This window comes from Halorubrum vacuolatum (genome assembly GCF_900188065.1).
Taxonomy (GTDB): domain Archaea; phylum Halobacteriota; class Halobacteria; order Halobacteriales; family Haloferacaceae; genus Halorubrum; species Halorubrum vacuolatum.
On the sequence record NZ_FZNQ01000005.1, the window covers coordinates 1 to 162176 of the forward strand.

At 66.1% G+C, this 162176-nt stretch carries 158 protein-coding genes and 1 tRNA gene; 103 read left to right on the plus strand and 56 right to left on the minus strand.

From position 1 onward, the window contains the following. The first annotated feature begins 199 nt into the window (after positions 1-199). The 4 genes from CHB65_RS06655 to CHB65_RS06670 all read left to right on the plus strand — a co-directional run bounded on the left by CHB65_RS06655 (position 200) and on the right by CHB65_RS06670 (position 5841). Positions 200-1228 carry an ABC transporter ATP-binding protein gene (locus CHB65_RS06655; protein ID WP_089384286.1) on the plus strand — a complete coding sequence of 343 codons (1029 nt, stop codon included), beginning with the start codon at positions 200-202 and terminating at the stop codon, positions 1226-1228. Further along, entirely contained in the window at positions 1225-2022 is a 798-nt protein-coding gene (locus tag CHB65_RS06660; RefSeq protein ID WP_089384287.1) for an ABC transporter permease, read from the plus strand. Before CHB65_RS06655 ends, CHB65_RS06660 begins: the two co-directional genes overlap by 4 nt. A 106-nt stretch (positions 2023-2128) precedes the next feature. Further along, on the plus strand, positions 2129-3319 hold the full coding sequence (locus CHB65_RS06665) for a DNA primase (protein WP_089384288.1): 1191 nt from the start codon (positions 2129-2131) through the stop codon (positions 3317-3319). 317 nt (positions 3320-3636) lie between these two features. Next, a complete protein-coding gene (locus CHB65_RS06670; RefSeq protein WP_218818920.1) occupies positions 3637-5841 on the plus strand; it encodes a PAS domain S-box protein in 2205 nt (734 codons plus the stop codon). A 49-nt stretch (positions 5842-5890) separates the two neighbouring features. Here the strand turns inward: CHB65_RS06670 and CHB65_RS06675 are convergent, their stop codons facing one another. Then, on the minus strand, positions 5891-6121 hold the full coding sequence (locus CHB65_RS06675; protein ID WP_089384290.1) for a DUF7472 family protein: 231 nt from the start codon (positions 6119-6121) through the stop codon (positions 5891-5893). Positions 6122-6395: 274 nt separating this feature from the next. On the opposite strand from CHB65_RS06675, the gene CHB65_RS06680 reads away from it, so the two are divergent. Continuing rightward, positions 6396-6920, plus strand: a complete 525-nt coding sequence (locus tag CHB65_RS06680; RefSeq protein ID WP_245809916.1) for an SWIM zinc finger family protein — start codon at positions 6396-6398, stop codon at positions 6918-6920. A 250-nt stretch (positions 6921-7170) separates the two neighbouring features. Here the strand turns inward: CHB65_RS06680 and CHB65_RS06685 are convergent, their stop codons facing one another. Beyond that, on the minus strand, positions 7171-8478 hold the full coding sequence (locus CHB65_RS06685) for a glycoside hydrolase family 68 protein (RefSeq protein ID WP_089384292.1): 1308 nt from the start codon (positions 8476-8478) through the stop codon (positions 7171-7173). 131 nt (positions 8479-8609) lie between these two features. Here CHB65_RS06685 and CHB65_RS06690 point away from each other — a divergent pair, with 131 nt between their 5' ends. Beyond that, positions 8610-9107, plus strand: a complete 498-nt coding sequence (locus tag CHB65_RS06690) for a LabA-like NYN domain-containing protein (protein ID WP_089384293.1) — start codon at positions 8610-8612, stop codon at positions 9105-9107. A gap of 61 nt (positions 9108-9168) precedes the next feature. Then, the gene (gene prf1 / locus CHB65_RS06695; RefSeq protein ID WP_089384294.1) at positions 9169-10419 is read left to right on the plus strand and encodes a peptide chain release factor aRF-1; all 1251 of its coding nucleotides are present in this window, start codon (positions 9169-9171) and stop codon (positions 10417-10419) included. A gap of 239 nt (positions 10420-10658) precedes the next feature. On the opposite strand, the gene CHB65_RS06700 is transcribed toward prf1, so the two are convergent. From CHB65_RS06700 to CHB65_RS06715, 5 genes are read right to left on the minus strand one after another with little or no spacing between them, the layout of a single operon-like run. Then, positions 10659-11846, minus strand: coding sequence for a zinc ribbon domain-containing protein (locus tag CHB65_RS06700; RefSeq protein WP_143420358.1), 1188 nt, complete (start codon positions 11844-11846; stop codon positions 10659-10661). A 53-nt stretch (positions 11847-11899) separates the two neighbouring features. After that, on the minus strand, positions 11900-12466 hold the full coding sequence (locus CHB65_RS06705) for a DUF7519 family protein (protein ID WP_245809917.1): 567 nt from the start codon (positions 12464-12466) through the stop codon (positions 11900-11902). Continuing rightward, positions 12463-13803 (minus strand): DUF58 domain-containing protein, encoded by a 1341-nt coding sequence (locus CHB65_RS06710; protein ID WP_179213598.1) that lies wholly within the window; start codon positions 13801-13803, stop codon positions 12463-12465. The genes CHB65_RS06705 and CHB65_RS06710 overlap by 4 nt, the downstream gene beginning before the upstream one ends. A 4-nt stretch (positions 13804-13807) precedes the next feature. Beyond that, entirely contained in the window at positions 13808-14434 is a 627-nt protein-coding gene (locus CHB65_RS17350; RefSeq protein WP_179213599.1) for a DUF7269 family protein, read from the minus strand. Then, positions 14434-15450, minus strand: a complete 1017-nt coding sequence (locus CHB65_RS06715) for a DUF4129 domain-containing protein (protein ID WP_089384296.1) — start codon at positions 15448-15450, stop codon at positions 14434-14436. The genes CHB65_RS17350 and CHB65_RS06715 overlap by 1 nt, the downstream gene beginning before the upstream one ends. A 106-nt stretch (positions 15451-15556) precedes the next feature. Between CHB65_RS06715 and CHB65_RS06720 the strand changes: the two genes are divergently transcribed. Continuing rightward, positions 15557-18484, plus strand: coding sequence for a DEAD/DEAH box helicase (locus CHB65_RS06720; protein ID WP_179213600.1), 2928 nt, complete (start codon positions 15557-15559; stop codon positions 18482-18484). Between the two features lie 39 nt (positions 18485-18523). Here CHB65_RS06720 and CHB65_RS06725 read toward each other — a convergent pair whose 3' ends face one another. Then, positions 18524-19954 carry a M20/M25/M40 family metallo-hydrolase gene (locus CHB65_RS06725; RefSeq protein ID WP_089384297.1) on the minus strand — a complete coding sequence of 477 codons (1431 nt, stop codon included), beginning with the start codon at positions 19952-19954 and terminating at the stop codon, positions 18524-18526. Positions 19955-20141: 187 nt separating this feature from the next. On the opposite strand from CHB65_RS06725, the gene CHB65_RS06730 reads away from it, so the two are divergent. The 3 genes from CHB65_RS06730 (at position 20142) to ptsP (ending at position 22600) form a co-directional block, all read left to right on the plus strand. After that, the gene (locus CHB65_RS06730) at positions 20142-20483 is read left to right on the plus strand and encodes a hypothetical protein (protein ID WP_089384298.1); all 342 of its coding nucleotides are present in this window, start codon (positions 20142-20144) and stop codon (positions 20481-20483) included. 72 nt (positions 20484-20555) lie between these two features. Next, positions 20556-20876 carry an HPr family phosphocarrier protein gene (locus CHB65_RS06735; protein WP_089384299.1) on the plus strand — a complete coding sequence of 107 codons (321 nt, stop codon included), beginning with the start codon at positions 20556-20558 and terminating at the stop codon, positions 20874-20876. Further along, positions 20873-22600 (plus strand): phosphoenolpyruvate--protein phosphotransferase, encoded by a 1728-nt coding sequence (ptsP, locus tag CHB65_RS06740; protein WP_089384300.1) that lies wholly within the window; start codon positions 20873-20875, stop codon positions 22598-22600. The genes CHB65_RS06735 and ptsP overlap by 4 nt, the downstream gene beginning before the upstream one ends. A gap of 53 nt (positions 22601-22653) precedes the next feature. Here the strand turns inward: ptsP and dhaM are convergent, their stop codons facing one another. The 3 genes from dhaM to CHB65_RS06755 all read right to left on the minus strand — a co-directional run bounded on the left by dhaM (position 22654) and on the right by CHB65_RS06755 (position 24320). Then, positions 22654-23037: a dihydroxyacetone kinase phosphoryl donor subunit DhaM gene (gene dhaM, locus CHB65_RS06745; protein WP_089384301.1), complete on the minus strand. Its 384-nt coding sequence runs from the start codon at positions 23035-23037 to the stop codon at positions 22654-22656. After that, on the minus strand, positions 23037-23786 hold the full coding sequence (dhaL, locus tag CHB65_RS06750; RefSeq protein ID WP_089384302.1) for a dihydroxyacetone kinase subunit DhaL: 750 nt from the start codon (positions 23784-23786) through the stop codon (positions 23037-23039). Before dhaL ends, dhaM begins: the two co-directional genes overlap by 1 nt. A gap of 87 nt (positions 23787-23873) precedes the next feature. After that, the gene (locus tag CHB65_RS06755) at positions 23874-24320 is read right to left on the minus strand and encodes a DUF371 domain-containing protein (RefSeq protein ID WP_089384303.1); all 447 of its coding nucleotides are present in this window, start codon (positions 24318-24320) and stop codon (positions 23874-23876) included. 100 nt (positions 24321-24420) lie between these two features. Here CHB65_RS06755 and CHB65_RS06760 point away from each other — a divergent pair, with 100 nt between their 5' ends. Both CHB65_RS06760 and CHB65_RS06765 read left to right on the plus strand, forming a co-directional pair. After that, complete coding sequence (locus CHB65_RS06760) at positions 24421-25203, plus strand: YkgJ family cysteine cluster protein (RefSeq protein ID WP_089384304.1); 783 nt, start codon at positions 24421-24423, stop codon at positions 25201-25203. A 169-nt stretch (positions 25204-25372) separates the two neighbouring features. Next, positions 25373-25780 carry a TRAM domain-containing protein gene (locus CHB65_RS06765; protein ID WP_089384305.1) on the plus strand — a complete coding sequence of 136 codons (408 nt, stop codon included), beginning with the start codon at positions 25373-25375 and terminating at the stop codon, positions 25778-25780. Between the two features lie 25 nt (positions 25781-25805). Here CHB65_RS06765 and CHB65_RS06770 read toward each other — a convergent pair whose 3' ends face one another. Continuing rightward, positions 25806-26540, minus strand: a complete 735-nt coding sequence (locus tag CHB65_RS06770; protein WP_089384424.1) for a class I SAM-dependent methyltransferase — start codon at positions 26538-26540, stop codon at positions 25806-25808. A gap of 262 nt (positions 26541-26802) precedes the next feature. On the opposite strand from CHB65_RS06770, the gene CHB65_RS06775 reads away from it, so the two are divergent. Then, the gene (locus tag CHB65_RS06775) at positions 26803-27075 is read left to right on the plus strand and encodes a MarR family transcriptional regulator (RefSeq protein ID WP_089384306.1); all 273 of its coding nucleotides are present in this window, start codon (positions 26803-26805) and stop codon (positions 27073-27075) included. A gap of 109 nt (positions 27076-27184) precedes the next feature. After that, positions 27185-28210 (plus strand): glycosyltransferase family 2 protein, encoded by a 1026-nt coding sequence (locus CHB65_RS06780; RefSeq protein ID WP_089384307.1) that lies wholly within the window; start codon positions 27185-27187, stop codon positions 28208-28210. A gap of 31 nt (positions 28211-28241) precedes the next feature. On the opposite strand, the gene yjjX is transcribed toward CHB65_RS06780, so the two are convergent. Both yjjX and CHB65_RS06790 read right to left on the minus strand, forming a co-directional pair. Then, positions 28242-28826, minus strand: a complete 585-nt coding sequence (gene yjjX, locus CHB65_RS06785; RefSeq protein ID WP_089384308.1) for an inosine/xanthosine triphosphatase — start codon at positions 28824-28826, stop codon at positions 28242-28244. A gap of 22 nt (positions 28827-28848) precedes the next feature. Then, on the minus strand, positions 28849-29622 hold the full coding sequence (locus CHB65_RS06790) for a helical backbone metal receptor (protein WP_089384309.1): 774 nt from the start codon (positions 29620-29622) through the stop codon (positions 28849-28851). Between the two features lie 251 nt (positions 29623-29873). On the opposite strand from CHB65_RS06790, the gene CHB65_RS06795 reads away from it, so the two are divergent. The 4 genes from CHB65_RS06795 (at position 29874) to CHB65_RS06810 (ending at position 32580) form a co-directional block, all read left to right on the plus strand. Continuing rightward, the gene (locus tag CHB65_RS06795; RefSeq protein WP_089384310.1) at positions 29874-30845 is read left to right on the plus strand and encodes a transcription initiation factor IIB; all 972 of its coding nucleotides are present in this window, start codon (positions 29874-29876) and stop codon (positions 30843-30845) included. A 79-nt stretch (positions 30846-30924) separates the two neighbouring features. Further along, positions 30925-31314: a hypothetical protein gene (locus tag CHB65_RS06800; protein ID WP_089384311.1), complete on the plus strand. Its 390-nt coding sequence runs from the start codon at positions 30925-30927 to the stop codon at positions 31312-31314. A 43-nt stretch (positions 31315-31357) separates the two neighbouring features. Next, positions 31358-32062 (plus strand): type I 3-dehydroquinate dehydratase, encoded by a 705-nt coding sequence (locus CHB65_RS06805; RefSeq protein ID WP_089384312.1) that lies wholly within the window; start codon positions 31358-31360, stop codon positions 32060-32062. Positions 32063-32196: 134 nt separating this feature from the next. Further along, the gene (locus CHB65_RS06810) at positions 32197-32580 is read left to right on the plus strand and encodes a hypothetical protein (protein WP_089384313.1); all 384 of its coding nucleotides are present in this window, start codon (positions 32197-32199) and stop codon (positions 32578-32580) included. A gap of 35 nt (positions 32581-32615) precedes the next feature. On the opposite strand, the gene CHB65_RS06815 is transcribed toward CHB65_RS06810, so the two are convergent. Next, entirely contained in the window at positions 32616-33491 is an 876-nt protein-coding gene (locus CHB65_RS06815; protein ID WP_089384314.1) for a hypothetical protein, read from the minus strand. A 115-nt stretch (positions 33492-33606) separates the two neighbouring features. Here CHB65_RS06815 and CHB65_RS06820 point away from each other — a divergent pair, with 115 nt between their 5' ends. From CHB65_RS06820 to CHB65_RS06845, 6 genes are all read left to right on the plus strand, one after another. Then, entirely contained in the window at positions 33607-34560 is a 954-nt protein-coding gene (locus CHB65_RS06820) for a rhomboid family intramembrane serine protease (protein WP_089384315.1), read from the plus strand. A gap of 98 nt (positions 34561-34658) precedes the next feature. After that, positions 34659-35459 (plus strand): endonuclease V, encoded by an 801-nt coding sequence (locus CHB65_RS06825; RefSeq protein WP_089384425.1) that lies wholly within the window; start codon positions 34659-34661, stop codon positions 35457-35459. A 52-nt stretch (positions 35460-35511) separates the two neighbouring features. Beyond that, positions 35512-35784: a DUF7385 family protein gene (locus tag CHB65_RS06830; protein ID WP_089384316.1), complete on the plus strand. Its 273-nt coding sequence runs from the start codon at positions 35512-35514 to the stop codon at positions 35782-35784. A 130-nt stretch (positions 35785-35914) separates the two neighbouring features. After that, positions 35915-36643 (plus strand): cob(I)yrinic acid a,c-diamide adenosyltransferase, encoded by a 729-nt coding sequence (locus CHB65_RS06835; protein ID WP_089384317.1) that lies wholly within the window; start codon positions 35915-35917, stop codon positions 36641-36643. Then, entirely contained in the window at positions 36643-36936 is a 294-nt protein-coding gene (locus CHB65_RS06840) for a hypothetical protein (RefSeq protein ID WP_089384318.1), read from the plus strand. The genes CHB65_RS06835 and CHB65_RS06840 overlap by 1 nt, the downstream gene beginning before the upstream one ends. Positions 36937-37097: 161 nt before the next feature. After that, the gene (locus tag CHB65_RS06845; RefSeq protein WP_089384426.1) at positions 37098-38750 is read left to right on the plus strand and encodes a cobyric acid synthase; all 1653 of its coding nucleotides are present in this window, start codon (positions 37098-37100) and stop codon (positions 38748-38750) included. A 4-nt stretch (positions 38751-38754) separates the two neighbouring features. Here the strand turns inward: CHB65_RS06845 and CHB65_RS06850 are convergent, their stop codons facing one another. Further along, positions 38755-39255: a hypothetical protein gene (locus CHB65_RS06850; RefSeq protein ID WP_089384319.1), complete on the minus strand. Its 501-nt coding sequence runs from the start codon at positions 39253-39255 to the stop codon at positions 38755-38757. Between the two features lie 226 nt (positions 39256-39481). Here CHB65_RS06850 and CHB65_RS06855 point away from each other — a divergent pair, with 226 nt between their 5' ends. Continuing rightward, the gene (locus CHB65_RS06855) at positions 39482-41413 is read left to right on the plus strand and encodes a beta-CASP ribonuclease aCPSF1 (RefSeq protein WP_089384320.1); all 1932 of its coding nucleotides are present in this window, start codon (positions 39482-39484) and stop codon (positions 41411-41413) included. 216 nt (positions 41414-41629) lie between these two features. On the opposite strand, the gene CHB65_RS17725 is transcribed toward CHB65_RS06855, so the two are convergent. Together CHB65_RS17725 and CHB65_RS17730 are read right to left on the minus strand one after the other, a co-directional pair. Then, positions 41630-41920, minus strand: coding sequence for a hypothetical protein (locus CHB65_RS17725; RefSeq protein ID WP_245809918.1), 291 nt, complete (start codon positions 41918-41920; stop codon positions 41630-41632). Between the two features lie 144 nt (positions 41921-42064). Beyond that, positions 42065-42391: an archaellin/type IV pilin N-terminal domain-containing protein gene (locus tag CHB65_RS17730; RefSeq protein ID WP_245809919.1), complete on the minus strand. Its 327-nt coding sequence runs from the start codon at positions 42389-42391 to the stop codon at positions 42065-42067. A 150-nt stretch (positions 42392-42541) separates the two neighbouring features. On the opposite strand from CHB65_RS17730, the gene CHB65_RS06865 reads away from it, so the two are divergent. From CHB65_RS06865 to CHB65_RS06875, 3 genes are all read left to right on the plus strand, one after another. Continuing rightward, a complete protein-coding gene (locus CHB65_RS06865; protein ID WP_089384321.1) occupies positions 42542-42931 on the plus strand; it encodes a methylglyoxal synthase in 390 nt (129 codons plus the stop codon). Positions 42932-43021: 90 nt separating this feature from the next. Continuing rightward, on the plus strand, positions 43022-43543 hold the full coding sequence (locus CHB65_RS06870; protein ID WP_089384322.1) for a DUF7332 family protein: 522 nt from the start codon (positions 43022-43024) through the stop codon (positions 43541-43543). Positions 43544-43617: 74 nt separating this feature from the next. Continuing rightward, positions 43618-45318: an acyl-CoA mutase large subunit family protein gene (locus CHB65_RS06875; RefSeq protein WP_089384323.1), complete on the plus strand. Its 1701-nt coding sequence runs from the start codon at positions 43618-43620 to the stop codon at positions 45316-45318. A 73-nt stretch (positions 45319-45391) separates the two neighbouring features. Here CHB65_RS06875 and CHB65_RS06880 read toward each other — a convergent pair whose 3' ends face one another. Beyond that, positions 45392-45625 (minus strand): hypothetical protein, encoded by a 234-nt coding sequence (locus CHB65_RS06880; protein WP_089384324.1) that lies wholly within the window; start codon positions 45623-45625, stop codon positions 45392-45394. 98 nt (positions 45626-45723) lie between these two features. Here CHB65_RS06880 and CHB65_RS06885 point away from each other — a divergent pair, with 98 nt between their 5' ends. Continuing rightward, positions 45724-46482, plus strand: a complete 759-nt coding sequence (locus CHB65_RS06885) for a 4-phosphopantoate--beta-alanine ligase (protein WP_089384325.1) — start codon at positions 45724-45726, stop codon at positions 46480-46482. Between the two features lie 57 nt (positions 46483-46539). Here the strand turns inward: CHB65_RS06885 and CHB65_RS06890 are convergent, their stop codons facing one another. Further along, a complete protein-coding gene (locus tag CHB65_RS06890; protein WP_089384326.1) occupies positions 46540-47700 on the minus strand; it encodes a site-2 protease family protein in 1161 nt (386 codons plus the stop codon). Positions 47701-47791: 91 nt separating this feature from the next. Here CHB65_RS06890 and CHB65_RS06895 point away from each other — a divergent pair, with 91 nt between their 5' ends. The 3 genes from CHB65_RS06895 to CHB65_RS06905 all read left to right on the plus strand — a co-directional run bounded on the left by CHB65_RS06895 (position 47792) and on the right by CHB65_RS06905 (position 50376). After that, complete coding sequence (locus CHB65_RS06895; RefSeq protein WP_089384327.1) at positions 47792-48241, plus strand: Lrp/AsnC family transcriptional regulator; 450 nt, start codon at positions 47792-47794, stop codon at positions 48239-48241. Between the two features lie 141 nt (positions 48242-48382). Next, positions 48383-49537: a DUF63 family protein gene (locus CHB65_RS06900; RefSeq protein ID WP_089384328.1), complete on the plus strand. Its 1155-nt coding sequence runs from the start codon at positions 48383-48385 to the stop codon at positions 49535-49537. Positions 49538-49644: 107 nt separating this feature from the next. Continuing rightward, a complete protein-coding gene (locus CHB65_RS06905) occupies positions 49645-50376 on the plus strand; it encodes an SDR family NAD(P)-dependent oxidoreductase (RefSeq protein WP_089384329.1) in 732 nt (243 codons plus the stop codon). 50 nt (positions 50377-50426) lie between these two features. Here CHB65_RS06905 and CHB65_RS06910 read toward each other — a convergent pair whose 3' ends face one another. Together CHB65_RS06910 and lonB are read right to left on the minus strand one after the other, a co-directional pair. Further along, positions 50427-51239 carry a CPBP family intramembrane glutamic endopeptidase gene (locus CHB65_RS06910; protein WP_179213601.1) on the minus strand — a complete coding sequence of 271 codons (813 nt, stop codon included), beginning with the start codon at positions 51237-51239 and terminating at the stop codon, positions 50427-50429. Positions 51240-51285: 46 nt separating this feature from the next. Beyond that, positions 51286-53667 carry an ATP-dependent protease LonB gene (gene lonB, locus CHB65_RS06915; RefSeq protein ID WP_089384331.1) on the minus strand — a complete coding sequence of 794 codons (2382 nt, stop codon included), beginning with the start codon at positions 53665-53667 and terminating at the stop codon, positions 51286-51288. A gap of 169 nt (positions 53668-53836) precedes the next feature. Here lonB and CHB65_RS06920 point away from each other — a divergent pair, with 169 nt between their 5' ends. Beyond that, complete coding sequence (locus CHB65_RS06920) at positions 53837-54370, plus strand: nicotinamide-nucleotide adenylyltransferase (RefSeq protein ID WP_089384332.1); 534 nt, start codon at positions 53837-53839, stop codon at positions 54368-54370. Positions 54371-54439: 69 nt separating this feature from the next. Further along, positions 54440-55255 carry an SAM hydrolase/SAM-dependent halogenase family protein gene (locus CHB65_RS06925; protein ID WP_089384333.1) on the plus strand — a complete coding sequence of 272 codons (816 nt, stop codon included), beginning with the start codon at positions 54440-54442 and terminating at the stop codon, positions 55253-55255. Between the two features lie 38 nt (positions 55256-55293). On the opposite strand, the gene CHB65_RS06930 is transcribed toward CHB65_RS06925, so the two are convergent. The 8 genes from CHB65_RS06930 to trpC all read right to left on the minus strand — a co-directional run bounded on the left by CHB65_RS06930 (position 55294) and on the right by trpC (position 61858). After that, on the minus strand, positions 55294-55650 hold the full coding sequence (locus CHB65_RS06930) for a fluoride efflux transporter FluC (protein ID WP_089384334.1): 357 nt from the start codon (positions 55648-55650) through the stop codon (positions 55294-55296). Then, positions 55647-55994 (minus strand): fluoride efflux transporter FluC, encoded by a 348-nt coding sequence (locus tag CHB65_RS06935; RefSeq protein WP_089384335.1) that lies wholly within the window; start codon positions 55992-55994, stop codon positions 55647-55649. Before CHB65_RS06935 ends, CHB65_RS06930 begins: the two co-directional genes overlap by 4 nt. Positions 55995-56039: 45 nt before the next feature. Further along, a complete protein-coding gene (locus tag CHB65_RS06940) occupies positions 56040-57125 on the minus strand; it encodes an ATP-binding protein (protein WP_245809920.1) in 1086 nt (361 codons plus the stop codon). Between the two features lie 89 nt (positions 57126-57214). Continuing rightward, positions 57215-57754: a hypothetical protein gene (locus CHB65_RS06945; RefSeq protein ID WP_089384337.1), complete on the minus strand. Its 540-nt coding sequence runs from the start codon at positions 57752-57754 to the stop codon at positions 57215-57217. 52 nt (positions 57755-57806) lie between these two features. Next, positions 57807-58598 carry a 2-amino-3,7-dideoxy-D-threo-hept-6-ulosonate synthase gene (locus tag CHB65_RS06950; RefSeq protein ID WP_089384338.1) on the minus strand — a complete coding sequence of 264 codons (792 nt, stop codon included), beginning with the start codon at positions 58596-58598 and terminating at the stop codon, positions 57807-57809. A gap of 111 nt (positions 58599-58709) precedes the next feature. Beyond that, a complete protein-coding gene (gene trpA, locus CHB65_RS06955; RefSeq protein WP_089384339.1) occupies positions 58710-59729 on the minus strand; it encodes a tryptophan synthase subunit alpha in 1020 nt (339 codons plus the stop codon). Then, complete coding sequence (gene trpB, locus CHB65_RS06960) at positions 59730-61031, minus strand: tryptophan synthase subunit beta (RefSeq protein ID WP_089384340.1); 1302 nt, start codon at positions 61029-61031, stop codon at positions 59730-59732. Positions 61032-61057: 26 nt separating this feature from the next. Continuing rightward, positions 61058-61858 (minus strand): indole-3-glycerol phosphate synthase, encoded by an 801-nt coding sequence (gene trpC / locus CHB65_RS06965; protein WP_089384341.1) that lies wholly within the window; start codon positions 61856-61858, stop codon positions 61058-61060. Positions 61859-61996: 138 nt separating this feature from the next. On the opposite strand from trpC, the gene CHB65_RS06970 reads away from it, so the two are divergent. Continuing rightward, on the plus strand, positions 61997-62464 hold the full coding sequence (locus CHB65_RS06970) for an MGMT family protein (protein ID WP_089384342.1): 468 nt from the start codon (positions 61997-61999) through the stop codon (positions 62462-62464). 22 nt (positions 62465-62486) lie between these two features. Here the strand turns inward: CHB65_RS06970 and CHB65_RS06975 are convergent, their stop codons facing one another. The 3 genes from CHB65_RS06975 to CHB65_RS06985 form a co-directional block, all read right to left on the minus strand. After that, positions 62487-62720, minus strand: coding sequence for a hypothetical protein (locus CHB65_RS06975; protein ID WP_245809921.1), 234 nt, complete (start codon positions 62718-62720; stop codon positions 62487-62489). A gap of 79 nt (positions 62721-62799) precedes the next feature. Beyond that, on the minus strand, positions 62800-63618 hold the full coding sequence (hisF, locus tag CHB65_RS06980) for an imidazole glycerol phosphate synthase subunit HisF (RefSeq protein WP_089384343.1): 819 nt from the start codon (positions 63616-63618) through the stop codon (positions 62800-62802). 92 nt (positions 63619-63710) lie between these two features. Continuing rightward, positions 63711-64019 carry a cyclin gene (locus CHB65_RS06985; RefSeq protein WP_089384344.1) on the minus strand — a complete coding sequence of 103 codons (309 nt, stop codon included), beginning with the start codon at positions 64017-64019 and terminating at the stop codon, positions 63711-63713. Positions 64020-64123: 104 nt separating this feature from the next. Between CHB65_RS06985 and CHB65_RS06990 the strand changes: the two genes are divergently transcribed. The 9 genes from CHB65_RS06990 (at position 64124) to CHB65_RS07030 (ending at position 74323) form a co-directional block, all read left to right on the plus strand. Next, positions 64124-64207: transfer RNA gene (locus tag CHB65_RS06990), tRNA-Leu, on the plus strand. A 238-nt stretch (positions 64208-64445) separates the two neighbouring features. Then, on the plus strand, positions 64446-65999 hold the full coding sequence (locus CHB65_RS06995) for a methyl-accepting chemotaxis protein (RefSeq protein WP_089384345.1): 1554 nt from the start codon (positions 64446-64448) through the stop codon (positions 65997-65999). After that, entirely contained in the window at positions 65996-66718 is a 723-nt protein-coding gene (locus CHB65_RS07000) for a bacteriorhodopsin (protein ID WP_089384346.1), read from the plus strand. The genes CHB65_RS06995 and CHB65_RS07000 overlap by 4 nt, the downstream gene beginning before the upstream one ends. A gap of 187 nt (positions 66719-66905) precedes the next feature. Continuing rightward, positions 66906-68006, plus strand: coding sequence for a putative sulfate/molybdate transporter (locus tag CHB65_RS07005; RefSeq protein WP_089384347.1), 1101 nt, complete (start codon positions 66906-66908; stop codon positions 68004-68006). A gap of 143 nt (positions 68007-68149) precedes the next feature. After that, entirely contained in the window at positions 68150-69178 is a 1029-nt protein-coding gene (locus CHB65_RS07010; RefSeq protein WP_089384428.1) for a glycosyltransferase family 4 protein, read from the plus strand. Positions 69179-69258: 80 nt separating this feature from the next. After that, on the plus strand, positions 69259-70386 hold the full coding sequence (locus tag CHB65_RS07015) for an FtsZ/tubulin family protein (protein WP_089384348.1): 1128 nt from the start codon (positions 69259-69261) through the stop codon (positions 70384-70386). Between the two features lie 60 nt (positions 70387-70446). Further along, positions 70447-72435, plus strand: a complete 1989-nt coding sequence (locus CHB65_RS07020; RefSeq protein ID WP_089384349.1) for a bacterio-opsin activator domain-containing protein — start codon at positions 70447-70449, stop codon at positions 72433-72435. 65 nt (positions 72436-72500) lie between these two features. Continuing rightward, complete coding sequence (locus tag CHB65_RS07025) at positions 72501-73637, plus strand: SPFH domain-containing protein (protein ID WP_089384350.1); 1137 nt, start codon at positions 72501-72503, stop codon at positions 73635-73637. Between the two features lie 59 nt (positions 73638-73696). Beyond that, positions 73697-74323, plus strand: a complete 627-nt coding sequence (locus CHB65_RS07030) for a winged helix-turn-helix transcriptional regulator (RefSeq protein ID WP_089384351.1) — start codon at positions 73697-73699, stop codon at positions 74321-74323. Between the two features lie 10 nt (positions 74324-74333). Here the strand turns inward: CHB65_RS07030 and CHB65_RS07035 are convergent, their stop codons facing one another. Next, a complete protein-coding gene (locus tag CHB65_RS07035) occupies positions 74334-74588 on the minus strand; it encodes a DUF7123 family protein (protein WP_089384352.1) in 255 nt (84 codons plus the stop codon). Between the two features lie 246 nt (positions 74589-74834). Between CHB65_RS07035 and CHB65_RS07040 the strand changes: the two genes are divergently transcribed. Together CHB65_RS07040 and CHB65_RS07045 are read left to right on the plus strand one after the other, a co-directional pair. Continuing rightward, positions 74835-75659 carry a sensor domain-containing protein gene (locus CHB65_RS07040; RefSeq protein ID WP_089384353.1) on the plus strand — a complete coding sequence of 275 codons (825 nt, stop codon included), beginning with the start codon at positions 74835-74837 and terminating at the stop codon, positions 75657-75659. 108 nt (positions 75660-75767) lie between these two features. Next, positions 75768-76553 (plus strand): sulfite exporter TauE/SafE family protein, encoded by a 786-nt coding sequence (locus tag CHB65_RS07045; RefSeq protein WP_089384354.1) that lies wholly within the window; start codon positions 75768-75770, stop codon positions 76551-76553. A gap of 36 nt (positions 76554-76589) precedes the next feature. Here the strand turns inward: CHB65_RS07045 and argS are convergent, their stop codons facing one another. Beyond that, positions 76590-78410 (minus strand): arginine--tRNA ligase, encoded by a 1821-nt coding sequence (argS, locus tag CHB65_RS07050; protein WP_089384355.1) that lies wholly within the window; start codon positions 78408-78410, stop codon positions 76590-76592. Between the two features lie 294 nt (positions 78411-78704). Here argS and CHB65_RS07055 point away from each other — a divergent pair, with 294 nt between their 5' ends. The 18 genes from CHB65_RS07055 to CHB65_RS07140 all read left to right on the plus strand — a co-directional run bounded on the left by CHB65_RS07055 (position 78705) and on the right by CHB65_RS07140 (position 95102). Further along, a complete protein-coding gene (locus CHB65_RS07055; RefSeq protein WP_089384356.1) occupies positions 78705-79463 on the plus strand; it encodes a DUF120 domain-containing protein in 759 nt (252 codons plus the stop codon). After that, a complete protein-coding gene (gene ribB, locus CHB65_RS07060) occupies positions 79463-80200 on the plus strand; it encodes a 3,4-dihydroxy-2-butanone-4-phosphate synthase (RefSeq protein ID WP_089384357.1) in 738 nt (245 codons plus the stop codon). Before CHB65_RS07055 ends, ribB begins: the two co-directional genes overlap by 1 nt. Before the next feature lie 66 nt (positions 80201-80266). Next, on the plus strand, positions 80267-80884 hold the full coding sequence (purE, locus tag CHB65_RS07065; protein ID WP_089384358.1) for a 5-(carboxyamino)imidazole ribonucleotide mutase: 618 nt from the start codon (positions 80267-80269) through the stop codon (positions 80882-80884). Between the two features lie 143 nt (positions 80885-81027). Next, the gene (locus CHB65_RS07070; protein WP_089384359.1) at positions 81028-81447 is read left to right on the plus strand and encodes an NADH-quinone oxidoreductase subunit A; all 420 of its coding nucleotides are present in this window, start codon (positions 81028-81030) and stop codon (positions 81445-81447) included. Continuing rightward, a complete protein-coding gene (locus tag CHB65_RS07075; protein WP_089384360.1) occupies positions 81444-82145 on the plus strand; it encodes an NADH-quinone oxidoreductase subunit B in 702 nt (233 codons plus the stop codon). The genes CHB65_RS07070 and CHB65_RS07075 overlap by 4 nt, the downstream gene beginning before the upstream one ends. Continuing rightward, a complete protein-coding gene (locus CHB65_RS07080) occupies positions 82142-83809 on the plus strand; it encodes an NADH-quinone oxidoreductase subunit D (protein ID WP_089384361.1) in 1668 nt (555 codons plus the stop codon). Before CHB65_RS07075 ends, CHB65_RS07080 begins: the two co-directional genes overlap by 4 nt. Then, positions 83809-84882: a complex I subunit 1/NuoH family protein gene (locus tag CHB65_RS07085; RefSeq protein WP_089384362.1), complete on the plus strand. Its 1074-nt coding sequence runs from the start codon at positions 83809-83811 to the stop codon at positions 84880-84882. Before CHB65_RS07080 ends, CHB65_RS07085 begins: the two co-directional genes overlap by 1 nt. After that, positions 84882-85343, plus strand: coding sequence for a NuoI/complex I 23 kDa subunit family protein (locus CHB65_RS07090; RefSeq protein WP_089384363.1), 462 nt, complete (start codon positions 84882-84884; stop codon positions 85341-85343). The genes CHB65_RS07085 and CHB65_RS07090 overlap by 1 nt, the downstream gene beginning before the upstream one ends. A gap of 49 nt (positions 85344-85392) precedes the next feature. After that, on the plus strand, positions 85393-85659 hold the full coding sequence (locus CHB65_RS07095) for an NADH-quinone oxidoreductase subunit J (RefSeq protein WP_089384364.1): 267 nt from the start codon (positions 85393-85395) through the stop codon (positions 85657-85659). Then, on the plus strand, positions 85656-86006 hold the full coding sequence (locus tag CHB65_RS07100) for a hypothetical protein (RefSeq protein ID WP_089384365.1): 351 nt from the start codon (positions 85656-85658) through the stop codon (positions 86004-86006). Before CHB65_RS07095 ends, CHB65_RS07100 begins: the two co-directional genes overlap by 4 nt. Next, entirely contained in the window at positions 86006-86308 is a 303-nt protein-coding gene (gene nuoK, locus CHB65_RS07105) for an NADH-quinone oxidoreductase subunit NuoK (protein ID WP_089384366.1), read from the plus strand. Before CHB65_RS07100 ends, nuoK begins: the two co-directional genes overlap by 1 nt. Before the next feature lie 2 nt (positions 86309-86310). Then, the gene (gene nuoL, locus CHB65_RS07110; protein WP_089384367.1) at positions 86311-88344 is read left to right on the plus strand and encodes an NADH-quinone oxidoreductase subunit L; all 2034 of its coding nucleotides are present in this window, start codon (positions 86311-86313) and stop codon (positions 88342-88344) included. Continuing rightward, complete coding sequence (locus CHB65_RS07115; RefSeq protein WP_089384368.1) at positions 88345-89880, plus strand: complex I subunit 4 family protein; 1536 nt, start codon at positions 88345-88347, stop codon at positions 89878-89880. Continuing rightward, complete coding sequence (locus CHB65_RS07120; RefSeq protein WP_089384369.1) at positions 89873-91384, plus strand: NADH-quinone oxidoreductase subunit N; 1512 nt, start codon at positions 89873-89875, stop codon at positions 91382-91384. Before CHB65_RS07115 ends, CHB65_RS07120 begins: the two co-directional genes overlap by 8 nt. A 54-nt stretch (positions 91385-91438) precedes the next feature. Next, the gene (locus CHB65_RS07125; protein WP_089384370.1) at positions 91439-92620 is read left to right on the plus strand and encodes an MFS transporter; all 1182 of its coding nucleotides are present in this window, start codon (positions 91439-91441) and stop codon (positions 92618-92620) included. A 105-nt stretch (positions 92621-92725) separates the two neighbouring features. Continuing rightward, a complete protein-coding gene (locus CHB65_RS07130; RefSeq protein ID WP_089384371.1) occupies positions 92726-93874 on the plus strand; it encodes a glycosyltransferase family protein in 1149 nt (382 codons plus the stop codon). Then, complete coding sequence (locus tag CHB65_RS07135; RefSeq protein ID WP_089384372.1) at positions 93871-94428, plus strand: DUF7109 family protein; 558 nt, start codon at positions 93871-93873, stop codon at positions 94426-94428. The genes CHB65_RS07130 and CHB65_RS07135 overlap by 4 nt, the downstream gene beginning before the upstream one ends. Before the next feature lie 74 nt (positions 94429-94502). Further along, on the plus strand, positions 94503-95102 hold the full coding sequence (locus CHB65_RS07140) for a CoA pyrophosphatase (RefSeq protein WP_089384373.1): 600 nt from the start codon (positions 94503-94505) through the stop codon (positions 95100-95102). Positions 95103-95197: 95 nt separating this feature from the next. On the opposite strand, the gene CHB65_RS07145 is transcribed toward CHB65_RS07140, so the two are convergent. From CHB65_RS07145 to CHB65_RS07155, 3 genes are all read right to left on the minus strand, one after another. Then, entirely contained in the window at positions 95198-95404 is a 207-nt protein-coding gene (locus CHB65_RS07145) for a hypothetical protein (RefSeq protein WP_089384374.1), read from the minus strand. Positions 95405-95515: 111 nt separating this feature from the next. After that, on the minus strand, positions 95516-96355 hold the full coding sequence (locus tag CHB65_RS07150) for an endonuclease III domain-containing protein (protein WP_089384375.1): 840 nt from the start codon (positions 96353-96355) through the stop codon (positions 95516-95518). 96 nt (positions 96356-96451) lie between these two features. Further along, a complete protein-coding gene (locus CHB65_RS07155; protein ID WP_089384376.1) occupies positions 96452-98632 on the minus strand; it encodes a heterodisulfide reductase-related iron-sulfur binding cluster in 2181 nt (726 codons plus the stop codon). Between the two features lie 432 nt (positions 98633-99064). Between CHB65_RS07155 and CHB65_RS17890 the strand changes: the two genes are divergently transcribed. The 7 genes from CHB65_RS17890 (at position 99065) to CHB65_RS07185 (ending at position 105792) form a co-directional block, all read left to right on the plus strand. Beyond that, positions 99065-99196, plus strand: a complete 132-nt coding sequence (locus CHB65_RS17890; protein WP_281251557.1) for a hypothetical protein — start codon at positions 99065-99067, stop codon at positions 99194-99196. Beyond that, the gene (locus tag CHB65_RS07160; protein WP_089384377.1) at positions 99193-101727 is read left to right on the plus strand and encodes a GcvT family protein; all 2535 of its coding nucleotides are present in this window, start codon (positions 99193-99195) and stop codon (positions 101725-101727) included. The genes CHB65_RS17890 and CHB65_RS07160 overlap by 4 nt, the downstream gene beginning before the upstream one ends. A 57-nt stretch (positions 101728-101784) precedes the next feature. Then, the gene (locus CHB65_RS07165; RefSeq protein WP_089384378.1) at positions 101785-102558 is read left to right on the plus strand and encodes an electron transfer flavoprotein subunit beta/FixA family protein; all 774 of its coding nucleotides are present in this window, start codon (positions 101785-101787) and stop codon (positions 102556-102558) included. Then, the gene (locus CHB65_RS07170) at positions 102555-103529 is read left to right on the plus strand and encodes an electron transfer flavoprotein subunit alpha/FixB family protein (protein ID WP_089384379.1); all 975 of its coding nucleotides are present in this window, start codon (positions 102555-102557) and stop codon (positions 103527-103529) included. Before CHB65_RS07165 ends, CHB65_RS07170 begins: the two co-directional genes overlap by 4 nt. A gap of 100 nt (positions 103530-103629) precedes the next feature. Continuing rightward, a complete protein-coding gene (locus CHB65_RS07175) occupies positions 103630-103827 on the plus strand; it encodes a hypothetical protein (RefSeq protein WP_089384380.1) in 198 nt (65 codons plus the stop codon). A gap of 113 nt (positions 103828-103940) precedes the next feature. Beyond that, positions 103941-104444 carry a PUA domain-containing protein gene (locus CHB65_RS07180; RefSeq protein ID WP_089384381.1) on the plus strand — a complete coding sequence of 168 codons (504 nt, stop codon included), beginning with the start codon at positions 103941-103943 and terminating at the stop codon, positions 104442-104444. A 175-nt stretch (positions 104445-104619) separates the two neighbouring features. Next, the gene (locus CHB65_RS07185) at positions 104620-105792 is read left to right on the plus strand and encodes an MFS transporter (protein ID WP_089384382.1); all 1173 of its coding nucleotides are present in this window, start codon (positions 104620-104622) and stop codon (positions 105790-105792) included. 469 nt (positions 105793-106261) lie between these two features. On the opposite strand, the gene CHB65_RS07190 is transcribed toward CHB65_RS07185, so the two are convergent. Then, complete coding sequence (locus CHB65_RS07190) at positions 106262-107314, minus strand: presenilin family intramembrane aspartyl protease PSH (RefSeq protein ID WP_089384383.1); 1053 nt, start codon at positions 107312-107314, stop codon at positions 106262-106264. A gap of 131 nt (positions 107315-107445) precedes the next feature. Here CHB65_RS07190 and CHB65_RS07195 point away from each other — a divergent pair, with 131 nt between their 5' ends. Together CHB65_RS07195 and citZ are read left to right on the plus strand one after the other, a co-directional pair. Then, positions 107446-109356 carry a PINc/VapC family ATPase gene (locus CHB65_RS07195; RefSeq protein ID WP_089384384.1) on the plus strand — a complete coding sequence of 637 codons (1911 nt, stop codon included), beginning with the start codon at positions 107446-107448 and terminating at the stop codon, positions 109354-109356. A 112-nt stretch (positions 109357-109468) separates the two neighbouring features. Beyond that, a complete protein-coding gene (gene citZ / locus CHB65_RS07200) occupies positions 109469-110623 on the plus strand; it encodes a citrate synthase (RefSeq protein WP_089384385.1) in 1155 nt (384 codons plus the stop codon). Between the two features lie 198 nt (positions 110624-110821). Here the strand turns inward: citZ and CHB65_RS18055 are convergent, their stop codons facing one another. Continuing rightward, positions 110822-110950 (minus strand): DUF7571 family protein, encoded by a 129-nt coding sequence (locus tag CHB65_RS18055; RefSeq protein ID WP_449404564.1) that lies wholly within the window; start codon positions 110948-110950, stop codon positions 110822-110824. Between the two features lie 47 nt (positions 110951-110997). After that, positions 110998-111897 (minus strand): acyltransferase, encoded by a 900-nt coding sequence (locus CHB65_RS07205; protein ID WP_089384386.1) that lies wholly within the window; start codon positions 111895-111897, stop codon positions 110998-111000. 409 nt (positions 111898-112306) lie between these two features. Here CHB65_RS07205 and CHB65_RS07210 point away from each other — a divergent pair, with 409 nt between their 5' ends. Beyond that, positions 112307-113563, plus strand: a complete 1257-nt coding sequence (locus CHB65_RS07210; protein WP_089384387.1) for an RNA-guided endonuclease InsQ/TnpB family protein — start codon at positions 112307-112309, stop codon at positions 113561-113563. Positions 113564-113720: 157 nt separating this feature from the next. On the opposite strand, the gene CHB65_RS07215 is transcribed toward CHB65_RS07210, so the two are convergent. Beyond that, positions 113721-116219 carry an efflux RND transporter permease subunit gene (locus tag CHB65_RS07215; RefSeq protein WP_089384388.1) on the minus strand — a complete coding sequence of 833 codons (2499 nt, stop codon included), beginning with the start codon at positions 116217-116219 and terminating at the stop codon, positions 113721-113723. Between CHB65_RS07215 and CHB65_RS17355 the strand changes: the two genes are divergently transcribed. Further along, complete coding sequence (locus tag CHB65_RS17355; RefSeq protein ID WP_179213602.1) at positions 116197-116367, plus strand: hypothetical protein; 171 nt, start codon at positions 116197-116199, stop codon at positions 116365-116367. The two genes, CHB65_RS07215 and CHB65_RS17355, sit on opposite strands and share 23 nt — an antisense overlap. Here CHB65_RS17355 and CHB65_RS07220 read toward each other — a convergent pair. Continuing rightward, positions 116349-118079, minus strand: a complete 1731-nt coding sequence (locus CHB65_RS07220; RefSeq protein WP_089384389.1) for a COG1361 S-layer family protein — start codon at positions 118077-118079, stop codon at positions 116349-116351. The genes CHB65_RS17355 and CHB65_RS07220 overlap by 19 nt on opposite strands. A gap of 300 nt (positions 118080-118379) precedes the next feature. Here CHB65_RS07220 and CHB65_RS07225 point away from each other — a divergent pair, with 300 nt between their 5' ends. After that, a complete protein-coding gene (locus CHB65_RS07225; RefSeq protein ID WP_089384390.1) occupies positions 118380-119102 on the plus strand; it encodes a TetR/AcrR family transcriptional regulator in 723 nt (240 codons plus the stop codon). A gap of 168 nt (positions 119103-119270) precedes the next feature. Here CHB65_RS07225 and CHB65_RS07230 read toward each other — a convergent pair whose 3' ends face one another. From CHB65_RS07230 to CHB65_RS17360, 3 genes are all read right to left on the minus strand, one after another. Continuing rightward, positions 119271-119603 carry a DUF7123 family protein gene (locus tag CHB65_RS07230; protein WP_089384391.1) on the minus strand — a complete coding sequence of 111 codons (333 nt, stop codon included), beginning with the start codon at positions 119601-119603 and terminating at the stop codon, positions 119271-119273. 2 nt (positions 119604-119605) lie between these two features. Further along, positions 119606-119857, minus strand: a complete 252-nt coding sequence (locus CHB65_RS07235; RefSeq protein WP_089384429.1) for a hypothetical protein — start codon at positions 119855-119857, stop codon at positions 119606-119608. Positions 119858-121127: 1270 nt separating this feature from the next. Further along, on the minus strand, positions 121128-121763 hold the full coding sequence (locus tag CHB65_RS17360; RefSeq protein WP_179213603.1) for a hypothetical protein: 636 nt from the start codon (positions 121761-121763) through the stop codon (positions 121128-121130). Between the two features lie 357 nt (positions 121764-122120). Here CHB65_RS17360 and CHB65_RS17605 point away from each other — a divergent pair, with 357 nt between their 5' ends. Continuing rightward, positions 122121-125543, plus strand: coding sequence for a PGF-CTERM sorting domain-containing protein (locus tag CHB65_RS17605; protein ID WP_218818921.1), 3423 nt, complete (start codon positions 122121-122123; stop codon positions 125541-125543). 111 nt (positions 125544-125654) lie between these two features. Here CHB65_RS17605 and CHB65_RS07245 read toward each other — a convergent pair whose 3' ends face one another. Next, positions 125655-125897: a hypothetical protein gene (locus tag CHB65_RS07245; protein WP_089384393.1), complete on the minus strand. Its 243-nt coding sequence runs from the start codon at positions 125895-125897 to the stop codon at positions 125655-125657. 100 nt (positions 125898-125997) lie between these two features. Between CHB65_RS07245 and CHB65_RS07250 the strand changes: the two genes are divergently transcribed. The 6 genes from CHB65_RS07250 to CHB65_RS16810 all read left to right on the plus strand — a co-directional run bounded on the left by CHB65_RS07250 (position 125998) and on the right by CHB65_RS16810 (position 142063). Then, positions 125998-126879: a homing endonuclease associated repeat-containing protein gene (locus tag CHB65_RS07250; RefSeq protein ID WP_089384394.1), complete on the plus strand. Its 882-nt coding sequence runs from the start codon at positions 125998-126000 to the stop codon at positions 126877-126879. A gap of 316 nt (positions 126880-127195) precedes the next feature. Continuing rightward, the gene (locus CHB65_RS17610; protein WP_281251558.1) at positions 127196-131002 is read left to right on the plus strand and encodes a BGTF surface domain-containing protein; all 3807 of its coding nucleotides are present in this window, start codon (positions 127196-127198) and stop codon (positions 131000-131002) included. A gap of 530 nt (positions 131003-131532) precedes the next feature. After that, on the plus strand, positions 131533-134256 hold the full coding sequence (locus tag CHB65_RS07260; RefSeq protein ID WP_143420359.1) for a BGTF surface domain-containing protein: 2724 nt from the start codon (positions 131533-131535) through the stop codon (positions 134254-134256). Between the two features lie 237 nt (positions 134257-134493). Continuing rightward, a complete protein-coding gene (locus tag CHB65_RS07265) occupies positions 134494-135993 on the plus strand; it encodes a DUF7282 domain-containing protein (RefSeq protein ID WP_089384397.1) in 1500 nt (499 codons plus the stop codon). A gap of 231 nt (positions 135994-136224) precedes the next feature. Further along, positions 136225-137661: a PGF-CTERM sorting domain-containing protein gene (locus tag CHB65_RS07270; RefSeq protein ID WP_089384398.1), complete on the plus strand. Its 1437-nt coding sequence runs from the start codon at positions 136225-136227 to the stop codon at positions 137659-137661. 2572 nt (positions 137662-140233) lie between these two features. Next, positions 140234-142063 carry a hypothetical protein gene (locus CHB65_RS16810; protein WP_143420360.1) on the plus strand — a complete coding sequence of 610 codons (1830 nt, stop codon included), beginning with the start codon at positions 140234-140236 and terminating at the stop codon, positions 142061-142063. Between the two features lie 337 nt (positions 142064-142400). Here CHB65_RS16810 and CHB65_RS07285 read toward each other — a convergent pair whose 3' ends face one another. Beyond that, on the minus strand, positions 142401-142685 hold the full coding sequence (locus tag CHB65_RS07285; protein WP_089384400.1) for a DUF357 domain-containing protein: 285 nt from the start codon (positions 142683-142685) through the stop codon (positions 142401-142403). A gap of 104 nt (positions 142686-142789) precedes the next feature. On the opposite strand from CHB65_RS07285, the gene CHB65_RS07290 reads away from it, so the two are divergent. The 6 genes from CHB65_RS07290 (at position 142790) to CHB65_RS07315 (ending at position 147116) form a co-directional block, all read left to right on the plus strand. Next, positions 142790-143536: an RNase P subunit p30 family protein gene (locus tag CHB65_RS07290; RefSeq protein ID WP_089384401.1), complete on the plus strand. Its 747-nt coding sequence runs from the start codon at positions 142790-142792 to the stop codon at positions 143534-143536. After that, the gene (locus CHB65_RS07295) at positions 143520-144158 is read left to right on the plus strand and encodes a class I SAM-dependent methyltransferase (RefSeq protein ID WP_089384402.1); all 639 of its coding nucleotides are present in this window, start codon (positions 143520-143522) and stop codon (positions 144156-144158) included. Before CHB65_RS07290 ends, CHB65_RS07295 begins: the two co-directional genes overlap by 17 nt. A gap of 47 nt (positions 144159-144205) precedes the next feature. Then, positions 144206-144685, plus strand: a complete 480-nt coding sequence (locus CHB65_RS07300) for an Rpp14/Pop5 family protein (RefSeq protein ID WP_089384403.1) — start codon at positions 144206-144208, stop codon at positions 144683-144685. 4 nt (positions 144686-144689) lie between these two features. After that, positions 144690-145493 carry an archaeal proteasome endopeptidase complex subunit alpha gene (psmA, locus tag CHB65_RS07305; protein ID WP_089384404.1) on the plus strand — a complete coding sequence of 268 codons (804 nt, stop codon included), beginning with the start codon at positions 144690-144692 and terminating at the stop codon, positions 145491-145493. Between the two features lie 47 nt (positions 145494-145540). Beyond that, positions 145541-146089: a GNAT family N-acetyltransferase gene (locus CHB65_RS07310; protein ID WP_089384405.1), complete on the plus strand. Its 549-nt coding sequence runs from the start codon at positions 145541-145543 to the stop codon at positions 146087-146089. A gap of 253 nt (positions 146090-146342) precedes the next feature. Beyond that, positions 146343-147116: a thioredoxin reductase gene (locus CHB65_RS07315; RefSeq protein WP_089384430.1), complete on the plus strand. Its 774-nt coding sequence runs from the start codon at positions 146343-146345 to the stop codon at positions 147114-147116. 18 nt (positions 147117-147134) lie between these two features. Here the strand turns inward: CHB65_RS07315 and CHB65_RS07320 are convergent, their stop codons facing one another. Both CHB65_RS07320 and CHB65_RS07325 read right to left on the minus strand, forming a co-directional pair. Continuing rightward, positions 147135-147635 carry a metal-dependent hydrolase gene (locus CHB65_RS07320; RefSeq protein ID WP_089384406.1) on the minus strand — a complete coding sequence of 167 codons (501 nt, stop codon included), beginning with the start codon at positions 147633-147635 and terminating at the stop codon, positions 147135-147137. Positions 147636-147763: 128 nt separating this feature from the next. Then, entirely contained in the window at positions 147764-148699 is a 936-nt protein-coding gene (locus CHB65_RS07325) for a thiazole biosynthesis protein (protein WP_089384431.1), read from the minus strand. A gap of 112 nt (positions 148700-148811) precedes the next feature. Between CHB65_RS07325 and CHB65_RS07330 the strand changes: the two genes are divergently transcribed. The 6 genes from CHB65_RS07330 (at position 148812) to CHB65_RS07355 (ending at position 150857) form a co-directional block, all read left to right on the plus strand. Then, complete coding sequence (locus CHB65_RS07330; RefSeq protein WP_089384407.1) at positions 148812-149078, plus strand: eL43 family ribosomal protein; 267 nt, start codon at positions 148812-148814, stop codon at positions 149076-149078. Between the two features lie 4 nt (positions 149079-149082). Further along, the gene (locus tag CHB65_RS07335) at positions 149083-149217 is read left to right on the plus strand and encodes a DNA-directed RNA polymerase subunit P (protein ID WP_006114270.1); all 135 of its coding nucleotides are present in this window, start codon (positions 149083-149085) and stop codon (positions 149215-149217) included. A gap of 63 nt (positions 149218-149280) precedes the next feature. Beyond that, positions 149281-149586 (plus strand): KEOPS complex subunit Pcc1, encoded by a 306-nt coding sequence (locus tag CHB65_RS07340; protein WP_089384408.1) that lies wholly within the window; start codon positions 149281-149283, stop codon positions 149584-149586. A gap of 94 nt (positions 149587-149680) precedes the next feature. Continuing rightward, positions 149681-150076, plus strand: coding sequence for a prefoldin subunit beta (locus CHB65_RS07345; RefSeq protein WP_089384409.1), 396 nt, complete (start codon positions 149681-149683; stop codon positions 150074-150076). Next, positions 150077-150370, plus strand: a complete 294-nt coding sequence (locus CHB65_RS07350; RefSeq protein WP_089384410.1) for a DUF3194 domain-containing protein — start codon at positions 150077-150079, stop codon at positions 150368-150370. A gap of 49 nt (positions 150371-150419) precedes the next feature. Then, a complete protein-coding gene (locus tag CHB65_RS07355) occupies positions 150420-150857 on the plus strand; it encodes a universal stress protein (protein ID WP_089384411.1) in 438 nt (145 codons plus the stop codon). A gap of 276 nt (positions 150858-151133) precedes the next feature. Here the strand turns inward: CHB65_RS07355 and CHB65_RS07360 are convergent, their stop codons facing one another. Then, positions 151134-151406 (minus strand): hypothetical protein, encoded by a 273-nt coding sequence (locus tag CHB65_RS07360; RefSeq protein WP_143420361.1) that lies wholly within the window; start codon positions 151404-151406, stop codon positions 151134-151136. Next, the gene (locus CHB65_RS16815; RefSeq protein ID WP_143420362.1) at positions 151403-151612 is read right to left on the minus strand and encodes a hypothetical protein; all 210 of its coding nucleotides are present in this window, start codon (positions 151610-151612) and stop codon (positions 151403-151405) included. The genes CHB65_RS07360 and CHB65_RS16815 overlap by 4 nt, the downstream gene beginning before the upstream one ends. Positions 151613-151754: 142 nt before the next feature. On the opposite strand from CHB65_RS16815, the gene CHB65_RS07365 reads away from it, so the two are divergent. Next, the gene (locus tag CHB65_RS07365; protein ID WP_089384413.1) at positions 151755-152486 is read left to right on the plus strand and encodes a twin-arginine translocation signal domain-containing protein; all 732 of its coding nucleotides are present in this window, start codon (positions 151755-151757) and stop codon (positions 152484-152486) included. Positions 152487-152683: 197 nt separating this feature from the next. Here CHB65_RS07365 and CHB65_RS07370 read toward each other — a convergent pair whose 3' ends face one another. Beyond that, positions 152684-153829: an acyl-CoA dehydrogenase family protein gene (locus tag CHB65_RS07370; protein ID WP_089384414.1), complete on the minus strand. Its 1146-nt coding sequence runs from the start codon at positions 153827-153829 to the stop codon at positions 152684-152686. Between the two features lie 187 nt (positions 153830-154016). Between CHB65_RS07370 and CHB65_RS07375 the strand changes: the two genes are divergently transcribed. The 3 genes from CHB65_RS07375 (at position 154017) to CHB65_RS07385 (ending at position 157708) form a co-directional block, all read left to right on the plus strand. Beyond that, positions 154017-155087 carry a phytoene/squalene synthase family protein gene (locus tag CHB65_RS07375; RefSeq protein ID WP_089384415.1) on the plus strand — a complete coding sequence of 357 codons (1071 nt, stop codon included), beginning with the start codon at positions 154017-154019 and terminating at the stop codon, positions 155085-155087. Positions 155088-155204: 117 nt separating this feature from the next. Continuing rightward, positions 155205-155669: a PH domain-containing protein gene (locus CHB65_RS07380; protein ID WP_089384416.1), complete on the plus strand. Its 465-nt coding sequence runs from the start codon at positions 155205-155207 to the stop codon at positions 155667-155669. After that, positions 155666-157708: a PH domain-containing protein gene (locus tag CHB65_RS07385; RefSeq protein ID WP_089384417.1), complete on the plus strand. Its 2043-nt coding sequence runs from the start codon at positions 155666-155668 to the stop codon at positions 157706-157708. Before CHB65_RS07380 ends, CHB65_RS07385 begins: the two co-directional genes overlap by 4 nt. A gap of 88 nt (positions 157709-157796) precedes the next feature. Here CHB65_RS07385 and CHB65_RS07390 read toward each other — a convergent pair whose 3' ends face one another. Beyond that, the gene (locus CHB65_RS07390) at positions 157797-158150 is read right to left on the minus strand and encodes a helix-turn-helix transcriptional regulator (RefSeq protein WP_089384418.1); all 354 of its coding nucleotides are present in this window, start codon (positions 158148-158150) and stop codon (positions 157797-157799) included. 25 nt (positions 158151-158175) lie between these two features. Beyond that, positions 158176-158985 (minus strand): NRDE family protein, encoded by an 810-nt coding sequence (locus CHB65_RS07395; RefSeq protein WP_089384419.1) that lies wholly within the window; start codon positions 158983-158985, stop codon positions 158176-158178. Between the two features lie 141 nt (positions 158986-159126). On the opposite strand from CHB65_RS07395, the gene CHB65_RS07400 reads away from it, so the two are divergent. The 3 genes from CHB65_RS07400 (at position 159127) to CHB65_RS07410 (ending at position 161243) form a co-directional block, all read left to right on the plus strand. After that, positions 159127-160197, plus strand: coding sequence for a glucose 1-dehydrogenase (locus CHB65_RS07400; RefSeq protein WP_089384420.1), 1071 nt, complete (start codon positions 159127-159129; stop codon positions 160195-160197). Then, positions 160184-160828 (plus strand): transcriptional regulator GfcR, encoded by a 645-nt coding sequence (gene gfcR / locus CHB65_RS07405; RefSeq protein WP_089384421.1) that lies wholly within the window; start codon positions 160184-160186, stop codon positions 160826-160828. Before CHB65_RS07400 ends, gfcR begins: the two co-directional genes overlap by 14 nt. Positions 160829-160898: 70 nt before the next feature. Continuing rightward, positions 160899-161243, plus strand: coding sequence for a glutaredoxin family protein (locus tag CHB65_RS07410; protein WP_089384422.1), 345 nt, complete (start codon positions 160899-160901; stop codon positions 161241-161243). A 45-nt stretch (positions 161244-161288) separates the two neighbouring features. Here CHB65_RS07410 and CHB65_RS07415 read toward each other — a convergent pair whose 3' ends face one another. Next, positions 161289-162032 (minus strand): YqjF family protein, encoded by a 744-nt coding sequence (locus CHB65_RS07415; protein ID WP_089384432.1) that lies wholly within the window; start codon positions 162030-162032, stop codon positions 161289-161291. Positions 162033-162176: the final 144 nt, after the last annotated feature.

Genomic DNA, 162176 nt, shown 5'->3' on the forward strand with positions numbered 1-162176 from the left:
CTCCGGGTTGTTCCACCCGAGAGAACAGGTGGGTTGCGAATCTTAATATCCCAACGCTCGGGAATCCTCGCCCTTTAGGGCGGGGAGGATGTCAATTACGAGTCGGTACCGGAACCGACGCGCCTCGTGATCTCCCGGCCGACACACCGCCGACACACCGTTCGCGTCGTTTAAAAACGGAGCCGGCATCATTCCGTACATGACGAACGCACTGGAGGTGGAGAACCTTCAGAAGAGCTACGGCGATCTCACCGCCCTCGATGGCGTCTCGCTCACCGTCCCTGAAGGCGCATTTTTTGGACTGTTGGGTCCGAACGGGGCGGGCAAGACGACCTTTATCAACACGCTGGTCGGGCTGGTCAGGGCGACCGGCGGCGACGCGCGGGTCTTCGGCCACCACGTCGTCGACGACTATCGCGAGGCACGCGACCGGATCGGGCTCGCCCCGCAGGAGTTCAACGTCGACCGCTTTTTCCCGATCCGTGAGGTGTTAGAACACAAGGCGGGCTATCACGGCGTGCCCGCGGACGTCGCCGCCGAACGCGCGGATCGGGCGCTCAAACGGGTCGGTATCTATCACAAACGCAATACGCGGTTCGACTGGCTCTCCGGCGGCATGAAACGCCGCTTCATGTTGGCCCGCGCGCTCGTCACCGATCCCGATCTGCTCATCCTCGATGAGCCCTCCGCCGGAGTCGATGTGCAGCTCCGCCGTGACCTGTGGGACCTCGTCACCGAGCTCAACGAGGCGGGAACGACGGTTCTGCTCACCACCCACTACATCGAGGAGGCCGAACGGCTCTGTGATGAGGTGGCGATCCTCGATTCGGGACGGATCCTCACCGTCGCCTCCCCCGAGGAGCTGATGGACCGCGGGGCCGACCGCGTCGTCGTGACGCTGCGCGAGGCGCCGGCTCGCGTCCACGACCTCCCGGAGATCGACGGCGACGAGCGGATCGATTCGGTGGCGCTCGACGGGGGCCGATTGGTCGTCACCGCGCGACAGGGCGGGCTGATCGCCCCCGACCTCGTCCGCACGCTCGACCGTGCCGGCTACGGCATCCTCGACCTCGAGATCAAGCGTACGTCCTTGGAGGAGGTGTTCGTCGAGATGACGCGTCACGAGGACGGAGCCGGATCCGACGACGACTCACACGAGCCACGAGCGTCGACGGACGAAACAGGTGGAGTTGCCGCCGGGACCGACGGGCACGGAGGAACGCGATGAGCGGGTCGACCGGGCGGCTCGATCTGACCGGCTTTCTCACGTTAACGCGTCGGGAGATCCTGCGATTCCTCCGGCGGCCAACGAACACCTTCGCGCCGCCGCTCATCACGAACGTGCTCTACTTCTCCGTCTTCGGCGTCATCCTCGGCGAGCGGGTTGGAACGATCACCGGGGTGCCCTACATCCTCTTCATCCTTCCCGGCCTCGTCGTGTTAGGTGCCGTCTCGAACAGCTTCGAGAACGCCTCCTTCTCCATCTTTCACGGCCGGTGGAACGAGTACATCCACGAGGTCCTCACCTCGCCGCTCTCGTACGGGGGAATGGTATGGGCGTACGTCCTCTCGGCGGCGACCCGTGGGCTACTCGTGGGCGCGCTCATCGCGCTCCTCGGCTGGGCGATCATCTCCGGGCTCTATCAGCCGGTGCCGGTCGAGGAGCCGCTGTCCCTCCTCGCGTTTCTCGTCGTGATCACCCTGCTTTTCGCCGGGCTCGGTGTCATGGGCGGCCTGTTCGCGAACGATTTCGACGATCTCACCGTGATGAACCAGTTCATCCTCAGACCGCTCGTCTTCTTCGGGGCGGTCTTCTACTCGCTGGATGACCTCACGCCGCTTCTGCGCGACATCTCGCTTCTCAACCCGATGGTCTACATGGTCAACGGGGTTCGCTACGGCTTCCTCGGCGTCGCCGAGGTCGACCCGCAACGCTCGCTCGTCGTGTTGTCGGCGATGGCGGCGGTCGTCCTGCTCGTCGACGTCTTCCTCTTCCGGCGCGGCTACGGGCTCACGGATTGAGGGTTCCGATCGGACCGCGCCGGCCGGTCGCTCTGGCTTGAACCGAGTCGGCCGGTCGCCCCCGACCGGACCGCTTATTCGACGTCCCCGTCTATTCGTTCCCGACATGGACGCGATCCACGCCCGGTATCCGTTCTTCGAGGCCGCCCGCGAGGCCGTCGCGGCGGCCTCGGTCTCGCTGCCGGAGCTGATCGCGACCGACGCGCCGGCGGTCGAACGGGCTCGCGAGCGCGTCGAACGGGCGCTTTTGGAGGGAACCGTGAAGTCCGAATCGGGACCCTTCGAGGGTGGTGGGGCCGGGTCGGCGTACGACGTTCGCGCCGAGCTGCTCTCGTATCCGATCGCGCGGATCCTCGTCTCCCTGCTGGACTCGACGCCCGCCATCGAGAAGTACGCGGCCGCCGAGGCGGCGACCGCCGTCGAGCGATTTCGGTCGGATCTCGCGGCAGACGACGACCTCCGCTCTGTCTCGCGGCCGACGGTCGACCTCGATGACGTCCTCGCCGAGTTCGACCTGACCGGCGCGGTTCGACCGGCGAACGGGAGCCCAACGACCTCAACCGTCCGGTCGACCGGCTCGACCGGTTCGACCGGCGGATCGGCCGCTTTCACCCCCGGACGGGACCGCTACCGAATGGCTGTCGGGGCGTATCTCCGGCTCACCTCGCCGTCGTGGGGGCCGTCGTGGCGGCTCGTCAACCGCGAGCTGTCGGACGGCGAGGTGCCACTCGATCACGACGAGCTGCTCGAGGCGCTCACGGTCGCCGTCGAGGAGCGCGTTCGCGAGGGGCTTCCGTTCGAGCTGGAGGCGGGCGAGGGGATCGCCGCCGACCTCGAATCACGGGTGGATGACCTCAAGCGGCTGCTCTCCGAGCGGAGCTACGTCGATCCGATCGACGTCGTCGCCCCCGATCTGTTCCCCCCGTGTATGACAAACCTGATCGAGAAGACCGAACGCGACGTCGACCTCACGGACCCGGAGAGCTTCGCGTTGATGGCGTTTCTCGTCGGGATCGGCATGACGCCCGACGAGGTCGTCGCCTTCTGTGCGGACACGAGCCTCGATGTCGAAGGGATCCGGTATCAGACGGCGTACCTCCGGGACGACCGCGGCACACAGTATCCGCCGCCGACCTGCGAGACGCTCTCGAACTACGGGATCTGTCACAACGAGGAGAACCACATGCAGGTCGCCGCCGACCCGCTCACCTACTATGAGAAGCAGGTGGCGGAGGCGGACGACGTCACCGACTGGCGCGAGGAACACGACGTTCGAGTCGACTCGGAGACGGGATGACCGGGAAGTTGCGGTCGTAGCGGTCCGACAAACGGGACGACCGCAATGGAACTGCTGCCCTCTCGTCAGCAACAGCTGGCTGTTTGAGTGGCTCTCGCGGGTTCGACGCTAAACGCCTGATATCGGATCTGACATTTTCCGGGAAGGTATTATATTGTTGAACCGATCGAGTATTCGACGGTGAAAAGCCAGATGAGCGATCAATCAGCGCGGCGGCACACGGGACATCGTCACTCCCTATGACGCCCACTGGCGGATTCGATTCGAGACGTCAATCCGGCCCGCATGATCGGCTGGTGGCGGATGAGTCGCTGTCAATGACGGCCGCCACCGATCGAATCACGGTCCTCCATGTCGAGGACGACCCTGCGTTTGCAAGCCTGACTTCCGAATTCCTTGAACGGCATGCAGAGGCCCTTTCGGTGCACTCCGCACACTGTGCTGAGGAGGGGCTCGACTATCTCGAACACACCGAGGTCGACTGCATCGTCTCCGATTACGAGATGCCGGGCCGGAACGGGATCGATTTCCTCGAAGCCGTCCGTGAGACGCATCCGGAGATCCCGTTCATCCTGTTTACCGGCCGAGGGTCCGAGGAAGTCGCGAGCGAGGCGATCTCGAAGGGTGTGACCGACTATCTCCAGAAGGGAACGGGAACGGAGCAGTACGAACTCCTCGCGAACCGGATCACGAACGTCGTCGAAAAGAACCGCGTGGAACACGACCTGCGGGCCAGCCAGCGACAGCTCTCGTTGTTCATCGAACAGTCCCCGTTGGGAATTCTCACCTACGATCGCGAGTTCACCATTACCGGCGTAAATCAGGTCGGTCAGGAGATCCTCGGGTACGACGAGGCGGAACTCCGCGGCGAGTCATGGACGGTGCTCGTTCCCGAGGACGAGTACGAACACGTCGAGGAGATCACACGGGAGTTGACCGAGGCGGGGGGCGGCTATCACAGCATCAATGAAAACCTTCGCAAGGACGGTGAGCGCATCATCTGTGAGTGGCATAACCGGGTCGTCACCGACGAGGACGGCGCGGTCGTCGGTATTTTCTCGCTGTTCGAGGATGTAACCGACCGAGAAAAACGGAAACGACAACATCGACGCTTCCAGCGGGCCGTCGAATCGTCGGGGCATGCGATCTACTGTACGGACCCGGAGGGCACCATCGAATACGTCAATCCCGCGTTCGAGGAACTGACTGGTTATACGGCCGCGGAAGCGATCGGGAAGACGCCACGGATCCTCCGATCGGGGGAACACGAGGAGTCGTTCTATGAGGACCTTTGGCGGACCGTTCTCGACGGTGAGGTCTGGCGTGGGGAGGTGATCAACGAGGACAAAGACGGCGAACGCTACATCGTCGATCAGACGATCGCCCCAGTGACCGATGCATCGGGATCCATCACCGAATTCGTCGCCGTCAACGCCGATATCACCGAACAACGATCGACCGAGCGGCAACTGGAGATCCTTCGGACCGCGATCGACAAGGCCCATGCCCCCCTCACGCTGTCTGATCCGACCGAGGAGGACAATCCATTAGTCTATGTCAACGAGGCATTTACGGAGGCCACGGGCTACACGGAATCGGAAGCACTCGGCCGGAACTGCCGCTTCATGCAGGGCGAGGACACCGATCCCGAAACCGTCGCGCAGTTGCGCGAGGCGATCGACGACGAGGAGCCGATCACCGTCGAGATTCGCAATTATCGAAAGGACGGGACCCCGTTCTGGAACGAGTTGACCGTCGTGCCGGTTTACGACGGTGCAGGCGATCTGATCCGATATCTCGGCACGCAGCGGGACGTGACCGAGCGGAGGAAGCATATCCACGAACTGCGGCGCCAGAACGACCGCCTCAACGAATTCGCCGGCGTTGTGTCCCATGACCTCCGTAACCCGCTCAATGTCGCTGCAGGACGACTCCAGCTCGCGAAGGACGCGTGCGACAACGAACACTTGTCTCACGTCGAAGCCGCCCTCGATCGAATGAAGACGCTTATCGACGATCTCTTGACGCTCGCTCGACAGGGGGAGATCGTCACCGATACCGAACCGATCGAGCTTTCCTCGCTCGTTGAACGAAGCTGGACGGCCGTCGAGACGGCAAACGCCTCACTCGCGGTCGAACTCGAGAGGGGGACCACGATCCGGGCGGATGAACCGCGGCTAACACAAGTGGTAGAGAACTTGCTGCGAAACGCGATCGAACACGGTGGTTCGGACGTTACCGTGCGGGTCGGTGAACTCCCCGATGGGTTCTATATCGAAGACGAGGGGCCTGGGATCCCCGAGCATAAGCGCGACAACGTGTTTGACGCCGGCTATTCCACGGCGCGGTCGGGCACCGGGTTCGGTCTGAGCATCGTCAGCCAGATCGTCAGCGCTCACGGATGGGACGTCTCCGTCACCGAAGGCGAGGCTGGCGGTGCCCGTTTCGAGATCACCGGTCTCGACGAGAAGGGGGCAGCCGGATATGAATCGGCTGGAGGGGACAACGGGGCGGTGAGCTAGCGTGATCGGCGGATCTCGCTTTTGCCTGCATGGGCACGCGCGACGACGGTTATTCCTCGTCGGCCTCATCGGCGGCGTTCGTTCTGATCAGGTACGCCCCGACGAGCGCCATCAACAGAACGAAGCCGGTGAGCAGGCCGAGCAACGCGAGCGCACCCTCCTCCGGGAGGCCGTCCGGTTCGCCGTAGGTCACCCCGAGCGCGATGAGTCCGGCGATGAAGACGGCCGCCGCCAGCATGGAGACGGTGATCTGCCGACGGAGCTCCGCGTCGATTTCCATGGAAGCGCCTTCCCGTCGCCGCTTAAAAAGGGCTTCGAAGGGGGGCCGCCGACACCTCCCGGAAACCCCTGCGCTGGCCCGATCAATGCCCGAAACCGGCCGTTTCACCCGGATCCTTATGCGTATCGAGCGCCTCCGTTTAGGTGAAGCGGGATCCGCCCCGCAGCCATCCATGACGCACACACGAAACTCACCCGCGTCATCCGCTCAACCCACCCCGTTCGCGGCGGACGGACATCGCGACGGCCGGAGCCGTCGTGCACACACCGAGCCGATGACGGTCCGACCGCTCCGTGACCGACGGTACGTCGTCGAGACGGCCGGCGGCGTCTACGTCGTCGCCCTCGATACTGGTACCTGTACCTGCCCCGACCACGCGATCCGCGGATCGCGGTGTAAACACCTGCGCCGGGTCGCCATCGAGGTGACCGCCGGCTCCGTCCCCGCGCCGGACGAACGCGTCGGCATCTGTGCGACCTGTGGCGACGAGACGTTCGTCGCCTTCGAGGCGACCGGCCCGCAGCTCTGTGCCCGCCACGGTTTCGAGCCGGGCGAGACGGTCACCGATCGCGAGACCGGCAAACAACTGATCGTCGTGTCGGTCACCGCCCACCGGGCGGACTCGTATCGGACCGAGGAGGGTCGAACGATCGCCGACTATCCAACGAACGCCGACTACGGCGCACACGAGCCCGTCATCGAGGTCGTCTATCTCGACTCGCTTCGACCGGAACGGGAGCCGACCGACGCGAAACGGTACGGCTTCCCGGCCTCGCGGCTGGTCCGTGATCGGTCCTGATCACGATCAGCAGTTTCGAGGCGGAGCCCCCGGCCTCAAGGAGCGAGGTCTTCCGACTGGTCGGAAGCACGAAGCGGGCAGGCCGGGGAGGACAGCGAGGCACGGAGCGCCTCGGGCCGTTCGCATGGTCCGTGGGACCGAGGTCCCACGCTACCCTCAACGAGCGAGGTCGCAAGACCGAGCGAAGTAGGGAGGGGTCGGTTACATCTCCGCCTGATCTCGATCGATGACCGTGCCGAGGTGGCGTGTCTCAGCGGCGATACGATCCCCGTCCGCCCGCGAGCCGTGGCCGACCGCCCCGGTCGACCGCCTTAAGCGCCTCCCGCGGAAGCGGGACGTCGCCGTGTCGAAGCGTGCCGAGAACCGTCGTCCGGTCGCCGTCGAGGGCGACCCGGAGGGTCGGCGCGAGGGTGCCGCCGAACCGTCTGAACTGCTCGGATTCGGGGAGTTCGGCGATGCCGTCGAGGGTCGCGCCGACGTAGTCGTAGTAATTAAAGAAGCTCACGACGAGCAGCTCGTCGCCGTGGTCGTAAGCGGTCCACGAGTAGGACTGAAACGGCGCGTTCGCCGGATTCGTCGCGACCATCCCGTGGCCGTTGAGCGGCCGATACTTGCCACGGAGATCGTCGGCGACGAAGCCGTAGAGGGCGTCATAGCCCTCGATCCCGGGTGCGAAGGTGTGCTGGTGACTGGAGATGAAAAGGTAGTACTGCCCGTCGCGGACGACGAGGTGGGGCCGTTCGAGCTCCTGATTGACACAGACGGCGTCCAAGAGGGGCGGTTCGAGCTCCCAGGCCATCGGGTCGTCGGTCGGCGATCGGGCGATCCCAATGCTCCCGTTGAACTCGGCGGCGACGGGGTCGCTGTCGCAGGGATTTGTCCCCTCCGGAACCGGGGTGTTGGCCTCGAAGACGAGGTACGTCTCGCCGTCGGCGGGGTCCTCGAAGAACCACGGATCCCGGAAGGTGTAGGTCATCCCACGCGACTGGTCCTCCCGCTCGTACAGGTCGCCGTCGGGTTCGAGGAGGATCCGGTGGTCCCACTCGCCTTCGATCCGGAGGTCGGCGTCGTTAACGGCGACCACCTCGCCGCCGGTCGCGCCCGCGATCCGCTGGGTGTACGTGAGCTCCTCCTCGCCGCGAAAGCCGGATGCGGTATAAAAGGCGTAGACGGCGCCGTCCTCATACATCGCGGAGCCGGCCCACTGGCGCGAGCCGAGGGCGTCGCCATCGAAGAGCGGTCCGCCGTGGATCCACGACCGACCGTCGGTCGAGTGGAAGTAGTGTATGGCGGCGACGTCGTGACGCTTGCCCGGAAGCAGGTCGTCCGTCGCCGTCAACGCGAGGATCACGCGATGTCCATCGATCTCCGCGAGCGAGCCATCGCGATTTCGCAGCGGCCAGGTGTCCCAGACGTGGAGCCCGTCGAAGGCATCCGTCTCCGGCGGATAGATCACCGGCGAGACGGTCCGATCGGTTCGTTCGAGCCGTTCGGCCGCCTCACGAGCCCACGTGGAGCGCCCGTCCGACCGAACGGGTGTCTCCGATGAGTCGGTCATATCGGCCGTTCGCGGGTCCCCGGCAAAACGATTACTACACCCGATGAAAACTGGTCACTGTCACATCAACACGCTTCAGCAAGGGTCGGGCGATCCGCAAGTGCCTAAGCCCGTCCGACGCAGGGACGGGTATGACCGAGATCCATCCGGACCAGCGCGTCGCGGTGTTGACCGACTCACAGAACCTCTATCACTCCTCACAGAGCACGTACTCGCGGAAGATCAACTACACGGCGCTGTTGGAGGAGGCGGTTCGCGACCGGGCGCTCGTCCGCGCGCTCGCGTACGTCATCCGTGCGGATTCACCGGACGAGGGGAGCTTCTTCGAGGCGCTCCGTGACATCGGCTTCGAGACACGCATCAAGGACATCAAGACCTTCGCGGACGGCTCGAAGAAGGCCGACTGGGACGTGGGAATGAGCCTCGATGCGATCACGCTCGCCAGCCACGTCGACGCCGTCGTGCTCTGTACCGGCGACGGCGACTTCGCCCGGCTCTGTTCACACCTCAGACACGAGGGCGTTCGTGTCGAGGTGATGGCGTTCGGCAACGCCGCGGCCGAGGAACTGATCGAGGCCGCCGACGAGTTCATCGACCTCGCCGAGGACGAGGAGACCTATCTCCTCTGAGATCCGCCCGTCGGGTCCGAGGTCAAAGGTTACTTACGAACCGGGCGGCGAGTAGGGGGTAATGAGCAGCGACGCACAGGGGGCGAGCGACGACCGGCGGAAGTACGAGTTCCGCAAGGTTATCGAGGAGCTTCGCGATTTCGAGGGCTCCGGCACGCAGCTCGTCACCATCTACATTCCCGAGGACAAACAGATTTCGGACGTGGTGGCCCACGTCACCCAGGAGCACAGCGAGGCCGCCAACATCAAATCGAAACAGACCCGGACGAACGTCCAGGACGCGCTCACCTCGATCAAGGACCGCCTCCGCTACTACGACACCTTCCCGCCGGACAACGGCATGGTGATCTTCTCCGGCGCGGTGGACTCCGGCGGCGGGCAGACCGAGATGGTCACCCGGACGCTCGAATCACCACCTGAACCGATCGTCTCGTTCCGGTATCACTGCGATTCGAACTTCCTCACGGGGCCGCTCGAACACATGCTGGAGGACTCGGGGCTCTTCGGGCTCATCGTCCTCGACCGACGGGAGGCGAACGTCGGCTGGCTGAAGGGGAAACGCGTCGAGCCCGTCAAATCCGCCTCCTCGCTCGTCCCCGGCAAACAGCGGAAAGGTGGCCAGTCCGCCCAGCGGTTCGCCCGCCTCCGGCTCGAAGCGATCGACAACTTCTATCAGGAGGTCGCGGGGATGGCGAACGACCTCTTCGTCCCGAAGCGACACGAACTGGACGGGATCCTTGTCGGCGGGCCCTCGCCGACGAAAGACGAGTTCCTCGACGGGGACTATCTCCACCACGAGCTGCAGGACAAGGTCCTCGGCAAGTTCGACGTGGCCTACACCGACGAGTCGGGACTGAAAGACCTCGTCGACTCCGGCAGCGAGGCGCTCGCCGATCAGGAGATCGTCGACGACAAGCGGCAGATGGACGAGTTCTTCGAGAACCTTCACACCGGCGAGAAGGCGACCTACGGGTTCGATGAGACACGTCGCAACCTGATCATGGGCTCGGTCGACCGGTTGCTCATCTCCGAGGACCTCCGCTCGGACGTCGTCGTCTACGAATGTCCCGACGGCACCGAGGAGTACGAGGTGGTCGACGCGCGACACTCGACGCCCGAACACGAATGCAGCGAGTGCGGGCAGCCGGCCGAAATGAAAGACCGCGAGGACGCCATCGAGCACCTGATGTCGATCGCCGAACAGCGCGGGACCGAGACGAAGTTCATCTCCACGGACTTCGAGAAGGGCGAACAGCTGCTCGACGCCTTCGGCGGCATCGCCGGTATTCTGCGGTACTCGACGGGCGTCTGAATCGTGTATGAGAACTGTGCGGCGTTGACGAGACGCTTTGCGTCTCGTTTGCACACCAGAAATCTCCGATTTCTGGGGACGGCCTCAGAAACGCTCGCGTTTCCGATGGGCTGCACGAGAGCTTGCTCTCGTGAACGCTGTATCCCCTCCCTGCTCGCGCCTCCCATTCGGTCAGCGCTCGCTGAGGAAGGGGGCTTAGCGCCTCAATTCAGCTAAGCGGCGCACCCGCCTGCACCGGTTCACTCACGTCCGCTGTGTTCCGACTTCGATTTCGACGTCGACCACTCGAACGCTCCATTCCCTTCTTTTTCCATCTTCCCCTCGTCTTCCGTCGCTACGTTGCCATCGTCGTCTTCCGTCGCTACGTTGCCATCGTCGTCTTCCGTATCGGTATTCCGGCCTAGCTCGTCGACCTCGACCCCCTCGAACTCGACGGTGTCGTCGTCATCGAACAGTTCCGTTTGCGCACACTCGGCACAGTAGTGGTTGTGCCGCATCGAGTGGGTTCTGATCGGTACCCCCGCGATGACGGTCTCGTCCCGTCGCCGGCGGAGAAGCCCGCCGCGAAACGACTCGCCACAGACGACACACGGCTCCTCGACCTGCTCGACGGGACGGATCACACGATGATCGACGGTTCGGTGGCGGCCGAACGCTCGCGGGCCATGCCGCCGTTTGAGCCGCGCTTCGACCGGCGGCGCGATGCCTAACCCGACGAGGAAGAATCCAAGCCCGAGGCCGACCGCGAGCGCCGTTCCCACGTTGATGGCGGTTGCACCACCGAGGGAGAACCCGAGGAGCAACGCGCCGACGAGCAGCAACAGGCCGCTTAATAAGTACGTGGAGACGGTTTCGACGGCGGTCGATTCCGTAGTACTCGCGGTAGCCGGCTCGATCCGCTCCGGGGAACTCGGATCCGGATCGTGCATCGAGAGGTAGCGGGTTTCCGCCAGTATCGAGTAGTGATACCAGCCGTACAGCAGGTTGCCCACCCCGCCGGTAAAAAGCAGCAACAGGACGTGGATCGGGATCGATCCGACGTCGCGGTCGACCAGTTCGACACGGTCGCCGTGATCGCGGCGGACCTCCCAGCCCGCCTCGACGTACCGGGCGACGCGTCGTCGAAAGGCGTCGTACTCCCGGTCGGTGTCGTGGTCGGCGGCCACGTCCGATGATCCGGACCGTCCTCGTGTCTTCTCGGCCGTTGCCGGCTCCCCATCGGTGGCCGACCGCGGCTCGCCACACCGCGAACAGTACGCGTCGTCCGGCCCGAAACCAGTCCCGCAGTTCGCACAGTACGCCGGCGGGCGCTTCCCGCCCCGTACGACGCCGCAGCTGGGACAGAACCGGGCATCGGATGGGATCGTCCCGCCACAGTCGTGACAGCGTTCTGCCCCCGCTCCGGGGGCGTTCGTCTCGGAGGGCACGAACGATCGTTTGTCTCAGCGACACATAAGTGTTCGACCGCGTGTCCATCCGTCTACCTGAAAAACGAAATGAGCACGACGGCCCCGAAGAGCAACAGCGTGAGCGCGGCGACCGGTTGGCCGCCGGCCGCGACCGCGTAGGTGCCGTAGACGACCGCCACAGAACCGATCCCGACGAGCAGGTTCGTCCCGGCGTGAACGAGCACGGATCGGCTGGCCCCCCCATCCCGCCCGACGTGCTCCCCGAGCGAGAGGCCGTGATCCGTGCTGTCCCATGCGAGCGCGAGCGCGACGGCGGCGACGAGGAGCGGCTCCGGGGCCGCCCCCAGATAGCCCGCGAGTGCGAGCCCGGCGACTCCCAGCGCGGCCGCCCACGTGAGCAGTCTCGGTGCGGCGAACATGGCACCGATCCAGAGCACAAGCACGCCCAGACCGACGAGTGCACCCCCGATCGGTGCCGCAAGGAACGTCGCGAGAAACGCGACGAGGCCCGCAAGCAGCCCCACGACGACCGCGAGAAGCGGCGGTCGGTCGTCGCGCGCTTCTCCGGTCCCCTGTGTCTCGTCCGTGCGGTCGTTCACGACGCCGTCTTCACTCTCCGATCCCCCCGCGGCGCTCATCGTGACCACCGCCGGGTCGCCCCCGCGACGGCGACCGGAAACGACCGGTCTCCCCACTCGATGGTCCGTATCCCCGCGCCACGAAGCCCGCGGACACGTTCGCGTCGCTCGTGGGCAACGAGTCGTCCGCCGAGCGTCCCCCGTGTCGTCACGTTTGGGGAGAGGACGGTCACGAGGTGGCCGTACGCGTCGATCCGCTTTGCGACGGTGGCCGGATAGCGATCGACGAGCGGGCTGAAAAAGAGGACCTGTGCGTCCGTGGGAAGCCGTCGTCGAAAGCGACGGAACCAGAGCGAGGGATGAAAGACCTCCTCGCCCGGCGTCGGCGCGAGCGCGGGGTCCGTCGCGAGTACGTTTCGACCCCGGACAGCGTGGGAGGTACCGGTTCCGGGTGGGAGCCAACAGTCCGGCGCGCCGAGGGTCGCGACACCCACCCGGTCGCCGGCATCGAGGAGCGCACCGAACGCCTGACCGGCGGCCTCGATCGACGCCTCGACCGCCGTCTCAGCCGTCGGTTCGGACGCGACGTACGCCTCCTCCCGGGCGTCGATGAGCAACACGACCGTCGCGGCGCGCTCCTCGCGCAGCTCCAGCGTGGCGAGTTCGCCGGTTCGGGCCCGTCGGTTCCAATCGATCCGTTTGAGGGGATCGCCGCGACGGTACTCGCGGGTGGCGAAAAACTCGACGCCCGAGCCGCCGACGTTCGTCGACACCCGCCCGTGATACTGCGTCGTCAGCCCCCGCAACGGGAGGTCGCTCCCCGCGGTGAGTTCGGGGGTACAGACGATCCGCGTCCCGTGATCGAGACGGGTCTCGCGCTCCCGCGACCCGGCGGGATTGCGGGTGATCGCCCGCATCGTCCCCCACGTGTGCTCGCCGCGACTCGCGCGAACGGCGTAGCTGAACGTCGCGCTCCCCCCCGGTTCGAGCGCGGTCGCGAAGCGAGCCGGGCCCTCGATCACCTCCAATCCCGGGGGCACGCCGTCGATGAGCCGAAGATCGGCGATGCGTGTGTCGCCGACGTGAGTGACACGCACGGTAACACGTACCTCGTCGCCGGGTTCCGGGGTCTCGTCGCTCACGGTTCGGGCGACCTCGAGCGTCGCCTCGGGAGCCTCCCCGAACCGCGTATAAAGCCCGTATCCGACGCCGACCGCACCGACGAGTATCGGCCCCGGTTGCGTGGTGAGCACCCCGACGGCGATCAGCACGAGCGCCGCGCCGGCGATTCCCACCCATCGCTCCGTGTCGAAGGGGTACATCGACTCGCGCTCGGTCCGTCCCGAACCCCCTCCGGCTTCGTCCGTCCCATCCTCGACGACGGTTCGCTCGCTCATCCCGTCATCCCGCCTCCGTGGTGTGTTTTCCGGCGTCGGCCTCGGCGCCGTCCGTCGTGGCCTCGGGATCGGCGAGCGACCCTGTGTCCAGCGGATCCGCACGCTGGATCGCCGCCATCGACGCCTCAACCCCCGCCCGAAACGTCGATCGGCCGAGCAGCCGTGTCCGTATTCGATGGCCGATCGGCGCGGTGCGCTCCGGGGAGAGAAACGCCGCCGCGACCGGATCGTCGGTCCACTCGCCCGTGGCGACGAGGTCCGCGGCGCGTGCGGTTGAGCAGTTACGCTCGCGAGCCGTCGCGGTGATGGCGACCGCCCGAACACGCTCGCGCAGTCGCTTTCGAAGCCCGTATCGGCGGGGGCTGGTCCCGATCGCACGCGTGAGATCCGAATCGAACTCGGTTCCGGGCACGACCGCCTGCACCCGTCGCTCGGGCTCGCCGGGATCGAGCGAGCGTCGCTCCGCCCGTCGACGCGCGTTCGCGTATCGCAGCCCCTGGACGACGGCGAACGCCCCGACGAGGGTGACCGCGACCGTCGAGAAGGCGATCGTCCCGGCGAGTCCGTGATCGAACAGGAGGATGAAGCCGGCGAGAACGGTCGCCACGCCGACGGCGACGCGCAACCGCATCAGGGATCGCCTCCCTGTCCGTCGTCACGTCGCTTCTCGCCTCTTTCAGGGGTGTGAGCCTTCTCACCGTCTTCCCCATGGGTCGCCTCGATCCGTCTGAGCGCTTCGACGGCCCGATGCTCCCGATCGCCGGTCGGATCCGCGCCGCCGTAACGTACCCGTTCGAAGACGGCCGTCAGCTCCTCGACCGGCTCGGGTTGGACGCCGGCGTCGATCGCTGCCGTGGCGAACTCCCCGGGCGTCGAGGACGCCGGCCGGTCGATGTCGAGCACCTCGGTCATCTCCCGCCACGCGCGATACACCTCGTTTTCGGCAGCCCCGGATTCGATCCGGTCGGCCGCTTCCCCCGCCGCCCGGCCGACGGCGGCGAGGTCCGGCGTCGTCGTGTCCCCCTCCTCGTGGTCCGGCTGGCCGTGGACGCCGTCGTCCTCGTCGTCGCCGCGGGTCGCGAGCAGGGCGAGCAGGCTCACGATCAGGGCGGCGACGACCACGAGGAGAAACAGCGCCTCCGGCGTCGAGACCGCCTCCCCGTCCCCACCGATCCCGGGCACGCCGCCGCCGGGATCGAAGATCGCGTCGTCATCGTCGTCGCCGTCGGCGAAGCTGATCTGCGGGTCGATCTCCAGTTCCGGGCAGAACGCCAGGAAGGCCCACACAAGGCCGACGGGGAGCGCGACGGTCACGGCGACGACGGTGCCGGCGAACAGCGAGCCGGTATCACGGCGGGCGAGCCAGCCGAGCGCGGTGAACAGGGCGAGGAGTACGAGGATGGCCGGCGGCTCCGCGAGCCACGGATAACAGATCCCGCCGAACGAGAAGTCCGTCGAGCCGCCGGGCTCGGCGCCCAGCCCGGTCTCATCGGCGGCGTCCTCCCCGACGGCTCCCTCGGGCGTTTCGCCGCCGCCGAAGCCGCCGCCGTTCGTCGTCACCGCGGTGTCGAGCGTCGCGGCCGCGACGCCGAGCGCGACGACCACGAGGAGGGCGAGGAGGAGGGTGACGATCGACTCGCGGTTCACGCCCGACGGTATCGGCTCCCCGGGCGAATACCTTTCGGCGGCGAAAGGGATCGCCACACGGCCTCCCTCCGACGCCCTTAATCGCCCGAGCGCCCAAGGGTCGTCGATGTCGGACACCACGGGGATGGACGCGTTCACGCACCTCGGGCCGACCGTCCGGGCGGCGCTCTCCGAGCGTGGCTTCTCCACGCCGACGGCGCCACAGCGGCAGGCGATCCCGCCGCTTGCGGCCGGCCGCAACGCGCTCATCATCGCCCCGACGGGCTCCGGCAAGACGGAGACCGCGCTGTTGCCCGTGCTCGATTCGATCGTCGCCGCCCGTGACGCCACCGGACACCCGCCGCGGCCGGGCATCTCCGCGCTGTACATCACCCCGTTGCGGGCGCTCAACCGCGACATGATGGATCGGCTCGACTGGTGGGGCGACCGGCTCGACCTCGACATCGCCGTCCGTCACGGCGACACGAGCCAATATGAACGCGGCAAGCAGGCGGACGACCCGCCCGACGTGTTGATCACCACGCCCGAGACGCTGCAGGCGATCCTGACGGGATCGAAGCTCCGGGTCGCGCTTGCGGACGTCGAACACGTCGTGGTCGACGAGGTCCACGAACTCGCCTCCGCGAAGCGGGGCGCACAGCTGACCGTCGGGCTCGAACGCCTCCGACGGGTCGCCGGCCCGTTTCAACGGATCGGGCTTTCCGCGACCGTCGGTTCACCGGAGGAGGTGGGACGGTTCCTCGTCGGTGGCGGTCGACGCGACCCGGATCGGGAGGGCGACCGGCGATTCGAGACGGTCGAGGTCGACGCCGGGTCGCAGGCGGACGTTCGCGTGCTCGACCCCGAAATCGTCGACCGCGACTCGGCGCTCGCGGGGAAACTCGCGACGGACGAGACGACCGCGAGCCACGTTCGGACGATCCGCGAGATCGTCCGCGAGCACGAATCGACGTTAATTTTCGTCAACACCCGGCAGACCGCGGAGGCGCTCGGCGCGCACTGCAAGCGGCTCGCGGAGGCCGAAGAAGAGAATAACACCGACGGCACAGGCGACGCCCCCGTCGAGATCGAACTCCACCACGGCTCGCTCTCGAAGGACGTCCGGGTCGACGTCGAGGACCGTTTTAAAAACGGCGACCTCGACGGGCTCATCTGCACCTCCTCGATGGAGCTCGGCATCGACGTCGGCAGCGTCGACCACGTCGTCCAGTACGGCAGCCCGCGTGAGGTCGCCCGGCTCCTCCAGCGAGTCGGCCGCGCGGGTCACCGCCGCGATCAGGTCTCGCGCGGGACGGTGATCACGCAGGGCGGCGACGACACGCTTGAGGCGATGGCGATCGCTCGCCGGGCGCGTGCGGGACTCGTCGAACCCGCGAACATCCACCACGCCAGCCTCGATACCGTCGCCAACCAGATCGTCGGGGTCGTCATGGACGAGGACGAGGTTCATGCCCGCGAGGTATACGAGACGATCACGAACGCCTACCCGTTCCGCGACCTCACGGAGCCGACGTTTCAGGAGGTCGTCCGCGAGCTCTCGGGCAACCATCTGCTCTGGCTCGATGAGGAATCGGACACGCTCTCGAAGTCGGGCGGGACGTGGCAGTACTTCTATGCGAACCTCTCGATGATCCCCGACGAGTCGACCTACGAGGTGTACGACGTCTCCTCGCGGCGGGGGATCGGGACGCTCGATGAGCGGTTCGTCCGCACCTTCGCCGGCCCGGGCGAGACGTTCATCCAGCGCGGCGAGATGTGGCGCATCGCGGAGGTCGACGACGACGAGGAGCGGGTAACGGTCACGCCGATCGCGGATCCGGCCGGCGAGATCCCCTCGTGGGTCGGCCAGGAGATCCCCGTCCCGAAGCCCGTCGCCTGCGAGGTCGGCAGCCTTCGCGGGGAGGTCGCAAGCGCGCTCGACGCGGGAAGCACGCCCGAGGCGGTCGCCGGCGACCTCGCGGACCGCTATCCCGTGGACGACCGATCGGTCGCGGCCGCCCTGTCGGCGACCGTGGACCACGTCGCGGCGGGCCACCCCGTCCCGACCGACGGGCGGCTGGTGATCGAGGGCTCCGCGCGGACCGTCGCGCTCAACGCGCCGTTCGGCCACGAGGTCAACGAGACGCTCGCGCGGCTGCTCGCCGCGCTCGTCGGCCAGCGCACGGGCTCGTCGGTCGGGATGGATGTCGATCCCTACCGGATCACCTTCGAGGTGCCCGCGGGCGTCGGTCCCGAGACGTTCCGCGAGGTGTTGGAGACGACCGACCCCGACCACCTGGAGGCGTATCTCGAACTGGCGCTGCGGGACGCCGACACCCTGAAGTTCACGCTGGCACAGGTCGCCGCGAAGTTCGGGACGGTCAAGCGCTATCGGGAGGGTCGCGGTCGGTTCGGCGGCGACCGCCTGCTCGCGGCGCTCGAGGGGACGCCGATCCACGAGGAGGCGCTTCGGGAGGTGTTTCACACCGACCTCGACGTGCCGGAGACGGCGGCGCTCCTCGAAGCGATTCGTGATGGGACGGTCGCCATCGAGACGGCCCGCGAACGGACGCCGATCGGGACGGCGGGACGCTCGGCGGGCGTGGAGTTCCTCGTCCCCGAGAACGCCGACGCCGACGTGATCGAGACGGTGCGCGAGCGGATCCGAAACGATCACGTCCTGCTCGCGTGCCTGCACTGTCTGGACTGGACGCAGAAGACGAAGGTCCGGCGTGTCCGCGAGCAACCCGAGTGTCCCGACTGCGGCTCCACGAGGGTCGCCGCGTTGAACCCGTGGGACGAGGAGAGCGTCGATGCCGTGCGTGCCGGCGACCGCGACGAGGAGGAGGAGCGACTGGCGAAGCGGGCGCATCGGTCCGCGAGCCTGGTGCAGGGGCACGGCAAGCGGGCCGTCATCGCGATGGCCGCGCGCGGGGTCGGCCCGCACAACGCCGCCCGGATAATCAACAACCTACGTGAAGATGAAGACGAGTTCTACCGGGACGTGTTGCGTCAGGAACGCGAATACGCGCGGACGCAGTCGTTCTGGGACTGATCCCAGTTGCTCCCCTCCGGCTCCGTGAACGGGACGGTGTTAGCGGGACTCACCCGCATCCGCCCCGTCCTTCCGATCCTCATCGGCCGCCGTCGCGACCGCCCGTAGCACGCGCGTACTCGTCCGGATACCCTTTTTGAAGTGATCGAGCGCGTAGTGTTCGTCCGCGGAGTGCTGGTTGTTGTCCCGCTGTCCGTGTGGAATGCTGACGTGCGGAAGCCCGAGAACGTCCGTGAACAGGGCATACGGCGCGGAGCCGCCGCTGAGCGGCTTGACGACGGGCTCCGCGCCCCATCCCTCGGCCACCGCATCGACGAGCGGTTTCCGATACGGCGAGTCGACGGGCGTCCGCGTCGGATCCATCTCCCCGTGGCGTGTCAGGGTCGTCTCGAACCGATCGTCGGCGTGGCGTTCGACGTGCGCCGCGATCCGATCGAAGACGCCGTCGGGCGTCTGATCGACCACCAGCCGAGCGTCGATGGTCGCGCTCGCCGTCGAGGGAACGATCGTCTTGTACCCCTCCTCGACGTGGCCACCCGCGAGGCCGTTGATGTTGAGCGTCGGGTAGTACAACGTCTTTTCAAGGACGGTTTCTCCCGGACCGTCCTCGAGGTCGCCGACCCCCAGCTTCGCGGTGAGTTCGTCGATATCGGGTTCGATGGCCGCGATGAGATCGCGGTCCGTCTCCGTGATCGGTTCGATGTCATCGTAGAAGCCGTCGATGGCGATCCGGCCGTCATCGGCATACATCGTGCCCAACAGTCGCGTGAGTTCCCGCGCGGGGTTCGGGATCGCCCCGCCGTAGTGGCCGGAATGAAGGTCGCCGTTCGGGCCCCGGACGCTCACCTCGACGATCAGGATTCCGCGGTTCCCGAAGACGACGGTCGGTCGACCGGACTCATCGACCGGGCCGTCCGAGTTGATCGAGACGTCCGCACGAAGCGCCGACTCGCGCGCCTCGACCACCTCCATGAGATTGGGACTCCCGCTCTCCTCCTCGCCGTCGAGCAGCAACGTCACGTTGACCGGCAGCCCGACCGTCTCCCGCAACGTCTCGACGGCCGCGAGATACGCGACGTGCTGTCCCTTGTTGTCGACGGTCCCGCGTCCGTAGAGGTACTCCCGCCCGTCGATCTCCCGACGGGTCGGCTCGAAGGGCGGATCGGTCCACTCGGCCGGCACCACCGGCTGGACGTCGTAGTGGCCGTAGACGAGGACGGTCGGCGCGTCGTTATCGGGGTCGTTGTCAACGAAGGCGTGGGCGATCACCGCTGGATGGCCGCTCGTCTCGACGATCTCGGCCGTATCGAAGCCGTATTCCGCCGTCAATGACCGCAGCAGCTCTGCACACTCGCGGATGCCCTCGCCGGTCGCGCTGATCGAGGGCTGGGAGACGAGCCGCGTGAGATCGGCAACGTACTCCTCAAAGCGGTCGTCGACGGCGGCGTCGACCGTGTTGATTGGTGTCATGGGTTGTCGTGGTGTCTGGGGGCAAAAAAGCGTGCCTGTCCGATGCGTTTTGCCTCGGTCGGCCTGTGTTCCAACGCAGCAGCCGTTGTGCTCTCCGGTCAGTGGTTGGATCTGTTCCGAAAACGGACGCACACTCGGTGCTCCGCCCCGACCGAGGATTTAGGCGACTCCTCCCCATAGCGAGGGTATGGACCTCCTGATCCTCGGAATCCTGATCGGGCTCCCGCTCCTCTGGCTCGTCGGCTTCGCGGCCTACGTCTACGTCGACGCGCCCAAAAACGGGATGAACCCGCGCAAGTGGGCCGCTATCGCCTTCTTCATCCCGTTTTTCGGCTTCTTTGCGTACCTCTTCGAGCGCGGCGAGCAGGACTATGACCCGTCCGAGGACCCCTATGCGGGCGGGGAGGCTCCGTTCGCCATCCACGAATCCCGACGGGGCGAGAAGCCGCTCGGGCCCGCCGGGACGGAGCGCGAGGAGAACGAGAACGAGTGGAACGACCCGAAGGGCGTGGATCTCCCCGAGGAGTGAGTGGATTCGTGGGACGTCCACAACCAGCTCGCCGTGGGCAACGTTTTCCACCCGTCGGGTCGTTGCCGGCGCATGGAACGCATCGTGCGGGTCGTCCCGGAGGCCGGGTTGCACGCGAGGCCCGCCTCACAGGTCGTACGGACAGCAAACGGCTTCGACGCGGCGGTGACGCTTGAGGCGATCGACGGCGACGCCCCGCCCGCGAGCGCGACGAGCATGCTCGGCGTGACGGGGCTCAACGTGAAACAGGGTGAACGCGTCCGGGTCGTGGCGGAGGGCTCCGACGCCGAGGCGGCCCTTGACGCCATCGAGTCGATCCTGACGGAGTCCGTCGAAGATGGAGATGGTGACTCCGAGTCGGAAACGGACGGTGACGGTGCCGACGACACATGAGCCGCCAGCTCGACGGTACCGGGGTCACCGCCGCCACCGGCGTCGGGACCGCGTGGTGGCTCGACGACAGCGACCCGGCCGATCTCTCCAGCCCGCCGGACCCGGGGACGGTCGATCCGTCGAACGAACGCGATCGATTCGAGACGGCACGCGAGGCGGTTCGCGCAGCCCTGACTCGCGAGCGTGACCGGACCGCGAGGGAGGTCGGCGAGGAGGAGGCGGCGGTCTTCGACGCGCACGTCGAGTTCCTCACCGACCCCGCCATCGAATCGGCCGTGGCCGAGGCGATCGAAACGGGGCGTCCGGCCCCCCACGCCGTCCGCGACGCCTTCGCCGGTCACATCGAGACGTTCGAGGCGATGGAGGGGCGCATGGCCGAGCGCGCCGACGATCTCCGGGATGTCCGTGACCGTCTGCTCCGCGAGCTTTCGGACACGGACGTGACCGACGGCCCGCCCGACGGCGCGGTCGTTCTCGCGACGCGGCTCACCCCGAGCGAGGTCACGCGACTCGACCCGGACCGTGTCGCGGGGGTCGCGACGGTCCTCGGTGGCGGCACCGCCCACGCCGCGATCCTCCTCCGCTCGATGGGGATCCCGGCGGTCGTCGGGGTCGGCGAGGACCTTCGATCCGTCGACGACGGGGCGACCGTCGGTGTCGACGCCGCCACGGGGACCGTTCACATCGACCCGGATCTCGACGTTCGAGAACGGCTCGAATCGACCGACGGGCCGCCGGTCATCCACGATCGGGTGACCACCAGCGATGGAACCGCGGTGGAGGTCGCGGCGAATATCGGATCGGCCGCGGAGGCACGCGCGGCTGCGGAGCGGGGGGCGGACGGCGTCGGCCTCTTTCGAACCGAGTTCCTCTTTCTCGATCGCGACGCCCCGCCCGACGAGGACGAACAGTACGGGGCGTATCGGGACGCGCTGGCGGCGTTCACCGAACCTGTCGGGGGCGACCATGAGGACGCCGACCCGCACGAACCGCCCGACCGCGTGATCGTCCGGACGCTCGACGTCGGCGGCGACAAGGACGTCCCCTATCTCGACCTCGACCCGATCGAGAACGGCTTCCTCGGCGTCCGCGGGATCCGCTTCTCGCTCGGGCCGGGGCGTGCCCTCTTCGAGACACAGCTTCGCGCTTGTTGCCGGGCGGCCGCGGGCGGTCCGCTCGCGGTGATGTTTCCATTGGTGTCGACGCCGGGCGAGCTCGAGGAGGCGATCGCGGTCCTCGACGACGTGCTCGATGGACTCCGTACCGAGGGCGTCGAGTGCGCCCGTCCCGAACTCGGCGTGATGGTGGAGACGCCGGCGGCGGCCCTCTCGGCCGCGGCGCTCGCCCGTCGGGTCTCGTTCCTCTCCATCGGCACGAACGACCTCTCCGGCTACGTGATGGCCGCCCAACGCGACGTGGACGCCGTCTCGTCGCTCGCGGACCCGCTCCAGCCGGCCGTCCTCCGCGCCATCGACCGGACGGTCCGCGGCGCGCGCGAGGAGGACGCGTGGGTCGGCGTCTGCGGGGAGATGGCCGCCGATCCGGATCTGACGCGGCTGCTCGTCGGACTCGGGGTCGAGGAACTGAGTATGGCCGCACCCGCCGTCCCTGCCGTGAAGGCGGCCGTGACTGCGATCGACGACGATGAGGCGCGTTCGACCGCGGAGGCGGCGCTCGATGCGGAGACACCGGCACAGATCCGATCCATGCTCTCTCCGGACTGAGCCGGACGTCGCCCACGCGGTGTCAGTCGACCATTCGTCCTCTTATCTCCACCTCAGAGCTTCCGACTGTCGTAGGCTCCCTCCGCGATCGCGACGACGTCATCGAGGGACGCGTCGGGTGCCGTGGCGGCGACTGCGGCCTCGACGGCCCCCTCAAGCACGGGCGCGTCGGCGATCCGCGCGGTCACATCGCCCGTTTCGATGGCGAGTTCGGCGTTCATGACGGCGCTGCCGAGGTCGACGAGGACGGCGACGCCGTCGCCGTCGTCCGCCTCCTCGATCGCCGACTCGATCCTCGGTGCGGAGGTGCCGATTCCCCCGTCCGGTCCGCCGCCGGCCGCGACGATCGGGGCGTCCTCGCCGGCCATCTGTGCGGCTACCTCGACGATACCCGCCGCGGCGTCGCGGCTGTGGGAGACGACGACTAACCCCACCATCACTCCGCCCCCTCGGGTTCGTCTTCAACGGCCTCCGCGAGGTCCAGTCCCTCCTCCTCGGCCCTGATGACGGCGGGGTCGCGGGCGTCGCGCTCGACGTCGCCATCGAGATGCTCGACCGCGACGTCGAGGATCGCCTCCGCGAGGATCAGCGTGCTCGTCGCGCCCGGATCCTGATGGCCGACGGACCGCCAGTCGAGATACGACGCGCGTCCCTTCCGCGCCCGGAGCGGCACCGTGTAGGCGACGCCGCGCTCGGCGGCATCGACGGCCTTCGCAAGTGCCTCCACCGGCGGGAGCCCGTCGATCTCGATCGACTTTTTATACGTATGGACCGCCGGCGTGAGCGCGTCGACCATCGTCTTGTCGCCGACGCGCGCGCCGCCGCGGTCGGTGAGCTTTTCGAGGTACGCCTCCGCGAACGCGACGGTCGTCTCCGCGGTGACGCCGTCGGCGAGTGCCGTGCTCGCGCTCATGATCGACCCGCCGTATAACGGCCCCGCCGCCCCGCCGACCTCCGAGATGATCGTCGTCCCGACGGTTTTGACGATCTCGGCGGGGTCGGCGTCGTCCATCCCTTCGACCCGCTCGGCGACGGCCCCGAAGCCACGCGCCATGTTGGCCCCGTGGTCGGCGTCGCCGATCGCGGAGTCGAGGTCCGTGAGGTATGTCCTCTTCTCCTCGATCCGATCGGCGGCCTCGAGGATCGCCTCGCGCACCGCTTCGCTCTCGTCGGCGTGCTCCGTCATGGGCGTCCGATCGGCACACACCCACAAGAGCGTAGCGGCGGGGTCGCCGTTTCCGCGTCGGTTATAGGTGCAGCTGATGGACCCATCTCACCGCTCGACGGTAAGACGAAGCGTCGCGTCTCCACCCTCCGCGAGCGCGGCGACGAGGTCGCGGTCGAGGTCGGCCGCCGCCTTGTCGGCCTCCACGAGGATCGTCCGCTCGTCGTCGGTGTAATCGCTCGTGCGCCCGACCATGGAGCGGTCATCGAGCAGCGTCAAGTCCGGGTCGCCACGGCCGACGATCGCCTCCTCGTGGGTCCCTTCGGACGTCTCGACGACGATCGTGGCCGTGATCGTCGCCGCAGGGTCGCGGCATGCGTTTTTAAATTCGGGGGCGAAGTCCCGCGGCGTCCGATCGGCGTCGACCGCGAGAATACAGTCGCCGGCGGGCGTGAGCCAGCCGTCGGTCGTGAACTCGAACGTGCTCGCGTGCTCGGCGGTGACGTTCTCGTGTCCCCTCGCCCGTATCTCCTCCGTGAGACGGTCGCCGGTCATACCTGTGGGACGGTCGGCGGTTATACGACGGTTTCGACCGCCCGCAACGGGTCGGCGGTCGTCGCGGATCGCTTTAGGTCGTTCGGCTCCGATGGACGGTATGGAGTCGCTCGAAGCCGAGTTGGCCCGCGCACGCGACCTCGACGTCGACGCCCTCGCGGACGCCATCGAGTCGATCGGTTTCGAGTGTACCCGTTGCGGGGCGTGTTGTAAGGGATATGACCCTGGGGCCGACCCCGAAAGCGTGCAGGAAGGCGACGGAGCGACCGAGACGGGCGAGCGCGACGAACACGGCGACGGCTGTCACGATCCAACCGAACGTGAACCGCATACCGCGACGGTCTTTCCGGACGAAGTCCGTGACCTGATGGGGACGGCAGCCGTCGACGGCGACCCGTACGACTGGCGGGACGTGGCGCGGCCGATGCCCTACGGGTTACACGGGACCGCCGCCGGCGACGTCGCCGGTGAGACCTTCGAGTGGGCGCTCGCCGTCGACGACTGCGGCGACTGCACCTTTTATACCGAGACGGACGGGCAGGGGGCCTGTACCGTCCATGAGGATCGCCCACTCGTCTGCCGGACCTACCCGTTCAGCGTCGCGCTCGGCGGCACGAGCCAGCCGATGGGCGAGCCGGTCGATTCGGTCGGCATGGTCAGGGCTCACGAGTGTGAGGGGCTCGGACGGGCGATCGACCGGGCGGAAGCCGAGGAGTTCGCCGCCCAACTCAAACGACGGGCGATCCGTGAGCTGGAGGAGGCGATCGGCGTTCGGGATCGATACGACCCGCGGGTGGGAGCCGAAAGCGACGCGGACGTCGTCGTCTTCGACTCCGAGGGACCGAAGCGGGCGGACGGTACCCCGATCGATCCCGTGAAGTGATGCTCCGGTGTTCCGCCGAGCGTCGTTCCAGTTGTCACGTGGCGTCCGCCGAGCGTCGTTCCAGTTGTCACGTGGCGTGGCGGACTGTGGCCGGCTCGATCGCCCGCTGCGGGTGTACGTCTGCGGTAGAGCTATATCGAACCGCCTCCCACATCAGGTGGAGTCTACGATGGAAATCTCCGAGAAGCTCCTTTGTCTGTTCAGTGCCGAAGTTCGCGAGGACGACGACGGATACGTCGTCGAGATACCCCGCCGGGAGATCGAAACCGGCGCGGTCGAGCCCGGCGAGACGTATCGCGTCGCGCTCATCGCCCGTTCGGACGAGGCGGGCGACTCCGTCGACGGCGACCGGTCCACGACGACTACTGCCGACGGTCCGCAACCACCCGTCGAACCGGGGGAGATGCGATACGTCGAGATCGAGGACCTCGGCAAGCAGGGCGACGGCATCGCCCGCGTCGAGCGCGGCTACGTGATCATCGTCCCCGGCGGGGAGGTCGGCGAGCAGGTAAAGATCGAGGTGACCGAGGTCAAATCGAACTTCGCGGTCGGCGAGATCGTCGAGGAGACGATCTGAGTCGGTCGCCGTCTTTTTCCGCCGGTCACTCCTCGGCCGATCCGTCGTCTATCGAGATCCGCGCGTCCCAGTAGGAGACGGACGCGACGTAGTCGCCCGGGATCGTGTTTCCGATCAGCTCGTCGACGAGACGGAACGGCTTCGCGACGGGGCCGGGAAGCTCACGATAAAAGCCGTAGGGCAACACGAAGTCGTGCTCCTCGTTCGCGAGCGTGAGGTCGGCGGCCCGCAACATCTCGACGACCTGGCGTTCGGAGTAGAGCCGCGAGCCCATCGGGAGGAGCCAGGTATAAAAGAGCCGGAGGCTCCGTCGGTTGAACGTATCGAAGAACACCTGATCCTTGCTGACCCGTCGCAGCTCCGTGATGAACGGATCGGGGTCGTCCATGAGGTGGAAAAACCGCATCGCGACGACCGAATCGAAGTGGTCGTCCGGGAACGGGAGCCGCGAGGCGTCCCCACGCATGAACTCCACGGTGCCCGAAAGCCCCGCTGCCGCCGCCTTTTCACGTCCCTGCTCAAGCATCTCCCGGGAGATGTCGAGCCCGATGATGTCGGCGCCCTGATCGGCGAGCATCGTCGTGAACCGGCCGGTCCCGCAGGCGACCTCCAACACGCGTTGCCCCTCCTCGATCGGGCCGAGCGCGGAGAGGACGGCTTCCTTCTCGCGCCGGTCGATGAGCACCCCGCCGCCGGAGAACCGAACGTCGTCGTACTCCTCCGCGACCGCGTCGGCCTGATACCAGTCCTGTCCCTTCACGTTACTCCGGATCATCGCCCGACTCACAAAACCGTACTGGATGCGACCGACGCCGACCGACGCCGGCGGAGAGCGACCGGTGGGCCCGAGAACGGCGGCCACCGACGACCGTCAGTGGCGATACGTGGCATCGGATCGAGAATTTGTTGATCGATCGGTATCAAATCCGACCGACAGGTGATATTATTTCCTTATATAATCACTATTGGATTGGCCCATATGTAGCCAACCTTTACCATCCGCCGCTTGGATTCCCTCAACGATGAGTACCAGTCCAGTAGGGAGCCCGGAGGAAGGGCAGTTGTCGGAGAATGAGTTCCGCGACCGGCTCCGTGAACTTCCGCCGAGCGCGAAACTCGTTGCGAAAGTGTTGGAGGGTGAGGCGCCGCTCTCGCAGGGCGGGCTCGCCGAGGAATCGTTGCTGCCGGACCGAACCGTCAGATACGCGCTCAACCGGCTGGAGGAGGAAGGACTCGTCGAGTCACGATATAGCTTCAAAGACGCCCGCAAGCAGGTCTACTTCCTGACCGTCTGATCCCCCTCCCGGTCAGGGGCGCGAAGCGGCTCAGCCGCCGGCTCCCCTCCCGCAGCGATCCACAGACATACGGGGCCCTTTTTAGGTCTCCGGACCATTGCGGGCACGTATGGACCTCTCGGTCGTCGTCCCGACGCTGAACGGGCGGGACCAACTGGCCGCCTGCCTCGACGCGCTGGCGGCGAACGCACCGGGTGCGGAGGTGATCGTGGTAAACGGTCCCTCCGCGGACGGCACTACCGGGATGGTACGCGATCGCACCGACGTCGACGTGTTGGTTGAGGTCTCCGACCGGACCGTCAACGTCGCGCGCAACGCCGGCATCGAGGTCGCCACCGGCGACGTCATCGCGCTCGTCGATTACGACACGCGGATCGACCCGTCGTGGTACGCGGCGGTTACGGCCGGCCTCGACACCGGTGACGTCGTCACCGGGCCGGTCAGGGGACCTGCCTCCAACGACGCGGCCGCGCCCGACACGGCCGGTCTAGACGGCACGGCCGGTGTCCCCGACTCGAATCATGCGGACGCATCCGACACGGCAACAGTCGACGATCCGGCGGCGGACGGACCCGAACGCAGGCGGATCGCGCGACGTGAGGTGACCTACTTCGCCGGCGGGAACGTCGCGTTTCGGCGCGAGGCGCTCTCCGACCTCGACGGGTTCGACGAGTATCTCCACACCGGCGGCGCGCGCGACGCCGCCCATCGACTCGCGGGCATCGACCGCGAGGTCGTCTGGGAGCCGGAGATGTCCGCGACCGTCGAGCCGTCGACCCAAACCGCCGCCGACGGCGGCCGCGAAGCCCGCGACTGGGGATGGAAGTACCGCGCGCTCTCGTATCGTCTGCTCAAGAACTACGGGATCCGTCCCGGCGTCCTCTTACGGACCGCCTCACACGCCGTGAGCGACGCGATCGGCGTCGCCCGCGAGGTCGTCCGCGGCGACGCGACCCCCTCAAGTTGGGCCGGGAACGGCCGGGACGTCGTCCTCGGTATCGTGACCGGGATCTCCGATGGCATGATCGCCCGCGCGAACGACCGGTCGCCCGCACGAAACCCGAACGGGATCTCGAAACGCGCCGACCGTGCCGTCGCGCGGTACGACGAGCGTAAGGAGTCGGAAACAGCCTGATCGGTACGCCGCGGTCCCCGTTGATGAACGGTTACGGTGGCGATGGTGTATATTCTGTGGAGACGAACGGTCCCAACGCGCCGGCGACGGCGCTCGACAGCGCACCCGCTCTGGTCAGTCGACCGTCGGTGAGCGCGGCGGCCGCCCCGCCCCGCTCCGCGATGCCATCGGTCCCCAGCCGTTCGTCCATCACCGGGCCGAGTTCCTCGCCCGCGTTGATCCGTGCGGCGACATCGTCGGGGAGCCGCAGAGCCGGGCCGGAACCGACCTCAACCCGTTCTCCGTCGTCGACGGCGGCCCACATGACCAGAAAGCGTCCCTCGACGCCGGGGAACCGTGCCACCCCACCCTCGATACCCACGGCGAAATCGAACCGATCCGCGTCCGTATCGCCGGCGTCATGGACCGCCGCGGCCCGGTTCCGCGCACCCGTGATGGTTTCCTCGTGACCGGTCGGCTGTTCGCTCACGCCCGAGTCGACGGCGACCGACTCGACGGTGATGCCCGTGTCGCCCCCCGCCCCGAGTTCTTCCCCGATTGCGAGTTCGACCGCGCGCCGTTTGACCGGGTTCCCGCTGCCGACGCCGATCCGAACCGTCCCCGATCGCCGCTTCATTGGCTCGATGAACGGATCCGGCTCACGAAAAGGCCTCGGGATGGAAGAGCGCGGCGAGCCGTTCGATCCCGTCGATCAGCGCGGGACTCGGCTGGTTCAAAAGCGAGTCGTCGAGGACGTGAACGGGGGCGTCGATCGCCCATCCGCGCTCGTTGACGGTCGCCGGGTCGACCCGGTCGCCATGCCCACAGACGTGGAGGACGACGTGATCGGGGTCGGCGGCCTCGACCGTGCTCGGGTCGACCTCGCGTGAGCGCTCGCCGGCCTCGACGAAGGGGTAACGGCCGCCGGCGGCCCGGACCGCGTCCGGAACCCAGTTGCCGGCGGCCATCGGGGGGTCCGACCACTCCTCACAGTAGACGACCGGGCGGGGAGCCGTCGATCCGTCGACGGCTGCAGCCACCGTCTCCAGCCGGCGCGTCGCGTCCGCAACCAGTGTGGCACCCGCGGCATCCCGGCCGATCGTCCCTGCGAGGTCAGCAAATCGGTCCAGCACGTCCGCGAGGGTCGTTGGCTCCGCGTGGCTCACGCGCCAACCACGCTCCCGGCAGTCGGCGGCGATATCGGCCTGCAGCCCGTCGCTCGTGCAGACGAGATCCGGGTCGAGTTCGGCGACACGGTCGAGATCCGGGGTGATCCAGCCGCCGACCGCCGTCGGCTCCGTGTCGTGTGCCGCGCCCGCGCCCGAACCCGTCGTGCAGTGATGGGTGATCCCGACGAGGAGGTCCGCGGCGTCCAGCGCGTTGAGGGTGGCGGTCGCGCTCGGCGCGAGCGAGACGACCCGAGGCGGATCCATACGTTCGGTCAGTGCCGATCCGACCCAAACCTTTCGCTCGACCGTGTCGCGGGGGCCATCGCCGGCGACACCGGGGGAGCCGATCGGGAGCCCTGCCGACGACCGACGTCGAGAACCGTGTACGACCGTGCAGTACCATGAGGATTCCGTCGACCACTCGCCGACGTATTTCGAGCCTTTTATGTATTTTTCCCGTGACCGGAATGTAAGACCATCCTCGGGCGCGTTCAGTTACCGGGGGTCTCACCGCTATGAGCGAACGAATGCATCTACGGGGGAGTCGCTCCCGTCAGGAACCGGCGAAGGAATCGGAACGAACGAACGCGGGGCTCTCCTGTCCCGAGTGTGACGGCCAGGTCATCAACGACGAGGAACACGGCGAGAGCGTCTGTGCCGACTGCGGACTGGTCGTCGAGGCGGACTCCGTCGACCGCGGGCCGGAGTGGCGCGCGTTCGACTCCCGCGAGAAGGACAAAAAGTCCCGCGTCGGCGCGCCGACGACGAACACGATGCACGACAAGGGGCTCTCGACGAACATCGACTGGCGCGACAAGGACGCCTACGGCCGATCGCTCGGCGCACGACAGCGCCAGAAGATGCAGCGGCTCCGCAAGTGGAACGAGCGGTTCCGCACGCGCGACTCCAAGGAGCGCAACCTCAAGCAGGCGCTCGGCGAGATCGACCGCATGGCGAGCGCGCTCGGCCTTCCGGACAACGTCCGTGAGACCGCCTCCGTGATCTACCGGCGCGCGCTCGATGAGGACCTTCTCCCCGGGCGCTCCATCGAAGGCGTCTCGACCTCGTGTGTCTACGCCGCCGCGCGGATGGCCGGCGTTCCACGCTCGCTCGATGAGATCGCCGACGTCTCGCGCGTCGAGAAGGCGGAGATCGCCCGGACGTACCGCTACGTCGTCCGCGAGCTCAAACTCGAAGTGAAACCCGCCGACCCCGAACAGTACGTCCCCCGGTTCGCGAGCGACCTCGACCTCTCCGAGGAGTCCGAGATGCGCGCGAAATCGCTCCTCCGAAACGCCAAGGAGAAGGGCGTTCACTCCGGCAAGTCGCCGGTCGGCCTCGCCGCGGCCGCCGTCTACGCCGCCGCCCTGCTCACCAACGAGAAGACGACGCAGGCGGCCGTCTCGGAGGTCGCCGACATCTCCGAGGTCACCATCCGAAACCGATATCACGAGCTGCTTGAGGCCGAGGAAGGCCTTATCGCGTAAGCCGATCCGAGGCGATCCGCGCCGGCGGGCCGATCGAACGACGCTGTTTTGATGGCCCGGTCCGTTTTCCACGCCAGCCATGCAATCGCGTGACCTCTTTCTCGGGCTGTTTTTGATCTTCGGTGCCGGCTGGATCGCGAGTTCGACCGGGGTCGCCGGCGCGAGCATCGCGTATCTCCTCGCGATCGCCGGCTGTGCGCTCGCGGGCGTCGTCTACCTGTTCAGCGACGTTCTCGTCGGACGGGAGGTTGGCGGACGGACCCTGACGCGGCTTCGCACCCGAGCGATCGCGCAGGTGTTTATCGGGACTGCTATCGCGGCGCTTGGGATCGAGGGCTTCCTCGATGCCGGGGACCTCTTTTCGGCCGCGGTCGCCGTCGTCGGCGCGATCGTGCTCGTGATATCGATCGCGTTCTGGCGAGGTGGGTCGTTGGACGGCGAAGGGGACATCGACGGCAGCGCCGAGTGACCGTCCGCGGCCTTTTATATCGCCACCGCGAGAAGTGCCGGACATGTTCGACGACTTCGTGCTCGCGGCTGCCACCGCCGACCTCACGGACGAGCCGGCCGCCCGGGACGATGCGGACGTGCTTGAGTACCGGATGGACCTCGCGGACGACCCGCTCGCCGGGCTTGAGGCGTACGACGGGACGTTGCCGCTCATCGTCACCAACCGTGCGGAGTGGGAGGGCGGCGAAGCGGGCGACCTCGGGCGGTTTGGGGATCTCTCGGACGCGCTTGTCCACGACGCGGTCGTCGCCGTCGATATCGAGCTGGCGGCGTTGCGCGGAAACGCCCCGGATGGGGAGCAGTCGCATGCGACCGCGCTGCGCGAGGAGGCCCGCGATGAGGGCGTCGCGATCATCGCCTCCGTCCACGACTTTAGTTCGACCCCGGAGGTCGGGACGCTCGTCGACCTGCTCGCGGATGCCGCGAGCGAGGGCGACGTGGGCAAGTTGGCGACGACCGCGGAGGTCCCAGAGGACGCGCTGGCGATGTTGGAGGCGACTCATAAGGCGACCGCCGCCGGCCACACGGTCGCGACGATGTGTATGGGCGAGCAGGGACGACACACCCGTGCGGTGACGCCCGTCTACGGCTCGCGGATCGGCTACGCCCCGGTGGACCCGGCGGACGCGACCGCGCCCGGACAGTACTCACTCGCGACGCTCCGAACGCTCGTCGACGAGCTTCGCGGCGGGCACGGGCCGGCGTGAGTGGATAACCGACGTCGGCCGATCGCGGCAACACATTCTCAGTGGGGATGGCTGTGTTCGATGAGACCACCCGTCAGACATGTCTACGGCAAACTACAGGATGCGGGCGAACGAACCGCCGATCGGTGAGCCCGATGACGACACAGCCATCGAACCCGTCAACGGATCGCTCCCGCACCGCTACGGTCGCCTTGGCGGCCTTGGGAGTCGCATACGTCCTCGCCGGCGTCGGCCTCTTTTATGCGCTTGCGATCGACTCGATGGAGCTGTTCAACGCCGCACTCATCGCGATCCTCGTGTTGCTGGCCGTCTCGATGAGCGTACTGATCCGAACCGAACCGGTTCGATCCCGCGAGAACGCCACCATCGCGGTCTGTGTGTTCCTCGCGATGGGGCTGTATCTCGTGTTGTGGACGTTCACGGCGCTTCCGTTCGTCGTGCTCGTCGGCGTGCTCTTCGTCGTCGGCGTCCTGCTGCCGACAGTGGTCCTCCAGTATGTGCTTGAAAAGGAGGCCTAACCGCGGTGCGCCCTCGCCGCGTTATCCTGTGTCGATCAGTCCGGCACCCACTCTGGCTGATCCACCGATGACCGCTCTGACCTCGCCTCGAACGAGATTTCCTGTGTCATCGGCGCTGATGTCGTCATCCGGACGCCGAGATACTGGGCGTACGAGCCCGCGGGGTTCGTCACCTCCCACGTCACCGAGGCCGTCTGCACTTCGTTCGTTTCGGGGTCGACGGTCACCGACCCGGCCGCGTCCGTGACGCGATACGTCTCGGCACCCTCATACCACCCCGACCGCGGTTCGAGGGTGTCGCCTGCGGATCCGTCGCCGCTCTGTCGCTCGTCGCCGCTCTGTCGCTCGTCGTCGTTGGCTTCGTCGTCCATGGGCTCGTACGCGACGAGATGGAGGCTCCGTACGACCACCGCCGCCGGGTTGGCGAAGGCGGTCGAAGGGTCGGACGCCTCCTTCGCGACGATGAGGACGGCCCGGTCGCCGTCGGCCTCCTCCGTGAGGAGGTCGCGTTCGTCGTCGTCGACGATCCGATCCCGCCTCTCGTCGATGTTCTCCGTCGAATCGATCGTGTGTCGTTTATAAACCGTCGCGTTTGATCCGGGCCGATATCGCTCGATGGTGGCCCCGTCGTCTTCGATCCGTTGGTACCGCGCTCCGTCCGCATCGGTTCGATCCTCGAACGCCAACGCGGACTCCCCGTCGACGACGATCTCCCCCGTCACGTGGTGTGAATCCACGTCCCCGTCGGTTTCCCCGCCCACGTCCTCGACCCAAAAGCGCTCCTCTGAGGGGAGGTCGGCGTGCGGCGTGGCCGTCCCAAGCGGATAGATAACCGCGAGCGTCGAAAGGAGCAGGAGGAACCCGCCGAGGGCAACGAGCGCGAGGACGATCCGTTCACGTTGCCGGGCCATTCGACGTGCGGTCGTTCGAGCGCTGGAAGTTAAATCATGGACGCCCCCGAGTGAGGCCTTCGATCGACGTCCCGAGAGCCAAACCGCTTTAGGAACGCCCCCGTAAGGGTCGGTAATGGCGACGTGCGACGAGTGTGGGGAGTACGAGAACCTCCCGTATCAGTGTCGACGCTGCGGGAAAACCTTCTGTGGGGAGCACCGACTCCCGGAGAACCACGACTGTCCGGGGCTGAGCGAGTGGAACGACCCCGGCGGCGTCTTCGATAGCGGGTTCGACGACTCGGTGAATGACCCCCGAGACGCCGGCGGTACCGCCGACGGCGTCACGGGCCGCGTCAAACGTCGGGTCGCGCGGGAGACGGGAACCGGCGGGCTGGTGAGCTACTTCCGGGGGAACGCCACGTACCTCATCCTCGCGGCGATGTGGCTCACCTTCGTCGCGCAGTGGATCGCCCTGGGCGTCGGCGGCCCCCAGCTTCACAACGATCTGTTCGTCCTCCGCTCGGACGCGTTGGGCAACGTCTGGACGCTCGTCACCTCCGTCTTCTCACACGATCCCGGGATCTTGTTTCACATCATCGCCAACAGCATCGTGATCTTCTTTTTCGGCCCGCTCGTCGAGCGGGCGGTCGGCTCGAAGCGGTTCGTCGGCTTCTTCATCGTCGCGGGCGCGGCCGCGGGCTTGGGTCACGTCCTGTTCGCCATCGTCACCGGCGGACCGACGACCGGCGTGCTCGGGGCCTCCGGTGCCGGCTTCGCCATCCTCGGCGTGCTCACCGTCTGGCGGCCGAACCTGGAGATCCTCTTGTTCTTCATCATCCCGATGAAGCTGAAGTTCCTCACGTGGGGGATCGCGCTGATCTCCGTCGCGCTCGTCGTCGCCTCCGGCACCGGCGGCGTCGGCGGGATCGCCCACCTCGCACACCTGATCGGATTTGCGATCGGACTCATCTACGGGAATATGAACCAGGACCTCGCGAACCGTGCGGGTGGAGCCGGCGGTATTCCGACCGTAACTCGCGGTCCTGGCGGACCACGCGGCCCGGGCGGTCCCGGTGGGCGGTTCTGATCGTGGCCGACGCCGACCCGAACGCGGGTGCGCCGTTCGACCCGAGCGACCTCGCACATCCCGAGTTCACCCCCGATCCGTCGGCTTCGCGGGAAGAGATGGAGGCGCTCCAGCGGGAGATCGCCGCCGTCGCGCGGTTCGAGGACGACCACGGGTTGTTGCCTGAGCGGATCGCGCTTGACTCGCCGTTCGAGATCGGATCCGGACTTCCGTCGGCCACGCAGCGGACGCTCGTTCCGGAGGGATCGGGGGACGCGGGGCCGATCGTCGTCGGGATCGACCAGGCGTTCAGAGGCGGGGGTGGTGCGTCGGGGACCGACGACGGGTCGGGCGAGTCCATCTCCGCGGCGGTGGCGATCCGTGATGGTCGGGTTATCGAGTATGCCCACGCCGTCACGCCGCTTTCGATCCCCTACATTCCCGGGCTCCTCGCGTTCCGTGAGGGTGGCCCGATCCTCGCGGCGCTCGATGCACTCTCCGTTGAGCCGGACCTCCTCGTCCTCGATGGGTCCGGCCGGATCCACTATCGGGAGGCCGGGATCGCGACGCACATCGGGGTCATCCACGACGTGCCGAGCATCGGCGTCGCGAAGTCGCTGCTCTGTGGCGACCCCGATGAACCGATCGACGGGCGACCGGCAGGATGGCGCACGCCGATCCGGGCGGACCGATCGATGTCGACGGTGGCCGAGGACGAGCCGGTCGTCGGGTACGCGTATCAGTCACGGCAGTATCCGAATGCCCGAACGATCAACCCCCTCTACGTGAGTCCCGGCCATCGCGTCTCGCCGTCGACCGCCGTTGACCTCATCGAGGCGCTCTGTGCGGGATATAAACTGCCCGAGCCGACCCGCCTCGCCGACGCCTCCGCCGACGCCGTGACACACGGGTCGCGGTAGCGTGGGTGACGCCGCCGACGGTTTTTATATGCCGCGACGGCAACGCACGTGTATGGCAGACGATGACATGGAGGCACCGATGTCGCGCGACGAGTTCCGCTCGCTGACCGACGGGCTGGTTCGACAGAGCTCCGGGGGCGGGACGACCGTTTATAAAAACGCCGCAGGCGTCGGCTGTCCGAATCCCGACTGCGATGAGGGAACGTTCCAGACGCTGTTCGTCAGCGACCACGGCTGGCAGCGGATCGGCGCGACGCGTGACGGGATCCACCTCTGTCTCTGTAACACCGACTCGAAGCGGCTCGTCTTCATCCACGACGAGTGAGCCCCGGGCCGATCGCCCCGGAGCATCACACCTCCCCTTGCTGCCGACGCACCGCTCGACAGCGTGACGCGCTTTTTTCCCTCCCTCGACCGACCCGCCGATTCAAGACGCTCGCCGCGTACCATAGGGTATGAGCGACTCGCGAACGGACGCCGACGAACTGAGCGGGGACGCCGGGAAGCGGCGCCACCGGGCCGCCGAGCGCAACACCCCGGGGAGGGGGATCACGCCCGCGGAGCGACCGATCGAACCGGCCGCACCCGAGGAGTTTGGCCTCGTGCAGGTCTGGTGGGGCGACGGGAAGGGGAAGACGACGGCCGCGCTCGGGATGGGTGCACGCGCGGTCGGGCACGGTTACCGCGTTCACATGCTGCAGTTTATGAAGGGTGGCGCCGACTCCGTTGAGGCGGTTCGCGGCGAGTACAACGCGATCGCCGCGCTTCCCGGGTTCTCCTACGAGAACACGGGACACTACGGCTGGCACGGCATGGCCGACGGCTCCGCCGAGGCGGATCACGAGCGGAACGCGCAGGCGGGTCTCGAACGCGCCCGGGAACTCGTCGACGCGGCCGGGGAGCGGACCCTCGATGAGCCCATCGACCCGGAGTCACCGCCGGAGGACGGGGTCCATCTCCTCATTTTGGATGAGATCATCTACGCGGCGAACCGCGACCTCATCGACCCCGAGGACGTCCGCGATCTGGTCGGTCGCAAACCCGCCGGCCTCGAGCTCGTGTTGACCGGCGGCCACGAGGAGCCGAGTTACCTGCACGACCTCGCCGACCTCATCACCGAGGTCGCGAAGGTGAAACACCCGATCGACGCGGGACAGCGCGCCCGGAAGGGGACGGAGTACTGATGGGTGCCTTCGACGCCGATCCCGAGGACGACGACTTCGATGCCGCCGCGGCGCTTCACCGGCATCTCGAAGCGACGGAGGAGCGGCCGGTCGCCCGTGAGGCGGGTTGGCATCTCGGGGAGGCGCAGGCGCTCGCCGGGCAGATCGCTGCGGGCGGGCTGGAGCCGGGCGTCGTCCGCGATCGCGCCGAGACGATCCTCGACCTGCTCGGCGAGTTCGAGACGACCGGCGACCCCGAAGCCGACGATCACGTCGAAGCCGCCCGCGAGCTGGCTTCGCGGCTCGCGCGGTGACCCGGGGCGACTTCGGCGGTAGCGACGAGGGCGACTTCGGCGGTAGCGACGAGGGCGACTTCGGCGGTAGCGACGTCGGCGGCGACGAGGGCGACTTCGGCGAGAGCGACGACGGGGGCGCACCGGATGGACGGGCCACTGCACCGTCCGGCACGCGAACGATCCTCGTCGCCGGAACGGCCTCACACGTCGGCAAATCCACCGTGGCCGCCGGGCTCTGTCGACTCCTCGCGGACGCGGGCGTCGAGGTCGCCCCATACAAGGCACAGAACATGTCGAACAACGCGCGGGCCGTGTCGAAGTCCGCCGGATCCATGAGCCGTGAGGAGCGCCCTCCGACGGGAACTGAACCGGGATTCGGCGAGATCGGGGTCTCACAGTACGTCCAGGCCCGCGCGGCCCGCGTGCCGGCGGAGACCGATCACAATCCGGTGCTGCTCAAACCGCGCGGCGAGGGCGAGAGTCAACTCGTCGTCAACGGCGAGGCGGTCGCCCACTACGCCGCCGGGGAGTACTACGAGGACCACTGGCACGCCGCCCGCGAGGCGGCCGTGGCGGCACATCGACGCCTTGCTGGGTCCGTCGACGTGGTGGTCGCCGAGGGGGCGGGTTCGATCGCCGAGATCAACCTCCACGATCGGGACCTCGCGAACGTCGAGACGGCGCGGTTCGCCGACGCGGAGATACTGCTCGTCGCCGACATCGAGCGCGGCGGCGTCTTCGCCTCGCTCGTCGGCACCCTCGAACTGCTCCCCGCTGACCTCCGTGATCGGGTCGTGGGGGCCGTGATCACGAAGTTTCGCGGCGACGTCTCGCTGCTCGATCCGGGCATCGACGCCTTCGAGGAGCGAACCGGGGTCCCGATCCTCGGGGTGGTCCCTTACGAGGACCCGGGCCTTCCCGAGGAGGACAGCGTCGCGCTCCCCGCGGTCGAGGAGCGGGCGGTCCACGGCGCGGACGACGGGGTCCCCGAGTCGCTCTCGGTGACGGTCGCGGTTCCCCGACTGCCGCGGATCTCGAACGCGACGGACCTCGAACCGCTCGCGGCGGAGCCGGGCGTCAGGGTGGCGTACGTGCCGCTCGATGATCCGCTCGGTACCGCGGATGCGGTGGTCCTGCCGGGGACGAAGAACACGGTCGATGATCTGCTTGCCTGTCGGGAAGCCGGATTCGATGAGGCGCTTCGGCGCTTTTCGGGGCCGATCGTCGGGCTCTGTGGCGGCTATCAACTCCTCGGCGAGCGGATCCGGAACGCCGACATCGAGAGCGCCCGGCTTGACGAGTCGGAGGCGGGGTCGGATGGTGCGATCGTCGACGCCGTCGGTCTCCTTCCGGTCGAGACGACATTCGACGCCGACAAACGGGTCGTCGCGACCGAACTGCGGTTCGATGCCGCCCTCGGTGGACCGCTCAGCGACGCCGAGGCGTCGGACACTGACGACGACTCACTTTCGCTCGCGGGCTACGAGATCCACATGGGCGCAACGCGCGGGCTCGTCGACGGACTTTCGACCCCGTTTCGCGACCCGCAGGACGGGCGCTCGGGGGCCGCGCTCGGTGCCGCACGCGGCGACGTACTGGGGACGTATCTTCACGGCCTCTTCGAGAACGGGACGGCCCGAACCCGGTTTATCGCCGCCGTCCGCGACCACGCGGGGATCGATCCGACCGACCTCGCGATGGAGTTGAACGGAACCGACCGGACCTCGCCGTATGACCGCGCGGCCGATCTGCTCTCGGCACACGTCGATCTCGCGCCGCTCGGGCTGCCGCGTTCGGGTATCTCGACGGGCGGACGGTCGGGCCGTCGTTGAGCGGTTACTCGGGGTCGACGGCGAACGGGCTCTCACCGACGCGCCAATCCCAGCCGGGCAGCCGCGTCTGAAACCCCGCCGCGAGGGCCGCATCGAGGTCGTCCGCGCCCGCGACGCCGCGGCCCGTCGCCGTCGCGTCCTCATCGACGTGCACGTCGGCGAAATGGAACGTCGCCTGTGCGAGCAGCGAAAGCGGCTGCCCGCCCGCGATGGTCGCGGCCAGCTCGCGACCGAGCACCTCGTCGACGATGAAGCCGGGGTAGTCGCCCTCGACGTCGAGGTCGCGGAGGAGGCCGACGTAGCCGGCGACGTTGACGGCGACCTCGCCGTCCGCGAAGACGGCGTCGACCTCACGGCGATACGTCCGCGGGTCGATCCGGTCGACGTCCGTCTCGAACAGCTCGCCGAGCCGGTCCCGGGTCTCGTTGAGGATCGGGACGACGACGGGCGCTCGATCGCGGACCCATGCGTGCTCCTCGGCGACGACGGCGGGCGTGACGCGCATGGGTGTCCGCTTCGTGGCGGGTCGGCTTGCACTTTGCGAAGGCTTTTATAACAACCGGCGGTTAGCTCAAGCCAAGCGGGTTTTCGTCGGTTGTTCCCGCATCATCGGAGTACGGACAGAATCTTCCACTATGTTACCCCCGCGACGGTCGGTCGATGCGGAGTCCCGGATCGGTTTCGGATCCGGCGACGTCGAATCGAAGGCGACCCACGCTTCGCAGTGAGATATGAGTCAAGTCGATACGCAACTCGAGAACCTGAAACGGACGATCGAATCGGAGATCCCGAGCGGGATCACCGTCACCGATGTGAAATACGAGGGCCCCGAGCTCGTCGTGTACACCCGCAACCCAAAACGCTTCGCGGGCGACGGCGACCTGATCCGCCGGCTCGCCTCGAAGCTCCGCAAGCGGATCACGATCCGGCCGGATCCCGCCTCGCTTTCGCCCCCGCGTGAAGCCGAGGAGAAGGTCCGATCGGTGATCCCCGAGGAGGCGGGCGTCACCTCCCTCGATTTTCACGAGGACACCGGCGAGGTCGTCATCGAGGCAGGGAAACCCGGAATGGTGATCGGCCGACGTGGCGCGACCCTCCGGGAGATCACCCAGGAGGTCGGCTGGACGCCCGAGGTGGTCCGAACGCCGCCGATAGAGTCCTCGACCGTCTCGAACGTCCGGAACTTCCTCAAGAACGAACGTGAGGAGCGTCGCGACATCCTCGAACGCGTCGGCAGACAGATCCACCGCGAGGAGATGTCCGACGACGAGTGGGTGCGGATCACGACGCTCGGCTGCTGTCGGGAGGTCGGCCGTGCGGCGTTCATCCTTTCGACGCCGGAGACGCGGATCCTCATCGACTGTGGGGACAAACCGGGTGCGGAGGGCGAGGTGCCCTACCTGCAGGTGCCGGAGGCGCTCGGGGCGGGCGCGGCGACCATCGACGCCGTCGTGTTGACCCACGCCCACCTCGATCACTCCGCGCTGCTCCCGCTCATCTTTAAATACGGGTACGACGGCCCGATCTACGCGACGGAGCCGACCCGCGACCTGATGGGGTTGCTCACGCTCGATTACCTCGACGTCGCCGCCAAAGAGGGCCGAACGCCGCCCTACGAGTCCGCACAGGTTCGAGAGGCGATCAAACACACCATTCCCCTCGAGTACGGCGACGTGACCGACATCGCGCCGGACGTGAAACTCACGTTCCACAACGCGGGCCACATCCTCGGCAGCGCCGTGAGCCACTTCCACATCGGCGACGGCCTCTATAACGTCTGTTTCTCCGGGGACATCCACTACGAGGACACACGGCTTTTCAACGGCGCGGTCAACGACTTCCCCCGCGTCGAGACGCTCGTGTTGGAATCCACCTACGGCGGGCGCAACGACTACCAGACGGACCAGGAGGACTCCGAACAGAAGCTGATAGACGTCGTCAACGAGACCTATGAGGAGGGCGGAAAGGTGGTCATCCCGGCGTTCGCGGTCGGTCGCTCACAGGAGATCATGCTCGTGTTGGAGGAGGCGATGCGCGAGGGCGACATCCCCTCGATGCCCATCCACCTCGACGGGATGATCTGGGAGGCGACGGCGATCCACACGACCTACCCCGAGTACCTCCGCGATGGGCTCCGCGACCGGATCTTCCATGAGGACGCGAACCCGTTCCTCGCCGAGGAGTTCAACCACATCGACGGCGGCGAGGAGGAGCGACAGACGGTCGCCGACGGCGATCAGTGCATCATCCTCTCGACCTCCGGGATGGTCACCGGGGGACCGATCATGTCCTGGCTTCGCCACATCGGTCCCGATCCGGACTCGAAGCTCGTCTTCGTCGGCTATCAGGCGCAGGGGACGCTCGGTCGGCGGATCCAGAACGGCTGGGATGAGATCCCGATCTCCTCCGGTTGGGGCAGCGGGAGCGGCCGCGGCAACACCCTTACGCTTGAAATGGGCGTTGAGACGGTCGATGGCTTCTCCGGGCACGCCGACCGGCAGGGGCTCGAAAACTTCGTGAAGACGATGAACCCCCGTCCGGAGAAGGTGCTCTGTGTGCACGGCGACGAACGCTCCGTGCAGGACCTCTCCTCGGCGCTGTATCACGAGTACAACATGCGGACGTTCGCGCCGAAGAACCTGGAGACGTTCCGATTTAAGTAGCCACCTCCGGCACCGGCGCGGTCCGATTCGAGCCCTTATACGGGCTCGAATCGAGCGCGAGGGAGCAGTCGACGGACCGCCGAGCGGTGCCGGCGGTCCGTCGGCTGTGAGGCTGGGGAGGGCTGAGGTCGAGAGCGATCGTGAGAGCGCGTCCGATTCCTCCTGCACTGGTCGGCGGGAGGCGTGGGGGAACTCAACGTCGGCTTTCGGTACCGATCACGGCGACGGCTTTTCCCACTCCACCGGGCCGTCCGACGCCGCCCGCGCGGTCGCGCTCGCGGTGGCGATCGGCTGTTCGTCCTCCGGTCCGAGGAACCGCACCTCGACGGAATCGCCCGGATCCATCGGCCGGTCGCCATCGAAGAGGACGGGATAGCGGTTCTCCACCCGGAAGAACGGATCGTCGTCCCCGCGGGCGACGTCGTTGTCGTTCGACTCGACGTAGCTGAATGGCTCACCCTCCTCGGCGTCGGTCTCTCCCCCCTCTTGGTATCGGTTGTGTGCCATCCGGACGGTCAACTCGTCGCCCGCCCGGAGGGTTCCGGTCGCGAACGCGCCGACGTCCGCATCATGCTCCCGCTGTTCGGTATCCGCACCGAACCGGTTGGGGTTTACAAACCGGACCTGCCCGCCCTCGCCGTCGGATCCCTCCTATCGCACGAGGATCGACCCGATCTCGTCGCCCTCGAATGTCGGTCCCTGTTCGTAGGTGAGACGAACGGCGTCGACGTCGCCGCGGTCGGGTTCGCCTTCCGCGGCATCCCAGCCGTTCCAGCTTCGATGTTCAGCCCCCAACACGACCTCCGCGTCGCCGAAGACGCGGGGCTCCTGTGGCTCGGTTAGCTCATCGGTGACGTCGAAAAAGACGACGGATACGGTCGCGGCGAGGACTACTACGATGGCCACGATGAGGACGATGCCGACCACCGGGGTGACGCCGCGGTCACGGTTCGTGAGGGTACGGGGACCACCACCCATCACGAGTCTCCCATCCTCCTGATCGACCTCTCCGCCGACGCGTCCTTGTCCGGCATATGATCGGCAACAGGGCCCGCCCGATCATATATATTCCGCAGGAACACCCGCCGTCGTCGGTAGGATTTTTATCCGCCGCCGGGAGGAACGTGCATGCGCATCGCGCTCATTGCCCACGACCAGTTGAAAGACGAGATGGTCGAATTCGTGCAGACGTACGTGGACGTCCTCTCGGACTGTGAGATCGTCACCACGGGCACGACCGGCAAACGGATCCACGAGGAGACCGGGCTAACGGTCGATCGGCAGGCTTCGGGGCCGCTCGGCGGTGACCTCCAGATCGGCGCGATGGTCGCGAACGACGAGCTTCACGGGCTCATCTTCCTCCGCGACCCGCTCACCGCCCAGCCGCATGAACCCGACATCTCGGCGCTGTTGCGCGTCTGTGACGTGCGGGACGTCCCGGTGGCGACGAACCTCGCGTCCGCGGAGCTGTTGGTCGAGGGGATGCTCGTCGAGGGGTTGTTGGACATCACGGAGTGACCGCTCGTCGCGTCGACGGATCCGCCGGAAGTATCGCTCCTGATTCTGCGGCCCGGAAGGTTATGTGCGTCACTCGTTTACTTCCGATCGATGGACAGCCGTTCGGGGCCTCGCTTGAAAACGCTCGCCCTTGCGCTCGCCGTGCTCTCATGTCTCGCGCTCATCGGCGCGCCGGTCGCCGCGAGCGTCGCCTCCACCGCCTCCACCGGGAACGCGACCCCAGCAGGTGATCCGGACGAGGAGTTCGGCGATCCGGTCGATCCGCTGACGGAGTGTTTCGTCGGCCAGGGCTACCCGCTCAGCATCGGCGACCCGCCGACGACTATCGACGCGGTCGTCCACCTCTCGGTGCTCACGGACCCCCAGAACGCCGGCGAGTTCGGCATCGAGCTCTCGGGCACGACCGGCGAGGACCGGATCGTCACGCTTGCGGCGGGGGTCCGGCTCGACAGCGCCGGGCTGATCGCCACCGGCGTGAATCCGTTTGCGGCCTTCGACGTTGTCTACACCTACGAGCTCCGCTTGCCGATGTTCGACGGAGTCATCGAGGAGACGGCCTACCGCGACGACGGGTCACCGGTCGGCTCCGCCGCGGGAACGGTCCCCTGTTGAGCCGGGAGGCTTTTTCAGACGCGACCTGATCATCACAAACAATACTTAACGTTCGGGCGAGCGAAGACGACGCCATGTACGACGAGGAGGACCTCGCCGCGATCCGCGCGGATCGCGAGCGCTGGGCGGCCGACACGCTCGAACCGACACGCGAGCGATACGGGGAGCGCCGCGACCGGTTCGCCACCGTCTCGAATCTTGAGGTGGATCGGCTCTACACCCCCGCGGACGTCGCCGACCTCGACTACCGTGAGGACCTCGGCTTTCCGGGCGAGGAGCCGTACACCCGCGGCGTCTATCCGACGATGTACCGAGGCCGCCCGTGGACGATGCGGCAGTTCGCGGGCTTCGGCACCGCAACGGAGACGAACGACCGGTTTCACTATCTCATCGAGAACGGCCAGACCGGCCTCTCGACCGCCTTCGATATGCCCTCGCTCATGGGACTCGACTCCGACGACGAGATGGCGCTCGGGGAGGTCGGCAAGGAGGGCGTCGCCGTCGACACGCTCCGGGACATGGAGGTGCTCTTCGAGGGCATCGACCTCGCGGAGGTCTCCACGTCCTTTACGATCAACCCCTCCGCGCCGGTGATCTACGCGATGTACGTCGCGCTCGCCGACGAGCGGGGCGTGCCGCGCTCGGCGCTTCGGGGCACCCTCCAGAACGACATGTTGAAGGAGTTCATCGCCCAGAAGGAGTGGATCGTTCCCCCGGAGCCCTCACTCGATCTCGTCGTCGACACGATCGAGTTCGCGGTCGAGGAGACCCCGCGATTCAAGCCCATCTCCGTCTCGGGCTATCACATCCGTGAGGCCGGATCGACCGCGATACAGGAGCTCGCGTTCACGCTCGCGGACGGGTTCGCCTACGTCGAGGCGTGTCTCGACCGCGGAATGGACGTCGACGCGTTCGCCCCGCAGTTCTCCTTCTTTTTCAACGCGCACAACTCCCTGCTTGAGGAGGTCGCGAAGTTCCGAGCGGCCCGTCGGCTCTATGCCCGTCGGATGAGAGAGGCGTACGGTGCGGAGACGGACGCGGCGACGCAGTTGAAGTTCCACACCCAGACGGCCGGGCAGTCGCTCACGGCCCAACAGCCGCTGAACAACGTCGTTCGCGTCACGATCCAAGCGCTCGCGGGCGTGCTCGGCGGGACGCAGAGCCTGCACACCAACTCCTTCGACGAGGCGCTCGCGCTCCCGTCCGAGCGGGCCGTTCGGGTCGCGTTACGGACCCAGCAGATCATCGCCGAGGAGTCCGGCGTCGCCGACACGATCGATCCGCTCGGCGGCTCGTTCGCGGTGGAGGCGCTGACGAACGAGATCGAGGAGGCCGCGATCGACTATTTGGATGAGATCGCCTCGCTGGGCGACGGCTCGATCCGCGACGGCGTCCTCACCGGCATCGAGGGGGGCTACTTCCATCGGGAGATTCAGGAGGCCTCGTATGAGTACCAAGCGCGTGTCGACGCCGGCGAGGAGACCGTCGTCGGGGTGAATACATACACCGTCGAGGAGGACACCCGTCCCGACGTGCTTCGGGTCGACGAGGGGACCCGCGACCGGCAGCTCTCACGGCTGGAGTCGGTGAAAACCGAGCGCGACGAGGACGCCGTTGACCGGGCGCTCGCGAACGTCCGTTCGGCCATCCGAAGCGACGAGAACGTCATGCCCGCCATCGTCGAGGCGGTGAAGGCGTACGCGACGATGGGTGAGATCATGGCCGTCTTCGAGGACGAACACGGCAGCTATCGGGAACGGATCGGCGTCGCGTGACGTTCGGACACGAGCGTGACGTTCGATCCCGAGCGCAAAGAACGCGGGCCCACGGGGTGTACGATGTGGTGTCCTATCCGTCGACCGCCCGTGCGTCCGCGGCACACCACGCGTTCCCCCGCCGTCCCGCGCGTCGGAGTTCGAGATGGACGACGGAACCCGCATCCAGCTCCGACAGCTCCTCGTGGACCGCATCGTCGTCGTACTCGACGACGTGGAGCGTCCCGTTGCGTGGATGTTCACGGAGCGTCATCGCTCCATGGTCGTTACACGATTTGACGACGGTGTATTTGCCAGCGCGGTGCATCACATCCGAATGTCTGTTTTACCAGTTGATAATTTTTGGGGCAATTTTCGCGATATGCCAACGCGTCGCTTATCACCCACCCATCGCCAAACGGGGATATGATCGACTCGGAGATCCCCCGGGATCACCCTCGATACGCCTCGCTCGTGACTCGACACCGGATCGAGGCGGGCGTCGAGCGGGGGATCACCTCGAAACAGGGGCTCATCGCGCAGGGACGCGGAGAGGCGTTCGATTACCTCCTCGGCGAGCGCACGCTTCCGAGCGCGGACGCGGCCGCCCGGGCGGCGGCGGCACACCTCCTCTCGGCGAACCGGCCGGTCATCTCCGTCAACGGCAACGTCGCGGCGCTCGTGCCCGAGGAGACGATCGCGCTCGCGGGGGTCGTCGGGGCCGACCTCGAGGTGAACCTGTTTAACCGCACCGAGGAGCGCATGGAGGCGATCGCGGACCACCTGCATGCACACGGCGCGACCGAAATAAAGGGGCTGACCGGTGACGGGGAGATCCCCGGGCTCGCACACGCCCGTGGGACGGTCGATGCCGACGGCATCGAGTCGGCGGATGTCGTCGTCGTCCCGCTGGAGGACGGGGACCGTGCGGAGGCGCTCGCGGCGATGGGAAAAACGGAGATCGTGATCGATTTAAATCCCGGAAGCCGGTCGCCGCGGACGGCCGACGTGCCGATCATCGACAACGTCCTTCGGGCGGTTCCGAACATGACCGCACACGCACGGGAGCTGGCTGACGCTTCCCCGGCCGAGCTGCAGGCGATCCGCGAGACGTTCGATCCCGAGGCGACGCTCGCGGCCGCCGAGCGGGCTATCCGTGAAGGCGAGTTCGCCGACGAGGAGTGAGTGACCGGTCCTCGAACCGCTCGCTCTCTGCGCTCCAACCAGCCCGTTATCTCCCGATCAGACGATCCCTTCGTCCAACGGCGACTCGCGGGCGGGCTTGCCCGCCGTGGCGGCGAACTGCATCGTCTCGGCGAACTCCGCGAAGGTGACGACGCCAACGACCTCGCCCGCGTCGTCCTCGACGAGCGCGTGGTTCGTCCGTTCGGTGTTGATCGCGACGAGCGCCTCGAAGGCGTCCTCCTCGCGGCGGATCCGCACCGGCGACTCCGAGAGGATCGCCGCCACCGTGGCGGTGTCGCGGTCGAGCTTTCGGGCACGTTTTAACTCATCGAGCGAGACGACCCCGACGAGTTCGCCGTCGCGCTCGACCGGAAAGACCGTCCGACGGCTCGTGAACATCCGATCCGAGAACGCCTGTAGGGTCGTCTCCGCGGGGATGGTTTCGGGATCGAGCCGCATCAGATCGGCGACGGTGAGCCCCTCCAGGAGGTCGGCGACCGTGGTGATCCGCGATTCGCTTTTCGCCGCGCCGTAGACGAACAGGCCGACGAGGATCAGTATCAGGTCGAACGCGAGAACCCCGAGGACGACGAAGACGAGTCCGAACGTGATCCCGACGCGAGCGGCGATACGGGTCGCGGAGGCGTACGGGCGATTGCGCGCGAGCAACGCGCGAAGGATCCGCCCGCCGTCCATCGGAAACGCGGGGATACAGTTGAACACCGCGAGGACGATGTTGATCACGCCGAGCCAACCGACGACGAAGAGCAGCACGGGCTGGGAGGCGGGCACGACCTGCAATCCGAGCAGGAAGACGACGCCGACCGCCACGCTCGTGATCGGCCCGATGATCGCGATCCAGAACTCCCGGTTCCACTCCTTGGGGATCGATTCGAGCGCGGCGACCCCGCCGAAGATCCAGAGGGTGATCGATTCGATCCCGATCCCGTACCGGCGCGCCATCCACGCATGTCCGAGTTCGTGTGCGAGCACCCCGAGGAACAGCCCGAGCGCCGCGAGCGTCCCGATCAGCCAGCGGAACTCCGCGAGCGCCGCCGGATCCAGTTCGGTTCCGGCGAGCGATCCGATGATCCCCGCATACAGCGTGATCCCCTGTCCGCTGCCGATGAGATACGCCAACAGCGGCAAAAAGAGGATCAGCGAGATGTTGATGCGGATGGGGATCTCCCAGATCCGCGCGACGGTGTAGCTTCGCATGCCCGCATTGGGGAGGGACGCGTACTTAACTACTGCTGGCGGATCGGCCGGTGGTCGCAAGGACAAAGACCGTGCCGCCCGAGGGCCGTGTATGGAATTGGACGAGACGGATCGGAAGATATTGCGGATCCTCCAGTCCGATGCGCGAACCCCGTTCTCGGAGATCGCTCGCCGGATCGACATGTCGAGCGCGACGGTTCATGACCGTGTCGGACGCATGGAGGACGCGGGCGTCATCGAGGGCTATCACGCGAAGGTGAACGCGAAGGCCGTCGGATACGGCGTCAGCGCCCTCGTCGGACTTCGCGTCGAGCAGGGTCGCGAGGAGGACGCGCTGGAGCAGCTTCGGGAGATCGAGGGCGTCACCGAGATCCATCTGACGACGGGCGAGTGGGACGTGATGTTGAAAGTCGCCGCGGCCGACACCGACAGCCTCCGGGACCTGATGTTCGACCGGGTCGCCAACATGGAGGGGTTCTCGCGCTCACAGACGATGATCATCCTCGGCACCGACTACGAGACCGACGGCCTCCCGATCTGAACGGCGCGACGGCCCGACGCGTCGATCACGGTCGGACGGGTCGATCACGGTCGGACGGGTCGATCACGGTCGGCTAAACGGGCTACGGACCGGCCGTCCGCGACCGGAACGCTCAACACCCACACCCCCCGAACGTGGGACATGAGTGGTTTCCTTGAGGAACGCCTCGGGCTCGGCCCCGAGCGCGCGTGGCTTGCGGCGGTCTCGGCGGTCACGGCTCTCCTCGTGATCGGCTCGTTGGTGTTCCCACGGCAGGTCTACGACGCCTTCCTCTGGCGCTACTTCTGGGGTCCCGTCGTCGCCGATGGGCAGGGTGCACAGTGTGCGGTCCGTGAGGGTGGCACGACGGAGCTGTTGACCAGCGGGGCGGCCTGTTCCGACGCGATCGCGGCCGGTCAGATCGTCGCCGAGCCGGGCTATACGACCGTCTCGACGCTGAGCTACGTGGTGATCCTCTTGGCGATGCTGACCGGAGTCGTCCTGCTCCTCCGCCGGCTCGACATCGGGAACGAGTTCCGATTTTTCTACGCGCTCTTCCCGTTCATGCTCTTCGGGGGTGCACTCCGGACCGTCGAGGACGCCGGCATCGCCGCCATCCGCGCCGGCGTCGATCCGCTCGTTCCGTTCCCGTGGAGCGCGCTCCTGATCAGCCCGTTCATCTACTTCACCGTCTTCGCGCTCACCCTCGTCTCCGTGCTCCTCGCGTACGCCCTCGCGGACCGCGGGCTCGTCGACGACTACGCACACGCGCTCTTCGGGTTCGGGACCGGCCTGTTGGTCCTCTCGCTCGGCTACCTCGCATACCTCGCCGCGACGACGGAGTACGTGACCGTCTACCCGCAGATCCTCGTCCTCACGCTCGTCATCGCCACGCTGTCGACGTGGCTCACGTGGAAGCTCATCGAGGGGTGGCGACCGTCGATCAACCAGGGGACCGGCTTCGCCGGCTTCCTGATCATCTGGGGGCACGCCGTCGACGGCGTCGCCAACGTGATCGGGCTCAACTGGATGCCCGAGCTCACCGGCACTTCGAACCTCGTCCCGAAACACGTCGTCAACGAGCTGATCGTGAACTGGACGGGCCGGCTTCTCCCCGACTCCGTCGTCGCGATCACGGGTGACGCGTGGCCGTTCCTCTTCGTGAAGATCGGCGCGGCGACGTTCGTCGTCTGGGTGTTCAACGGCGAGATGTACGACGAGTCGCCGCGGTTTACGATGCTGCTTCTCATCACGGTCCTCGCGGTCGGGCTCGGTCCCGGTACCCGCGACATGCTCCGGGCGACCTTCGGGATCTGAGCACGGCCCCGAACCGCTTGCGGACGTTCCCCCTCGCTCACCGTTCGTGCGGTGTTCACCTTCCGCGATCAGCATGTTATAAGTCGGTTGTACTACGCCCACATACCATGCGTATTCTCGTTACCGGTGCGAGCCGAGGGATAGGGCGAGCCGTTGCACGGACACTCGGAGCCGATCACGATGTCGCAGTCGGTTATCGAACCTCCAAGACGGCGGCTGCACAGGTCGTCGAACAGGTCGTTGAACGGGGCAATAAGGCGGTCGCAGTCGGCGGCGACGTTCGTGATTCCGAGGCGGTGGACGCGCTGATCGCGGAAACCGTCGAGGGCCTAGGTGGGCTTGATGCCGTGGTAAACAACGCCGGTATCGTCGACCCGTCCCTTGCGACCGAAATCGACGATGAGCAATGGGCCCGCGTCATTGAGACGAACCTCACGGGAGCGTTTAACGTGACTCGTGCGGCGCTGCCACATATCGAACCGGACGGTGATATCGTGTTTATCTCCAGCATCGGTGGCACCGGAGGAACGGTGGACGCGAGTTACGCCGCGAGCAAAGCAGGACTCCATGGGCTGACCCGGTCGCTTGCGCGCGAATACGGGGCCGGTGGTCTCCAGGTCAACGCCGTCGCCCCGGGGCCCGTTGAGACAGATCTGAACGATGCTATCCTCGAGTATCTAGAGGCGGTCGAGTTCCGTGGCCACGAGAACGTTGACACGCATCTCCCTCAGTACGCCTGTTCCCCCGAAGATGTCGCTCACACGGTGACATACCTCTTGGAAAACGAGTACGTGCAGGGTGAGATCATCAACCTCAACGGCGGTATGCAGTTCCGATAGCAGCTGATGTTTTTTAGGTGGTGCGTGAAGAGCCGTGCTGACCGTGCGATCTATGCCACGCCCCCAAACGGCTTCCACCCCAACCCTTCCCGGACGCCGAACTCCAGCGCGTTGATCACGTAGTGGACGACGATGACGAGGAGGAGGCTCTCGGTGAGGACGAAAACCGCGGCGAGCGCGAACCCGAGGACGCCGGTGACGAGGACGCCGAGACGGCCCTGCGCGCCGTGGCCGAGCCCGAAGAGGATCGAGGAGGCGACCGCGAGGAGCCACGGATCGACCCCGAAGCCGAGCGCGAACGCGCCGATCAACGCCCCGCGGAACAGCGCCTCCTCGAAGAGGGCGATGACCGGCAACACGACCACGAGGAGGAACGTCCACCCACGGGCGTCATCCGGGGCCATCGCTTCGCGAAGCCGCTCGGAGACGGGCATTCCGACCCGTCGCCCGATCCCCGCGGCGATCTCGTTTCCAGTATAAAACAGGACGCCGAGCGCGACACCGGCGAGCAACACGCCGGCCGCGAGGTCGTCCATGGAGAGCCCGAAGGCGGCCGCGGGGACGTCGGCCCACCACGCGAGCGCGACGAGCGCCGCCAGTGCGATCCCCTGGGTCACCGCGACGTTGATAAGGAGGAGATCGGCGGTGAGCGTCGGGGTCGGGGACGGCTCGACAGGGACCGGGTCCGCGACGTCGCCTTCGGCGGAGTCGTCTCCGTCGCCGTCGCGATCAGTTCCCGCCCGCGGATCGTCGACGCCGACGATGTGTGCGCCTTCGAGCGCCTCGCTCGACCGTCTCGTCAGTATCAACAGCACGAGTGTAAGAACGACGACGCCGACGGCGAAAAGCGTCCAGTCGGTCATGTACTCGGGCATTCGAACCGGGAGCGATGAAAAACGCGCGGGTCGATTACTGTGGGCTCGGGCTGGAGGGCTTCGAGACGCCCTGGTCTTTGAGCGCGGAGCCGGTGATCGATTTGAGCCGGGAGACGAGCGAGTCCTTCTCGGGTTCACCCTCCAGCGCGATGTCGAGCACCTCGCTGATGTGGCTGACCGGGATGACCTCCACCATCTCCTCGTACTCCTCCTCTATCATCACGTCCTGTTCGTTCGCCTGCGGGATGATCACTCGCGTACAGCCGGCCTTCGCGGCCGCCTCGATCTTGTGGGTGACCCCACCGACGGGCAACACGTCGCCGCGAACCGACAGCGAGCCGGTCATCGCGAGGCTCTGGTCGACGCCGACGTCCTCCAACGCGGAGATGACCGCGGTCGCGACCGTGATCGACGCGGAGTCGCCGTCGACGCCCTGTTGGCCGGCCTGCACGAACTGGATGTGGATGTCCATCTCGGAGATGTTCTCATCGGAGAACTTCTTGATGATCGCCGAGACGTTCGAGACGGATTCCTTGGCCATCTCCTTGAGTTGGCCGGTGGCGATCACCTCGCCGGGACCCTGTGAGGGGGCGACCTCGGCCATGACCGGGAGCATGATCCCCGAATCCTCGCCCATGACGGCGAGGCCGTTGACCCGTCCGACGACGTACCCTTCCGAGACCTGCAGCTCGTAGTCCTTCCGGCGCTCGATGAAGTCGTCGGCGAGCTGCTGTTCGATGGAGCGCGAGCGGCCCTTCGCCTGCAGGACGTGATCACGGGTGGTGAAGTCCGCGTCCTCTCCGCGGGCGATGTCGCCGGCGACCCGCACGAGCCCGCCGAGGTTCCGGAAGTGCAGCGTCAGGTGGCCCTTCCGGCCGGAGCGCCGTTTCGCTTCGAGGATGACCTCCTCGATGGCCTCGCCCGTGAACTCCGGCAGGCGGCCGTCGTTGGCGACCTCCTGGGCGATGAACCGGACGTACTGCCGGCGCATCTCCGGGGTGTCCTCGATGGTATCCTCCATGTAGACCTCGTAGCCGTAGCCCTTGACGCGCGAGCGGAGCGCGGGGTGCATGTTCTCCATCGCGTCGAGGTTCCCCGCCGCGATCATGACGAAGTCGGTCGGGACGGGCTCGGTCTGGACCATCGCGCCAGAGGAGCGCTCGGACTGGCCCGTGATCGCGAACTCGCCCTCCTGGATCGCCGTCATGAGGTGCTGCTGGCTCCGGATGTCGAGGGTGTTGATCTCGTCGATGAACAACACGCCCTTGTTGGCTTTGTGGATCGCGCCGGCCTCGACGCGGTCGTGGCTCGGCGTCTCCATCCCGCCGGACTGGAACGGGTCGTGCCGAACGTCGCCCAACAGCGCCCCGGCGTGTGCGCCCGTCGCGTCGCGGAACGGCGCGGATTTGGTGTCGCCGTTGTTCACGAGCAGGTTCGGAACCATCGCGTCGGAGCCGCGGTTCAGATAGCGGAAGACCAGATAGACGATACCCGCGGCGATGATGCCGAGGAGGATCTGGCCGACGATGATGAGCGCGTAGCCCAACACGACGGCGATGATGATCCACATGAGCAGCGACCGCATCTGGTTGCGCTTGCGGGCCTCCTCCTTGTGTGCGTCGACGATCTGTTCGCCCTTCCCGGCCGGGACCGTTCGGACCTTCGGCTTGTTGCCGTCGTCGGGGTTGTGATAGACGAGGACGTCCTGTAGCTCCTCTTTCGGGAGGAGTTCGGACATCGCCTTCGCGAGCATCGACTTGCCCGTCCCCGGCGAGCCGATCATCATCACGTGTCGGCGCTGCTTTGCGGCCTTGATGATCACGTCGCGGGCGTGCTCCTGTCCGATCACTTGGTCGACGAGCCGATCGGGGATCTCGATCTCGGAGGTGGTGTCGATCTTGAGCCCGCCGAGCAAGTCATCCGGGTCCGGATCGTCGGCGATCTCGGCCCCTTCGACCTCGACGGTGCTCCCGAGGTCCTCGATATCGAGGTCCTCCTCGTTCTCGGCCGGTTCCTCGTTCTCGGCTCCCTCCTCGACCGGCCCCTCGGCTGCAGCGCCGTTGGACTCGGCGACCGCACCCTCCTCGGGGTCTTTGATCACGACGTCGTCGTCCCAGATCGAGTCGTTCGTGGAGACCTCGGACCCATCCTCAACCGTGGCTTCGTCATCGGACGTGGTTCCGTCATCGGAGCTGACTCCTTCGTCGGCGTCCGTGGTGTGTCCCTCGGTACCGTCCGTCGGGCGTCCCCCGTCGCCCTCGCCGGGGTCGGAACGGTCCTCGACGGAGGATGGACGGTCCTCGACGGGGTCGTCGCCCTCCCGAGCGGGGACGCCGTCGTCGCGTTCGGACGCGTCATCGCTCGGATCGGGGGCGTCGGCATCCGCCGGGTCGTTCGTGTCCTTTTCGTTGCTCATAGAATCGATTTCGCTACCAAATGTGAGGGGTGCGCTACTGATATACTTTCTCCCCGACCGACGCGCATCGCTCGTCGCGTAATCGCCTACGAGAGGCGTGTAGCTGCCTAAAACCGGGGTCGAACCGCTGTCGCCGTATTTATAACTGGAGCGCGTGCTAGGTGGATCCATGCGGGGGTTTTATATCGGCCGATTCCAGCCGTTTCACAACGGCCACCGCCGGATGGTGGAGGAGATCGCGGCGGACGTCGACGAGCTGGTCCTCGGGGTCGGATCGGCTGGCGATTCCCATACAACGCGAAACCCGTTTACCGCCGGCGAGCGGGTGATGATGGTGACGAAGGCGGTCTCTGACCTCCCGGTGACGGCGTACGTCGTCCCGATCGAGGACCTCGATCGGAACTCGGTCTGGGTGAGCCACGTCCGGAGCATGAGCCCGCGATTCGACGTGGCGTACTCGAACAATCCGCTCGTGATCCGGCTCTTCGAGGAGGCGGGCGTCGAGGTCCGAAGTTCCCCGATGTTCCGACGTGACGTGCTCGCGGGGACCGAACTCCGCGAGCGAATGATCCACGGCCAGGAGTGGGAATCGCTCGTCCCGGACGCCGTCGTGGACGTGATAACCGAGATCGACGGCGTCGAACGGCTCCGGCGCGTCGCCGAGACCGACACCGACGGCCGGCATCCTCCCTCCGATGGCTAGACGGGTTGACGGACCCCGTTCGGACGGTCACTTCCCGGAGATCGGACCGGCCGCGAGGTGCTCCCCTCAATGATCACCCTCGCTACCGACTTCGGCTCCCCGTACCCGGCCGCGATGAAGGGCGTCATCCGCCGCGAAAGCGCCGCCGAACTGATCGATGTCGCACACAACCTCCCCCGCGGCGACCCCCGGGCGGCCGCCTTTTGGCTCCGGTTCGTCCTGCCGGAGTTCCCGCCCGCGGTTCACTGTGCGGTCGTCGACCCCGGCGTCGGCACGGACCGGGCGGCGATCGTCGTCCGAGCCGGCCGACACGCGATCGTCGCGCCCGACAACGGGCTCGCCGTGCCGCCGGCGCGGGCGCTTGCGGCGGCGACCGGATCCGGCCCGGACGACCTCGTAGTCTTCGAGATCGACGTCGATGACCCGGAGAGCGCGACCTTCCACGGACGCGACGTCTTCGCGCCCGCCGCGGCGGCGGTCCGGGAGAACGCATGGGGTGATGATGGCATCGACGACGACGCACTCGCGTCCCTTCGGCTCCTGTCGCCGGCAGCGCGGTATGTCGACCGCACGTTGCCGGAGCCGACCGTCGAGCGCGACGCGGCGGGCGTCCCCACGAGTATCGAGGGGGAGGTGCTCGCGGTCGACGACTTCGGCAACGTCATCACGAACGTTCCGGGTAAGACGATCGACGGGATCGACCGTCTCCGCGTGAACGGGCACGCGTCGGTTCCGGTGGCGCGAACCTTCGACGAGGTCCCGCCCGGCGATCCACTCGTCACGGTCGGCAGCCACGGCTTCGTCGAGTGCGATGTCAACGACGGACGGGGCGCGGAGGCGTTCGGGCTGGCACCGGAGGAACGGGTCCGGCTCGTTCCGGCGTGATCCGCGGATCAGTTACTGCGGTCGGTCGAGGGAGGGCATCACGCGATAACTCCACCCACCACGAGCCCGACGCCGATCGCGAGAAGCGCCGCGACGAGGTTCCCCACCGCGAACGCCGTCGCGACGCCGATCTCACCGTCCTCGGCCGTCGAGACCGTCTCGACGGCGAACGACGAGAAGGTCGTAAACGCGCCACAGAACCCGACGCCGACGAGCCAGACCGCGGTGGTACCGACCGGACCGGCGAGCACGACGCCGAGCGTAAAGCTCCCGAGCGCGTTGACGACGATGACGGACTCACGGCCGTCGATCGAGAGTCCGACCGCGTGTCGGCTCACCGCGCCGATCGCTCCGCCGAGCCCGACGAGTACGGCGGCGACGAGCGGATCGGTCACAGCCGCCTCCCCACGATCAACCCGACGGCCGCGGCGGTCAGCCCGACGGCGTAGCTGGCGAGCACGTAGATCCCCCCGTCGACCGTCCCGAGCGTCACGGCGTCATTCGCGAACGTGCTGTAGGTGGTGAACGAGGCGAGCGCACCGGTCCCGACGAACAGCTGGGTTCGTCGCGTCGTCGCTCGCGTCAAGAGGAACCCCAGCGCGAACGACCCGAGCACGTTCACGGTGAAGGTGCCGACGCCCGTGGCGTCCCCGCTGGCGAGGTCGATCCCGTAACGGGACACGGCGCCGAGGAAGCCGCCGCCGGCGACGAGGAGGAATCCGGCTACGCTCCGTTCCATACGATTCGCTCGTCGGCGACCATGTTGTGGGTTTTGATCCGCACGTCACCGCGTCGCCGTCGACGAGCGCCGATCCGACACCGTGGACGCCTCGACCTCGCTTGCCCGCGGGCTCGACCCGCCGTGCGGCGTTCGCCGCTCACGAACTCGGACGGTGTGTGCCTCCTCCGTGGCGTCGTCGACGACGAGCGCCTCGCCAACCCCCTCCGGCAACCGTGCGGCGAGGCTCCCGTCGAGATAGGTCGCCTCCGCCTCGCGGAGCCGGTCGACGTCGCGCTCGGCGGTGAGACGGTGGGCGACGATCAGGTCCGACTGGGAGATGGCGACCGGCGGGAGCGCCTCCGGCCGCTGTGTCGCACACACGAGCGACACCCCAGGGGCCCGTCCACGCGTGAGTACCGTCCGCAGGGCGGGGTCCGCGATCCCGCCGAAGTAGGCGTGTGCCTCGTCGATCAACAGCCAGGGCAATCGTGGCGCGTCGCCCTCGACACAGGCGTCATAGAGGCCGCGAGCGAGCGAGGACACGACCGCCCCCGCGGCGACCTCGGGCGTCCCCGCGAGATCGATGACGGTCGGATCCCCACCGAGAAGCTCCGTGACCGGTGGGGCGGCGGGGTCGAACACGCCCCATGAGGCGGCGAGGTCCAGATGGTTGCGGACCACGCGACGGGTTTCCTCCGGCGCATCCATTTCGGACAGACGGTCACGGAAGGCCGCGATCGAGGCGGGTCCCGCACGTCGGTCGACGGTCTCGGCGACGACCCGCCAGAGCAGCCCGCCGGGCGCGCCTGCCGGATCCAACCCGAGGAGGTCCGGCCACACAGCCGGCGGCAGCGTCGCCGGCCGCACCTGCGGGGCGATCACGTCGCCGCCGAGCGCCTCGAGCCCACCGAAGACGCCCATCGGGTCCACGATGACGGGCGCGACGCCCGGTGCGTCGGCCAACCCTTCGGCTATCACCCCGAGCGTATACGATTTTCCGGCGCCACGTTTTCCGACGACGACGGCCGCGTGTGGTCGGTCGGCGTCGACCCCGACGGCCGCCCCCGTGCTCCCGTCGCGTGCGAGAAACTCGCCGAGGTGAACCGTCGGCCCCGCCGTGGGGTCCCCGTCGCGTCCGAGCACGTACATGGGGTCGCTTGGTGGCGTCATGGGTGATAAACCGTCGCTCTCTTGGGGCGGTTCGTCTCGCCGACGCGGTAACCGAGCGCTCGTGGGATCTATCCGTCGCCTTCCACGCGATGATCCTCAAGGTCGACGATCCCACGTCCAACGATTTCGCCGTCGCCGAGCACGCGGATCCGGACCGTCGTCTGTTCCGGGTGGATCCAGCTCCGTTGGATATCGACCGTCGTCGTTTCGTCGGGTTCGACGACTGCAAGGTCCGTGGGTTCGATCCGATCCTCGCCGTCATCGAATCGCATCGCCACCCGCTTGACCGGGATCGGCTCGTCGCTCCCGTTATCCAGCCGGCAGCGAAACCGCTCGACGGCGTGTTTCGACCCGGCTGGACGGAGGTCGAGGTCGACGTCCGTGAGGACGCCGCGGAACGTACCCGGCCCGATCTCGTCGGTTTCCCTCTCCTCCGGGTCGACCGGTTCGCCGGTCGCCGGATCGACCCGAAACGTCGAGAAACAGCGGTAGCATTTGTGTGGATGCGGGCCGCCGGGATTCCCGGTGAAGAACCCGCCTCCGCCACGGACGCGAAAGACGAGAAAGCGGCTGCCGCAGTCCGGACAGGAGGGCTTGTCGAGGGGCACGATCGGCTATCGAACGACCGACGACAAATGTCTTGTGCGGCCGATGGCGCCGTTAGACGTCGATGAAGCCGCCCGCCTGCAGCGCCGTGTCGACGTCGGCGTCGTCGTGAATGATCGCGGAGACGGTGCGGGCGATCCCTTCGGGGTCGTCGTGCTGGAAGATCGACCGGCCCATCGAGACGCCGGCCGCGCCGCCGTCCATCGCGCCGCGGACCATCTCGGCCGTCTCCCGATCGGTGCCCTTCGAGCCACCCGCGATGACGACCGGCAGGCGGGTCGATTCGGTGACGCGCTCAAACGTGTCGCCGTCGCCGGAGTAGCCGGTCTTCACCACGTCCGCGCCGACCTCCTCGGCGAGCCGCACCGCGTGGCCGAGCGCCTCCGGGTCGGTCGAGTCGACGCCGGGGCCACGGGCGTACGCCATCGCGAGCACCGGAAGCCCGAGCCGTGCGGCGTCATCGGTGAGTTCCGCGAGCTCCTCGATCTGTTCGGGCTCGTGATCGGAGCCGACGTTGATATGGAAGGAGACGGCGTCCGCGCCGGCCCGAACCGCCTCCTCGGCGGTCGCGGTGACGCGTTTGTCGTTCTCGTCCGGCCCGATGGTCGTCGAGGCGTTCACGTGAACGATGTAGCCGGCGCCGTTCTTGTTGGGGTGTACCCGCGGGGCGATCCCCTTCTGGGTGAGCACCGCGTCGGCGCCGCCACGCGTGACGCCGTCGATGGTCGATTCGATGTCGACGAGGCCCTTTACGGCGCCCATCGTGATCCCGTGATCCATCGGCACGATGAGGTAGCGGTCGTCTGTGGAGATGCGGTCGAGTCGTGCGGCGAGTCCTGCTGTCATGTGGAATGGCTCGTTATGTGACTGTGTGGCAATCGAAGATAAGTCGGTTTCGTTCGGGGACGGATTCGCTCGAACCGTGGAATCGGCTTCGATACCGCCCCTACGGACCCCTCAGCGGGCGTCTCCGGGGCTCGCGGGGTCCGGATCCGCCTCCGCCCCCTCGCCGTCATCATCGTCGCCGGCGTCTCGAGCCGACAGGCCGCGTTCCGCGCCAGCTTTCAACTCCCGCGAGAGCGCCTCCAGCTCGTCGGCGACCTCCTCGACCGATCGGCCCTCCTCATGGCCCGCCGCGACGATGTCGACGAGCGCGGAGCCGACGATGACCCCGTCCGCGCCGGCGGCGACGATACGTTCGGCGTGCTCGCCAGCGGAGATGCCGAATCCGACCGCCTTCGGGACGTCGTACTCGCGGATCCGCGCGAGGCTCTCGGTCGTCTGATCCGAGACATCGCTTTTCGCGCCGGTCGTCCCGAGCCGCGCCTGCACGTACACGTATCCCGAGACGTGCTCCATGATCCGTTCGAGCCGTTCGCCCGCGGTCGTCGGCGCGACGATGAAGACCAGATCGAGCCCGAACTCGTCACACGCCTCCCGCAGCGGGTCGGCCTCCTCGGCCGGCAGGTCGGGCACGACGAACCCCTCGATGCCGACCGCGGCGGCACGCTCGACGAACGGACGGGGACCGTCGTGGCTCGCGGCGTCGCCGCTCGCGTCCGAGGCGCTACGCGCCTCGCTGGCCCCGTACTGGTAGATCAGGTTGTAGTAGGTCATACAGACGAGCGGCGCGTCGACGTCGAGCTCCTCGACGAACGCGAAGAATCGGTCCGGGGTCATCCCGCCCTCCAGTGCCCGGACGACCGCGCCCTGGATCGTCGGTCCCTCGGCGATGGGCTCGGAGAACGGCAATCCGAGCTCGATGATGTCGGCGCCGCCGCGATCGAGCGCCTCCACGTACGCGAGCGATGAGTCGTAATCCGGGTCACCGACCGCGAGGTACGGAATGTACGCCGGGCCGTCCGCGAACGCCGCGGCGATCGCGTCCGAGTTGCCGGTCGAGACGGCCGTATCGGCTGGGTTGCCGGCCGCGCCGTCGTCGGTCGCGTTCCCGTCGATCGCCCCATCGTCAGCCATTCAGAGTCCCCCCGTGAACATCGACATGTCGGGTGCGCCCGCGACGTCGCGTTTGTCCGTCTCCTCGATGGCCGCATCGAGGTCCTTGTCGCCACGACCGGAGACGGTGACGATGACCCGGTCGCGGAGTTCGTCGCCGTGTTCCTCGAGGTAGCCGAAGGCGTGGGCGGTCTCCAAGGCGGGAATGATCCCCTCCGTGCGTGAGAGCCGGTGGAACCCTTCGAGGGCCGCGTCGTCGTCGACCGCGACCGGGTTCACCCGGCCCTCGTCGACGAGGCAGGCCAGTTCGGGGCCGACGCCCGCGTAGTCGAGCCCGGAGGAGATGGAGTGGCTCTCCATGATCTGGCCGTGTGAGTCCTGTAAGAGTTTCGTGCGCGCCCCGTGCAGGACGCCTTCGTCGCCGGCGAAGAGCGACGCGGAGTTTGGCGCGACCCCCGCCTCCTCGTCGACCTCCAACGTGGATCCGCCCGCCTCGATCGCGTGCAGCGCGACGGACTCGTCGTCGACGAACGCCGCGAACGACCCCATCGTGTTCGACCCGCCGCCCGCACAGGCGATGACGTCCGTTGGCAACCGGCCGGTGACTTCGATCGACTGTTCTCGCGCCTCCTCGGAGATCACCGCCTGAAAGTCCCGCACCATCACCGGGAACGGATGGGGGCCGACGACGCTGCCGATCACGTAGTGGGTGTCCCCGACGGTCGCCGCCCAGTCGCGCATCGTCTCGCTTATCGCCTCCTTGAGCGTGCCGCGGCCCGCGGTGACCGGTTTCACCTCCGAGCCGTTCAGCTTCATCCGGAAGACGTTCGGCCGCTGCCGGTTGATGTCGCGTTCGCCCATGTAGACCGTACAGGGCATATCGAGGTGGGCGGCGGCCATCGCGGTCGCGGTGCCGTGTTGGCCCGCCCCCGTCTCGGCGATGATCCGCTCTTTGCCCATGTACTTCGCGAGCAGGACCTGTCCGAGCGCGTTGTTCAGCTTGTGTGCGCCGCCGTGCAGCAGGTCCTCGCGTTTGAGATAGACCTCGCGGTCATAGCGCTCGGAGAGCCGATCCGCCCGCTGCAGCGGCGTGGGCCGGCCGCCGAAGTCCGCCAACCGCTCGCGGAACTCGTCCATGAAGCCGTCCTCGTTCTCGAGGACGTAGCGCTCGTAGGCGTCGGTCAGCTCCTCGATCGCCGGCATCAGGGCCTCGGGCACGTACTGGCCGCCATAGCGGCCGAACTTCCCGTCGGTTCGGCCCCGTTCGCGGCCGGGTCGCCCCCGTCGATTCCCCGTCTCGGTCGTGGTCTCGGTTTCGCTCATGTGCGTATCTGGTGTGGTGTGTGTATTTAACCCGTGGTCTCCGTCCGTGTCGTGTTTACGCTCCTTTCGGCGGTGGTTAGTTCCCGTGTGTTCGCCTCGACGTCGCCGGCCATGATCGCGCTCCCGACGAGGAGCGCGTCGGCACCCGCGGCTCGCATCCGCCGGACGTCCGCGGGCGTCGAGATGCCGCTTTCGGCGACGAGCGTGACGTCCTCGGGTGCCGCGGGCGCGACCTCCTCGAACGTGTCGAGGTCGACGACGAGTTCGGCGAGATCGCGGTTGTTCACGCCGACGAGGTCGGCTCCCGCGTCGAGTGCCGCTGCGAGTTCCTCGCGGGTATGGACCTCGACGAGGACCTGAAAGCCCCGGTCGCGTGCGGCCGTGAGGAGGGAGGGGAGGTCGTCGCCGACGAACCGCGCGATGAGCAGGACCACGTCGCTTTCGACGGCGTCGAGCCCAGCCTCGTCGAGGACGAAGTCCTTTCGTAACACGGGCACGTCGACCGCCTCGCGAACCCGTTCGAGCGTCTCGACGCTGCCGCCGAAGTGTTCCGGCTCGGTGAGCACGCTCAGCGCGGCCGCCCCGCCGGCGACCATCGACCGGGCGAGCTCGACGGGGTCGTCCCCGCGGGTTCCCTCCGTCGTCGGGCTCGTGGGCTTCACCTCGGCGATCACCGGAACCAACCCGTCCGCCTCCGCCGTTTCGAACGCCGCGTGAACGTCGCGCGGCTCGACTGCGACACGTCCGTTCGCTCGCGCCCCACCGCGCTCGCGGGCCGACGCGAGTATCGAACGAACCGCCGGGGCCAGCTCGTCTGCATCCTCCATTAGTGTACACTAATGTACGCATCTGTTCATAAGGCTTCCGGGACAGGGTCGCCGGTTGTGATCGGCGAGGGGACAGCAGGTCAGCCGACGACCACGCCTGCCTACCCATTTATGGATCGGGCCCGCGGACCGTGTACCATGGCCAGTTGGGGAACCTCGGGGGTGTTCGCTCGGACCTACGCCGACCTCGACCGATCGATCGAGGTCGGTCTGGCCGGCGGGCGGGTGATCGCCGTCTCGTTCCCGGATGCGGTTCCCGAGGACGCGGCGGGTCGACACTCGCTGCTCGACCGGTTCGAGACGTATCTCGCGGGCGAGCCGACGACGTTCGCGGACGTCGCCGTGGGCTTGACCGTGCCGACCGACCGGCGGGACGTGCTCTCGGCCCTGCGGGATATCCGGCACGGCGAGGAGGTCTCCGTGAGCCGGCTCACGCGGCTCGCCGGCCTCGACCCCGATGACCCGGACGACCTCGAGACGGTGACCCGCGCGCTGCGTGACAATCCGATCCCGATCCTCGTCCCGGATCATCGCGTGCAGGGCGGGCCGTACGCGACGCCCGCCGACGTGCGGAAGCGACTTCGGGCGATAGAGGGGCTTCCCTGACTGCGGCCGAGTCCGTGACCGTTCAGCGCCACTCAGCTTCCGGGATACAGTCCGCCTTCCTCGCGGTTATCCAGCGGGCCGTCCGTTCGTCGGGGGCGAGGTCGGCCTCGTAAAAGGTGACCTCGATCCGTGCAGCGTTCCCGTTCGTCTCCACGTCTCCCTTTGCGTCCCCCTCGACGTCGACCGTGGTGGTCGTCTGGCGGGCGATGAGCGCCGGTGGTTCCACGGGGAAGGCGGGCAACGGGGACGTGGGCATAGTCGACCCTTGTCCCGTCATCGCTTAAGAAGGAACGGTTTCGATCCGCCCGTCCCGTGAGCGGCCCGACCCGTCGGGATCAGCGTCGAACGGGAACGCCCCGGTCCGCGAGGTACCGTTTCGTCTCCGCGATCGAGTAGTCGCCGAAGTGGAAGATCGACGCCGCGAGGCCGGCGTCGGCGTTCGCCTCGGTGAAGACCTCGTACATGTGCTCGGGGCTCCCACAGCCGGATGAGGCGATGACGGGCGTCGAGACCGCCTCACAGATCGCCGTCATGAGCGGGATGTCGTAGCCGTCCTTCGTGCCGTCCATGTCGATGGAGTTGACGAACAGCTCGCCCGCCCCGCGCGACTCGGCCTCCTTCGCCCAGGCGATCGCGTCGATCCCGGTTCCCTCGCGACCGCCCTTTTTGGTACACTCGAACCAGACCTCCTCGCCGTCGGCGTCGGCCACGAAGTGTTCGCCCTCGTCGTCGTAGCGTCGGCGCGCGTCGACGGAGATGACGATACACTGGCTGCCGAAGGCGGCCGCGCCCTCCGTGATCAGTTCGGGTCGTTCGAGCGCGCCCGTCGTGATGGAGACCTTGTCGGCGCCCGCCCTGAGCGTCTCCTTGATGTCGGCTTTGGTGCGGATCCCGCCGCCGACGGTGAGCGGGATGAAACACTCGTCGGCGACCGCGTTCACGACGTCGAGCATCGTCTCGCGGCCCTCGGCGCTGGCGGTGATGTCGAGGAAGACGAACTCGTCGGCGCCCGCCTCGTTGTACTTCTTCGCCAGCTCGACCGGGTCGCCCGTGTACTCCAAGTTCTCGAAGTTGACGCCCGTGTAGACGGCGGCGTCGCCGTCGTCGTCGAGGTCGACGTCGATACACGGGATGATGCGCTTCGTGAGTCCCATTCGATACCGGGCGTTGACCACGAGTGGGGTTAAAAGGCGCGGGACGGGGCCTCGTCGTTGTCGGGACGGAAACAATAAAAGCGCAGACCCGGTCACCACGTCGGCGGCGAGAACCCCGCGGCCTCCATGATCGGCTTCCAGCCGCTCTGGACGGCGAGTCGCGAGACGTCCATCGCCTCCGCGACGGCCGCCTGTGAGCGCTCTTGGCCGCGGATAAGCGCGGCGGCATAGAGGCTTGCGGCGGCGGTCGCGGGCTTCGATCGCTCGAGTTCGGGCGCCTCCGAGAGGAACAGGTCGATGGCGGTCGCACACGCCTCGTCGTCGAGATCGAGCGTCCTGCAGGCGGCCTCGATCCGATCGATCCACGCCGCGTTCTCGACCCGGTCGCTCGCCCGATACATGCCTGTTCGTTGCCCGTCGCGGTATATAAAGGGTCCGTGGGTACGGATCGCCGTTCGCGGTCGTTCGGTAGGTTCTTGAGTGACTTCGTGTAACGGGATGTTGCGCGCGGGTAGCCAAGCCAGGAAACGGCGCAGCGCTTAGGACGCTGTCTCGTAGGAGTCCGCCGGTTCAAATCCGGTCCCGCGCACTGTGTGGCTCGAACGAACGTGAGAGCCATCAGTGCGCGATGAGGATTTGAAGCAGCGAACGGAGCGAAGCGGAGTGAGTGAGGTTCAAATCCGGTCCCGCGCACTGTTTTTTCTGAGGGCTGTGAGCGGACTCGATAGGACGGCTGTTTATAAACCAGTACGTCGTTCAACACCCGATATTATCAAAACAGATACTTCGGTACTGGCAATTAATAGGGATGATCCCACAGGGATCGTATGGCACGCAGATCGGTGCTGGACAGCTATGGATTGAAACTCGGGGTCGGTTACATCGCGACCGGCGGATTCATCGTCGCTGTCGGGTTGGTGACGGGGGACGTGAACGCGACCATCGTCGCGGCCGTGGCCGGGTTGTTGACGCTCGGCTCGATAAACGCCGCCGAGACGATCGCCAGCGTCGTCGAGATCAACGGGCAGACGGAGCGCATCACACGCGGTGAGATCGACCGCGAGGTGACCTCGACCCGGACCGACGAGTTCGGACAACTCGCACGAACGATCGACGAGATGCGGGCGTCGCTACAGCGCCAACTCGAAGAGATGGAGGAGACGCAGGCGGAGCTCGAAACCGCCCGGAGCGAGGCGACGGAGATGGCCGACCGATACCGGGACACCGCCGAGCGCTACGGCGAGGTGATGGAGCGTGCGGCGACGGGAGACCTCACCCAGCGCGTCGTGGTCGACGACGACGATGCCGCGCTCGCGGCGGTCGGAAACTCGTTCAACCGGATGATGGACGACCTCGAGGCGACGGTCAAGACAGTGACCGAGGCCGCACAGACGATCGAGCGCGACGCCGGTGAGATGGCCGAAATGAGCAACGAAGTTCAAAAACGGGTCGCCGGCGCGGCCGGAAGCGCCTCGACGATCCGCACACGCGCGGAGGAACAACACGAGGAACTGCAGTCGATCGCCGCGGACGTCGAGACCGTCAGCGCCTCCGCCGAGGAGATCGCGGCGACGGTAGACGACCTCTCCGCCCAGAGCGACGAGGTCGCTACGGCCAGCAGCGACGCCCGCGAATCCAGCCAGTCCGCGCTTCAGGAGATGGCGCGGGTAGAGGCCGAAGCCGAGGAGGCGGTCGAACGGGTCGAACGCCTTCAGGATGGGACGGAGGAGATCACCGAGATCGTCGACATCATCGGCGAGATCGCCGAACAGACCAACATGCTGGCGCTGAACGCCTCGATCGAGGCCGCCCGGGCGGGGGGCGACATTAACGGCAACGGCTTCAGCGTCGTCGCCGACGAGGTGAAAAGCCTCGCCGAGGAGACCCAGGCGCGGGCCAACGAGATCGGCACGATGATCGACGAGATCGCCGACCAGACGGAGGGCGTGACGGTCTCCATCCGTTCCACACAGGAGCGGATCCAGACCGGCACCGACACGGTCGAATCCACGCTGACGGACATCGAGACGATCGCGGACTCCGTCGACGAGATCACCCGATCGCTCACGGAGATCCGACGAACCACCGCCGATCAGGCGGAGACGACACAGGACACCGCCGGCTCCGTCGATTCGATCACCGAGTTGAGTACCGAGACGGCGGACGCCGCGACCGACGCGGCGACCGAGATCCAGGAGGGTCAACAGGCCGCCGAATGGATCTCCGATTCGCTTCGGGAGTTCCGTCAGGAGACCGCCGAGGCGCTTCAAGATCACGTCGCCACGTTTAGCGTCTCCGATGGGGCGGCGGGTACGGGAGCACCGGGCTCCGCGCTCGGGGCGACACCGGGGCCGGCCACGACGGACGGAGGTGACCCATGACTGGCGCCATAACCGTCGCTTACGGGCTAGCCGCAGTCGCTTTCGTCTTCGGGGTCGGTATCACGGTCGCGCTCTATCGAAGCTTGGAGGGGTCCGAACATCGCGGCCCGCTCGCCGCGCTCGCGATCATCCCCGCGTTCGCCGGGATCTCCTACGTCGCGATGGCACTTGAGATCGGGACCGTCACGATCAACGGGACCGAGTTCGTCGGGTTCCGCTACCTCGACTGGCTCGTCACGACGCCGCTTCTGGTCGGGTTCGTCGGGTACGTCGCGGGCGCGTCCCGTCGGGCTATCGCCGGCGTGATGATCGTCGACGCGCTGATGATCGCCTTCGGTGCCGCGGCGGTCATCGCCGACGGGACGTTGAAGTGGGCGTTCTTCGCCGTCTCCGGGGCCTTCCACCTCGGCCTGTTCGCCTACCTCTATCTGGTGTTCCCGCGGTCGGTGCCGGACGACCCGATGCGCCGTGGGCTCTTCTCGCTGCTTAAAAACCACATCGGGCTGTTGTGGCTGGCGTACCCCTTCGTCTGGCTGATGGGTCCGGAGGGACTCGCCTTCGCCAGCGTCGTCGGAATCGCGATGACGTACGCGTTCCTCGACGTGTTGGCGAAACTCCCGTACGTCTACTTCTTTTACGCCCGTCGGGAGACGTTCGCCGACATCAACGTCGCCGAGACGACCCGTCGGGAGGTCGAGGTCCCCACCCCGGCCGACTGACGGGACCAAAAACCGGATCTCGGCTAACTGACCGGTCTTATCCCGCGCCGGGGTTTCATTTATTCGTGGACCGTGTCCCAAGAAGATATTTTATAAAGGGTAGCCAGAATTAATTACGTTATCCGATCGTGTTCTCAGATGTCGTTTCACGATAGTCTCAAGCGTATCGATACGATATCGGCTGTAGATGGGGATTTTTGGCGATCTTCGTGATGACGGTCGCCTTCGATTCGGCGCGGGGGAGATCACGGGTGCGATAGGTGATTCGATTACGGTCCTCCCGCTTATCATCGCGTTGGCGCTGCTCACCGACATCTCGCTGCCGCACGTGCTTTTCGCCTTCGGGGTCTTTCAGATCGTCTGGGGGATTAAATACGGGTTGCCTATCTCGGTGGAGCCGATGAAGGCGCTGGCGGCGCTCGCCATCGCCGGCGTCCTGACGTACGCCGAACTGGCGCTTGCGGGGCTGATACTCGCCGGCGTCCTCCTCACGATCGGCCTCACCGGGACGCTCGCGACCGTCGAACGGTGGATCGGGGAGCCGGTCATCCGCGGCGTCCAACTCGCGGTCGGGTTGTTGCTCTTCGAGACGGGGCTCCAACTCGCGCAAGCGGACGTGTTTCTCGCCGGCCTCGGCGTCGGGGTCGCCCTCGGCGTCATCCTCCTCGGATATAAAGCTGCGAGCGCGATCGTCGTCCTCGCCGTCGGCGGCGTGATCGCCGTGGCGACCGCGGGCCTCCCGACGCCACAGTGGCCCGGGCTGCCGCCAACCCCGCCGATAGGCGATGCGTTCACGCGGGGGATGGCCGGTGGCGTGGCCGCCCAGTTGGCGATGACGATCGGCAACGCCGCGCTGGCGACCTCGCTGCTGTTCGCCGATCTGTTCAAACGGAACGTCTCCCCCGATGAGCTGTCGACGAGCATGGGCGTGACCAACCTGTTCGCCATCCCGGCGGGCGGGATCCCGATGTGTCACGGCTGTGATGGCGTCGCGGGGAAGTACGAGTTCGGGGCACGAACCGGCGGCGCGAACGTCGTGATCGGCGGCGCCTATCTCGCCGCGGCGTTCTTCGCGACGACGGCGTTGCTGGGGGCGTTTCCGCTGGCGATGCTTGGGGTGTTGCTCGCGATCGTTTCGGTCTCGCTCGCCTCACACGTCCGCAACTCGTCGAACCTGTGGCTCTCGGTGGGCGTCGGGCTCCTGTCGCTGATCACGAACCTCGGGCTGGCATTCGTCCTCGGCGTTCTCGTCCATCTCGCGCTGGAACGGGGCGCACGCGGCGTGTAACGATCAGGGCGCACGCGGCGTGTAACGATCGGGGCGCACGGCGTGTACCGATCGGGATCCGTCGCGCACCGTCAGGGGTTGACCCGAAGGGCACACCTAAGTGATGGGTCATACAACGAAGGGCCATGCCGCCGAGCGTACTCATGTTGGGATGGGGGTATCCGCCGAACGTCACCGGCGGGCTGGACGTTCACGTCGGGGAGCTGTTCTCCGGGCTCCGGGACGACCTCGACGTCGACGCGAAACTGATCCTGCCGGCCGAGCTCGCCCCACCGGACGAGCCGGGCGTCGAGGGCGTCGAGACCGGCGAGGGCGACATCGCCACACGAGTCAATCGACTGAGCGATCGCTTCGCCGAACTCGCTCCCGACTACGACATCGTCCACACCCACGACTGGTTCGGGTATACGCCCGGACGAAACGCCGCCCGCGCGAGCGACGCCACCTGGGTCTCGTCGTTCCACTCGCTCGCGAGCGACCGCAACATCGACCCGCCACAGCGCGAGGTCGAGACGGAGCGCCGGCTCGCGAACGCCGCCGACTGCAACATCGCGGTCAGCCAGATCACCCGTGGGGATATCCAAGAACTGTACGGAGCCGACTCCCGCGTCGTTTATAACGGGTTCTCCACGCCACAGTTCACGGGCAAGGACGTCCGCGCGGAGCACGGGATCGACGGCGAGATGCTCTTTTTCGTCGGCAGACACACGGACCAGAAGGGGATCTCGCACCTGCTGTATGCGATGCGGAAGCTCCGACGCGAGGACGTGACGCTCGTCGTCGGCGGCTCGGGCCACCAGACCGAGCAGCTGAAGCGGTTCGTCGAGCTCACCGACGTGGAAGACGATGTCGAGTTCGTCGGCTACATTCCCGAGGAGGGGCTCGGCGATTACTACGGCGCCTCCGACGCGTTCGTCTCGCCGTCGCTCGCGGAGCCGTTCGGGATCACGATCACCGAGGCGCTGGAGGCGGGCACGCAGGTCGTCTCGACGCCTTGCGGGGCCGCGGAGATCCTTCCGGAGGGCTGTCTCGTCGAGGTGATCCCCGACTCGGAATCGATCGTGAACGGGCTCGACGAGGCGCTCGACCGCGAGAAGCCACCGACCTACGAGCGGCGCAACTGGTCGGCGGTCGCCGAGGACACCCTCGCGGTCTACGAGGACGTCGCCTGAGGCGGGTCGGTTTTTCCGGCGGGTCCGCGGACACGCCCAGTCACCGAAGAGCTAAATCACGTCCGCCGAGAGCGACCCGTATGCGCGTTCACGTCATCGGACTCGGCGGGGCCGGCTGTCGGATCGCAGATCGGTTCGCGGCCGAGCACGACGACGATCCATTCTTGAGTGGGATCAACGCCTTCGACACCCATCAGGCGACCTTGGACGCCCTCGATCACCTCGATACGGAACGGCGGTATCGCTTCGGCGACGCGGCCGGCGGCGATGGCCTCGACGGCGACCTCCACGCCGGTCGGCGGCTCGGCGAGGCACACGCGGGCGAGTTGAGCCGGGCCATCGACGCCCAGCGACCCTCCCGGGTGGAGGCGTTCGTCCTCGTCGTCGGCCTCGGCGGCGCGGCCGGCGGGGGCGTCGCCCCAGCACTCGTCGATGAACTCGCGAGACTGCACGACGCCGCGGTCTATGCGGTCGCCGTGCTGCCGGCGACCCGCGAGACGGAACCGCGATCGGTCGGTCCGGGGCGACGGGAGGAACGCCCGCCGCGACGACCGCTTGCGATGCGCAACGCGGCACGAACGCTCTCGGCGCTCGAATCGCGCGTCGATGCGGTCTTTCCGTTCGACAACGAGGCGTGGCTCCGACGCCAGGAGACGATCCCCGAGGCGGCGTCGCGGCTGAACGACGTCGTCGTGACGCGGTTCGCCGCGCTGTTCGGCGCCGGCGAGACGCCCGACGGGGTATCGACGCCGCAACAGGTACTTGATGCGAGCGACGTGGCACGCATCGTCGGGAGCGAGGGACAGATCGCCGCGATCGGCTACGCCGACCAGCCCGTAGAGACCGGTGGCGGCTCGCGGTTCGGGCTGGGATTCCTCGGTGGATCACGATCGGAGTCGGTCGATGCGAGCACGGCCGTCTCGGCGATCGAGACGGTCATCCGCAAGGCTGCCCGGGGCAAGGGAACGACAGAGGTACCGGAGGGTCGTGCGGATCGAACGCTCCTCGTCGTCGGTGGACCGCCGGCGTGGCTCAACCGGGAGGCGATAGCCGACGGCCGACGGTGGCTTGCCTCGGAGGCCGGTTCGGATGCGCTGTTGAGCGGCGACGCGCCCGTCCCGGACGGGGACCGGGTGTTCGCGGTGGTGGTCCGGTCCAGCATCGACGAATCGGACCGGATCGCGACGCTCAGGGCGTCGATCGAGTGAGTTCGTTCCGCCCGCTCGTGGCGGCCAAGGCTTAATCTCTCCGGGTACAAATATCGCCGTATGTCCCGGCTTCGGACGCTCCTCGTCCATCCCGAAGAGGGCGCTGATCGGCTCGTCGACGCCCTCGAAGCGGCCGACTGCGACGTCACCGTCGTTCATCACGCGACGGTCGCCATGGCACGGCTCGCCGCCGGCTCCTTCGACTGCCTCATCAGCGAGTACGACCTCCCGGGGGACGACGGGGTGCAACTGGCGGAGGCGGTTCGGGAATCGAGCGTCGACCTCCCGGTGGTGATGTTCACCAGGACCGATGACGACGCCGTCTCCGAGGCGGCCTTCGAGAGCGGCGTCGACCGGTTCCTCCAACGAAACGGGAACGCGTCTATCGATCGGCTCGTCACCGATGTCACGACGATCGGGGCCGACACGACGACGGAGGTCCAACAGGACGTCTCGGGATACGAGCCGGGGATTGAAGCGATCGCGCGGGCGATCGATGAGGCTCCGATCGGCATGAGTCTGAGCGACCCCGAACTCCCCGATTACCCGCTCGTCTACGTCAACGACGCCTGGGAGGACCGGACCGGCTACCCCGCCGAGGAGGCGCTCGGTCGAAATCCACGGTTCCTTCAGGGCCCGGAGACGGATCCGGAGACGACCGCCGAGATCGCTCAGGCGATCGCGAACGAGGAGCTGATCACCGTCGAGATACGGAACTACAAGCGGGACGGAACCCCGTTCTGGAACGAGCTTACGATCGCACCGATCTACGACGAGGCGGGCGAGATCGCTCACTACGTCGGCTTCCAGAACGACGTCACCGACCGGAAGACCGCGGAACGGCTGGCAGCGGAACGGGCTGAGAAACTCGCGACGGAACGTCAGGCGCTCGATCGGGTCCTCGGGCGAGTCAACGGGTTGTTGAGCGCGGTCAGTCGGATCCTCGTCGAGGAGACGGACCCCGGATCGATATCCGAAGGCGTCTGTGCGGAGATCGCCGACGAACCGGGCTATATGGGTGGGTGGATCGGATCGGTCTCCCCCACCACGGGCGAGCTGGAGCTGACGGCCGCAAGCGGTATTCCGATCGATCCTCCGGCGACGTATCCGCTGTCGGAGACGCCGGAGGCCGTCCAGCAGGCCGTCGAGCGTGATCAGCTTCAGGGCTGTTCGGCCGGCAGCTGTCCGGAGGGGCCGCTCTCGCCCGGCGATGTCGGCGCACCGCGGCTGGTCGTCGTCCCGCTCACCTACGGCGAACGACGCTACGGGGTGCTCGGGGTGTACAGCGGCGAGGGGAACGCGCTGGACCGTCGCGAGCGGAAGGTCTGTGAGTCCGTCGGCAAGATGATCGCCAACGGGCTCCACTCCGTGGAGACGACGCGGATCCTCACCACCGACCGCGTGGTCGAACTCCGCGTCCGGATCACCGACCGGAGCTGCAGCCTCTGTCAGATCGCCGACCGGGTCGGCGGCCGGATCGAGCACCTCGGTACGACCCGGCTCGACCGCGACGGCTGTGAGCTGTATCTCAGAACGCCGGGGGAGATCGGGGACCGATCGGCGCTCGAATCGCTGCCGTTCGTGTGTTCGCTTCGTTTCGTCTCCGAGGGCGAAGAGGGGCAGACGTTCGCGATCACGACGACCAAATCGCCCCCCTTCACCGCGCTCTCGAAGCACGGGGGCGTCATCGTCGAAGCGAGCGCGACGGCGAACGGGACGGACCTGACGATCGAGGCTCCTCCCGAGCGGGAGGTCAGATCCCTCCTCGACGTCCTCCGTGCGGCGTACGACGGCGTCGAGCTCCGGTCACGAAGCGACCGGGAGAGCCGTGATCGCAGCCTCACCGAGTTCGCGTCCGCGGTCGACGAGCGTCTCACCGAGCGACAGCGTGTCGCGTTGAAGACCGCGGAGCTGAACGGCTACTTCGAGTGGCCCCGGCCGGTCGACGGTTCGGAGATCGCGGAGACGATGGGCATCACGAGACAGACGTTCCACCAGCACCTCCGGGCGGCCGAACGGAAGCTGGTCGAAGCGTACGTCGATCCCTGATCGAGCCCTCCGACTGTCGCTGCCGACGCCCAAGTGTTAAGGCTCCGTTGACCCTACCGCACTGTATGGATCCTGTACCCCTCCAGTTCGGCTTCGGGCTGTTGAGCGTCGGCCTGTTGTTCCTCATGCTGGTGGTCATCACGCTTTGGCAGTCCTTCGAGATCGTGGACGCCTACGAGAAGAAGGCGCTCACGGTCTTCGGCGAGTATCGGAAACTGCTCGAACCGGGGATCAGCGTCATCCCGCCGTTCGTCTCACGTACCTACGCGTTCGATATGCGCACCCAGACGCTTGACGTGCCCAGACAGGAGGCGATCACCCGGGACAACTCGCCGGTGACGGCCGATGCGGTCGTTTATATCAAGGTGATGGACGCCAAGAAGGCGTTTCTGGAGGTCGACGACTACAAGAAAGCGGTCTCGAACCTCGCACAGACGACGCTCCGGGCGGTCCTTGGCGACATGGAGCTCGACGACACGCTGAACAAGCGGCAGGAGATCAACGCGAAGATCCGCGAGGAGCTCGACGAGCCGACCGACGAGTGGGGGATCCGCGTCGAGAGCGTCGAGGTCCGCGAGGTGAACCCCTCGAAGGACGTCCAGCAGGCGATGGAACAGCAGACCTCCGCCGAGCGGCGTCGCCGGGCGATGATCCTCGAAGCGCAGGGTGAACGCCGCTCCGCCGTCGAGCAGGCGGAGGGTGACAAGCAGTCGAACATCATCCGCGCGCAGGGTGAAAAACAGAGCCAGATCCTGGAGGCGCAGGGTGATGCGATCTCCACCGTCCTCCGGGCTCGTTCCGCGGAATCGATGGGTGAACGGGCGATCATCGAGCGCGGGATGGAGACGCTCGAATCGATCGGGCAGGGCGAGTCGACGACGTTCGTCCTCCCGCAGGAGCTTACGAGCCTCGTCGGCCGCTACGGCAAGTCCCTCTCCGGATCCGACGTGCAGGGCATGGAAGGGCTTGAGGGACAGGAGTTCGACGATGACACCCGCAAGATGCTCGGGCTCGACAACATCGACGAGATCATCGGGCAGATCGACGAGGCGGCCGAGATGGACGTCGAGGAGCTCGAAAAGGAGGCGGAGGCGGTCAAAACGGGTGACGCCGGCGCGAACATCAAATCCGCCGACGAAGTCATCCAGGAGATGGACGAAGAAGAAGCGGAAGCGGTTCAGGAAGTCGAGCGCGAGACGTAGGACACACCGGCGGCCGATCCGCCGAAGCGTTTTTGTCGATACACCGGTTCTCTTTCCTCGTGACTGGGGGCGTCGACGAACGGAAGCGCGAGACGTTGCGGCGGTTCGCCGCCGTCGGAGCCGCCGCGCCGTTCGTCGGAACCGCCGCCGGCGACGAGGACCGATCGGGCCGCGACGACAACGAGACGCGGGAGGCGATCCGCGGATACGTCGCGATGACGCCCGGCGCCCACTTCTCGAAGCTTCGTGATGACCTCTCGCTTGGCACCGGCGAGACACAACACCACCTTCGACGGCTCGTCGACGACGGCGAGGTGGAGTCGGTAAAGGACGCCGACTATCGTCGATACTTCGCGGCCGACCGGTTCGACCGGCCCGATAAACGCGCGCTCGGCTACCTCCGACGCCGAACCCCGCGGGGGATCATCATTACGCTGCTCCGCGATCCGGACGCGACCGGCGCGACGCTGGCGGACACGGTGGGCGTCTCACGTCCGGCGATAAGCGCCGCTGCCGGCGAGTTGGCCGACTCGGGGCTTCTCGACCGGTCGGACGGCTACACGCTTACGGAACCGGAGCGGCTGTTGACGCTGCTCGTGCGGTATGCGGAGTCGTTCGACGGCGACGCGGTCGCGCTGGCCGACGAGGCCGCATCGCTCGTTCGGTACGACCCTGACCGCTTTTGAGCGGGACGTGTCAGCCCGTGACCATCCACGTCGTGCCCGAGGAGTAGCCCCACTTTTCGACCTCGAGTTCCGTCGCGGCGTCGGCGACGGCACCCATGTTCGCGCCGACCTCCTTCGCCGAGAGCCCGAGGTCGTCGGCGATCAGCCGCGATTTAAAGTAGGTCCGGTCGTCCGCGTGTTCGCGAAGGTACGCGAGGATGCGTCGCTGTTTCTCCGAGAGCCGTCCCGGTTCCATCGTCGCGGTGCCCGGCTGCGTCGTACTCATGTCAATCAAAACGAAGGGGGTACGCATAAGCCGGTTGGTAAGTCAGGTTAACACCCTTCAGTATGGCGTTTTCACCGATATGTGAGCCATGAGCGCCCCGTGACTCGACACGAGACGGTCGGATCGGTACACCGGATAAACCGTCACGGACGGGCGGTGGATCGGCGTTCACGGGGCGCGTCGGGTCTATCTCGAAGACCCCGCGCCGGGTCGATAATTTAAGTGTCTCCCCTGCGCGCTGACACCATGGTCGAAACCGGATCCCCCTCCACCGGTGTCGCGTCGCTGCCTCGTCGGATCGTCGGTGTCGTCGCACGGAAGCGGACCTACGCGAACCTGCTGTATCTCCTGTTGGCGTTTCCGCTCGGGTTTCTATACGGGTGGTTGCTCTCGTTCGGGTTTCTCGTCGGCCTCTTCACCACGATCATCGGGATCGGGTTCGTCATCCTGGCACTGACCGTCGGCGGCACGCGGGTGATCGCCCGGTTCGAACGCTGGCTGGCGAACACGTTGTTGGGGACGAATATCTCGCCACCGGCGGATCGCCCGGCCGCCGATGGGATCTGGGCTACCGTCCGCAGTTACGTCGACGCGCCGTCGACGTGGCGGGGGTTCGGGTTCGTCTTTCTGAAGTTCATGGTCGGGGTCGTGGGGTTCCTGCTCGCGCTCGCGCTCGTCAACGCGGTCCAGTTCATCCTCGCGCCGCTGCGCTATCCGACGACCGTCGAGTTCGGCGAGGTCAACGGCGAGCCCGTCGTCTGGGAGGTCGCCACCCAGACGGAGGCGCTCGCGCTCTTGCCCGTGGGACTGGTGCTTCTCCTCTTCGTCTTCCACCTCGTAAACGGCGTCGCCTATGCGACCGCGCGGATGGCGGACGGGCTGCTCGGGGACGTGTCTTCGGCGTCCGACGACGCAGATCCGTCGCCGGTAGCCGTGCAGCCGGACGACCGCAATACCGAAGCGGAGGGAGCTGCGGATCGATTCGAGGGCGACGAGGACCGTTCGCCACCTGTCGACACCGATACTGAAGACCCCGACGCGGCGGACGACTTCGTGTGGGGGCCACGGTGATCGGTCGGTTAGTGTTCTGTCGGCGGATGTCGGTCGATCGACGTCGATCGGGTAGCCACGGTACACGAGCGGGCCGTTTTTAAGTAATCGCCGAGCGTCGACGGTGACGTGTCGTTTCCGATCACGCCCTCGTTTCTGCTCGCGGTCGCGCTCGTCGTCACCCTCGCCGGGGCGGTCAACGGGGTCGCGGGCTTCGGTTTCGCGGTCGTCGGCACGATGGCGCTGGCGACGGTCGTCGATCCCGCGGTCGCCGTCGCGTTCATGATCGTTCCGATCCTCGCGGTCAACGTCTCGCTCGTCCGTGAACTCGACGGCGACCAGGTCCGGTCGTGTGGCCGACGCTTCGGGCCGTTGCTCGTCGCTGCGACCGTCGGCACCGTCCTCGGGATGATACTCCTCGATTTCCTCCCCGAGTCACCGCTTCGGGTGGGGCTCGGCGCCGTGACGCTGGCGTTCGTCGCCGTCAGTCAGCGGATCGTGCCCGTCCCAACCCTCACGTCCGACTCCGCGAACGGACGGATCGAGCGTCCGACGTGGATGGCCGCGATCGGTGGCGTCTCGGGGGTCCTCTTCGGGGCGACCAACGTCGGCGTCCAACTGGTCGCGTACCTTCGCAGCCGGAACCTTTCTCACGAACTGTTCGTCGGCGTGGTGGCGCTCGTCTTCCTCGGGATCAACGGGGTCCGCGTCGCCGTCGCCGGCACGATCGGGCTCTATCCGGACGCGACGACGGTCGCGCTGTCGGTCGCCGCCGCCGTCCCTGCAGCCGCCGGCGTCGCACTCGGTGCCCGGCTCCGACCCCGATTGAGCGACCGGCTCCGTCGCGGGCTGGTGCTCGGACTGCTGACGGTGATCGGCATCCGGCTCACCCTCGGTGGACTCGGCCTCGCGTGAATCGCCGGCGGCGCACCCGGCATCGATCGCCTCGGACTACATCGACTCCGGGGCCTCGACGCCGAGCACGTCGAGGGCGTTCGCCATCGTGTTGCGGGCGGCGACGACGAGCGCGAGCCGGGCGTCGCGAAGGTCGTCGCGCTCGGCGGTGAGCACCGGACACTCGCGATAAAAGCGGTTGTACGCCTCCGCGAACTCGCGCGTGAACGTGGCGACCGTGTGGGGTTCCAGATCCGCGGCGGCCGCCTCGATCACGGCCGGGAACCGGGCGACCTCACGGAGGAGGTCACGCGCGGCGTCGGTTTCGAGGACGGTCGCATCGACGGCGTCGTCCTCGCGGCCCTCACCGCCCTCACCGCCCTCGCCGCCCTCCGGGACCGTCACGCCCGCGGCCTCGGCCTCGTCGATGATTCCACAACAGCGCGCGTGTACGTACTGGACGTACGGGGCGGACTGGCCCTCGAAATCGAGCGCGTCCTCCCACTCGAAGGTGATCGCCTTCGTCGGCTGCTTCGAGACGATGTCGTAGCGGACCGCGCCGATGCCGACCTGATGGGCGATCCGCTCGACGTCCTCGTCGGTCAGGTCGTCGTCACGGATCCGGTCGTCGAGCCGGGTCTCGACGGCCTCCCGCGCACGGTCGATCGCCTCATCGAGGAGGTCATCGAGCATCACGCCCGTCCCGCGCCGGGTGGACATCTTCCCCTCTGGGAGGTTCACGTACGAGTAGATGACGTGGCCGAGCCGGCCGGTGTCGTTGCCGAGGATCTCCAAGGCGGCGTCGAGCTGTTCGGCCTGCAGCTTGTGATCCTCGCCGAGCACCGTCACCGCGCGGTCGTAGTTCGCGAACTTCCACTCGTGGTGGGCCAGATCCCGCGTCGTATAGAGGCTCGTCTCGTCCGAGCGTAAGAAGACGAGGTTCTTTTCGATCCCCCAATCGTCGAGTTCGAGCTGCCAGGCGTCCTCCTCATAGACGGCCTGTTCGGAGGCCCGGAGGCGATCCGCGACCTCGGTCGTCGACCCGTCACGCATGAACCGCGTCTCCTTCACGAACTCGTCGAACGCCGCGGGCAGCCGGGCGAGACAGCCCTTCATCCCGCCGAGCACTCCATCGACCACCTCCCCGACCCGCTCGAACGTCTCCTCATCGCCCGCCTCGAGGCCCTGCAGGATGGCCGAGATCTCGGCCTCCGCGGCCTCGACCGCCTCGGGATCGGCGTCCTCCAGGTAGGCGTTCCCCTTCCGGTAGTAGCGGACGAGGTCGTACTCGATCCGGTCGCGGGCTGGCTCCTCGTCCAGATCCGACTCGTCGAACGTCTCGTAGGCCCACGTGAAGACGGCCATCTGCCGGCCGGCGTCGTTCACGTAGTAGTGACGGTCGACGTCGTAGCCCGCATACGAGAGGAGGGTCGCGACCGCGTCCCCGACGATCGGGTTGCGGGCGCGGCCGACGTGGACCGGGCCCGTCGGGTTCGCGCTGGTGTGTTCGACGACGACGCTCGTGTCGCGGTCGGGTAAGGTCCCGTACGCCACGTCGCCCGCGGCGGCCGCGAGGGTATCGGCGAGGTAGCGGTCGCCGGCGTGGAAGTTGACGTACGGGCCGGCGACGTCGACGGCGTCGAGGTAGTCGTATGTTCCGTCGTTCATCGCCGATTCGACCGCCTCGGCGACGTCCGCCGCGACGACGGGCGGGGCGGCCCCGGCCTCGCCGGCGAGCCGGAAGGCGACGCTCGAAGCGAGCGTCGCGTCCATGTCGTCGGGTGGTTCTTCGATACCGAGGTCGTCGGTCGGGAATTCGAGGCTCGACAGCGCCGCCGTCAGCGCCGACTCCACCTCCGACCGGAACCGTCTAAACATGGTTCCCGTTCGTCGGTCGGGATAAAAGGCCCTTCCGAAGCGCCCGTACCGAGCGACCGCCGGGGAGCGCGGGAGGTGTGTGCTCGATCGACAGGGAGCGCGGGAGGCGTGTGATCGACCGGCGGGGAGGTGCCGTGCGGACGTATGGACGACCGACGCGTTTAGGTCCCCCGGCCCTTGATTTCCACATGAGACTGATCGTCGCCTCGTGTTGGCACACTGTCAGGCCGTTCCAATTTTGAGATGTATCCCATATCCGTTATCCTTTTGAACGCCGCCGGCGAACGATCAGATATGTCAGAACCGACGACGAGGGACCTCGATCCGGCGGTGCTCGCGGCGCTCAAACACGTCGCGCTTGCCGGACGATTGACGGAGACGAAGGTGTCGTGTGCGGCGCTCGCCGACCGGCTCGGGGCGTCCACACAGACCGCGTCCCGTCGGCTCCAGACGCTCGAATCCGTGGGGATGATCGAACGCGACGTCGTCGGCGACGGCCAGTGGATCACGATCACCGACGCCGGAGAGCGCGCCCTCCGCGCGGAGTACAGCGACTACCGTCGGCTCTTCGAGACCGAGGTCGAACTCGTCCTGTCCGGAGCCGTCACCGAGGGCATGGGCGAGGGAAAACACTACATCACGCTCGACGGCTACGCCGAGCAGTTCCGGGAGCGTCTCGGCTACGAGCCGTTCCCCGGCACGCTCAACGTCGAACTCGACGCCGAGAGCGTTCGTCGGCGCGGGGAGCTGGACGCCGTCGATGCCGTTCCGATCGACGCTTGGGAGGACGGTGACCGCACGTACGGCGCGGCGACCTGTCACGCGGTCACGCTCCACGCGGCCGATCGACGATACGATCGGGCCCACGCGATCGTCCCCGACCGAACCCATCACGACGAGGACAAACTCGAACTGATCGCCCCCGACCGCCTTCGTGACGCGCTGGCGCTCGTCGACGGCGGCGAGATCGAGATCCGGATCGCCCAGTCGGGACGTGCCGATCGCCCCGAGGGGACGGACACGGAGGAGTCGCTTCCGACGGAGGTGGCGTGATGCGTGCCGACGTGAACGACGGCGAATCGGATCCCGACCCGATCGCCAGCGACGTGGGCTCCGCCAGCGACCCGCGGGGCGATCTCGAGCGGGCGCTTTCGGCCTTCGCGGCCGGCAACCCCGTCTGTGTCCATGACTTCGCCGATCGCGAGGGCGAGACGGACGTGATCTATCCGGCCGCCGCGGTCGACCCGGCGGCGGTCGCACACATGCGAAACGACGCGGGGGGTCTCGTCTGCGTCGCCGTCGGGGCCCACGTCGCCGACGCGTTCGGCCTGCCGTTCCTCGCCGACACGATCGACCATCCCGCGGCGGAGGACACGCCCGAATACGACGACCGATCGTCGTTCTCGCTGCCGGTCAACCACCGCGACACGTTCACCGGGATCACCGACGCCGACCGTGCACGCACGATCGTCGCGCTGGCCGACGCGGCCGCGGCCGTCGAGCGCGACCCGGCCGCGTACACGCCGACGACCTTCGCCGCGGAGTTCCGCGCGCCCGGACACGTTCACCTGCTTCGCGGCGCGAACGGCGGCGTTCGCGAGCGCGTCGGTCACACCGAACTGGGGCTCGCGCTCGCCGACGCCGCCGGGCTCGCGCCCGCGGTCGTCGTCTGTGAGATGCTCGACGACGCGACCGGCGAGGCGCTTTCGCCGGCGGATGCCGCCGCCTACGCCGCCCGACACGACATTCCCTACGTCGAGGGGGCCGACCTCGTTGAGGCGCTTCGGTAGGTCACGACCGCGGATCGGCCACCCCGGACCGCTGGTTCCTTATCGGTCACCATCGAACGACCCGTCATGACCACGGTTACCGATCTCATCGACCGGCTGGAAGCGGAGGCGGCGGCGGACGTGGATCCGGAAGCGACCCCCGACGTCGGGATCATCATGGGCTCCGATTCGGACCTTCCCGTCATGGACGGCGCACACGAGGCGCTGGCGGAGATCGGCTTCGCCGAGCAGACCGACTTCGACTCGCCGCCGTCGGCCCGCTTCACCTACGAGAGCTACGTCGTCTCCGCCCACCGAACGCCGGAACTGATGTACGCGTACGCGGGAACGGCGGCCGATCGCGGGATCGAGGTCGTCATCGCGGGCGCGGGCGGGAAATCCGCCGACCTGCCGAACATGACCGCCTCCATCGCGTACCCGATCCCGGTCATCGGGGTCCCGGTCCAGGAGAAGTCGGTCGATTCGGTGATCGGGATGCCGACGGGCGCACCCATCGTCGCGGTCGACGCCGGCAAGTCGTTCAACGCGGGGCTCTCCGCGGCGCAGATCCTCGCCCGTGAACACGAACCGATCAGGAAGCGACTGATCGAGTATCACGAGAATTTACAAGGCGATGTTGCAGCGGTCTCGGCGGACCTGCACGACCTCGGTGTCGACGGGTTCCGCGAGAAACACGATCGGTGAGCCACATAGCTGACGCGCCATGGCGGGGAGCAGAAGCATGTCACTGCTGGAGCGGAGCGACGTGAGTATTGCTGCGCCTGCGCGAACGAGAATCAACGCTTATGAGGGGGCGGTCCAAACCCCAGCACGTTACGGAGACCTACATGAGCGATTGGATAGCGATCGGCGCACTGGCGGCCGTCGGCCTCCTCATCCCGGTAGCGATGATGGTAGTGTCGGCGCTGCTCCGTCCAAGCGTGCCGGAAACAGGAAAAAGTACCACCTACGAGTCCGGCGAGACGCCGACGGGCACGACGCGGATCCGGTTCAACATTCAGTACTACATGGTCGCGTTGTTGTTCGTCGTCTTCGACATCGAGACCGTGCTGTTGTTCCCGTGGGTTACGATCTACCGGCCGGCCCTCGAAGCGGGCGTTCCGATGATCGACCTGCTGTGGCCGATGCTCGCGTTCGTCGGCATCCTCGCCATCGGACTCGTCTGGGCGTGGCGGACGGGCGCGGTCAAATGGACCAGAAGCCCCCGCGCGACCCGCAGAAAAACGGAGCGTGAAGTCAACCAATGAGCAGCGAACAGCAACCGTTTATTACCGACGAATCGCGCGTGGTCACCGAGACCCGAGACAGCCGCATGACGGGACAGGGCGACCGGTTTAACTCCCGGCTGCGGGAGGCGTTCGGGTCCTCGCCGTTTATCCTCACCAAGTTCGATAAGTTCCTGAACTGGTGTCGTGGCTCCTCGATGTTCATGCTGCAGTTCGGGATCGCCTGCTGCAGCATCGAGATGATGCACACCTACGCGGTGAAACACGACCTCGACCGCTTCGGCAGCGGGGTTCCCCGCGCGTCACCGCGGCAGGCCGACGTGATGATCGTCCCCGGCACGATCGTCTCGAAGTTCGCCCCGCGGATGAAACGCGTCTACGACCAGATGCCCGAGCCGAAGTTCGTCGTCGGGATGGGCTCGTGTACCATCTCCGGCGGCCCCTTCCAGGAGGGATACAACGTCATCAAGGGCGCGGAGGAGGTCATCCCGATGGACATTCACGTCCCCGGCTGTCCCCCGCGTCCCGAGGCGCTCGTCTACGGCGTCGTCAAACTCCAGGAGCGCGTCGCCAACGGCGAGGCCGCCCCGGTGACCGTCAAGCCCTACGAGCTCGAACAGTTCGGCGACCTCGAACGCGACGAGCTGGTCGAGGCGCTCGTCGACCAGATCGACGAAGACGAACTCGTTATGCGATACAACTTCGCTGATTCGCCATGAGCCTGGAACCGCTCGACTCCCCCGACGCCGACGTCATTCCGGATCACACCCCGGAGGAGCTTGAGGCGCTGCTCGGTGACCTCGTGCTCGCTCGCGACGACCACCTGAACGCACCCGGGTTCGTCATCCGACCGGACACCGTTCAGGAGACGCTCTCGATCCTCAAAGAGCAGGCCGGCTACGATCACCTCTCGCTCGTCTCCGCCCAGGAGTACGAGAACCGCTATGAGTCGATCTATCACCTGAAGAAGTTCGACGACCCGACCCAGGAGGTGAGCGTCGTCGTCCCCGCCGATAAGGACAACCCGGTCTCACAGTCCGGTGAAGCCGTCTTCCGGACGGCCGACTGGCACGAGCGCGAGGCGTACGACCTCGTCGGGATCGAGTACGACGACCATCCCGACCTCCGTCGGATCCTCCTCCCGGAGACGTGGCAGGGCCATCCGCTCTCGCTCGATTACGACATGAACCAGCCGCAGATCGCGGCGCTGCCGGCACACGTCAACCCGATCCAGGACCACCATCGGGACGACGAGTCGGACACGATGTTCCTCAACATCGGTCCCCACCACCCGGCGACCCACGGCGTGCTCCATTTAAAAACGGTGCTCGACGGCGAACAGGTCGTCGACGTCGAGTCCGACATCGGCTACCTCCACCGGTGTGAGGAGCAGATGGCCCAGAGCGGAACCTACCGCCACCAGATCATGCCGTACCCCGATCGGTGGGACTACATCTCGGCGGGGCTGTTAAACGAATGGGCGTACGCACGCGCGGCCGAGGACCTCGCGGACATCGAGGTCCCCGAGTACGCACAGGTCATCCGCACCATGGGCGCGGAGATGTGCCGTATCGCCGCGCACATGTTGGCGTTGGCGACGTTCGCGCTCGACGTGAACGGCGACTTCACCGCGACGTTCATGTACGCGATCAACGACCGCGAGCGCGTGCAGAACCTCCTGGAGGATCTCACGGGCCAGCGGCTCATGTTCAACTACTTCCGGCTCGGCGGGGTCGTCTGGGACCTCCCCGAACCGCGCGAGGAGTTCTTCTCGAAGACGCGCGACTTCCTCGACCAGCTGCCCGGAAACATCGAGGAGTACCACAACCTCGTCACCTCGAACGAGATCTTCCAGATGCGGACGATCGACACCGGCATCCTGCCGCCGGAGGTCGCAAAGAACTACGGCGCGACCGGTCCGGTCCTGCGCGGTTCGGGCGTCGATTACGACCTCCGCCGTGACGACCCCTACGGCTACTACGACGAACTCGACTGGGACGTCATCACCGAGGACGGCTGTGACAACTACAGCCGCCTGCTCGTCCGGATGCAGGAGGTCGAGGAGTCCGCGAAGATCATCGGACAGTGTGTCGACCTGCTGGAGGACTGGCCGGAGGACGAGCGAACGATCCAGGCGAACGTCCCGCGCACCCTGCGCCCGGACGACGACACCGAGGTCTACCGCGCCGTCGAGGCCGCAAAGGGCGAACTCGGGATCTACATCCGATCGGACGGGACGGACAAGCCGGCGCGATTCAAGATCCGCTCGCCGTGTTTCTCGAACCTGCAGACGCTGCCGGAGATGGCGAACGGGGAGTACATCCCTGACGTGATCGCCGCGCTCGGCAGCCTGGACATCGTGCTCGGGGAGGTGGACCGCTAATGGCGGACGCCCCGGCACAGCTGTTCCCCGAGTTCCTCGTCGACACCTTCGGGCTGCCGGGCGTGCTCGGCGAGGTCGTCGCGGCGCTGATCGCGGCGTTCGTCGTCGGCAACATCGTCCTCGCGTTTACCGGCGTCGCCGGTCCGTGGGCGAAACGGAAGATCACGGCGGCGTTCACGGACCGGATCGCCGTCAGCCGGGTCGGCCCGTTCGGGCTGCTCATCATCCCGGCGTCGGCGGTCCAGCTCCTCGCGAAGGAGCTCATCGTTCCCGAGGGCGTCGACCGCCCGACGTGGGACCTCGCGCCGATCATCCTGCCGGCCTCGGCGCTGCTCGGGTTCGCGGTCATTCCGATGGGACAGATCGGGCCGGTGAACCTCCATCTCGCGGATCCGGAGGTCGGATTCGCGCTCGTGTTCGCGTTCGCCTCCATCGCCTCCGTCTCGTTGGTGATGGCGGGCTACGGCTCGAACAACAAGTACTCCATGCTCGGCGGGCTTCGTGCGGTCGCACAGAACCTCGCCTATGAGATCCCGCTCATCGTCACCGCGATGTCGGTCGTGATCTTCGCGGGGACGTTGGAGATGAGCGGCATCGTCGCCGCCCAGAGCGAGACGCTCGTTTCGATCGGTGGCTTCGACATTCCGGCGTGGTACGCGCTCGTAAATCCGTTCGCGTTCGTGTTGTTCCTCGCGGCGAACATGGCGGAGATCGGCCGCAACCCGTTCGACATCCCGGAGGCACCGACGGAGATCGTCGCGGGGTATCAGACGGAGTACTCCTCGTCGTATTTCGTGTTGTTCTACCTCGGCGAGTTCGTCCACATCTTCCTCGGCGGGGCGATCCTCGCGGTGACGTTCCTCGGCGGTCCCGCCGGCCCCGGCCCGGAGAGCATTAGCTTCCTCTGGTTCGTGGTGAAAGTCTGGGGCTTCTTCCTGTTCACGCAGTGGTGCCGCTCGGCGCTGCCGCGTGTCCGCATCGACCAGCTGATCGAGATCGGCTGGAAGGGGATGCTCGTGTTATCGTTCGCGAACCTGGTGCTCACGGCCGTAATCGTGGGGGTGATCGCATAATGATCGGATTAATGAAATCGATGGCAACGACGATGAAACACGCCCTGGACGGCAAGACGTACACGGTGAAATACCCCGAGGACGCCCCGGACGTCAGTCCCCGGTTCCGCGGCGTCCACAAGTTCAGCCAGGAGCGGTGTATCTGGTGTCGACAGTGTGAGAACGTCTGTCCGAACGATACGATCCAGATCGTTCAGGACGACCAGCGCAACGGCGAGCAGTACAACCTCCACATCGGCCAGTGTATCTACTGCCGGCTGTGTGAGGAGGTCTGTCCGGTGGATGCGATCCTGTTGACGCAGAACTTCGAGTTCACCGCGGACGCGAAAGACGAGTTCGTCTACAACAAAGAACAGCTCAAGAACGTCCCGTGGTACAAGGGTATCGACCCGCTCGAATCCCGTAACCCCGATCGCAGCGCGTGGATCGGCGAGGGTGACGGCGAAGTCGACTACCAGTAGCGGGACCGTCTCGAAATCTTCAAAGGGCTTCTCATAGGACACAGATACAATGGTTACTGAAACCATCGCGTTCGCGCTGTTCGCCGCGGTGACGTTGGCGTTCAGCTTGGGCGTCGTCTTGGCGCGCGACACGTTCCATGCCGCGCTGCTTTTAGGCGGTGCCCTGACGAGCGTCGCGGTGCATTACGTGATGTTGCAGGCGGAGTTCATCGCCGCCATGCAGATCCTCGTCTACGTGGGCGGGGTTCTCATCCTCGTCACGTTCGCCGTGATGCTCACGCGATCGGAACGGGAAACGGAGGTGAGTAGCACATGAGCGAGACGCGCGGATCGAACCGGATCGTCGCGGCGGTCGCGGCCGGCTCCCTGTTCGCCCTGCTGGCGATCACGGCGATCACCGCGGAGTTCGAGGAGGCGGCCGGCTTCCCCGAGGGGGAGTCGGTGATCCACAACATCGGCTACGCCCTGTTCAACCTCGGCGGTCACGACGTCGCGACGATCCCCTCCGAGGGGTTCCTCGCGGCGTTTTTGATCGTCGCCTTGGCGCTCGACGTCGCCGTTGACGGGGCGATCTATCTCGCGAAACGTGAGGAGGACGGGACGATCATCTCGGCGGTCGGGACGGCGTTCACCGACGGCGGTAAGGATGGGGGTGAGCGCTGATGGTGCCCGTTGAGTGGTATCTCATTCTCGCCTCGGCGGTGTTCTGTATCGGGCTGTTCGGCGTGCTCACCCGGCGTGATGCGCTGTATTTCCTGATGAGCGTCGAGCTCATGATGAACGCCGCGAACATCAACCTCGTCGCGTTCGCGCTCTACTACGGCGACCTGACGGGACAGGTGTTCGCGCTGTTCGTCATCGCGCTCGCCGCCGCGGAGGTCGCCATCGGCATCGGCATCATCCTCGTGTTATATCGAAACTTCGGTGAGACTGACGTGACCGTTCCGACGGAGATGAGGTGGTAACGATGGTGGACGCATTCGCATACGTTCCGGCGATCGTCTTACTGCCGTTCTTCTCGTTCCTCGTGGCGCTCGGGGGCGGCAAGTACCTCCCGAAGGGCGGCGCGTTCGGCGGCATTGCGGCGACCGCGGGATCGTTCGTGTTGTCGATCTGGGTCGCAGTGACCGTTCTCGGCGGTCGGACGTACAACGAGACGCTCTACACGTGGGCCGGCGGCGAGCAGTTCGAGTTGACCTTCGGGCTGCTCATCGACCCGCTCTCGGCGCTCATGCTCGTCATCGTGACGCTCATCGCGCTGTTGGTCCACGTGTTCTCGCTGGGCTACATGAACGACGAGGGCGAGACCGGCTTGCCGCGGTATTACGCCGGCCTCGGCCTCTTTACGGCGTCCATGCTCGGGTTCGTCGTCGCCGACAACCTGCTCATGGCGTTCATGTTCTTCGAGCTGGTCGGGCTCTGCTCGTACCTGCTCATCGGCTTCCACTTCCGGCAGGAAGGGCCGCCATCGGCGGCGAAGAAGGCGTTCTTAGTCACCCGGTTCGGGGACTACTTCTTCCTGATCGGCGTCGTCGCCGTCTTCGCGACGTTCGGCACCGCGCAGTTCGCCGGCGACGGGTCGTTCCCCGTGCTGGCCGAACAGGCGCTGAACGGCGAGTTCGACGCGTGGACGCCGCTCGGGCTCGACGTCGGCACGTGGTTCACGCTCGTGGGCCTGCTCGTGCTCGGCGGGGTCGTCGGCAAGTCCGCACAGTTCCCGCTACACACCTGGCTGCCGGACGCGATGGAGGGTCCAACGCCCGTCTCCGCGCTGATTCACGCCGCGACGATGGTCGCCGCGGGCGTCTACCTCGTCGCCCGGATGTTCGGCTTCTACGCGCTCACCCCGACGACGCTCGCGATCATCGCGTTCATCGGCGGGTTCACGGCGCTGTTCGCCGCCACGATGGGCGTCGTCAAGGAGGAGCTGAAACAGGTGCTCGCGTACTCCACCATCTCACAGTACGGCTACATGATGCTCGCGCTCGGTGCGGGTTCCTACGTCGCCGCGACCTTCCACCTGATGACCCACGCCTTCTTCAAGGCGCTGTTGTTCCTCGGGGCGGGGTCGGTGATCATCGCGATGCACCACAACGAGAACATGTGGGACATGGGCGGATTGAAGGACAAGATGCCCGTGACCTACGCCACGTTCCTCGCGGGCTCGCTCGCGCTCGCGGGGATCTTCCCGTTCTCCGGATTCTGGTCGAAAGACGAGATCCTCTATGAGGCGTTCATCCATGGCCTCAACGAGCCGCTGTTGCTTGGCGGCTGGATCATGGGACTGCTCGCGGTGCCCGTCACCGCCTTCTACACGTTCCGGATGGTCTTTTTGACCTTCCACGGGGAGCCACGCTCGGCGCTCGCGCGTGATCCCGAGCCGGTTCGCTGGAACGTGAAGGGGCCGCTGTCGGTGCTCGGCGTGCTCGCGGTCGTCGCCGGCTTCGTGAACATGGTGCCGGTCCAGAAGCTGCTCGGCGTCGAGGGGATCGACCTCCTCAGCCAGTGGCTCGACAACGAGTTCGGCGGCATCGAGGGCGTCGGGTACTCCGCGTACAACGACCTGCTCGCGACCTACGCCGGCTACGAGGCCGGCACCATCGCCGGCAGTGAGGAGATAACCCTGATCGTGGCGGCCGGGCTCGGGCTCGGGCTCGCCGTTCTCGGGCTCCTCGTCGCTTGGCTGCTCTACAGGGCCCCGGAACCGACCGAACACACCGAGAAGCTCGGCGGCGCGAAGGACGTCCTGTACAACAACTACTATCAGGACGAGTTCCAGGTGTGGCTCGCCTACCGGACCGAGGACGTCGCCGGCGGCGCGAACGTCTTCGACCAGGGCGTTATCGACGGCGTCGTCAACGGGATCTCCTCGGTCAGCCTTGCGGGCGGCGAGCGGGTTCGCCGCATCCAGACCGGGCTCGTCACCCACTACGCCGCCATGCTGACGCTCGGGCTGGTCGCGCTGATCGTCGTCCTCGGCGTTACAGGGGGGTGGTTTTAAATGATTATCGAAGCACTCATCGGATTCACGTTCGTGGCCGCGCTACTGGTCCTGCTCGCGCCGAACGAGTGGGCCGGCCGACTCGCGTTCGCACTCAGTCTGGTTCCCTTCGTCGGGAGCCTCTACCTGTGGTGGGGGTTCGAAGCCGGCGGCAACGCCCTCACGGGCGGCGCCATCGCCTTCGAGTCACGGATCGAATGGCTGGAGATCGGCGGTCGCTCGGTGTCGTGGTTCGTCGGGCTGGACGGCATTAGCCTCCCGCTCGTCGTGCTCACGACGTTCCTCGTGCCGCTGGCGATCGTCAGCGCATGGACGCCGATCGACACCCGTCAGAGCCAGTTCTACGGGTTGATGTTGTTCATGGAGGCGAACCTCTTGGGCGTCTTCATGGCGCTCGATTTCTTCCTCTGGTTCATCTTCTGGGAGGCCGTCCTCGTGCCGATGTACTTCCTCATCGGCGTCTGGGGCGGCCCGCGCCGGAAGTACGCCGCGATCAAGTTCTTCGTCTACACGAACGCGGCCTCGCTCGTCATGTTCATCGGGTTTATGGCGCTCGTCTTCGGACTCGGCGACTCGGTGAGCTCGTTCGGCCTGCCGGAGATCACCCAGGCGCTCGCGGCTGGCGAGCTCGGCATGTGGTTCGGGATTCCGCCCGAGACGCTCGCGATGGCGGCGTTCCTCGCGATGTTCTTCGGCTTCGCGGTGAAGGTGCCGATCGTCCCGGTCCACACGTGGCTGCCCGACGCCCACGTCGAGGCGCCGACGCCGGTGTCGGTGATGCTGGCCGGCGTCCTCCTGAAGATGGGGACGTACGCGCTGTTGCGGTACAACTTCACCATGCTCCCCGATCAGGCCTCGCTGCTCGCCATCCCGATCGCCGTGATCGCCGTGATCAGCGTGATCTACGGCGCGATGTTGGCGCTGGCCCAGAAGGACCTCAAGCGGATCGTCGCGTACTCGTCGGTCTCCTCGATGGGGTACGTCATCCTCGGGCTCGTCGTGTTCACGGAGTACGGGGTCGGCGGCGCGACCTTCCAGATGGTCGCACACGGCCTCATCTCGGGGCTGATGTTCATGGCCGTCGGCGTCGTCTACAACGCGACGCATACCCGGATGGTCGACGACATGGCCGGCATGGCGGATCGGATGCCCATCGCGGTCGGCATCCTCGTCGCCGGCGCGTTCGCGTACATGGGGCTGCCGCTGATGGCGGGCTTCGCCGGGGAGTTCTTCATCTTCGTCGGCGCCTTCGGCGCTGACGCGGCGCTCCCGTACGCGCCCGTCTTCACCGCGTTAGCGATGTTCGGTATCGTCATCGTCGCCGGCTACCTGCTGTCGGCGATGCAGAAGACGCTGTTCGGGCCGTTCCGGCTCGAAACCGACTACGAGGTCGGTCCCGCACCGTTCCACGACGTCGCGCCGCTCGGCGTGCTGCTCGCGGCGATCATCGTGCTCGGCGTTGCACCCGACCTGTTCTTCGAGATGATCCGTGATGCTGCGCTGCCGGTCGTCGAGGGGGTGAGCGTCGATGGTTGATCAACTCCCGCAGTGGGCGGCACTCGCGCCGGTTCTGGCGCTTGCCGCAACCGGCCTGCTGTTGCTGTTGATCGACGCGATCAAGCCGAGCGCCCGTTCGAACACGTCGATGGCGGTGACGAGCGCGCTCGGTGCGCTCGTCTCGCTCGCGTTGACCGTCTGGTTCGTCGTGGCCGGCACCGGCCACGAGGATACCGGCGGGGCGATCTACCTGTTCGCGGATGCGATCAAGGTGGACACGATGGCGTTGTTCTTCACCGCCATCTTCGCGTCGGTGACCGCGCTCGTCGTCGTCGCGGCACACGACTACTTCCACGACCACGAGAGCCCGGCGGAGTTCTACTCGCTCGTGCTCTTTTCGGCGACGGGGATGGCGTTGCTCGCGGTCGCGAACTCGCTCGCGGTCGTCTTCGTCGCCCTGGAGATGGTCTCGCTGCCCTCGTACGCGCTCGTCGGGTTCTTGAAGAAGAACCGCGGCAGCGTCGAGGCCAGCCTGAAGTACTTCCTCGTCGGGGCGGTCTCCTCGGCGATCTTCGTCTTCGGGATCTCGCTCGTCTACGCGGCGACCGGCTCGCTCATCTTAAGCGACGTCGCCGAGGGCATCGAGACGGTCGATGGGCTCGCGGGCGTCGCCGGGGCCGGGATCGTGATGATGATCGGTGGGGTGGCGTTTAAGACCGCCTCCGTACCGTTCCACTTCTGGGCGCCGGAGGCCTACGAGGGCGCGCCCGCACCCGTGAGCGCGTACCTCTCGTCGGCCTCGAAGGCGGCCGGCTTCGTCGTCGCCTTCCGCGTGTTTACGGAGGCGTTCCCGATCGGCGCGTCGATCTCGGCGGGCATCGACTGGGTGCTCGCGTTCGGTATCCTCGCGGTCGTCACGATGACGCTCGGCAACTTCGCGGCCGCCGTCCAGGAGAACGTCAAGCGGATGCTGGCGTACTCCTCGGTGGGTCACGCCGGCTACGCGCTCATCGGGCTCGCGGCGATAAGCGCCGGCGGTTCGAGCAACGACGCCGTCATGGGGGCGGCGATGGCGCACCTGCTGGTCTACGGCTTCATGAACACCGGCGCGTTCCTCTTCGTCGCGATGGCGGAGCGGTGGGGCGTCGGCCGGACCTTCGCGGACTACGCGGGGCTGGCGAAGCGCGCGCCGATCGCCTGCGTGGCGATGGCCGTGTTCATGTTCTCGCTGGCGGGGCTGCCGCCGTTTGCCGGCTTCTTCTCGAAGTACTTCCTGTTCATGGGCGCCATCGACAACGGCTTCGTCTGGCTGGCGGCCGTCGGGGCGATCAACAGCGTGATCTCGCTGTATTACTACAGCCGGATCGTCAAGGCGATGTTCCTCGATGATCCGTCCTCGGAGAGCGCGCTCGATGCGGTCGACGTGCGCCCGACGGGGCTGTACGGCGCGGTCATCTTCGCGGCGGTCGCGACGGTGCTGCTTTTGCCCGGCTTCGGGCCCGTCATCGAGACGGCCGAGGCGGCCGCTGCGGCCCTCTTCTAGGGCGCGAACCACCGCTTTCACAAGGTTTGTCATCGGGCCCGCGAAACCGCGGGTGTGTCACGGACCAGGCTGTTCGGCTCGCTGTGTGCGATGGTCTTTCTCATCAACTTCGCACGCGTCGTGTTCGCGCCGCTCGTCGGCGAGTTCATCGACGAGTTCTCCATCCGTGAGGGGACCGCGGGGCTCGTGGTTACGCTCGCGTGGCTCGGGTCGGCCTCGCCCCGGCTGCCGACCGGCTGGCTGCTCACCCGCACGAGCCGGACGAAGGTCGTCCTGCTTTCGGGGGTGGTGTTGACGCTCGGGTCGATCGGCGTCGCGGTTGCGCCCGACGTGCGGACGCTCATGGTCGCCGCCTTCTGTGTCGGGAGCGCCTCCGGCGTCTACTTTATCGCCGCGAACCCGTTCGTCTCCGAGCTGTTCCCGAGTCACGTCGGCCGCGTGCTCGGGATCCACGGGATGGCGAGCCAGCTCTCGGCGGTCGTGGCCGCACCCGTCGTCACGGTCGCGCTCTGGTACGACTGGCGGGTCGCCTTCTACGGGCTGGCGCTCGCGGCGGCGGCCACGACGGTCGTTGTCCTCGTTTTCGCCCGTGAGACTGACCTTCCACACGCCGGCGACGCGGACACCGACTTCCTCGCCGGGGCGCGCTCGGCGTGGAAGCTGATCCTCTCGGGGGTTCTCCTCATGGGGCTTACGAGCTTCGTCTGGCAGGGGCTGTTCAACTTCTATGAGCTGTACATGATCGACAAGGGGCTCCCGGCGACGACCGCACGAAACCTGCTGACGGTCGTCTTCGCGGCCGGCGTCCCCGCGTTTCTCGTCTCCGGCGACCTCGCGGATCGGCTCCCGCGGGTTCGGTATATCCTCGCGGTGATCACGGCGTTCATCCTGAGCGTGCTGGCGGTCGTGTTCGCCTCCGGGATCGTCGCCGTCGTGCTCGCGAGCGTGCTCGTCGGCTTCAGCATTCATATGCTGTTTCCGGCGACGGACGCGTACCTCCTCGGCTCGTTGCCGGACGACGTCCGCGGGTCGGCGTACGCCGTCTTCTCGGCGGGTGCGATGACGACGCAGGCGACGGGGTCGTGGGTCGTCGGCGAGGCGATCGAGTTCGGATTCGCGTACGATACGGTCTTTCTGACGCTGACGGCGGGGCTCGTCCTGCTCGTCGTCGCGTTCGCGATCCTCGATCGGGCGGGTCGGGTGCCGGGCGGTTCCGGCGGTGAGATGGCGGTCTGAGGCCACCACGAAGCCGGCATCGGGCGCGGTCAGCTGCGGCCACCGAAGCCGGCACCGGGGGAGGGTACCGTGCGGCTTTAGCCTCTCTGTCCCTAGGGATCGGTAATGGAATACGTCCAGGAGCGCGTTACGACCCTCCACGCGCTGAGGGACCATCGACCGGACGCGCCGACCGACAGGGCGGCCGTCGTGGTGCCGATGACCGAACGCGAGTACGGAACCCTCGCGGCCGAGCGCGTGCTCACCGCGTTGGAGACCGTCGATCCCGCTCGGGTGATCGTCCCCTTGCGTGCGCCGGCCGACCGGGCGCCGGCCTTTGCGGCGTGGCTCGACGGGTTCGACCTCGCGGTCGAGACGCTCTGGTGTGACGGGCCACGGCTCACGGCCCTCCTTGCCGACCGCGGCGTCAACGGCTCGCGGGGGAAGGGGCGCGACGTCTGGTTGGGGCTCGGTCGGGCGCTGGATGCGGAGTACGTCGTCGTCCACGACGCCGACACACGGACCTACTCGCCGTCGTTCGTCCACCGACTCCTGTTCCCGCTTGCACACGGCCACACGTTCTCGAAGGGCTACTACGCCCGTGTCGAGGACGGCGCGCTGTACGGGCGGCTCTTCCGGCTCTTCTTCAGGCCGCTTTTGCGGGCACTCGCACGCAACCGCGACCGCGACGTGCTCGCCTACCTGGAGTCGTTCCGCTACGCGCTCGCCGGCGAGTTCGCCGCGACGACGGACCTGATCGAGCGGCTCCGCCTGCAGCGGGGATGGGGGTTGGAGGTCGGCACGCTCGGGGAGGCGTTCGCCCACGCCGGCTTCGAGGGGAGCGCGCAGGTCGACCTCGGCCGGTACGAACACGACCACCGTTCCGTCGACGGGCCGACCGGCCTCGCGGATATGAGCGAGGCTGTCGGGGCCGCGACGCTTCGGGTGGCCGAAGAACACGGCGTCGAGATCGACTATTCGAGCCTGCCGGAACGCTATCGGGCGGAGGCGAGGCGGCTCGTCCGCGGCTATGAGGCCGACGCGGCGTTCAACGGGCTCGAGTACGACCGCGACGGGGAGCGGACACAGGTCGAGCGGTACGCCGAGGCCATCGCGAAGCCGGGGCCGGACACACGCTTGCCGGCGTGGCGGGAGGCCCCGCTGTCGCCGGCGGCGGTGGCCGATGCGGCCCGTGCGGACCTCGCCGATGCGCGTGAGGGGAGATCGGTGGACCGCCGTCATCACGGCGACCCGGGGGAGACGGTCGACCCGTGAGCGACGACGGCCCGAGCGTCCTCGCCCGTGACGAGCTCGCGGGCGTCGTCGAGCGGTTCGGCGCGCTCACCCGATCGGAGCTTTCCGACGCGCTCTCCGAACTCGCGTTTAAACGCCGAACGGAGGTCGACCCCGAGGCGGTTGACGCCGCGATCTCGCTCGCGCTGGCGGAGTACGTGCTCGTCCCCGCGCCGGCGGACGCGGTTCGGGAGGTGACCGGGGAGTCGGCGGACGGTTCGGGCGAAGATCAGGCGGGATCCCGACACGAGGACCTCCTCGCGATCGGGCCGGCCGCGTTCCCGACGCCGCCGCCGGACGTGGAGGACCTCCCGCACATCCTCTCGATCCCCGATCGACGCGTCGACCGTGACGCGCTCGCAGAGGCGACGCTCGACCGGTTTCGGGACGAGGTCGACGCCGCGGTCGGCACGGACGATGCGGACGCCGCGGACCGATTGACCGTCCTTCTGGAGGTGAGCTACGACATCGAGGCGTGGGCGGCCGTCGACGTCTCGGCGGTTCGCGAGCGGATCCTCGCGGCGATCGACGGCTGAGGGGTGCTTCGGTGGCGTTCCCACTGACTCGGGATCGGAGAAACGTTAAGACCCCCAGCGCACCTTTCTCCCGTATGGACCTGTCGGGGCTTCGTCGGCACGAGCCGGTTTCGATCGCGGGCGCACAGCGGGAGGCCGCGGTGTTAGCGCCCGTGATCGACCGCGCCGGGGAGCCCCAGCTGCTGTTTACGAAGCGGGCTGAACACCTCGGACGGCATCCCGGACAGATGAGCTTTCCCGGCGGCGGTCGCGAGGCGGTCGATGGGACGCTGGTCGAGACCGCGCTTCGGGAGGCGAACGAGGAGGTCGCGCTCGACCCCGCAAGCGTCGAGATCGTCGGCCGGCTCGACGACATCCGGACGAGCACCGATTACGCGGTTCGGCCGTTCGTCGGCGTCGCCCCCGACGCCGAGTTCGTTCCCGACGAGTCCGAGGTCGCGGAGATCGTCGTCCTGCCGGTCGCCGAACTCACCGACCCGGCGAACTACGAGTCCGAACAGCGTGACCACCCGGAGTACGGCACCCATCGTATCCACTTTTTCCACGTCGACGGCTACACCGTCTGGGGGGCGACCGGCCGGATGGTCGTCCAACTCCTGGAGCTTGCGACCGACTGGCGGATGCCCCCCGAGCCGGATCGGGTCGTCGACCCCGACGCCGACCTGCCGGTGTAACGATCTCTGGCAACCACCGAATCCGCTGACCCTTTTTATATTCCATCCATCCGCACACGAGTGAGTATATAAACCGCCGGTCGACACACTCGTGACTACACATACGGATCGGCCGCCTCGGCCAACACATACGGATCGGCCGCCTCGGCCAACATCCTCGGCGCGGTCCGGTGAGCGCCCGCATACGGGCGCGAACCGAGCGCGAGGGAGGCACGGCGGGCGGCGAGCGGAGACCGCTCGCTCGCCGCCCGCCTGCCGAGGCTGGGGAGGGCTGAGGCTCCCGTTTCCATCCCCGCCTTCACTACCGGATGGCCGATGAGTCGTTTATAAGCGATCGAGTCACCCTTCTTACTCGCCCGATGGCTCCGCCGTTCGGTCGATCCCCACTGATCACTTATAAACACCTCCGCTCCTCACCCGTCCACCGTCTCCGCCGGGTCCACGACCGTCCCCGCCTCCGGATCGACGCCGACGCGGTCACAGAGGCTATATAAGGGACAGGCCTCCGGGCCGTCCAGACAGGCCTCCGGGCCGTCCAGACAGGCCGGCTTCCGCGCCGTGCAGTACTCGCGGCCGAACTGGATCATGGCGGTGTGGCCGAATCCACACGCGGCGGGCGGGACGGCGGCCTCGATCGCCTCCCGAACCCCCTCGTGGTCCGCCTCCGGCGGGGCCAGCCCCATCCGCCGCGCGATCCGGTGGACGTGCGTATCGACTGGAAAGACCCCGTCGCGCCCGCCGGCGAACAGCAACACGCAGTCGGCGGTCTTCGGCCCGACACCCGAGATCGACAACAGCGTCTCGCGAACCTCGCTCGGGTCGCCGTCGGCGACGTAGTCGTCGAAGGCGGTCGTCGAACCGAACTCCCCGCAGGCCCATTCGGCCGCCTCGATGATGACCCGCGACTTCTGGTTATATAAGCCGGCGGCGGCGATGACCTCGGCCAACTCCTCCCGATCGGCGCCTGCAAGCCGCTCGGCGAGCCCCTCAGCCGGCCCGTAGCGCTCCATGAGCGCGTCGTGGGCGGGCTGGCTCGCGACGTCGGAGGTGTTCTGTGAGAGGATCGTCCGGACCAGACACTCGAAGCCGTCCTGTCCGCCGTACGCCTTCCGCCAATAGCGGTCGCCGAGCGCGTCAACGACCCTCGCCGCGCGGGTGGGGCCGTCGCCGTCGTCGCCGGCGGTGGCGATATCGAGTTCCCGTCCGCCACCACCCGGGCCGCCGCTGATGTTCACGTCGGGCTCGTCGGGCATGGACGATCGTTCGGCCGCATCGGCTAAAAATCGCCGGGTGATATCCCATCCCCGTCGAACTCGGGATACTCGTGTGAACGCCCGTAGTGGGTGCTATTACGCGTCCAACGCCTCGATCAACAGCTCCGCGACGTCGACGATCTCGAGGTCGTCCTCGAAGCCGCCGGTCTTGCGGCCGTCCTCGAACATGGTCGTACACATCGGGCAGGCGACGACGAACTTCTCGATCGCGTCGCCCGCGGCGGTGTCCTCGACGGCCTCGCGCAGCCGCTCCTCGCTCGGTTTGATCTCCTCGTCGTAGTCGATCCACAGCCCGCCGCCGCCGCCGCCACAGCAGAACGAGGACTCGTGCGAGCGCGGCATCTCGTGCAGCGTCGCGCCGGTCGCACGGATCAGCTCACGGGGGGCCTCGTACTCGTCGTTGTACCGACCGAGGTGGCAGGGGTCGTGATAGGTGACGGTGTACTCGAGTTCGTCGCCCGAGAGCCCGAGCCGACCCGCCTGCACCAGCTCCTCGACGACCTGCGTCCAGTGTTTCACAGCCGTCTCGCCGTCGGGGTTCCACGGCTCCTCGCGGTCAAACGGCATCACCGGGTCGTCGGCGAACGCCGCGAAGTCGACCTCGGGGTACTCGTTTTTGATCGTGTTGTACGAGTGCGGGTCCGTACAGACGATCGTCTCGAAGGAGCACTCCTCGAATGTCTCGACGTGGTGGCCCGCGAGTTCGAGGTAGAGGAACTCCTCGCCGATCCGCCGGATGTCGTTGCCGTCGTTTCGCTCGTCATCGAAGAGGATCCCGAACTCGACGTCGGCGGCGTCGAAGATGCGGGCGAGCGCCCGGGCGACCGCGTGGTTTCGGTCGTCGTAGCTCGGGTAGTCGCCGACGTACCAGAGGTATTCGACCTCCTGCTCGCGGGCGTCCGGTACCTCGACGTCCTCCAGCTCGTCGGTCCAGTCGGCCCGGCTGGCCGCCGACTCGCCGAAGGTGTTGCCGGTCCGCATGACGTCCTGAAAGACGTCCTGCACGTTGGTGTCGACCGCGCCCTCATCGACGAGCTGCCGGTTCATCCGGGTGAAGGAGGTGAGGTGTTCGATGTCGACCGGACAGGCGTCCATGCAGGCCATACAGGACATGCATGACTCCATCGACTCGGCGGCGATCACGCCGCCCGACTCCGCGACGATGGGGACGGTTCCGCCGTCGGAGGCGGTGGCGGAGGCAGCCACGCCGCCGTCGGTGACCGCCCCCTTCGAGCGGCCGACGACCGGGTCGTCCGTCACCGACTCCCGGTATGCCTTGAGATCGAGGATCACGTCTCTGGGGTCGAGGGGTCGCCCGACGGTGTCGGCCGGACAGGCGTCGGTACAGCGGCCACACTTCGTACATGCGTCGCCGTCCATGAGCTCCTTCCAGGTGAAGTCCTCGATGGATTCGGCGTTCGTCTGGTCGAGATCGGCGGGGACGTTCGGGAGCCGCGCGCCCGCCTTCTCGTCGCTGGCGACGACGTTCGCGAACGAGGAGATCATGTGGAACGGCTTCGCGTAGGGGATCCACGCGATGAACGCGAACGCGAGCAGCGAGTGGTGCCACCAGACCACGCCGTAGATCGCTTCCGCACCCGCCTGGGTCAGGCCGGCCCACTGGAGGCCGGCCGCCATCGCCATGCCGACGAACGAAACCGTCTCGCCGGCGCGCTCCGGTTGGCCGACGATCCCGACCGCCTGCACGAGGAAGCCGCCGACGCCGAGCAGAAAGAGCGTCCAGATGAACGCGTCGTCCTCCAAGGAGGTGTGTTTGCCCCAGAGCCGTCCCTCGCGGTTCCGGTATCGCTTGTACATCGCCATCCCGACGCCGACGACGAACAGCAGCCCGAAGGCGTCGACGACGAACTGGTAGGCGAGATAGAAGTCGCCGACCCAGAAGGACTCGCCGGTCAGCGGCCGGTAGACGTCGATGTCGAACCCGAGGATCGCGGTGGCGACGACGAGGACGAGAAACCCCCAGAGGACGAAGGTGTGCATGATCCCCGCATAGAGGTCGCGGTCGTACTGCTTCTCGTTCGAGAGCACGGTCTTCGTCGCGGCGAGGGTTCGCCGTGGGAGCTCGGAGAGCCGGTCCTGAGGGTCGGCGCGCCCGCGGGAGTAGGCGGCGAAGCGCGCGTAGACGCCGTAGAGGAAGACGAGGATCGCTACCGCGGCGAGCCAGTAGAACGCGGCTTTCCCGACGGGGCCGATCGTCCAGAACGTCTCCCGTGTGGCGGCCTGTAAGGGAGTCATGATCGATCACCCGAGTACGGATCGGTTAAAACTTACCACGAGAGAGGATCTCCGGAGAACCGATCAGCGCACTCGATCGGCGGTATTCAGCGCGCAGACGGCGGCTTACGCGTGTTTCGAACGGGATCGGAACGCTAACCGCTCACGTCCCGTGCCGTTCTGCGGCGAACGCCGATCGATTCGTCAAACCGCGATATTGGGGTCGCGGGACGTGTATATCAAACTCCGACGGGGGCGACGAACCTCGATATTTCACTCACATGGGAATTTGTGGACTGGCGGCCGGGTCGGGTGGGCGCCGTCCCGACCATCCCGAACACCATCGGGTCGAACGGGGATGATGATCGCTCATGCCGGCCGACACCCGCACGACGCATAACATTGTTGTCAGATAGGCATCCTTTTAATACCCCTAGCGAGTGTCAGTGTCGAATGATCATGAACCAATACGATAGCGTGCTGTCACGGACGGCCGGTTCCGACGCCGGGAAATCCGTGGAAGGCGGTCTCGACACGGTAGCGGACGCCGAACAGTCACATCCCGTGGACGGTGAGCGACGATGAGCGACGACGAGTTCCCGTCGCACGCGGGCACGGTCATCATCGGCGCCGGGATCGTCGGGAACAGCCTCGCGTACCATCTCGCCGATCAGGGTCGCGACGACATCCTGTTGCTGGATAAGGGGCCGTTACCGGATCCGGGTGGATCGACGGGACATGCATCGAACTTCCTCATGCCCGTCGACCACTCGAAGGAGCTGACCCACCTCACTCAACGAAGCATCGAGCAGTACGAGGAGATGGACACGTTCACCAACAGCGGCGGGATCGAGGTGGCCCGCACCGAAGAGCGGATGGAGGAGCTCAAACGACGGGTCCAATCGGCCAAAGCGTGGGGTGAACCGGGGAGGCTGCTCAGCGTCGAGGAGGTCGAGGAGATGGTTCCGTACCTCAACACGGACATCCTCGAGGGTGGCTTCTACAGCCCGGGTGCCGGCACCTGCGATCCGCTGCGCGCCGGCGAGGTGATGCGAGCGCGGGCCGACGACGCGACCGGCGGCGGGCTGACCGTCTCCCCGAACACCGAAGTGCTCGACATGCACGTCGAAAACGGCGCCATCCAGGCCGTCGAAACCGATCGGGGCACCGTCGAGGCCGACGAGGTCGTCATCGCGGCGGGTCTGTGGAGCCCCAAGATCGCCGAGATGGCGGGTGTCGATATGCCGCTGACGCCCGCGGTCCATCAGATGGTCAGCGTGGGCCCGATCTCGTTCTTCGAGGACTACGAGGGGGAGATCTCCTTCCCCGTCGTCCGGGACATGGACACCCAGATGTACGAACGACAGCACGGCAACGACCTGGAGGTCGGCTCCTATCAGCACCGACCGATCCTCTGGGACGTCGAGGACGTGCCCTCGATCGAGGAGTCGCCGCTGTCGCCGACCCAGCCGCCGCTGACCGAGGACGCGTTCGCACAGTCGATGGCCGACGCTTTGGAGATCGTTCCGGAACTCCTCGACGACCCGCAGGCGGGCGTTCGCCACGAGATCGACGGCTTGCTGTCGGTGACGCCCGACGGCATGCCGCTTTTAGGACCGATCCAGGACGTCGACGGGCTCTGGTCCTGTGCGGCGGTCTGGATCAAGGAGGCACCGGCGATCGGCGAGGCCGTCGCCCAGTGGATGACGCAGGGCTGGTCGGAGATCGACGTCCACGCGTCGGATATCAATCGATTCTACCAGTACGGAACCTCCGAGGAGTTCGTCAAAAACCGCGCACACGAGGGGTTCCAGAAGATCTACGGGATCGTCCATCCGGCCGAGCAATGGCAGAGCTCCCGGCCGCTGCGGACGAGCCCCTTCTACAGCCGTCAAGAGGAGCTGGGGGCTCGCTTCTTCGAAGCCGCCGGCTGGGAGCGCCCACAGTGGTTCGAGTCGAACGAGGACCTCCTCGACACGTACGACGCCGAACTCGACGGCCTGCTGCGCGAGAACGAGTGGGACGCGCGGTGGTGGTCGCCGATCATCCTCGGCGAGCACCTCCACATGCGAGATCACGTCGCGATGATCGGCGATATGGGCTTCGGGAAGTTCGACTTCGTCGGCTCGGACGTCGTCGAGTACCTGGAGCGGATGGCGGTCGGACGGGTCGACGTCGACGTCGGCAAGGCCGTCTACACGCCGATACTCGCCGAGAACGGGGGCTTCGTCTCCGACCTGACGATGGTCCGTCTGGGTCCGGACCACTATCGCGTGATCACCGGCGGGGCCGACGCGGGTGGCGACCGCGCATGGTTCGGGAGTCACATCCCCGACGACGCCGACGTGACGATGATCGACCGGACCGAGTCGCTGTGTACGCTCGGCGTCTGGGGACCGGACGCCCGGAACGTCGTCCAGTCGGTCACCGAGGAGGACGTCTCCCACGAGGCGTTCCCGCCCTACACGGCCCAGGAGATCACCGTCGGCGAGGTCGACGCCTGGGCGATCCGGCTCTCGTACGTCGGCGAACTCGGCTGGGAGATCTACGCCCCGATGGGTCAGGGCCAGCGCCTCTGGGACACCATCGCCGAGGCAGGCGAGGAGTACGACATCCGCCCGGTCGGGATGGGCGTCTACGGCACGACCGGCCGCATCGAGAAGGGCTACCGCCTGCACGGTCACGAGCTCGAACTCGAGTACACCCCGGCCGAAGCCGGGCTGACGTTCCACGGCGTCAAGGACGCCGAGTTCATCGGCAAGGAGGCGTACGCCGACGCCCTCGAGGGGGAGAACGCCGCGACGCTGTGTACGCTTTCGGTCGACGACCACACGGCCGAATCCGGCGAGCGACGGTTCATGCTCGGCAGCGAGCCGATCCTCGATGGGGACGGCGAGGTCATCGTCGACGACCACGGGCGGGAGTCGTACGTGACGAGCGCGGGGACCGGCCCCAGCGTCGGTAAGCACCTGCTGATGGCGTATCTCCCGCCGGAGCACGCCACGGAAGGTGCGAGCCTTCAGGTCGAGTACATGGGCGACCAGTATCCGGTGACCGTCGAGGTCGTCGGCAGCCGGCCGCTGTTCGACCCCGAAAACGAGCGGATCCGCAGCTAGTCGGGGAGACCGATCCGTACCGGCCCACAACCATTCCGATCCAACCCAATCCAACGCATGAACGTCTTAGCCTGTATCAAACGGGTGCCGAACACCGGCGCGAAGATCGTACTGACCGACGACAACCAGCGAATCGACGCGAGCAACCTCGGGTTCACCATGAGCCCCCACGAGGAGTGCGTCATCGAGGAGGCCATCCAGCAGGCCGACGCCCACGGCGGCTCGGCTCACGTCCTCACGCTCGGTCCCGAGGAGGCGACCGAACAGCTCCGAACCGGACTGGCCATGCAGGCCGACGAGGCGAGCCTCCTCGAGACCGACGGCTCCGAGTGGGGACCGCGTGCGACCGCCGACGCGATCGCGAACGTGGTCCGCGAGATGGCCGAAGACGGCACCGAGTTCGACCTGCTGTTGCTCGGCAACGAGTCCGCGGACGCGGCGAACTATCAGGTCGGCGTCCGTGTCGCCCGGGAGCTCGGTCTGCCCTGCGTGACGGGGATCAAGTCCCTCGAGGTCGAGGGCGACACCGCGATCGCGGGCCGTGAGATCGCCGGCGGCGAGGAGATCTACGAGATCGACCTTCCCGCCGTCATCACCGTCAAAGAGGGGATCAACGAACCGCGCTACGCCTCGATGCGCGCGAAGATGCGGGCCCGAAACATGGAGATCGACCGCCGCGAACCGGTCGGTACCGCCGGTGCGGGTTCACTGGAGAAGGTCCGCCTTGAGACGCCCGAGACGGACGACTCGGCCGCCGAGATCCTCGGCGAGGGCCCCGAAGCCGTCCCCGAGATCGTCGAGATCCTCGAATCGGAGGTGAGCGTAGTATGATACTCGCGCTCGTCGAACACGAACGCGGCCTGCCGGCGGAAGCCTCGCTCGAGGCGCTCACGCTCGCCCGCGAGCTGGCGAGCGTCGAGGGGACCGACCTCGATGCGGCGGCCTTCGGCGGGGACGGATCCGCGCTGGCGGACGAGCTCGGCACCTATGGCGTCGATACGCTCCATCACGTCGACCACGACGATCTCGATGGGTATGCGCCGGAAGCCTGGGGCGAGAGCCTGGGACAACTGGTCGAGGAGATCGACGCCGGAACGGTCGTCGTTCCGAGCACCGACCGCGGCCACGAGGTCGCCGCACACGCCGGGGTCACGCTCGACGCGCCGATGGCGACCAACTGTGTCGCCGTCGAGGTCGACGACGCCGGGGCGTACGAACTCGAACGTCACCGATGGGGCGGCAGCCTGCTCGAACACGCCCGTCTCACCGGCGACCGAAAGGTCATCAGCGCAGCCGAACACGAATTCCCGGTGACGCCGGCCGACGAGGCGACGGCTCCGACGGTCACCGAGTTCACGCCGTCGCTTGAGGCCGACCACTTGCGGGTCCGTGTCGACCGCGTCGAGGCCAGCGACGAGGAGGGGATCCCGCTCGGGGAGGCCCGCGTGGTCGTCGGCGGCGGTCGCGGCGTGGGCGGAGCCGAAGAGTACGATCAGCTTGAGGAGCTCGCCGACCTGCTTGGCGGGACGGTCGGGGCGTCGCGTGCGGCCATCAACGACGGCTGGCGACCCCACGACGACCAGATCGGTCAGACGGGTGCGAAGATCAGCCCGGATATCTACATCGCCTGCGGGATAAGCGGCGCCGTCCAACACATGGTCGGCTGCAAGGGCGCCGAAACGATCCTCGCGATCAACACCGATCCCGAGGCAGCGATCATCCAGAAAGCCGACTGGGCGGTCGTCGGCGACCTCCACGAGGTCGTTCCCGAGTTGAACGACGCGCTCCGCGACTCGGCCTGACCGACACGCATCGCGACTCGGCCTGGCCGACGCTTCCGCGGAGGACGAGACGCGTGTCGAGACGTTCCGTATTTAAGTGCGTTCCCGTCCTGTTCGGTACATGGATGCGGATCGTCCCGCCGCCGACCCCGAGCGCTTCGACGCCATCGTGGGGGCGCTCGCGCTCCCGTTCGTCTTCATCATGGCGATCGCGCTCGCGCTCGGACGGTTCTTCGGGAGCATCGCGGTCGGCGCGCTCGTCGGGCTCCTCTGTTTTGCGGTCATCGCAATCGTTCGGGTGCGGCTGTTCCCGATCTAACCCCCTGTGGCGTGGCTCGGCCGACGGTGCCGCACCGGATCGAGACGCCCGTGTCGCTCCGATCGAGACGCCCGTGTCGCAACCGCTTTGCGGCCCCCCGAAAAACGACGGGTATGAGCGATATGGAAACGCTCGCTGACCTCCGCGTGGGCGCCGACTATCAGTTCGGGTCGGGCGCGGGGGACGCCCTCTTTCCACCCGAGACGGCCATCACCATCCGGCGCTCCAGCGGCGGACGCCCGCGACAGATCATCGACGGCGACGTGGACGACACCCCCGGCAGCGCCGAGGGCGACCGGATCGTCTCCTACGGCACCGACGGCCGGTTCACCCTGGGCGAGCTGGGCGGGCGACGGCTCCGGGACGCCTTCGATCCGCCGGCACACCGGGTCGTCCTCGGCGCGGAGAGCGAGCCGTTCGTCCGGGAGGGGCGCAACGCGTTCGCGAAGTTCGTCGTCGTCGCCGACGAGGGGATCCGTCCGGGCGACGAGGTGCTCGTCGTCGATGACGACGACGCCCTCCTCGGCGTGGGCCGCGCCGAGCTGTCCGGCGGGGAGCTGTCGGCGTTCGACTCGGGCGTCGCCGTAAAGGTGCGCGTCGGCGTTTCGGAGGCGTGACCGGGGGCCGCCGTGACGGTGCGCGTTGGCGTCCCGAACGCGTGATCGGCTGTCGGCGTGACGACGCGGGCGTTCCCTCCGGTATCCGTGAGTACATGAGCGCCGGTGACGAACCGCGGAGCATGGCTCTTGGTGCCGCTGATCGGTCGCACCGGCGCTCATCCGGAGGGATGGCGTGAACTGGCGATACCGTCACACGGTGCTTTTTGCGTGTCTGCTCGCCTTCTTCGTCACCTACTTCGCCCGACTGGCGATCAGCCCGGTCGTCCCCTTCATCACCGAGGACTTCGCGGTCTCGAACACCGCCATCGGCGTGGCACTTTCGGGCATGTGGCTGGCGTATGGGATTTCACAGTTCCCGAGCGGCATCCTCGCGGACAGATACGGCGAGCGGCGGATCATCCTGATCGCCGTTGGCGGCACGACCGCGATGAGCCTGCTGCTCGCGCTCACGCCCACCTACGGCACGTTCGTCCTCGTCGCGGTCCTGTTGGGACTCGCCGCGGGGCTCCACTACGCGGTGGCGACGACGCTGCTCTCGCGCACCTTCGAGAACATCGGCACGGCGATCGGCTTTCACTCCGTCGGCGGCCCGCTCGCGGGGCTGATCGCGCCGGTCGCGGCGGCGTGGGTCGGCGTCCGCTACGGTTGGCGACCGGCGGTCGCGCTCGCCGCCGTCGTCGGCGTGCCCATCTTCGTCTACTTCGCGTGGCGGGTGCGCCCCACCGAGCCCCGCCGGCCCGACCAGCCGATGCGCGACCGGCTTCGGCTGGGCCCGCTCGTCGAGTTACTCTCGCGGCCCGCGATCATCCTCCCGCTCATCATCGCGGTCGTGGGCACCTACGTCGTGCAGGGCGTGATGTCGTTTCTGCCGACGTTCCTCGTCGACTTCCACGGCTACTCGGCCGGGTTCGCGGGCGCGGTCTTTTCGGCCTTCTTTATCACCCGAGCGATCGCCCAGATCGGGCTCGGGCGGCTCTCCGACCGGTTCGGCCGCGACGTCGCCATCGCCGGCGCGATGGCCTGCGGCGCGCTCGGGCTGGTCGCGACCGTCACCCTTCCGACCGGCCCGGGCGTCCTCGCGGGTGTCCTGCTGGCGGGGGTGGGTTCGAGTTTCTTCTCCGCGATCGACCCGCGGTTCATGGACGCCCTCGGCGACGCCGAGCGCGGCGCGGGCTTCGGATTGGTGCGCACCGTCTACGCCGTCCTCGGCTCGGCCGGGTCCGTCGGCGTCGGGCTCACGGCCGACCTGTTCGGCTGGGGCGTCTCGTTCGCGCTCCTCGGCGGCCTCTTCGGGTTCGCGTTCCTCGTGCTCGCGGGTAACGCCGCGTTACGGACCGGCTACTGAGGGGTCGGTTGCCCGGCCTCGTTTATATCCGATGATGCGGGGCCGTCCGACCACTTATAAAGAGCGACGGAGAGCCGGTGCAGTCGGCGCAGCGACGAGGGAGCGACGAGGGAGGGGCGGGGGCCGACCATTGCCTTCCCACCGCACTCGCGCCACCGCACTCGCGCCGCCGCACTCGCGCTGTTGCACTCTCGCTGCCACATCCGCACCACACCGCAGCCTCAGGCCTCCCCAGCCTCGGCAGGCGGGCGGCGAGCGAGCGGTCTCCGCTCGCCGCCCGCCGTGCCTCCCTCGCGCTCGGTTCGCGCCCGTATGCGGGCGCTCACCGGAGCGCGCCGACCGCCGTGGAGGGTTTATAAATGGCCTCGTCACTCGGTCGGTGGGGGTTATAAATGGACGATCGCGTTCAGGATCGCTCGCTTATTGCGGATTTCGACGGCGCGGCGAACGTCATCTACTCATCTACCCACTACACGAACGGCCCCAACCCGACCGCCTCGATAAGCGGGACGCCCGCGAGGAGCGACCCGATCAGGTAGCCGCCGATCGCGCCGCCGTTCAACAGCGGCAGCCCGGCGTGTGCCCGGCCCTTCATCACCCAACTCATGAGCACGAGCAGCCCCGCGACGATCCCGACCATCGCGAGCAACGCGGGGAGGTTGAGCCCGACGACCGGCACCGAGAGGTGGGGTGCGGGCGAGAAGGTGGCCGCGCTGGCGACGAGGACGGCCGGGATGACCGCGTCGCCGAGGCCGATGAAGAAGGCGTCACGTGAGGGGTCCTCGTCCGGATCGTCGCCGTCGGCGGTGTCATGTTCATCGTCGCTGTCGGCGGTGATTTCATCGTCGCTGTCGGCGGTGATCTCACCATCCTCGTCGCCCTTGATCGGTTCGCCTTCCTCACCCTCGTCATCCCCCTCGTGGACGTCCGCCGCGCCCGAGAAGTCGTCCTCAAGGAGCGAGTACGACAGCGTCGTCGGGATCACGAGCACGACGGGGATGTTGAGGTCCATCACGCCCTCCGCGAGCGTGAGCATGTGTTCGGTGCCGTAGACGGAGATCGCATCGTAGATCGCGAGGAAGACGAGGAGGATCAACGCGGGGAGGATCCCGAAGGTGATCCCGAACAGGCCCGCCGCGCCCGCGCCCATCAACACGCCCGCGCTGTCGATGACGTACCATTCGGGATGCACGAGCAGTCCGACGGCGACGGCGATGGCGGGGATCGCGGCGAGAAGCGGCGGCAGTATGGCTGAGAAGACGTACCAGGAGAGCCAGCCGGAGACGCCGACGATGAGCAGCCGGATCGCCCAGTCGAGTTCGTAGCGAAACGCCGCGAGCATGAAGCCGGTCATAACGACGATGGCGACGATGTAGATCAGGCTGTTCACCGGGTCCTGCGGGTCATCGACCGGCTGATAGCCGCTCTCGGCGAACGAGGGGACGAGCGCGAGCGCGCCGAGCTGCACGAGGACGAACAGGGCGACCGCGAAGGCGACGCCGCGGTACTCGCGGGGAAACATCTGTCCCCCGCTTGGTGATGGGGGGGTTTCGGGTTTGCGCTTCGTGGGGCCGGCATCACCGTCGGGTTCCCGCGGTCAGCGGACGCGACGCGGTCGAACACCCTTATACGGCTCCCGCCCGGAACCGCGGTATGAACGTAGTACCGGACACCAGTGCGGTCATCGACGGCCGCGTGTCCGAGCGGGTCGACGATGGGACCTACGAGGGCGCGTCCGTGCTCGTCCCGGAGGCGGTCGTCGGCGAGCTGGAGTCACAGGCGAACGACGGGCTCGATTCGGGGTGGGACGGCCTCTCGGAGCTACAGCGGCTCGCCGAACACGCCGACGCGGGGACGATCGATCTGCGATACCTCGGCTCCCGCCCGGACGCGGGCTCGAAGGCACACGCGAGCGAGGGCGACATCGACGCGATCATCCGTGAGGTCGCCGCCGAACACGACGCGACCCTCCTTTCGAGCGACATCGTCCAGACGGAGGTCGCCCGCGCGAAGGGGATCGCCGTCGAGTACGTCGAGCCGGTCGCCCGCGGCGTCGTCGACGACCTCCCAATCGAGGACTTTTTCACCGACGAGACGATGTCGGTCCACCTCAAATCGGGGACGCGTCCGAAGGCGAAACGCGGGACCCTCGGCGAGATGCGATACGAGGTCATCGACGACGAGCCGACCGGCGACGAGCGGATGCGCGAGTGGGCCAACGGTATCGTCAACCTCGCACGGCAGTCGAACGAGGGATTCATCGAGCTTTCCGACGACGGCATGGACGTCGTCCAGTACCGCAACTACCGGATCGCGGTCGCCCGCCCGCCCTTTGCCGACGGCATCGAGATCACCGCGGTCCGACCGATCGCCAAGACCGACCTCGACGACTACGAGTTCGCGGATCAGTTGCGCGAGCGCTTCCTCGAACGCAAACGCGGCGTGCTCATCTCGGGCTCGCCGGGCGCCGGCAAGTCGACGTTCGCGCAGGCGGTCGCGGAGTTCCTCAACGGCGAGGACTACGCGGTGAAGACGATGGAGAAGCCGCGCGACCTGCAGGTCGGTCCCGAGATCACCCAGTACGGCGCGCTCGGCGGCTCGATGGAGCGGACGGCCGACTCGCTGCTTTTGGTCCGGCCGGACTACACCGTCTACGACGAGGTCCGCAAGACGGGCGACTTCCGCGTGTTCGCCGACATGCGGATGGCCGGCGTCGGCATGGTCGGGGTCGTCCACGCCTCGCGGGCGATCGACGCCCTCCAGCGGCTCATCGGTCGCGTCGAACTCGGGATGATCCCCCAGATCGTCGATACGGTCGTCTACATCGAGGCCGGTCAGGTCCACACGGTCTATGACGTCGAAACGGAGGTGAAGGTCCCAGCCGGGCTCACCGCCGAGGACCTCGCCCGGCCGGTCATCCAAGTCGTCGACTTCGAGACGGGACGTCCCGCGTTCGAGATCTACACGTTCAACCGACAGGTCGTCACCGTCCCGCTCACCGACGATGGGGACGAGCCCGAGACGGGCGTCGGGCGGATCGCCAAACAGGAGATCGAACGCGAGATCCGGTCGGTCGCCCGCGGCCACGTCGCCGTCGAGCTGCAGGGACAAAACGACGCGATCGTCTACGTCGAGGAGAACGACATCGCGACCGTGATCGGCAAAGGCGGCGGCCGTATCGGCGACATCGAACGACGGCTGGGGATCGATATCGACGTTCGAACACATGATGAACGCCCCGGCGGGAGGGGCGGCAGCGGCGCGGGCGGTTCAGGCGGACGGGGCGGCTCCGGCGGCGCCGGCGGCTCGGGTGCGCATGGCGGACAGATCGGCGAGGACCGCGGCACCGTCGTCCAACCGGAGATCACCTCCCGGCACGTCGTCATCGGCGTCGACGGCGGCGTCGGCGAGACCGTCGAGGTGCGCGCGGGCGGGGAGTATCTCTTTACGGCCACCGTCGGCCGCGGCGGGGAGGTGCAGGTCTCGCGTGGCTCCGCCATCGCCGAGGAGCTGGAGGACGCGATCGACCGCAAGCGGACGATCACGGTCGTCCCGGCGCGCTGAGGCGATCGTTTCCGCAATTATCGCCGTTCGACTGGGGGTGGTTCGACGATCGACGATATCGGTCCCTCCTGAAAGATAACGCTTTTTTGAGGGTGGCAGAAACCATTGGAGCATGTCAGACGAGCTACTGCGTGGGTTGGAGGGCGTCCTCGTCGCGGAATCCGAGTTGAGCCACGTCGACGGGCAGGCGGGAAAGCTCGTGTATCGGGGGTACGACATCGAGACGCTCGCGGAGGAGGCCACCTACGAGGAGGTGCTCTACCTCCTCTGGCACGGGGACCTCCCGACCCGTGCGGAGCTCTCGTCGTTCCGCGAAGCCCTCGCGGCCGAGCGCGCGGTCGATGACGCCGTCCTCGAGACCGTCACCGCGCTCGCGGAGGCGGGCGAGCACCCGATGGCGGCGTTGCGGACCGCGACGTCGATGCTCTCGGCGTACGACCCGGACGTGGACGCCGATCCCGAGGACCGCGAGCGTGCGCTCGCGATGGGCCGGCGGATCACGGCGAAGGTACCCACGGTCCTCGCCGCCTTCGAGCGGGCGCGCCGCGGGGAGGAGCCGGTGGAGCCCGACCTCGATCCCGAACTCTCCCACGCGGGCAACTTCCTGTACATGCTCACCGGCGCGGAACCCGACGAGGTGAGCGAGGAGACGATGGACATGGCGCTCACGCTGCACGCCGAACACGGGCTCAACGCCTCGACGTTCACGGCGGTCGTGATCGGTTCGACGATGGCCGACATCTACTCCTGTGTCGTCGGCGGCATCGGCGCGCTCTCGGGGGCGCTTCACGGCGGGGCGAACCAGGACGTCATGGAGATGCTTCACGAGATCGACGACGCCGACGCCGATCCCGTCGAGTGGGCGACCGCGCGTCGCGAGGCGGGCGGTCGGATCCCCGGGTTCGGCCACCGTGTTTATAAGGTGAAGGACCCGCGCGCGAACATCCTGGAGGGTAAACTCCGCGACCTCTCCGCGTCAACCGGCGACGACAAGTGGCTTCGATACACCACCTCCATCGAGGCCTACTTGGAGGATGAGGGGCTCGTCGAGAAGGGGATCGCCCCGAACGTCGATTTCTACTCCGGCTCCGTCTACGACCACTTCGGGATCCCGATGGACCTGTATACGCCCATCTTCGCGATGTCCCGCGTCGGCGGCTGGATCGCGAACGTCCTCCAGTACCAGGCTGACAACCGGATCCTCCGGCCGCGGTACCGCTACGTCGGCGAGACGGACGCCACGTTCGTCCCGCTCGACGAGCGGTAGGACGACGGTATATATCGGGTCACCTCTGTTGGACTATTTAACCGCTGACGGGTCTCTCGCGTCGTGCTGAATAGCGAGGATGAGTTCAGCACGAGGACCTCACTATTTTCGTCAAGTAGATTTCGAACTAGCCGGTAGAATGTGCCTGCATGTCGTGTGGTCGCCGCGTCGAAAATACCATTTGAAAGTGAGCGCCGTTCAGGTGGACACCTGACCACCAACCCACCCAGGACTGTCGTCGGTGAGATATATGAGATCGGAACGACACGCCGGACAGTAATCAGGGGCACCCGATTCGCTACGGGAACACACACCGCCCCACCACACTTCACGCGGCCGGCCGCACAAGCCGCCCAAGGTCCAGGACGCCGTCTTTAGAGTCCGTTCGGGGGCACGAGGTTCCGGTCGAACTCGTCGAAGAAAGCCACGTTGTTGTCCAGTTCACGGTCGAGTTCCCGGGACGACCGTCTGTCCGTCAGGGGACCGGGATCGTCGGCGACGGACTCCCATCCCGGTTTGACCTTTACTCCTTTAGCGGGGGAGCCGACGGCGATGTGGTGTGCCGGCACGTCCCCCCGGACCATTGCAGAGGTGCCGACCATCGCGTTCTCGCCGATACGACAACCGGCGTTCACCATGGCGTCGTAGCCTAAACGTACGTCGTCCTCGATGACCGTCCGGTAGGTGGTCACGTTGGACTGGTCGACAACGTCGTGGCCGTGGGTGTGGATGTGGGCCCGGTCCGCGATGGAGACCCGGTCGCCGATGACCAGTTCGCCCCGATCGTCGAGCAACACGTCGTTGTGGACAACGGTGTTGTCGCCCATCTCGATGTTGTGGCCGCACTGAATCTTGATGCCGCCGAACAGACGGAGGCCGTCGCCGGCGTCTGCGAAGAGGTGGTTGGCGAGCATCTGACGGAACGGGAGCGCGAACGCGATGTTGTTCGACAGCGGCGAGAGGTCGAAGCCGCGCCAGAGGTACTGGAGGTATTTCGCTTCCTGAAGTTCTTTGTGTTCCTGCTCGGCCCAGTGTTCGGCCTCGATGAAGGCGTTTTGCGGGTTGTAACTCCGGAGCCTGACCCGGGTCATCGGCGGTAGCTCCCGACCAGCCCGATACTGCTCGTACACTTGGCGCTCCCCGAAGAGATCGATGAGCGTCTCCTGAACCGCCGTCGCGGTGTCGGCATCCGATGAGAGCCGTCTATCAATGTGATTGACGGCTTGGTCAATAACATCCTGTGCGTCCGACGGGAGTTCGATGTGTCGTTTCATGAGACGTAGTGATGTTTCGGGTGGTATCCACGTTGGACCAACGGTTGGTCGCTACACGCGATGGCGACCACACCACCTGCGTGGATGGTGTCACACCTACCGATCGGTCCGTGTGGTATAGTACCACGACTCGTGTTAACTAACTTTCGCTGAAACCATCGGATTATTATAAGCCACCGATTTCAGCAATTTCGAGGCGGAGCCCCCGGCCTCAAGGAGCGGGGGCTTCCGATTGATCGGAAGCACGAAGCGAGTAGGCCGGGGAGGACAGCGAGGGAGCAAGCTCCCTCGGGCCGTGCGAACGGGCCTGCGGCCCGTGAGCAGAAGCCGACACTCTACGACACAACCCACGAGACAGTAGCCGACTGACTCCCCGATAGTTAAGTACCGTCGAAACCACATCTGAAACATGGAGGTCAGGCGCACCGCGCCGGTCAAGCTCGTCGTTCCCGACGAGTATCACGACGACCTCCACGAAACCGCCGACCAGTTCCTGTACTGTGCGAACGAGGCCAGTGACTACTGCTGGGACAACACCGACTACGAAGACTGCGTTACCTCGAACGTCAAAGCCAGAGATGCGCTGTACGACCGTCTCCGCGAGGAAACCGACCTGACAGCGAATCTCGTCCAAGAGGCCATCCGGCGTGCCGTTCACGCCGTCGATAGTGGTGTTGACCGCTGGAAGAAAGGCAAACGGACGAACAAACCAGAGTTCACCTCGTGGAGCATGGTCTACGACAAGCGCAGTGCTACCTTTTACCGGAACAAAATCTCACTTTCGACGGTCAACGGACGAGTCGAATGTCACTTTGAGTTGCCAGCAGATAGTCCAACACCATACGAGGAATACGTTCTTTCGGAAGACTATGAGTTTCGCACGAGTACACTCCAGTACGACCAAGCCACCGACGAGTTCTACTTCCACGTCAAAACGCGGAAGGTAGACAACGATGGTGAGGCTGTTGAAATTGAGGGTTCGGACGATACCGGGCACCAAACTGTCCTCGGGATCGACCTCGGCGTGAACAGCCTTGCCGTTTCGTCAACAGGCACGTTCTGGAGTGGTGACGCGTACGACCACTGGATACAGGAGTTCGAAAAGCGCCGCGCAGAGATGCAACAGCGTGGGACACAAGCCGCTCACAACGCCTTGTTGCGGCTTGGAAAGCGAGAGCGAGCATGGCGCAAACAGTATATCCACACAGTCGCCAACGAGATTGTTGCGGAAGCGGTTGCCCACGAGTGCGACGTGATCGTGTTCGAGGAGTTGACTGATATTCGAGAGCGACTGCCCCACGCTGACTGGCATCACGTCTGGGCATTCCGTCGCCTGTACGAATACGTCGAGTACAAGGCTCCTGAGCAGGGTGTGGCGGTTGAGCAGGTCGAACCAGAGCATACGAGCCAGCGGTGTTCCCACACCGATTGTGGCTTCACCCACGAAGATAACCGCGACGGTGAGCAGTTCCGGTGTCTGAAGTGTGGGTACGAAATCAACGCGGACTACAACGGCGCGAAAAACGTCGGATTGCGGTACATGCGGAAGCGACAACATAGACTGCGTTCCTCGCCCACGTCGGGGAGCGCAGACGCACCAGTAGACGTGCGTATAACTGGTGGGACGGTGAACGGCGACGGCTATCGGCCAACCGCCGACAGTTGATCGCCGGGAGTCCACATCAAAGCCCCTCCCTCAAGGACCGAGGCGCGTATGCGCCGAGGGAGTAGGGAGGGGTAGTTTACCACTCGGCTCTTATCAGCGTCGAAGGGCTTCAATAAAGCCGGTCACGTCAACAACCCCTTCTCGCCGATCCGACCGATCAGCTGCCATCCACTCCCGGTTCCTCCTCCGAGAGCGCCTCCAACCCGAGGCCGATCCGCGAGCCGTAGCGATCCCAGACGACGACGAGCGACGGGACGAGCAGGATCGAACAGAGGTATGCATAAAAGACGCCGAGCGCGAGCAACGCGCCGAAGTCCTGGATCAGCGGGATGACGGCAAGCCAGAGGACGCCGAGGCCGGTGACGGTCGTGAGCATGCTGCCGGTGAGCGCGCCGCCGGTGCCGGCGATGGTGACTTCGAGTGCGTCCTCGATCGCCGCGCCCTCCTTGTATTCGTCGACGAACCGGTGGACGAAGTGGACGGTGTAATCGACGCCCAGCCCGATGGAGACCGAGAGGATCGGCGCGTTGATCGGCGTGAGGGGGATGTCGAGCAGCCGCATCGTCCCCACGAGGAGCCCGACCGTCGCGAGCACCGGGATCAGGTTGAGGAAGCCGTAGACCGCTTTCCCCTCCAGATAGCGGTACGAGAGCATGAGGAAGGTCGCGGTCAACACGAACGCGAGGATGAGGCTGTCGACGGCGGACTCAAGGAGCACGTCGATGACGGCCTGGTTCACGACGAACGTGCCTGTTGGAACCGCCTCAAGCGGCGTCCGTTCCGCGAGCGCGCGCACGTCGGCGACCGCCTGTGCGTCGTCGACGCCGGGTTTGACCGTGTAATCGATCCGGGCGCTGCCGCGGTCGGCGGCGAGATACCCGCGGGCGTTCGTCTCGTCGCCCATCGCGAGCAGTTCGTCGTAGACATCATCGACGTTGCGGTCGGGCACCCCGTTGCCGAGCCGGTCGTTCGCCTCGACGGTTCGCCGGAATTCCGGGTCGCTGTCGGCGCGGTCCTGGATCACGGTGACGATGCTCGTCGAGTCGGCCCGCCAGTTGTCGGTCGTCTCGAAGGTATCCGGCGGGTTCCGCGTCGTGCGGTCGATGAGCTCGAGCGAGTCGTCATCGCGAACCGACTGGTCGATATAGAGGGTGACCGAGCCGACGAAGTCCTGTTCGAACTCCTCCTGGAAGATCGAAAGGATGGAGAGGAAGGTGTACTGGGTCGGCGCGAACGGCTCGGGGAGCGCCGCATAGCGCTCCAGCCGCTCCTCGTCGGGGAAGAAGGCCTCCTCGGAGAACTCGGTGTCGACGCCCGTCCCGTAGGCCCCGCCGGCGGCCGCGCCGATCAGGATCACGGCGACGACGACCACGGGGGCGATCCGCGAGAGGTCGACGCCGACGTGGAGCACCCGGTTGAGCGCCGACCCGCCGCTGCCGAGCGGGGTGCTTCCGAACTCCGGGATCGGGAGGCGTTCACGCCAGCGGTCGACGAGCACCTTCGCGGCCGGAAGGTAGATCCCGAAGACGAGTAGCGTGAAGACCATCCCCGCGGCGGCGACGATCCCGAAGTCCTGATTCGGCTGGAACGGGCTCCCGAGGTTGGCCGCGAAGCTGAAGACGGTCGTGATCGTCACGAGCAGGAAGGCGATGAGCAGCTGGTCGGTCGTCGTCCGCATCGACGTGGCGATGCCGGTTCCCGTCAGCCGCTCCTCGCGATAGCGGTTGATGATGTGGATCCCGAAGTCGATCCCGACGGCCAGAAGCAGCGGGAAGACGGTGATGAGCGCATCGGAGAAGGGGACCCCGGCGTAGCCCATGAAGCCGAACGTCCAGAGGACGGCCATTACGAGCGCGGAGAGCCCGAGCCCCATGTCGATCGGGTCGCGGTACGCGAGGAGCAGGAAGCCGAGGATGAGCGCGAGCGCGGCGGGAAAGACGATGATGGCGGTGTCGCTCAACAGGGCGTTGATCTCCGAGGAGAGGATCCCGTCGCCGAAGAGGATCGCGTTCTCGCCGGCCTCGTTGCCGGGGACGCCGTCGACGACCGCGACGCTTCGGGTCTGTAGCTCCGTGACGCGGGCGGTCGTCGCGTCGCCCGGCAGGTCGTAGCTGATCCCGACGATGGCGAAGCCGGCCCGCTGGGCGGTCGGGTTGTACTCGGCCGAGACCTGTGCGCCGACCGCGCCCCCCTCGTCGGCCGCCTCGATGGCGTCGCGGAGCTCCGGCGGCGTCGCCTCCTCGACGGCGACACGCTGTTCGCCGGGGGTCTCCGCGGACGGGTCGAGCTGTGCGCCGACCGCGTTGGCGTGGCTCGTCGTCGAGGCGATCCGAAGCGTCGAGCGCGACTCTAACCGATCCTGAGTTTCGAGGATCCGTGCGAGCGCGGTCCGCGAGAGGACGTTGTCGTCCTCGATGATCAGCTGCGCGCTCGTCGCGTCGCCGGCGATGGCCGTCTCGAAGTCCTCCTCGATGTCATCGAGCGCCTCCTGTTCGGGGAGGTCCTCGGTGAACTGGTCCGCGCCGGCGCTGCTCGTGATCGCCCCGACCCCGCCGAGGGCGACGACGCTCACGAGCAGGAAGACGGCGACGACGGTTGCCGGCCGGCTCGTGACCGCCTCGTCGACGCGCTCGATGAACCGGTCGGCGGCGCTCACGGGCGACGCCCCCGGCGTGTGTGAGGGACCGTGGGGCGACAGCCGACGGTGGAGCGACGGCCGACAGCGGATCGGCGACCGGCGGATCGGCGGCGAACAGCGGTACGGGACGGCGGCGCGATCATCGGCTCACCGACGCCGGCTGTAGACGTAGCCGCCGGCGGCGACGAGCACGAGGACGCCGATGACGACCGGGATCCACGGGATCCCACCGCCGTCGTCGACCGGCTCCGTGACCTCGACGGGATACTGGATCACGTCGGAGATCCGGTCGTTGCCGCGCTCGTCGTCGTACCGGAAGTCGATCTCGACCGGGTGGGTCTTGACGCTCGCGCCGGAGGCGGCGGCGACCTCGAACCAGATCTCCGCCGATTCGCCGGGTTCGAGCTCGGAGACGAAGGCCTCGTCGTCGACGGCCGAGAGCGGCGAATCGGCATACAGCCCCGCGTTGATCGACGAGAGCGTCTCGGGTCGCCGGTTCGTGATCTCGAAGGTGAACCGGCGGGTCTCGCCCGCGGGGACCGTCGTGTTCTCGGAGACGAGGTCGAACTCCGGCTGTCGGGGGGCGACCTCGATACGATCCGTCGACTCGATCGCCACGGTGCCGTCGCCGCTCGTGTACTCGACGGTGAACCGGATCTGTCGGGGGCCGGGGTCGGCCTGGCCGCTCACGTCGGCGTCGAAGCTGAACTCGGTGGCCTCGCCGTCCGCGAGTTCCGGGAGCGCGTAGCGGCTCTCGCCGAACTGGACCCGGTCGCTCTGTGGTTCGGCGATCAGGACCGCGTCGTCGACGTCGAGCGGGCCGTCGTTTTCGAGCGTCCCCGTGACGGTCCCGGCGTAGCCGACCTCCAGCGTACCGAGGACGTCCTCGATCGGGAACGACTGTTTCGGGATGGGGGTGACCCCGGTTCGTGCGGCGGGCGAGTCGCTCTCGGCCCCGTCGCTATCGCGATACCCGACGGTCGAGCGCAACGCATACGCCTCGCCGGCGAAGTCGACACCGACGGTGGAGTCGAAGGTGGCGGTTCGATTCTCGCCGGGCTCCCAGTCGCCGACGAAGACGTCGCTTGCCCCATCCCCGACGGTCACCTCGCTGCCGGTCGCCTCACCCGTGACGACGGCGTCGCGGGCGCGTTCGTCGCCGACGTTCTCCATGGTCACGGTCACGTCGCCGCTTCCGCCGACCTGTGCGTCGGTGTCGGCGTCGACGATGGCGAAGCGGGCCCCCTCGTCGATCACCACCGTGACGTCGAACCGCTCGGTCGCGGTCCGGTCGTTGTGCCGGTTGAACGTCGACGTGATCTGGCCGGTGTAGCGGTAGCGGACGGTCACCTCGACGTCGTACTCGCCGTCGTCGACGTCGTCGGGGACCGCGAGGTCGATCGGGACCGAGGTGGGCGTGCCCGTTCCCACGTCCCCGACGGCGGCCTCACGGCTTTTCACCTCCAGGGGGGTGCCGTCGGCGTCGGCCTCGACGCGGACGCTGCGGGCGGTCGTCACGCGGTCGTCGAGCTCGTTGCCGAAGCGCATCTCGCCGCGGTTGAGCAGGTCGACGGTGACCGTCGACTCGCCGCCGGTCGTGACGGTCGGCTGTGAGAGGAAGGCGTCGAACCGCGGCCGGCCCCGAACCGTGTCGGAGCCGCTCCCCGAGTCGTCGGTCTGTCTGACGATGTCGTTGTCGGGAGCGGTGAGCGAGGGTGACCCTTCGACGGAAAGCGGGGCGTTCGTGGGCATCGGCTCGGGGCTCGCGCCGTCGCTCCCGGCCGCCCCGGCCCCGCCCGCGAGCGCCCCGACGACGGCGACGGCCAGCAGACAACAGAGGACGAGCGAAAGCGCCGGGAGGATCCGCCCCGTGCTCATCGTCCGGTCCCCTGTGTGGGGATGCCGATCCGGCCGGTTGACGGTGTGGGTTCCTCGCCGCGCTCCCGGTGGCGACGTGGTCTTCGGCGGCGACGGGGGTGGAGGTGACACCCCGATCCCCGGGGTCCGGAGGTTCGAATCATACCGCCCCCTCGGGTGACGTGCAGATAAGCGTGCTGACTGAACGTTCAATCAGGACAGCTATGGTCGCCGGGGTGGAACGACGGTCATGTATGCATCCAAGATGCGGGCTGGTCCGGCAGACAGTCCGCGGGTCGGCTTCGACCGGAGGCGGGTCGCGTGAACGACCCGTTCGCCGATCCGGCCGGCTCGCGTGAGGAGATCCTCGGGGCGGCCTATCACGCGCTGTGTCGCCACGGGTATGCTGACCTGACGATCCAGCGGATCGGCGGGGCCTTCGAGAAGAGCCCGGCGCTCATCTATCATCACTACGAGAGCAAGGACGAGCTGCTTCTCGACCTGCTCGAATTCCTCCTCGATGATTTCGAGGCGGCCGTCTCCGGGGATTCGTTCGACCTCCCGCCGCGTCGGCGGATCCGCACGTACGTGCTCGCGGTGTGTGACCCCGAGGCGGTCGAGCATGAGGGGTCGCCGGACGCGGCGTTCCTGCGTGCCGTCGTCGAACTTCGTGCGCAGGCGACCCACGACGCGGCGTATCGTGCCCACTTCGAGCGCAGCGATCGGGTGCTCGACCGGTTCCTCGCACGGAGCGTCCGGGAGGCCGCCGCCGCGCTCGATCCGGCGGAAGCGGGGCCGGCGGACGACGGTGCCTCCGGGGCGGAGCCGGCGGGACAGGCCGACGACGGTGCCTCCGGGGCGGAGCCGGCGGGGGTCGTCCCCGAGGAGGTCGCCCCCGAGGCGGTCGCGACCGTGATCGCGACGTTGGCGACCGGCGGGACGTTCCGTCGGGCGACGACGGAGGGGACCGACTGGGTCGCGGACGTGACCGCCGGCGTGGAGCGATATCTGGACGCGACGCTTCCGGCCGTCGAGCCCGCGTGACCGGCTCGAAGCCGGGCGCCCCGCGGGACCGCGTGGGAACCGGCCGAGCGCCGGGTTGCGGGGGATGGCGGTCGCTCGGTGGGTGAAAAAGCGGGAGGAGGGGGTGATGACCTGTCGCGTGGAGGGCCGTGCGGGGACCGTGTCGTGTCCCGGATGTCGGCCGGTTTCTCAGTCGGTTCGACAGACGCGCCAGGTGGTCGCGCCCGTGTAGGACCACTTTTCGATCTCGAGGTCGGCGACGGAGTCCTGGAGTTGGACGATGAGCGCGCCGATCTCCTTCGGCGAGAGGCCGACGTCGTCGGCGATGAACTTCGCTTTGAAGTAGGTCTCGCCGTCTTTGGCCTCCTGGCGGAGGAACGCCGCGAGGCGCTCGGCCTTCGAGCGCGTGTCCTCGGGTTCCTCGTCCGCGTCGTCCGCGTCGGCGTCCGTCCGCGTGTCGGTTCGCTGGTCGGTCGTCGGTTCCTCGAGGGTCGTGTCGTATGGGGTGCTGGTGGTACTCATGATTAGGCAGCGTCCGGGAGGTTGTGTTCATGACCGAGGACGAAACTGACCAAGTGGAGCGCGAGCAGCGCGAGGAGCGCGCCGGCGCTGTCCGAGAGGTACGCCACGGGGACGTACGCGAGCGGGAGGAAGACCGCGGTCCAGAACGCGGCGGCACGGAGGCCGCCAACGGTGAACTGGCGAACGCGCTCGTGGAGGCCCGCGCCGATGGTCCTCGGCAGGCGAACGGCCGGTCGTGAGTTTTGGCTTGACATCGGGATCACGTCTCGATTCACCCAAGGAGCCTATGGGGTATATAAATAGCAGAGCGTTGGGGAAAATTCGCATCAGTTAACGACTCTTTTCGACGTTTTACGCGCCGTTTCCGATCTCGATCGACCGGTTAAAACGGGCGCAGAAACGGCTAGAAATTTTATCACCGCTTCTAACGTTTTATCTCGCTATCCGAATCGATCGACTCGATACCTCTCAGAAATCGGAAATACGTCGTCCATCGGCGTCGATCGCGGCCGGTTCGCGCGGGGCGGTCGCCTCGCGCGCGCCCTCCCCGACCGTCCCCACCCCCCGCTTGTCGACTCGGGGGTTATATAGCCCTCCGTCCATGGTCGGCGGTGGATCGGCGATCGCGGGCGGTGGATCGCTGGTGTTGACCGTGGTCGATCGGCGGGCGTCGACTGTGGGCTGGTCGCAGGTGGTGCGGTGGTAGGCAGCCCTGATCGATGTCGATTAACAATCCCGCGCGTGGGCGATATACTGAACTGGAGCGTGATGGAGATAAAACGGACCGTGATGGAGAAACTGCGAGTATGAACCCGACAATATCAAGACAGCCAATTCGTCGGGTGTGTTCTACCTTGTGGCGACACAACACATAATGAGATCATTTCGACAAATCATCGATGAATCCATCTTTTTGATTAAAAAAACACAATAAACGATAGAAACCACATTTTGTGTGGTTATACATATCCAACTTAGAATATATTTTGATGGCTCTGTATGATATTTTCTAGTTAGATAATTGATGATAACCGACTCCAACTTACGATAGATTCGGATGACGTCGGGCCTGTAAACAGGATATGGCAACTTTGGGTTTTGATAGCGGAAAATTATTCCCATCTCCCTTGGGTTTATAATACCTGCATCCTGACAGACTGAGGTATCACCCGGAATGGACAACACAGTAATGGGTGCGGGAATCGGGCACCGGGCGTGTAGCAGGTTAGGTTCTGAATTCAGACAGATCAACCAGCCAGTTGTACGTGCGGGGAATCACCGACAGTCGCGATCGAGTGCCGTCGGTTCTGACGAGGTGTGGACCGCCATGCAGGTCCGCCTCGACGATTCAGTCGCTGCCGTATGCAGCACAGTGCGTGAGTACACAATCACATGACAGACAGACGCATACAAGTGCAGGCCGTAGTGTTCGCCGTGATCATGGTCATCTCCATGATCGCTGTCGGAGCAGGTGGGATCGCAGCGCAAGAAAATGGTGAGCAGATAGCATCGCCGTCGGTTGAGTCAGGCGACACCCTGACTGTTGACGGGGAGGGTGATGAACCGGATACGTTTGCAACGGTCTCTGACGCAGTCGATGAGGCTGATGAGGGGGACACGATTTCCGTTGAGCCCGGTACATATAGTGAAGAGATCATCAGTGTCGATACGGCTGATCTCCGGATCGAATCCACCGGGAATGCCGCAGAGACAACGCTTGACACCGAGCTCGGGGTAGAGATAGACAGCGATGATGTCGTTCTTGAGGGAATGACGATCACTGTCGACGACGACATTGTAGACAACGGCGCAGCGCCGGGAGCGCTGGTCGTCAACGGCGATGACACCGAGATCACTGACAACATTATCAACCCGGCTACAGACCCGAGCGCGAGTGGCATCCTCGTCGAGACGAGTGCAATAACCATTCTGGGTAACGAAATTACCGGCGTCGAGGCTGGTAACTCCGGCGGGGACGTCTCGTTTCCCGACACTGATGAAACGGTGAGTGTTAACGATCGGTCGTTTAGTGCCGAAAATCGACGTGGTATTGCGAACGAAATTTTCCGTGAGAACGACGCCGTTGATACGTCCGATCCCAACATCGGACTCGTCCAGGTCGAGGATGCCGAATTTGAGACTTTTCTTGGAATCGAGCATAATCCTGGCGGAACGACTTTCACAGATGACCAGACCACAGAGGTGCTAGGCGTAGAGGTGCAGGGGGCTGAGCAAATGGAGTTCGGCGGGAATGTCGATCGGAGCATTGAGATCCGTCACCCCGATACCGGATCACAGATCGAAATCACCCCCGAAGATGGCGAACCAACCGTTGAAATGAATTCCGTCAGGTTCTTTAACCTCCTCAGTGGTGACGGTGAGTTAGATGATAATCCTAATCTAGAAATCGAGGATGAAGAGATTTCTGTATCCGTAACGGGCGATGAAGACATATTCACCGGAGTTGAATCGACGTTCACAGAGTTCGAGCTTGCGCTTAGTGAGGACGGAAAGGTCGTGGATACGACTGAAGGACGGCTGATTGGTGTCACATATCCGAGCGATATTGAACTGGAAGGTCCCACACCTGACGGGGAACTCACAACGACTGTCACCCGCGATGATGACGTAAGTGAGGACTATTTCATCGAGTTCGTCGTGAGTCCGCGCCAGGATGTTGACGCAGGGATCGAAACGGAAGTTGAGAACACTGACGGCGATGATTTCCTCGAGGCGACCGTCGACGTGTCGGACCTTCCGTCGGCGGAATATAATCTATTCTTCGATATCTATGAAGATGAGGCAGGTGGCCTCAACAATCGGATTATTTCGCTCCCTGAAGTCGGGGGGCTCGAAATCATCGATCAAGGTAACTTTGAGATCCAAGAGGTCGAAATCGATGATGATGACGTTACCGCCGGTGAAGACGAGATCGAGACAACGGTTACGATCGAAAACACCGGCGACGAGGATACCCAAGATGTAGAGCTACTTAAGAACCGCATCGGAACTTTTGACGACGAACGCGTTGACAGTGAGTCGGTTTCGCTTGAGGCTGGCGAAACAACGGAAGTCCCACTGGCGTATGAAACGGCAGTTGGGGATGATCCGGGCGTTCAGCTCGATGTCCAGACCCAGACCAGCGTCAGACGCGGTTTTATTGCAGCTGTCGCCCCTGGAGCACCGGAGTTCCGGATTACTGAGGTAGACGCTACCGGTGACAAAACGCAGGGAGGGGATGTTGATCTTGAGGCGACTGTTGAGAATATCGGCAACACAGACGGCTCCGTCGATGTCGAGTTTGCATTCGCGCGTGACATTGACTTCGACGACGGGAGCACGACTGAGATCACTGTCGATCCCGGAGAGACTGAAACCGCAACAGTCAGCGGGACGATCGAGCAAGAACCCCGCGCAGGGGATCATTCGGTCCCGGTCGACGCTCGTATCTCAACGGAAGAGGGAATCATCAGTAGCCCCAGTACCGTCGGCACTACGGTGGCCATCGATTACGGCGACATTGAAAGCGGTGTCGACGCGGCGACTGCGGGTGATCAGGTCCTCGTGACAGCCGGCCAGTATACTGAGGCGGTCACCATCGACACCGATGATGTCGTCGTTAGTGGTGTCGAAAGCGGCGTTGAGGTCGAAGCGGACGGAGAGACTCCATTCACGCTCGCTGCCGATGGCACTGGGGTCTCAAACGTCGCGATAGAAGACGACGTTGACACGTCGGCGGTCTCGATCACAGGTGACGACGCTGCAGTTGTGTTAGCTGACATTGCCGGATTTGACACGGCCGTCGAGATCGACAACGGGGCAACGGGAGCGACGCTGATCGGTAACGACGTCACTGTTGACAGGATGGACCCGGCCGTTGATGTCCAAGGGTCCGATACGAGCATTATTTCGAACGTGTTCGTCCCTGATGAGGAGGCCGCGGCTGGCGATGTGATCCGGTTAGATGAGGCGGCTTCGGACACGGAAATTCGAGATAATACGATCCTCACGACCCCGCTCGGCGGTAACAGTCCTGCTGCGATCTCTGTCGGCGATGATGAGAGTCTGGCCGGCACCGAGGTGATCCGAAACAACTTCGATGCGCTCGCCGAGGATGACCTCCCCGTCGAGGGTGAAAGCCCGGTTGATATCGCCGTCGATCCTGAGGAGCCGGCTAACGAGCTTGATGCGACCAACAACTATGCCGCTGGCGGATCCCTGACGCTTGAAAGCGCCGGCATCAATGAGCAGGACACGAGTGATGAACCACTGAGTGCCGACTTCGAGATCGCCGATTTCAGTATCGAACCGGATGACGATGTAGAGGTCGGTGAGGAGGTCATCGTGAGTGCGACGGTTGAGAACGACGGTGACCAGACCGGGTCGGACAATGTGCAATTCGACGTTGACGAGACCGAGTTCGGATCCGGGTCCGTGACTGTTGATCCCGAGGAGACGGAGCCTGTAGAGTTCAGGTTCACTCCCGGTAGCGACGAAGCTGCTGTGAGTCCACTTACACTAGGTATTGGACTGGAAGATGCAGCTGTAGAGGCGAGTGACGAGATTGATGTGATTGAGCCGGCAGACGTGACCGTTGATGAAACGAGCGTGGATCCGAGCGAAGTGCAAGCCGGTGAGCCGATCACGGTTGGCGCTGAGCTCGAGAATATCGGCGATATCGAAGCATCGCCCACGGTGGAGTTGCGCGTCGGCCCCAACATCGATGGAGTCGAGGGAACGGATTATGTCGTAGTCGCCAGTGACGATCCGACCATCGCTGATGGCGACACCGAACCGATCGAGTTCACGGATGCAACCGTCCCGTCCGAAGCTATTGGTGATGACATCGTTCAAGGCGTGAATCAGGTCGGGGTCGCGACTGCTGCTGACAGTGATGCTGACCTGTTGAATATCGTCTCGACACCGGGTGTGTTCGACGTAACGATTGATGACTTCGATGACACCGTCGAGGTAGGTGAAACAGGTAGCGTCGATGTAACTATCTCGAACACCGGCGACGAGGCCGCCCAGCAGGATGTTGAATTTGTTGTGGACGGTGAGCGTGAGTCGCTACAAGAGTTCGACCTTGATGAGGGAGCGGATGCATCGGAGACGTTCACGTATCAACTCGACAGTGATGATGTCGGCGAGATACCCATCGAGATTCAATCCGAGGATGACATTGATACGCGGACAGTGACTGTCGAAGCGGATACGCCAAGTGGTAGTGGCACCGGTGGCGGCGGCGGTGGCGGCGGTGGTGGTGCTGACGCGGCGCCGGCCGGCCCGACCGCACCCGACACCGCATCCGTCACCGCGAACGCGCGCGAGCGGATCCTCGATACGGAGCCCGACGTTGATGGCACGGGCGTCACGGTCGAGGACACTGCCCTCGATTCGATCCGGTTCGACGAGGACACCCTGCGTGGCTCCGTCGACGTCTTCGAACTCGACGAGGTGCCCACGGATGCGCCCGCGCTCGCGGATGGCCAGCCGTTCGTCTCCGGGTTCATCATCGAACTCGACGATGACGAGCTGACCGACGAATCCGCGACGCTGACGGCAACGCTCCCGGCGGATCAGGTGAGCGATGCCGGCGCCGAGCCCGAGGATCTCGTCGTCCTCCACGCCGGTGATGACGAGTACGACGAGCTCGAGACGAGCGTCGAGGCGAACGGTGACGTGACCGTCACCGCCGAGACGCCCGGCTTCTCCACGTTCATCGTCACCGCCGACGTCGACGAGCCCGAGGAGGCTGACGACGTCGAGGAACCGGACGCCGATGATGATCCGGAGCCGGCCGACGACGCTGACGACATCGACGAACCGGCTGACGACGAGCCAGACGACGTCGACGACGACACGCCCGGATTCGGTGCGCTCGTCGCGCTCGTCGCGCTGCTCGCCGCCGCGCTGCTCGCGACCCGCCGCCGGCCCTAACGGGCGCGTGAGTACGTCGCGGCTCTCGAATCGCCCGCCGGTCACGGTGGCCGGCGACCCGACCGCGGATTCATCCCCTTTTTCGGCGACACGCGCTTTGTAAGCTGCTGGTCAGGGTCGTCGGTGAATCGCGTCGGCCGAGAGGTCGTTTGCCATCGTCCGGGGGTCGATCGAACGTCGGGGTGCATCGAGGTGATCACCACGTGCCGGCGTACGGCTGTTCACCGCTGGCGTATTCGATCCGTTCGCCCGTCCCGGCTGGCTCTCCGTCCGTTCCCCGGTCGCTTGGCCGTCCGTCCGTTCCCCGGCCGCTTGGCCGTTCGTCAGCTTCCCGCGTGGTACTGTGAACAGCATTTTCCTCACACGCGCGTGCGAGGGCGCGAGGGAGCGCGAGCGTCCGCCCGGCCGGGCGTGCGGGTATCAGTTTATTTCCTCCCGCGTGTTCCGGATCGGTATGCGGTATCGTGACGAGGAGCTGCTCGATGGGATCCGGGCGGTGGCCGACGAGGTGGGTCGCCGGCCGACGCTCAAGGAGTATCGCGAGCGGGGGCCGCACGGCGTGTCGACGCTCTTCGCGCGGTTCGGATCGTGGCGGGGGGCGGTGGCGGCGGCCGGGTTCGACCCGCGGGAGCCGACGAACGAGGTGTCGGTCGAGGAGCTACTCGCGGAGATCGAGCGGCTCGGGGAGACGAAGGGGCGGCGGCCGACGGCGGTGGAGATGGACCGGGAGGGGGCGTACGCGGTCGCCACGTACCGGCGGCGGTTCGGGACGTGGAGCAACGCGGTGGAGGCGGCGGGGTACGAGCCGATCCGGCTCGGGCGGGCGACGGACGACCAGCTCCTCGCGGAGTTACGGCGGGTCAACGGGGTGTGTGCGGACCCGCCGCCGAGCTTTACGCAGATGCAGCGGTTGGGTGTGTATGCGCCGCGGACGTACGTGCGGCGGTTTGGATCGTGGCGGGCGGCGGTAGAGGCGGCGGGGTTCGAGCCGCGGGGGGTGGCCGGGCGGATCCCGCGGGGGGAGCTGCTCGCGGACCTGCATCGGGTGTGTGAGCGGGTGGGTCGGCGGCCGACGGCGGCGGACGTCCGCGAGCATGGGGCGTATGCGCTCGCGACGTATCAGCGGCGGTTCGGGTCGTGGTCGGCGGCGCTGGAGGCGGCTTTCGGGGCGGATGGCGACACGTTGGCGGGGGATGACGATGCGATCGGGCCGGAAGACGGGCGGATCGACTCTGAAGCCGACCCAACCGATCCAGAAGACGATCCGACCGACGCCGACGACGAACCGGCAGAAACCGCCGTAGAGGGCCGTAAGCGTGACGGTCCGGCGGAGTAACCTCCAAGCCGCTTTATATACTCATCTACTTCGCTCGACTCAGTTCCGCAGGATCGTCGATCGCCGAAAACGGGCGTCTCACGTGCGTCAGACGCTTGGTAACGATTGACACGATCACCCCTTAATCACACAAAGTATTTATAACCGGCCCTGTAGGTTTCGAGTGTACCCCTACCCAAGTGGCAGGAGATGAGTATCCCTCGGACCGAGTCCGGCCGTACCCCTGATGAATGAATTGGTGCCGTATGCGACGATCGGGCGTGGCTCGAAGGTCAGGAGAAAGCTGCTGTCGCGGTACAGAAAAACGAAACTAAACATGACACGCGACAATAACGAAACACGAAAGAAGGCCAATGCGGTCTTCTTCTCGGTTATCATGGTTGTATCCATGGTGGCGATTGGCTTTGCCGGCTTTGCCGGTGGGGCCGCCGCGGTTTCATCCAACGCCGACAACGTCGACATCGAGTACGACGAAGTCGAAGACGGCGATGAAATCGTTGAAGGTACAGGTGTAGATCAAACCGAACTTGCTGAGTCTCCTGATCTTTCGTACACGGTCAGTACGGATCAGGAAGATGAAGGCGATGCATTTGCTGGAACTGACGAAGTCGCCTTCGTCATCGAAATTGAGGACACAGAATATGTTCTCGAAACACAGGAAGGAGATCTTGACGACCTCCATAACGAGGATGTTACTGGAGAATTCACCGCAGCAGCAGACGCCATTGAGGACCTAGATGGCGACGATGTTGGCGATTATGATCACCGTATTGTGATCGTTGACGAGACTCAAGAATCAAGCACAAACTTTGAGGACTTGGAGGAACTCGACTCTGCCGTTACGGATGACACCGAGGATGAGAACGAGTTCACCAGCGAGACGCTGACGCTCAGCATCCTTGAAGAGCCTGACCTGCAGGTTACGGATCTCGATGCACCGTCCGAAGTCCAGCCTGACTTCGACATGACGGTCACTGCTGAGATCACCAACGAAGGTGGGGCTGACGCTGATGCTGACGACGCGTCTAACGACATTGAATACAACTTCAATGACGACACCGATGAACTCTCGCATGGTGACGACGGTGGTATCGAGCACCAAGACCTGCGCGAGGATAACATCGAAGGCGGCGAAAGTGTCGAAGTTGAATTCAATTACGCCGATCTTCTCGGAGAGGGGACGTACTTCCACTCTGTAACGACTGGTGACGACACTGATGGCCTGTCGACCAGCGTGGAGGTCACGTCTGAGGCAGAAGAAGAGCCTGAGGAAGTCGAAGAGACCGGCGTCGAATACGCTCCTGACCGCCCGTGGACTGGCCAGGACGTCTACGCATACGGTGAGCCGATCAACGACGCTGGCGAGGAAGAATACGACCTCCGTGAGGTCGATGACTTCGACGACGGCATCGTCGACTCCAGCTCGTTCGTTGAAGAGCTCGACTCCCAGCAACTCATCTTAGAGGGTGAAGATGCGTCCGACGCTGATCAGCGTATCGCAGACATCATCGAGGCACGTGATGACGAAGCTGACATCGAGCATGAGGACTGGGTCGTCGAAATCGACACCGACGGTCTTGACTCGAGCGACTTCTTCCTCCGCGGTGGCGACCTCGAACGCAACCCTGTTGAGGAAGAAACCTTCGAAACCCGTATCATGGATCTCGACACCGAGTTCGACGATGATACGGTTTCTGACACCGGCGGCGACGCGCTGACGGACCTCGACATCGACTCCAACCGTGGCACCTACACGCTGAACGCCAGCGCTGGCGGTGACCTTGACGACTACGAACTCTTCGGCATCCTCGTCGACGACGACGAGACCTTCGAAGACTACGGATTCGACGCCGACACTGACCTCGAAGAGATCCGCGATGACGGCGATCTCGAGGACCTCGTCGACAACATCCGTGAGGTAGGCGACACCTCGACTGAAGATGAGGTCGAGGACGCAGTCATCGGCGTTGACGGTGTTGAAGATCCCGAGACGTTCGGTACGTTCAACGTCTTCCTCTACGATGAAGACGAAGACCAAGACGACCTCGATGGTGACGAACTCGTTGGCCTGTTCGGTAACCAGGACCTCGACGAGGAAGTCAGCTTCAAGGACGTCGACGATGACGACTACGAGTTCCTCTTCGAAGGCTTCGACACCGACGCTGAGGACACTGCAGAGATAACTGTCGAAGACGTTGACGACGCTGAACTCGAGTTCGTCGACGGTACGGTCGACGTCGCACAGGGTGGCGTCGCTGGCATCACCGTCGGTGCGAACGAGGCTGCCGACTCCGGTGTCCTTGTCATCGGTGAGAAGGAGGACTTCGGCTACCAGATGAACGTCTCCATTGACGAGTTCAACGAGGAGACTGACGAGATCACCGTCTACTTCAACACCTACGCGGCTGGTACGACCGGCCACGATGTTGGTGTTGACGACGACACCATCGTCTGGGTTGACGAAGACGACGAAGACGAAGGCGCTGAGATCAGCTTCGAAGATTACGGTGATGTTGACGAAGGGACCGAAAACGACGGTGGAGAGTCCTTCGACACCAACACGCTTGACTTCATCCTGAGCGACGGTGACTACGACATGCAGGTCCTCGCTGAGGAGGACTACGAAGAAGCAGTCGACGATCCGGATGACGTCGGCTCGCTGCTCATCGAAGACCGTGACGAACACCAGGTGAACACGTGGACGGCATCGGACGACACGTTCGATGACATCGAAGACGATGTCGACGATGTCTTCGCAGGCATCGAAGCCGGTAACGTCACCGAGCGCGACCTCGTCGCGCAGGAAGACGTTATCATCCACGAGCTTGGTTCGAACACCGGCCTCGATGGCGTCTTCGCCTACATCGAGCGGTCTGACGCCGAATTCGCAGACTTCGTGACGCCAGTCACCGATGATGATTTCGGTCAGGGCGACTTGAAGGACTCTGGCGATGCTGACAACCTGTTCGAGTTCAACAACGCTGAAGACGCTGGCGACGATGAGAACCAGCGCGCCGCACGCTTCCGCATCCGCGAGACGCGTGCCAGCGCTGGTCCGAACGTCGACCGCCGTGTGATCGGCGGCTCCAGCGAGGACGGTCTCTCCGCGCTCGAGGAAACGGACATCTCGTTCATCACCAGTGATGGTCAGAGCGAGGCGTTCGTCGCCATCGAGACCGAGGACTGGGACGACGACGAAGATAGCCCGTTCATCGGCCAGGATGAAGAAGAACTCGATGACGAAGACGACTACGAGTTCAACACCAACATCCGACTTGAGGACAACTGGCTCCTCGAGTTCGACGATGAGGACGACGACGATCTCTCGGACCTCTTCCAGACCGCTGACTCGACGTACGACGTCGAGGAGCGAACTGGCGAGTTCGAGCAGGACCCGTACAACGCAACGCCAACTGACGGCTTCGAGTTCAACGCCGACACGAACATCGCGCCTGGCACCGAAATTGACATGCGCGTCCGTTCGTCCGGCGACACGCGTCCGTCGTTCATCATGACCGACGACGACCTCGAAGTCACGCAGGACGAGGACGTGACCGGCACGTTCAACCTGAGCGACACGAACGTCGGTGACACCTACGACCTCGAACTGCGCGGCGGGGACTACCCCGACGACGTTGAGGCCGAAGGTGAAATCGTCGACGAAGTCGTTGAGCCTGCCGTCTTCGAGGTCGACGATCTCGACCCCGCAGAGGCAACCGTCGATGAGGGCGACCTGATCGACGTCTCCGCGACCGTCACCAACACCGGTGGGGAGGAAGACACGAAGGATGTCGAACTCCGCATCGACGGTGACACCGTCGAGACCGAAGAGCTCGAGCTGGACGTTGACGAGGACGCCACGGTCGAGTTCACTGACGTGGACACGACCGGCCTCGACGGCACGTTCACCCACAGCGTGTGGACCGAGGACGACGAAGCTGAAGGCACGTTGACCGTCGAAGTCGACGACGACGAACCCGACGTCGATGACGACGACGACGTCGACGTTGACGACGACGACGATGTCGACGACGTCGACGACGACACGCCCGGCTTCGGTGCCATCGTGGCACTCGTCGCGCTGCTCGCCGCCGCGCTCCTCGCGACCCGCCGCCGTCCCTAACACGGACGACAGCGAGTCACGAGACGCGCGACACGCGGGCTGACGCGAGTCAGTCCACTTCGGTTTGACCACCGGCCCACCCGGGCCGGTCCCCTTGCGGTATTTTTATCGGACCCACCCGGTGAGCGACGGCGATCCGCCACCGCCGTGAACGCCGATGCCACCGCATTGAACGCCGACGCCACCGAGTGAACCGACCGCGCTGTGCGGGCTCCCCCGTCTGGACCCGACCGTCTCTTCACGTGTGCACGCCTGCGAAGACACGTGCGTAAGTATATAAGGGGACGATTCGGTCAAAAAGCTAACCAGTAGATAGAGGGTCTGAGAAGGCTGGTATCGACGTTCTAGCGGATATACACGATAGAGAAAGTACTTATAAACACCCGGCATCGGTTCGGCTGTACCCCTACCCAGGGCCGCAACGCGACGCACCGTTGCCGGAGTCAGGGACCGTTCGTTCCGAACGACCGGGAGCCGCTGGCTCGGCGACCACGAACGCGCCGCTGTGGTCGTGAAACCCAACAGCAACCATGACCCGAACACACAACCATACGCGCACGAAGGCCGTCTCGGTCTTTTTCAGCGCCATCATGGTCTTCTCCATGGTGGCGGTCGGCGTTACCGTCACACCCGCGGCGGCATCGCCAGCCATCGACTCGTACGACCCGGAAAACCCATGGCAGGGACAGGCGGTCACCGCGACCGTGGACGGCCTCGACCCCGGTGACGAGGTCGACCTCCGCCGCGTGACGGACACGTCGAACGGCGGCAGCACGGTTTCCTCCAGCACGTTCATCGAGGAGCTCGACGTCGAGGCCGACAACGGCGACCGCGTCGTCCGCATCGACACCGACGACTTGGACAGCGGGGACTACTTCCTGAGCGGAAGCGGCCTCTCATCGACGCCGAGCATGGACGACACCTTCGAGGTGCGGATCCAGCGCCTCGACGCCGCGTTCGACGACGACGTCGTCACCGACTTCGGCGCGGACTCCGAGACCGACCTCGACATCTCCTCGAACCGCGGCACCTACACGCTGAACGTCAGCGCCGACGGCGACCTCGACTCCGAGGAACTCTTCACGATCTTCGTCGACGCTGACTCGGAGAACCACCCGGCGGGGGATAACTCGATCCGGGAGGATCTGATCGATCCGGACAACGACATCGACGACCTCGGTGACCTCTACGAGGCGATCCGTGCCGGTACCTACGACGGCGAGTTCGACACCGCGGACGACGTCACTTCGGGCGACATCTGGGGCGAGTTCAACGTCTTCCTGTACGCCGAGGGCAAGGACGACGACCTCGACCACGACGAGAAGATCGGTCTCCACCGGATCACCGACCGCGAAGAGGCGGTCGACTTCGACGGAATCGACGGCGGCGACTACGAGTTCCTGTTCGAGGTAACCGACACCGCCGCCGAGGCGACCGCGAGCATCACCGTCGACGACGTCGACGACGCGGAACTGAGCTTCGTCGACTCGACGGTCGACGTCGCACAGGGCGGCGTCGCCTCGATCACGGTCGAGGCCAACGACGCGGCCGACTCCGGCCTGCTGGTCATCGGCGAGATCGACGACTTCGGCTACCAGCTGAACGTCACGATCGAGTCGTTCAACGACGACGATCGGATCACGCTCTACTTCAACACCTACACGGCCGGCACGAGCGACGACGGTGACGGAACGGACCTCGAAGACATCATCTGGGTCGATGAGGACGACGCCGACGAGGATGCCGCGATCGACTACAGCGAGACGGAGGAACACGAGGACTCCGATACCCTCGAGTTCATCCTGAGCGAGGGCGACTACGACATGTCCGTCATCGCCCTCGGCGACTTCGACGATGCCGTCGACGACCCCGATGACGTCGGCTCGCTGCTCATCGACGAGCGCGAGACGACCGGGCTGAACGTCTGGACCGCCGCCGCCGACACCGTCGACGACATCGACGCGGTCGACGACGTCCTCGCCGGCGCGGAGGCCGGCAACGTCACCCAGCGCGACCTCGTCACCCAGGACGACTGGGCCATCTTCGAACTCGACGCGACCGGCCTCGACGGCATGTTCCAGTACGCCACCGATAACGGCGGCCTGAGCGCCATCACGAACACGAACAACGCCGCCGACGACACGCTCTTAGCACAGGAGGAGAGCGACCGTGCGGCCCGCGTCCGGCTCCGTGAGACACGCGCGAGCGCCGGACCAAACGCCGACCGCCGGCTGGTCGACTGGGAGCAGGCCGACTACGAGATCATCACGACGGCCGGACAGTCCACCGTCTTCATCGCGGTCGACACTGACAGCTGGAACGACGACCATGACGTCTTCGATCCCGGCGCGGCGCTCGATGAGGAGGACGACTACGAGTTCATCATGAACGTCCGGATCGAAGACGAGTGGCTGCTCGAGTTCGACGAGGAGGAGGATGACGACCTCGACGATCTCTTCCAGACGATCGAATCGTCCTTCGACGTGGAGGAACGGACGGGGCAGTTCCGGCATGACCCGTATGAGGTGACCGCGACCGAGGACGTCGAGATCGTCGCCTCGACGAACGTCGCACCCGGGACGGAACTCACCATCCGCGCTCGCTCCAGCGGCGACACCCGCCCGTCGTTCATCATGTCCGACAGCGACCTCGTGGTGACCCAGAATGAGGACGTGACCGGCACGTTCGACTTCAGCGGCAAGAACGTGGGCGACACGTTCGACCTCACGCTCCGACCGACCGGTCAGTTCCCGGACGATGTCGAAGCTGAGGGTATCGTCGTCGACGAGATCGACGCGACAGCCGTCTTCGAGGTCAGCGACCTCGACCCCGCGGACGCTGACGTGGAACTCGGCGACGTGATCGACGCCTCCGCGACGATCACCAACACCGGTACCGAGGACGCGACGAAGGACGTCGAGGTCCGTGTCGACGGCGACACGATCGCCACCCAGGAGATCGAACTCGAAGCCGGTGAGGACGTCACCGCCGAGTTCGAGATCGACACGTCCGACCTCGACGCTGGCGACTACACCCACAGCGTCTGGACCGAGGATGACGAGGAGACCGGCTCGCTCACCATCGTCGACCCCGACGCTGACGACGACGATGTCGATGACGCCGACGACGCTGACGACGCCGACGCTGATGACGAGCCTGCCGATGTCGACGACGACACGCCCGGCTTCGGCGTGCTCGTCGCCCTCGCCGCGCTGCTCGCCGCGGCGCTGCTCGCGGTCCGCCGTCGTTCCTAACCCGGACGACTGCGGAACACAGGACGCGCGACGCACAGACTGACGCGAGCCGATCCATTTCGGTTTGACTACCGGCCCACCCGGGCCGGCCCCCGTGCGGAATTTTTTATCGGACCCACCCGGCGAGTGACGACGTTCACGCCTCCGCACACGACGCACGCGGCCGAGCACACGGACGCATCGTTGAAGACAGCGCACGGACGCATCGTTGAAGACGATCCATCCCTTGTGACGTCTATGAGGCCTTCCGGCCCACCGAACCCCTCCCGAGATCGCCGAGCAACCACCTCACGCCGTCCAGACGATCCACCGGGCGGTCGACGTTCTGAGGACCCACCGGACGGTCGACATCCCGACCGGCTCGATGACCGGTCGGCCACAGCCGGAACGCCGACACCGAGCCGCCGAGGGCTCCTGACGGGTCTCGGGACGGTCGCCGTCCTCGGATCGACGGCCGCGTCCGCCGCCGGGGACGACGCCGTTCGGCTCCGGCTCTCCGCGGTCGGCTCCACGGCTTGGGAGGCCGAGAGCGAGGACGACCCCGCGGTCGTCGCGACCGACGGGGAGAACCCGGAACTCCGGTTCGCGGTCGACACCCGATACGTGGTGGAAAACCCGTCGTTCCGGCCCCACCCGTTCGAGCTGCAGGATGCGGACGGGGAGCCGCTTCTCAGCCAGGACGCCGGCGGCCGCTTCGAGGACGCCCCCGACGTCGACTGGAGCGACGACGGCGAGACGATGTCGTTCACCGTCACCGAGTCGCTGGCGGCCGACCTCGACGGATACGTCTGTACCGCCCACTCCCGCATGTCGGGATCGGTCGGGACACATCCCGACGACCGACCGGAAGCGAGCGTCACCTTCGATGACGGCTGGACCCCCGGACGAACGGTCCGAGTTGCGGCCGCGGAGCTTGAAGACGGCGGCTACCTCCGGGTCCACGATCCGGACGACGACACCGGGACCCGTGGCGTGACCGAGCCGCTGTCGGCCGGCCGTCACGAGGACGTCAGTATCGAACTCGACTCATCGCTTTCGGGGCCGACGACGCTCGCGGTCACCGCGCATCTGCAGACGACCGAAGAGGCGTTCACGTTCCCCGACGACGGCGACGGGCCGTATCTCGATTCGGACGACGACCCGGTGACGGTCACCGCGACGGTCTCGCCCATCGCCTACGATGACCCCGAGGGACGGGTTTCGATCGAGCGCCCGGAGCCGGACGCGACGGTCGAACCGACGGTCACGGTCGCGATCGACGTCGACGGATTCGATTTCGCTGTTCCCGATACACCTCCGGCACCGGACCGTGGGGGCTTCGTCGTCCTCGTCGATCGCGACCCGGTTTCACCGGGCGATCAGGTCCCGGAGGCCGACATCGCCGCCCGGATCGACGATCCGGAGGCGACCGCGGAGCCCACGCTCGATCCCGGGGACCGAACGGTTCGCGTTCAAGCGGTCGATACCGAGCGACGGGCGTTCACGCTGACCGACGACGTGGCCGTCACGGTCGCCGATGACGACTCGGTGGACGCCGACGACGTGTCGGATGACGACGATTCCACGGACGATGGCGCCCCGGATGAAGACAGCACGGGAGAGGACACCACGGACGACGACGGAACCGACGTCGACGCGCCCGGCTTCGGCGTCGGCGTGACGCTCGGTGCGCTCGGCGGAGCGGTCGCATATGCCTATCGACGCGTGAAGGGCGTGAGCGACGACGGTACCGAGTGACGCCGGATGTGAGCCGACGGGTGTGAGCGTCGACGGGCATGAGCGTCGACGGGCATGAGCGTCGACGGGCGTGAACGATATCGGGTGTACCTACATTGGCCTCCGACGCTGGGAGCGCCTCCCGTCGGATGGAACTGTCGTTCCGCCCATGATTGGGCGTCGGCCGACCGCCAGAGTGACAGCGGTGTCGCCGAGTAGTTCTTATTTACCCGGTTCATTCGGGCAGCACCGATGTCGACACGATCCACCCCGATCCTCGCGGTCGGGGCCACGCTGCTTGCGACGGTCATGCTGTTGTCCGTCGTTGCGATCCCCCTCGCCGGCGCCGCCCCCACCGCAGCCGCACCGTCCGATACGACCACCGCCGCGCTCGACGGCACACAGACGGCCGCATCCGTCTCGCCGCCGCCGGTCGAGCGAGGTGGCGTCGACGCCGCGCTCCGCTCCGGCGGACTTCACTTCGCCGGTCAGGAACTCGGCGCGGCTATCCCCGAGGAGGTCACCGACGCCGAGGCGGTCGAGCTCCGTCGGTATGACCGCAGCGCCGACCGGGCCGGCTCGTTCGTCCGCGAGTACGGCCTCGATGACGACCGCTCGCTGCGGATCGCGACGGGTTCGCTCCGCGGCGAGTACGTCCTCGTCCCCGACGGCGACCGCTCGCAGGCGATCCGGTTCGGCTCCGACGGCGTCGCCACCGAACTCGTCGACGCGCGGGACGCCCGCCCGTTCGAGGTCGCCCACCAGTCGCTCCGCGTCGAGTGGGGCCAGGACCGGATCACCACCGCCGATGACGACGTTGACCTCGAGATGCGCTCGAACCGCGCGCGCTACAACCTCAACGTGAGCGCCGACGGCCTCGATTATGCGGACTTGGAGAACCTCTTCCGCGCCGGCGGGGCCGCGGACAACCCCGACCCCTACGAGGACCGCCAGCCGTTCGCCGTCGACGGCGTGGTTCACGACGCCCACGCGGACGAGGACGTTCTCGTGCTCCGCGGCCTGCGCGACGGCTCACTGACCGCCGACTTCACCGAGATCGACGCGGGCGACTATCGGTTCACGTTCGAGGTGACCGACACCGGGGTGACCTCCGGTGCGCCCGTCGGCGACGACGACGCCGACGATCCGCCCGCGGCCGACCCCGCGTTCTTCAACGTGACCGCGCTCGATCCCGCGGCCGCGACCGTCGCGCCCGGGGACCCCCTGACGGTCTCGGCGACGGTGACGAACATCGGCGGGACGGAGGCGACCCAGACCGTCGAGCTCCGGTTCGGGAACGAGTCGATCGCCACCGAGGAGGTGTCTCTGGCCCCCGACGAGGACGAGACGGTCTCCTTTGACGTCGACGCGCCCGACACGCCCGGCACCTACGTCCACGCGGTCCATTCCGCGAACGCCAGCGTCGCCGGCGAGCTTATCGTCGAGGAACTCGAGGCCGACGACGCAGACGACGCCGACGATGCGGCTGACGTCGATGATGACGCCGACGACGCGGACGACGCGGACGACGCGCCGACCGATGTGGATGACGGTGAGGAACCGGTCGATGACGATGCGCCCGGCTTCGGCGTGCTCGTCACACTCGGCGCGCTGCTCGCCGCCGCACTGCTCGCCGGACGCCGTGTGACCCGCCGCGATCGCCGCGACCGTCGCGACCGTCGCGTCTGATCCGCGTCGCCCCCGCTGACGCCTTTTTTGCCGTCCCATGATGGGTGGCTCTCCAGACATCGCGACGCGTCGCGAGCGTCGCGGGCGCGCCGCGCGTCACCGCGAGTATATAAACACTCGTGGGCGGAACCGACCGTTTTTGCCGCCGGCGTCGGCCGGCCGTTCGCCGGGCGGCCAGTCGGTGATGTTTCGGCCGGCTGGTAGGCGGTTCGGCGGTCGGTCTTCCCGTGGCGGTCTGGAGGGTGATCGTGGCGTCATCGGTCGATTTTCGATCGTTTCACCGGCGGCGACACTGTCCGTGATTCGAAAGCTGCGTGTTCGGAACTCACTTATATACCCGATCGACTCGCTCCGCGTGCGTTCCACGACCGCCGACCGACGGTATTCGTGACGCCCGCCGGCTCCCATCGCGTGTGCCGATCCTCGGTCCGGTCGGATGTGGAAGGAGATGCCGACCATGTCGTTCGAATCCGCACGCCGTCGCCGTATCGTTCTCACGATCACGCTCCTCACCGCCGCCTCCCTGATCGGTGTCGGGATGTTTTCAGCGGTTGGGGTAGGGTCACAAGATTCTGAGATTAAAATAACGAACACACCGGAGCCAGAGCCGCTGACGTCCGGTGACACTACACATTATATCGGAGATGTTAGAATCAACCTGGACAATGACTATCCCGATACTCATGATATGATCCATCTCCATCTCGGTCTTCCCAACCTAGCTGATGGAGATGTTTCAATCGAATCAGCCGAGCTCAAATCTGCCTCCGTTAGTGGTGGGACGATATCCGACGCTTATGTCTATTCTATTGATGAAGACGAGCATATTTTAGGCATTTCAGTCGATGTTTCGGGATCCGACACCAGCGTTGAGGTCCGTGATTTAAAAATTGACGGAATTAAGCTTGATCAGGTAGATCAATCCCAGAAACTGTCATATAAAATCGTAGTCACAAAAGAATATTCACCTGAACTATCTACATCACCTAGTTCTGTGTCTCAATCTACCAGTTCCTCCGACTTCCCTGTATATTTCTCCCAATTTGATGTCTCCGATCAGGGAACCGTCTCTAGTACAATAAAGTCTGATCGGACATTGTCGTTTCCGTCCATCACCGTTTCTGATTTCAGTTCTAATGTTGATGTAAAACTGCTCGCAACATACGACAGGGATGGAAAAACGAAGAAAGCGGGTGGTAAAGAGGTGGATCAGAAGTCCATAGCCGATTCGACCTCTGTCACTGTTCCACTAGATGATTTTTATTGGTATCCTGGCCACATTAGAATCAGCGCGATTCCCCAATCAGAATTTGAAGATACTGATCTCGATGGATCCAGTGTTCCTGAGGATTTAGTGAATGCTCAAACTGAGACAGCAGAAGCTTCGGTATATGAAGGAAGAGTTGGGTTCAATGATATAGAACGAGATGTCTCAATCTCGGATTATATCGAAATCCAGGAGGCTAGTCTAGAGGGAGCTTCTGGAAAGGATCATCCATTCGTTGTAGCATTATATAAATCAGATACTGAAGATTACCACCCAGAAGACTTGGTCGGTAGTTCAGATGTACTTGTCGGCACGAATGAAAATATTCCTCTCAAATTACGTGATCGTGAAGACAATGCGTTGGCGATTTCGGAAAGTGGAGAGTATGTTGCTGTTCTACACTCTGTTTCGTCAGAGGTTGATGAAGGTGATTATGTTCCACCAAATAGCGATACTCTAATAAAGAACTCAGATGAGCACTCCGGTTTTGTTGATGGAGGTATCGCTGACGCTGCCAGCATTTCAATACGATCTGGTGGAACGAGCGGAATAAACACAGATAGAACGTTTACTACTGACGAAGATATTCCTGACGTCGTATTTAAGGGACAATCTTTCTCCTACCCTGCATCAGATGTCGACAGATCCATTGGTCTTTATCAAGTTAAAAACGACAATGAACCATCTAAGGTTTATTCGGAACTGCCTGAAGGTGAAGGGTTGTTTGCGAAGTTTGAGACTACAGGACTTGATTCTGGAACCTATTATTTGGACGATGGATATGTTCAGAGCGAGACTTTCTCTATAAAAGAGAGCAACACTGATTACGATATAAATGATGTTTATATTAATCCACGTAACTCACTCACATCAGTACTGACTATCGACAACTCAGACAGAGACGGTTTTGTCTCTGAGATTCAACTCCTAGATAGTAATTCTGAACCTATTCCGTCATCCAAGATAGTTGATGTTTTTGCAAACACAGATGATTGGAAGACTGTATCTGAAGAAAAACAATATTATACTGATGAGAACTTCGATGAACTTGATCGTGGTGAGATATACGGTGATCGTCACTTAGAAGATAAGTATCTCCTGTTTGACGGCGGTCTGTATCTTTTTAACCCTACTGGGTCTGTTAGTCTCGACTTTAGTTCACTTGAATCGGGAGAGTATCAACTCGTAACTAGTGACTTTGATGCAGATCGTGAAGTTATCTCAAAAATAAATGTGGCGGATTTTGAGGGAGATAAGGCATTTTTCACAGAGCCAATACCATCTGCTTCTCAGGGGGATATCTTTGTGCAAGATGTCTACGTTCCAGACTCGACGAGTGACGCCCGACTCCATCTCTCACACGACGAGTACGAGGCGTCGGTCGCGCTCGATCTCCCCACGGCGGAGCCGGTGACGCTCGGGGTGAACACCTACGCTGCCGGTCATCCGGATCACGGGGACGATTTCGTGACCGTTCTCGACGGCGAGGGGAGCGCCACGCTGCTCGATCAGCCGACCACGGACGACCTCCTCGCGCCGGGCGAGTACGACCTGACGGTTCAGGCCACCGCCGACGGCGACCCGGACGACGGAATGACGCTCACCCTCGACCCCCGCGAGACACGGTCGCTCACGGCGTTCACGAGCGACACGCTGACCCCCGCGGATCTCTCGGATCCCGAAGCCGTTGCGGCCGCCCGCGAGACGGGGGCCCTCGAACCCGCGGACACGGTCTCGGAGGACGACACCCTCGTCTTCGTGGCGAATGCGACCGGGCTCGACGGACTCCTCGACGCCGGTGGCCCGATCGACGGGGTGGACGACCTCGCGAGTCACGAGGGCCTCGCCGTCGAGCTCGTCGCCGAGCCCGACACGACGGACGATCCTCCACGTGCGACGCTCACGGACGACGCGCTCGCGAGCGCCTCGACGGCCGGCGTGGCCGACGACCGGTTCCACGCGGCCATGCGCTTTGCGGACATCCCCTTCGAGAACGGCACGCCGGACGCCGACGCCGAGCTGCGGCTTTCGGTCGCGGTCACCGACGATCGCGTCCGGACGACGAACGAGCCGTTCGAGGCCGACGTGACCGACGACCCGGACCTCGTCTCGACGACGCTCATCCACGCCGGCGACCCATCGGACGGCGAGGATTCCGATGTGGACGACGGATCGGTGGACGACGGATCGGCGGACGACGAATCGACGGACGACGGGTCGACGACGGGCGGATCGGGCGGTGGCTCCGGCGGCGGATCGACGGGGAGTTCCGGCGGAACGAGCGGGAGTGACGACTCGACGCCCGAGGGTGCCGATGGTGACGAGACGGGCGACGAGGAGGCGACGGACGGCGACACCGAGGGTGACGACGCCGAGGACGGTGACGACGACGTGGCGATCGATGACGATGATCTCGAGTCCTTCATCGAGAACGTGACGGATGCCGGGGATCCAGAGAACGTGACGGCCTTCGCGAACGCCACGGACGCGGAGAACGTGACGGCCCTCGCGAACGCCACGGACGCGGAGAACATCACCGAAATCGCGAACAGCACTCACATTGAGAACGTGACTGACGTGGAGAACGTCACGGACCTCGCGAACATAACCGCTGCACTGGGCGTTACCGACACGGATGCTGAGGATGACGCAAGTGGGGGCGGCGGCGCGGCCGGTGGCGGTGCGGCGGGCGGCGCGGCCGGTGGCGGTGCGACGGGCGGCGCGGCCGGTGGTGGTGGCGGTAGCTCCGGAACGGACCGGTTGGGTGGTGGTGCCGCCGGCGACCCCGACGGACCGCCACCCATCGAAGGGACGGTCCACGCACGGTCGCTCCCGCCACACGTCGCGTCCGTGGCGGGTATCGATCTCGACGCCTACCGCGACGATGTGGCCGGTTCTCCGAGGCGGCCCCCGGTTCCCGGCTGGGACGGGATCCATGCGGACTCCGCCGACGAGGGAGGATCGGACGATGACGGCGTGATCTCGCTTTCAGATCTCAACCGTGTCGACCGCGACGGGGACGGCTCCGGCTGGATCACGGCCGATGAGGTTCCCGGATTTGGTCCCGGACAGGCCGTGCTCGCGCTGGCGCTCACGCTGTTTTTCGGTCGGAGCGTCCTTCGACGACAACAATAGGCAGTCGTGTTGTGAGGCGGACATCGATAGGCACTCGTGTTGTTTCTTTCACACGTATTTCCACAATAAGCTTATATACGAGTGGCTCAAAAGTATCATCACCGGAGCGTCCATCCCCCCCCCTTCCGTCCCCCGGTTTCGCTCCGGTGGTCACGTCGTGTCCGCCCGCTCGGGCCGTCGATTACGGCGGGTCGATCCGGCTGGCACGACCGACACCCTTTGTCGACGGCACATTCTGCCCGCGAGCGGCAGCGCTCGGCGGGGTCGGTTAGATCGGCCGGGGTCGCTCGGACCGACCGATCGGACGGCCGGGCCATCGCGGCGATCGCCCCATCGGTCAGGTCGTGAACAACTCCGTTTCCTCGGGGACGGCGAACAGTCCCATACGGACCCCGGCGTCGAGCCACCCGTAGCCGTAGGAGTAGGACGCCAACGCGTTGACGAGGTCGCCTTCGGCCCGAAAGTGTCTCCCGTCCTCGAGATACGAGGTCGCCATCTCGACGACGTCCGCGGCGGCGTCGCCGAGCGGCGTCTCCGCCGGGGGCCGCGGCTCCGCGGCCGCGAGCGCGTCCGCGAGCATCCGCTCGTATCGATCCGTCTTCTCACGGAGGTCCGCAGCCATGCGCCGCGTTCTCCCTCGCGAGTCAAAAGCCCGTCGGGACCGCCGATCGTCGCCGAGGCGACGTGAAGCGCAACGCCGAAACCCCTCCGCCGAGAACGACCCCCATGTACGAAGCGGTCCACGCGTATCCGGACGGTGCCTCGACGGTCGCACGTCACGCGCGGACGGCCGCCCGTCACGGATACGACGGGATCGTCGTCCGAACCCGCGATGCGGTCGAGGTCGACCCCACGGCCACCGACCCCGCGACGACGGCCGCGCCGAACGCCACGCGCGTGGCGGCGATCCGTGAGGAGTACGGGATCGACGTCGTCGACGCGGTCGAGATCGACGTCGACGGGCCGGCCAGCGCGGGTGGCTCCGTCGGGAACTACCGGCCCGATCACACGGTCGTCTGTCTCGTCGGCGGCGATGACCGGCTGAACCGGTTCGCCGTCGAGGAGCCCCGAGTCGACGTTCTGACCCGGCCGATGGCGGACGGCGGCGGGTTCAACCACGTCCTCGCGAAGGCCGCCCGCGACAACGGCGTGCACGTCGAGGTCGACCTCGGGCCGCTGCTCCGCGCGACGGGCGGCCGGCGCGTCCGCGCTCTCTCGAACCTCCGAAAGCTTCGTGAGATCCTCACGTACTACGACGCCCCATACGTCGTGAGCGTCAACGCCCGGTCACAGCTCGAGCTTCGCGCGCCACGCGAGCTCGTCGCGGCGGCGGCGGCCGCCGGCTTCGATCCGGACTGGATCCGTGCTGGGCTCACGGCGTGGGGTGAGATCGTGACGACCAACCGGGAGCGGCGCTCCGGGAGCTTCATTGCGCCCGGGGTCCGACGGGGGAGACATGAAACGGAGCGTTGAGGAACACGCCGAGCGTTTCTCGGCGAAGGCCGCGGCGTACGACGACTCGAAGAGCGCGGAGTATCACGCCTGTGTGAACCTCGTGATCGAACACGCAGACCCGTCCGCCGAGGACGTCGTCCTCGATCTCGGCGCCGGAACGGGGGCCATCACGCTCGCGCTCGCGCCGGAGGCGAAGCGGGTGATCGCCCGCGACATCAGCGAGGGGATGATGGCGGAGGGCCGCCGGAAAGCCGAGGAGGCCGGCCTCTCGAACGTCGAGTTCGCCTACGGCGAGTTCCGCGACCCGAACGTCGACGCCGACGCGCACATCGATATCGTCACCTCGAACTTCGCGCTGCATCACCTCGCGGACGAGGAAAAACGGGAGGCGATCCGGGTTATGGCCGAAACGGGTGCCCGGCGGATCGTCCTCGGCGATGTCGCGTTCTTCGAATCACCCGACCCGAGCGAGCCGTTTTATAATCCGGACGTCGACGACCCGGCGACCGTCGGCACGCTCGTCGAGGCGTTCACCGACGTGGGGTTCGCCGTCGTCGCCGTCGAGCGCGTACACGATCAGGTGGCCGTCATCGTCGCCGAGCGGATCGGGTCGGGCGATGCGGTGCCCGGCGCGGAGTGACTCATGTCCGTTCATAGGGTGTCCTCGCCGCTCGGGGGTCGAACGCGATGAAACACCTCCCGAAACACCTCCGGCAGCGCTGGCGATACCTCGCGGTCGGGATCGAGGCGTGGCCGGACGCGTCGATCTCGCGCCGTGGGTTCCAGCGGGCGCTCTGGTACGCCGCGGGCAACCTCCTCGGCGACGCCGGCAGCGCCGACGTCGACCTGACGCTTCTGGGATTTACCCTTGCGGACGGCCGTGGCGAGGCCGTCGTCCGGACGCGTCGCGGACACGTCGAGGCGGCTCGGGCGGCGATCGCCTGTGTGCACGCCGTCGACGGTGATCCGATCGGGATCCGGGTGCGGGGGATCTCGGGGACGGTTCGTGCCTGTGAAGAAAGATATATGGGTGGCGCGGGCCGCGATCCAATACAGCGAGCCGTCGCGTTCGCTGGGGCCGAGCGATCCGCCGTCGTGCGCGGTGACGCACGCGACGTCGCGGTCGAGTCGGACCACGTCGGCGCGACGGCGTTCGACACCGAGTGATATCATGCAGGGCCAATCCCAACAACAGGCGTACGACCGCGGAATTACCATCTTCTCCCCCGACGGTCGGCTCTACCAGGTCGAGTACGCGCGGGAGGCGGTAAAACGAGGGACCGCAAGCGTCGGCGTCCGCGCCGAGGACGGCGTCGTCCTCGCCGCCGACAAGCGCGCCCGCTCCCCGCTCATGGAGCCGGCGAGCGTCGAGAAGCTGCACAAAGCGGACGACCACGTCGGCATCGCGAGCGCCGGCCACGTCGCCGACGCCCGCCAGCTCATCGACTTCGCCCGCCGGCAGGCGCAGATCAACCGCCTCCGCTACGGCGAGCCGATGGGCATCGAGACGCTGACGAAGACGATCACCGACCACATCCAGCAGTACACCCAGGTCGGCGGCGCGCGACCCTTCGGCGTCGCGCTCATCGTCGGCGGGATCGAAAACGGCGAGCCACGCCTCTTCGAGACGGATCCCTCCGGTACCCCCTACGAATGGAAGGCGCTCTCGATCGGCTCGGATCGCAGCGACCTCCGGGAGTTCCTAGAGGAGCACTACGAGGAGGGCCTCTCCACCGACGAGGCGCTCGGGCTCGCGCTCGACGCGCTCGCCCAGACGAACGACGAGGGGCTCACCCCCGAGGGCGTCGGCGTCGCCACGATCACCGTCGAGGACGAGACGTTCACCGAACCGAGCGAGGCGGAGCTGGAGTCGATCCTCGCCGAGCGCGACCTGCTCGCGGTTGACGAGGATGCGGACGACGACGGCGACGACACAGTCGACGGCGACGACGCGGTCGACGCGGACGAGGAGTAACGTCGCATCGCCCACGACGTCTGCCGCCGAGACGGAAACGAGCCCGTATGACCGATCCCATCAACGGTACCGCTTTTATGCTCCCTGACGGCTATCGCCTCCGAGAGGGGACGCCGTCGATATCCGAATTTCGTCGAATTCGGCGGCTGGCGGGAATGACCGACCGACCACCCGAGGGGCTCGAAGTTGGCCTCCCGAACACGACCTACGGCGTCTGCGCGGTATATAAGGGGGACGGACAGGACGGGAACGCCGAAGTCGGTGGAGAGGCCGGAGACGCCGAAGTCGGCGGAGAGGCCGGAGACGCCGAAGTCGGTGGAGAGGCCGGAGACGACCGAACGGTCGGCATGGCACGGATCGTCGGCGACGGTGGAACGGCCTTCCTCATCGTCGACGTCGCCGTCGAGCCGTCCCATCAGGGGCAGGGCATCGGGAGCGCCATGTTCGATGCGCTCATGACCTGGCTGTCCGATCATGCGCCGCCCGGCGGCTACGTCTACCTCTTCGCGGACGTTGACGGCTTTTATGAGCGCTGGGGGTTCGAGGAATCCGCCCCGGCCTCGAAGGGGATGTGGATCCGGACCGGCGACCTCTGAGGCCGTGGCGCGCGACCACTTTTAAGGATACCCCCGACCCGATCCGTCCATGAGCGACCGATCCCCAGCCGAACCGGAGACGTCCGAGCCGGCTTTCTCATCGTCCACCGATGCCGACCCAACCCCGGATACACCCGGGGACACCGACGCAGCGCCCGAGACCGGTCTCGACCCTGAACCGGCCCCCGCCACCGCGGCCGAAGCGCTCGACACCTACGAGGTCCTGATCGTCGGCGGGGGCGTCTCGGGGCTGATGGCGAGCGTCTACACCGCCCGCGCGAGCCTCGATACCGTCGTGATCAACGCCGGCGAGCCGATCCTCGCGCGCAACGCCCACCTCGAAAACGTCCCGGGGTTTCCGGCGGGGATCAACCCCCGGCGCTTCCTCGACCTCCTTCGCTCGCAGGCGACCCGGAACGGCGTCGACCGCCGGGCCGGCCGAGTGACGGGACTCGACATGGACGACGAGGGGCGATTTATCGCGACCGTCGAGCGCGAGGCGGACCGCCGTGGTGGACGGGTGAGTGACGACGGGGACACTGGAACGGAACCCTACCGGATCGCCGGCGAGCGCGTCATCGCCGCCTCCTGGAGCGACGCGGACTACCTCGACGCGCTCGGCGTGGAGATCCGCGATGCGGGATCGAAACGCTACGTCGACGACGACGGGCTCGGCCGGACGAACGTCGAGGGGCTCTACGTCGCCGGGCGGCTGGCCGAGCGATACCATCAGACGGTCATCGCGGCGGGTCACGGCGCGGCGGTCGCGACGACGCTGATCCACGACTCCGCGGTCCCCTTTTATCACGACTGGGTCGTCCCGGAGGGCTACTTTACCGACCGCGGACGGGACGTGCCGCCGGGCTGTGAGGAGATCACGGAGACGGAGCGTCGGGCCCGCGAGCGGGAATCGATGGCCGCGATGCGCGAGTACTTCGCCGAGCCACATCCCGAGCGCCAGCGAACCCATCCGAGCCTCGTGGACGATCCGCTCGGGCGCGTCCCGAAGCGCGAGCGTGAGGAGTGAACCGGGCGTCCCCCGTATTTAAATCGTCAGCCACACCGCCGCCGTGGTCGCGAGGAGCCCGGCGAGGAGGAAGAGGTAGTTCGCCCGTGGGTTCTTCGCGGGCGTCAGATCGAAGGTGAAGTGGACGTCCGAGAGCGGGCGGAACGGGCGGATCCCCATCGGCGTGATGGAGTCGCCCGCGAGGTGAGAACAGAGCGTGAGCGTCACCACGCCCGCGACGAAGGCGGGCGTCCAGCTCGGCGTGTCGGCGACGGCTGCGACGCCGAACGTCGTGCCGATGGCGAGGACGGCCGCGGCGAGGAGTCCCATCAAGAGGCCGGCCCCGACCGCGAAGGCGATCGTATGGGTCGGGCCACGATGGGGGATCGGCAGCGACTGGTCGGCGTCCGGCAGGGTGGCGAACACCACCGCGAGCATGCCGCCGAGGGCCGCCAGCGCCGGCTCGCCGCGCGAGAGCATCGCGGCGGCGATCGGCGCGTAGACCAACAGCCCGATCCCGATGTGCCCGCGCCAGTACATGCTCAAACGGTGCGCGGGGGGTGAGTAAAAGGGCGTCGTCGTCGCATCGCGATCGCTCGAACGGCGGTTCCGGTCGTAACTTCTCGAACGGCGGTTCCGGTCGTGACTTCTCGACCGACGGATCCGGATCAGTCGTCCGCGGGTGCCGGAGCCGTCGACGCCGAGAGCGACACCTCGGGGGCGTCGACGTTCAGTTCATCGAGTGCGGCCTGGGCGGCCCGCTTGCCCGAGACCAACATCGCCCCGAAGGTCGGACCCATCCGCGGGAGGCCGTGGGCGGTGGCGACCGCCATCCCGGTCGCGATGAGCCCGTCGTGGACGCGACCGGTGTGTTCGACGACGGCATCCTCGCTTTCGGCGACCCACATCGAGTCGTGGCCCGGCGAGTCGTGTCCGGGCGCGCCGTACTCGTCCTCGCCCGTCGTGTCCATCCCCATGTGGTTCTCCTCCGCCTCGCGGATCCCGGCGGCGTCGAGGGCGCCGCGTTCGGCCAACTTCTTGAGCACGACCGCGTCGTGGCCGGTCGCGTCGATCACGAGGTCGGCCTCCACGGCGATGGGGTCGACGCAGGTGATCTCGCGCGGGAGCGCGTGGACGGGCGTCCAGTTCATCACGATCCCGCCGACGCGATGGTCCTCGCGGACGACGATGTCGGTGAACTCCGTCATGTTCTGAATGTGCACGCCGGCATCACAGGCGGCCTTGATAAGCCCCGAACAGGCGTGTGGCCCGGCGGCGGTGAACAGTCCCGGCGTGTCGGCGACGGGATCGTAGTCGACGCCGAGGTCATCGAGGATCTCCTGGGCGGGATCGCGAACCGTCACCACGTTCATGAGGAAGCCGCCGAGCCAGAAGCCGCCGCCGAGGTAGTTGTTCCGCTCGACGACCATGGTGTCCACGTCGCGCTCGGCGAGCTCCATCGCCGCCGTGAGCCCGGCTGGGCCGCCGCCGACGACGATGACCTCCGTATCGGCGAACTCCATGAACCCGTCCGTCCACTCCTGGCCGATCGCGCGGGTTACGGTCGATTCGTCCACGTCGCTGAAGCCGTCGAAGCCGGTCAACTCGGACATACAACTGAGTGATAACACTGGAGAATATTAAGTCGTCCGCTGTCGGATTCTCCGCCCCCGACTCGTAGCCTTTTTAGGCGTGCTGGGGGTAGAAGGGGACACTATGGCTGACGAGAAGGCTCGAAGCACCGGCAGTGCGGGCCGATTTGGCGCCCGATACGGCCGCGTCGCACGAAAGCGGGTCAAAGAGATCGAAGCGGAGATGCGGAACGCGACCGTCGACGGCGACGACGTCAAGCGTGTCGGCACCGGCATCTGGGTCAACGAGGAGACGGGCGAGACGTTCACCGGCGGGGCCTACCGGCCCGAGACGCCGGGTGGACGCACCGTCCGCCGCTCCATCCGTGCCGCCCTCGCCGACGAGGAATAACGGAATGAGCTACAAGTGCTCCCGCTGTAAGCGCGACGTCACCCTCGATGAGTACGGCGGCGTGCGCTGTCCGTACTGCGGCCACCGCGTCCTCCTGAAGGAGCGCGGCGGCGGGATCAAGGAAGTCGACGTCGAGTAACACGTCATACGAGCGCTTGACCCGATCCCCCGTGGGTAACTTCCCGGCGTTCCTCGACAGCCCGTGAGCACCGATCCGTCCACCCGCGAGCACACCGCCGCCCTCCGATTTCGATATCCCGACGAGCCGCGGGCCCGCGTCGTCGGTGCGGCGCTCGCCCCTGAGGTCGGCGAGATCGACGACGATCGCTCGGCTGCGACGGTCGAACGCGACGGTCGCGATGTCGTCGTCCACGTCGGGGCCGACGACCTCGTCGCGCTTCGTGCCGGGATCAACAGCTGGTCACGGCTCGTGGCGGTCGCGGAGACGGTCGCCGAGGGCCCCGGGAACGGACACGCCGGGACCGGCTCCCGGAACGACACACGTTAGCGCCCTGCTCGCGCTCGCTGCGGTGAATTCCCGTGCCGTCGCTGTTCGACGGAGAAGTCGGGGGTTTTTCCCTCCGGGTCACCACCCTCAGTCCATGCAAGGAAATCTACCGCCGGAAGCACAGGAGAAACTCGAAGACCTCCAGGACCTCCAGGAGACCGCACAGAAGGTCGCCCAACAGAAAGAACAGACCCAGACCGCGCTCAACGAGTCGAAGACGGCCCTCGACGCCCTCGAGGACGTCGATGCGGATGCCGAGATGTATCGCGAGATCGGCGAGATCCTCGTCGCGACCGACTACGAGACCGCCTACGACGACTTGGAGAACAAGGTGAGCTCGCTCGAGATCCGCCTCGAACAGCTCACGAAACAGGAGGACCGCGTACAGGAGCAGTTCGAGAGCCTCCAGGGCGAGTTACAGCAGCTCCTCCAGGGCGGCGCGGGCGGCGGTGGCCCCATGGGACCGGGCGGTCCGGGCGCCGGCGCGTAGATGCCGGAGCCGAGCGACGAGGAGGTCGTGCAAACCGCCGCGGAGGCGGCCGAGGGTGTCGTCTTCTCGCACTACGCGGGCTCCACGGTCACCGATCTGGACGTGACGGTGACGTTCGAGGACGGCGTGCTCGACGTGGACGTCTATCTCAACGTCCCCGAGACGGACGATCCCGAGACCGACCGACCGGAGGACGACCCGGAGAGCGACCGACCGGATCCCGATGCGGTCGCCCAGGAGGCGGTCGAGGCGGCCGGCGAGGCCGTCGACGCGCTGTTCGGGGTCGAGTCCTGAACCTGCCCGCCGGAACGTTCATTTTCCGCGTCGACGACGTTCGTTCAGGATGTACGATGAGATTCTGCTCCCCACCGACGGGAGCGCCGGGATCACCGAAGCGATCGATCAGGCGTGTCTCCTCGCCGACCTCGCCGACGCGCGGATCCACGCGCTCTTCGTCGTCGACGAGGGCATCGCCGGCGCGGGCGAGTGGGACATGGTCGTGGAACGCGAGGAGGGCCGCGGCGAGGCGGCGGTGGAGACGGTGGAGGCGGCGGCCAGCGAGCACGATGTCGCGGTGGAAAAGCACCTCCGTCGCGGCCGTCCATACGAGGAGATCCTCGCGGCCGCCGACGCCTACGACGCCGACCTGATCGTGATGGGAACCCACGGTCGGACGGGGATCGGCCGGTTTCTAACGGCCGGCTCCGTCGCCGAGCGCGTGGTTCGTTACAGCGAGTGCCCGGTGCTCACCGCACGGACGTACGAGGACGACGGCGCGTAGTTCCGACGCGGACGTACCGAGTAGATCATCAGCAATCAATCTCCCACATTCAACTTACTTTTTGAAGCCGTGCAAGCGACGGCGTGCGAATCCATCACGGTCTGTTCCGGCTCAGACCGACACATCGAAGGCGACCGCCACGGCTTCTTCCTCGCCGAATTGATTGGCAAAGACGAACCGATACCGATCCGACTGTAGCTCCGGACAGACCCGAGTGCTATCGGGAAAGAAACTTTCCGCCTCGATCCCCGCTTCGGTCAGTTCGATCTCCCACTGTCACGCCTCCTCGGGGTCGTGATCGGTGCCGTCGTCAGGGAACGCACGTGGCTCCTCAGGCACCGTCTCACCGCGTACGTCCTGCCAGCCATCCTCGGTATAGATCTCGAAATTGAACCAGCGGTACTCGGTGATCTCCTCGGGGGCGCTCCCGATGTTCGTCAATGTAAGGTCTATCCTGTCTCCGTATTCGTAGGCCGTCTCGGCAACCCGGAGGGCGAGAATCTCGGCGTCACCCCAGTACACGTCGTCTGGCTCGTACTTTGCTTTCAATCGACGAACTCGCCCTCCGCACACTGGAGCGGCTCGGGTACCGATTCTGGATCGTCGGCGGGACAGATCGCCCCCTCGAGTCCGTCGTTCGTTGCCGTCTCGAGACAGGTCATCGGGGCATCTTCCGAGGTCTCATCATCCAGACACCCCGCCGTGAGTGTAATACCCGATCCAGCAAGAGTGGCCACCAGGTCGCGACGATGCATTCGTGGATATGAGTGGTCATCTGTACGCAAAATGTGTTTTCATGAGTCAAAGACGCAGTTGATTCACGGGCCAAAATCTGCCAATCAGAGTTGATCCTATGTTCACAGAAAGCATTTAGCGGCCCAATTGATCGAATGAATTATGAACCGTCGAACTTTCCTTGCCAGCGCAGGGGGACTCGGTGCCTGCGCGGGTCTTGCCGGCTGCTTGGAAAGGGATCTATCCACTACCCCACTGCAGGGACCGGAGTCGTTCGATCGATGTCCGCGGTGGAATATCCGAATCGACAATCTTCCAAATGCCGCCAAGAATGAGGTTGAGACCGCTCTTGAGGAGGGGTATTACGAGGCATCACCGCCACTTTACCTTCCGAACGTCCTTGATCCACAGAGTTCCTATCTCATCACGACTGACCCTCTGACCTATTACCGGGCACAGATCGACCAAGACCGTGATCCCGTACGACTTACTGTTGATCGCACGGTTCCGACAAAAGGCAACCACGGGCTAACGATCGAAAACAACACCGACGACCCGCTGGATTTTGCATTACTGATTGACTTCGTCGAACCAGCGGTATCGTACGCCGAGGTTGAGACGCCTCAGCAGGTACTCAGCGAAGCGTTCTCCCTTGATCCCGGAACGAGTGTAGAAACGAGCGCATATGAGAAATTATATGGCAGGTACGAACTGACCGTTGTGGCAGACGAATATACCGAAACAATCACATATAGAGAAACGCCGACAAATTCCGGTTCAATAACTGGAATCCAGTTCCATATGGACGATGACCAGCTTTCGATAAGGGCCTCTGAACCGCCGGTGCGAGACGATATTTACTGTCCCGACTATTGGTACGGCGATCGATCGTAGTTTGTTCTGATGTCGCCACGACCGTTGAGGCGGTCCGATAAGGTGTAGAAATCACGTAGAAAAACATAATAATTGACATTTTTCGCTTTAGCTACAGTAGTATGCAATTACTGATGCTTGTTTGCTACATTCAGCCGCTATATTCAGCACGACGCGAGAGACCTGTCACCGCTTGCGGATTTCAACAGAGCTGAGAGCTATTCATCGAGCAACTGCTGGGCGATCGTGTTGCGTAACACCTCGCTCGTCCCCTCGTAGATCTCCGAGAGCTTCGCGTCGCGGTAGAACCGCTCGGCGGGGAAGTCCTTCGTATAGCCGTAGCCGCCGTGGATCTGTATCCCCTCGTTTGCGACCTCACGGGAGATCTCCGAGGCGTACAGCTTCGCCTGGGCGGCCTCCTTGATGAACGGCTCGTCGCGCTCCTTTAGATCGGCCGCCTTGTGCATCAACAGCGTCGCCGCCTGGATCTTCGTGTCCATGTCCGCGAGCTTGTGGCTGATGGCTTGGAAATCGCTTATCGGCCCGCCGAACTGCTCGCGCTCGGTGGCGTAGGTCCGGGCGGCCTCGAAGGCGGCGCGGGCGATGCCGACCGAGCGCGCCGCGATGGTGATCCGCCCGCCGTTGAGCGTTTTCAACGCCTGTACGAACCCCTCGCCCTCCTCGCCGAGCAACCGGTCCGACGGCAGCCGGAGGTCGTCGAATCGAAGTTCGGCGGTCGGACAGCCCTTGTCCCCGAGTTTCTTCTCCGTTCCCTCGACGACGAAGCCGTCGTCCTCGCCCGGACGGACGATGAACGCGGAGATCCCGCGGTGGCCGGCCGCCGTGTCCGTCTTCGCGAAGACGATCACGGTGTCCGCGACCGAGCCGTTCGAGGTCCAGAGCTTCCCGCCCGAGAGCACGTAGCCGTCCCCGTCGGGCTCGGCGGTCGTCGTCATCGCGGCGACGTCCGAACCCGCACCCGCCTCCGAGAGCGCGAACGCCCCGATGTCCTCACCCCGGTTGAGCGGCGAGAGGTACGTCTCACGCTGTGTCTCATCGCCAAAGGCGTACACCATGTTGCCCGCGAGCGACGTGTGGGCGGCGACGACGGTTCCGAGCCCGCCCGATCCGCGGGAGATCTCCGCGAGACAGGCCGCATAGGCGTGGTAATCGAGCCCCGCGCCGCCGTATTCCTCCGGAAACGGCATCCCCATGAGGCCGAGGTCGGCCATCTCCGCGATCAGGTCCGCGGGAAACTCGTCGGTCTCGTCGATCGCCGCGGCGCGGGGGACGACCTCCTCGTCGACGAAGTCGGCGACGACGTCACGCATCTGCCGCTGTTCCGCCGTGAGCGTGAACTCCATGGCTGGGGGTTCATCCCGTCGCCCTTATCGATTTCTACACGATCGACCACGCACGTGTCGTTTCTGTTCCGACGTAACGTTGCAGTCCGTCGATTTTCCACGAATGGCCGCGTTCCCGACGCATGAACGGGGCGTGGCGGTTCCACGAGGCTTTTTTATCCGCCATGCCGTACGTATCGATAATCGAATGAGCGGACGAGCACACGCTTCCATCGAGCCCGACCTCGCGTGGTGTCACGAGGCGGTCCAGGGGGTCTCCCGGACCTTCGCGTTGACCGTCGACGTGTTGGATGAGCCGATGGCCTCGCAGATCTGTTTGGGATATCTCCTCTGTCGCATCGCCGACACGGTCGAGGACGCCGGTCACATCCCTCCCGACGCACAGACGGACCTCCTCCGGACGTATCAACGCGCGATCGACCCGGAGGCCGACGTCGACATCCACGAGTTCCGGGCGGCCGTCGACGAGTGGCTTCCCGACCCCGCCGATCGAAACGACGACTGGCGTGTGGTCGCCGAGTCGCCGACGGTCATCGCGACCTTCGAGGACGAACTCGCCGCCGACGCCCGGGGGGCGATCGTCCCGCCGGTCGTCGAGATGGTCGACGGGATGGCGATGTTCGTCGACCGGCACGCCGAGGAGGGTGGCCTGCGGATCGACGACCGCGACGAGCTCGAACAGTACTGTTACTACGCGGCCGGCACGGTCGGCAACCTCATCACCAACCTGCTCACACGCGGGGACCTCGCCGAGGAGCGCGCCGAGCGCCTGCGTGCGACCGCCGAGGAGTTCGGGCTCCTCCTCCAGCTCGTCAACGTCTCGAAGGACGTCTACGACGATTACACGGAGGAGAACAACGTCTACCTGCCCGCCGAGTGGCTGGCGGCCGAGGGCGTCGATCAGGAGGAACTCATCGCGCCCGAAAACCGCGAGTCCTCCGCCCGCGTCGTCGGCCGGACCGCCGAACACGCCCGCTCGTTTCTCGACGACGCACAGGCGTATCTGGAGACGATGCCGCTTTCGAACGGCAACACGATGGAGGCGTGGTCGGTGCCGTATCTGCTCGCGGTCGGGACGCTTCGCGAGCTCCGGTCCCGCCCCGAGGACGCGCTCACCGAGGCGGGCGTGAAGATCTCCAGACAGGAGGTCTTCGCCGTGATGTCCGTCGCCGGCGACGCGGGTCGGGACTCGCTCGCCGAGCTCCGCGAGGTCATCTCGCGGACGCCGTTTCATCGGGCCGTCGAGCCGGCGGACTGACGCCGGTCGTCGGCTCGATCCCGTCGAGTGGCCAGCCACGCACCGATCGTCCAACGTTTATACGTGACCCGGACAAACGCCGCGTATGACTCTCGGAGCTTCGATGGAGGGTGGTCGATGACGACACAGCGTCTCCACCCGCGTGTGCGGATCGTGTGGGTGGTCCGGGCGATCGTCTTCGCCGGGCTGTTCACCCTCCCGTTCGTCGCCGGCTTCTATCTCGGCTATCTGCCCGAATGGGCCCCGACGGTCGCCGGCGGCGTCCTCCTCGTGATCGGCGTCGTCCACGCGCTGTTGCGGTATCGTCGCTGGAGCTATGAGATCCGCGAGGACGAACTCTACCTCGACCGGGGCGTGATCACCCAGGTCCGCACGACCGTCCCGCTCGTCCGAATACAGCACGTCGACTCGCGCCGCGGGCCAATAGAGCGGGCCGTCGGGCTCGCCTCCTGTGTCGTTTACACCGCGGGGTCCCGCGGTGCGGACGTTCGGATCCCGGGTTTGACGCCCGACGGCGCAAACGACCTCCGTGGGGAGTTGAAACGGCTGGCGATCCGTGCGGACGGGGAGGACGCGGTGTGAAACTCGCCCCGCAGTCGGTTCCGTATCGGGCGCTTCAGCGGGGATTGGGGTTCGCCGTACTGGCGTTTTTCATCCTGAACGCGAGCGACGCGGGCGGGACGGGCCTGACGGTCGCCGTCGCCGCCGGGATCGTCCTCGTCGCGCTGGCGTACGAGGCGGCCTACTACCAACGGTTTGAGTACGTCCTCACCGAGGACACCTTCGATATCAGCTCCGGGGTGATCTCCAGACGCGAACGCGAGATCCCCTATCGGCGGATCCAGAACGTCGACGTGAGCCGAAACGTGGTCCAGCGGGCGCTCGGGATCGCCGCCGTCGACCTCGAAACAGCCGGCGGCTCGGCCACGGAGGGCTCCATTCGCTACGTGACCGTCGCGGAGGCGACCCGGCTCCAGCGGGAGCTCCAGCGGCGAAAGTCGGGCGCGAACGGGTCCCCGGGCGAGCTCGACGAACACGGCGAGCCGGTCGCGCCCACCGAGGAGGACCTCTTCGCCATCACGCCCGGCGAGCTCGCGCTCGTTGGGGCGCTCTCGTTCGACGGTCGGCTCATCGGCCTGCTGGCGTTCCTCGGCTCGGGGTCGGTGCCCGTGCTCTCCGGATTCATTCCGACCGCCTCGGCGGCGATCCTCACCGCGACGGCCATCGTCGCCGTCGGCCTGCTCTTTCTCGCCTCGTGGGTGCTCGGCGCGGCGATCGCCTTTTCGAACTACTACGGCTTTCGGCTCTCACGCGCCGGCGACGAGCTCCGCTACGAGCGGGGGCTCTTCAGGCGATACAGCGGTTCGATCCCGACCGAGAAGGTTCAGACGCTCACGATCGCCGACAATCCCGCGAAGCGGGCGCTCGGCTACGCGAGCCTCTCCATCGAGACGGCCGGCTACGCGCCCGGACAGGGCGGCGATCAGGGGAGCCAGGCGGCGGTCCCCATCGCCCGGACCGATCGGGTATATGACCTCGCACGCGAGGTCGAACCCTTCGGCGAACCGTCGTTTCACCGTCCGCCGCGGCGTATTCGGTGGCGGTATGTGTTCCGGTACACGATGGTCGTCGCCGCGTTGACCGGGATCCTTTTCGCGGTCGACTGGTGGACCGCGGGGGCGATCCCGTGGTACGGACCGCTGCTGCTGCTGCTCGCGGTCCCGCCGGCGGCACACCTGAAGTGGAAACACCGCGGCTACTGGTTGGGTGAGGATCACCTGCTCACGCGCAACGGCTTCTGGAGCCGCCAGGTGAAAGTCGTCCCGTACTACCGGATCCAGAACGTGATCGACACCCGGACGATCTTCCAGCGTCGGTGGTACGTAGCGACCGTCGTCGCCGACACCGCCGGGACCGGGTCGCTCATGGGAAGCAACGCCGCGGCCGTCGATTTCGACATCGACGAGGCGGTTACGCTTCGACGTGAACTGAACGACCGTCTCCAGGACGCGCTGATCGACCGGCGTGCTCGGCGAACCGCCTTCGAGTGGTTCGAGGGTGACCCCATGGAGATCTACGGGGCGTCGGCCGACGCCGGGACGGATTCAGCGGCCGACGCCGGGACGGGTTCAGTGGTCGATGTCGACGCCGATGACGTCGTCATCGACGACGCCGAGGCCGACCCCGCTGTCGGGGCCGCCCTCGACGCCGACGACATGGCCGGTACCGATCGGTTCGCGGGGATCGATGGCGTCGAGGACGTTGTCGACGCCGAGGGTGTCGACGACACCACGGATGTTGCGGACGCCGAGGAGGGTGACGACGGTATGGACGCTGCGGACGCCGAGGAGGGTGACGACGCCGATGACCTCGATATTCCTCCGGACGGGGTCATCCGCCCCGACTTTTCGGTTAGCGACCGCGACTACTCACAGCCGGCCGAGCGGGTCGATACCGGGGACTACGCGGTCGACCGGCACCCCTCGGACGCCGACGTTCCGTTCCGCCCCGACGATGAGTCCTCATCGGGAGGTGCTGACGGGGACGACGATGACACCGAGCACGACGAGGCGTCGGCTGACGACGATGCAACGCCGGGCGACGATCGCTCCGGACGGTAGTCGCTCCGGACGGTGAGACGACCGGTGCTCCGGACGTTCCGGAGCAGTCGCTCGACGCCTCCGTCCGTCGGCGTTCGCTCGGTGTCTCTCAGTACTCCTCGTATGCGAGGTTCATGAGCCACTGTGAGAAGGCGTCCGACTGCGGGTCGATCTCCTCCTCGCCGATGAACGGCGAGAGCATGTCCCCGGCCATGAGCAACGAGAAGTCGAGGTCGCGGGCGGCCGGCTCCAAATAGTAGGTGTTGTGCCCGCTGTAGACCGTCTCCTCGCGCTGGATCAGCCCGGCCTCCTCAAGCGCCTCCGCGATGCGGCTTCCCTTCCGTGAGGAGATGTCGAGTTCCTTCCAGAAGTCGCTCTGATGGATCCCGCCGGTCTCGCGAATGAGATCGAGGCCCGCCAGCTCGTCCTCCGAGAGGTCGGCCTCGAGTTCGGACACGCTCATGTCGAAACACCCGCCCGCAGCACGCTTAAAACTGGCTTTCCGCGTCGTCTCCGCGCCACGAGTCGGAGGCGTCCCCGTCGCCGAACCCCGCCGGCAGCGCGACCGGTTCGAGCGGGGTCTCACACGGCGGCCCGTCCGCGAACTCGAACCGCGGCTCGTCCCCGAGGACGATCCGGCTACACGAGCGCGTTCCGAACCCGTCGCCGTGGAGACACGCGCCGTAGTCGTGGTCGGCGAGGACGGCCGCCGCGCGCGCCGCCCATCCGTCGGCCGACTCGCCCGGCTCCGGCGCGAGCGTGGCGGCGATCCGGCGGGCGCTCGCCGCACGCGCCGCCCCCTCGTCCGCCCGACGCGTCGGAACCTGAAACCGTTCGATCCCGTTGAGAACGCCGCCGACGTTGCCGAGGACGTGCACCCCGGGATCGAGCCGACGAACCGTCGGGTGCCCGTCGTAGGCGACGAGGAAGGCGGCGACACGGTCCGCAAGGAGGAGGGTAAACCCGTCATACGAGTGACGGTCGAGGTCCCGGAGCAGGCCCCGCACGGCGGCCTCCGCGCTCGGCTCACGGAGCCGGTCGTCGACGAGCAGCCCACGCGAGCGGTCCCCGTCGCGGTCGGCGTCCAGCCACCGGTTGGTGACGGCGGCGAGGAGGCCCGCCTCGGACGCGCCGATCCACGTTCCGCCCGCGACCGCGTCGCGCGGGGCGACGACCCGCAGCGATCCCGATCGGACCGCGGGCGGCTCCGAGGGCCGCGACAGCGACTCATCACGGTTGGCGACCAGCACGACCGGCGCGTTCGGGAACACGCGCCAGGCGAGCGTGAGCGTACACACACCTCGGTCCTCGCTTCCGGATCGGGAAAGCGTTCCGCCCCGAACCCTCGACCGGTTTGTACGTGCGGCGGGATCCACCCGGACCAAGGCTTTACTCACTATAGAAGAAATGTTTTGACGCTCGGGGACGAGGGTCGATACATGAAAGCGATCGCGGTCTACGACGACGGGGACGAGCCGGTGCTGATCGAGAAGCCTCGGCCGGAGCCCACGGCGGGTGAGGCGCTCGTTCGAACCCTTCGCGTGGGCGTCGACGGGACGGACCACGAGGTGATCGCGGGGGGCCACGGCGGCTCCCCCGCGGACGACGATCACCTCGTGCTCGGCCACGAGGCGGTCGGTGTCATCGAGGACCCGAACGACACCCCCTTCGAGGTCGGCGATCTCGTCGTGCCCACGGTCCGGCGCTCGCCGAACGGGGCCAACGAGTACTTCGCCCGCGGCGAGCCCGACATGGCCCCTGAGGGATATTATCACGAGCGGGGGATCGTCGGCGCACACGGCTTCATGGCGGAGTATTTTACGAGCCCTGCCGAGTGCCTGATCGAGGTCCCGCCCGAACTCGCCGAGTGGGGCTTCCTCGTCGAGCCCGCCTCGATCACGGAGAAGGCGCTCGATCACGCGGCCGCCAGCCGCTCGGCGTTCCGCTGGAATCCCGAGAGCGCGCTCGTGTTGGGCAACGGCTCGCTCGGGCTGTTGACCGTCGCAATGTTGGATGCGGAGTTCGAGCGGGTCTACTGTCTCGGCCGTCGTGAGCGCCCCGACGTGACGATCGACGTGATCGAATCGCTCGGGGCGACCTACGTCAACTCGAACGAGACGCCCGTCCCCGCCGTTCCCGGGGCGTACGAGCCGATGGATTTCATCTACGAGGCGACCGGTTACGCCCCGCACGCCTTCGAGACGATCGAGGCGCTCGCGCCGAACGGCGTCGGCGCGCTCCTCGGCGTCCCCGGCGACTGGGAGTTCGAGATCGACGGCGGGCGGCTCCACCGGGAGTTCGTCCTCCACAACAAGGCGCTCGTCGGGAGCGTCAACTCCGGCTATCACCACTTCGAGGCCGCCGTCGATCGGCTCGGCGGACTGGACGGCTCGTTCCTCGAGGACCTCGTCACCGGGGTGTATGGCCTAGACGAGTTCGAGGCGGCGTTCGTGGATGACGATACGACTATAAAAACGGCGGTCGAATTCGCCGAGTATGAAGAACGTTGACGACCTCATCGACAGCGCGGCCGAGCTCGCCGACCGGGGGCTTTCGAAGGGCGAGATCGCCGACGAGCTGAACGTCTCACGGGAGACGGCGAGCTGGCTCGTCGAGCGTGCCGGCGCGGACGGGTCGAAGCGATCGACGGCCGCGTCGAGCGCCCCGACGGGCTCTGACGCCGACATCCACGTCGACTGGTCCGCGCTCGGACGGGACTCGGCCCGCCTCGGCTACGCCGCGATGGCAATGGCGGATCTCCTCACGAAGGAGGGCGAGGAGGTCGACCTCACCGTCGGGATCGAGAAGGCCGGCGTCCCGCTGGCGACTGCCGTCGCGAGCGAACTCGACACCGACCTCGCCACCTACGCGCCGGCGAAACACCAGTGGGAGGAGGGCGACATCGCCGACCACGGCGGGGGGTTCTCGCGCAACTTCGCCAGCATCCGCGACCGCGACTGTTACCTCGTCGACGACATCATCACCAGCGGGACGACGATGCGCGAATCGATCGAGGCCATCCGTGACCGGGGCGGCGATCCCGTCTCCTGTGTCGTGCTCGTGGACAAGGTCGGGCACGACGAGATAAGCGGCGTCCCCGTCCACTCGCTCATCGACGTCGTCCGCGTCGACCGCGAGTAGTCCTCCGTACGCGTTCATATCCACCCCCGCGTCCGCAACCCCTTTGGAGCGCGACCGTCTATCGGAGGACATGACGTTCAGTCCCGAAGCCGATGCCGACCCGGAGGAGATCACCGCACGCGTCGACGAGGCGATCGAGTCCAACGACGTGGTGCTGTTTATGAAGGGGAACCGGCTGATGCCGCAGTGTGGCTACTCCCAGCGGGCGCTGGAGCTGATCGGCAAACACGTCGAGGAGTTCGAGACGGTCGACGTGCTTCCGGCGCTTCCACACTACCGCGAGGCGCTTTCGGCACACAGCGGCTGGGAGACGATCCCCCAGACGTACGTGAACGGCACGTTCATCGGCGGCAGCGACGTCCTCGCCGAACTCGACGAGCGCGGCGAGCTCGCCGCGGAACTCGACGCCGAGTAGATTTACGCACCCTTTTAAGCTGTGCGGGCGGCCGATCGAACCATCTTATACGCGCCGCAGCCGATCGGCAGTCACGTCGATCGGATCGGCACAGAGGAGGTGTGGGTCGGCCGTGGGTCCGTTCTCGACGGTTCCACCGTCCGCCGGCGCATCGAACCCGTTCGCCTCGAAGAGCCCGTTGCGGCGGATCGTCGCGCTCGCGTCCCGCAGCCGCCACGGCTCGTGGCCGATCTCGCCTTTATATAATCGATCGCCGTCGGCGTAGAACCGGTAGTTCTCGACGAGGAACGCCTCGAGCGATCCGGGTTCGGCCGTCCGTGACGGCCCGCGAGGCTCGTAGGTCGCATCGAAGCCGGCGGGGGGGACGCCTCGATGGATGCGGTGGCTGAGAAAGTCGATCCGGGGGCCGCCGGCGTCCGTCGCGCCCTCGGGTTGTTCGGTTCGTCGCACCCGCATCTCGGCGCGGTAGTAGGGGAGCGCGAACAGCCGGCGGGCGACGGCGACGCCGATCGGGTCGTCCGCGTCGAGGTTATAAAAGTAGACGCCCGGACCGTCCGGCCCCTCCACGTAGGTCCGGAGGTTGAGTTCCGGGAACGAGAGGCCACGCGGGATCCCCCGTGGTCGAATGTCGTCCATGACGAACGCGACGACCCCGAGGTAGGCGTCGCCGTCGTAGGTGGCGACCGAGAGCCGGTCGGGGAGGGTTTCCGCGACGACCGCCGGATCGACCGCCCAGTGGGCGAACAGTCCGTCACGCCAGGTCATCTCCAGCCAGCGACGACCGAACATATCGATCATAGGGTCGCGACGCGGTTAACGGCCACGTCCGACGACCTCGTTATGGAAGTTGCAAGGCTAAAACCCCGCCCTTCAGGGCGGGGATACAGCCGACAACGCCTCCACTAACCACACTCGATGGCACTGCTGGATATT

Bases quoted from the DNA above. Each gene is read 5' to 3' on its own strand.
- CHB65_RS07290 (WP_089384401.1), top strand. From the start codon at position 142,790: ATGTACGAAGCGGTCCACGCGTATCCGGACGGTGCCTCGACGGTCGCA.
- CHB65_RS07140 (WP_089384373.1), top strand. From the start codon at position 94,503: ATGGACCTGTCGGGGCTTCGTCGGCACGAGCCGGTTTCGATCGCGGGC.
- CHB65_RS17725 (WP_245809918.1), bottom strand. From the start codon at position 41,920: ATGGCACACAACCGATACCAAGAGGGGGGAGAGACCGACGCCGAGGAG.
- CHB65_RS06855 (WP_089384320.1), top strand. From the start codon at position 39,482: ATGAGTCAAGTCGATACGCAACTCGAGAACCTGAAACGGACGATCGAA.
- CHB65_RS07220 (WP_089384389.1), bottom strand. From the start codon at position 118,079: ATGAGCACGGGGCGGATCCTCCCGGCGCTTTCGCTCGTCCTCTGTTGT.
- psmA (WP_089384404.1), top strand. From the start codon at position 144,690: ATGCAGGGCCAATCCCAACAACAGGCGTACGACCGCGGAATTACCATC.
- trpA (WP_089384339.1), bottom strand. From the start codon at position 59,729: ATGGCTGACGATGGGGCGATCGACGGGAACGCGACCGACGACGGCGCG.
- CHB65_RS07000 (WP_089384346.1), top strand. From the start codon at position 65,996: ATGACTGGCGCCATAACCGTCGCTTACGGGCTAGCCGCAGTCGCTTTC.
- CHB65_RS06890 (WP_089384326.1), bottom strand. From the start codon at position 47,700: ATGCGAAGCTACACCGTCGCGCGGATCTGGGAGATCCCCATCCGCATC.
- CHB65_RS06865 (WP_089384321.1), top strand. From the start codon at position 42,542: ATGCGCATCGCGCTCATTGCCCACGACCAGTTGAAAGACGAGATGGTC.
- CHB65_RS07115 (WP_089384368.1), top strand. From the start codon at position 88,345: ATGATTATCGAAGCACTCATCGGATTCACGTTCGTGGCCGCGCTACTG.
- CHB65_RS06950 (WP_089384338.1), bottom strand. From the start codon at position 58,598: ATGACAGCAGGACTCGCCGCACGACTCGACCGCATCTCCACAGACGAC.
- CHB65_RS07020 (WP_089384349.1), top strand. From the start codon at position 70,447: ATGTCCCGGCTTCGGACGCTCCTCGTCCATCCCGAAGAGGGCGCTGAT.
- CHB65_RS06850 (WP_089384319.1), bottom strand. From the start codon at position 39,255: ATGCGCGTCACGCCCGCCGTCGTCGCCGAGGAGCACGCATGGGTCCGC.
- CHB65_RS06840 (WP_089384318.1), top strand. From the start codon at position 36,643: ATGGGTGCCTTCGACGCCGATCCCGAGGACGACGACTTCGATGCCGCC.
- CHB65_RS06725 (WP_089384297.1), bottom strand. From the start codon at position 19,954: ATGACACCAATCAACACGGTCGACGCCGCCGTCGACGACCGCTTTGAG.
- CHB65_RS06940 (WP_245809920.1), bottom strand. From the start codon at position 57,125: ATGTACGTGCTCGGACGCGACGGGGACCCCACGGCGGGGCCGACGGTT.
- CHB65_RS06885 (WP_089384325.1), top strand. From the start codon at position 45,724: ATGATCGACTCGGAGATCCCCCGGGATCACCCTCGATACGCCTCGCTC.
- CHB65_RS06825 (WP_089384425.1), top strand. From the start codon at position 34,659: ATGGAGGCGCTCCAGCGGGAGATCGCCGCCGTCGCGCGGTTCGAGGAC.
- CHB65_RS17730 (WP_245809919.1), bottom strand. From the start codon at position 42,391: ATGGGTGGTGGTCCCCGTACCCTCACGAACCGTGACCGCGGCGTCACC.
- CHB65_RS07090 (WP_089384363.1), top strand. From the start codon at position 84,882: ATGATCGGATTAATGAAATCGATGGCAACGACGATGAAACACGCCCTG.
- CHB65_RS06710 (WP_179213598.1), bottom strand. From the start codon at position 13,803: ATGAGCGAGCGAACCGTCGTCGAGGATGGGACGGACGAAGCCGGAGGG.
- CHB65_RS07075 (WP_089384360.1), top strand. From the start codon at position 81,444: ATGAGCAGCGAACAGCAACCGTTTATTACCGACGAATCGCGCGTGGTC.
- CHB65_RS07035 (WP_089384352.1), bottom strand. From the start codon at position 74,588: ATGAGTACGACGCAGCCGGGCACCGCGACGATGGAACCGGGACGGCTC.
- CHB65_RS06835 (WP_089384317.1), top strand. From the start codon at position 35,915: ATGAGCGACTCGCGAACGGACGCCGACGAACTGAGCGGGGACGCCGGG.
- CHB65_RS06720 (WP_179213600.1), top strand. From the start codon at position 15,557: ATGTCGGACACCACGGGGATGGACGCGTTCACGCACCTCGGGCCGACC.
- CHB65_RS17355 (WP_179213602.1), top strand. From the start codon at position 116,197: ATGAACCGGTCGGCGGCGCTCACGGGCGACGCCCCCGGCGTGTGTGAG.
- CHB65_RS07400 (WP_089384420.1), top strand. From the start codon at position 159,127: ATGAAAGCGATCGCGGTCTACGACGACGGGGACGAGCCGGTGCTGATC.
- CHB65_RS07180 (WP_089384381.1), top strand. From the start codon at position 103,941: ATGAGCGATATGGAAACGCTCGCTGACCTCCGCGTGGGCGCCGACTAT.
- CHB65_RS07150 (WP_089384375.1), bottom strand. From the start codon at position 96,355: ATGCCCGACGAGCCCGACGTGAACATCAGCGGCGGCCCGGGTGGTGGC.
- CHB65_RS06995 (WP_089384345.1), top strand. From the start codon at position 64,446: ATGGCACGCAGATCGGTGCTGGACAGCTATGGATTGAAACTCGGGGTC.
- CHB65_RS07285 (WP_089384400.1), bottom strand. From the start codon at position 142,685: ATGGCTGCGGACCTCCGTGAGAAGACGGATCGATACGAGCGGATGCTC.
- CHB65_RS06685 (WP_089384292.1), bottom strand. From the start codon at position 8,478: ATGACCGACTCATCGGAGACACCCGTTCGGTCGGACGGGCGCTCCACG.
- CHB65_RS06790 (WP_089384309.1), bottom strand. From the start codon at position 29,622: ATGGATCCGCCTCGGGTCGTCTCGCTCGCGCCGAGCGCGACCGCCACC.
- dhaM (WP_089384301.1), bottom strand. From the start codon at position 23,037: ATGGTGGGGTTAGTCGTCGTCTCCCACAGCCGCGACGCCGCGGCGGGT.
- CHB65_RS06925 (WP_089384333.1), top strand. From the start codon at position 54,440: ATGATCACCCTCGCTACCGACTTCGGCTCCCCGTACCCGGCCGCGATG.
- CHB65_RS07005 (WP_089384347.1), top strand. From the start codon at position 66,906: ATGGGGATTTTTGGCGATCTTCGTGATGACGGTCGCCTTCGATTCGGC.
- CHB65_RS07100 (WP_089384365.1), top strand. From the start codon at position 85,656: ATGAGCGAGACGCGCGGATCGAACCGGATCGTCGCGGCGGTCGCGGCC.
- CHB65_RS06800 (WP_089384311.1), top strand. From the start codon at position 30,925: ATGCAATCGCGTGACCTCTTTCTCGGGCTGTTTTTGATCTTCGGTGCC.
- gfcR (WP_089384421.1), top strand. From the start codon at position 160,184: ATGAAGAACGTTGACGACCTCATCGACAGCGCGGCCGAGCTCGCCGAC.
- citZ (WP_089384385.1), top strand. From the start codon at position 109,469: ATGTCAGACGAGCTACTGCGTGGGTTGGAGGGCGTCCTCGTCGCGGAA.
- trpB (WP_089384340.1), bottom strand. From the start codon at position 61,031: ATGAGCGAAACCGAGACCACGACCGAGACGGGGAATCGACGGGGGCGA.
- CHB65_RS07345 (WP_089384409.1), top strand. From the start codon at position 149,681: ATGCAAGGAAATCTACCGCCGGAAGCACAGGAGAAACTCGAAGACCTC.
- CHB65_RS17610 (WP_281251558.1), top strand. From the start codon at position 127,196: ATGACACGCGACAATAACGAAACACGAAAGAAGGCCAATGCGGTCTTC.
- dhaL (WP_089384302.1), bottom strand. From the start codon at position 23,786: ATGACGGAGCACGCCGACGAGAGCGAAGCGGTGCGCGAGGCGATCCTC.
- CHB65_RS06815 (WP_089384314.1), bottom strand. From the start codon at position 33,491: ATGGCCCGGCAACGTGAACGGATCGTCCTCGCGCTCGTTGCCCTCGGC.
- CHB65_RS07410 (WP_089384422.1), top strand. From the start codon at position 160,899: ATGACGTTCAGTCCCGAAGCCGATGCCGACCCGGAGGAGATCACCGCA.
- CHB65_RS07315 (WP_089384430.1), top strand. From the start codon at position 146,343: ATGGCGAGCGTCTACACCGCCCGCGCGAGCCTCGATACCGTCGTGATC.
- CHB65_RS06895 (WP_089384327.1), top strand. From the start codon at position 47,792: ATGGAATTGGACGAGACGGATCGGAAGATATTGCGGATCCTCCAGTCC.
- CHB65_RS07095 (WP_089384364.1), top strand. From the start codon at position 85,393: ATGGTTACTGAAACCATCGCGTTCGCGCTGTTCGCCGCGGTGACGTTG.
- CHB65_RS06830 (WP_089384316.1), top strand. From the start codon at position 35,512: ATGGCAGACGATGACATGGAGGCACCGATGTCGCGCGACGAGTTCCGC.
- CHB65_RS06905 (WP_089384329.1), top strand. From the start codon at position 49,645: ATGCGTATTCTCGTTACCGGTGCGAGCCGAGGGATAGGGCGAGCCGTT.
- CHB65_RS06910 (WP_179213601.1), bottom strand. From the start codon at position 51,239: ATGACCGACTGGACGCTTTTCGCCGTCGGCGTCGTCGTTCTTACACTC.
- CHB65_RS07300 (WP_089384403.1), top strand. From the start codon at position 144,206: ATGAAACACCTCCCGAAACACCTCCGGCAGCGCTGGCGATACCTCGCG.
- ribB (WP_089384357.1), top strand. From the start codon at position 79,463: ATGCGTGCCGACGTGAACGACGGCGAATCGGATCCCGACCCGATCGCC.
- CHB65_RS06730 (WP_089384298.1), top strand. From the start codon at position 20,142: ATGGACCTCCTGATCCTCGGAATCCTGATCGGGCTCCCGCTCCTCTGG.
- CHB65_RS06735 (WP_089384299.1), top strand. From the start codon at position 20,556: ATGGAACGCATCGTGCGGGTCGTCCCGGAGGCCGGGTTGCACGCGAGG.
- CHB65_RS17350 (WP_179213599.1), bottom strand. From the start codon at position 14,434: ATGCGGTTGCGCGTCGCCGTCGGCGTGGCGACCGTTCTCGCCGGCTTC.
- CHB65_RS07265 (WP_089384397.1), top strand. From the start codon at position 134,494: ATGAGGCCTTCCGGCCCACCGAACCCCTCCCGAGATCGCCGAGCAACC.
- CHB65_RS07055 (WP_089384356.1), top strand. From the start codon at position 78,705: ATGTCAGAACCGACGACGAGGGACCTCGATCCGGCGGTGCTCGCGGCG.
- CHB65_RS06780 (WP_089384307.1), top strand. From the start codon at position 27,185: ATGGACCTCTCGGTCGTCGTCCCGACGCTGAACGGGCGGGACCAACTG.
- CHB65_RS07010 (WP_089384428.1), top strand. From the start codon at position 68,150: ATGTTGGGATGGGGGTATCCGCCGAACGTCACCGGCGGGCTGGACGTT.
- CHB65_RS07040 (WP_089384353.1), top strand. From the start codon at position 74,835: ATGGTCGAAACCGGATCCCCCTCCACCGGTGTCGCGTCGCTGCCTCGT.
- CHB65_RS17890 (WP_281251557.1), top strand. From the start codon at position 99,065: ATGATCATGAACCAATACGATAGCGTGCTGTCACGGACGGCCGGTTCC.
- CHB65_RS07120 (WP_089384369.1), top strand. From the start codon at position 89,873: ATGGTTGATCAACTCCCGCAGTGGGCGGCACTCGCGCCGGTTCTGGCG.
- hisF (WP_089384343.1), bottom strand. From the start codon at position 63,618: ATGGGACTCACGAAGCGCATCATCCCGTGTATCGACGTCGACCTCGAC.
- CHB65_RS16815 (WP_143420362.1), bottom strand. From the start codon at position 151,612: ATGCATCGTCGCGACCTGGTGGCCACTCTTGCTGGATCGGGTATTACA.
- nuoK (WP_089384366.1), top strand. From the start codon at position 86,006: ATGGTGCCCGTTGAGTGGTATCTCATTCTCGCCTCGGCGGTGTTCTGT.
- CHB65_RS07250 (WP_089384394.1), top strand. From the start codon at position 125,998: ATGCGGTATCGTGACGAGGAGCTGCTCGATGGGATCCGGGCGGTGGCC.
- CHB65_RS07350 (WP_089384410.1), top strand. From the start codon at position 150,077: ATGCCGGAGCCGAGCGACGAGGAGGTCGTGCAAACCGCCGCGGAGGCG.
- CHB65_RS07260 (WP_143420359.1), top strand. From the start codon at position 131,533: ATGACCCGAACACACAACCATACGCGCACGAAGGCCGTCTCGGTCTTT.
- CHB65_RS07330 (WP_089384407.1), top strand. From the start codon at position 148,812: ATGGCTGACGAGAAGGCTCGAAGCACCGGCAGTGCGGGCCGATTTGGC.
- CHB65_RS07015 (WP_089384348.1), top strand. From the start codon at position 69,259: ATGCGCGTTCACGTCATCGGACTCGGCGGGGCCGGCTGTCGGATCGCA.
- CHB65_RS06660 (WP_089384287.1), top strand. From the start codon at position 1,225: ATGAGCGGGTCGACCGGGCGGCTCGATCTGACCGGCTTTCTCACGTTA.
- CHB65_RS07160 (WP_089384377.1), top strand. From the start codon at position 99,193: ATGAGCGACGACGAGTTCCCGTCGCACGCGGGCACGGTCATCATCGGC.
- CHB65_RS07195 (WP_089384384.1), top strand. From the start codon at position 107,446: ATGAACGTAGTACCGGACACCAGTGCGGTCATCGACGGCCGCGTGTCC.
- CHB65_RS06765 (WP_089384305.1), top strand. From the start codon at position 25,373: ATGGAAATCTCCGAGAAGCTCCTTTGTCTGTTCAGTGCCGAAGTTCGC.
- CHB65_RS06795 (WP_089384310.1), top strand. From the start codon at position 29,874: ATGAGCGAACGAATGCATCTACGGGGGAGTCGCTCCCGTCAGGAACCG.
- CHB65_RS06805 (WP_089384312.1), top strand. From the start codon at position 31,358: ATGTTCGACGACTTCGTGCTCGCGGCTGCCACCGCCGACCTCACGGAC.
- CHB65_RS07085 (WP_089384362.1), top strand. From the start codon at position 83,809: ATGGCGGACGCCCCGGCACAGCTGTTCCCCGAGTTCCTCGTCGACACC.
- CHB65_RS06760 (WP_089384304.1), top strand. From the start codon at position 24,421: ATGGAGTCGCTCGAAGCCGAGTTGGCCCGCGCACGCGACCTCGACGTC.
- CHB65_RS07270 (WP_089384398.1), top strand. From the start codon at position 136,225: ATGTCGACACGATCCACCCCGATCCTCGCGGTCGGGGCCACGCTGCTT.
- CHB65_RS06810 (WP_089384313.1), top strand. From the start codon at position 32,197: ATGACGACACAGCCATCGAACCCGTCAACGGATCGCTCCCGCACCGCT.
- CHB65_RS07130 (WP_089384371.1), top strand. From the start codon at position 92,726: ATGGAATACGTCCAGGAGCGCGTTACGACCCTCCACGCGCTGAGGGAC.
- CHB65_RS07175 (WP_089384380.1), top strand. From the start codon at position 103,630: ATGGATGCGGATCGTCCCGCCGCCGACCCCGAGCGCTTCGACGCCATC.
- CHB65_RS06935 (WP_089384335.1), bottom strand. From the start codon at position 55,994: ATGGAACGGAGCGTAGCCGGATTCCTCCTCGTCGCCGGCGGCGGCTTC.
- CHB65_RS07080 (WP_089384361.1), top strand. From the start codon at position 82,142: ATGAGCCTGGAACCGCTCGACTCCCCCGACGCCGACGTCATTCCGGAT.
- prf1 (WP_089384294.1), top strand. From the start codon at position 9,169: ATGAGCAGCGACGCACAGGGGGCGAGCGACGACCGGCGGAAGTACGAG.
- trpC (WP_089384341.1), bottom strand. From the start codon at position 61,858: ATGGAGGATGCAGACGAGCTGGCCCCGGCGGTTCGTTCGATACTCGCG.
- nuoL (WP_089384367.1), top strand. From the start codon at position 86,311: ATGGTGGACGCATTCGCATACGTTCCGGCGATCGTCTTACTGCCGTTC.
- CHB65_RS06975 (WP_245809921.1), bottom strand. From the start codon at position 62,720: ATGCCCACGTCCCCGTTGCCCGCCTTCCCCGTGGAACCACCGGCGCTC.
- CHB65_RS06820 (WP_089384315.1), top strand. From the start codon at position 33,607: ATGGCGACGTGCGACGAGTGTGGGGAGTACGAGAACCTCCCGTATCAG.
- CHB65_RS06875 (WP_089384323.1), top strand. From the start codon at position 43,618: ATGTACGACGAGGAGGACCTCGCCGCGATCCGCGCGGATCGCGAGCGC.
- CHB65_RS07415 (WP_089384432.1), bottom strand. From the start codon at position 162,032: ATGTTCGGTCGTCGCTGGCTGGAGATGACCTGGCGTGACGGACTGTTC.
- CHB65_RS07370 (WP_089384414.1), bottom strand. From the start codon at position 153,829: ATGGAGTTCACGCTCACGGCGGAACAGCGGCAGATGCGTGACGTCGTC.
- lonB (WP_089384331.1), bottom strand. From the start codon at position 53,667: ATGAGCAACGAAAAGGACACGAACGACCCGGCGGATGCCGACGCCCCC.
- CHB65_RS06670 (WP_218818920.1), top strand. From the start codon at position 3,637: ATGACGGCCGCCACCGATCGAATCACGGTCCTCCATGTCGAGGACGAC.
- CHB65_RS07355 (WP_089384411.1), top strand. From the start codon at position 150,420: ATGTACGATGAGATTCTGCTCCCCACCGACGGGAGCGCCGGGATCACC.
- CHB65_RS07205 (WP_089384386.1), bottom strand. From the start codon at position 111,897: ATGAAACGACACATCGAACTCCCGTCGGACGCACAGGATGTTATTGAC.
- CHB65_RS06880 (WP_089384324.1), bottom strand. From the start codon at position 45,625: ATGCACCGCGCTGGCAAATACACCGTCGTCAAATCGTGTAACGACCAT.
- CHB65_RS06970 (WP_089384342.1), top strand. From the start codon at position 61,997: ATGGCCAGTTGGGGAACCTCGGGGGTGTTCGCTCGGACCTACGCCGAC.
- CHB65_RS06690 (WP_089384293.1), top strand. From the start codon at position 8,610: ATGACCGAGATCCATCCGGACCAGCGCGTCGCGGTGTTGACCGACTCA.
- CHB65_RS06920 (WP_089384332.1), top strand. From the start codon at position 53,837: ATGCGGGGGTTTTATATCGGCCGATTCCAGCCGTTTCACAACGGCCAC.
- CHB65_RS07295 (WP_089384402.1), top strand. From the start codon at position 143,520: ATGAAACGGAGCGTTGAGGAACACGCCGAGCGTTTCTCGGCGAAGGCC.
- CHB65_RS06870 (WP_089384322.1), top strand. From the start codon at position 43,022: ATGGACAGCCGTTCGGGGCCTCGCTTGAAAACGCTCGCCCTTGCGCTC.
- CHB65_RS07320 (WP_089384406.1), bottom strand. From the start codon at position 147,635: ATGTACTGGCGCGGGCACATCGGGATCGGGCTGTTGGTCTACGCGCCG.
- CHB65_RS17360 (WP_179213603.1), bottom strand. From the start codon at position 121,763: ATGCTCGATTCCAAGAAAAGTCTCAAATTCGGCATCCTCGACCTGGAC.
- yjjX (WP_089384308.1), bottom strand. From the start codon at position 28,826: ATGAAGCGGCGATCGGGGACGGTTCGGATCGGCGTCGGCAGCGGGAAC.
- purE (WP_089384358.1), top strand. From the start codon at position 80,267: ATGACCACGGTTACCGATCTCATCGACCGGCTGGAAGCGGAGGCGGCG.
- CHB65_RS06755 (WP_089384303.1), bottom strand. From the start codon at position 24,320: ATGACCGGCGACCGTCTCACGGAGGAGATACGGGCGAGGGGACACGAG.
- CHB65_RS06675 (WP_089384290.1), bottom strand. From the start codon at position 6,121: ATGGAAATCGACGCGGAGCTCCGTCGGCAGATCACCGTCTCCATGCTG.
- ptsP (WP_089384300.1), top strand. From the start codon at position 20,873: ATGAGCCGCCAGCTCGACGGTACCGGGGTCACCGCCGCCACCGGCGTC.
- CHB65_RS07380 (WP_089384416.1), top strand. From the start codon at position 155,205: ATGACGACACAGCGTCTCCACCCGCGTGTGCGGATCGTGTGGGTGGTC.
- CHB65_RS06680 (WP_245809916.1), top strand. From the start codon at position 6,396: ATGACGGTCCGACCGCTCCGTGACCGACGGTACGTCGTCGAGACGGCC.
- CHB65_RS07390 (WP_089384418.1), bottom strand. From the start codon at position 158,150: ATGAGCGTGTCCGAACTCGAGGCCGACCTCTCGGAGGACGAGCTGGCG.
- CHB65_RS07025 (WP_089384350.1), top strand. From the start codon at position 72,501: ATGGATCCTGTACCCCTCCAGTTCGGCTTCGGGCTGTTGAGCGTCGGC.
- CHB65_RS06775 (WP_089384306.1), top strand. From the start codon at position 26,803: ATGAGTACCAGTCCAGTAGGGAGCCCGGAGGAAGGGCAGTTGTCGGAG.
- CHB65_RS07310 (WP_089384405.1), top strand. From the start codon at position 145,541: ATGACCGATCCCATCAACGGTACCGCTTTTATGCTCCCTGACGGCTAT.
- CHB65_RS07165 (WP_089384378.1), top strand. From the start codon at position 101,785: ATGAACGTCTTAGCCTGTATCAAACGGGTGCCGAACACCGGCGCGAAG.
- CHB65_RS07245 (WP_089384393.1), bottom strand. From the start codon at position 125,897: ATGCTGTTCACAGTACCACGCGGGAAGCTGACGAACGGCCAAGCGGCC.
- CHB65_RS07335 (WP_006114270.1), top strand. From the start codon at position 149,083: ATGAGCTACAAGTGCTCCCGCTGTAAGCGCGACGTCACCCTCGATGAG.
- argS (WP_089384355.1), bottom strand. From the start codon at position 78,410: ATGTTTAGACGGTTCCGGTCGGAGGTGGAGTCGGCGCTGACGGCGGCG.
- CHB65_RS07155 (WP_089384376.1), bottom strand. From the start codon at position 98,632: ATGACTCCCTTACAGGCCGCCACACGGGAGACGTTCTGGACGATCGGC.
- CHB65_RS07070 (WP_089384359.1), top strand. From the start codon at position 81,028: ATGAGCGATTGGATAGCGATCGGCGCACTGGCGGCCGTCGGCCTCCTC.
- CHB65_RS06985 (WP_089384344.1), bottom strand. From the start codon at position 64,019: ATGTATCGGGCGAGCGACCGGGTCGAGAACGCGGCGTGGATCGATCGG.
- CHB65_RS06655 (WP_089384286.1), top strand. From the start codon at position 200: ATGACGAACGCACTGGAGGTGGAGAACCTTCAGAAGAGCTACGGCGAT.
- CHB65_RS07375 (WP_089384415.1), top strand. From the start codon at position 154,017: ATGAGCGGACGAGCACACGCTTCCATCGAGCCCGACCTCGCGTGGTGT.
- CHB65_RS06705 (WP_245809917.1), bottom strand. From the start codon at position 12,466: ATGAGCGCCGCGGGGGGATCGGAGAGTGAAGACGGCGTCGTGAACGAC.
- CHB65_RS07210 (WP_089384387.1), top strand. From the start codon at position 112,307: ATGGAGGTCAGGCGCACCGCGCCGGTCAAGCTCGTCGTTCCCGACGAG.
- CHB65_RS06665 (WP_089384288.1), top strand. From the start codon at position 2,129: ATGGACGCGATCCACGCCCGGTATCCGTTCTTCGAGGCCGCCCGCGAG.
- CHB65_RS07170 (WP_089384379.1), top strand. From the start codon at position 102,555: ATGATACTCGCGCTCGTCGAACACGAACGCGGCCTGCCGGCGGAAGCC.
- CHB65_RS07235 (WP_089384429.1), bottom strand. From the start codon at position 119,857: ATGTCAAGCCAAAACTCACGACCGGCCGTTCGCCTGCCGAGGACCATC.
- CHB65_RS07190 (WP_089384383.1), bottom strand. From the start codon at position 107,314: ATGTTTCCCCGCGAGTACCGCGGCGTCGCCTTCGCGGTCGCCCTGTTC.
- CHB65_RS07365 (WP_089384413.1), top strand. From the start codon at position 151,755: ATGAACCGTCGAACTTTCCTTGCCAGCGCAGGGGGACTCGGTGCCTGC.
- CHB65_RS07230 (WP_089384391.1), bottom strand. From the start codon at position 119,603: ATGAGTACCACCAGCACCCCATACGACACGACCCTCGAGGAACCGACG.
- CHB65_RS06900 (WP_089384328.1), top strand. From the start codon at position 48,383: ATGAGTGGTTTCCTTGAGGAACGCCTCGGGCTCGGCCCCGAGCGCGCG.